This is a genomic window from Caulobacter sp. DWR3-1-2 (genome assembly GCF_049896225.1).
Lineage (GTDB): Bacteria > Pseudomonadota > Alphaproteobacteria > Caulobacterales > Caulobacteraceae > Caulobacter.
Genome location: NZ_JAFCTW010000003.1, coordinates 1 through 222,388, shown reverse-complemented (window position 1 = coordinate 222,388; position 222,388 = coordinate 1). Strand labels below are relative to the sequence as shown.

The 222,388-nt window shown below is 66.6% G+C and carries 215 protein-coding genes, 4 tRNA genes and 6 pseudogenes (1 of these 225 cut by a window edge); 141 read left to right on the top strand and 84 right to left on the bottom strand.

Features of this window, described 5'->3' with window-relative positions; genetic code table 11:
• Window positions 1-477: the 5' portion of a 2-keto-4-pentenoate hydratase gene (locus tag ACP696_RS05670; RefSeq protein ID WP_426012000.1), read on the bottom strand. Its footprint begins 339 nt before the window's first position; 477 of the gene's 816 nt are visible here — the first part of the coding sequence; its start codon is at window positions 475-477; its stop codon lies off the left edge, out of view.
• Between the two features lie 572 nt (window positions 478-1,049).
• Here ACP696_RS05670 and ligD point away from each other — a divergent pair.
• The 5 genes from ligD to ACP696_RS05645 all read left to right on the top strand — a co-directional run bounded on the left by ligD (window position 1,050) and on the right by ACP696_RS05645 (window position 8,080).
• Window positions 1,050-3,743 carry a DNA ligase D gene (ligD, locus tag ACP696_RS05665; RefSeq protein WP_426012558.1) on the top strand — a complete coding sequence of 898 codons (2,694 nt, stop codon included), beginning with the start codon at window positions 1,050-1,052 and terminating at the stop codon, window positions 3,741-3,743.
• 225 nt (window positions 3,744-3,968) lie between these two features.
• Entirely contained in the window at window positions 3,969-4,766 is a 798-nt protein-coding gene (gene otsB / locus ACP696_RS05660) for a trehalose-phosphatase (protein ID WP_426011998.1), read from the top strand.
• Window positions 4,763-6,220: an alpha,alpha-trehalose-phosphate synthase (UDP-forming) gene (locus ACP696_RS05655; protein ID WP_426011995.1), complete on the top strand. Its 1,458-nt coding sequence runs from the start codon at window positions 4,763-4,765 to the stop codon at window positions 6,218-6,220. The genes otsB and ACP696_RS05655 overlap by 4 nt, the downstream gene beginning before the upstream one ends.
• A 1-nt stretch (window position 6,221) precedes the next feature.
• Window positions 6,222-7,088 (top strand): Ku protein, encoded by an 867-nt coding sequence (locus ACP696_RS05650; protein WP_426011993.1) that lies wholly within the window; start codon window positions 6,222-6,224, stop codon window positions 7,086-7,088.
• A gap of 101 nt (window positions 7,089-7,189) precedes the next feature.
• Window positions 7,190-8,080: an alpha/beta fold hydrolase gene (locus tag ACP696_RS05645; protein ID WP_426011992.1), complete on the top strand. Its 891-nt coding sequence runs from the start codon at window positions 7,190-7,192 to the stop codon at window positions 8,078-8,080.
• A 100-nt stretch (window positions 8,081-8,180) separates the two neighbouring features.
• On the opposite strand, the gene ACP696_RS05640 is transcribed toward ACP696_RS05645, so the two are convergent.
• A complete protein-coding gene (locus ACP696_RS05640; RefSeq protein ID WP_426043529.1) occupies window positions 8,181-9,185 on the bottom strand; it encodes an acyltransferase family protein in 1,005 nt (334 codons plus the stop codon).
• A gap of 747 nt (window positions 9,186-9,932) precedes the next feature.
• Here ACP696_RS05640 and ACP696_RS05635 point away from each other — a divergent pair.
• The 7 genes and pseudogenes from ACP696_RS05635 to ACP696_RS05605 form a co-directional block, all read left to right on the top strand.
• Window positions 9,933-10,028, top strand: a pseudogene (locus ACP696_RS05635) (ArsR family transcriptional regulator); the annotation flags it as partial.
• A gap of 182 nt (window positions 10,029-10,210) precedes the next feature.
• Window positions 10,211-11,479, top strand: coding sequence for a TCR/Tet family MFS transporter (locus ACP696_RS05630; RefSeq protein WP_426011989.1), 1,269 nt, complete (start codon window positions 10,211-10,213; stop codon window positions 11,477-11,479).
• A 24-nt stretch (window positions 11,480-11,503) separates the two neighbouring features.
• Window positions 11,504-12,925, top strand: coding sequence for a Do family serine endopeptidase (locus ACP696_RS05625; protein ID WP_426011987.1), 1,422 nt, complete (start codon window positions 11,504-11,506; stop codon window positions 12,923-12,925).
• A gap of 105 nt (window positions 12,926-13,030) precedes the next feature.
• Window positions 13,031-14,332, top strand: a complete 1,302-nt coding sequence (locus ACP696_RS05620; protein ID WP_426011986.1) for a replication-associated recombination protein A — start codon at window positions 13,031-13,033, stop codon at window positions 14,330-14,332.
• Complete coding sequence (locus ACP696_RS05615) at window positions 14,329-15,102, top strand: hypothetical protein (RefSeq protein WP_426030557.1); 774 nt, start codon at window positions 14,329-14,331, stop codon at window positions 15,100-15,102. Before ACP696_RS05620 ends, ACP696_RS05615 begins: the two co-directional genes overlap by 4 nt.
• Entirely contained in the window at window positions 15,099-15,917 is an 819-nt protein-coding gene (locus ACP696_RS05610) for an RluA family pseudouridine synthase (protein ID WP_426011982.1), read from the top strand. The genes ACP696_RS05615 and ACP696_RS05610 overlap by 4 nt, the downstream gene beginning before the upstream one ends.
• Window positions 15,918-15,938: 21 nt before the next feature.
• Window positions 15,939-16,436: a CC0125/CC1285 family lipoprotein gene (locus tag ACP696_RS05605; RefSeq protein ID WP_426011980.1), complete on the top strand. Its 498-nt coding sequence runs from the start codon at window positions 15,939-15,941 to the stop codon at window positions 16,434-16,436.
• 3 nt (window positions 16,437-16,439) lie between these two features.
• Here the strand turns inward: ACP696_RS05605 and ACP696_RS05600 are convergent, their stop codons facing one another.
• Window positions 16,440-17,687: a hypothetical protein gene (locus ACP696_RS05600; RefSeq protein ID WP_426011979.1), complete on the bottom strand. Its 1,248-nt coding sequence runs from the start codon at window positions 17,685-17,687 to the stop codon at window positions 16,440-16,442.
• Window positions 17,688-17,887: 200 nt separating this feature from the next.
• On the opposite strand from ACP696_RS05600, the gene crcB reads away from it, so the two are divergent.
• Window positions 17,888-18,274, top strand: coding sequence for a fluoride efflux transporter CrcB (gene crcB, locus ACP696_RS05595; protein WP_426030556.1), 387 nt, complete (start codon window positions 17,888-17,890; stop codon window positions 18,272-18,274).
• Window positions 18,271-19,260 carry an RluA family pseudouridine synthase gene (locus ACP696_RS05590; protein ID WP_426011975.1) on the top strand — a complete coding sequence of 330 codons (990 nt, stop codon included), beginning with the start codon at window positions 18,271-18,273 and terminating at the stop codon, window positions 19,258-19,260. The genes crcB and ACP696_RS05590 overlap by 4 nt, the downstream gene beginning before the upstream one ends.
• 1 nt (window position 19,261) lies before the next feature.
• On the opposite strand, the gene ACP696_RS05585 is transcribed toward ACP696_RS05590, so the two are convergent.
• From ACP696_RS05585 to ACP696_RS05575, 3 genes are read right to left on the bottom strand one after another with little or no spacing between them, the layout of a single operon-like run.
• Window positions 19,262-19,558: a DUF1501 domain-containing protein gene (locus ACP696_RS05585; protein WP_426043528.1), complete on the bottom strand. Its 297-nt coding sequence runs from the start codon at window positions 19,556-19,558 to the stop codon at window positions 19,262-19,264.
• A 41-nt stretch (window positions 19,559-19,599) separates the two neighbouring features.
• Window positions 19,600-19,938, bottom strand: a complete 339-nt coding sequence (locus tag ACP696_RS05580) for a hypothetical protein (protein WP_426043527.1) — start codon at window positions 19,936-19,938, stop codon at window positions 19,600-19,602.
• Between the two features lie 19 nt (window positions 19,939-19,957).
• Window positions 19,958-20,569 (bottom strand): DUF1800 family protein, encoded by a 612-nt coding sequence (locus ACP696_RS05575; protein ID WP_426043526.1) that lies wholly within the window; start codon window positions 20,567-20,569, stop codon window positions 19,958-19,960.
• Between the two features lie 126 nt (window positions 20,570-20,695).
• Here ACP696_RS05575 and ACP696_RS05570 point away from each other — a divergent pair, with 126 nt between their 5' ends.
• The 7 genes and pseudogenes from ACP696_RS05570 (at window position 20,696) to ACP696_RS05540 (ending at window position 27,194) form a co-directional block, all read left to right on the top strand.
• Entirely contained in the window at window positions 20,696-21,421 is a 726-nt protein-coding gene (locus ACP696_RS05570; RefSeq protein WP_426011971.1) for an ATP12 family chaperone protein, read from the top strand.
• Window positions 21,418-21,743, top strand: a pseudogene (locus tag ACP696_RS05565) (YnfA family protein). Before ACP696_RS05570 ends, ACP696_RS05565 begins: the two are co-directional and overlap by 4 nt.
• 120 nt (window positions 21,744-21,863) lie before the next feature.
• The gene (locus tag ACP696_RS05560; RefSeq protein ID WP_426030555.1) at window positions 21,864-23,396 is read left to right on the top strand and encodes an acyl-CoA carboxylase subunit beta; all 1,533 of its coding nucleotides are present in this window, start codon (window positions 21,864-21,866) and stop codon (window positions 23,394-23,396) included.
• Window positions 23,397-23,594: 198 nt separating this feature from the next.
• Complete coding sequence (locus ACP696_RS05555) at window positions 23,595-24,536, top strand: polyprenyl synthetase family protein (RefSeq protein WP_426011968.1); 942 nt, start codon at window positions 23,595-23,597, stop codon at window positions 24,534-24,536.
• Entirely contained in the window at window positions 24,533-25,489 is a 957-nt protein-coding gene (locus ACP696_RS05550; RefSeq protein ID WP_426011967.1) for an ABC transporter ATP-binding protein, read from the top strand. The genes ACP696_RS05555 and ACP696_RS05550 overlap by 4 nt, the downstream gene beginning before the upstream one ends.
• Window positions 25,489-26,709 carry an ABC transporter permease gene (locus ACP696_RS05545; protein WP_426011966.1) on the top strand — a complete coding sequence of 407 codons (1,221 nt, stop codon included), beginning with the start codon at window positions 25,489-25,491 and terminating at the stop codon, window positions 26,707-26,709. Before ACP696_RS05550 ends, ACP696_RS05545 begins: the two co-directional genes overlap by 1 nt.
• 11 nt (window positions 26,710-26,720) lie before the next feature.
• Entirely contained in the window at window positions 26,721-27,194 is a 474-nt protein-coding gene (locus tag ACP696_RS05540) for a sterol desaturase family protein (RefSeq protein ID WP_426011964.1), read from the top strand.
• 137 nt (window positions 27,195-27,331) lie between these two features.
• Here ACP696_RS05540 and ACP696_RS05535 read toward each other — a convergent pair whose 3' ends face one another.
• From ACP696_RS05535 to crtY, 3 genes are read right to left on the bottom strand one after another with little or no spacing between them, the layout of a single operon-like run.
• Window positions 27,332-28,261 (bottom strand): phytoene/squalene synthase family protein, encoded by a 930-nt coding sequence (locus ACP696_RS05535; protein ID WP_426011962.1) that lies wholly within the window; start codon window positions 28,259-28,261, stop codon window positions 27,332-27,334.
• Window positions 28,258-29,790, bottom strand: coding sequence for a phytoene desaturase (locus ACP696_RS05530; protein ID WP_426011961.1), 1,533 nt, complete (start codon window positions 29,788-29,790; stop codon window positions 28,258-28,260). Before ACP696_RS05530 ends, ACP696_RS05535 begins: the two co-directional genes overlap by 4 nt.
• Window positions 29,787-30,974, bottom strand: a complete 1,188-nt coding sequence (gene crtY / locus ACP696_RS05525) for a lycopene beta-cyclase CrtY (RefSeq protein ID WP_426011960.1) — start codon at window positions 30,972-30,974, stop codon at window positions 29,787-29,789. The genes ACP696_RS05530 and crtY overlap by 4 nt, the downstream gene beginning before the upstream one ends.
• Before the next feature lie 109 nt (window positions 30,975-31,083).
• Between crtY and folD the strand changes: the two genes are divergently transcribed.
• The 3 genes from folD to ACP696_RS05510 all read left to right on the top strand — a co-directional run bounded on the left by folD (window position 31,084) and on the right by ACP696_RS05510 (window position 33,854).
• Window positions 31,084-31,980 (top strand): bifunctional methylenetetrahydrofolate dehydrogenase/methenyltetrahydrofolate cyclohydrolase FolD, encoded by an 897-nt coding sequence (folD, locus tag ACP696_RS05520; protein WP_426011958.1) that lies wholly within the window; start codon window positions 31,084-31,086, stop codon window positions 31,978-31,980.
• Window positions 31,977-32,336 carry a c-type cytochrome gene (locus ACP696_RS05515; protein WP_426012555.1) on the top strand — a complete coding sequence of 120 codons (360 nt, stop codon included), beginning with the start codon at window positions 31,977-31,979 and terminating at the stop codon, window positions 32,334-32,336. Before folD ends, ACP696_RS05515 begins: the two co-directional genes overlap by 4 nt.
• 117 nt (window positions 32,337-32,453) lie before the next feature.
• Window positions 32,454-33,854 (top strand): D-arabinono-1,4-lactone oxidase, encoded by a 1,401-nt coding sequence (locus ACP696_RS05510; RefSeq protein WP_426011957.1) that lies wholly within the window; start codon window positions 32,454-32,456, stop codon window positions 33,852-33,854.
• Between the two features lie 174 nt (window positions 33,855-34,028).
• Here ACP696_RS05510 and ACP696_RS05505 read toward each other — a convergent pair whose 3' ends face one another.
• The 3 genes from ACP696_RS05505 to ACP696_RS05495 form a co-directional block, all read right to left on the bottom strand.
• Complete coding sequence (locus ACP696_RS05505; protein ID WP_426011955.1) at window positions 34,029-34,511, bottom strand: Hpt domain-containing protein; 483 nt, start codon at window positions 34,509-34,511, stop codon at window positions 34,029-34,031.
• 129 nt (window positions 34,512-34,640) lie between these two features.
• A complete protein-coding gene (locus ACP696_RS05500) occupies window positions 34,641-35,423 on the bottom strand; it encodes an NAD kinase (protein ID WP_426011954.1) in 783 nt (260 codons plus the stop codon).
• 55 nt (window positions 35,424-35,478) lie between these two features.
• Window positions 35,479-36,564: a DUF2336 domain-containing protein gene (locus ACP696_RS05495; protein WP_426012553.1), complete on the bottom strand. Its 1,086-nt coding sequence runs from the start codon at window positions 36,562-36,564 to the stop codon at window positions 35,479-35,481.
• A gap of 171 nt (window positions 36,565-36,735) precedes the next feature.
• On the opposite strand from ACP696_RS05495, the gene glpK reads away from it, so the two are divergent.
• Window positions 36,736-38,226 (top strand): glycerol kinase GlpK, encoded by a 1,491-nt coding sequence (gene glpK / locus ACP696_RS05490; protein ID WP_426043525.1) that lies wholly within the window; start codon window positions 36,736-36,738, stop codon window positions 38,224-38,226.
• A 51-nt stretch (window positions 38,227-38,277) separates the two neighbouring features.
• Here glpK and ACP696_RS05485 read toward each other — a convergent pair whose 3' ends face one another.
• Together ACP696_RS05485 and ACP696_RS05480 are read right to left on the bottom strand one after the other, a co-directional pair.
• On the bottom strand, window positions 38,278-38,955 hold the full coding sequence (locus tag ACP696_RS05485) for a uracil-DNA glycosylase (protein ID WP_426011951.1): 678 nt from the start codon (window positions 38,953-38,955) through the stop codon (window positions 38,278-38,280).
• 7 nt (window positions 38,956-38,962) lie between these two features.
• Window positions 38,963-39,580: an NYN domain-containing protein gene (locus ACP696_RS05480; protein ID WP_426011949.1), complete on the bottom strand. Its 618-nt coding sequence runs from the start codon at window positions 39,578-39,580 to the stop codon at window positions 38,963-38,965.
• Between the two features lie 14 nt (window positions 39,581-39,594).
• On the opposite strand from ACP696_RS05480, the gene folK reads away from it, so the two are divergent.
• The 3 genes from folK to ACP696_RS05465 all read left to right on the top strand — a co-directional run bounded on the left by folK (window position 39,595) and on the right by ACP696_RS05465 (window position 43,135).
• On the top strand, window positions 39,595-40,125 hold the full coding sequence (gene folK, locus ACP696_RS05475; RefSeq protein WP_426011948.1) for a 2-amino-4-hydroxy-6-hydroxymethyldihydropteridine diphosphokinase: 531 nt from the start codon (window positions 39,595-39,597) through the stop codon (window positions 40,123-40,125).
• 311 nt (window positions 40,126-40,436) lie between these two features.
• A complete protein-coding gene (gene rpoZ, locus ACP696_RS05470; RefSeq protein ID WP_426011947.1) occupies window positions 40,437-40,796 on the top strand; it encodes a DNA-directed RNA polymerase subunit omega in 360 nt (119 codons plus the stop codon).
• Between the two features lie 113 nt (window positions 40,797-40,909).
• Window positions 40,910-43,135: a RelA/SpoT family protein gene (locus tag ACP696_RS05465; RefSeq protein WP_426011945.1), complete on the top strand. Its 2,226-nt coding sequence runs from the start codon at window positions 40,910-40,912 to the stop codon at window positions 43,133-43,135.
• 75 nt (window positions 43,136-43,210) lie between these two features.
• Here the strand turns inward: ACP696_RS05465 and era are convergent, their stop codons facing one another.
• From era to pyrE, 7 genes are all read right to left on the bottom strand, one after another.
• Window positions 43,211-44,164 carry a GTPase Era gene (gene era / locus ACP696_RS05460; RefSeq protein ID WP_426011944.1) on the bottom strand — a complete coding sequence of 318 codons (954 nt, stop codon included), beginning with the start codon at window positions 44,162-44,164 and terminating at the stop codon, window positions 43,211-43,213.
• Between the two features lie 168 nt (window positions 44,165-44,332).
• Window positions 44,333-45,046, bottom strand: coding sequence for a ribonuclease III (rnc, locus tag ACP696_RS05455; protein ID WP_426011942.1), 714 nt, complete (start codon window positions 45,044-45,046; stop codon window positions 44,333-44,335).
• Window positions 45,043-45,891, bottom strand: coding sequence for a signal peptidase I (gene lepB / locus ACP696_RS05450; RefSeq protein ID WP_426011940.1), 849 nt, complete (start codon window positions 45,889-45,891; stop codon window positions 45,043-45,045). Before lepB ends, rnc begins: the two co-directional genes overlap by 4 nt.
• A 121-nt stretch (window positions 45,892-46,012) precedes the next feature.
• A complete protein-coding gene (locus ACP696_RS05445; protein WP_426011939.1) occupies window positions 46,013-46,189 on the bottom strand; it encodes a hypothetical protein in 177 nt (58 codons plus the stop codon).
• Between the two features lie 165 nt (window positions 46,190-46,354).
• Window positions 46,355-46,777 carry a holo-ACP synthase gene (gene acpS / locus ACP696_RS05440; protein WP_426011937.1) on the bottom strand — a complete coding sequence of 141 codons (423 nt, stop codon included), beginning with the start codon at window positions 46,775-46,777 and terminating at the stop codon, window positions 46,355-46,357.
• Window positions 46,774-47,529 carry a pyridoxine 5'-phosphate synthase gene (locus tag ACP696_RS05435; protein ID WP_426011936.1) on the bottom strand — a complete coding sequence of 252 codons (756 nt, stop codon included), beginning with the start codon at window positions 47,527-47,529 and terminating at the stop codon, window positions 46,774-46,776. The genes acpS and ACP696_RS05435 overlap by 4 nt, the downstream gene beginning before the upstream one ends.
• A gap of 5 nt (window positions 47,530-47,534) precedes the next feature.
• Window positions 47,535-48,119, bottom strand: coding sequence for an orotate phosphoribosyltransferase (gene pyrE, locus ACP696_RS05430; RefSeq protein WP_426011934.1), 585 nt, complete (start codon window positions 48,117-48,119; stop codon window positions 47,535-47,537).
• 55 nt (window positions 48,120-48,174) lie between these two features.
• On the opposite strand from pyrE, the gene ACP696_RS05425 reads away from it, so the two are divergent.
• From ACP696_RS05425 to ACP696_RS05410, 4 genes are all read left to right on the top strand, one after another.
• The gene (locus tag ACP696_RS05425; RefSeq protein ID WP_426011932.1) at window positions 48,175-48,594 is read left to right on the top strand and encodes an NUDIX domain-containing protein; all 420 of its coding nucleotides are present in this window, start codon (window positions 48,175-48,177) and stop codon (window positions 48,592-48,594) included.
• 13 nt (window positions 48,595-48,607) lie between these two features.
• Complete coding sequence (gene recO / locus ACP696_RS05420; RefSeq protein WP_426011931.1) at window positions 48,608-49,339, top strand: DNA repair protein RecO; 732 nt, start codon at window positions 48,608-48,610, stop codon at window positions 49,337-49,339.
• Window positions 49,340-49,551: 212 nt separating this feature from the next.
• Window positions 49,552-51,831, top strand: coding sequence for a DNA topoisomerase IV subunit A (gene parC / locus ACP696_RS05415; RefSeq protein WP_426011930.1), 2,280 nt, complete (start codon window positions 49,552-49,554; stop codon window positions 51,829-51,831).
• Window positions 51,832-51,955: 124 nt separating this feature from the next.
• On the top strand, window positions 51,956-53,320 hold the full coding sequence (locus ACP696_RS05410; protein ID WP_426043583.1) for a serine hydrolase domain-containing protein: 1,365 nt from the start codon (window positions 51,956-51,958) through the stop codon (window positions 53,318-53,320).
• A 229-nt stretch (window positions 53,321-53,549) separates the two neighbouring features.
• Here the strand turns inward: ACP696_RS05410 and ACP696_RS05405 are convergent, their stop codons facing one another.
• Both ACP696_RS05405 and parE read right to left on the bottom strand, forming a co-directional pair.
• Window positions 53,550-53,849 (bottom strand): UrcA family protein, encoded by a 300-nt coding sequence (locus tag ACP696_RS05405; RefSeq protein WP_426011929.1) that lies wholly within the window; start codon window positions 53,847-53,849, stop codon window positions 53,550-53,552.
• A 330-nt stretch (window positions 53,850-54,179) separates the two neighbouring features.
• Window positions 54,180-56,294 carry a DNA topoisomerase IV subunit B gene (gene parE, locus ACP696_RS05400; protein ID WP_426011928.1) on the bottom strand — a complete coding sequence of 705 codons (2,115 nt, stop codon included), beginning with the start codon at window positions 56,292-56,294 and terminating at the stop codon, window positions 54,180-54,182.
• Window positions 56,295-56,451: 157 nt separating this feature from the next.
• Here parE and ACP696_RS05395 point away from each other — a divergent pair, with 157 nt between their 5' ends.
• A complete protein-coding gene (locus tag ACP696_RS05395) occupies window positions 56,452-56,805 on the top strand; it encodes a Kazal-type serine protease inhibitor domain-containing protein (protein ID WP_426011927.1) in 354 nt (117 codons plus the stop codon).
• A gap of 69 nt (window positions 56,806-56,874) precedes the next feature.
• Window positions 56,875-57,282: a putative quinol monooxygenase gene (locus tag ACP696_RS05390; protein ID WP_426011926.1), complete on the top strand. Its 408-nt coding sequence runs from the start codon at window positions 56,875-56,877 to the stop codon at window positions 57,280-57,282.
• A 45-nt stretch (window positions 57,283-57,327) separates the two neighbouring features.
• Here the strand turns inward: ACP696_RS05390 and ACP696_RS05385 are convergent, their stop codons facing one another.
• The 3 genes from ACP696_RS05385 to ACP696_RS05375 form a co-directional block, all read right to left on the bottom strand.
• The gene (locus tag ACP696_RS05385) at window positions 57,328-58,218 is read right to left on the bottom strand and encodes an AraC family transcriptional regulator (protein ID WP_426011925.1); all 891 of its coding nucleotides are present in this window, start codon (window positions 58,216-58,218) and stop codon (window positions 57,328-57,330) included.
• Between the two features lie 168 nt (window positions 58,219-58,386).
• Window positions 58,387-59,796 (bottom strand): type I glutamate--ammonia ligase, encoded by a 1,410-nt coding sequence (glnA, locus tag ACP696_RS05380; protein ID WP_426011924.1) that lies wholly within the window; start codon window positions 59,794-59,796, stop codon window positions 58,387-58,389.
• Window positions 59,797-59,835: 39 nt separating this feature from the next.
• Entirely contained in the window at window positions 59,836-60,174 is a 339-nt protein-coding gene (locus tag ACP696_RS05375) for a P-II family nitrogen regulator (RefSeq protein WP_012286880.1), read from the bottom strand.
• Between the two features lie 505 nt (window positions 60,175-60,679).
• Between ACP696_RS05375 and ACP696_RS05370 the strand changes: the two genes are divergently transcribed.
• Complete coding sequence (locus ACP696_RS05370; RefSeq protein WP_426011923.1) at window positions 60,680-61,249, top strand: histidine phosphatase family protein; 570 nt, start codon at window positions 60,680-60,682, stop codon at window positions 61,247-61,249.
• A 12-nt stretch (window positions 61,250-61,261) separates the two neighbouring features.
• Window positions 61,262-62,740 carry an NAD(P)H-hydrate dehydratase gene (locus tag ACP696_RS05365; protein ID WP_426011922.1) on the top strand — a complete coding sequence of 493 codons (1,479 nt, stop codon included), beginning with the start codon at window positions 61,262-61,264 and terminating at the stop codon, window positions 62,738-62,740.
• Here ACP696_RS05365 and ACP696_RS05360 read toward each other — a convergent pair.
• Window positions 62,737-62,916: a hypothetical protein gene (locus tag ACP696_RS05360; protein WP_426011921.1), complete on the bottom strand. Its 180-nt coding sequence runs from the start codon at window positions 62,914-62,916 to the stop codon at window positions 62,737-62,739. The two genes, ACP696_RS05365 and ACP696_RS05360, sit on opposite strands and share 4 nt — an antisense overlap.
• Before the next feature lie 321 nt (window positions 62,917-63,237).
• Between ACP696_RS05360 and ACP696_RS05355 the strand changes: the two genes are divergently transcribed.
• From ACP696_RS05355 to ACP696_RS05345, 3 genes are all read left to right on the top strand, one after another.
• Window positions 63,238-63,322: transfer RNA gene (locus ACP696_RS05355), tRNA-Leu, on the top strand.
• 205 nt (window positions 63,323-63,527) lie between these two features.
• Window positions 63,528-64,886: a trigger factor gene (gene tig, locus ACP696_RS05350; protein ID WP_426011920.1), complete on the top strand. Its 1,359-nt coding sequence runs from the start codon at window positions 63,528-63,530 to the stop codon at window positions 64,884-64,886.
• 177 nt (window positions 64,887-65,063) lie between these two features.
• Entirely contained in the window at window positions 65,064-65,690 is a 627-nt protein-coding gene (locus ACP696_RS05345) for an ATP-dependent Clp protease proteolytic subunit (protein ID WP_426011919.1), read from the top strand.
• An 861-nt stretch (window positions 65,691-66,551) separates the two neighbouring features.
• Here ACP696_RS05345 and ACP696_RS05340 read toward each other — a convergent pair.
• A complete protein-coding gene (locus ACP696_RS05340; protein WP_426011918.1) occupies window positions 66,552-67,223 on the bottom strand; it encodes an HAD-IB family hydrolase in 672 nt (223 codons plus the stop codon).
• A gap of 353 nt (window positions 67,224-67,576) precedes the next feature.
• On the opposite strand from ACP696_RS05340, the gene clpX reads away from it, so the two are divergent.
• The 5 genes from clpX to ACP696_RS05315 all read left to right on the top strand — a co-directional run bounded on the left by clpX (window position 67,577) and on the right by ACP696_RS05315 (window position 73,468).
• A complete protein-coding gene (gene clpX, locus ACP696_RS05335; protein ID WP_426011917.1) occupies window positions 67,577-68,839 on the top strand; it encodes an ATP-dependent protease ATP-binding subunit ClpX in 1,263 nt (420 codons plus the stop codon).
• Between the two features lie 398 nt (window positions 68,840-69,237).
• A complete protein-coding gene (gene lon, locus ACP696_RS05330) occupies window positions 69,238-71,637 on the top strand; it encodes an endopeptidase La (protein WP_426011916.1) in 2,400 nt (799 codons plus the stop codon).
• A 148-nt stretch (window positions 71,638-71,785) separates the two neighbouring features.
• Window positions 71,786-72,064 (top strand): HU family DNA-binding protein, encoded by a 279-nt coding sequence (locus ACP696_RS05325; protein WP_007676465.1) that lies wholly within the window; start codon window positions 71,786-71,788, stop codon window positions 72,062-72,064.
• A gap of 90 nt (window positions 72,065-72,154) precedes the next feature.
• Window positions 72,155-72,229, top strand: a tRNA-Val gene (locus ACP696_RS05320).
• 72 nt (window positions 72,230-72,301) lie between these two features.
• Window positions 72,302-73,468 carry an esterase-like activity of phytase family protein gene (locus ACP696_RS05315; RefSeq protein ID WP_426011915.1) on the top strand — a complete coding sequence of 389 codons (1,167 nt, stop codon included), beginning with the start codon at window positions 72,302-72,304 and terminating at the stop codon, window positions 73,466-73,468.
• On the opposite strand, the gene ACP696_RS05310 is transcribed toward ACP696_RS05315, so the two are convergent.
• Window positions 73,458-74,717, bottom strand: a complete 1,260-nt coding sequence (locus tag ACP696_RS05310; protein WP_426043582.1) for a glycosyltransferase — start codon at window positions 74,715-74,717, stop codon at window positions 73,458-73,460. The genes ACP696_RS05315 and ACP696_RS05310 overlap by 11 nt on opposite strands.
• Window positions 74,718-74,944: 227 nt before the next feature.
• Between ACP696_RS05310 and ACP696_RS05305 the strand changes: the two genes are divergently transcribed.
• The gene (locus tag ACP696_RS05305) at window positions 74,945-76,168 is read left to right on the top strand and encodes a glycosyltransferase family 4 protein (RefSeq protein WP_426011913.1); all 1,224 of its coding nucleotides are present in this window, start codon (window positions 74,945-74,947) and stop codon (window positions 76,166-76,168) included.
• A gap of 5 nt (window positions 76,169-76,173) precedes the next feature.
• Here the strand turns inward: ACP696_RS05305 and ACP696_RS05300 are convergent, their stop codons facing one another.
• A complete protein-coding gene (locus tag ACP696_RS05300; protein WP_426043524.1) occupies window positions 76,174-77,190 on the bottom strand; it encodes an LLM class flavin-dependent oxidoreductase in 1,017 nt (338 codons plus the stop codon).
• A 116-nt stretch (window positions 77,191-77,306) separates the two neighbouring features.
• Between ACP696_RS05300 and ACP696_RS05295 the strand changes: the two genes are divergently transcribed.
• Complete coding sequence (locus tag ACP696_RS05295; RefSeq protein ID WP_426011911.1) at window positions 77,307-77,612, top strand: UBP-type zinc finger domain-containing protein; 306 nt, start codon at window positions 77,307-77,309, stop codon at window positions 77,610-77,612.
• Between the two features lie 63 nt (window positions 77,613-77,675).
• On the opposite strand, the gene ACP696_RS05290 is transcribed toward ACP696_RS05295, so the two are convergent.
• A tRNA-Asp gene (locus ACP696_RS05290) sits at window positions 77,676-77,752 on the bottom strand.
• An 80-nt stretch (window positions 77,753-77,832) separates the two neighbouring features.
• Window positions 77,833-77,909 (bottom strand) — tRNA-Asp (locus tag ACP696_RS05285).
• 198 nt (window positions 77,910-78,107) lie between these two features.
• On the opposite strand from ACP696_RS05285, the gene ACP696_RS05280 reads away from it, so the two are divergent.
• From ACP696_RS05280 to ACP696_RS05145, 28 genes and pseudogenes are all read left to right on the top strand, one after another.
• Window positions 78,108-78,485: an NADH-quinone oxidoreductase subunit A gene (locus ACP696_RS05280; RefSeq protein WP_426011910.1), complete on the top strand. Its 378-nt coding sequence runs from the start codon at window positions 78,108-78,110 to the stop codon at window positions 78,483-78,485.
• Window positions 78,455-79,060 carry a NuoB/complex I 20 kDa subunit family protein gene (locus tag ACP696_RS05275; RefSeq protein ID WP_426011909.1) on the top strand — a complete coding sequence of 202 codons (606 nt, stop codon included), beginning with the start codon at window positions 78,455-78,457 and terminating at the stop codon, window positions 79,058-79,060. Before ACP696_RS05280 ends, ACP696_RS05275 begins: the two co-directional genes overlap by 31 nt.
• Entirely contained in the window at window positions 79,057-79,713 is a 657-nt protein-coding gene (locus tag ACP696_RS05270; RefSeq protein ID WP_426043523.1) for an NADH-quinone oxidoreductase subunit C, read from the top strand. Before ACP696_RS05275 ends, ACP696_RS05270 begins: the two co-directional genes overlap by 4 nt.
• Window positions 79,714-79,715: 2 nt before the next feature.
• Complete coding sequence (locus tag ACP696_RS05265) at window positions 79,716-80,117, top strand: hypothetical protein (RefSeq protein ID WP_426012549.1); 402 nt, start codon at window positions 79,716-79,718, stop codon at window positions 80,115-80,117.
• On the top strand, window positions 80,114-81,367 hold the full coding sequence (locus tag ACP696_RS05260; protein WP_426043522.1) for an NADH-quinone oxidoreductase subunit D: 1,254 nt from the start codon (window positions 80,114-80,116) through the stop codon (window positions 81,365-81,367). The genes ACP696_RS05265 and ACP696_RS05260 overlap by 4 nt, the downstream gene beginning before the upstream one ends.
• Window positions 81,364-81,696 (top strand): nuclear transport factor 2 family protein, encoded by a 333-nt coding sequence (locus ACP696_RS05255; RefSeq protein ID WP_426011906.1) that lies wholly within the window; start codon window positions 81,364-81,366, stop codon window positions 81,694-81,696. Before ACP696_RS05260 ends, ACP696_RS05255 begins: the two co-directional genes overlap by 4 nt.
• A gap of 10 nt (window positions 81,697-81,706) precedes the next feature.
• Entirely contained in the window at window positions 81,707-82,390 is a 684-nt protein-coding gene (nuoE, locus tag ACP696_RS05250) for an NADH-quinone oxidoreductase subunit NuoE (RefSeq protein ID WP_426011905.1), read from the top strand.
• Window positions 82,390-82,659, top strand: a complete 270-nt coding sequence (locus ACP696_RS05245; RefSeq protein WP_426011904.1) for a hypothetical protein — start codon at window positions 82,390-82,392, stop codon at window positions 82,657-82,659. The genes nuoE and ACP696_RS05245 overlap by 1 nt, the downstream gene beginning before the upstream one ends.
• Window positions 82,660-82,662: 3 nt before the next feature.
• The gene (gene nuoF, locus ACP696_RS05240; protein ID WP_426011903.1) at window positions 82,663-83,982 is read left to right on the top strand and encodes an NADH-quinone oxidoreductase subunit NuoF; all 1,320 of its coding nucleotides are present in this window, start codon (window positions 82,663-82,665) and stop codon (window positions 83,980-83,982) included.
• 6 nt (window positions 83,983-83,988) lie between these two features.
• On the top strand, window positions 83,989-86,049 hold the full coding sequence (gene nuoG, locus ACP696_RS05235; protein ID WP_426043521.1) for an NADH-quinone oxidoreductase subunit NuoG: 2,061 nt from the start codon (window positions 83,989-83,991) through the stop codon (window positions 86,047-86,049).
• Between the two features lie 4 nt (window positions 86,050-86,053).
• Entirely contained in the window at window positions 86,054-87,127 is a 1,074-nt protein-coding gene (gene nuoH, locus ACP696_RS05230) for an NADH-quinone oxidoreductase subunit NuoH (RefSeq protein WP_426043520.1), read from the top strand.
• On the top strand, window positions 87,124-87,378 hold the full coding sequence (locus ACP696_RS05225) for a hypothetical protein (RefSeq protein ID WP_426011900.1): 255 nt from the start codon (window positions 87,124-87,126) through the stop codon (window positions 87,376-87,378). Before nuoH ends, ACP696_RS05225 begins: the two co-directional genes overlap by 4 nt.
• Window positions 87,378-87,869: an NADH-quinone oxidoreductase subunit NuoI gene (gene nuoI, locus ACP696_RS05220; protein ID WP_426012547.1), complete on the top strand. Its 492-nt coding sequence runs from the start codon at window positions 87,378-87,380 to the stop codon at window positions 87,867-87,869. Before ACP696_RS05225 ends, nuoI begins: the two co-directional genes overlap by 1 nt.
• Window positions 87,870-87,924: 55 nt before the next feature.
• Entirely contained in the window at window positions 87,925-88,560 is a 636-nt protein-coding gene (locus ACP696_RS05215) for an NADH-quinone oxidoreductase subunit J (protein ID WP_426043519.1), read from the top strand.
• A complete protein-coding gene (gene nuoK / locus ACP696_RS05210; protein ID WP_028037628.1) occupies window positions 88,557-88,862 on the top strand; it encodes an NADH-quinone oxidoreductase subunit NuoK in 306 nt (101 codons plus the stop codon). Before ACP696_RS05215 ends, nuoK begins: the two co-directional genes overlap by 4 nt.
• Window positions 88,863-88,867: 5 nt before the next feature.
• Window positions 88,868-90,964 (top strand): NADH-quinone oxidoreductase subunit L, encoded by a 2,097-nt coding sequence (gene nuoL, locus ACP696_RS05205; RefSeq protein ID WP_426043518.1) that lies wholly within the window; start codon window positions 88,868-88,870, stop codon window positions 90,962-90,964.
• Between the two features lie 13 nt (window positions 90,965-90,977).
• The gene (locus ACP696_RS05200; RefSeq protein WP_426011897.1) at window positions 90,978-92,462 is read left to right on the top strand and encodes an NADH-quinone oxidoreductase subunit M; all 1,485 of its coding nucleotides are present in this window, start codon (window positions 90,978-90,980) and stop codon (window positions 92,460-92,462) included.
• An 8-nt stretch (window positions 92,463-92,470) separates the two neighbouring features.
• Complete coding sequence (nuoN, locus tag ACP696_RS05195) at window positions 92,471-93,910, top strand: NADH-quinone oxidoreductase subunit NuoN (protein ID WP_426011896.1); 1,440 nt, start codon at window positions 92,471-92,473, stop codon at window positions 93,908-93,910.
• Between the two features lies 1 nt (window position 93,911).
• Window positions 93,912-94,664, top strand: coding sequence for a biotin--[acetyl-CoA-carboxylase] ligase (locus ACP696_RS05190; RefSeq protein ID WP_426011895.1), 753 nt, complete (start codon window positions 93,912-93,914; stop codon window positions 94,662-94,664).
• Window positions 94,661-95,449 (top strand): type III pantothenate kinase, encoded by a 789-nt coding sequence (locus ACP696_RS05185; protein ID WP_426012545.1) that lies wholly within the window; start codon window positions 94,661-94,663, stop codon window positions 95,447-95,449. Before ACP696_RS05190 ends, ACP696_RS05185 begins: the two co-directional genes overlap by 4 nt.
• Window positions 95,446-97,140 carry a ribonuclease J gene (locus ACP696_RS05180; protein ID WP_426011894.1) on the top strand — a complete coding sequence of 565 codons (1,695 nt, stop codon included), beginning with the start codon at window positions 95,446-95,448 and terminating at the stop codon, window positions 97,138-97,140. The genes ACP696_RS05185 and ACP696_RS05180 overlap by 4 nt, the downstream gene beginning before the upstream one ends.
• Window positions 97,141-97,150: 10 nt before the next feature.
• Complete coding sequence (locus ACP696_RS05175) at window positions 97,151-97,879, top strand: rhomboid family intramembrane serine protease (RefSeq protein WP_426011893.1); 729 nt, start codon at window positions 97,151-97,153, stop codon at window positions 97,877-97,879.
• A 72-nt stretch (window positions 97,880-97,951) separates the two neighbouring features.
• The gene (gene mce, locus ACP696_RS05170) at window positions 97,952-98,368 is read left to right on the top strand and encodes a methylmalonyl-CoA epimerase (protein WP_426011892.1); all 417 of its coding nucleotides are present in this window, start codon (window positions 97,952-97,954) and stop codon (window positions 98,366-98,368) included.
• On the top strand, window positions 98,368-98,628 hold the full coding sequence (locus ACP696_RS05165; RefSeq protein WP_426011891.1) for a DUF1467 family protein: 261 nt from the start codon (window positions 98,368-98,370) through the stop codon (window positions 98,626-98,628). Before mce ends, ACP696_RS05165 begins: the two co-directional genes overlap by 1 nt.
• Window positions 98,629-98,792: 164 nt before the next feature.
• A pseudogene (locus ACP696_RS05160) lies at window positions 98,793-98,927 on the top strand (hypothetical protein); the annotation flags it as partial.
• Between the two features lie 42 nt (window positions 98,928-98,969).
• Window positions 98,970-100,295: a proline--tRNA ligase gene (proS, locus tag ACP696_RS05155; protein WP_426011890.1), complete on the top strand. Its 1,326-nt coding sequence runs from the start codon at window positions 98,970-98,972 to the stop codon at window positions 100,293-100,295.
• Window positions 100,295-101,569, top strand: a complete 1,275-nt coding sequence (locus tag ACP696_RS05150; RefSeq protein ID WP_426011889.1) for a lipoprotein-releasing ABC transporter permease subunit — start codon at window positions 100,295-100,297, stop codon at window positions 101,567-101,569. Before proS ends, ACP696_RS05150 begins: the two co-directional genes overlap by 1 nt.
• Window positions 101,562-102,260, top strand: coding sequence for an ABC transporter ATP-binding protein (locus tag ACP696_RS05145; RefSeq protein ID WP_426011888.1), 699 nt, complete (start codon window positions 101,562-101,564; stop codon window positions 102,258-102,260). Before ACP696_RS05150 ends, ACP696_RS05145 begins: the two co-directional genes overlap by 8 nt.
• A 10-nt stretch (window positions 102,261-102,270) precedes the next feature.
• Here ACP696_RS05145 and ACP696_RS05140 read toward each other — a convergent pair whose 3' ends face one another.
• The gene (locus ACP696_RS05140) at window positions 102,271-103,230 is read right to left on the bottom strand and encodes a nucleoside hydrolase (protein ID WP_426011887.1); all 960 of its coding nucleotides are present in this window, start codon (window positions 103,228-103,230) and stop codon (window positions 102,271-102,273) included.
• A 164-nt stretch (window positions 103,231-103,394) separates the two neighbouring features.
• Here ACP696_RS05140 and sidA point away from each other — a divergent pair, with 164 nt between their 5' ends.
• The 4 genes from sidA (at window position 103,395) to ACP696_RS05120 (ending at window position 108,060) form a co-directional block, all read left to right on the top strand.
• Window positions 103,395-103,484 carry a cell division inhibitor SidA gene (gene sidA, locus ACP696_RS05135; protein WP_426011886.1) on the top strand — a complete coding sequence of 30 codons (90 nt, stop codon included), beginning with the start codon at window positions 103,395-103,397 and terminating at the stop codon, window positions 103,482-103,484.
• A gap of 26 nt (window positions 103,485-103,510) precedes the next feature.
• Entirely contained in the window at window positions 103,511-106,945 is a 3,435-nt protein-coding gene (gene dnaE / locus ACP696_RS05130; RefSeq protein ID WP_426011885.1) for a DNA polymerase III subunit alpha, read from the top strand.
• Window positions 106,946-107,129: 184 nt separating this feature from the next.
• Window positions 107,130-107,360: a DUF5076 domain-containing protein gene (locus tag ACP696_RS05125; protein ID WP_426043517.1), complete on the top strand. Its 231-nt coding sequence runs from the start codon at window positions 107,130-107,132 to the stop codon at window positions 107,358-107,360.
• Between the two features lie 349 nt (window positions 107,361-107,709).
• On the top strand, window positions 107,710-108,060 hold the full coding sequence (locus ACP696_RS05120) for a GFA family protein (RefSeq protein WP_426011884.1): 351 nt from the start codon (window positions 107,710-107,712) through the stop codon (window positions 108,058-108,060).
• A gap of 18 nt (window positions 108,061-108,078) precedes the next feature.
• Here the strand turns inward: ACP696_RS05120 and ACP696_RS05115 are convergent, their stop codons facing one another.
• On the bottom strand, window positions 108,079-108,729 hold the full coding sequence (locus ACP696_RS05115) for a haloacid dehalogenase-like hydrolase (protein ID WP_426011883.1): 651 nt from the start codon (window positions 108,727-108,729) through the stop codon (window positions 108,079-108,081).
• Window positions 108,730-108,911: 182 nt separating this feature from the next.
• On the opposite strand from ACP696_RS05115, the gene ACP696_RS05110 reads away from it, so the two are divergent.
• From ACP696_RS05110 to lpxB, 16 genes are all read left to right on the top strand, one after another.
• Window positions 108,912-109,433 (top strand): GNAT family N-acetyltransferase, encoded by a 522-nt coding sequence (locus ACP696_RS05110; RefSeq protein WP_426011882.1) that lies wholly within the window; start codon window positions 108,912-108,914, stop codon window positions 109,431-109,433.
• A gap of 204 nt (window positions 109,434-109,637) precedes the next feature.
• A complete protein-coding gene (gene rpsB, locus ACP696_RS05105) occupies window positions 109,638-110,582 on the top strand; it encodes a 30S ribosomal protein S2 (protein ID WP_426011881.1) in 945 nt (314 codons plus the stop codon).
• Between the two features lie 156 nt (window positions 110,583-110,738).
• Window positions 110,739-111,680 carry a translation elongation factor Ts gene (gene tsf / locus ACP696_RS05100; protein ID WP_426011880.1) on the top strand — a complete coding sequence of 314 codons (942 nt, stop codon included), beginning with the start codon at window positions 110,739-110,741 and terminating at the stop codon, window positions 111,678-111,680.
• A 203-nt stretch (window positions 111,681-111,883) separates the two neighbouring features.
• Entirely contained in the window at window positions 111,884-112,621 is a 738-nt protein-coding gene (pyrH, locus tag ACP696_RS05095; protein ID WP_426011879.1) for a UMP kinase, read from the top strand.
• 25 nt (window positions 112,622-112,646) lie between these two features.
• Window positions 112,647-113,213, top strand: coding sequence for a ribosome recycling factor (gene frr / locus ACP696_RS05090; protein WP_426011878.1), 567 nt, complete (start codon window positions 112,647-112,649; stop codon window positions 113,211-113,213).
• A 45-nt stretch (window positions 113,214-113,258) separates the two neighbouring features.
• Window positions 113,259-114,038 carry a polyprenyl diphosphate synthase gene (gene uppS, locus ACP696_RS05085; RefSeq protein WP_426011877.1) on the top strand — a complete coding sequence of 260 codons (780 nt, stop codon included), beginning with the start codon at window positions 113,259-113,261 and terminating at the stop codon, window positions 114,036-114,038.
• Window positions 114,016-114,876, top strand: coding sequence for a phosphatidate cytidylyltransferase (locus ACP696_RS05080; RefSeq protein WP_426043516.1), 861 nt, complete (start codon window positions 114,016-114,018; stop codon window positions 114,874-114,876). Before uppS ends, ACP696_RS05080 begins: the two co-directional genes overlap by 23 nt.
• Window positions 114,864-116,078, top strand: a complete 1,215-nt coding sequence (locus ACP696_RS05075; RefSeq protein WP_426011875.1) for a 1-deoxy-D-xylulose-5-phosphate reductoisomerase — start codon at window positions 114,864-114,866, stop codon at window positions 116,076-116,078. The genes ACP696_RS05080 and ACP696_RS05075 overlap by 13 nt, the downstream gene beginning before the upstream one ends.
• A 22-nt stretch (window positions 116,079-116,100) precedes the next feature.
• Entirely contained in the window at window positions 116,101-117,585 is a 1,485-nt protein-coding gene (gene rseP, locus ACP696_RS05070; RefSeq protein ID WP_426043515.1) for an RIP metalloprotease RseP, read from the top strand.
• 17 nt (window positions 117,586-117,602) lie between these two features.
• Entirely contained in the window at window positions 117,603-119,972 is a 2,370-nt protein-coding gene (bamA, locus tag ACP696_RS05065; RefSeq protein ID WP_426011873.1) for an outer membrane protein assembly factor BamA, read from the top strand.
• A gap of 5 nt (window positions 119,973-119,977) precedes the next feature.
• Window positions 119,978-120,613: an OmpH family outer membrane protein gene (locus tag ACP696_RS05060; protein ID WP_426011872.1), complete on the top strand. Its 636-nt coding sequence runs from the start codon at window positions 119,978-119,980 to the stop codon at window positions 120,611-120,613.
• A gap of 45 nt (window positions 120,614-120,658) precedes the next feature.
• Window positions 120,659-121,678, top strand: a complete 1,020-nt coding sequence (lpxD, locus tag ACP696_RS05055) for a UDP-3-O-(3-hydroxymyristoyl)glucosamine N-acyltransferase (protein WP_426011871.1) — start codon at window positions 120,659-120,661, stop codon at window positions 121,676-121,678.
• Between the two features lies 1 nt (window position 121,679).
• On the top strand, window positions 121,680-122,171 hold the full coding sequence (fabZ, locus tag ACP696_RS05050; protein WP_426011870.1) for a 3-hydroxyacyl-ACP dehydratase FabZ: 492 nt from the start codon (window positions 121,680-121,682) through the stop codon (window positions 122,169-122,171).
• Window positions 122,168-122,962, top strand: a complete 795-nt coding sequence (gene lpxA / locus ACP696_RS05045) for an acyl-ACP--UDP-N-acetylglucosamine O-acyltransferase (protein WP_426011869.1) — start codon at window positions 122,168-122,170, stop codon at window positions 122,960-122,962. The genes fabZ and lpxA overlap by 4 nt, the downstream gene beginning before the upstream one ends.
• Window positions 122,963-122,969: 7 nt before the next feature.
• On the top strand, window positions 122,970-123,812 hold the full coding sequence (gene lpxI, locus ACP696_RS05040) for a UDP-2,3-diacylglucosamine diphosphatase (RefSeq protein ID WP_426011868.1): 843 nt from the start codon (window positions 122,970-122,972) through the stop codon (window positions 123,810-123,812).
• Window positions 123,809-124,996 carry a lipid-A-disaccharide synthase gene (gene lpxB / locus ACP696_RS05035; protein WP_426011867.1) on the top strand — a complete coding sequence of 396 codons (1,188 nt, stop codon included), beginning with the start codon at window positions 123,809-123,811 and terminating at the stop codon, window positions 124,994-124,996. The genes lpxI and lpxB overlap by 4 nt, the downstream gene beginning before the upstream one ends.
• On the opposite strand, the gene ACP696_RS05030 is transcribed toward lpxB, so the two are convergent.
• Entirely contained in the window at window positions 124,993-126,741 is a 1,749-nt protein-coding gene (locus tag ACP696_RS05030; RefSeq protein WP_426043514.1) for an ATP-binding protein, read from the bottom strand. The two genes, lpxB and ACP696_RS05030, sit on opposite strands and share 4 nt — an antisense overlap.
• A 126-nt stretch (window positions 126,742-126,867) precedes the next feature.
• On the opposite strand from ACP696_RS05030, the gene ACP696_RS05025 reads away from it, so the two are divergent.
• Both ACP696_RS05025 and ACP696_RS05020 read left to right on the top strand, forming a co-directional pair.
• A complete protein-coding gene (locus tag ACP696_RS05025; protein ID WP_426011865.1) occupies window positions 126,868-128,463 on the top strand; it encodes a flagellar hook-length control protein FliK in 1,596 nt (531 codons plus the stop codon).
• Window positions 128,460-128,732 carry an EscU/YscU/HrcU family type III secretion system export apparatus switch protein gene (locus ACP696_RS05020; protein ID WP_426011864.1) on the top strand — a complete coding sequence of 91 codons (273 nt, stop codon included), beginning with the start codon at window positions 128,460-128,462 and terminating at the stop codon, window positions 128,730-128,732. Before ACP696_RS05025 ends, ACP696_RS05020 begins: the two co-directional genes overlap by 4 nt.
• A gap of 162 nt (window positions 128,733-128,894) precedes the next feature.
• On the opposite strand, the gene gltA is transcribed toward ACP696_RS05020, so the two are convergent.
• Both gltA and gltX read right to left on the bottom strand, forming a co-directional pair.
• A complete protein-coding gene (gene gltA / locus ACP696_RS05015) occupies window positions 128,895-130,175 on the bottom strand; it encodes a citrate synthase (protein ID WP_426011863.1) in 1,281 nt (426 codons plus the stop codon).
• Window positions 130,176-130,242: 67 nt separating this feature from the next.
• On the bottom strand, window positions 130,243-131,682 hold the full coding sequence (gene gltX / locus ACP696_RS05010) for a glutamate--tRNA ligase (RefSeq protein ID WP_426011862.1): 1,440 nt from the start codon (window positions 131,680-131,682) through the stop codon (window positions 130,243-130,245).
• A gap of 34 nt (window positions 131,683-131,716) precedes the next feature.
• Here gltX and ACP696_RS05005 point away from each other — a divergent pair, with 34 nt between their 5' ends.
• From ACP696_RS05005 to ACP696_RS04995, 3 genes are read left to right on the top strand one after another with little or no spacing between them, the layout of a single operon-like run.
• Complete coding sequence (locus tag ACP696_RS05005; protein ID WP_426011861.1) at window positions 131,717-133,894, top strand: ComEC/Rec2 family competence protein; 2,178 nt, start codon at window positions 131,717-131,719, stop codon at window positions 133,892-133,894.
• Between the two features lie 9 nt (window positions 133,895-133,903).
• Complete coding sequence (locus tag ACP696_RS05000; RefSeq protein ID WP_426011860.1) at window positions 133,904-134,551, top strand: glutathione S-transferase family protein; 648 nt, start codon at window positions 133,904-133,906, stop codon at window positions 134,549-134,551.
• Between the two features lie 49 nt (window positions 134,552-134,600).
• Window positions 134,601-134,999, top strand: a complete 399-nt coding sequence (locus tag ACP696_RS04995) for a GFA family protein (protein ID WP_426011859.1) — start codon at window positions 134,601-134,603, stop codon at window positions 134,997-134,999.
• Between the two features lie 126 nt (window positions 135,000-135,125).
• On the opposite strand, the gene lexA is transcribed toward ACP696_RS04995, so the two are convergent.
• The gene (gene lexA, locus ACP696_RS04990) at window positions 135,126-135,833 is read right to left on the bottom strand and encodes a transcriptional repressor LexA (protein ID WP_426011858.1); all 708 of its coding nucleotides are present in this window, start codon (window positions 135,831-135,833) and stop codon (window positions 135,126-135,128) included.
• 143 nt (window positions 135,834-135,976) lie between these two features.
• On the opposite strand from lexA, the gene ACP696_RS04985 reads away from it, so the two are divergent.
• On the top strand, window positions 135,977-136,570 hold the full coding sequence (locus tag ACP696_RS04985; RefSeq protein ID WP_426011857.1) for a methyltransferase family protein: 594 nt from the start codon (window positions 135,977-135,979) through the stop codon (window positions 136,568-136,570).
• 6 nt (window positions 136,571-136,576) lie between these two features.
• Here ACP696_RS04985 and ACP696_RS04980 read toward each other — a convergent pair whose 3' ends face one another.
• The 4 genes from ACP696_RS04980 to ACP696_RS04965 are packed head-to-tail and all read right to left on the bottom strand — an operon-like array spanning window position 136,577 to window position 140,293.
• A complete protein-coding gene (locus tag ACP696_RS04980) occupies window positions 136,577-137,911 on the bottom strand; it encodes a serine hydrolase domain-containing protein (protein ID WP_426011856.1) in 1,335 nt (444 codons plus the stop codon).
• Window positions 137,880-138,668, bottom strand: coding sequence for an indole-3-glycerol phosphate synthase TrpC (gene trpC / locus ACP696_RS04975; protein WP_426011855.1), 789 nt, complete (start codon window positions 138,666-138,668; stop codon window positions 137,880-137,882). Before trpC ends, ACP696_RS04980 begins: the two co-directional genes overlap by 32 nt.
• Window positions 138,665-139,693, bottom strand: coding sequence for an anthranilate phosphoribosyltransferase (gene trpD / locus ACP696_RS04970; protein ID WP_426011854.1), 1,029 nt, complete (start codon window positions 139,691-139,693; stop codon window positions 138,665-138,667). Before trpD ends, trpC begins: the two co-directional genes overlap by 4 nt.
• A gap of 3 nt (window positions 139,694-139,696) precedes the next feature.
• Complete coding sequence (locus ACP696_RS04965) at window positions 139,697-140,293, bottom strand: anthranilate synthase component II (RefSeq protein WP_426011853.1); 597 nt, start codon at window positions 140,291-140,293, stop codon at window positions 139,697-139,699.
• A gap of 137 nt (window positions 140,294-140,430) precedes the next feature.
• Here ACP696_RS04965 and ACP696_RS04960 point away from each other — a divergent pair, with 137 nt between their 5' ends.
• A complete protein-coding gene (locus ACP696_RS04960) occupies window positions 140,431-140,637 on the top strand; it encodes a hypothetical protein (RefSeq protein ID WP_426011852.1) in 207 nt (68 codons plus the stop codon).
• A 3-nt stretch (window positions 140,638-140,640) separates the two neighbouring features.
• Here ACP696_RS04960 and trpE read toward each other — a convergent pair whose 3' ends face one another.
• The gene (gene trpE, locus ACP696_RS04955; protein WP_426011851.1) at window positions 140,641-142,176 is read right to left on the bottom strand and encodes an anthranilate synthase component I; all 1,536 of its coding nucleotides are present in this window, start codon (window positions 142,174-142,176) and stop codon (window positions 140,641-140,643) included.
• The gene (locus ACP696_RS04950) at window positions 142,173-144,125 is read right to left on the bottom strand and encodes a peptidyl-prolyl cis-trans isomerase (RefSeq protein WP_426011850.1); all 1,953 of its coding nucleotides are present in this window, start codon (window positions 144,123-144,125) and stop codon (window positions 142,173-142,175) included. The genes trpE and ACP696_RS04950 overlap by 4 nt, the downstream gene beginning before the upstream one ends.
• Before the next feature lie 160 nt (window positions 144,126-144,285).
• Between ACP696_RS04950 and tpiA the strand changes: the two genes are divergently transcribed.
• The 4 genes from tpiA (at window position 144,286) to ACP696_RS04930 (ending at window position 148,828) form a co-directional block, all read left to right on the top strand.
• On the top strand, window positions 144,286-145,047 hold the full coding sequence (gene tpiA / locus ACP696_RS04945; protein ID WP_426030231.1) for a triose-phosphate isomerase: 762 nt from the start codon (window positions 144,286-144,288) through the stop codon (window positions 145,045-145,047).
• A gap of 925 nt (window positions 145,048-145,972) precedes the next feature.
• The gene (cysT, locus tag ACP696_RS04940) at window positions 145,973-146,842 is read left to right on the top strand and encodes a sulfate ABC transporter permease subunit CysT (RefSeq protein WP_426043581.1); all 870 of its coding nucleotides are present in this window, start codon (window positions 145,973-145,975) and stop codon (window positions 146,840-146,842) included.
• The gene (cysW, locus tag ACP696_RS04935) at window positions 146,842-147,693 is read left to right on the top strand and encodes a sulfate ABC transporter permease subunit CysW (protein ID WP_426043513.1); all 852 of its coding nucleotides are present in this window, start codon (window positions 146,842-146,844) and stop codon (window positions 147,691-147,693) included. The genes cysT and cysW overlap by 1 nt, the downstream gene beginning before the upstream one ends.
• Window positions 147,694-147,808: 115 nt before the next feature.
• Window positions 147,809-148,828, top strand: coding sequence for a sulfate/molybdate ABC transporter ATP-binding protein (locus ACP696_RS04930; RefSeq protein ID WP_426043512.1), 1,020 nt, complete (start codon window positions 147,809-147,811; stop codon window positions 148,826-148,828).
• Between the two features lie 136 nt (window positions 148,829-148,964).
• Here ACP696_RS04930 and ACP696_RS04925 read toward each other — a convergent pair whose 3' ends face one another.
• Genes ACP696_RS04925 through ACP696_RS04915 form a run of 3 tightly spaced genes read right to left on the bottom strand, consistent with a single transcriptional unit; the run spans window position 148,965 to window position 152,416 of the window.
• Window positions 148,965-149,948 carry a transglutaminase family protein gene (locus ACP696_RS04925; protein ID WP_426030229.1) on the bottom strand — a complete coding sequence of 328 codons (984 nt, stop codon included), beginning with the start codon at window positions 149,946-149,948 and terminating at the stop codon, window positions 148,965-148,967.
• A 28-nt stretch (window positions 149,949-149,976) separates the two neighbouring features.
• Window positions 149,977-150,918, bottom strand: coding sequence for an alpha-E domain-containing protein (locus tag ACP696_RS04920; protein WP_426015097.1), 942 nt, complete (start codon window positions 150,916-150,918; stop codon window positions 149,977-149,979).
• A 31-nt stretch (window positions 150,919-150,949) separates the two neighbouring features.
• Window positions 150,950-152,416 (bottom strand): circularly permuted type 2 ATP-grasp protein, encoded by a 1,467-nt coding sequence (locus tag ACP696_RS04915; protein WP_426015107.1) that lies wholly within the window; start codon window positions 152,414-152,416, stop codon window positions 150,950-150,952.
• Between the two features lie 299 nt (window positions 152,417-152,715).
• On the opposite strand from ACP696_RS04915, the gene ACP696_RS04910 reads away from it, so the two are divergent.
• The 7 genes from ACP696_RS04910 (at window position 152,716) to ACP696_RS04880 (ending at window position 164,398) form a co-directional block, all read left to right on the top strand.
• The gene (locus tag ACP696_RS04910) at window positions 152,716-154,503 is read left to right on the top strand and encodes an autotransporter assembly complex protein TamA (protein WP_426015095.1); all 1,788 of its coding nucleotides are present in this window, start codon (window positions 152,716-152,718) and stop codon (window positions 154,501-154,503) included.
• Between the two features lie 104 nt (window positions 154,504-154,607).
• Window positions 154,608-158,687, top strand: a complete 4,080-nt coding sequence (locus tag ACP696_RS04905; RefSeq protein ID WP_426043580.1) for a translocation/assembly module TamB domain-containing protein — start codon at window positions 154,608-154,610, stop codon at window positions 158,685-158,687.
• Between the two features lie 140 nt (window positions 158,688-158,827).
• Window positions 158,828-160,087 (top strand): hydrolase, encoded by a 1,260-nt coding sequence (locus ACP696_RS04900; protein ID WP_426015090.1) that lies wholly within the window; start codon window positions 158,828-158,830, stop codon window positions 160,085-160,087.
• Complete coding sequence (locus tag ACP696_RS04895) at window positions 160,088-161,092, top strand: arginine N-succinyltransferase (protein ID WP_426015088.1); 1,005 nt, start codon at window positions 160,088-160,090, stop codon at window positions 161,090-161,092.
• The gene (gene astD, locus ACP696_RS04890) at window positions 161,089-162,543 is read left to right on the top strand and encodes a succinylglutamate-semialdehyde dehydrogenase (protein WP_426015086.1); all 1,455 of its coding nucleotides are present in this window, start codon (window positions 161,089-161,091) and stop codon (window positions 162,541-162,543) included. Before ACP696_RS04895 ends, astD begins: the two co-directional genes overlap by 4 nt.
• A complete protein-coding gene (locus ACP696_RS04885) occupies window positions 162,540-163,883 on the top strand; it encodes an N-succinylarginine dihydrolase (RefSeq protein WP_426015084.1) in 1,344 nt (447 codons plus the stop codon). Before astD ends, ACP696_RS04885 begins: the two co-directional genes overlap by 4 nt.
• A 2-nt stretch (window positions 163,884-163,885) precedes the next feature.
• Window positions 163,886-164,398 carry a GNAT family N-acetyltransferase gene (locus tag ACP696_RS04880; RefSeq protein ID WP_426015082.1) on the top strand — a complete coding sequence of 171 codons (513 nt, stop codon included), beginning with the start codon at window positions 163,886-163,888 and terminating at the stop codon, window positions 164,396-164,398.
• On the opposite strand, the gene ACP696_RS04875 is transcribed toward ACP696_RS04880, so the two are convergent.
• Window positions 164,395-165,225 carry a LytTR family DNA-binding domain-containing protein gene (locus tag ACP696_RS04875; RefSeq protein WP_426015080.1) on the bottom strand — a complete coding sequence of 277 codons (831 nt, stop codon included), beginning with the start codon at window positions 165,223-165,225 and terminating at the stop codon, window positions 164,395-164,397. The two genes, ACP696_RS04880 and ACP696_RS04875, sit on opposite strands and share 4 nt — an antisense overlap.
• 105 nt (window positions 165,226-165,330) lie before the next feature.
• On the opposite strand from ACP696_RS04875, the gene ACP696_RS04870 reads away from it, so the two are divergent.
• Entirely contained in the window at window positions 165,331-166,551 is a 1,221-nt protein-coding gene (locus ACP696_RS04870) for an acyltransferase family protein (RefSeq protein WP_426015078.1), read from the top strand.
• On the opposite strand, the gene phhA is transcribed toward ACP696_RS04870, so the two are convergent.
• Window positions 166,509-167,390 carry a phenylalanine 4-monooxygenase gene (gene phhA, locus ACP696_RS04865; RefSeq protein WP_426015076.1) on the bottom strand — a complete coding sequence of 294 codons (882 nt, stop codon included), beginning with the start codon at window positions 167,388-167,390 and terminating at the stop codon, window positions 166,509-166,511. The two genes, ACP696_RS04870 and phhA, sit on opposite strands and share 43 nt — an antisense overlap.
• An 81-nt stretch (window positions 167,391-167,471) precedes the next feature.
• Complete coding sequence (hspQ, locus tag ACP696_RS04860; RefSeq protein WP_426015073.1) at window positions 167,472-167,801, bottom strand: heat shock protein HspQ; 330 nt, start codon at window positions 167,799-167,801, stop codon at window positions 167,472-167,474.
• 160 nt (window positions 167,802-167,961) lie between these two features.
• Between hspQ and ACP696_RS04855 the strand changes: the two genes are divergently transcribed.
• The 8 genes from ACP696_RS04855 (at window position 167,962) to guaA (ending at window position 175,263) form a co-directional block, all read left to right on the top strand.
• On the top strand, window positions 167,962-169,086 hold the full coding sequence (locus tag ACP696_RS04855) for a Ppx/GppA phosphatase family protein (protein ID WP_426015071.1): 1,125 nt from the start codon (window positions 167,962-167,964) through the stop codon (window positions 169,084-169,086).
• Window positions 169,083-169,790 carry an RlmE family RNA methyltransferase gene (locus ACP696_RS04850; protein WP_426015069.1) on the top strand — a complete coding sequence of 236 codons (708 nt, stop codon included), beginning with the start codon at window positions 169,083-169,085 and terminating at the stop codon, window positions 169,788-169,790. The genes ACP696_RS04855 and ACP696_RS04850 overlap by 4 nt, the downstream gene beginning before the upstream one ends.
• 61 nt (window positions 169,791-169,851) lie before the next feature.
• Window positions 169,852-170,049, top strand: a complete 198-nt coding sequence (locus ACP696_RS04845) for a type II toxin-antitoxin system VapB family antitoxin (RefSeq protein WP_426015105.1) — start codon at window positions 169,852-169,854, stop codon at window positions 170,047-170,049.
• Window positions 170,046-170,417 (top strand): type II toxin-antitoxin system VapC family toxin, encoded by a 372-nt coding sequence (locus ACP696_RS04840; protein WP_426015067.1) that lies wholly within the window; start codon window positions 170,046-170,048, stop codon window positions 170,415-170,417. The genes ACP696_RS04845 and ACP696_RS04840 overlap by 4 nt, the downstream gene beginning before the upstream one ends.
• 83 nt (window positions 170,418-170,500) lie before the next feature.
• Complete coding sequence (guaB, locus tag ACP696_RS04835) at window positions 170,501-171,964, top strand: IMP dehydrogenase (RefSeq protein ID WP_426015065.1); 1,464 nt, start codon at window positions 170,501-170,503, stop codon at window positions 171,962-171,964.
• Window positions 171,965-171,968: 4 nt separating this feature from the next.
• On the top strand, window positions 171,969-172,364 hold the full coding sequence (locus ACP696_RS04830; protein ID WP_426015063.1) for an MAPEG family protein: 396 nt from the start codon (window positions 171,969-171,971) through the stop codon (window positions 172,362-172,364).
• A 7-nt stretch (window positions 172,365-172,371) separates the two neighbouring features.
• Window positions 172,372-173,643, top strand: a complete 1,272-nt coding sequence (locus ACP696_RS04825; RefSeq protein ID WP_426015062.1) for an RsmB/NOP family class I SAM-dependent RNA methyltransferase — start codon at window positions 172,372-172,374, stop codon at window positions 173,641-173,643.
• A gap of 60 nt (window positions 173,644-173,703) precedes the next feature.
• Window positions 173,704-175,263, top strand: coding sequence for a glutamine-hydrolyzing GMP synthase (gene guaA / locus ACP696_RS04820; RefSeq protein WP_426015060.1), 1,560 nt, complete (start codon window positions 173,704-173,706; stop codon window positions 175,261-175,263).
• A gap of 174 nt (window positions 175,264-175,437) precedes the next feature.
• Here guaA and ACP696_RS04815 read toward each other — a convergent pair whose 3' ends face one another.
• The 3 genes from ACP696_RS04815 to ACP696_RS04805 form a co-directional block, all read right to left on the bottom strand.
• Window positions 175,438-175,704 carry a hypothetical protein gene (locus tag ACP696_RS04815; RefSeq protein WP_426015058.1) on the bottom strand — a complete coding sequence of 89 codons (267 nt, stop codon included), beginning with the start codon at window positions 175,702-175,704 and terminating at the stop codon, window positions 175,438-175,440.
• On the bottom strand, window positions 175,701-176,204 hold the full coding sequence (locus tag ACP696_RS04810) for a hypothetical protein (RefSeq protein ID WP_426015056.1): 504 nt from the start codon (window positions 176,202-176,204) through the stop codon (window positions 175,701-175,703). The genes ACP696_RS04815 and ACP696_RS04810 overlap by 4 nt, the downstream gene beginning before the upstream one ends.
• A gap of 82 nt (window positions 176,205-176,286) precedes the next feature.
• Window positions 176,287-177,231, bottom strand: a complete 945-nt coding sequence (locus tag ACP696_RS04805; protein WP_426043511.1) for an MBL fold metallo-hydrolase — start codon at window positions 177,229-177,231, stop codon at window positions 176,287-176,289.
• Window positions 177,232-177,309: 78 nt separating this feature from the next.
• On the opposite strand from ACP696_RS04805, the gene ACP696_RS04800 reads away from it, so the two are divergent.
• On the top strand, window positions 177,310-178,083 hold the full coding sequence (locus tag ACP696_RS04800; RefSeq protein ID WP_426015052.1) for a sulfite exporter TauE/SafE family protein: 774 nt from the start codon (window positions 177,310-177,312) through the stop codon (window positions 178,081-178,083).
• A gap of 15 nt (window positions 178,084-178,098) precedes the next feature.
• Here the strand turns inward: ACP696_RS04800 and ACP696_RS04795 are convergent, their stop codons facing one another.
• The 6 genes from ACP696_RS04795 to ACP696_RS04770 form a co-directional block, all read right to left on the bottom strand.
• A complete protein-coding gene (locus ACP696_RS04795; protein ID WP_426015050.1) occupies window positions 178,099-178,434 on the bottom strand; it encodes an ArsR/SmtB family transcription factor in 336 nt (111 codons plus the stop codon).
• Window positions 178,431-178,994, bottom strand: coding sequence for a Dps family protein (locus tag ACP696_RS04790; protein ID WP_426015048.1), 564 nt, complete (start codon window positions 178,992-178,994; stop codon window positions 178,431-178,433). Before ACP696_RS04790 ends, ACP696_RS04795 begins: the two co-directional genes overlap by 4 nt.
• A complete protein-coding gene (locus ACP696_RS04785; RefSeq protein WP_426015046.1) occupies window positions 178,991-182,212 on the bottom strand; it encodes an efflux RND transporter permease subunit in 3,222 nt (1,073 codons plus the stop codon). Before ACP696_RS04785 ends, ACP696_RS04790 begins: the two co-directional genes overlap by 4 nt.
• Window positions 182,209-183,243 (bottom strand): efflux RND transporter periplasmic adaptor subunit, encoded by a 1,035-nt coding sequence (locus ACP696_RS04780; RefSeq protein ID WP_426015043.1) that lies wholly within the window; start codon window positions 183,241-183,243, stop codon window positions 182,209-182,211. Before ACP696_RS04780 ends, ACP696_RS04785 begins: the two co-directional genes overlap by 4 nt.
• A 140-nt stretch (window positions 183,244-183,383) precedes the next feature.
• Window positions 183,384-183,710 (bottom strand): rhodanese-like domain-containing protein, encoded by a 327-nt coding sequence (locus ACP696_RS04775; RefSeq protein WP_426015040.1) that lies wholly within the window; start codon window positions 183,708-183,710, stop codon window positions 183,384-183,386.
• Window positions 183,710-184,054: an ArsR/SmtB family transcription factor gene (locus ACP696_RS04770; protein ID WP_426015038.1), complete on the bottom strand. Its 345-nt coding sequence runs from the start codon at window positions 184,052-184,054 to the stop codon at window positions 183,710-183,712. Before ACP696_RS04770 ends, ACP696_RS04775 begins: the two co-directional genes overlap by 1 nt.
• Window positions 184,055-184,211: 157 nt before the next feature.
• On the opposite strand from ACP696_RS04770, the gene ACP696_RS04765 reads away from it, so the two are divergent.
• From ACP696_RS04765 to ACP696_RS04740, 6 genes are read left to right on the top strand one after another with little or no spacing between them, the layout of a single operon-like run.
• On the top strand, window positions 184,212-185,510 hold the full coding sequence (locus ACP696_RS04765) for an NAD(P)/FAD-dependent oxidoreductase (RefSeq protein ID WP_426015036.1): 1,299 nt from the start codon (window positions 184,212-184,214) through the stop codon (window positions 185,508-185,510).
• Complete coding sequence (locus tag ACP696_RS04760) at window positions 185,510-185,971, top strand: thioredoxin domain-containing protein (protein WP_426015034.1); 462 nt, start codon at window positions 185,510-185,512, stop codon at window positions 185,969-185,971. Before ACP696_RS04765 ends, ACP696_RS04760 begins: the two co-directional genes overlap by 1 nt.
• 2 nt (window positions 185,972-185,973) lie before the next feature.
• Entirely contained in the window at window positions 185,974-186,177 is a 204-nt protein-coding gene (locus ACP696_RS04755; protein WP_426015031.1) for a YgaP family membrane protein, read from the top strand.
• A 5-nt stretch (window positions 186,178-186,182) separates the two neighbouring features.
• Window positions 186,183-187,439: a TolC family outer membrane protein gene (locus tag ACP696_RS04750; RefSeq protein WP_426015030.1), complete on the top strand. Its 1,257-nt coding sequence runs from the start codon at window positions 186,183-186,185 to the stop codon at window positions 187,437-187,439.
• The gene (locus tag ACP696_RS04745; RefSeq protein WP_426015028.1) at window positions 187,429-187,695 is read left to right on the top strand and encodes an ArsR/SmtB family transcription factor; all 267 of its coding nucleotides are present in this window, start codon (window positions 187,429-187,431) and stop codon (window positions 187,693-187,695) included. The genes ACP696_RS04750 and ACP696_RS04745 overlap by 11 nt, the downstream gene beginning before the upstream one ends.
• Window positions 187,692-188,315: a class I SAM-dependent methyltransferase gene (locus tag ACP696_RS04740; protein WP_426015026.1), complete on the top strand. Its 624-nt coding sequence runs from the start codon at window positions 187,692-187,694 to the stop codon at window positions 188,313-188,315. Before ACP696_RS04745 ends, ACP696_RS04740 begins: the two co-directional genes overlap by 4 nt.
• Before the next feature lie 623 nt (window positions 188,316-188,938).
• Here the strand turns inward: ACP696_RS04740 and ACP696_RS04735 are convergent.
• From ACP696_RS04735 to ACP696_RS04720, 4 genes are all read right to left on the bottom strand, one after another.
• Window positions 188,939-189,640 (bottom strand): VIT1/CCC1 transporter family protein, encoded by a 702-nt coding sequence (locus tag ACP696_RS04735; RefSeq protein ID WP_426015024.1) that lies wholly within the window; start codon window positions 189,638-189,640, stop codon window positions 188,939-188,941.
• Window positions 189,641-189,677: 37 nt separating this feature from the next.
• Window positions 189,678-192,092, bottom strand: coding sequence for a TonB-dependent receptor (locus ACP696_RS04730; RefSeq protein WP_426015022.1), 2,415 nt, complete (start codon window positions 192,090-192,092; stop codon window positions 189,678-189,680).
• A gap of 29 nt (window positions 192,093-192,121) precedes the next feature.
• Window positions 192,122-193,096, bottom strand: a complete 975-nt coding sequence (locus tag ACP696_RS04725; RefSeq protein WP_426015020.1) for a FecR family protein — start codon at window positions 193,094-193,096, stop codon at window positions 192,122-192,124.
• Between the two features lie 100 nt (window positions 193,097-193,196).
• Window positions 193,197-193,718: an RNA polymerase sigma factor gene (locus ACP696_RS04720; protein ID WP_426015018.1), complete on the bottom strand. Its 522-nt coding sequence runs from the start codon at window positions 193,716-193,718 to the stop codon at window positions 193,197-193,199.
• Between the two features lie 187 nt (window positions 193,719-193,905).
• Here ACP696_RS04720 and ACP696_RS04715 point away from each other — a divergent pair, with 187 nt between their 5' ends.
• The 6 genes from ACP696_RS04715 to ACP696_RS04690 all read left to right on the top strand — a co-directional run bounded on the left by ACP696_RS04715 (window position 193,906) and on the right by ACP696_RS04690 (window position 199,759).
• On the top strand, window positions 193,906-194,619 hold the full coding sequence (locus tag ACP696_RS04715; RefSeq protein ID WP_426015103.1) for a thermostable hemolysin: 714 nt from the start codon (window positions 193,906-193,908) through the stop codon (window positions 194,617-194,619).
• Window positions 194,616-196,064 (top strand): AMP-binding protein, encoded by a 1,449-nt coding sequence (locus ACP696_RS04710; protein WP_426015016.1) that lies wholly within the window; start codon window positions 194,616-194,618, stop codon window positions 196,062-196,064. The genes ACP696_RS04715 and ACP696_RS04710 overlap by 4 nt, the downstream gene beginning before the upstream one ends.
• A gap of 15 nt (window positions 196,065-196,079) precedes the next feature.
• Entirely contained in the window at window positions 196,080-196,742 is a 663-nt protein-coding gene (locus tag ACP696_RS04705; protein WP_426015015.1) for a TenA family transcriptional regulator, read from the top strand.
• Complete coding sequence (locus ACP696_RS04700) at window positions 196,735-197,487, top strand: SDR family NAD(P)-dependent oxidoreductase (protein ID WP_426015014.1); 753 nt, start codon at window positions 196,735-196,737, stop codon at window positions 197,485-197,487. Before ACP696_RS04705 ends, ACP696_RS04700 begins: the two co-directional genes overlap by 8 nt.
• Before the next feature lie 18 nt (window positions 197,488-197,505).
• Window positions 197,506-198,165 (top strand): tetratricopeptide repeat protein, encoded by a 660-nt coding sequence (locus ACP696_RS04695; RefSeq protein ID WP_426015011.1) that lies wholly within the window; start codon window positions 197,506-197,508, stop codon window positions 198,163-198,165.
• A 481-nt stretch (window positions 198,166-198,646) separates the two neighbouring features.
• The gene (locus ACP696_RS04690; RefSeq protein WP_426015009.1) at window positions 198,647-199,759 is read left to right on the top strand and encodes a sensor histidine kinase; all 1,113 of its coding nucleotides are present in this window, start codon (window positions 198,647-198,649) and stop codon (window positions 199,757-199,759) included.
• Window positions 199,760-199,811: 52 nt separating this feature from the next.
• Here ACP696_RS04690 and ACP696_RS04685 read toward each other — a convergent pair.
• From ACP696_RS04685 to ACP696_RS04675, 3 genes and pseudogenes are all read right to left on the bottom strand, one after another.
• Window positions 199,812-201,179, bottom strand: a pseudogene (locus ACP696_RS04685) (efflux RND transporter permease subunit); the annotation flags it as partial.
• Window positions 201,180-201,478: 299 nt separating this feature from the next.
• Entirely contained in the window at window positions 201,479-201,838 is a 360-nt protein-coding gene (locus tag ACP696_RS04680; RefSeq protein WP_426015007.1) for an efflux RND transporter permease subunit, read from the bottom strand.
• A complete protein-coding gene (locus ACP696_RS04675; RefSeq protein WP_426015005.1) occupies window positions 201,835-202,269 on the bottom strand; it encodes a hypothetical protein in 435 nt (144 codons plus the stop codon). Before ACP696_RS04675 ends, ACP696_RS04680 begins: the two co-directional genes overlap by 4 nt.
• 185 nt (window positions 202,270-202,454) lie before the next feature.
• Between ACP696_RS04675 and ACP696_RS04670 the strand changes: the two genes are divergently transcribed.
• Window positions 202,455-202,595: a hypothetical protein gene (locus ACP696_RS04670; protein WP_426015003.1), complete on the top strand. Its 141-nt coding sequence runs from the start codon at window positions 202,455-202,457 to the stop codon at window positions 202,593-202,595.
• 892 nt (window positions 202,596-203,487) lie between these two features.
• Here the strand turns inward: ACP696_RS04670 and ACP696_RS04665 are convergent.
• From ACP696_RS04665 to ACP696_RS04650, 4 genes and pseudogenes are all read right to left on the bottom strand, one after another.
• Window positions 203,488-203,958, bottom strand: a pseudogene (locus ACP696_RS04665) (histidinol dehydrogenase); the annotation flags it as partial.
• Between the two features lie 363 nt (window positions 203,959-204,321).
• Complete coding sequence (locus ACP696_RS04660; RefSeq protein WP_426015002.1) at window positions 204,322-205,473, bottom strand: nickel/cobalt efflux transporter; 1,152 nt, start codon at window positions 205,471-205,473, stop codon at window positions 204,322-204,324.
• Window positions 205,474-205,480: 7 nt separating this feature from the next.
• Complete coding sequence (locus ACP696_RS04655; RefSeq protein WP_426015000.1) at window positions 205,481-205,756, bottom strand: metal-sensing transcriptional repressor; 276 nt, start codon at window positions 205,754-205,756, stop codon at window positions 205,481-205,483.
• A 75-nt stretch (window positions 205,757-205,831) separates the two neighbouring features.
• Window positions 205,832-206,395: a TetR/AcrR family transcriptional regulator gene (locus tag ACP696_RS04650; RefSeq protein ID WP_426014998.1), complete on the bottom strand. Its 564-nt coding sequence runs from the start codon at window positions 206,393-206,395 to the stop codon at window positions 205,832-205,834.
• A 191-nt stretch (window positions 206,396-206,586) separates the two neighbouring features.
• Between ACP696_RS04650 and ACP696_RS04645 the strand changes: the two genes are divergently transcribed.
• Entirely contained in the window at window positions 206,587-207,528 is a 942-nt protein-coding gene (locus ACP696_RS04645) for a class I SAM-dependent methyltransferase (protein WP_426014997.1), read from the top strand.
• A gap of 404 nt (window positions 207,529-207,932) precedes the next feature.
• Here ACP696_RS04645 and ACP696_RS04640 read toward each other — a convergent pair whose 3' ends face one another.
• The 4 genes from ACP696_RS04640 to ACP696_RS04625 form a co-directional block, all read right to left on the bottom strand.
• Window positions 207,933-208,508, bottom strand: coding sequence for an RNA polymerase sigma factor (locus ACP696_RS04640; protein WP_426014995.1), 576 nt, complete (start codon window positions 208,506-208,508; stop codon window positions 207,933-207,935).
• Entirely contained in the window at window positions 208,505-208,945 is a 441-nt protein-coding gene (locus ACP696_RS04635; protein ID WP_426014993.1) for a Spy/CpxP family protein refolding chaperone, read from the bottom strand. Before ACP696_RS04635 ends, ACP696_RS04640 begins: the two co-directional genes overlap by 4 nt.
• Complete coding sequence (locus tag ACP696_RS04630; protein WP_426014991.1) at window positions 208,942-209,235, bottom strand: hypothetical protein; 294 nt, start codon at window positions 209,233-209,235, stop codon at window positions 208,942-208,944. The genes ACP696_RS04635 and ACP696_RS04630 overlap by 4 nt, the downstream gene beginning before the upstream one ends.
• A 238-nt stretch (window positions 209,236-209,473) precedes the next feature.
• Entirely contained in the window at window positions 209,474-209,866 is a 393-nt protein-coding gene (locus ACP696_RS04625) for a DUF305 domain-containing protein (protein ID WP_426014990.1), read from the bottom strand.
• Between the two features lie 323 nt (window positions 209,867-210,189).
• On the opposite strand from ACP696_RS04625, the gene ACP696_RS04620 reads away from it, so the two are divergent.
• The 3 genes from ACP696_RS04620 to ACP696_RS04610 are packed head-to-tail and all read left to right on the top strand — an operon-like array spanning window position 210,190 to window position 213,469.
• Window positions 210,190-212,679, top strand: coding sequence for a heavy metal translocating P-type ATPase (locus ACP696_RS04620; protein WP_426014989.1), 2,490 nt, complete (start codon window positions 210,190-210,192; stop codon window positions 212,677-212,679).
• A complete protein-coding gene (gene cueR, locus ACP696_RS04615) occupies window positions 212,676-213,107 on the top strand; it encodes a Cu(I)-responsive transcriptional regulator (protein WP_426014987.1) in 432 nt (143 codons plus the stop codon). Before ACP696_RS04620 ends, cueR begins: the two co-directional genes overlap by 4 nt.
• Window positions 213,104-213,469 (top strand): hypothetical protein, encoded by a 366-nt coding sequence (locus ACP696_RS04610; RefSeq protein ID WP_426014986.1) that lies wholly within the window; start codon window positions 213,104-213,106, stop codon window positions 213,467-213,469. The genes cueR and ACP696_RS04610 overlap by 4 nt, the downstream gene beginning before the upstream one ends.
• 90 nt (window positions 213,470-213,559) lie before the next feature.
• Here the strand turns inward: ACP696_RS04610 and ACP696_RS04605 are convergent, their stop codons facing one another.
• Window positions 213,560-213,901, bottom strand: coding sequence for a copper-binding protein (locus tag ACP696_RS04605; protein WP_426014984.1), 342 nt, complete (start codon window positions 213,899-213,901; stop codon window positions 213,560-213,562).
• Between the two features lie 172 nt (window positions 213,902-214,073).
• Here ACP696_RS04605 and ACP696_RS04600 point away from each other — a divergent pair, with 172 nt between their 5' ends.
• A complete protein-coding gene (locus ACP696_RS04600; RefSeq protein ID WP_426014982.1) occupies window positions 214,074-214,271 on the top strand; it encodes a heavy-metal-associated domain-containing protein in 198 nt (65 codons plus the stop codon).
• Between the two features lie 39 nt (window positions 214,272-214,310).
• Here the strand turns inward: ACP696_RS04600 and ACP696_RS04595 are convergent, their stop codons facing one another.
• From ACP696_RS04595 to ACP696_RS04560, 8 genes are all read right to left on the bottom strand, one after another.
• Complete coding sequence (locus ACP696_RS04595) at window positions 214,311-214,781, bottom strand: hypothetical protein (protein WP_426014980.1); 471 nt, start codon at window positions 214,779-214,781, stop codon at window positions 214,311-214,313.
• Window positions 214,782-214,968: 187 nt separating this feature from the next.
• Window positions 214,969-216,069, bottom strand: coding sequence for an acyltransferase family protein (locus tag ACP696_RS04590; RefSeq protein ID WP_426014979.1), 1,101 nt, complete (start codon window positions 216,067-216,069; stop codon window positions 214,969-214,971).
• A 119-nt stretch (window positions 216,070-216,188) separates the two neighbouring features.
• Window positions 216,189-217,106 (bottom strand): copper homeostasis membrane protein CopD, encoded by a 918-nt coding sequence (copD, locus tag ACP696_RS04585; RefSeq protein ID WP_426014978.1) that lies wholly within the window; start codon window positions 217,104-217,106, stop codon window positions 216,189-216,191.
• Window positions 217,107-217,110: 4 nt separating this feature from the next.
• Complete coding sequence (gene copC / locus ACP696_RS04580; RefSeq protein ID WP_426014976.1) at window positions 217,111-217,479, bottom strand: copper homeostasis periplasmic binding protein CopC; 369 nt, start codon at window positions 217,477-217,479, stop codon at window positions 217,111-217,113.
• A gap of 140 nt (window positions 217,480-217,619) precedes the next feature.
• On the bottom strand, window positions 217,620-218,231 hold the full coding sequence (locus ACP696_RS04575) for a c-type cytochrome (protein WP_426014974.1): 612 nt from the start codon (window positions 218,229-218,231) through the stop codon (window positions 217,620-217,622).
• 341 nt (window positions 218,232-218,572) lie between these two features.
• Entirely contained in the window at window positions 218,573-219,769 is a 1,197-nt protein-coding gene (locus tag ACP696_RS04570) for a copper resistance protein B (protein WP_426014972.1), read from the bottom strand.
• Window positions 219,766-221,598: a copper resistance system multicopper oxidase gene (locus ACP696_RS04565; protein ID WP_426014970.1), complete on the bottom strand. Its 1,833-nt coding sequence runs from the start codon at window positions 221,596-221,598 to the stop codon at window positions 219,766-219,768. Before ACP696_RS04565 ends, ACP696_RS04570 begins: the two co-directional genes overlap by 4 nt.
• A gap of 195 nt (window positions 221,599-221,793) precedes the next feature.
• Complete coding sequence (locus ACP696_RS04560; protein ID WP_426014968.1) at window positions 221,794-221,979, bottom strand: helix-turn-helix transcriptional regulator; 186 nt, start codon at window positions 221,977-221,979, stop codon at window positions 221,794-221,796.
• A gap of 53 nt (window positions 221,980-222,032) precedes the next feature.
• On the opposite strand from ACP696_RS04560, the gene ACP696_RS04555 reads away from it, so the two are divergent.
• Complete coding sequence (locus ACP696_RS04555; protein WP_426043510.1) at window positions 222,033-222,206, top strand: hypothetical protein; 174 nt, start codon at window positions 222,033-222,035, stop codon at window positions 222,204-222,206.
• 85 nt (window positions 222,207-222,291) lie between these two features.
• Here the strand turns inward: ACP696_RS04555 and ACP696_RS04550 are convergent.
• A pseudogene (locus ACP696_RS04550) lies at window positions 222,292-222,388 on the bottom strand (IS5/IS1182 family transposase); the annotation flags it as partial.

The window sequence follows — 222,388 nt, the reverse complement described above, 5'->3', positions numbered from 1 at the left end:
GCCGAGTTGATTGATGGTAGCCAGCGGGCTGCCGGCGATCTCGACGCCGACCAGCAGGTCACCGACGTATTCCGCGGCTTCATCGGCGGTCCACTCGGTCTTGTCGACTGGGGCGTCCTTGCCTAGCCGGACGATGAATTCGGCCTCTACGGCGGTGAAGCCACCGGCGATAGCGCGGAACGGGGTGGGAGCCGACGTGGCGTCCCAGACGTTCTTCTTGAAGATGCAGCCGGCCAGGCGTTCGGCGCCCAGGCGTTCGCGGTGCTGCGGCGGCACCAGGCCTACCTTCCAGCCGACTAGTTCATCGGGCCAGGAATCGATCGCGATGTCCTGCACGGCATAGCCGTCGGCCATGGTCCGGGGAAGCACGCCGCCCGGATAGCCGGGGACCGACACGCCCTTCAGGCGCGCCTCCACGAATTGTTGAGCGATGGACGCCGGCGCGAACACTTCGCTCTCGGCCTCGGAAACGGTCACGCCGCGAATCCTCCCTCGCACTACTCTACTGTCCCGTTTAACAGGCTTAGAAACTGCATAATGGAAACCGGTGTCATTGACAATCGGGCAAGCGACACCGGTGGCAGTGGATTGTCAGGCTCCTTTTGCCGGGGTTGCCTGCCTCCATGGTTGATCTCGTCACCCTCCGCCGCCTGGCGCTCGCGCTGCCCGAAGTCGTGGCGAGCCGCGAGCGCCAGCGCCGGGCGTTCGAGGTCCACGGCAAGGGCATCGCTTGGTCCTATTTCGCTCGCGCCGCTCCCAAGGCCCGGCGCGAGCTGGTCGTCGGCGTGATCGCGGTGCGCTGTCCGCTCCCCGAGAAGGAGATGCTGATCGAGGTCGCGCCCGAACGGTTCTTCGACGATGACCACTATCGCGGCTTTCCCGCCGTGCTGGTGCAGCTCGACAGGGTGGACGAGGATGAATTGGCGGATTTGCTGGCCCGCGCCTGGCGCATTCAGGCGCCCAAGGCGCTAGTCAAGCGGATCGACGCCGCGCGCTCCGGAACCGGCGGACCGGGCGGCGATTTCTCCTCGCAGACAAGGAGCGTCGCCATGGCCGAGGGCCAACTCGCAGAGTATCGCCGCAAACGTGACTTCCAGAAGACTGCCGAGCCCAGCGGCGAGCAGGCGGTGGCCGCCGCGCCCCATGCCCGGTTCGTGATCCAGAAGCACGAGGCCACGCGTCTACACTATGATTTCCGGCTGGAGATCGACGGGGTGCTGAAATCCTGGGCCGTGACTCGTGGCCCGTCTCTGGACCCCGCCGACAGGCGGCTGGCGGTCGAGGTTGAGGACCATCCGCTCGGCTATGGGGACTTCGAAGGCACCATTCCGCAGGGCCAGTATGGCGGAGGAACGGTGCAGCTGTGGGACCGAGGCTACTGGACGCCCGAGGCGGGTTTCGAAGACATCGGCAAGGCGCTGAAGAAGGGCGAACTGAAGTTCGTGCTCGAGGGCGAGCGGCTGCACGGCTCCTGGGTGCTCGTGCGGATGAACCGGGACCGCAACGCCAAGGACGGCAAGAGCAAGCGGCCCAACTGGCTGCTGATCAAGCATAAGGACGACGCCGCCCAGCCGGGGAAGGGCGGGGCCCTACTGGAGGACGACGCCTCGATCGCCTCGGGCCGGACCATGGCCGACATCGCCGCCGGTAAGGGCAAGGGGCCCAAGCCGTTCATCCTGAAGTCCAAGGGCACGAAGGACGCGGTGTGGACCTCGCGGACCAAGGCCGGGCGGGAGACCCTGCAGGCCGATGCGGAAGAGACGCCGACGTTCGCCAAACCCGTTGAACCCAAATCCGAGCCCAAGGCCAAATCCAAGGTCAGCAAACCAAAGGCCAAGCTCCAGATCCTGCCCGACTTCATCGAGCCGCAGCTCTGCAAGGCCCTGGACCGCCCGCCGGCCGGCCCCGGCTGGGCGCATGAGATCAAGTTCGACGGCTACCGCGTCCAACTGCGCGTCGAGGGCGGCCGGGCCACCCTGCGCACGCGCAAGGGCCTGGACTGGACCGCCAAGTTTACCTCCATCGCCAAGGCCGCCGCGGATCTGCCCGATAGCATCCTCGATGGCGAGGTGGTGGCCTTGGACGCCGCTGGCCAGCCTGACTTCGCTGGCCTGCAGGCGGCGCTGTCGGACGGGAATACCATTGACCTGATCTTCTTCGCCTTCGACCTGCTGACCGACAAAGGCGGGGACCTTCGCGACCTGCCGCTACGCGAGCGCAAGGCGCGACTGAAAGCGATGATGGAGCCGGACGAGCCACGCCTGCGCTTCGTCGATCACTTTGAGACGGCCGGCGACGCGGTGCTGCTGTCGGCCTGCAAGCTCGACTTGGAGGGCATCATTTCCAAGCGGCTGGACGCACCCTATCGCTCCGGCCGCAGCGACAGCTGGATGAAGGCCAAGTGCCGCGCGGGCCATGAGGTGGTGATCGGCGGCTACACCACCACCGGCAGCGCCTTCCGGTCGCTGATCGCCGGCGTCTATCGCGAGGGCAAGCTGGCCCATGTGGGCCGGATCGGCACTGGCTTTCGCCGCGACAAGGTCGGCAAGCTGCTGCCGCGCCTGAAGGCGCTGGAGACTGACAAGTCGCCGTTCGAAGGCAAGGGCGCGCCGCGCAAGGCCGACAACGTCCATTGGGTGAAGCCCGAACTGGTGGCCGAGATCGAATATGCCGGCTTCACTGGCGATGGTTCGATCCGCCAGGCCTCGTTCAAGGGTCTGCGCGAGGACAAGCCGGCCGCCGAAGTCGAGGCCGAGGTCCCGGCCTCCGCCGAGACCGCCGAGCTGGCGACGCCGGTCCCCAAGGCCGTGCCCCAGGCCACAAGCAAGACCGCTCCGACCACGATCTCGACCGCCAAGACCGACAGCATCGTGATGGGCGTGACCATCTCCAAGCCCGACAAGGCCCTCTGGCCCGATGTCGATGGAACGCCGGGGACCAAGATCGACCTTGCCCGCTATATGGAAGCGGTCGGGCCCTGGATGTTGCCGCACCTCAAGGGCCGGCCGGCCTCGATCATCCGCGTGCCCGACGGCATCGGCGGCGAGGCCTTCTTCCAGCGCCATGCCATGCGCGGGATGTCCTCGCTGATCGAGCTGACCACCGTGAAGGGCGACAAGCAGCCCTACATCCAGTTCGACCGGCTCGAGGCCCTGATCGCCGCCGCCCAGATCGCCGCCGTCGAGATCCATCCCTGGAATTGCCAGCCGGGCGACCCCGAAGTGGCCGGCCGGCTGGTCTTCGACCTCGACCCCGCGCCGGGCGTCACCTTCCAGGATGTCATCGACGGAGCCCGCGAGGTCCGCGACCGGCTGGAGGAGGTGGGGCTGGTCAGCTTCTGCAAGACCACCGGCGGCAAGGGCCTGCATATCGTCACGCCCCTATCCGACAAGGTGCCGTGGGACTTGGCCAAGACTTTCGCCCGCGAGGTCTGCGCTCGCATGGCCGCCGATGCGCCGGACAAGTACCTGATCACCATGAGCAAGAAGGCGCGGGAGGGGCGGATCTTCCTCGACTACCTGCGTAACGACCGCACCAGCACCGCCGTCGCACCGCTTTCGGCGAGAGCCAGGCCGGGCGGGACAGTGTCGATGCCTCTCAACTGGACTCAGGTGAAGGCGGGCCTCGATCCCACGAAGTACACGATCCGCAGCGTTCCCGGCTTGCTCGCCAAGAGCACGGCTTGGGAGGACTATTTTGACGCCGCCAAACCGCTGAAGGCGGCGATCAAGCGGCTGGAGTAGGGGGTGGGGCGCGGGCGCTCTGGGTCATGGAAGTGACAGCTGCGCAAAACGGCGGCGATGACGACCATGAGGCCGTAGTCTTTGCGATTTCGAGAGCTGTCGCACCTTCGGTCTCGCACAGCGACGTGAGCGCATCGTGACCGAGCTTCGCCGCAGCGCAACGGATCGAAACGGCTGTCCAGTGCGTTTCTCAAGCCTGTAGTCTTCGGAGAGGGCCTTATCGCCATGACCGCGTTTGGGTCAGCCGTTCGGCATGCGTCGGATGATTTGCCACCACCCCCTGTCGCCTTGCCGCCCCACGCGGCCCTTTTTCTCGACCTTGATGGCACGCTAGCCCCGATCATGCCCCGGCCTGAACAGGTTGGCCCTGACGCGCGCCGCGCGGCGCTGCTCGACGACCTGACCCGCGCCTTGGACGGCCGCGTGGCGGTGGTCAGCGGCCGCGCGCTGAAGGACCTTGATCGCATTCTGGAAGGCCGCGTTCCGGCCATCGCCGCCGTCCACGGCCTTGTCCGCCGGGGCGCCCACGGCGTGGAGTGCGCTAAACCGCACGCCCACCTCGACTATGCGCGCGGCGTGCTGCGCGATCTGGCCCGCAGCGACAAGGGCCTGTTGTTCGAAGACAAGGGTCTCAGCGTAGGCCTGCACTATCGCAATGCGCCCTCCGCCGCCGAGGCCGTGATCGAGGCCGCCGAACGCTTGGCCCAGTCCTCCGAACTGGTCCTGCAACTGGGTGACATGGTCGCCGAGCTGCGAACCCCCGGCCAGGACAAGGGCAAGTCGGTGTCGGCTTTCCTGCGCGAGGCGCCGTTCGACGGGGCCTGCCCGGTCTTCGTGGGCGACGATCTGACCGACGAGGACGGCTTCGCCGCCGCCGCCCGCCTAGGCGGCTATGGCGTGCTAGTCGGGCCGGAGCGTCCGACCCAGGCAGTCTATCGTCTGGAAGACTGCGGAGCCGTGCTCGACTGGCTGAGCGTCGCCCTTGGAGCCGGGGGCGCCGGGGGCGGGAGGAGCGTCGCATGAGCCGCCTGATCGTCGTCTCCAACCGCGTCAATCCGCCCACCGGCAAGGGCGACGAAAGCGTCGGCGGCCTAGCCATGGCCCTAGGCGCGGCCTTGCGCGAATATTCCGGCATCTGGTTTGGCTGGAGCGGCAAGACCACCGAGACGTTCACCGGCCAGCTGAACATGCAGAAGGCTGACGGGGTGACGGTGGCCACCGTGGATCTCGAGGAGAACGACTACCAGGAATATTACAACGGCTATGCCAACAAGACCCTGTGGCCGCTGTTCCACTATCGCGTCGATCTGACCGCTTATGACCGCTCGTTCGGCGAGGGCTATGACCGGGTCAACAAGCGCTTCGCCGAGACCTTGCTGCCGCTGATCGAGCCCGACGACATCATCTGGGTGCACGACTACCACCTGATCCCGATGGCGCGGGAGCTGCGCCGGCTTGGCGTGACCAACCGGATCGGCTTTTTCCTGCACATCCCGTGGCCCGCTCACCAGCTGGTGGTGACCCTTCCGCGCCATAGGCCGCTGGTCGAGGCGATGTTCCATTACGACCTGATCGGCTTCCAGACCGAGGAGAGCGTCCAGGCCTTCGAGGGCTATGTGTTCAACGAGGTGGGCGGCGAGCGCACCGATGATGGGCGGCTGACGGCCTTCGGCCAGACCACCCAGGCTGGCGCCTTCCCGATTGGCATCGACGCGGCCGACTTCGACCGCATCAAGGACAGCTTCCGCGCCAACCGGGTCTATGACCGGCTCATGGCCCACAGCGTGTTTCGCAAGATGATCGTTGGCGTTGATCGCCTAGATTATTCCAAGGGACTGGAAGAACGGTTGATCGGCTTCGAGCGGTTCCTGCACGACAATGACGAGGCCCGTCGCGAGGTCATGCTGCTGCAGATCGCCCCGATCTCGCGCGACGAGGTCGGGGCCTACCAGGACCTGCGCGGGCGGCTAGACGGGCTGATCGGGCGGATCAACGGCGCCTATGCCGACATGGACTTCAATCCGATCCGCTACCTCAATCGCAGCTATCGCCGCGACGAGCTGGCCGGGGTCTATCGCGCTGCCAAGGCTGCCCTGGTTACCCCCCTGCGTGACGGCATGAATCTGGTGGCCAAGGAATATGTCGCCTCGCAAAACGCTGACGATCCGGGCGTGCTGATCCTCTCGCGCTTCGCCGGCGCGGCACGGCAGCTGAAGGAGGCGTTGATCATAAACCCCAACAGCCCCGAAGAGATATCCGACGCCTTGAGCCGAGCTCTGAGCATGGATCTGGCCGATCGCAAGCGCCGCTGGGAAGCATTGATCGACAATGTCACCCGCCACGACGTCACCGCCTGGCGAGACGACTTCGTCTCGGCGCTGCGCGAGCCGCCCCACATGACGACAAGGGAGGCCGCCTTGCCCAAGGCCGCCAACGAAACACCAGCCCTGGCTGTCCGGGCCGGAGGGAGAGCATGACATGGCCGCGAGACCCACTTGGCAAGGCCATCTGCGCCTCTCATTGGTCACCTGCCCGGTAGCGATGTACACGGCGACCAGCCCCGGCGGCGAGGTGCGCTTCAATCTGCTGCATCCCAAGACCCACAACCGGATCAAGATGATCGCCACCGACCCCGAGTTGGGCCCGGTTGATCGCGCCGACCTTGTCAAGGGCTACGAATACGAGAAGGACCACTATGTGATCCTGACGCCCGAGGAGATCGAGAGCGTCCGCCTGGAAAGCACGCGCGTCATCGACATCGAGCGCTTCGTCGACGCCGGCGACATCGACCGGCTCTATTGGGACAATCCCTATTTCCTGGTGCCAGACGGCAAGCTGGCGCTGGACGCCTACACGGTGATCCGTGACGCCATGGCCGGCGCGGGCAAGATCGCCCTGGGCCGGGTGGTGATGCACACTCGCGAGCGCCTGATGGCCATCGAGCCGCGCGATAACGGTCTCATCGCCTACACCCTGCGCAGCCATGACGAGGTGCGCGACTCCCGCGAACTGTTCGACGACATCCCTGACCGCAAGGCCGATCCCCAGATGGTGGCCATCGCCGAGAAGATCATCGAACAGCAGGAAGGTCCCTTCGACCCCAGCCAATTCAAGGACCGCTACGAGGACGCCCTGCGCGCCCTGATCGCGCAGAAGGAAAAGGGCGGCAAGTCCAAGGTCACGGTCGAGGAGCCAGACAACACCAATGTCGTCGATCTGATGGAGGCCCTGCGCAAGAGCCTGGGCCAGAAGCCCGGCATGGCGGCGGTCAAGCTGGCGGCCAAGAAGGAGCCCGCCGCCAAGGCGCCCACCAAAAAGGCTCCGGCGCGCAAGAACGCCTCTTGAGGCGCGCGGCATTTGCCCTGCATCGCGATGGGGCGTTTGATCCTCGTCCGGGAGGACGTGTGATTCACAGGCTTCGCATTTTTCTGCCCGTGGCATTGGCCGTGGCGCTTTCCGGGTGCGCCACGGCGGCCCGACAGGAGCTGGCGCGTGAGAGGGCCGCCGTGCTGGAGTGCCAAGGCCAGCGCACCGCGCGGCCGACGGTGATCCTTGAAGCCGGAGCGTTCGGCGGCGTGGCCGACTGGACCTTGGTCGAGCGCGACCTCGCAAAGCGCGGCCGGGTTTGCGCCTATGACCGCGTTGGCCTTGGCCTCGCGCCGCTGGAGGTCGAAGCCATCGACCGCTCGCCGGTGGCGATCGCCCGGCGTCTGGAGGCCTTGGTCTCCCAGGAGGAAGGCGACAGGCCGGTAATCCTGGCGGGCCACTCCAACGGCGGACTCTATGTCGAGGCCTTCGCCCGGCTGTGGCCCCAACGAACGGCTGGCCTGCTGCTGGTCGATGCGGTCGGAACCGACGTACAGAACCATCCACTGGCCTTGGCTGACCTTGAAAAGGAGCGACAGCTCACCGGCCTGGCGCCGTTCGCCCGCGCGACGGGCCTGTCGCGCCTGGGCCCTTGGCTGAGCGAGATCCATCCGCCGGCCGAGGCCGCAGCGCGCCGTGAGCTGACCTGGACCCGCCGCTCCAGCACTCACGCGGCTTCCGAAGAGGTGCAGGCTATCGTCGCGGGTCTCAAGGCAGTGGACATCTTGCCGCCGCTGCGTCTGACCATCCCGGTGGCGGTGATCGTCGCGAGCCGTCGTCCGACCGCGCCGCTGGATCGCGACTGGAGAGCCGCCCAGGTGGCGATCGCCGATCGCGCCTGCCGTTCGGTGGTGGTCGACGCTTGGTCGAGCCATACCTCGATCCTCGACGCTCAGCGCGATTATGTCGTTGCCCTGGTCGATTGGCTTAACGGCGGCCAACCCCGGGCGGGCAAGCACGGCTGCGGCTAGAGAATTTTTCGAGCGAAGTGGTTCCGGTTCGCGTGAAGAAAAATGCGTCAAAACAAAAGATTAGAGCTCACGGCCTGGCGCAGTCAGGTCGGGAAATGCTCTAGCGCCCCAATCCGCTCAGCCACCTCCGCAGGGGCGCGTCGTAGAACTGCGAGGCGATCCAGGCGATCAGCGGGGTGAAGACCAGCGCCGCGCCGCAGAACCACAGGGGGAACCACGCCGGTTCGCCTTGCGCATAGATCCGCATCATCATCGCCCAAGCCGCCCAGTGCAGGGCGTAGAGCGGATAGGAGAGATCACCCGCGCCACGACACAAAGCGCCGAGCCGGCCGTTAGGGTCGTGGGCGCCCATGCACACCAGCACCGGGAACAGCAGCGCCACGCAGGCTAGGTCGTAGAACTCGTTGCGCGGCGTGAGCGGCGCGAACAGGGCGGCGGCGAGCAGAACCACCGGGATCACAAGACCCGACCCTGGGGCCCTATGGCGATAGCGCCAGGCCAGCCAGCCCAGGGTGAAGCTGAAGGTCGACCGCGCCAGTCCGATCCAGAAGGTCGCGCGATCCCAGCCGGTCTCGATCCCATGCATGCCCAGGGCGCCCCACAGCATGACCGCGAAACAGACGATCAGGATGGTCGCCAGCCCGGCGCTCGGCATGCGCCGGACCGGGAACCACAGGGCGCTGATCAGCACCTCGAAAAATAGCGACCAGGCCGGCGGATTGAACGGGAACAGGCTGGGAAAGGTCCCGTAGGGCGTGGGGTCCAGCCGCGGGATCAGCAACAGGCCGCGTGTCAGGTTCAGCCAGACCGGCGGGCTGTGCCGGGCAGTAAGGATCGCGCCCATGAAGGTCGCCAGCACCAGCATTGGCCAGATCCGCACGACGCGGATCCAGAGATAAGAAAGCCAGCCGATGTCGCGCCGTTGGAACGCGTGGGCCAGCACGAAGCCGCTGAGGCAGAAGAAAAAATCCACCGCCAGATAGCCGTGGGCCACCACGCCCTTGCGTCCCGACCAGTCGGTGACGTGGTAGAGGAGCACCCCCGCCGCCGCCACGGCGCGCAGGCCGTCAAGGGCGGCGAATCTCTGCGTCTTTTGCTCAATCACCCGCTGCGTCCATAGCATGGAGGTTTGAGTGATGAGCGGGCCTAGAGCAAGCCGCGACCGTCCGCTCCTGCGGCTTGCCCTAATCGAGAAGCTGGACCCGAACGCCCAATTCCGCCGCCGCCAGCGCCAGGCGATTGTCCAGGGTTACGCAAAAAGTCTTCCCGGCGGCACGTGGCGGCGTGAAGCGCGCTGCTGACCTCTTCGATCGTGGGTGGGTACGATGACGCCGGCGTCCAAATAGACGCTCAAGCCTCGGGGTTCTCGTAAAGCTCGTTGAGCAGATCAGCGGAGCTGATCCCGGCTGGCTTTCGCGCCTGACGGCGGGCACGCAGCCAGGCATAGGTCGCCTGCGGGGTCCCAGGAGCACGCGCCGCGATCGCCCGCAGCACGGCGACAGGCTTACCGCGCCGTGGGATGATGACCTCTTCGCCTTCAGCGCGCGGTCGATCAGTCGAGGCAGGCAGTATCGACGCCCATTGCGAACGGGCGCGGGCTGCGGGGGCCGAGATCCTGATGGAGCCGGCCGATCAGTTCTATGGCGACCGCACCTATCGTTGCCCCGACCCGGAGGCCCATTATCTGGGCCGTGGGCGCGCCGGTCAGGACCGTCACCCAGCAGGAGGCCGAGGCGGACTCGGGACTGAAAGTCATCCAAGGCTGGGTGTGACCGCGACCATGACGCCCGGCGATTTCCGCCGTTTGGCCCTCACCTTACCCGGGGCGATCGAGAGCGCGCACATCCAGGGCCCGCGTCGAGCAGGCGAACTGGCCCAGGCCACCAGCCTGACCGCGCCGGCCATCAGCCGCCATCTGCGCGCCCTTCGCCAGGCGGGGCTGGTGGAGTAAACCCGCGTGACCGTCGAGCATCGCGGCTGGGACACTGTGCCGATCGAGCACGTGGCGCGCGCCGCTTCCCCGACGGCGTGTTCCTGCGCCGGCACGGCGAGTGGTGGCAGGCGCTGCTGACAGGTCTGGCCATTCGCGCTGCTATGGGTTCAAAGGAAGACGCCGGGGGAGGGCGACGCATGACCAAGACCATCAGCAAGACCCACCGTCAGGCGGCGCTGGGCTTCATTTTCGTCACCGCCAGCCTCGACGTGCTGTCGCTGGGGGTGATGATCCCGGTGCTGCCCGAGCTGATGAAGCGCTTCAACGGCGGCGACACCGCCTCGACCGCGCTATGGATCGTGCTGTTCGCCACGACCTGGGGCGTGATGCAGTTCTTCTGCGCGCCGATCCTGGGCTTGATGTCCGACCGTTTCGGCCGCCGGCCGGTGATCCTGACCTCGATCTTCGGCCTGGGGATCGACTTCCTGTTCATGGCCTTTGCCCCGACCATCTGGTGGCTGTTCGTCGGCCGGGTGTTCAACGGCATGACCGCCGCCAGCTTCTCGACCGCGGGCGCCTATGTCGCCGACGTCACCAAGCCCGAGGATCGGGCCAAGGGCTTTGGCCTGATGGGGGCGGCGTTCGGGGTGGGCTTCACCTTCGGCCCGGCCCTGGGCGGCTGGCTATGGCATTTCGACCATCGCCTTCCGTTCCTGGTCTGCGCGGCCCTGGCCCTGTGCAACTGGCTGTACGGCTTCTTCGTGCTGCCCGAATCCCTGCCGGTAGAGAAGCGGGTCAAGCGCTTCGACTGGAAGAAGGCCAACCCAATCGGCTCGCTGAACCTCTTGAGGAGCAAGCCCAACCTGCTGGGCCTGGCCGGTGTCGGCTTCCTGTTCCAGCTGTCGCACAACGTGCTGCCCAGCGTCTTTGTGCTCTATATGGGCTATCGCTATCATTGGCCGGTCAATGTCATCGGCCTGACCCTGATGGGCAGCGGCATCGCCGGCATCTTGATGCAGACCGTCGTGGTTGGCCCCGTCGTCAAGGCGGTCGGAGAGCGCGGGGCGCTGCTGATGGGCCTGTTCTTGGGCGCGGTGGGCTTCATGATCTACGGCCTGGCGCCGACGGGTTGGCTCTATCTCTGCGGCCTGCCGATCTTCGCCTTCAGCGGCTTGATCCAACCGGGGCTTCAGGGCCTGATGACCCGCCGTGTCGAGCCGTGGGAGCAGGGCCAACTGCAGGGGGCGAACTCCGCCATGATGGGCATCACGGCCATCGTCGGGCCGTCGCTCTATCTGTTCCCCTTCGCCTGGGCGGTTCGCCATGACGCCACCTTGCACATGCCCGGCCTGCCGGTGCTGATCGCCGCGACCCTGATGCTGGGGGCGGTTGTTCTGGCCTATCGCTATGCGCGACCGTTGGCGGCCATCAATGCGCCCGAAAGCTCAGCTGATTTGGCAGGCTGAGTTTCACGGAGTCGCCAAACCCCCATGCGATCCTATCGCGTCCTGCTTCCCGCCCTGGCCGTGCTGGCCGCCTGCTCGCCGCAGGGGGCGTCGAAGGCCCAGTCGATCCCCGACTTGGCCCAGCCCACCCGTCGGGTTCCCACCGACCCGATGTCGATGAAGGCTTCGTTCTCGCCTGTGGTGAAGAAGACCGCCCCGGCCATCGTCAATGTCGCCAGCCGGCGCGTCGTGCGTCAACAGGCCGATCCGTTCTGGGACTTCTTCATGGGCGGCGGCGGCGGTGCGCCGCGCGAACAGGTGCAGGGCTCGCTCGGCTCGGGCGCCATCGTCCGCGCCGACGGGGTGATCATCACCAATCACCACAATATCGAGGGTATGAGCGACGTCACCGTCCAACTCGCCGACCGCCGAGAGTTTTCAGCCACGGTGCTGCTGGACGACCCGCGCGCCGACCTCGCCGTTCTGAAGATCGACACCAAGGGCGAGCGCCTGCCGGTGATCGCTATCGACGACCAGGAACAGCTGGAGGTCGGCGACCTGGTCCTGGCCCTGGGCAATCCGTTCGGCGTCGGCCAGACCGTGACCAACGGCATCGTCTCGGCCCTGGCTCGCACCGATGTGGGCGCGGCCGAGTTCGGGAGCTACATCCAGACCGACGCCGCGATCAATCCCGGCAATTCCGGGGGGCCGTTGGTCGATATGGACGGCGACCTGATCGGCGTGAACACCTTCATCATCTCGCGCTCGGGCTCGTCCAGCGGCGTCGGCTTCGCCATTCCGGCCGCCGTGGTGCGCCAGGTGGTGAGCACAGCCCTGGGCGGCGGCCACAGCGTGGTCCGGCCCTGGCTAGGCGTGAAGGGCCAGCCCGTGACCGGCGAGATCGCCAAGAGCCTGGGCCTGGCCACGCCGCGCGGCGTTGTGCTGTCCGACGTCTATCCCGGCGGCTCGGCCCAGCGGGCGGGTCTGCGCGAGGGTGACGTGATCCTCTCCATCGACGGCCAAGCCGTGAACGACGAGGGCGGCGGCGCCTTCGCCATCGGCACCCACAAGGTCGGCGACCGGGTCTCGGTGATAATCAACCGCGGCGGCAAGGAACAGACCCTGACCCTTCGCGCCGAGGCCGCGCCGGAAACTCCGGCCCGCGACGAGCGCGTGCTGAAGGGCCGCAGCCCGTTCGACGGCGCCACCGTCGTCAACCTGTCGCCCGCCGTGGCCCAGGAACTGAGCGTCGATCCCTTCGCTGGACGCGGGGTTCTGGTCACCAAGATCGGCCAGGGCTTTGCCCTGAACGCCGGCCTGCGTCCCGGCGACTTCATCCGTGAGGTCAACGGCAAGGCCATCAACACCACCGCCGAGCTTGACGCCGTCAACAAGGCAGGGGCCTCGGTGTGGGCGGTGACGATCGAACGCGGTGGCCAGCGGATCACGGCGCGGCTGAGGGCGTAGAGCGCGATCTGGGGACACCCACTTAGGGCAAGATCTTTCGCCAAGATCGTACAGGCCGTGTTGTGAGTGTGTGTCCCCGTTCCGTTCACCCTGCTAGAAGAGAGAATGTCCGATCTTTTCCAAGCCGCCGGCCTGACGCCTCACGCGCCTAGCCCGCTGGCAGACCGCTTGCGTCCCCAGACTCTCGACGAGGTGGTGGGGCAGGAACACCTGCTGGGTCCCGATGGCCCGATCGGCCGGATGGCCGCGGCCCACCGCCTGGCCTCGATGATCCTGTGGGGCCCGCCCGGCACGGGCAAGACCACAATCGCCCGCCTGCTGGCCAAGGCTGGCGGCTACGAGTTCCAGCAGATCTCGGCGGTATTTTCCGGCGTCGCCGACCTGAAGAAGGCTTTCGAGCAGGCTCGCGTGCGTCGCCATGCCGGCCAGAGCACCCTGCTGTTCGTCGATGAAATCCACCGCTTCAACCGCGCCCAGCAGGACGGTTTCCTGCCGTTCGTGGAAGAAGGGATCGTTACCTTGGTGGGCGCCACCACCGAGAACCCGTCGTTCGAGCTGAACGGCGCTCTGCTGTCGCGCTGCCAGGTCTTTGTGCTCAAGCGGCTGGACGAGGAGGCGCTGGAGGCGCTGCTGGTCAAAGCCGAGCATGCTGAGGGCCGCAAGCTGCCCCTGAACGACGACGCCCGCGCCACGCTTGTGGCCATGGCCGACGGCGACGGGCGTTACCTGCTGACCCTGACCGAGACCCTGCTAGCGGTCGGCGCGGACACGCCGCTGAACCCCACTCAACTGGGCCAGTTCCTGCAGAAGCGCCGGCCGGCCTATGACAAGAACCGCGAGGACCACTACAATCTGGTCTCCGCGCTCCATAAGTCGGTGCGCGGCAGCGATCCGGACGCGGCGCTCTACTGGCTGGCGCGGATGCTGGAGGGCGGCGAGGACCCGCTGTTCATCGCCCGCCGCCTGGTGCGCATGGCGTCGGAGGACATCGGCGCGGCCGATCCTCTGAGCCTGCTGCTGACCACGGCGGCCAAGGACGCCTATGACTTCCTCGGCAGTCCCGAGGGCGAATTGGCCCTGGCCCAGGCCGTGGTCCACATGGCCAGCGCGCCCAAGTCCAACGCCGTCTACATGGCCTACAAGGCCGCCCGCCGCGCGGCCAAGGAGACCGGCAGCCTGCCGCCGCCCGCCCACATCCTCAACGCCCCGACCAAGCTGATGAAGACCCTGGGCTATGGCGACGGCTACGCCTATGACCACGACGTCGAGGGCGGGGTGTCGGGTCAGAACTACTTTCCGGACGGCATGGCGCGGCCGACCCTCTACGAGCCCAAGCCTGTCGGCGCCGAGGCCAAGGTCAAGGAGCGGCTGGACGCCTGGAACCGCCTGCGGAGAGACGGCAAGTGAAGCTCACGCCTGCGGTCCAGGTGATCGCTCTGCTGTCTGTGGTTCTGCTGCTGGCGGGCGGCGTCTTGCTGTGGCTGGCGCTCGTCACGCCGTGGCACAGCAATTCCAACGCCTATTTCGCCGAGCTTCAAGCCCTGCGCGGCACGTTCTATTTCGGCGACCCCGCGCCCGAGGCCTTCAAGCGGGCGACGATCCAGTTCGACAGGCTGCAGGCCAAGTACGCGACGCACAAATGGCTCTATGCCGACTTGGCCTATGCCTGCGTCACGGTCGGGGCCTTGACCGCCATCGTCGCGGCCCTGGCGGCGCGGTTCGGCGGCCGGCTGCTAGTCACCCAGCGCAACGTCTTCATCGTCATCGGCGTGACCTTGCTGGCCCTGGTCGCGACCCTGGCGGGCCTGGCGGCCGATCCGCTGCACCGGATGTATCGCGAGCAACTGCCGGAATGGTCCGACGCCATCGCCATTCCGCTGGCGGGCGCGGTGGTGGCGATGATCCCGATCGCCTTGATGACGCTGGTCCTGATCATGACGCCGATTTTCGTGCGGCGCAGGGCACGGGGGCCCTTGCTGGTGCTCAGCCGGCCGCCGCACTGGCAGGCCACGGTGGCTAACCTCGTCTACGCCCTGCCGCTCGCCTTCGCGATATTCCTGTTGAGCAGCTTCGGCTCGCGCGGCGGCTGGGCGCTGGTCCCGGCGGGTCTGATACTGCTGTGGCTGTTCCTGAACGCGCGCGCGCTGTGGATCGCCCCGAAGGAGGAGGCGGCATGAACCGTCCGTCGCGTCGCCCGCCCTTGGCCCCCAAGCCCAAGGCCTCCGACACCCCCGTCGTTCTGACGCCCGCCGAGATCGAGTACACAAAGTCCTTGGTCATCCACGAGGACGACAGCGTCTTCGTGCTCAACAAGCCGGCCGGTCTCTCCAGCCAAGGCGGACGCATCCAGGCCCATACGCTGGACGACCTGCTGTGGGCCCTGGCGCGGCGCGACCGGGCTCGGCCTCGGCTGGTCCACCGGCTGGACCGCGACACCTCGGGCGTGATCCTCACCGCCCGCACCAAGCCGGCCGCGAGCTTTCTGGGCAAGGCCCTGATGGGTAAGCGGTTCCGCAAGACCTACCTGGCCATCGTCACGCCCGCCGCGCCCGAGCCGCGCGGCGGGCAGATCGACGCGCCCCTGCGCCGCGAGTCGATCGGTCGCGAGGCCTATATGCGCGTCTGCGATGAAGGCCATCCCGACGCCGAGACCGCCCGCAGTCGCTACAAGACCCTGGCGGCCACAACAGGCGCGGCCTTGGTCGAGCTGTCTCCCGACACCGGCCGAATGCACCAACTGCGGGTCCATATGGCCTCGATCGGTCGGCCGATCGCGGGCGACAGCCGCTATGGCGGGGCGCTGATGCTGGGCGGTGCGCCCGTGCCGCGGCTGATGCTGCACGCGGTCAGCCTGGTCTTCCCACATCCCGAGGGGGGTGAGCGGCGGATTTCAGCGCCGATCCCTGACGACATGCGCGCGGTTCTGGATAGGCTGGGCCTCGCGGTTCCGGAACGCGCCGGCCTGGAACAGGGACGGCCGGACGCTCGTTAAGCCTGCCAGGAGACATTCGCCATGAAACGCCTGATCGCGCTCGCCTTTTCCGCCGCAGTCCTTACAGGGTGCGCCTCGTCGCCCACGCTGTACGGGCCGCAGACCGCGCCGCAGGCGGCGGGCTATTCCGAATACCGGCTCGAGGCCGGCCGCTACCGCGTTACCTTCAAGGGCAATCCCGGCGCGCCGGTCAACCAGGTCTCGGATTACGCCCTGCTGCGCGCTGCCGAACTGGCCCTGCGCGACGGCTATGACTGGTTCCGGGTCGCCGACCGCATGACGCAGCAAACCGGCTCGGGCGGCAATTCGGCGATCTCGATCGGCGGCGGCTCGGGTAGCTACGGGCGCAGGAGCGGCGTTGGCGTCGGCCTGGGTACGAGCTTCAACCTCGGCCCTGGGCCGGCGGTCAGCAGCTCGATGGAAGTGGTGTTTGGCAAGGGCCAGCGCCCGCGCGACGCCGACACCTATGACGCCCGCGACATCGTGCGGACCGTCGGGCAGGGGCGGGCGGCTGCTTAACGCCTATCCCGTGATCTTCCTGGCGGCGCTGCTCGCGGAAATCGGATGGGAAGCCCGCAGCGAGGCGTGGGTCAGGCCAGCCGTCTCGGCGGCGGCGAAATAGCCCTCGGCCGGTAGGCCCTGCAGGGCGAGCATCGGCGCCAGGCCCTTGGCGTCGCGACCGAAGGCCATGATCTCGGCGGCGATCTTTTCGGCGGGGCCGACCAGGTCGCTGGCGTCCAAGGTTAAGCCATACAGGCGCGCGTCACGCAGCGACCTCAGCGCTTCCTTCTCGGGCGGCACACGAGCGACGACGCCGCGCGTCAGGGCCTTGAGCAGGCCCACAACCTCCAGCAGACGCCCGGCGGGCGTGCCGCGGGTGACGTCCACCAACTCCATCATCACGCCGCCACGCAGCAGGGCGAGCGAGAGCCCACTGGTGCCGGTCAGCATGTCGCGGCCGCGCTGGGTTCCCAGGGTGCGGAACGAGGCCGGTATGATCAGGTCGGGACGGTCATGACCCTGGGTGGCGCGGGCGAAGACGGCGGCGTATTTCAGGGCCGCCTCGTCGATGAAGGCGGCGTCGCGGTCGGGCAGGCGCGAGACTGCGCGAGCGCTGATCTGCTTGCCCGAGCCCAGGTGCGTGACCACCGGCTCTATGCGAACGGCGGTCGCCACGTTGCGGCGCACGCTGATCATGTGCTCGAGGGTGAAATCGACACGCAAGGCCGCTCCGCTGCCGGTGGTGAAGGCCACCGGCGTGCGACGGGTCTCCTCCAGCGGGTCGACTTCGAAACGCACCGGAGAGAGGGCGCTGTCACGACGGGCCCGTGCGGCCAGCACGACGGCCGCGTCGACTGGACGGCAAACAACGCCACCGGCTTCTACCCCGATCACCGCGCGCACGCCCAGGTCCGACACCTCGGCCGCGCCCAGCAGGTGGGTCAACACGTCCTCAAGGATTCGCACGCTGGTTGCCTGAGCGGCCAAGCCTTGGTCGTTCTGCATGGCGATCAGGAAATCGTCCTCGCCGATCCGCGCGCGCAGGTCGGCGCGGTCAAGATGTTCGGCCAGCTTGCGCTCGACATAGGTCCAGACGTCGACGCGCTTCTTGTCCCACCAGTCGCCGGCCCAGCGGCGGATCGCCTTGACGCTGATGATGTTGACCGAACCGCGTGCGATCAGGTCCGAACCCGCCAGTCTTTGGAGCACGGGGGCGCTTAGCGCGAGATGCTCGTTTCGGTCGTCCATTGGGCTCGAATCGAAGGGCATGTTCGCCTTGGGGCGGGAGGAGCCCCCAAGATACCTTCCACACGCTTAACGGGCAGTGCAAGAACACAGTTTCCAAAACAGCTTAACGGCGGACGGCGGGGGATGAAAGGACGTTGGCCGATCACCTGTGCGGCGTACTCGCGCAGAGCGGGGCGCCACCCGACTTGGCGTTCGGGCGCGCTCGGCGCATAAGGAGCCCGATGACCAAACTTTTCCTCGTAGCCGTCGGAGGCGCCTTGGGCTCCGTCGCCCGCTATCTGGTCGGTGTTCAGGCCCTGCGCCTGTTCGGGTCGAACTGGCCCTACGGCACCTTCATCGTCAATCTGACGGGCGGACTGCTGATGGGCCTTCTGGCCGCCTTTCTCGCCCTTCGGGGCGGCGCGCAACAAGAACACTGGCGAGTCTTGCTCGGTGTCGGGGTGATGGGCGGCTTCACCACCTTTTCGGCCTTTTCGCTGGAGACCGCGCTGATGATCGAGAAGCGCGCCTACGCCCAGGCCTTTACCTATACGACCGCCAGCGTGCTTCTGTCCGTGGCGGCCATTTTCGCGGGGCTCTTGATCTCCCGCAGGATCTTTTCGGTATGAAAGAAGTTCGCACGCTTTATGTGGACGCTGGCGAAGACGGCGTCCGCGTGGACCGCTGGTTCAAGCGCCGCTGGCCGCACCTGAACCACATCGCGCTCAACAAGCTGTTCCGCTCGGGCCAGGTTCGGGTCGATGGCTCGCGGGTCAAGGGCGACACCAAGCTGACGGCCGGCGCTCAGGTGCGCGTGCCGCCACTGCCCGACGCGCCCGATCCGGACGAGAAGCAGGCCCTGTCCAAGCGCGACATCGCCTTTGCCAAGTCGCTGGTGCTGTATGAGGACGAGGAAGTCCTGGCGCTGAACAAGCCCGCCGGCTTGGCCGTGCAGGGCGGGACCAAGACCACCCACCACATCGACAAGCTGCTCAGCGCCTGGGGCGAGGGCGTCAACCGTCCGCGCCTGGTGCACCGACTGGACCGTGACACCTCCGGCGTGCTGCTGCTGGGCAAGACCCCGGCCGCCGCCGCCAAGCTGTCGGGATCGTTCGCGCGCCGCCGCGCCCAGAAGACCTATTGGGCCATCGTCGCCGGCAATCCGCACCCGGTCGAGGGCGTCATCGAGCTGCATCTGGCCAAGCGTGGGGTTGGCGACCGCGAACTGGTGGTGCCCGCCGAGCCGAAGGATCCAGACGCCCAGCCGGCCGAGACTGAATTCGTCTCGATCAGCCGCGCCGGTCCGCGCGTCACGTGGATGGCCCTGCGCCCGCACACCGGCCGAACGCACCAACTGCGCGCCCACATGAAGGCCATCGGCCACCCCATCCTGGGCGACCCCAAGTACAGCGACGACAAGGCCCTGCAGCTTTCGGAAGGCCTGAAGCTGCAACTTCACGCGCGTTCGATCCTGCTGCCGCACCCCACGGTCGGCACCCTGGCCATCCAGGCGCCGCTGAGTCCCGAGATGAAGGCCGGGTTCGCCAAGTTCGGGTTCTCGGAGGACGAGGCCGAATACGACCCGTTCGCGCGGCGTCAGGTAAAGCGGCGGTAACTCAGACCAGCCCCGTCACCATCTTCGCTGTGGCGCTGTCGGGAAACACCGTCGTCTCCAGCGCCCCCCGATCGACGCCCATGTGTTCGCCCAGCACGCCCTTGAACAGGCCGCGCAGGTCGAGGCTGGGCGCCACGTCGCGGTTTTCGAACAGCGCCGTCTGTTTCAAGGTGGGCCAGTTGCCGATGATGCCGCCGGGCTTCAGCCCGCCGCCCAGCACCAGGGCGGTGGAGCCGGTGCCGTGGTCGGTGCCGCCGGTGCCGTTGATCCGAGCGGTGCGGCCAAACTCGGTGGCCACGACGACAACGGTGTTGCTCCATTCCGCGCCGAGGCCAATGTTCAGGCCATCCAGTAGAGTTGTCCGATCTGGCCGGCGTGGGTGTCCCAGCCGTCCGGCGAGAGAGCGGCGATGCGCGGCCCCCCTCCTGCTTCATGGAGCCGGCCAAGGTGGAGCCGAGCTTGCGGGCGGCGTCGCGGCCCTGCTGCTGGTTGGCAATGGCCGGCGGTGGCGGGGTCATGACGGCCGGCGACATCATGTTCGGGGCGCGGGCGTCGGTCGAGATCGGGGTCGGCGCGGGATTGAGCCGGGTCCGCCGCCTGGGCCATGGCCTCGGTCTCCAGGCCACGCGCGAAGGATGGCCCCACCAAGGGGTCGGCCTTGTACAGGTCCTGCAGCAAGCTCGGCAGGCGGGCGGTCTCATCGACGCCCGCGCCCGGCGACCAGCTGGCGGCCTGGACCTTTCCGTGCAGGATAGCGGGGCGGTGGCGCCAACAAGAGCGCAGCCCGGCTGCCAGGACCCATCGACTGGGCCTGATCCAGATAGAGCAGCATGGCTGGATGGGTGGAGGAGGCCACCAGCACGTCCTCGAAACGCCCAAACACGTGCGGGCGGATGGCCTCCTGCTCGAACGGCCCTACCACGGCGGCGGTGATCTGCTTGGTGGCCGAGACCGTGAAGTGGTTGGCCCAGAACAGCGTCCAGCGCTCGCGGAACGCCGCGTCGGTGGCCGCGCCCAGTTGGGCGCGGGCGAGGAAGTCGCCCTCGGTCTGGTCGCGCAGCATTTTTCGGGCGTCCTTGACCGGATCGGACTTGGGTTCACCGTCCGCCTTGGCCTCGCGCTTGTTCATCTGGTAGTCGCGATACTCATCCAGGCGCTGGGCGGAGCTTTCGGGATTGGCCTGCGGCTGGTGCGCGCCCTCCGCGCGGATCTGGTCGATCAGGAAACCGCGCGGGTCCGATTGCGCCGCCGCGATCTCGCCGGGGCGAGCGCCCAGGCCAAAGCGGGTGGCGGCGATCGCGGCCATCATCTCTTTTGGGGCAGGCTCAAGCCGTGTCTCTCCCTCGCGTCGCCCGCTCTTGCCTTGGGCGCGTTGTTTGCCCATTCAACGCGCTGGACCCGACGTTTTGATGTCCGAACTGAAAAGAAGACCGCCTTGGCCGACAAGCCCGACCTGCTGCAACGCCCCCGCCGGTTCTACAAGGCGGCGACCGCCGCGCCGCACGAAGGCGGATATGCCGTGCTGCTGGATGGTCGCACGCCCAAGTCGCCGGCCAAGTCGCCCCTAGTCTTGCCGACCCTGGCCCTGGCGCAGTTGGTGGCCGACGAGTGGGAAGCCCAGGTCGAGATCATCGACACCACCGTCATGCCCGCCACCCGCCTGGCCTTTACCGCCATCGACCGCATCCGCGAGACCCGCGCCGAGGTGGCCGCCGAGGTGGCGGCCTATGCCGGCTCGGACCTGCTCTGCTATTGGGCGGAGCACCCCACGCCGCTGGTCGAGCGTCAGAAGCGCGACTGGGGCGGCATGCTGGACTGGGCGCGGGCCGAGCTGGGCTTGAACCTGCAGCCCGTCAGCGGCGTCATCCATACCGCGCAATCCCCGGCTGCCTTGGCTTCGGTGGAAGCGCTGGCCCTGACCATGGACGACTTCACCCTGGCTGGCGTCGCCTATGGCGCTGGCCTGCTGGGTTCGACCGTGCTGTCCCTGGCGCTGCGCGCCGGGGCGGTGACCGGCCAGCGGGCGCTGGACCTGTCGCACCTGGAAGAGGCCTTCCAGGCCGAGATTTGGGGCCGCGACGCCGAGGCCATCGCGCGCGCCCAAGCCCTTGCGGTCGAGGCCAAGGTTCTGGAGCGCTGGTTCGCCGCGCTGCGTCGGTGAGAACCATCCTGCTTTACGGCCTGGCGGCCGTTTGCGAGATCGGCGGCTGCTATGCCTTTTGGCGGTGGCTGAAGCAGGGTCAGTCGATGCTGTGGGCGGTGCTGGGAGTCGTGGCCCTAGTCGTGTTCGCCGGGCTGCTGACCCGGGTGGACGCCTGGCGGCGGGGCGTACCTTCGCGGCCTATGGGGGGCTCTACATCGCCGCGTCACTGATCTGGATGCGGGTGGTCGAAGGTCTGCGGCCGGATCGTTGGGACCTGACGGGAGCCACGGTCTGCCTGGTCGGCGCCGGGATCATTCTGTGGGCGCCGCGCGCCGCCTAGACCGGCGGCCGCCTTTGCTGCACTGCCGCAACGGATGCCTTGCCACGGAAGGCTCGCGCCATTAGGCGTCGGTCCATAAGGTGGGAAATCTACCAGTCTGAAGAGCAGGGGAGCGTGCGCGTGCAGTCCATTCTCGAGGAACTCGATCGTCGTCGCGACCAGGCCCGGGCCGGCGGCGGCGAGAAGCGCGTTGCGGCCCAGCACGCCAAGGGCAAGCTGACCGCGCGCGAGCGGATCGACCTGCTGCTGGACGAAGGCTCCTTCGAGGAGTTCGACATGTTCGTCGAGCACCGCGGCACCGAGTTCGGCATGGCGGACCAGAAGGTGCCCGGCGATGGGGTGGTCACCGGCTGGGGCACGATCAACGGCAAGGTCGTCTACGTTTTTTCCAAGGATTTCACGGTGTTCGGCGGCTCGCTGTCGGGCGCCCACGCGGCCAAGATCGTCAAGGTCCAGCGCCAGGCCATGAAGGTCGGCGCGCCGATCATCGGCCTGTTCGACGCCGGCGGGGCCCGCATTCAGGAAGGCGTCGACAGCCTGGCCGGCTATGCCGACATCTTCCTCGAGAACGTCATGGCCAGCGGTGTCATCCCGCAGATCAGCGTGATCATGGGCCCCTGCGCCGGCGGCGACGTCTATTCGCCGGCCATGACCGACTTCATCTTCATGGTGAAGGATACCAGCTACATGTTCGTCACCGGCCCCGATGTGGTCAAGACCGTCACCAACGAGATTGTCACAGCCGAGGAGCTGGGGGGAGCTCGCGTGCACGCCTCCAAGTCGGGCGTGGCCGAGGGGGCGTTCGAGAACGACCTGGAAGCCCTGACCCAGGTGCGCCGCCTGATCGACTTCCTGCCCTCGTCCAACCGCGAAGCCGCGCCGGAGCGCGACAGCTTCGACGAGGCCTATCGCGAGGAGGCCAGTCTCGACAGCCTGATCCCAAGCGACGCGGGCAAGCCCTACGACATGAAGGAGTTGATCCTGAAGATCGTCGATGAGGCCGACTTCTTCGAGATCAGCTCCGAATGGGCCAAGAACATCGTCTGCGGCTTTGCTCGCATGGACGGGACCAGCGTCGGCATCGTCGCCAACCAACCCCAGGTTCTGGCCGGGGTGCTAGACATCGACAGCAGCCGCAAGGCCGCCCGCTTCGTGCGCTTCTGCGACGCCTTCAACATCCCGATCATCACCCTGGTCGACGTGCCGGGCTTCATGCCGGGCACCAAGCAGGAGTACGGCGGCCTGATTAAGCACGGCGCCAAGCTGCTGTTCGCCTATGCCGAGGCGACGGTTCCCAAGATCACCCTGATTACCCGCAAGGCCTATGGCGGGGCCTATGACGTCATGAGCTCCAAGCACCTGCGCGGCGACTTCAACTATGCCTGGCCCACCGCCGAGATCGCGGTGATGGGCGCCAAGGGGGCCGTAGAGATCATCTTCCGCGCCGAGGCGGGCGACCCGGTCGCGCTGGCAGCCCGCGAGGCCGAATACAAGGCCGCCTTCGCCAACCCGTTCGTCGCCGCCAGCCGCGGCTATATCGACGACGTGATCATGCCGCACGGCACCCGCAAGCGCATCGTTCGGGCGCTCAAGAGCCTTAAGGGGAAACAACTCACCAACCCCTGGAAGAAGCACGACAACATCCCGCTATGACCTTTCAAACGCCGCTTCCGCATCCATGGTCGCCGCGCTGCTGCTGAGCGCCTGCGCTGGCAGGCCGGAAGGTCGCGGCAGGATGGTCCGGTCGCCACAGGAACGAAGGCCTGCTTGCCGAGCCGGGCTGGGAGTTGGGGCGTGACCTCGTCCGGGGGAGAGCTTCTTTGAGTTGACGCCCGCCGAGGGCGCCGTCAAATGAACGGGCCCGCGTCGGGGCAGGTCAATACGGTCGCGACTCGCGAGATGGACGACCAAGCCGCCTTCTTGCAAAGATTCGAGGCCCTTCGCACTGGGGTCGATCGACGCTTGGCCGAACTGGCGCCGGCCGTGGGCGTCGCGCCCAACCGGCTGGTCGAGGCCGTGCGCTATGCCCTGCTGGCGCCCGGCAAGCGCTTTCGCCCCATGGTGACCCTGCTCGCCGCAGCCGAATTCGGGGCGCCTGACGGCGCGGCCCTGGACGCGGCCTGCGCCTTCGAGATGATCCATACGGCGTCCCTGATCCTCGACGACCTGCCGGCCATGGACGACGCTGGCCTGCGGCGCGGCCTGCCGACCATCCATCGCACCTATGACGAGGCCACGGCGATCCTGGCGGGTGTGGGTCTGCTGAATCAGGCCTATGCCGTGATCGCCGCCGACCACGCCTTGCCCGGCCCGCTCCGCGCCGACCTGACGGCGCGCGCCGCCGAGGCCGTCGGTTTTTCGGGCCTGATCGCCGGCCAGGCCCGCGACCTCTTCGATCGTGAGAAGCTACGCGATCCGGCGGTTCTGGAGCGGCTCAATCACGAGAAGACCGGCGTGCTGATCATCGCTGCGGCCCAGGGGGGGGCGGCCATCGCTGGCGCCTCGTCGGCGGCGGTCGAGGGAGTGGGCCAGTGGGCGCGCCATGTCGGTCTGGCCTTCCAGATCCGCGACGACATCATAGACGCCCAGGCGTCCCCCGAGGCGGCCGGCAAGGATGTCGGCAAGGACGCGGCCATGACCACCGTGGTCTCGGCCCTAGGCGTCATTGGCGCGCGACTGGCCATGGAGGACCATCTGGCCAAAGCCTCCGCCGCCCTGGCCTCGGCCGGCTGCGGTCATCTGCTGAACGCCTATGTCGGTGGGCTGTTCGCTGGGCGCAAGGTCGCGGCGTGACCCCCGAGCCTCCTTCTAAGGCGCCGATCCTGACGGTCGGCGCCGCTGTGCACGCCTATGGCGGCAAGCCGGTGCTGCGCGGCGTCGACCTGACGCTGCGTCCGGGCGAGATCTACGCCCTGCTGGGCCCCAATGGTGCGGGCAAGACCACGTTGATCCGCGCCATCTGCGGCCGGATCCGCCCCGACGGTGGCGAGGTGTTGCTGAATGGCCACGATCCGGCGCGGGTCCCCTCAGCGCGCGCGGGCCTGGGACTGGTCCCACAGGAAATCGCCCTCTATCAGAATTTGACGGTGGCCGAGAACATCGAAACCTTCGCTGCCTTGGCCGGTACGCCGCGCGCCGCCATGGCCGCCGCCGTGCGCCGGGCTCTGGAGCTGACCCGCACCGTCGACCGAGCCCATGTGCCGGTCAAGCATCTGTCAGGCGGCTATCAGCGCCGGGCCAACATCGCCGCCGCCATCGTCCATGAGCCGTCCTTGCTGATCCTCGACGAGCCCACGGTGGGGGTGGACATCGACGCCCGAGAGGCCGTGGACGCGGTGATCCGGGGCCTGCGCGACCTGGGTGTGGCGGTCTTGATGACCACCCACGACCTAGACCAGGCCGGAACCCTGGCCGACCGCGTCGGCTTCCTGCGTGAAGGCCAGATGGTGCTCGAGGGCGAGCCCAGGACCCTTGTCGCCCAGGCGTTCGGCAATCAGATGGAGATCATGGTCCACCTGGCCGAGGAGGTCGACACCGCCGGCGAAATCCGCCTGGCCGGCGAGGGGCTGGAGCGCACCCGGCGGGCTCATATCTGGACGCGTCTCGACGCCGACGGCTACGCAGCCGCCGGCCGGCTGGACAAGCGCTTGCGCAAGGTGGGTCTGACGCCCCGCGAGATCCGGGTGCGCGAGCCCTCCTTGGCCAACCTCTTCACCCTGGTGGCTGAGCGGAAGCTGGCGGCGTGATGGCCGGTTCTGGGATCGGGCGCGTCTGGATGATCGCCGCCATGGTGCGGGTGATGGCGTTGGAGCTATGGCGTGATCGCGGCGCTTTGATCATGACCTTCCTGCTGCCGCCGTTGGTGTTCCTGATCTTTTCGTCGGTGTTCGCCGGCACCACGGGCGACAATATCCAGTTGAAGCTGGCGGTAGCCGATCTGGTCAAGACAACAGACTCGACGCGCCTGACGGCGGCGCTGGTCAAGTCGGCTGACATTCGCGCCGAGTTGGTGTCGCCGGCGACCGACAACGAAGTCCGCCGACGGGTCAAATCGGGCCAGGCCGACGCCGGCCTCGTGATACGCGCCGACCCGGCATCCATCGGCAAGCCCTTCGTGATCATCGCCGATCCGAGCCGCGCCGTCGCCGCCCCGCTGACCCAGGCCCGCGTGCAGCAGACCCTGTCCGACGCCCTGCCGGATGTCGCCTTGCGCCGCACCGTGGTGCAGCTGACTCCGGCCCTCGGCGGGCTCAGCGATGATCAGGCCGAGAACGCCGACACCGCCGCGATCCTGCTGCGCGACACGCCCAAGCCCGAAGACGTCGGCTATTTCGACCGCGAGGACGTCAAGGACGTCAAGACCGGCGGCGGGGTGATCGCCTACTACGCCGGGGCGGTGATGATCCTGTTCGCCCTGTTTTCGGCCATGCAGGGCGCGCTGGGCTTGATGGAAGAGCGGCGCACCGGTGTCGCCGACCGGCTGCTGGCCGGGGTGGCGGGCATGGGGCCGGTGGTGACCGGCAAGTTCCTGTTCCTCGTCGCTCAAGGCCTAGTGCAAGCGCTGACGATCTTCGCCACAGCTCAGCTCGTCTATGGCGTGGCGGTGGTCCAGCACGCCATGCTCTGGTTGCCCACGACCCTGGCGGCCTCGGCCTGCGCGGCAGGGGTGGCCCTGGGTCTCGTCTCGCTGTGCCGCACGCGCGACCAGGCGCAGATGCTTTCGACCTTCGTGATACTGGTGCTCGCGGCGATCGGCGGCAGCATGGTGCCACGCTTCCTGATGCCGGCCTGGTTGCAGCAGGTGGGGTGGTTCACGCCGCACGCCTGGGTCATCGAGGCCTATCAGGCCATCCTCTGGCGGGACGCCGGGATCGAGGCGGTGTATAAGGCCTGGGGCGTGCTCGTCGCGGCCGGTTTGGCCGGCCTGGGCCTGTCCCAGGTGATGGCAAGCCGGTTGCGGCGGTAATCTGGACGACGATGGAAATTCTAGGTCTCTATCTGGCGCTTTTCCTTGGCGCGCTGGCTTTCATGGAAGGCTTCGCCTGGGTCACCCATCGCTACGTGATGCACGGCGTCGGCTGGGCCTGGCACAGATCCCACCACGAGCCACGCACCGGCGCCTTCGAGCTCAACGACCTATTCGCGGTGGTCTTCGCGGCCCCGGCCATCGTGGGGATCTATTTCGGCGTGCACGGCGTACCGTGGCTGCTGCCGATCGGCCTGGGGATCACCGCCTATGGGGTGATCTATTTCGTGTTTCACGACGGCATGGTCCACCAGCGGTTCAAGGTGCCGCTCGGCAAGTCGCGATATTGGAAGCAGTTGATCCAGGCGCACCGGATCCACCACGCTGTTCACACCAAGGACGGGGCGGTCTCGTTTGGCTTCCTGCTGGCGCGACCGGTCAGGGAGCTGAAGGCGCGGCTGCGGGATAGGGGTGTAGGGGTTTAAATTCCTCCCCCTTTGGGGGAGGTGTCGGCGAAGCCGACGGAGGGGGGAGTGATTGGGCGTGTCCACAGACCGGACCGGCGACCCTAAAACTCCCCCCACCGATCGCTCCGCGATCGCCTCCCCCACAGGGGAGGACTTTAGATCTTCGACCACATCTCCGGCCGTGCCGGCGCCTTGCCCCAGCGATCCAGCGTCGCCGACCTTAGCGCCATCGCGCCCCCTTCCAGCGCCCGCCAAGCCTTCATCCGCCCACTGACCACCACGCGCTCGTCCCAGGCCTTGTCGCCGGCCTTGACGACGTCCAGCCCGATCTGCCGATAGACCCCGCGCGCTGCGGCGATCGCCCAGGCCGAGCGGACGGGCAGGTCGCGCAGGCCCCAGCGAGCGGAAGCGTAGTAGGGCTCCGCAGCCTCGACCAGGCGTTGCGCCAGCACCGCCACGGCCGCGCGATGAGCCCGGTCGGCGACTGCGGTTTCCGGCACGCCCAGCGCGGCCAGCCAGTCGCCAGGAACATAGACCCGGTCGTTGCGCGCATCCTCGACGATGTCGCGGGCGATGTTGGTCAGCTGAAAACCCAGGCCCAGATCCTGAGCGCGGCGGAGGGTGGGCAGGTCGTCGGGTTTGACGCCCATCACCAGGGCCATCATCGTGCCCACGACGCCGGCCACGCCCCAGCAATAGTCCAGCAGTTCGTCGAGCGTCGCGTAGCGCCGCCCGGCTACGTCCATGGCGAAGCCGTCGACCATGTCCAGGGCGTAGCGCTCGGGGATGCCGCGCCGTAGGGCCACGGTCTGGAAGGCGGCGAACACCGGGTCGGTGGGCGTTTCACCGGCCATGGCCGCGCGAGTCTGGGCGTAGAGGGCTTCCAGCCGCGCCGGGCCGTCGGCCACCGGGCTCATGCCGTGGCCCAGGGTCTGGCCGTCGATCACGTCGTCGCAGTGGCGGCACCAGGCGTAGAGCATCTCGGCGTCGGCCCGGGTTTCCGCATCGAACAGCGCGGCGGCCGCGGCGAAGCTCTTGCTGCCCTTCTGGATCGCCTCGCGGCTCTGGGCTTCCAGTGCGCTCATGCGTCGGCGGTCTCGCCCGCGACGAGGTAGTCGTCGATCATCAGGCCCGCCGTCGCCTTGGCCGAGCCGACCACACCTGGGATGCCCGCGCCTGGATGAGTGCCGGCCCCGACGAAATAGAGGTTGGGGATCACGTCGTCGCGGTTGTGGGTGCGGAAGAAGGCGCTCTGAGTCAGCAGCGGCTCAAGCGAGAAGGCCGCGCCCTTCCAGGCGTTGAGGTCGGTGACGAAGTCGTCAGGGGTGATGAAGCGACAGGTGACCATGTCGGCGGTCAGGCCAGGAATGTAGTGCTTCTCCAGATAGGCCAGGATCTTGTCGCGGTATTTCGGCCCCTCGACCGACCAGTCGATGTTGGCGGTCTTCAGGTTAGGCACCGGCGACAGGGCGTAGAAGCTGGAGCAGCCCTCCGGGGCCATGCCGGGGTCGCTGGCAGTGGGGTGGTGCAGGTACAGCGAGAAGTCGTCGGCCAGGCCGTCCTTGCCGTAGATCTCGCCGATCAGCTCGCGATAGCGATTGCCGAAGCAGATGGTGTGATGACGAATCTCGGGATGTGCGGTCTTCAGCCCGAAATAGACCACGAACAGCGACGGGCTCCAGCGCTTGGCTTCCAGCGCCTTGCCAACTTTCTTGCCGCGCGGATCGTCGGCCAGCAGGTGGCGATAGGTGTGCATGACGTCGGCGTTGGAGGCTACGGTGTCGAAGGCCTCGAACTGGCCATCGGCGCGGATCACGCCGGTGACGCGGCCGGCCTTGGTGGTGATCTTCTGGATCGGCGCGGCTAGGTGAAGCGTGCCGCCTAGGTCCTGCAGCAGCTTGACCAGCGCCCGGATCAGGGCGTGGGTGCCGCCGCGCGGGAACCACACGCCGCCGCGCCGCTCCAGGGCGTGGATCAGGGCATAGATCGACGACGTGGCGAACGGGCTGCCGCCGACCAGAAGGCTGTGGAACGACAGCGCCTGGCGGATGTGCTCGTCCTTCACGAAGGACGCGACCTTGTCATAGACACTGCGCCAGGCTTGCAGCTTCATCAGGGCGGGGGCGTTGGCGATCATGCTGGAGAAGTCGAGGAACGGCACGGCGCCGAGATCAAGATAGCCCTTCTGGTAGAGCGCCTCGGAATAGGCGTGGAACCGGCGGTAGCCCTCGACGTCGGCCGGATTGCGGGCGGCGATCTGAGCGTCGAGTTGCGCCTGGTCGTTGACATAGTCAAAGACGTCGCCGTCCTCCCAGACCAGCCGATAGAACGGATCGACCGGCAGCAGCTCGACATAGTCCTCGATCCGGCGCCCACTGAGTTCGAACAGCGCTTTCAGACAGTCGGGATCGGTGATCACCGTCGGGCCGGCGTCGAAGGTGAAGCCCTCATCGTGCCAGACATAGGCGCGGCCGCCCGGCTTTTCGCGGCCCTCGAAGACGGTGACGTCGAAGCCCGACGACTGCAGGCGGATGGCCAGGGCCAGGCCGCCGAACCCGGCGCCGATCACGGCGGCTTTAGGCTTGCTGGGGGGTCTGGTCACGGTGGTGGTCATGCGTCTTGTCCTCCGAATACGGAATTCTCGCCGATGCACTTAATAGCCGCCGAGATCGGCACGGGCGGCTTGCCGATCAGGATCCGCGCCTTGTCCCAGCGGGTCAGGCGGGCGGCATAGAAGCGTTGGATTAGGCCCGGCGCCAGGCGATAGAACCGCTCCAGCACCTTGTAGCGTTCCTCGGGCGCGCAGGCCCTGAACAACATGCGGTTCAGAAGCCGCAGGAAGCGTCGCCGCCGCCAGGTCGTTTTGGACTGGGTCTCGACGCAATCGCGCACCGTCGCGCTGGTGATGCGCGGCAAGCCGGCGATGGCGTCGGCCATGCGCGCGGCGTCGGGCAGGGAGTAGCCGGTGGTCGGCTGGAAGAGGGCTGCGCGCAGGCCCACCTCCGCCACCTGCGAGCGGGCTTCCTTCCAATAGGCGTCGATATTTCCCCCCAGGGCGATCGGGAGGACGCCGTCCTCCTCGCGCTCGACCTTGGCGATTGTCCAGCCCTGGCTCTTGGCGTAGGTCCCGATGGCGCGGCGCAGGGAGGCGCGATCCAGAGCCGGGCCGTCGCTGTAGCGGGTGTCCTCGATCAGCAGGCGCGTTTCGTCCAGCGGCAGGACATAGACGAAGCGGTAGCCGTCCTCCTGCGAAACGGTGGCGTCCATGATGATGGGCCGGGTCAGTCCGTGGGGCTTGGTGAGCAGCACCCCTTGTCCGACGAACTTCTGGAAGCCCAGGGCTAAACTGCGGCTCTTGCGCGGGCCTCTGCCGTCGATCACCGCAGTGGCGGCGATCCTCCGGCCGTCGGCCAGGGTCACCTGATGGGCGTTGACGTCGGTCACCGTCGCGCCCAGCCAGGCGTCGCCGTCCATCGCGGCGGTGACCACCTTGTGCAGACGCTGCGAGGTGATGGCCAGGTAGGGGGTCGTCAGGTCACGCCGATGGCCAGGAAACCGCACCTCATAGCCCGACCAGCGATGGACGATCAGCGGCCGCAGCCAACCGGCGATCGCGGCGTCGACGTCTGTGGCGAAGTGGCACCAGGTGTGCTCGCCGCCGATCGTCTGGCCTTGCTCCAGCATCACTACGCGTAGCCTGGGCCGCAGGCTTTTCAGCCGCAGGGCGATCAGGCTGTTGGCCAAGCCGCCGCCCACCAGGACGACGTCGGCGCGCTGCGAAGCGGACGCGGACTCCATGGCTGGGCTCTAGCATGATTGGCGGACGGGCAAGCGACTTCCTGCGACGGTTCGCGCATATTGCGCCAGGTCGGACGAGAGGCTAGGGACGGCCAAACGGGAGACAGCGATGTCGCAAGCCAAAATCATCGACGGCAAGGCCTTCGCGGCGAAGCTGCGCGAGACGATCGCGGCCGAGGTCGCCGTGCTGAAGGCCGAGCACGGATTGACCCCTGGCTTGGCCGTGGTGCTGGTCGGCGAGGATCCCGCCAGCCAGGTCTATGTGCGCAGCAAGGGCGAACAGACCCTGGCCGCTGGCATGCATTCCGAAACCCACCGCCTGCCGGCCGACACCAGTCAGAGCGAGCTACTGTCGCTGGTCGAGCGCCTGAATGACGACCCGGCGATCCACGGCGTTCTGGTGCAGTTCCCGGTGCCGGACCATCTGAGCCAGGCCACGATCGTCGCGGCGATCTCTCCCGACAAGGACGTCGACGGCCTAACCGTCACCAATGCTGGGCGCCTGGCGAGTGGCCTGCCAGCCTTGACCTCCTGCACCCCGGCCGGCTGCATGGCGCTGCTCAAGGACGTGCTAGGCGACTTGACTGGCAAGCGGGCGGTGGTGATCGGCCGCTCCAACCTGATGGGCAAGCCGATGGCTCAACTGCTGCTAGCGGCCGACTGCACGGTGACCATCGCCCACTCGCGCTCTCTGGATCTGCCGACCATCTGCCGCGAGGCCGACATTCTGGTCGCAGCCGTGGGCCGGGCCGAGATGGTCCGAGGTGACTGGATCAAGCCCGGGGCCACGGTGATCGATGTCGGGATCAGCCGCTTCCCGTCGCGCGACCCTGTCGCCGCAGCCGCCGGCAAAACCCGGCTGGTGGGCGACGTGGCCTTCGAGGAAGCCAAGGACGTGGCCGGCGCCATCACCCCGGTGCCGGGCGGGGTGGGACCGATGACCATCGCCATGCTGCTGGCCAACACCGTCAGCGCGGCCAAGCGGATCAATGGGATCGCGGAATAGTGCGGCTCGCGGTCGTTCTGGTCCTGGCTGCGAACCTAGCCGCCTGTTCCGGGCCGACCCCGCAAGCGCCCACCGCCGAACAGACGTTACGCCTGAGGCCGACTGATCCGCGCTTGGCGGGTCTCTACGAGCAGTCCTGCAAGACCTGCCACGCCGTGCCGGGTACGGGCGCGCCGCTGGTTCATGATCGCAAGGCCTGGGATCCGCGGTGGAAGCAGGGACAGGCCGTGCTGCTGGATCATGCCGTCCAGGGTTTCCAGGCGATGCCGGCCGGAGGACAATGCGCGGCTTGCAACGCGAATGATTTCAACGCTCTCATACGCTTCATGGCGGGGCGCGAAGACTCCGCGCGCTAGAGCATTTTTTCGAGCGAAGTGGTTCCGCTTCGCGTGAAGAAAAATGCGTCAAAACAGAAGATTAGAGCTCACGGCCTGACGCAGTCAGGTCGGGAAATGCTTTAGGGGGCGGGCGACATGAAGGTATCAAGACGGGGGGCGCTGCTGGCCGGGGGTTTTGGCCTGGGCGCGGCGGTGGTCGGCGGCGGCCACGCGGTCGCCACCCACGAAAAACCTGAGCCGGCCGCTCCGGCCACCACTGACGCCCAAGGCCGCCTGCTCTGGCGCAATTGGTCAGGCGTGCAGCACGCCTATCCGTCGGACCGCGTCGCGCCCCAGAGCGAGGCCGAGGTCGCTGCGGCCCTGAAGACCGCCACGGCGCCAATCCGGCCGGTGGGGGCGGGTCACTCCTTTAGCGCCCTGGCCCCGACGGACGGGACACTGCTGTCGCTGGACGCCCTGTCGGGGATCCTGGCCTGGGAGGGCGACGAGGCGATCGTCGCGGCCGGCACGCGCCTGGGCGCCCTGGGCTCGGCTTTGGCCAAGAACGGTCGGGCGATGGCCAACCTGCCCGACATCAACAAGCAGTCCCTGGCCGGCGCCCTGGCCACCGGCACCCATGGCACGGGGATGCGCCTGAAGGCCCTGCACGGCGACGTCACGGCACTGCGGCTCATCACGCCGAACGGCAAGGTGATCGATTGCGACGCGACCCATCGCCCCGAGGTCTTCCAAGCCGCCAAGGTCTCGCTCGGCTGCCTGGGCGTGATCACCCAGGCGCGCATCCGGACTATCGCCAACCGCCGCATCGAGCGCCATGTCTGGCTGGAGCCGTTGGAGGAGGCCCTGGCCAAGGCCGAGGAACGCTGGGCCACGCACCGCAACTTCGAGTTCTACGCCGTACCCTTCACGGGGTTGGCCGCCAATATCAGCCATGACGAGACGGACAAGCCCGCCCTGGCGCGCGGACCCGACCAGGATACCGCCTTTCTTGACGCCCTGAAGGGCCTGCGTAATCTGCTTGGCTTCTCCACCCCGTTGCGCAAAGCCGCCGCCCGCGCGCTGCTGGCGGGCGTCAAGCCGGAGGCGGCGATCGACGAGGGTTGGAAGCTGCTGTCGACCGATCGCCCCGTGCGCTTCAACGAGATGGAGTTCCACCTGCCGGCCGAGGTTCAACTCAAGGCTCTGGCCGAGGTGGTGGCGACGATCGAGAAACATCGGCCCGACGTCTTCTTCCCGATCGAGGCGCGGCGGATCGCCCCCGATGACGCCTGGCTGTCGCCCTTTCAGGGCGAGGCCCGAGGCTCAATCGCAGTCCACGCCTACTACAAGGACGAATTCGCCTTCCTCTACACCCTGATCGAGCCGATCTTCCGTCGCTACGGTGGACGGCCGCATTGGGGAAAGTTGCACAGCGTGTCGGGCGATCAATTGGCCGGACTGTATCCCCGCTGGAAGGATTTCCTGAAGCTGCGCGCCGCGCTGGACCCCGAGATGCGGATGCTCAATCCGTACCTGAGGGGCCTGTTTGACCTCTAGAGAACCTTGACCATGGCATCGCATTCGAGCCTTTGAAAACTCTTCGCGGCCCTGCGATCACCTTCGACATGACGCCCTTTGGCGCGAGGGCGCGCAGAACATCGAGAGCCGAGCCCGAAAAGAAAAAAGCCCCGGCTATGGGCCGAGGCTTTCAGGTCGTGCGCCTGGATGGCTTTAGATCGCCAGGTATTCGGCCACGCGGCCTTCCAGTTCCGTAGCCAAGACCTTGCCCACCGGGTGGGTGTCGACCTTGATGTCGCCGCGGACGCAGGCCTTGATTGCGTCGATGTGGCCGTCCACCAAAAATAACGGCGCCGTAAGGCGGGTGGCGGGTTCGTCGATCAATTTGCACAGCGAAGCGGCCAATCGCGTGATCAGCGGGAAGTCGTAGGTGGCTCCCAGGCCCTTTAGGTCATGGGCGCGAAGATAGAGGGTCTCGACGGTCTCGGCGGTCAGGCCCTTGGCGCGCACATCCTGGCGCGCGGCCTCCAGCTTGACGATCTCGTCGTTCAGCCATTGGGCAAAGTTGCCTGACAGGCTCTTCAGCGCCGCCTCGGCCTTGGCGATCGCCGCCAGGTCGATACCACCGCGTCCACCCACCTTCAGCTTAAGCATGTTTGGCACTTGAATTACTTCTGCGGCGGGCTTGTTCGTCACGGGCGCCTCCCCAATCGCGTAGATGGCAAAGCTACCATCGCAGGCGTTAACATTAGATGAGACGCCCATTTCGCCCTGGCCAATTCGAGCCAGTCTCGCAAATCGCCCTGACCAACGGTTCTCTCCGGACTAGGCCGAGAACTGCTCCGTCAGGACCCTTTCCTCGAGGCTTCGACCGGCGTCGAAGAGCATGGAAAGGCTGGCGCTGCTGTCCTCGGTGATATGGACCTCGACCACGTCGCGAACCTCAAAATTGTCGGCCACGGCGCTTACCGGCCGCTTATCGCATTCCAGCACTTCGAACGTCACCCGCGCCGTCTGCGGCAAAAGCGCGCCACGCCAGCGGCGGGGGCGGAAGGCGCTGATCGGGGTCAGGGCCAGCACCTGGGCGCCGATCGGGATGATCGGACCGTGGGCGGAAAGGTTGTAGGCCGTCGAGCCCGCGGGTGTGGCCAGCAGCACGCCGTCGCAGACCAACTCGCCCATCCGCACCTTGCCGTCGATGCTGATGCGCAGCTTGGCGGTCTGGCGGGTCTGGCGCAGCAGCGACACCTCGTTGATGGCCAAGGCCCGGTGCTGTTTGCGATTGGAGTCGATGGCGACCATGGCCAGCGGATGGATCACGGCCCGCTCGGCCGCGTTGATCCGTTCCAGCAAGGCGTCCTCGCTGTATTCGTTCATCAGGAAGCCGACCGAGCCGCGGTTCATGCCGTAGATCGGGGTCTGGCCCTTCATGGTGTCGTGCAGGGTCTCCAGCATGAAGCCGTCGCCGCCCAAGGCGACGATCACCTGGGCGCTGTCGTCCCCGACGTCGCCATACCGGGCGCGCAGCCGCTCGATGGCTTCCTGGGCCTCGGGGCGATCACTGCCCTTGAAGGTCAGGCGAGTCACGAAGGGCAGGGGCTGGAACATCGCGCCAAGTGGCTAGATCGCCGAGGCGTTGTCAAACCTGGGTTTGATGCCGAACTCAGGCCGCGCTGACGGCCTGCCGGAACGCCATGGCCGCGATGTCGGGCGCGAAGGGGCCAAAGGCGCCGCTGGCCTTGCGGGCGGCTTCCGCCCCGCCGCCGGGCCGACCGCCATTCAGTTGGCGCACGTGATCGAGGATGGTCGGGAAGACGCTGCGATCGATGCCGACGGCTGAGCAGGCCAGGGCCAGCAGTTCGGGACGGTCGCTGTCAACAGCGCGCCGCACTTGGCGAATGTCGAACTGACCCAGACGAGCCAGGGCGAATAGGAATAGCGGCAGGCGCCGCTCGCGCAGTACCCGCAGCAGATAGCCCGGGCGCAGCTGACCAGCGGCGTCGAGCTTTTCGATGAGGGCGGCCTCCATCGCCTCGCGATCCTCGGCCTGTTCCAGGCTGGGCGCGTCTTCGATCTGGTCCCCGGCGTGGGCGGCGCGCAACGCGGTTTCGACGGCCTGGGCCATCTTGTCGGGATCAAGCTGGAATCGGGTGGTCAAGGCCTCGCGCAGGGCGCGGCCGACCCAAAGATACAACTGTTCGGCCAGATCGCTGGACAGGCCGGGGTGGCGCGCCAGGGGCGAGCGCAGGGCGACAACCTCGCGCGCCCGTTCGACGAGGCGGCGGACGCCGTCGGGCGAGATCTGGGCGTTAGTGTTGTTGGCGAGCGCCGTCAGCACGGCCGATTCGTCGCGGGCCAGGATCGCTTCGACCACGGCGGGCGACAGGGCCGGCCGTCGGGCGATCTCGAGCTGGTGTTCCAGGGTGGCCTGGACCAAAAGGCGGATCAGGTCGCGGTCCTGCAGAATCGGGCTGCGAGCGATGATCGGACGAGCGATCTCGATCTCGTCCAGGGCCAAGATGTTGATCAGGGCGGAGGGCGCCCAGGTGGCGTCTGCCAGGCGTTCGGCCAGGCGCTGGCGGATGTCGCGCTCTGCCTCGACCACCAATGTCATGAAGATGGAGTCAAGCAGGACCTGGACGTCAGGCGCGGCCGGCCTTCCCTGGGCCTGACTGGAGTCGCACAGGTCGATGATGCCGGCGAGCAGGCGTTCGCGATCAGCCGGCTCGCGGCTGCGGGCCAGGGACAGGAGTTGTGCGGTCTGGGCGGACTGGACCAACCAGCATCCTCGATTTCAAAGCTTGACCAAGACGACCTTGGCGGCTGCGAATGAAAACATGCTTAAACAGGCGAAGCCACGGAACGACAAGAATAGCGGCGCGATGCCGCAGGAATGGTAATCCAAGGGAGACCAGTACGCATGGGCCAACCTCTGATCCTCGCGCTCGATCAGGGCACGACCAGCACCCGGGCCATCCTGTTCACCACCGACGGCAAGCCGGTCTGCGACGCCAGCCGGCCGCTGCGGCAGTCCTATCCGCGCGATGGCTGGGTCGAGCACGACGCCGACGAGATCTACGCCGCCTGCGTGGGCGTGCTGCGCGACACCGTCGAAAAATGCGACCGTGACAGCGTCGATATCGCCGCCCTGGGCATCACCAACCAGCGCGAGACGGTGGTGGTCTGGGACAAGGCCACGGGCCGGCCGATCCATCCGGCCATCGTCTGGCAGGACCGGCGTACGTCCGCCGTCTGCGACCGCCTGCTGGAAGCCGGCCACGAACCAGCGGTGACCGCGACAACGGGCCTGCTGCTCGATCCCTATTTCTCGGGAACCAAGATCGCCTGGATCCTCGACAACGTGGCTGGCGCGCGGCGGCGGGCCGAGGCGGGCGAGCTGCTGTGCGGCACGATCGATTGCTGGGTCGTCTGGCGGCTGACGGGCAAGGCGTCCCACGTCACCGACGCCACCAACGCCTCGCGCACCCTGCTGTTCGACATCGAAAAACAGGCGTGGTCGGACGCGATGCTGGCCCTGTTCGAGGTGCCGCGCGCCATGCTGCCGACGGTGCTCGACTGCGCGGCCGACTTTGGCGAAGTAACGCCCGATATCCTGGGCCGAGCCATCCCCATCCGCGGCGTGGCCGGCGACCAGCAGGCGGCGCTGATGGGCCAGGGCTGCATCCGGCCCGGCGAAATGAAGGTCACCTACGGCACTGGCGGCTTCATGCTGGTCAATACGGGCGAGGAGCGCCCGTGCTCCGGCTCGCGTCTGCTGACCACGGTGGCCGCGCGGGTAGGCGGACGCACGACCTACGCCCTGGAGGGCTCGATCTTCGTGGCCGGGGCGGCGATCCAGTGGCTGAACGAAGGGCTAGGGATTCGCAACGGCCCGCGCGGGGCTGAGGCCCTGGCGCGCACCGCCCGTCAGGATCATGCAGTGGTCGTGGTGCCGGCCTTCACGGGCCTGGGCGCGCCCTGGTGGGACGCCGAGGCGCGGGGCGCGATCTTCGGCCTGACCCGCGACGCGGGCCTCGCCGAGATCGCCGCCGCGACCTACGATTCCTGCGTCTTCCAGGGCCGCGACCTGATCGAGGCCATGCGGGCCGACGCCCCCTCGGCCTTCGACGGCGCCGAGCTGCGCATCGACGGCGGCATGGCGCGCAGCGCCTGGTTCAGCCAGCGCCTGGCTGACCTGACCGGCATTCCCGTGCACCGGGCCAATTACCAGGAGACCACGGCTCTGGGCGCGGCTTTGTTCGCCGGGGTCGGCTCGGGGGTCTACAGCTCTGTAGAGGAGGCGGTGAAGGCGCGGCCGGAGGCGGAGCTGCTGCAGCCGGCGCTGAGCGTCAATGCGCGGGAAGAAGCCTATGCGCGGTGGCTTGATGCGCTGCCCAGGGTGCGATCCTAGGCTGTGATTGAGGACAGGCGCATGCGCCTGTCCTCATCCGCTGGCGCGACGCTACGGATTGGCGTCCAGATACGCCTTCACCCGCCTGAACAACTCTTCGAACATCGGCGTCGTCAGCCGCCCGGTGTTCGTGTTCAGCCGCGAGCAGTGGTAGCTGTTGAACACCCGGTAGGGTCCGGCCTGGAACTCCGAGCCGTGGCCCGGGATGCCCGCCGACGCCTTCAGCCCAAGCGCCTTCAGCAGATTGCGCCGCGAGACGTCGCCCAGGGTGACGATGGCCTTCAGTTGGGGAAACTTCTCCAGCCGCGCCGCCAGGAACGGCCGGCAGTTGTTCTCCTCCGACGTCTCGGGCTTGTTGCCCGGCGGGGCGCAGCGGACGGCGTTGGTCACCGCGCTGCCGATCAGCCGCAGCGAGTCGTCAGGCCGCGCCTCGAACTTGCCGGTGGCGAAGCCGTACTTGATCATGGTCTCGTAGAGCAGGGCCCCGGCGAAATCGCCGGTGAACGGGCGACCCGTGCGGTTGGCCCCCTTGCGACCGGGGGCCAGGCCCACGACGAGCAGCTGAGCCTCATGGTCGCCGAACGACGGGGCTGGCCCGTTGAACCAGTCGGGATAGAGCGCCTGGTTCTCGCGGCGATAGGCCACAAGGCGCGGACACAGCGGGCAGTCGCGTGGCGGCTCTGCAGGCGAGGGCACGACCTCGCCGACGATGTTGGAGCGCTGCCCCATTGGCGGGTCAGTCCTCATCGTCGAGGGCTCGGTCGTCTTGGCTTGGGGCCCCGCCGCGAGCCGGCTCTGTGACGAAGCGGGGCAGGGGATTGCCGCGTTGTGGCCGGCCGATGATGTTCCCCAGGTCGGCCAGGTCCACGAAGTTGTCGGCCTGGCGGCGCAGGTCGTCGCTGGTCATCGGCGGCTGGCTCTTCATCGTCGAGACCACGGTGACGCGGCGGCCCCTGCGCTGCACGGCCTCGACCACGGCGCGGAAGTCACCGTCGCCCGAAAACAGCACCAGGTGATCGACCGTGGCGGCCATTTCCAGCATGTCGACGGCGATCTCGACGTCCATGTCGCCGCGCCAGCGCTTGCGGCCCGTACTGTCGGTATATTCGCGGGCCGGCTTGGTCACCAGGGTAAAGCCGTTGTAGTCGAGCCAGTCGACCAACGGCCGGATCGGGGAATATTCCTCGTTCTCGGCGATGGCGGTGTAATAATAGGCCCGCACCAGGATGCCGCGCTTGCGGAACTCGTCCAACAGCTTGCGGTAGTCGATGTCGAGGCTGAGGGCCTTGGCGGCGGAGAAGAAGTTGGCCCCGTCGATGAACAGCGCCAGGCGCTCGGTCGGGTAAAAGGTCACTGAGTCGGAAATCCTTGAAAAATCAGTTTGATCAAAAATGGCTGGATGAGGTGGCGGTGGTGGCGTTGGGCTGCAGCCTGCCCGGTTCCTATCCGAGTCGGGAAGCCTTGCTGGACGCCGCGATAGGGGCCATCGAGGCCGGGGATCTGAAGGTCGTGGGCCGCTCCTCCTGGTGGGCGTCGGCGGCGTGGCCTGACCCTACGGCGCCAGCCTATCGCAACGGCGTCGTCTTGGTCGAGACGCCGCTACCTGCGAGCGAAATCCTGGCGCGGCTACACCGGATCGAGACTCATTTCGGCCGCGTCCGGATAGACGCCAACGCGCCGCGCACCCTGGACCTCGACCTGATCGCCCAGGGTCGAACGGTGACCGAGGTCGGCCTCGTCCTGCCCCATCCGCGCGCCCACGAGCGCCTGTTCGTGATGGGGCCGCTGGCGGAAATCTCGCCGGAGTGGCGTCATCCGGTCAGCGGTCGGACGGCGGCGGACCTGGCGGCGGCGGCGACCGTCGGAAGCGACGCCGCGCCTGACATTGCCAAAACTTAGTTTCCGGCGCGCTGCCGCCGGCTCAAGAGTCCGCCCAACCCGTTTCGCCCGAGCTTCCGCACCCACTCCATGAAGATGGAGCCCGTCGCAAGAAGATCGAAACCTTCATGGCATGCTCAAGCGCGGCGAGACCGTTTATCCGCAGACCAAGTGCTAGAGACCGGTTTCTCGATCGCCGCGCGCTGGACTTCTCCCCGCGAACGCGGCATAAGCGCCCCCTCGCGAAAGCTGGGACTCTACCCAGGCGGCGTTGTACAACGCTGCTGGACACCCTATTTCGTGATCACTACGGCTCTCAGCCCGAGGAATTCATGGCCCGCGTCACCGTCGAAGATTGCGTCGAGAAGGTTCCCAACCGCTTTGCCCTGGTCCTGCTGTCCGCCCATCGGGCGCGCGGCATATCGGCCGGCGCCTCGCTGCTGGTCGAACGCGACAACGACAAGAACCCTGTCGTCGCCCTGCGCGAGATCGCCGATGACGTGGTCGATCACGAAGGCCTCAAAGAACAGCTGATCAGCACACTGCAACGCGTCGATGAGCACACCGAAGCCGAGGAAGAGGCCGAAACCCTCGCCCTCCTGGCTGATCCCACCCACATGCAGATGAGCGAGCTCGAGCTCGTTCGCGCCCTGCAGAGCGACCGCGATGGCGGTCAGGAGGAGCGGTACTGAGCCCCGACGGCGCAGACCCTCTTATCCTCGAAGCGGCGCCCGCCGCCGCTCCTTCCGAACGCGCGCCCGAAGCCGCTCCCTCTCCTGGGACGGAGGCGGGCGCGTCTTCGTTTGTGGACGCCGCCGAGCCCGTCCCGGCGCCGACGCCCGCTCCCAAGCCTCGCCAGAAAATCCTCCGCCAGTATGAACTGATCGAGCGCGTCCACGCCTACGACCCGACCGCCGACGAGGCCTTGCTGAACCGCGCCTATGTCTACGCCATGCGCATGCACGGTTCGCAGACGAGGGCTAGCGGCGACCCCTACTACGCCCACCCGATCGAGGTGGCTGGCATTCTCACTGAATACCGGCTCGATACCGCGACCATCGTCACAGCCCTGCTGCACGACGTGATCGAGGACACCCCGGTCACCAAGGAAGAGATCTCCAGGCTGTTTGGCGAGGAGATCGCCGAGCTGGTCGACGGCGTCACCAAGCTGTCCAAGCTGGAGCTGCAGGCCGAGCATTCGCGCCAGGCCGAGAACCTGCGCAAGTTCATCCTGGCCATCTCCAAGGACGTTCGCGTCCTGCTGGTCAAGCTGGCCGACCGTCTGCACAACATGCGGACGCTGCACTTCATCAAGAATCAGGCCAAGCGCGAGCGCATAGCCCGTGAGACGCGCGATATCTATGCGCCCCTGGCCCGCAACATCGGTTGTCACCGGATCTGCACCGAGCTGGAGGAACTCAGCTTCGAGCACACCAATCCCGTGGCGCGCACGGCGATCATCCGCCGGCTCGATACCCTGCGGGCCCAGCAGGGCGGGGCTGTGGAGCTGGTCAGCCAGGAGATTGCCGCGCGGCTGGACGGCGACGGCATTCCCGCTCGGGTGTTCGGTCGAGAGAAGTCGCCCTATTCGATCTGGCGCAAGCTGCAGCGGAAATCGATCGGCTTCTCGCAGATGTCCGACATCTATGCCTTCCGGGTCATCGTCGACTCCGAGGAAGACTGCTACCGCGCTCTGGGCGTGGTGCACCGCGCCTGGTCCAGCGTGCCTGATCGCTTCAAGGACTTCATCTCGACGCCCAAGCGCAACAACTACCGCTCGCTGCACACCACCGTGGTGGGGCCGCGCGGCATGCGCATCGAGATGCAGATCCGCACCGAGGCCATGGACCGGGTCAACGAAGAGGGCGTGGCGGCCCACTTCCGCTACAAGGACGCGTCCTACGGCCTGGACTTGGAAGGCATGGAGGCAGCCGGTAGCCGCGATCCCCTGGCCAACCTGCGCCAGCTTGTCCAGGTGCTGGAACATGGCGGCGACGCCGAGGAGCTGGTCGAGCACGCCAAGCTGGAGATGTTCCTCGACCAAGTGTTCGTCTTCACGCCCAAGGGCAAGCTGGTCAGCCTGCCCAGGGGCGCCATGCCGCTGGACTTCGCCTATGCCGTCCACACCAGCGTCGGCGACACCTGTATCGGCGTGAAGATCAACGGCGAGCTCAAGCCTCTGCGCACCGGCCTGAACAACGGCGATGTGGTTGAGGTCATTCGCGGCTCTAAGCCCGTGGTCCCGCCGGACTGGCGGTCGCTCACCGTCACCGGCCGCGCGCGCTCGGCTATCCGCCGCCATATCCGCCAAACCGAGAAGGAAGAGTTCTTGCGCCTGGGCCGGGCCTCGGTGGACCAGGTGTTTGAACGGACCGGCAAGAAGCTGAAGGACGTGTCGCTGCGGCCGATCCTCGAGCGTTACGCGCTGGACACCGAGGAGGCCCTGTTCGACGCGGTCGGCCGTGGCCGGGTGTCGCCCAGCCAGGTGCTGGAGACCGCCTTCCCTGGCATGAAAGGCTCCGACGTCGCCGAGGCCACTGCGCGCCGTAAGATCGAGGGTGGCGTGGAAGCCCGACTCTATGTGCGCGGCGGCGGCCTGACGCTGGGCGTCGCGCTGCACTTCGCCCACTGCTGCAGCCCGGTGCCAGGCGACCGCATCGTCGGCATCCTGCGCGAGGACGGGGCGGCGCTCGACGTCCACACCATCGACTGCCCAAAACTGGCCGAGTACGAGGACCGCGAGGATCTCTGGCGCGACCTTAACTGGACCCCCGAGGCCGAGCGCGAGACGGTGTCCCTGACCCGCCTGCACGCCACGATCGGCAACGCTCCAGGTGTGCTGGGCCAGGTCTGCACGATCATTGGCGAGGCGGGCGGCAATATCGTCAACCTGCGCATGCACCACCGGCAAAGCGACTTCTTCGACGTGGATATCGACGTCGAGGTGCGCGACGCCAAGCACCTGACCAACATCTCGGCCGCCTTGCGAACGTGTCCGACGGTGGAGACGGTGGACCGGACGCGGGGGTAGGGGGTGCGGGTAGGCGGTCAGAGCCCCCCAAACTCCACTCATCATGAGTGGAAGCGAGAGGGAGCTCAGCACCCTTTAAACGTCGAAATCCAACCCCATGTCGTTGAACAGCCCGCGTTCCTCGGCCCAGTTTTCCTTGACCTTGACGTGCAGGAACAGGTGGATCTTGCGGTCCAGGATGTCTTCCAGCTCCTCGCGCGAGCTCTTGCCGATCCACTTGATCACCTCGCCGCCCTTGCCCAGCACGATGGCGCGCTGGCCGTCGCGTTCGACGTAGATGGTCTGCTCGATGCGGGCGCTGCCGTCCGGGCGTTCCTCGAAGGCGGTGGTTTCCACCGAGGCGGCGTAGGGCAGCTCCTCGTGAACGCGCAGATAGATCTTCTCGCGGGTGATCTCGGCGGCCAGCAGGCGGGCGGGCAGGTCGGCGGTCTGGTCTTCCGGATACAGCCACGGGCCCTCCGGCATCATCGAGGCCAGCTTGGCCATCAGGTCATCGACGCCCGCGCCCGTGCCGGCGCTGATCATGAAGACCTCGGAATAGACGCCGGTCTCGAACAGATCGTGGGCGACGGCCAGCAGGGTCTCGCGCTTGACGCCGTCGATCTTGTTCAGCGCCAGGATCACCTGGCGGTTGCTGGCCTTCAAGCCCTCGATAATGGTCTGGACGTCCTGCACCGAGCGGTGCTCGCCGGCCGAGGCGCGGCGCTCGCGCGAGGCCAGCTCGGCCTGGACGTCGACCAGGTGGACGACGACTTCGCTGTCCTCGGCGCCGCTCCAGGCGGAACGGACCATGGCGCGGTCCAGCCGGCGGCGCGGGGTGAAGATGCCGGGGGTGTCGACCAGCACGATCTGGGTCTGGCCAGTCATGGCCACGCCGCGCACGGGAAAGCGCGTCGTCTGGACCTTCTGGGTGACGATCGAGACCTTGGCGCCGACCATGCGGTTGACCAGGGTGGACTTGCCGGCGTTCGGGGCGCCGATGATGGCGGCAAAACCGGCGCGGGTGTTTTGGGGGGTGTTTTCAGTCATTGCGGGTGCGTGTAGCACAGCGGAGACCAAAAGCCTCCCCCTGTGGGGGAGGTGTCGACGAAGCCGACGGAGGGGGGAGTGATCGGCAGGTGGTCATGGGCAGGATCGAGCGTCTTAAAACGCCCCCCACCGGTCGCTGCGCGACCATCTCCCCCACAGGGGGAGGACCTAAATCCCCGCGCCCTCGCGCTCCAGCAGCGCCTTGGCCGCAGCCTTCTCGGCCTCCTGCCGCGAGCGTCCCTCGGCCAGCACCGGGTCTAGCCCCACCACCGTCACCGCCACCGTAAACACTGGCGCATGATCAGGCCCCTTGCGGTCCTTGACGGCGTAGGTCGGCAGGGGCTTGCCTTGGGCCTGGGCCCATTCCTGGAGGGCGGTCTTGGGGTCGCGGGGCTTGCCTTGGTTGGCCAAGTCGAACTCGCCGGACCACAGGTCGAGGAACACCCGGCGCGCGAGCTCAAGTCCGCCGTCGCGATAGAGGGCCGCCATCAGCGCTTCGGCGGCGCCGGCCAGGATCGAGTCGGTCTCGCGGCCGCCGATCTTGCTGGACGAGGCCGACAGGCGCAGGGCAGGGCCCATCTCGGCGGCGCGAGCCACCCGCGCGCAGGTCTCGCGACTGACCAGGGCGTTCAGGCGCGGAGCCAATTCGCCCTCTTTGGCCTTGGGGAAGCGCTCGGCCAGGGCCTCGGCGGCGAGCAGGCCCAGCACGCGGTCGCCGATGAACTCCAGCACCTCGTTGTCGCCAACCTTGTCGCCGGCCTTCTTGGCCCCGTCCCCGACGCTGGCGTGGGTCAGGGCCAGTTCCAGCAGCTTGCGATCCTGGAACGTGTGACCGATCCGGCGCTCCAGGTCGCCGACGGCGACGGCGCGCCGATCTGTCATTTGAGGACGCGGAAGAAGCGGCTAGGCCGCGCCTCGGTGAACCAGGTCCAAGGCTTGAACAGATGGGCGTCGGCGTTCCACGACAGCAGAATCAGCTGGGCGCGGCCTTCCAGGTTCTCGGCCGGGACGAAGCCCACACCTTGCTGCAGCCCGATATACTGGTCGTTGGCGTAGTCCCACTTGCAGACGCCAGAGCCGGTCTTGAACGGCGAGATCCCGGGGTTGAAGCGGCTGTCCAGGCTGTTGTCGCGGTTGTCGCCCATGAAGAAGTAGCAGCCTTCCGGTACGATATAGACGCCGGTATTGTCGCTCTCGCCGTCGGGGCCGTAGTCCTGGGTGGTGTATTTGCGGCCCTCGGGATTGGTCTCCTCGAAGCGGCTGGCGCTGATGATGTTGTAGCCCGTATTGACCATGGCCGGCGGCAGCGCCGTGCGCTCCAGGGCCGTGCCGTTGATATAGACCACGCCGCCGCGCACCTGCACCTTGTCGCCAGGCAGGCCGATCAGGCGCTTGATATAGTCCATCTTGATATCGCGCGGCAGTTTGAACACCACGATGTCGCCGCGCCGCGGGGTGTGGCCCAGGATCCGACCGTTGAACAGCGGCGGGCTGAACGGGATCGAGTGCTTAGACCAGCCATAGCTGTACTTCGACACGATAATGTAGTCGCCCTGGTAGAGATTGGGCTCCATCGAGGCCGACGGGATCGTGAACGGCTGGAACAGCAGCACCCGCAGCACCAGGGCGATGCCCAAGGCATAGGCGACCGTCTTGACGATCTCCAGGAACTCCTTGACCGCGCCGTTCGGCTCGTCGGCGGTCGGGGTGTCGGCGGTGTCGGTCATGCGCGAAGGGGCTCTCGACGGAATGGGCCTCGGGCGAACCCGACGCGCCTAGCTAGACGGGCTTTACGACGGGAGCAAGTATGGCGCGCCCGCCCGCCAAGCTTGACCTGAAAAAATGGACTCAAATTGTGGCGAAGATCGCCAGCAGGATCAGGGCGAACGCGCTCCACCCGACCAGCAGCCAGGCGAAAGGCCGCTTTTGCCAGGGCATCAACGGCTTGCGCGCCTGGATCGCGTCACGAGACGCCGCGCGCGGTTTGCGGCGTGTCCTGGTTTCGACATCCACCCAGAAAGTCATGAGCCCCGTCCCACAACGGCGCCGTTCCAGACGCCTTCACGGTCAAGCTGCAAGAGCAGGGCCGAAGTCCTCCCCCCGTGGGGGAGGTGGTCGCACAGCGACCGGTGGGGGGCGTTTTAGGACGCTCGATCTTGTCCGTGACTACCTGCCTCCTCCCGCCGTCGGCTACGCCGACACTTCGCCCACAGGGGGAGGCGTTATCGCCTCGATGATCACGAAGGCCTGGGCGTACGGATGATCGTCGGTCAGGGACAGGTGGACCACGGCGGTCATGCCCGGCGGCGTCAGTTCGGCCAGGCAGTCCGCCGCGCCGCCGGTCAGGGCCAGGGTCGGCTTGCCGGACTGCAGGTTGATCACCCCCATGCCGGCCAAATGTACGCCGCCCTTCAGGCCTGTGCCCAGGGCCTTGGCGCAGGCTTCCTTGGCGGCGAAGCGCTTGGCGTAGCTGCTGGCGCGGTCGGGCTTGCGCTCGGACCGCTTGCGTTCGGTCTCGGTGAAGACCTTGTGGGTAAAGCGGTCGCCGAACCGTTCGAGGGACTTCTCGATCCGCCTGATGTCGCACAGGTCCGAGCCGATGCCGATGATCATGCCGCGGCGTCCAGGCGGGCGGCGTCCATCAGGGTCCGCATGCGCAGGATGGCCTGGGGCAGGCCAACGAAGATCGCCTCGCCAATCAGGAAATGGCCGATGTTGAGTTCGGCGATCTGCGGGATGGCGGCAATCGGTTTGACGGTGGCGTAGTCGATGCCGTGGCCGGCATGGACCTCAAGGCCGAGACTTTGCGCCAGGACCGCGCCGGCCTTCAGACGTTCGAGGATGGCGGCGGCGCGGTCGGCGTGACCATCGCGGGCGGCGTCGCAATAGGCCCCGGTGTGCAGTTCGACCACCTGGGCGCCGACGTCGGCCGAGGCCTGGATCTGGGCGGGATCGGCCTCGATGAACAGTGACACCCGCGCCCCGACAGTGCGCAGGCGGGCGGTCGCGTCGGCGATGCGGTTCTGACCCCGCACCACGTCCAGCCCGCCCTCGGTGGTGACCTCCTCGCGGCGCTCGGGCACCAGGCAGGCGGCGTGGGGGCGAGCGGCCAGGGCGATGCCGACCATCTCGTCAGTGACCGCCATCTCGAAGTTCAGCGGCTTGCCACGCTTGAGGCAGAGGTTGTTGAGCAGGGCGATGTCGGCGTCGCTGATGTGGCGGCGGTCCTCGCGCAGGTGGGCGGTGATGCCGTCGGCGCCGGCCGCCAGGGCCAGTTCGGCAGCCCGCACCGGCTCTGGATAGCTGGACCCGCGCGCGTTGCGGATCGTGGCCACGTGATCGATATTGACGCCGAGTCGCAGCATGGTCGTCAGCCCCTCAGCCGCCGGCTGCCCGGGTCCTCGATCGGGATGGCGGCCAGTTCGGGGGGCAGGGCGTCGGCCGGATAGGCCGGCACCTCCAGGCTGCACAGCGACACCAGGGGCACGCCGACATCGACCTTGCCGCCCGAGCGATCGACGATGCAGGCTGCGGCGATCACGTCGCCCCCGGCGTCCTGGATCGCGGCGATGCATTCGCGCGACGACAGGCCGGTGGTGACGATGTCCTCGACCATCACGACCTTCTGCCCGGGCTCCAGGTGAAAGCCGCGGCGGAACTTGAAGCTGCCGCCCTCGCGCTCGACATAGATCGAGGCGACGTCCAGCCAGCGGGCCGTCTCGTAGCCGGGGATGATCCCGCCCACAGCCGGTGAAACGGCCACGTCGGGCTGGCCCACCGTGGCGATGATCTTCTGCGCCAGCGCCTTGCACAGGCGCTCGCAGCGCTCCGGTCGCATGAACACCAGGTTCTTCTGCAGGAAGACCGGGCTGTGCAGGCCGCTGGACAGCACGAAATGGCCTTCGCGCAGGGCGCCGGCGGCGCGGAATTCGTCGAGGACGTCGTCGTTGGTCATGAGGGCTGGATATAGGCGGATGGGGTCGAGTCTACAAACGCTGTAGAAGGCGCTGATGAGCAGCTCGGAATCACCCGGCGAACCCCTTCGTCCCCGCATAGGCTGCGGCGCGGCTATCCTCGACACCCAAAGCCGCCTCCTGCTCGTCAAGCGCCGCCGTCAGCCGGAAGCCGGCCACTGGGGCCAGCCTGGCGGCAAACTGGACTGGGGCGAAAGCGCGCGGGCCTGCGCCGAGCGGGAGATTCTTGAAGAGCTCGGGATCACCGTCGTCGCCGGTCCAGTGCTGTGCGTCACTGACATGATCGCCGAAGACTCCCACTGGGTTGCGGTGACCTACCGCGCCGACGGCTGCGTGGGCGAGCCGGTGATCCAGGAACCCGCAGCGCTTGAGGCCTGGGGGTGGTTCGCGCTCGACGATCTGCCCAGCCCGTTGACCCTCGCGACCCAGGATGCGGTAAGACAGCTTCTCACCTAACGAGGCGCGCCGGATGGAATGGGAAGACGAGGCCTTTGTGCTGTCGGCGCGCGTGCACGGCGAGACCGGGGCGATCGTCGAGCTTCTGACCCAGGACCGTGGCAAGTTCGCCGCCCATGTGGCCGGCGCGGCCTCGCGGCGGATGAAGCCGTTCCTGCAGGCCGGCGCGCGAGTCATCGCCCGCTATCGCGCCCGGATGTCCGACCAACTGGGGGCCGCGACCCTGGAGCCGATCGGCGAGGGGCCCTCGTCGCTGTTCGACGAACCCCTGGCCTTGGCGGGTCTTTCCGCCGCCGCCTCGGTCGCGGCCGGCGCCTTGCCCGAGCGCGAGCCGCATCCGGGAGCGTTCCACGCGATGGAGGCGATGCTCGCAGCCCTGGCCATCCCCGAGATCTGGCCGGCGGTCTATGTGCGGTTCGAGGCGGGGCTGCTGCAGGACCTGGGCTTTGGCCTGGACCTGTCCAAATGCGCCTCGACGGGGTCGTTGGACGACCTGGTCTATGTCAGCCCGCGCACGGGTCGGGCGGTCAGCCGGGCGGCGGGCGCGCCCTATCACGACAAGCTTCTGCCCCTGCCGCCGTTCATGCTGTCGGCCCAGGGCGGGCTGGCCTCGGGCGACGTCAAGGCGGGGCTCGACATCACCGGCCACTTCCTCGAGCAGTTCGTCTTTCACCCGTTGAACAAACCGCTGCCGCCGGCGAGGGTGTGGCTGCTGGATCGGCTGGGGGAGGCGGGGCGACTTTAGTGGCTCACTCACGTGCCCCCACCTGACCGCTTCGCGGTCTGTCCGCCCCCATAGGGGGCGGAGCTCAAATCGCGCGAACTCCGCCCCCTATGGGAGCGGACAGGCGACGCAGTCGCCAGGTGGGGGCAAGTGAGTGAGCCACCATCGCCAAACTCTCGAAGCCCATCCTACACTTCTGCTACTGTGCCCTTCACGCGTAACGAATCCTCAAGATGAACAAACCAGTCCTTCCCCCTGGCGGTCCCGGCGACGGCGATCGCATTCTCGATGAGCCGCTGACCGAGGCGCTGTCAAAGCGCTACCTGGCCTATGCGCTGTCGACGATCGGCTCGCGGGCCCTGCCCGACGTGCGCGACGGCCTCAAGCCCGTGCACCGCCGCGTGCTGCACGCGATGAACAACATGCGCCTCAACCCCGAGGGCGGCGCGCGCAAGTGCGCTAAGGTGGTCGGCGAGGTGATGGGTAATTTCCACCCGCACGGCGACCAGTCGATCTACGACGCCCTGGTGCGCCTGGCCCAGGACTTTTCCCAGCGGGTGCCGCTGATCGACGGACAGGGCAATTTCGGCAATATCGACGGCGATAACCCCGCCGCCATGCGCTACACCGAGTGTAAGATGACCGCTGCGGCCATGCTGCTGCTGGACGGCATCGACGAGGACGCGGTCGATTTCAAGCCTTCCTATGACGGCCAGGATGAGGAGCCGGTGGTCCTGCCGTCGGGCTTCCCCAACCTGCTGGCCAACGGCTCGTCGGGCATCGCCGTGGGCATGGCCACTTCGATCCCGCCGCACAATCCGGCCGAGTTGATCGACGCCTGCCTGCTGCTGCTCTCCAAGCCCGAGGCGACCACGGCCGAGATCCTGGAACGCGTGCCGGGCCCCGACTTTCCGACCGGCGGCGTCATCGTCGAGTCGGCCGCTTCCTTGCTCGAGACCTACGAGACCGGTCGCGGCGGCGTGCGCACCCGCGCCAAGTGGGAGCGCGAGGAAACCGGTCGCGGGACCTACCAGATCGTCGTCACCGAGATTCCGTATCAGGTCAAGAAGTCCGACCTGGTCGAGCAACTGGCCGACTTGATCGAGAGCAAGAAGGCGGCCCTGCTGGGCGACGTGCGCGACGAGAGCGCCGAGGACATCCGGCTGGTGCTGGAACCGAAGTCCAAGAACGTCGAGCCCGAAGTGCTGATGGAGAGCCTGTTCAAGCTCTCGGCCCTGGAAAACCGCTTCCCGGTCAATATCAATGTGCTGGACGCGCGCGGCACGCCGGGGGTGATGGGCATCAAGTCGTGCCTGATCGCCTTCCTGGCCCACCGCCGCGACGTGCTGACCCGCCGGGCGCGCAACCGGCTGGCCAAGATCGAAGCCCGCCTGCATATCCTGGACGGCCTGCTGATCGCCTACCTCAATCTCGACGAGGTGATTCGTATCGTCCGGTACGAGGACGAACCCAAGCAAAAGCTGATGGCCGCCTTCGCGCTAAGCGACCTCCAGGCCGACGCCATCCTCAACACCCGCCTGCGCCAGCTGGCCAAGCTGGAGGAGATGGAGATCCGCCGCGAGCACGCCCAGCTCGTGGAAGAACGCGACGGCATCCTGGCCATGCTGGCCAGCGACAAACAGCAGTGGACCCTGGTCGGCACGGGCCTGCGCCAGGTGCGCGCCGTGCTTCTGAAGATCAAGCACCCGCTGGACAAGGCGGGCCGTGCGACGGGTGTCATTGGTCGCTCGATCTTCGCCGACGCTCCTGTCGTCGACGCCGAGGCGGCGCTTGAAGCGATGATCGTTCGCGAGCCGATCACCGTCATCCTGTCGGAGCGCGGCTGGATCCGCGCCGCCAAGGGCAAGGTCGAGGACCCGTCGGAGCTTAAGTTCAAGGAGGGCGACAAGCTCGGCTTCCTGGTCCCGGCCGAGACCACCGACAAGCTTTTGCTGTTCACCTCTGACGGCCGGTTCTTCACTCTGGGCTGCGCGGCCCTGCCATCGGCACGGGGCCATGGTGAGCCGGTGCGGATGATGATCGAGCTGGACGACAAGGTGAAGATCATCGACGTCTTCCCGTTCAAGGCCGGGCGCAAGCGCTTCATGGCCTCGAAACAGGGCTACGGCTTCCTGCTGCCGGAAGAAGAGGCCCTAGCCAACCGCAAGGCCGGCAAGCAGGTGCTGACGGTCGACGCCTCCGGCGCGGCCTTCTGCCTGGAAGCCGTGGGCGACCAGATCGCGGTGGTCGGCGACAACGGCAAGATCCTGATCTTCCCGCTTGAAGAGCTGCCGGAAATGCCGCGCGGCAAAGGGGTCAAGCTGCAGGCCTATCGCGAGGGCGGGCTGCGCGACGCCATCTCGTTCAACGCCGAGGCCGGCGCCTTCTGGATCGACACCGCCGGTCGCCGCCGCGACTGGACCGAATGGAAAGAGTGGGTCGGTCGACGGGCGGGCGGGGGCAAGCTGTCACCCAAGGGGTTCCCGACCTCCAAGCGATTTAGGCCGAAATGATGCACCCTCTCATTGTCATCCCGGACAAGCGCGTAGCGCGCAGATTCGGGACCGTGGCCAAAGCGCCGCGCTTCCGGCGGTCCCGGATCTGCGCTTTGCTTGTCCGGGATGACAGGGTTTCATGATGCGGTTTCTGCGCAAGGTCGCCGGCGCGTTCGCCGCGCTGCTGGGCCTGACCGCCGCGACCTCCGGCGTCGCCGCGCCCCTGCCGCACGCCAAGGCCCCCGAGGCGGTGGGCTTTTCCGCCCAGAAGCTCAAGAAGCTGGACGAGACGATGCAAGCCTTGGTTGATCAGGGCCAGATCGCCGGCGGCGTCACCTTGCTGGGCCGCCACGGCCATGTCGTGTCGCTGAAGACCTTCGGCAAGCGCAGCCTGGAGACCGGCGAGGCCATGCCCGCCGACGCGATCTTCCGCATCCGCTCGGAGACCAAGCCGGTCACCGGCGTGGCGATGCTGATCCTATACCAGGAAGGCAAGTGGAAGCTGGACGATCCGGTCAGCCTCCATGTGCCCGAGCTGGCCAATCTGCGCGTCGCCTCTGGCGTCGACGCCGAGGGTCGGCCGATCCTGACCCCCGTCTCGCGCTCGCCGACCATGCGGGAGCTGATGACCCACACGGCGGGCTTCGCCTATGGCATCGCTGATGATCGAGGCAGCGTCGCCGACCAGTCCTATTTCCGAGCCGGGGTGCTGCAGTCCGACAGCTTGCACGCCATGGTCCAGAAGGTGGCCATGCTGCCCATGTACGCCCAGCCGGGCACGGTCTGGCGCTACAGCGTGGCCGCCGACATCCAGGGCTATATCGTCGAGAAGCTGTCGGGCCAGAGCCTGCCGGTCTTCATGGAGGAGCGGATTTTCGCGCCCCTGGGCATGAAGGACACCGCCTTCTGGGCGCCGCCTGAGAAGCTGCCTCGGCTGGCGGCCGTCTACGACGCCGATCCGGCCACCGGCCGCCTGATCCCGGCCAGCGAAGGTCCTTGGCGCGACATTAGCAAGCCCCCAGCCGCGCCGTCGGGCGGAGGCGGGTTGCTGTCCACAGCCGGCGATTTCGCGCGTTTCGCCCAGATGATCCTGAATGGCGGCGACCTGGACGGGGTGCGGATCCTGGAGCCCGAGACCGTGGCCCTGATGCGACTCAACCACCTGCCGGCCAGCTTCCAGATCACCACCAACGGCACCGCCAATGTGCTGCATCCGGGCGCCAAGCCCTTCCCGTTCGGCGCGGGCATGGGTTATGGACTGGACGTAGCGGTGGCGGTTGACCCTGCCGCCTCCGGCGCGCCGGTCGGCCCGGGCACCATCAGCTGGGGCGGCAGCGCCGGCACCTGGTTCTGGATCGATCCGGCCAACGACCTGTTTTTCATCGGCATGATCCAGCGGCTGGGCGGCGTCGGCTCGGGCCTCGACGCCACAACCCGGACGGTCGTCTACCAGGCCCTAGAGCGGCCGCCCGTCAAGGAAGCGCGCCTTAACGCCGCGACACAGTAGAGGACTGCGGCCCCGTCTTCCCGCTGCCCGCCGGCCGCCGCCAGCAACAGAAGAACGCAAAACGCCCCAGGTTGAACCCCAGGGCGTTTCGCCGACCTTCCCTTCGAGCGGGGAAATTTACAACGCCAGAGCATTTTTCGAGCGAAGTGGTTCCGGTTCGCGTGAAGAAAAATGCGTCAAAACAAAAGATTAGAGCTCCCGGCCTGACGCAGTCAGGTCGGGAAATGCTCTAGCGGGCGCCAGCGGTGTCCAGCGAGGCTTGCGAGGTCTTCAGTTGGGCCACGGCGCCGGCGACGGCGTCGCGGTGGCAGGCCGAGGCGGCCACGGCCCGTTTCACTTCAGCGAAGCTGCCGCGCTGAGCGCCGCAGGCTTCGAGGGCGGCGGCGTCGATGCGGTGCATCATCACCTTTTGATCCTGCGGGTTGCTCGGATCGAGCTTGGCGCGAACGGCGATGCTGGTGGTTTCGGCGGCGCTGGCGGCGCTGGCCAGGAGGAGGAGGGCGGCGGTCGAGGCGGCGAGGAGCTTCATGGGTGACTTCCCTGACTGTGGCGACGTCTTGGAGGGCGCCGCTCGGTGTTGTCCGGGGCAAACCACGCGGTTCTGGCCTCGGATTTAATCCACAGGCTCGTCATCTGCTTAAAAATGGTCCGGTAAAAGCAAATTCGGTCGACAAATCGGTCAAAAATCAAGCGAACGTGGAATTCGAGGCTGGGAAAGTCGAATTCATTTGAGGGCTTAGCTCACATGAACGGCGCTAATCTGAAATGTCAGATTTCTTCATAGGTCGTCTCCGCCGTCACCGAAAATGGCAGACAGACCATTCACGCCCGCGTGCGTGAGTCGGCCCGGCCCACGCGTCTAGAGGTCCAGGTCGTCGGCCGCGAACTCGGCGTTTTCCTGGATGAATCGGAAGCGCAGTTCGGGCTTGCGGCCCATCAGGGTCTCGACCAGGGCCTCGACCGCTTCCTCGGAGCGAGGGAGAGTGATCTTGGCCAGCGTGCGCACCGCCGGATCCATGGTGGTCTCCTTGAGCTGGGAGGCCATCATCTCGCCCAGGCCCTTGAAGCGGCCGATCTCGGGCTTCTTGCCCTTGAACATCGTGGCCAGGAGCTCGTCCTTGTGGGCGTCGTCGCGGGCGTAGGCGCTCTTGCCGCCGTGGCTGAGACGATAGAGCGGCGGCAGGGCCAGGAACAGGTGACCCTGGCGGATCAGGTCGGGCATGGTCCGATAGAAGAAGGTGATCAGCAGGCTGGCGATGTGGGCGCCGTCGACGTCGGCGTCGGTCATGATGATGATCCGCTCGTAGCGCAGATCTTCCTCTTTGTAGCGATTGCCGCCTTGGGCGCCGAGCGCCAGCATCAGGTCCGACAGCTCCTTGTTGGCGCTAAACTTCTCGCCCGTGGCCGAGGCGACGTTGAGGATCTTGCCGCGCAGGGGCAGGATCGCCTGGTTCTTGCGGTTGCGGGCCTGCTTGGCCGAGCCGCCGGCGCTGTCGCCCTCAACGATGAACAGTTCGGCGCCATCAACGGCCCCAGCCGCGCAGTCGGCCAGCTTGCCGGGCAAGCGCAGCTTGCGGGTCGCCGAGGCGCGGCTGACTTCCTTGTCCTTGCGGCGCTTGAGGCGCTCCTCGGCACGGTCGATGACGAACTCCAGCAGGGCCTGGGCGGCCTTGGGCGATCCGGTCAGCCAGTGGTCGAACGGATCGCGCAGGGCTGTCTCGACGAAGCGCTGAGCCTCTGACGATGAGAGTTTTTCCTTGGTCTGGCCCTGGAATTCGGGGTTCTTGATGAACACCGAGATCAGGGCCCCGGCCTGGGCTATGACGTCGTCGGCGGTGATGATCGCCGCGCGCTTCTCGTTCTTGAGCTCGGCATAAGCCTTGAGGCCCCGCGTCAGGGCCGCGCGCAGGCCGCTTTCGTGGGTGCCGCCCTCGGGGGTCGGCACGGTGTTGCAGTAGGACTGCATGAAGCCGTCGTGCTCGCCAAAGCCGCGCGGCGTCCAGGCGATCGCCCACTCGACGGCGCCGGCTTCGCCCTGACGCTCGATGCGGCCCGAGAAGCTCTCTGGCGTCACCAGTTCCAGGCCCTTGGTGCGCTCGGCCAGGAAGTCGGCCAGGCCGTTGGGGAAGTGGAAGACAGCCTCGGGCGGCGTCTGGTCCTGGATGCGCTCCGGGGCGCAGGACCATTTGATCTGCACGCCGCGGAACAGGTAGGCCTTGGAGCGGGCCATGCGGTACAGGCGGGCCGGCTTGAAAGCCACGCCCTCGCCGAAGATCTGCTCGTCGGGGATGAAGCGGACCATGGTGCCGCGCTTCTTGCTGGGGCCAATCTTCTCCACCGGACCCAGCGGCTTACCGCGCGAGAACACCTGCAGATGCTCGAACCCGTCGCGCCAGACGGTGACCTCGACCCGCTCGGACAGGGCGTTGACCACCGAAGCGCCGACGCCGTGCAGGCCGCCGGAGGTCTCATAGGCCTTGCCGCTGAACTTTCCGCCCGCGTGCAGGATCGTCATGATCACTTCCAGCGCCGACTTGCCCGGGTGCTTGGGGTGATCATCGACCGGCATGCCGCGGCCGTCGTCCTTGACCGACAGATAGCCGTCGGCGTCGAGCTTGACCTCGATGGTCTTGGCGAAGCCGGCCACGGCCTCGTCCATCGAATTGTCCAGCACCTCGGCGAACAGGTGGTGCAGGGCCCGCTCATCGGTGCCGCCGATATACATGCCGGGCCGCTTGCGCACGGGCTCCAGGCCTTCCAACACCTCGATGTCGCTGGCGGTGTAGCTGCCGGAGGCGGGCGGGGTGCTGGGCGCCGATGCAGCCTTGGTCGCGCTGGGCGGCGGCGGGGCGGCGGGACGCGGCGCGGGCTCGGGATGCGGCTCGCGGGCCGGCACTGGCGAGGCCGGCACGGGAGCCAGGGCGTCGTCGCCAAACAGCGAGAAGGAGGGGTTCGGATCGTCTTTGGAGGACATTACGGGAACATGCGTCGATTCGTCGGGAGCGCTCCGTATGGGCCGCGCTTGGTGGGAAGAAAAGGGGTGGATGGCGCGACCGGCGCGCCATTTGCCGCGGCTTGGCCGGGCGTGCCAGGATGCGCCTTCCCTTTGCCTCGAAACCCGGAGACCGTCGATGACCTGGCGACCCCTGACCATTGTCCTCGCCGCCCTGACCCTGTTGGGCTGCAGCGCCGCTGGACCCACGGGTCCTTCGACCCCGCCGCCCACCTCGCACCGGACGCCGGTCGCCGAAGGCGGGATGTGCGCCGGCTTCGCCGGCTTCCAGTGCGGTGAGGGGCTGAGCTGCCAGATGCCGGCCGGCCAATGCCATGTCGCCGACGGGGCGGGGACCTGCCGCAAGCCGTCCCAGATGTGCACGAAGATCTATGCCCCGGTGTGCGGCTGCGATGGCAAGACCTATTCCAGCGCCTGCACCGCAGCCGCCCAGGGAGCCAACGTCGCGACCGACGGCGCCTGCAAGGCCTAGACAGGCTGATTGCATTCACTGCTGACATCATGCGGCCAGCCTTCGGTGAGGATGGCCGCTGGAGGACTCATGACCTACCCTCATTCCACAGACGGCTTGCCGCGACGCACCGTGTTAGCGGGCGGCGTTGCGCTCGCCGCCACGACGGTCGCCACAACCGCCCACGCCCAGGAAACCAAGAGCATGTACGGACTGATCGGCCAGATGATCGCCGCCCCAGGCAAACGCGACGACGTGATCGCCATCCTGGCGCAGAGCACGGGCGGTATGCCCGGCAATCTCAGCTACATCCTCGCCAAAGACGCCACCAACCACGACGCCCTGTGGATCACCGAGGTGTGGGCCGACAAGGAAAGCCATGCCGCCTCGCTGAAACTGCCGGCTGTCCAGGCCGCCATCGCCAAGGCCCGCCCGATCATCGCGGGGTTTGGTCACCGGTTCGAGACCATGCCGGTAGGCGGCGTGGGGCTGGGCTGAGGGATCGGCTCCTGCCCGATATCCATCTGAGATAGAGACGCCCGCTCACTTCAACGGCAAATGTAGCTCTGCTGCCGTGCCCTGCTCCGGTTCGTCCAGGAAGAAGCGTTGGCAGTAGATGGGAAAGTCGCGCATCTCCTCGCCGCTGGCCGGCAACCAGTCGCGGTACAGGTAAAGGGCGGCGGGCTCCAGATTGTGGGTGTCGCCGGTCACGCGCAGCACGGCGCAGCGTCCGCCGGGGATTTCGCCGGCCTTGACCGTCTCGTCACCGGTGTCGATCGGTTGATCGGCGCCGACGCCGACGCAGAGATCCATGCTGTAGTCGGCGGGATCGGCAGGGCGCCGCTCGGAGCGCCAGATGTTGAAGGTCGGATGGGTCTTGGGCGACATACCGGCGGCTTTGCGCCAGGCGATGAAGCGCTGGATGGTGATGTCGAGGGTCTCGGGATCGCCCCGATGCTCGAACATGGCCACGCGGGTCGGCGCGACGTCGAGGATGGTCACCTGGTCGGGGGTGAAGGTCGTCGGCATGATCTTGCTCCTGGCTGAGTTAAGCGGCGTGAACGCCTGAAGCCACGGCTCCCAGTCGGGAGATTTCCGGAAACTCGACGGCGACTGCGCAAACCTTTGCCGAAAGGCGCGGGCGAAGGCGTCGGGCGTCTCGTAGCCGGCGTCCAAGGCGATATCGGTGACGCTCTGACCCCGCTCGTGCGCCAGTTGTTTCGAGGCCTGCCGCATGCGGGCCAACTGGACATAGCGATGCAGGGACAGCCCGAAGGTCGCCTTGAACTGCCGGTGGAAATGGAACTTGGAAAACGCCGCGACGCTGCTCATCGCATCCAGGTCCAGATCGCCGTCCAGGTGCCGGTCGATGTGATCGAGCACCTTCTGCATCCGGGCATGGTAATGGTTCAGCGCCGCCGTCATCGTCCTCATCCGTTGTGACGATCCTAGCTTGGCGGACCAGGCTGTTGCGCGCTCGACCGATCTTGCGGTTTGGAGCGGCCGCGGTCGCGGTGACGCCCCCCAACACCAGACGATCGCCAAAGAAAAAGGCCCGCGGATCGCTCAGCGGGCCTCTTCCGTCTCACCAAGCCGCGAAGCTTAGCACTTGTAGTACATGTCGAATTCAACCGGGTGCGGGTGCAGTTGCAGGCGCATCACTTCTTCCATTTTCAGCTCGATGTAGCTGTCGATGAAGTCGTCATCCATAACCCCGCCGGCCTTCAGGAAGGCGCGGTCCTTGTCGAGGTTCTCCAGGGCTTCGCGGAGCGAACCGCAGACTTCCGGGATCTTCTTCTGCTCGCGCGGCGGCAGGTCGTACAGGTTCTTGTCGGCGGGCGCGCCCGGATCGATCTTGTTGTTGATGCCGTCCAAGCCCGCCATCAGCAGCGCCGTGAAGGTCAGGTACGGGTTGCCCATCGGGTCGGGGAAGCGGGCTTCCAGGCGCTTGCCCTTGGGCGAGTCGACGTGCGGGATGCGGATCGAGGCCGAGCGGTTGCGGGCCGAATAGGCCAGCTTCACCGGGGCTTCATAGCCGGGCACCAGGCGCTTGTACGAGTTGGTGGTGGAGTTCGAGAACGCGTTGATCGCCTTGGCGTGCTTGATGATGCCGCCGATGTACCACAGGCACATGTCCGACAGGCCCGCGTACTTGTCGCCGGCGAACAGCGGCTTGCCGTCGCCCCAGATCGACTGGTGCACGTGCATGCCCGAGCCGTTGTCGCCGAACATCGGCTTGGCCATGAAGGTGGCCGTCTTGCCATAGGCGTGGGCCACGTTGTGGATCACGTACTTGTAGAGCTGCAGGCGGTCGGCCATCACTACCATGGTGTCGAACTTCAAGCCGAGTTCGTGCTGGGCGGGCGCCACTTCGTGGTGATGCTTTTCCGGCTTCATGCCGAGTTCGCCCATCACGGCCAGCATTTCGCCGCGCAGGTCCTGGGCGCTATCGACCGGATTGACCGGGAAATAGCCGCCCTTGGGGCCCGGGCGGTGGCCCATGTTGCCTTCGGGATAGGTCCTGCCGGTGTTCGTCGGCAGTTCGCTGGCGTCGTAGCTGTAGCCGGTGTTGTGCGGGTCAGTGGACCACTTGACGTCGTCGAAGATGAAAAACTCGGCTTCCGGGCCAAAGAACACCGTGTCGCCGATGCCCGAGGCCTTGACGTAGTTCAGGGCGGCCTTGGAGATCGAGCGAGGGTCGCGGTTGTAGGGGGTGCCATCGTCGGGGTTCACCACGTCGCAGAACAGGCACAGCGTGGTCTGCTGGTAGAAGGGGTCGATGATCGCGGTCGACAGGTCGGGACGCAGCTTCATGTCCGACTCGTTGATGGCCTTCCAGCCGGCGATCGACGAGCCGTCGAACATGGTGCCGTCGTTCAGGAAGTCATCGTCGACCAGATCAATGTCGAAGGTGACGTGCTGCATCTTGCCGCGAACGTCGGTGAAGCGAACGTCAACATACTTGACGTCCTTTTCCTTGATCATATCCAGGATTTGCTTGGCGGTGCTCATAGTTATCCCCTTTGAGCGTTAAGCGGTGACAGCCCGGGCCTAGACGGCGGCGGGGCCGGTTTCTCCGGTGCGGATGCGGACGACTTCCGTGATCTCCGAAACGAAAATCTTGCCGTCGCCGATGCGGCCTGTGCGGGCGGCGTTGGTGATGGCCTCGAGGGCGGGTTCGAGTTGGCTATCCTCGACTACGACCTCGACCTTGATCTTGGGGAGGAAGTCGACAACGTACTCTGCGCCGCGATAGAGCTCGGTGTGGCCCTTCTGGCGGCCATAGCCCTTGGCTTCCAGCACGGTCATGCCCTGCACGCCCATGTCCTGAAGCGCTTCTTTGACCTCATCCAGCTTGAACGGCTTGATGATGGCTTCGATCTTTTTCATCAGACTTCTTTCACGCCGAAACGGCGCGGGCGCCGCTGACAGAGCGGCACGGAGCACGCCCGCCCCAGGCGCCACAAGCGGCCCGACGCGGTTTCGTGCGCTGCCTCCGCCGCCATTCTCGCATTGACTGAAATATAGGCGCCAAGAGCCCGAAATCGCGCCAGTGTGGGTTTGGCTCGGGAAACCGACTTGCAGGTCGGGTTTAGCGACCTAGGATGGCGGAAACGATCGTTTCGATAGGGCCGAACTTGCCAGATACCGCATCACCATGCGCTGGATCGCTGAAAGGCGTTCATCGTCTAATGGCGAAAAATGCATCGTCGACTGCAAAACTGCTGAAGATTGCGGCGGAAGGCTCGGTCGTGGCGCGGCGCGGCCCTGGGTCGGTTTTTGCGCGTCTGGTCGTCTCGATGGTGAGTGGCGCCCATGCGCTCGCTTCAAGCGTGACCGCCGGGCCATCGCCAATCGTCTTGCGAGGATTATTCTCCAGACAGGGGGCAGACTGATGAGCCGCGTTCACATGATCCGCCATGGTCGGCCGGCGTCGACCTGGGGTGGGGCGGATCAGGATCCGGGCCTCGACGCCGTGGGGCAGGCGCAGGCCAGGGCAGTCGCCGACATCCTGCTGGCGCTGCCAGACGGCGAGCGCCCCGATCGGGTGGTTAGCTCGCCGCTGCGTCGCTGCCGCGAGACCGCCCAGCCCCTGGCCGACGCCCTGGGCATGATGGTGGAAATCGACCCCCGCGTCGGCGAAATACCGACCCCCGAAGTCCTATCGGCGGAAGAGCGGCCGGCCTGGCTGCGCACGGCCTTCGAAGGCGCGTGGAGCGATATTCGGGGTGAGCTCGACTATGTGGCCTGGACACGAGAGGTGGCGCGAGCCGTCGCGTCGTATCCGGGGGCGGCGGTGTTTAGCCATTTCGTGGCGCTGAACGCGGTGGTGTCGGTGGCGACTGGGCAGACGCAGGTTGCGGCGTTTCGGCCCGACCACGTGTCGGTCACGGTGTTCGATCTGATCAATGACGACTTGATCCTGATCGAGAACGGACGCGAAGCTTCGACCCAGGTGCTGTAGGCGGGAGTCGTGATGCCGCGCGAGATCATGACCGTCGCCGAACTGTCTGCGGCCGATCGCGCCGCCGTCGAAGCCGGGACGCCGATCACCACCCTGATGGAGCGGGCGGGGCGCGCCGTCGCGGAGGTCATCCGCGACCGATATTCGCGTCGCCCGGTCGTGGTCTGGTGCGGACCTGGCGACAACGGCGGCGACGGCTATGTCGTCGCCCGGCGCCTGCGGCGTCGCGGCTGGCCCGTCCGCGTCGAGGCGCTCGCCCCGCCCGCGAGTCCGGCGGCGCGCTGGGCGGCTTCAGGCTGGAAAGGCGAGACGGGTCCCCTGACTGGATTTGGCTCGAGTCCGGCCGATCGCGACGTCCTCCATGTCGATTGTCTTTTCGGCGCGGGGCTTTCGCGCCCACTTGAGGGCGAGGCTGAAAGACTGGCGAGGGAAGGACCCGAGGGACGACGGATCGTCGCCGTCGATGTGCCCAGCGGCGTTCTGGGCGATACTGGCCAGCGTTTGGGCGAATGGGCGCTGACGGCTGAACTCACGGTGACCTTCCATCGCCGCAAACCAGCCCACGCCCTGGCGGTTGGCCGAGCGGCGTGCGGCGAGGTCGTGGTGGCCGACATCGGCTTGGGCTCAAGCGGGCAGGGCGATCTGTTTGAAAACACCCCTTCGCTGTGGGCTGCGGGCTTTCCCTGGCCCGCGGTCGACGCACACAAGCACGCCCGAGGCCGGCTCATGGTGGTGAGCGGCGAGGCCTGGAGCACGGGCGCGGCGCGACTGGCGGCGCGAGCGGGGCTGCGCATCGGGGCCGGCGTGGTGACTGTGCTGTCGCCTCCCGGAGCCTTGGCCGCCAACGCCGCCCATCTGGAAGCGGTGATGTTGGCGCCCTTCGAGACCGAGATCGACCTGCACGCTCGCGCGGAACACGCCGACGCCGTGGTGATTGGACCAGCGGCTGGGGTGGGTGAGGGGACCATGCGGCGCCTGTTCGCCCTGGCGCGCACCGGCGCGGCGCTGGTGGTGGACGCCGACGCCCTGACCAGCTTCGCGCACGACCCGGCCGCCCTGTTCTCGGCCCTGGACCGCGACGATGTGCTGACCCCGCATCCGGGCGAGTTCGAACGGGTTTTTCCAGGTCTGCTGGCCGCTTCGCCCGAACGGATCACGGCGGCGCGGGAAGCCGCACGGCGGGCAGGCGCCGTCGTGCTGTTGAAGGGCCCCGACACGGTTGTCGCCGCGCCTGACGGGCGGGCCGCCGTCAGCCTGAACGGCACACCTTGGTTGGCCACGGCGGGGTCTGGCGACGTTCTGGCGGGATTTATCGCCGGGCTCATCGCCCAGGGTATGGAGAGTTTCGAGGCGGCCTGCGCGGGTGCCTGGATTCACGCCGAGGCTGGGTCGGCGCACGGACCGGGCCTGATCGCCGAGGATCTCCCGGGCCTCGCCCCGGCCGTCTTGGCCAGACTGCTCGCGACGAGCTTCGGAAGCCGTCCCGCTTAGCTTTGCAGGCGGACCAGGATCACTTGACTGGAGAGCCCCTCGTCGAACATCGGGTCGCTGATGGCCCGCGCGGCGCGGAACGGCCTGTCTTCGACGGTGTCGGTGAACAGGACTCGTGGACCAGGCTTTACCGTCCAGTCATTTTGGCTTTCGACAATTTCGATTGTTTCGATCACTTGCTTTCAGATCAGACGCCAAACCATCCGTGGCGGGACAGGTCCCGTGCGAGCGCGCCTTGTCTGGGAAGCAGAAACACCGGCCCGGGCGTCAGTCGGGGGGGCATGGCCCGGGCCGGTGTGAATCCGAAGCGTTTTTCAACAGCGTCGGACATCATCATAACCAGCGGCCGTGCATGTGGTTCCAGATTATCAACGATATTTCCTGATTGCGCGAAAACGCCGGCCGCGACGAGGTTTCTGATACGTCGCGGCAAGCTTCGATCGCCTCGCGACTTGCCAAGCCCGCCCGGCATGTCTAACCCGCCTTCGGCGCACGGCGCGGATGTGGCGAAACTGGTAGACGCACTAGATTTAGGTTCTAGCGCCGAGAGGCGTGGAGGTTCGAGTCCTCTCATCCGCACCAAGCCCGCTGGGCCCCCAGCCTGGCGGACGCGCCAAATCCGCCGGGTCTTTCGCCTGGCGGGCGCCAACGCCCTTGGATGGTCGCCAAACGCGTGACATAAGGGCGCTCTTTCGCCGCCCCGGTGACGTGGGCGGCTTTGATGTTTTGTCCCCTGGGGCGGACGACGGGCGCGAACGCCCGAAGAGCCGAGAAGCTAAGAATGTCGATGCAGATCGTAGAAAAGTCGGGCGAAGGCCTCAGCCGTGTTTATGGCGTGACGGTGCCCGCGAGTGAACTCGCCACGCGTCTTACGGCCCGGATCGCCGAGGTCGCGCCTCAGATGAACGTCAAGGGCTTCCGCCCTGGCAAGGTGCCGACCGCCCACGTTCGCCGCCTCTACGGCAAGGCCCTGATGGGTGAAGTCATCGAGGCGACGCTGAACGAAGGCGCCCAGAAGGTTCTGGACGACAACAAGCTGCGCCCGGCAGGCCAGCCCGACCTAAAGCCCTCGTCCGACATGGACAAGGTTCTGGCCGGCGGCGAAGACCTGGCCTTCGACCTGGCCGTCGAGGTCATGCCCGAGTTCGAGCCGATCGATCCGGCCTCGATCGAGCTGGTCAAGCCGGTCTACAAAGTCTCCGACGCCGAGACCGATGAGGCCTTGGCCGACCTGGCCAAGCAGGCCCGAACCTATGAGCCGCGTAAGGGCAAGTCGCTGAAGGCCAAGGACGGCGACCAGCTGGTGATCGACTTCGTCGGCACCATCGACGGCGTGGCCTTCGATGGCGGCACGGCGACCGACGCCGAGCTGACGCTCGGTTCGAATCAATTCATCCCGGGCTTCGAGGCCCAGCTGGTCGGCGCCAAGCCGGAAGACGTCGTCACCGTCAAGGTCGACTTCCCGGCCGATTACCAAGCCGCCAACCTGGCCGGCAAGGCCGCTGAGTTTGTCACCACCGTCAAGGAAGTGCGCGCCCCGGTCGACGCCGAGCCCGACGACGAGCTGGCCAAGCGCCTGGGTCTGTCGGACCTGGCCGCGCTGAAGGACCTGCTCAAGTCGAACCTGGAAGGTCGCTACAGCAACAGCTCGCGCTTCAAGCTGAAGCGCGCCCTGCTGGACGTTCTCGACACCAAGCATGATTTCCCGCTGCCGCCGCGCATGGTCGACGCCGAGTTCGACGGCATCTGGCAACAGGTGCAGGCCGACAAGACCCAAGGCGGCCTGTCGCCCGAGGACGAAGGCAAGAGCGAAGACCAGCTGAAGGACGAGTACCGCAAGATCGCCGAGCGCCGCGTGCGCCTGGGTCTGGTGCTCGCCGAGATCGGCCGCAAGAACGACGTGGCCGTCACCGAGCAGGAACTGGCCGACGCCATGATGCGCGAAGCCCGCCAATATGGCGCGCAAGCCCAGCAGGTGTTCGACATGTACCGCCAGCGCGCCGACCTTCAGGCCGCCCTGCGCGCCCCGATCTACGAGGACAAGGTTGTCGACCTGATCTTCGGCCAGGCCAAGATCGAGGAAAAGGAAGTCTCCAAGGAAGAGCTGATGGAAGAAGACGATCTTCCGGAAGGCTATGGCGGCTAAGGCCTCCATCATTTGACGTGAACAGGGCGCGGCCCGCGAGGGGCGCGCCCTTTTTCATGGCGCAAGCGTCGCGCCGGCTCCTTGCAACCTGTTAAGCGCCACGCGATATGCGAGAGCGACGGCGCGCAGGGGCTGATTCGCTCGCGCCGCCCAGACACAATGAAAAGGGCGATCCCTATGTATGATCCGATGGCGACGGCCATGAACCTCGTCCCGATGGTGGTCGAACAGACCAGCCGCGGCGAGCGGGCGTTCGATATTTTCTCCCGTCTGCTGAAAGAGCGGATCATCTTCCTGACCGGTCCCGTCGAAGACGGCATGGCCAGCCTGATCTGCGCCCAGCTGCTCTTCTTGGAGTCCGAGAACCCCAAGAAGGAGATCGCCATGTACATCAACTCGCCGGGTGGCGTGGTCACGTCGGGCTTGGCGATCTACGACACGATGCAATACATCAAGAGCCCCGTTTCGACGGTGTGCATGGGCATGGCGGCCTCGATGGGCAGCCTGCTGCTCTGCGCTGGCGCGCCCGGCCAGCGTATCGCCCTGCCGAACGCCCGCATCATGGTTCACCAGCCCTCGGGCGGTTTCCGTGGCCAGGCCTCGGACATCGTGCGCCACGCCGAGGACATCTCGAAGACCAAGCGTCGCCTGAACGAAATCTACGTCAAGCACTGCGGGCGGACCTATGAAGAGGTCGAGCGCGACCTGGACCGCGACAACTTCATGAGCGCCGAGGAAGCCAAGGCCTGGGGCTTGATCGACCACATCAACGAAAGCCGCGACGAGGCGGACGAGAAGGCCTAAGGGCCTTTCTCTTTCGCGAGATGAAGCCGCCGCCCGCGAGGTCGGCGGCTTTTTTCTTGTCCGGAACCCGCTGATGCGGGCAGGGGTGTGCCCCCCGGGGGGGGGCGCCGCTAAGCAGACCTTTCGATTGTCTGGCAAAGGGTCGAAAGCGGCTGTTAGCGCCCGAGCGGCAAGCAGACCTCCAGATCACCAACGGCGACGGCAAAAATAGGTTCTCGCTCATCGCTCCCGGCGTGTTTCCCCAACAAATTCAACGCCGAAAATAGACTTATCCTCCGCGTTTGACGGCGCTGCATAATCAACGGGCTTCAAGGCGATGGGGAGGGGGCTAAGGCTTGCGACCTTCGCGGCCTTGGGGTGCGGTCGAGCGGCTGTGCTCGTCGGCTGCGGCTCCGCGAGGGGGCGTGACTCCATCCTTTTGGTGCCGGCCGGGCGTGGAACACAAGTACGGCGTGGGGTGAGGGCGGACGAGACGACAGGCTCGCGGTGACGCAGGCGTTCCGGGACTGGGCGACGCGAGCCCGGCCCGCCCGTCGGGGGCTTCGATCGGCGAGGCGCCAATAGCGCCGAACGCCGGTCGCTCCCGGATAAGGATCGCGCGGAGCGTCGGTCTGAGTCGAAACGGTATTTCCTACAAAGATTCCGGGCTCAGCCCGGCGCTCCGCGGCCCTTCCCACACCTTCAGCGGCCCGCCGCGTGAAGCGGCGAAGTCGTGTCCATCAAGTCCTCCCACTTTTGGGGGAGGTATCGGCGGAGCCGACTGAGGGGGGAGTGATCGGATAACGGACGACCCGATGATCGACGACCCTACAACGCGCCCCACCGGTCACTTCGCGACAGCCTTCCCCATGGGGAGGGCCTTTACCCCGGCTTGCCGCGGAAAATCCGGTAGCCCTTCTCGTGGGCGATCGCCAGCATCTCGCGGTCGCCGGAGGTGTCGCCATAGGCGGCGGCCAGCGACATATCGTCGCCGAATTGCTCGCGCAGCCGCACGACCTTTTCCGGGCCCCGGCAGTTGGGACCCAGCAGCGCGCCCGTGATCTTGTCGTTGAGGTCGAGGGCCAGGCGCGAGCCAATCAGCAGGTCGGCGCCCAGGCCTCGAGCGAAGGGGGCGACGATCATGTCGGGCGAGGCGGTGACGATCACCAGCTTGGCGCCCTTGGCCCGCCAGCGCCGCCAGACGGCCAAGGCGTCGGGGCGAAACAGCTTGGGCGCCTCGGACTGGGCGAAGGCGCGGGCGTCCCGCTCAAGTCGCTCCAGGCTGACACCGCGGAGGAACTCGCGCACGGCGGCGGCCTTGATCTTGCCCCGGTTGCGGTCGAACAGGTAGGCCACGGCGGCAGGCGCCAGGCGGATCATGCCCAAGGCGTGACGCGCCGGGCTGACCCGCCATTTCAGAAAGGCTGTGAAGCTGTCTCGGACCGTCAGTGTGCCATCGAAATCGAAGGCCACCAGGGGTGGACCCTCGTGCATGTCGCCCATCATCGGGGTCGACGCCGTCAGCCCCTTGGCCATCAGTGAACGTTTCGCCATGCGTCTCCGCGCTTGCGCGCCCTGCAAACTCGACGGCCTTGCATCACGATTCCGCAGTCGTCACCTAAGGCCATCGCCGTTTGTGGCAAACGAGACGTTGGAGCGAACCACCTCCGGCTTGCGTTGACGTGTCGGAACGCCATCTTAGAGAAGAATTCCATGAAACCGCACACACCATCCACGAACTTGGGGGCTGTAAAACGGCTCCAAGGCTTGTGCGGTGCGTCCGGATCGGGGAATGTCAAGGATTAGACAACTCCCGGCGTATAACCTGCCGCTTCGGTGGCGAGTTGGGCGCATAGGAGTCGGCGGTTCCGGTTCTGGCCTGGACCGCCCTAGCGTGAGAAGCGACCATGACGAAAGCCGCGAGCGGCGACACCAAGAGCACCCTGTACTGTTCTTTCTGCGGGAAGAGCCAGCACGAGGTGCGTAAGCTCATCGCGGGTCCGACGGTGTTCATCTGTGATGAATGCGTCGAACTCTGCATGGATATCATCCGTGAAGAGCACAAGATCGCCTTCGTGAAGTCCAAGGATGGCGTGCCCACGCCGCGCGAGATCTGTGAAGTCCTGGACGATTACGTGATCGGGCAAAGTCACGCCAAGAAGGTTCTCGCGGTTGCTGTGCACAACCATTACAAGCGCCTGAACCACGCTTCGAAGAACAACGATGTCGAGTTGGCCAAATCCAACATCCTGCTGGTCGGTCCGACCGGTACGGGCAAGACGCTGCTGGCCCAGACCCTGGCTCGAATCATCGACGTGCCATTCACGATGGCCGACGCCACCACCCTGACCGAAGCCGGCTATGTGGGTGAAGACGTCGAGAATATCGTGCTGAAGCTTCTGCAGGCCGCCGATTACAACGTCGAGCGGGCTCAGCGCGGCATCGTCTATATCGATGAAATCGACAAGATCAGCCGCAAGTCTGACAATCCGTCAATCACCCGCGACGTGTCCGGCGAGGGCGTGCAGCAGGCCCTGCTGAAGATCATGGAAGGCACGGTGGCCTCCGTGCCGCCGCAGGGCGGGCGCAAGCATCCGCAGCAGGAATTCCTGCAGGTTGACACAACCAACATCCTGTTCATCTGCGGCGGGGCCTTCGCGGGCCTGGAGCGCATCATCTCGGCGCGCGGCCAAGGCAAGTCGATCGGCTTCGGCGCCAAGGTGGCGGATCCGGAAGAGCGTCGCACGGGCGAGATCCTGCGCAATGTCGAGCCGGACGATCTGCAGCGCTTCGGTCTGATCCCGGAATTTATCGGCCGTCTGCCGGTGATAGCCACCCTGGAAGACCTCGATGAGGTCGCCCTGGTGAAGATTTTGACCGAGCCGAAAAACGCCTTCGTCAAGCAGTACCAGCGCCTGTTCGAGATGGAGAACATCGGCCTGACCTTCACCGACGACGCCCTGCATGGCGTCGCCAAGAAGGCCATCCTGCGCAAGACTGGCGCGCGCGGCCTGCGTTCGATCATGGAAGGCATCTTGCTGGAGACCATGTTCGAACTGCCCAACTACGAGGGTGTCGAGGAAGTGGTGGTCAATGCCGAGGTCGTCGAAGGCCGGGCCCAGCCGCTGCTGATCTACGCCGAGAAGAAGGGTGGGGCGGCTTCGGCCTAACCTCACTGACGTTCGCTGCGAAATCGGGCGCGCTCGGCTTGCCGGGCGCGCTCTTTTCGTCACACCAGGCTCTTTCCGACACGCCGCCATCGACACCGCGACAGGCGCCGCGAACTATCGACGAAACGACTTAGGCGTCTCGGCAATAAAATTGGCAAGGTTCGTGCACAGCCAAGGTCGCCAGGGGGCATGGGCGTTGCACCTTGGCCGCCAAACCGCGACCCGTCGCCGCTACGAGGCGAGTGCGCTTGAACCGTGTTGCAAAAGGTCCACATAAATAACGAACATCCGCTCAGTCCCGGGCGGACGGGTCGTACGACTCAGGCGCATCGTCTGGGTGACGGCGGCCCGCGTGGCTGAACGCGAGAAAACGCGACGGCCAGGAGTATAAAGGCATCATGTCCGAGATTCGTACCCTTCCTGTGTTGCCCCTGCGGGACATCGTCGTGTTCCCGCACATGGTGGTTCCGCTGTTCGTCGGCCGCGACAAGTCGGTGCGCGCCCTTGAAGAGGTGATGCGCGGCGGCAAGGAAATCCTTCTGGTCACCCAGAAGAACTCGGCCGACGACGACCCCTCGCCGTCCGACATCTATGACGTCGGCGTTCTGGCCACCGTTCTGCAACTGCTGAAACTGCCCGACGGCACCGTCAAGGTGCTGGTCGAAGGCAAGGGCCGCGCCGCCGTGGTGCGCTTCACCGACCAGGAGGCCTATTACGAGGCCCAGGTCGGCGAGGTGAACGAGGACCAAGGCGTTGGCCCCGAAGCCGAGGCCCTGTCGCGCGCGGTCGTCGAGCAGTTCGAGAACTACGTCAAACTGAACAAGAAGGTGCCGCCCGAGGCCCTGGCCTCGATCCCGCAGATCGCCGAGCCGGGCAAGCTGGCCGACAGCATCGCCGCGCATTTGTCGGTGAAGATCGGCGACAAGCAGAACCTGCTGGAAATCTTCGACATCGTGAAACGCCTGGAGAAGGTCTTCGCCCTGATGGAGGGCGAGATCTCCGTGCTGCAGGTCGAGAAGAAGATCCGCTCGCGCGTCAAGCGCCAGATGGAGAAGACCCAGCGCGAATATTACCTGAACGAGCAGATGAAGGCGATCCAGCGCGAGCTGGGCGATCCTGACGATCAGCGCGACGAACTGATCGAGCTCGAAAAGCGCATCAAGAAGACCAAGCTGTCCAAGGAAGCCCGGACCAAGGCCGAGGGCGAACTGAAGAAGCTGCGCAACATGAGCCCGATGTCGGCCGAAAGCACCGTGGTCCGCAACTATCTGGACTGGATGCTGTCGATCCCGTGGGGCAAGGCCAAGACCAAGAAAATCGATCTGAACGAGGCCGAGGCGGTGCTCGAGGAGGACCACTACGGCCTGGAGAAGGTCAAGGAACGTATCCTTGAATATCTGGCTGTCCAGGCTCGCACCGGCTCGCTGAAAGGGCCCATCCTGTGCCTCGTCGGTCCTCCGGGCGTCGGCAAGACCTCGCTGGGCCGTTCGCTGGCCAAGGCGACCGGGCGCGAGTTCGCCCGCATCTCGCTGGGCGGCGTGCGAGACGAGGCGGAGATCCGTGGTCACCGGCGCACCTATATCGGTTCGATGCCCGGCAAGATCATCCAGACCATGAAGAAGGCCAAAACCACCAACGCCTTCTTCCTGCTGGACGAGATCGACAAGATGGGCAGCGACTATCGCGGCGACCCGTCCTCGGCCCTGCTCGAAGTGCTCGACCCGGCTCAGAATTCGACCTTCGGCGACCACTATCTGGAAGTCGACTACGACCTCAGCCAGGTGATGTTCGTCACCACGGCCAACAGCCTCAACATGCCCCAGCCGCTGCTGGACCGCATGGAAATCATCCGCATCCCCGGCTACACCGAGGACGAGAAACTGGAGATCGCCAAGCGCCACGTGCTGCCCAAGTTGATGAAGGACCACGGCCTGAAGACGACCGAATTCGTGGTGCCGGAAAAGGCCATTCGGGACCTGATCCGCTACTACACGCGAGAAGCTGGCGTGCGGTCGCTCGAGCGCGAACTGAGCGGCCTGGCGCGCAAGACGGTCCGTGACCTGGGTCGCGAAAAGGTCACCTCGATCACCATCGACGATGAGCGTCTGGCGAAATATGCTGGCGTCCAGAAGTTCCGCTATGGCGAGACAGACGAGGTCGATCAGGTCGGCATCGTCACCGGCCTGGCTTGGACGGAATATGGCGGCGAGATCCTGACCATCGAAGCCGTGAAGATGCCGGGCAAGGGTCGCATGACAGTGACCGGCAACCTCAAGGACGTGATGAAGGAGTCGATCTCGGCGGCTCAGTCCTACGTGCGCTCGCGGGCCACCCATTTCGGCGTCAAGCCGCCGATCTTTGAAAAGACCGACGTCCACATCCACGTTCCTGACGGCGCGACCCCCAAGGATGGTCCGTCGGCCGGCGCCGCCATGGCCGTGGCCATGGTCTCGGTGCTGACCGGCATTCCGATCCGCAAGGACATCGCCATGACTGGCGAGATCACCTTGCGTGGCCGGGTGACGGCCATCGGCGGCCTGAAGGAAAAGCTGCTGGCGGCGTTGCGCTCGGGCGTGAAGACGGTCCTGATCCCTCAGGAGAACGAGAAGGATCTGGCCGAAGTCCCGCAAAGCGTGAAGGATGGTTTGGAAATCATCCCAGTCTCCGCGATCGACGAAGTGCTGAAACACGCGCTTACCGGTCCGCTCACCCCAATCGAGTGGCGGGAAGAGGATGAGCCAATTGCTGCAACTGCGAAGGTTGAAGAGGGCGATAGCGACGCTGTTCTGACCCACTGACAGTAACTTATTGTTGATAACTTAGGCGGCGCGGAGTATTTCCGCGCCGCCTTCGTTTGACGAGCCGTCTGAACCCCGCATACTCCCGCCCGAGCGAAGCGGCGTAAGCTGTAGCCAGCGCCGCCGCTTTCATGGCTGGGAGAACAACATGACCACAAAAGCCGAACTCGTCACGGCGATCGCCGAAAAGGCGGGCATCAACAAGAATCAGGCGAAGGACGCTCTGGAAGCCTTTATCGACGCGGTCACCACGTCGCTGAAATCCGGCGAGGATGTTCGCCTCGTGGGCTTCGGCACCTTCAAGGCTGTTGCGCGCGCCGCTGGCACCGCGCGCAACCCGCGCACCGGCGAGACCGTCAATCGCCCGGCGTCCAAGACCGCCCGGTTTCAGGTCGGCGAGGGTCTGAAGACCACGCTGAACGGCTAGGCCAGTACACAGATTTCGAGGGCGGGACGCCGCGAGGCGTCCCGCCTTTTTCCATGCAGGACGGTGTATCTCCCACATCATCGTTCTGAGGGGCGGTTAGCTCAGCGGTAGAGCGTCTCGTTTACACCGAGAGGGTCGGGGGTTCGATCCCCTCACCGCCCACCATTACCAAGTCGCGCGCTGGATCTTCCCGCCACCGCTGTGGACATCCCTATGATCGCCCCGCACTGATCGATCATGTCGCGTCCTGACCCGCCCATCGCCGTCACGCGTCTCGACTGGGTCGATCTGCGCCTCGATGACGTCGAGACGCCGCGCGGGCGTCTGCGGATCACTCTGGGCCTGGGCTCGGGTTTGGCGCGCCGAGCGAGCGACCCGCCGGGCGTGTTGTGGGCGATCGGGGATCGTGGACCCAATATCAAGATCAACGCCGCGATCGACGATCATGGATTGAAGCGTCTGAAGCCGCTGCGCGGCGTCGACGGCGCCAAGCTGATGCCGCGGACGGACATCGGTCCGACGCTGGTCCAGATCCGCCTCGAGGGCGACGGTGTCACCTTGTTGCGGACACTGCCGTTACGCGACAGCCATGGCGCGGCGTTCAGCGGGCTGCCTCTTCCTGTCGGGGACACGGCGGCGATGGAACCCGCCTTCGACTTGGCCGGAGCGCCGCTGGGCGCGAATTTGGCTGGGGCCGACACCGAAGGGGTCGTCGCCTTGGAAGATGGGACCTTCCGGGTCGCCGATGAATATGGACCCTCGATCCTGGTAGTGGCGGCCGACGGCGAGGTTTTGGCGCGCTGGGTCCCGACCGGCGTGGAGGCGGGGTTGATGGGCGCGGCCTATCCCGTGATCGGGGTTCTGCCGGCCTTGGCGGCCCGGCGACGATTGAACCGAGGGTTCGAGGCCATCGCTCTGTCGCCGGATGAGCGCCGCCTTTATGTCCTCTTGCAGAGCCCGTTGGCGGCCGAGGACGATCCCGAAGCCGACGCCGTGGGATATGTCCGGCTTTGGACGCTCGACGCCACGACGGGAATGGCGCTGGCCGAGCACCTTTACCCCCTCGATCCCGCGGACAGTTTCCGACGTGACCGCGATGCGGGGCGCATCGGGAGCAAGGACTTGAAGGTTTCCGAGGCGGTGGCGGTCGGCGACGGTCAGCTTCTGATCCTTGAGCGGATCTCGCGCACGTCGAAGATCTATCGCGTGAAACTGTCCGAGAGGCTTCTGCGAAAGACACTGGTGCTGTCAACCGACGACTGGCCCGATATCGACGCCGATCTGGAGGGCATGGCGGTGCTCTCCGACCGCGAACTGGTTTTGTGCACGGACAACGACTTCGGCGTCGATGGGCGGCAAACCGCTTTCTACCGCGTCACCTTCGCCGAATCGTTCACGGCTTGAGCGCCAGAATCTCCAGGCTCGTCGCCGCCGAGCGCGCCGCTTCGTCAGCCTGAATGCGCTCGCCCAAGGCCTGAGCCCGGACCTTGAAGCGCGGCTCGTTGAGCAGACGGTTCACGGCCGCCGCGATGACCGGCGCCTTGGCGTCGGCGGCTAGGGTCAGGCCCGCGCCGCGATGAGTGACACGGGCGGCGTTGTCGTGCTGGTCGCGACCCATGGGCAGGCACAGCAGCGGCACGCCGGCCATCAGCGGTCGCAGAGTGGAGCCATGGCCGGCGTGGGTTATAAACAGGGCAGTCTGGGCCAGCAATCGCCCGTGCGGCGCGCTGCGGACGACCGCCACATTGTCGGCAGCCTCGAACTCGGCAGGATCGATCGCCGGTCCCGTGGTCACCACCGCGCGTACCGCCAGCGTCCCCAGGGCGGCGATGATCTCGCGCAAGACTGCCTCCTGGGCCTGGTAGAGGCTTGAAAACGAGACCACCACCAGCGGCCCGCCGGCGGCCGGCGGCGCGCATGGCTCGACCCAGGTTGGGTCGGCCAGATAGGGACCGACATGGACGAACGGCGCGGGCAGGGGGCTGGGCGCGAAGTCGAAGGCCTGGCTGGTGGCCAGGAGGATGGACCTTGCGACATTCAATTGGTCGAACACATCGTTCAGCGGCGGCAGGTCGAGCGCGGCGCGGGCGGCGTTGAGGTCGGGCAGTCCCGCCTGGAAGAAGGTGCGGCTCATCTGGCCGACCATCGCGTGCATGGCGCGTTCCTCGTCGCTGGTCGCGGGTAGCATGCCAGCCCCGAACGGCGGGGCGCCGGCCATTGTCGGCAGCGACCAGATGTTGGCGGCCAGCAGAGCCAGCGGCAGTCCGCGCGCCTCTGCCGCCGCCATGGGCCCCGTTAGCAGTTCCTGCGACACGATCACGTCCGGCGCGAAGGCGTCGGTCGCCGCCAAGGTGTCAGTGGCGTAGGCAAGGGCCGGGCCCGTCATGACCCGGTCCAGAAGTCGCTGGATCACCGCCAGCGGATTGTCGGCCTCGTAATCCCTCAGACGGTCATCATCGCGGCTCTTGCCGGTCTGGAACGGCGCGGTCGTCCAGGCGCCGAATGGTACGTCCAAGGCCGCGGCGTCCAGACAGTTGCACGGGTCGCTGAGCACCAGAACGTCATGACCGAGCGTCATGAGATCGCGGGCGACCAGCAGCATCGGCTGAACGTGGCCGCCGCCTTCCCAGGTGGTGAACAGAAACCGCGCCATCACGCCCTGGACCCTAAACGAACATAACTGCCTACCCGGTACTGTCGAGCCCTGCCATAAGCGTCAACGGCCCGTCCGAAAAGCACCCCGGCGGCGGCTGTCTCGCCGCGTCGCGCTGCGACCGCTAGACAGCGGTCCAGCTTCGGAGGAACCTCCGTCCCCGTGAGTGCCTTAAAGGCTCTACGGCCGTCGCTGCGATCGAGGGCGACAAGCGAGGTTCCGGCGTTATGGATTTGAGGTTTGATCCGCTCTCGGCGTTCAACGAGGCTGAACAATCCCTGTTTCGGGCCGCCCGGCCCGGTGGAAAGCCAGTTCGACTGGTCGATACGACCATGCTGTATGCCCCCCGCAGCGGCGGGGTGCGGCGCTATCTGAACTGCAAGCGCGCCTGGATCGCGGCGAATCGCCCCCAGGTTCGTCACACCCTGGTGGTGCCTGGGCCGCGCGACGCGCACGACGGCCATGGCCGGGTGTCGATCTACGCCGCGCCCCTGCCGTTTGGCGATGGCTACCGCTGGCCGGTGGTCAAGGGCGCCTGGATGGAGCGGCTGATTCGTCAGCGGCCAGACATCATCGAGGCCGGCGATCCGTATACGCCGGGTCTGGCGGCCCTGAAGGCGGGGGACGCCCTGGGTGTTCCGGTCGTGGGCTTCTGCCACACCGACCTTGGAGCGCTCGCCGCGCTCCACATCGGCGAATGGGCCGAAAAGCCGGTGCAGAAGCGCTGGGCGGCCATCTACAGCCAGTTCGACCAGGCCGTGGCGCCCAGCCAGTTCATCGCCGGACGGCTGATCGAGGCTGGCGTCAAGAACGCCATTGGCCTGCCGCTCGGCGTCGATACAGAGATCTTCAATCCCGCACGGGGCGACCGCGAGGCTCTGCGGCGCAGGCTGGGCCTGACCAGCCGTCACCGCATCCTGGTGTTCGCCGGGCGGCCGGCCAAGGAAAAGAAGCTGGACGTGCTGGTCGAGGCCGTGGAGCGCCTGGGCGACCCCTATGTGCTGCTGTTCGTCGGCGCGGGGGCGGGGGCGCCGTCCAGCGACCGGGTGATCTGTTTGGACTATGAGCGCGACCCGCAGGGCCTGGCGGCGGTGTTGGCCAGCTGCGATGCCTTCGTGCACGCCAATGACAATGAGCCCTTCGGGCTCATCGTGCTGGAGGCCATGGCCTGCGGCCTGCCAGTGATCGGCGTGGACGCCGGCGGCGTGGCCGAGTCGGTGGACGAGACCGTCGGCGCCCTGGCCACCGCGTCGGAAGCCCGCGTCTTCGCCGAAGCCATCGAGTCGGTGTTCGCGCGCGACCTGCCGGCCCTGGGCCAGGCCGCGCGCTTGCGGGCCGAGGAGCGACACGGTTGGGACCCGGTGTTCCGCAAGCTGTCGGCGATCTATGGCGGCCTCACCGGCTGCTCGGCCTTTGCCGATCCCGTCGAGCACACCTTTCCCCCGCAATAGAAACGTTAGGCGGCGGCCTGGACCAGGTCGCCGCGGACCCGCGCCAGGATCTCATAGGAGTGTCGGCGCGCCTCGTGATCGTGGATCTGTGAGGCGGCCATCAGTTCGTCGGCGCCCGTGGCGTCCAGAACCTGTTGCACCTTGGCGCGGACGGTTTCCGGCGAGCCGATCGCCGAATAGCGGAAGGTATGATCCAGGCCCGCCAGTTCGGCTTCCGACGCGATGGCCCGGATGTCGTCGACCGGGGCCGGCAACAGCCCGGGTTGGCCGCGCCGCAGCGCCAGGAACTGCTGCTGGGACGAGGTGGACAGCCGGCGCGCCTGGGCGTCGGTGTCGGCCGCGCAGACCCCGATACAAATCATGACATAGGGTTGGGCCAGGGCCTCGGACGGCTTGAAGGTGCGCCGATAGATGGCGATGGCCTCCATCAGCTGATCCGGCGCGAAATGGGCCGCGAAGGCAAAGGGCAGGCCGAGCGCCGCCGCCAGTTGGGCGCTGTAGGTACTGGAGCCCAGCAGCCAAAGCGGCACGTCCTGGCCTTCGCCAGGCACGGCGCGAACCAATTGACCCGGAACAGCGGGTTTGAACCAGGCCTGCAACTCGACCACATCCTGGGCGAACGAATCGACGGCGCCCATGTAACGGCGCAGGGCGCGCATGGTCGGCTGGTCGGTGCCCGGCGCGCGACCGAGGCCCAGATCGATTCGGCCGGGATAGAGCGCGGCCAGGGTGCCGAAGGCCTCGGCCACCATAAGGGGGGCGTGGTTGGGCAGCATGACGCCGCCCGATCCGACCCGAATCGTCTTGGTGCCGCCAGCCACGTGACCGATCACCACGGCCGTGGCGGCGCTGGCGATGCCCGGCATGTTGTGATGCTCGGCCAGCCAGTAGCGGTGATAGCCAAGGCCTTCGGCGTGGCGGGCCAGGTCCAGGCTGTTGTGAAGGGCCTGGCCGACACTGATTCCTTGCGGGACCGGGGCCAGATCGAGGACGGAAAAGGGCAAGGAATGAGCGTGCGACATGCAGGCTAGATCGTGATGCGAAGGCCCAACCTCAAGGCGCGCGGATCGCGCTAGGCGAACGCGCCCGACCCGCGCACTACTCTCCAGGGCTGCGCACGCGGCGAGCGGGGTCGATCTTGGCGCTGAACTGCAAGCATCTGGACGGTAACGCCGTCGTCACGCCCCAGACCCACGGCTGCGAAGAATGCCTGAAGTCCGGCGACGCATGGCTGCACCTGCGCCTTTGCCGGACCTGCGGTCACGTCGGCTGCTGCGGCCAGTCGAAGAACAAGCACGCCACCCAGTATTTCAAGGCCACGCGCCATCCGATGACCGAGGGTTACGATCCGCCGGAAGGCTGGGGTTGGTGCTTTGTGGATGAGGTGTTCTTCGAATTCCAGGCGCCGACCCCGCATCCGGGCCCGATCCCGCGCTACTACTGAGGGGCTGGTAAGCGACGAACCGCCTAGATCGGCTTTGGACTTCAGGGCGCGGGAGGGAGAAGGTGGCGCGAATGACGGGACTTGAACCCGCGACCTCCGGCGTGACAGGCCGGCGCTCTAACCAACTGAGCTACATCCGCGTCGGGCGCGAACAGAACTGTCCGGCGCGGTCGTCCATGGACAAGCCTTCAGGGTGGGCAGCGTCCAACTTCAGGGAAGGTGGCGCGAATGACGGGACTTGAACCCGCGACCTCCGGCGTGACAGGCCGGCGCTCTAACCAACTGAGCTACATCCGCATTGGACCTCGCCGAAGCGAAGTGCGACCCGCCGTGCGGCGAGGGGCGTCTGATATGTCGCGCTGATGGGTGTGTCAACGGCCATGTCGTGGAAGCTGTGAGTGAATAATTGTTGCGATCGTTTCTCAATGTGTCGCAGGCGTTTGAAGCGTCGGCGGCAGTGGGCTACAACCCGCTCGATTCAAGCCAAGGGCTGTCATGAACGCCTTCCTTCTCCAATATCTGCCGATCGTGATCTTCCTCGGGATTGCGGCGGTTATCGGCATCGCCTTTATCCTCGCCGCCGCGGTGCTTGCGCCTCGGGCGCCGGACCCTGAAAAGCTGTCCGCCTACGAATGCGGCTTCAACGCCTTCGACGATGCGCGCATGAAATTCGATGTGCGTTTCTACCTGGTCTCGATCCTGTTCATCATCTTCGACCTGGAAGTGGCCTTCCTGTTCCCGTGGGCGGTTTCGCTGATGAAGCTGCCGCACGACGTGGCGGCCTTCGCGTTCTGGTCGATGATGAGCTTCCTGGGCGTGCTGACCGTCGGCTTCATCTACGAATGGAAGAAGGGCGCCCTCGAATGGGAGTGATCGTTCCCGCCAACAGCTCGCCTCTCGTTCCTGCTGGCTCCGCCGGCCGGTCGACGGTCGAGGGCTATGACCCCAAGCTGCACGACCCCTATTTCGACGGTCTGTCGGGCCAGCTGGCCGACAAGGGCTTCGTCACGGCCGCTGCTGACGACCTGATCACCTGGGCCCGTACCGGCAGCCTGATGTGGATGACCTTCGGTCTGGCCTGCTGCGCCGTCGAGATGATGCATTCGGCCATGCCGCGCTATGACTTGGAGCGCTTCGGTTTCGCGCCCCGGGCCAGCCCGCGCCAGTCGGACGTGATGATCGTCGCCGGCACCCTGACCAACAAGATGGCTCCGGCGCTGCGCAAGGTCTATGACCAGATGCCCGAGCCGCGCTACGTCATCTCGATGGGCAGCTGCGCCAATGGCGGCGGCTACTACTATTACAGCTACAGCGTCGTGCGCGGCTGCGACCGGATCGTGCCGATCGACATCTATGTGCCGGGCTGCCCGCCCACCGCCGAGGCCCTGGTCTATGGCGTGCTGCAGCTGCAGAAGAAGATCCGTCGTACGGGGACGATCGAGCGATGACCGACGTTGTTCCTGCCGAGACCGTCGCTGCCGAAGTCGCTTTGTCGCCGCTCGAAGCCCTAGGCCAAATGATCGTCACCAATTCGGGCGGCGCGATCACCACCTTCCACGTGGCGTTCGGCGAGCTGAACCTTTTGGGCCCATCCAACCGGGTGGTGCAGGCGCTGACCTATCTGCGCGATCACGCGGACCTGCGCTTTCACCAGCTGGCGGACCTGTGCGGCGTCGACTATCCGGAGCGCGAGCGTCGGTTCGACGTCGTCTATCACCTGCTGTCGCTGATCAAGAACCACCGCGTCCGCTTCAAGGTCCAGACCGACGAGGACACCCCCGTTCCGTCCGCCACGCCAGTGTTCCCGGTGGCTGACTGGTTCGAGCGCGAGGCGTTCGACATGTACGGGATCTTCTTCGAGGGTCACCCCGACCTTCGCCGGATCCTGACCGACTACGGTTTCCACGGCCACCCGCTGCGGAAAGACTTCCCCATGACCGGTTATGTGGAAGTTCGTTACGACGACGAGCTCAAGCGCGTCGTCTATGAACCTGTGAAGATTACCGAGTTCCGTGCGTTCGATTTCCTCTCGCCTTGGGAGGGCGCCAAGTATGCCCTGCCCGGCGATGAGAAAGCTGAAAAGAGAGCAGGGGATGCTTGATCATGGGTTTACGTCGACCGACGTTTCGTTCCGCCACCGCGTTCTTTCTGGTCGCGTTCTCGACCGCCTTCCTGATGACGATCGGCATGAGGCTGACCGGCTGGTTCACCAAGGCGCCGGTGATCTCAGCCGAGCAGAACAAGATGCTGGGAGTGGCGATCATGATCTCGGTCATCACCCTGGCGATCGGCGCCAGCATCCGGCGCATGGAAGTGGCCGAGCTGCGCAGCGCGCTGCTCGGGGCGTCCTCCGTGCTGCTGGCCTTGCCCCTTTCGCAGGCCGCTATCAGCCAGTCGTGGAGCGTGGCCACCACGATCATCACGCTGCTTGGCGTGGTCCTGCTGATGGCCGGGCTGCTCGTCTCGCTCAGTATCGAACCGCGTAAGGAAGGCGAGACGCCATGACCGGCCAAACATCGCCCGCTGCGGCGACCGACTTCTTCCGTGATGAAGCGACGCTTCCGGCGACCATCCCGGAAACGCCCGTTCGGAAGTTCAACATCAATTTTGGCCCGCAACACCCGGCCGCGCACGGCGTGCTGCGCCTGGTGCTGGAGCTGGACGGCGAGATCGTCGAGCGCGTCGATCCGCATATTGGCCTGCTTCATCGGGGCACCGAGAAGCTGATGGAGGCCCGCACCTACCTCCAGAACATCCCCTATTTCGACCGCCTCGACTATGTTTCGCCGATGAACCAGGAGCATGCCTTCTGCCTGGCCATCGAGAAGATGCTGGGCGTGGACGTACCCAAGCGCGGCAGCCTGATCCGCGTGCTGTACTGCGAAATCGGCCGGGTGCTGAACCATCTGCTGAACGTGACGACCCAGGCCATGGACGTCGGCGCCCTGACGCCGCCGCTCTGGGGCTTCGAAGAACGCGAAAAGCTGATGGTGTTCTATGAGCGCGCCTCGGGCTCGCGCCTGCACGCCAACTATTTCCGCCCCGGCGGCGTCCACCAGGACCTGACCCCCTCGCTGATCGACGACATCGAGACCTGGGCCAAGGCCTTCCCCAAGATTTGCGACGACATCGAAGGCCTGATCACCGACAACCGCATCTTCAAGCAGCGCAATGTTGACATCGGCGTGGTCACCAAGGAAGACGCGCTGGCCTGGGGCTTCTCGGGCGTGATGGTGCGCGGCTCGGGCATCGCCTGGGACCTGCGCCGCAACCAGCCCTATGAGGGCTATAGCGACTTCGAGTTCGACATCCCGCTGGGCAAGAACGGCGACTGCTACGATCGCTATCTGTGCCGGATGCAGGAGATGCGAGAGTCCACCAAGATCATCCTGCAGGCCATCGAAAAGCTGCGCGCAACGCCCGGCCCGGTGATGACCGAGGACAACAAGGTGGCGCCGCCACGTCGCGCCGAGATGAAGCGGTCGATGGAAGCCCTGATCCATCACTTCAAGCTCTACACCGAAGGCTTCCGCACACCGGAAGGCGAGGTCTATGCCTGCGTCGAAGCGCCCAAGGGCGAGTTCGGCGTGTTCCTAGTCAGCAACGGCACCAACAAGCCCTATCGCTGCAAGATCAAGGCGCCCGGTTTCTCGCACCTGGCGGCCATGGACTGGATGAACCGCGGCCACCAGCTGGCCGACGTCTCGGCGATCCTGGGGTCGCTCGACATCGTGTTCGGCGAGGTCGACCGTTGAGCCTGGAAGCAATCGTCCAGGCGCAGCTCGACGCCTATAACGCCCAGGATCTGGACGCGCACTGCGCCCACTTCGCCGATGACGTGGTGGTCGCCACGCTGAACGGAGAGGTGGCGCGCTCGGGCATCGAGGCCTATCGCGCTTTCTACGCCAAGACCTTCGCCGACTTCCCCGGCAACCAGGCCAAGCTTCTCAACCGCATCGTGGTGGGCGCGAACGTGATCGATCACGAACACGTCGACCGCGGCAACGGCGAGCCGCCCTTCCAGGTCGCCGCCATCTACACCTTCAAGGGCGGCAAGATCGCCCGCGTGGATTTCGCCCGATGATCGCCCCCCAATGAGTGTCCGTCGCCTCGCCAAGGAACAACCCGCCAGCTTCGCGTTCTCGATCGAGAGCCAGGTCAAGGCCGACTGGTGGATCGCCAAATATCCCGCCGAGCGCAAGCAGTCGGCGGTGATCCCGATGCTGTGGCTGGCGCAGAAGCAGGAGGGCTGGGTTTCCGAGCCCGCCATCCAGGAGATTTCCCGCCAGCTGACCATGCCGGTCATCCGCGTGCTGGAGGTCGCGACCTTCTACGTGATGTTCCAACTGCAGCCGGTCGGCAAGCTCGCTTTCGTTCAGCTGTGCGGCACCACGCCGTGCCAGCTGCGCGGCGCGCTGGATCTCAAGGCGGTGTTGAAGGCCAAGATCGGGCAAGCCAATGACGTCTCGGCCGATGGCAAGTTCAGCTGGGAAGAGGTCGAGTGCTTGGGCGCCTGCTGCAACGCGCCGATGGCCGCCATCAACGACTATTATTACGAAGACCTGACGCCGGAGAGCTTGGCCCAGATCCTCGACGACTTCGCCGCCGGCAAGTCGCCGCAGCCGGGCAGCTATGACGGCCGCAAGGCCTCGGAGCCCAAGGGCGCGATCCAGACCCTGATCGATCCTTCGCTGTACGACGGCTCGCTGGCCCAGAGGATCACGATCCCGAACCTGCCCTCGGCGGCCCCGGCCCCGGCGCCGGAGCCCGCCGCCTGATGATCGCCGCCGACCCCGTCCTCGTCCAGAAGCGCGTGGCCTATGTGAAGACCCTCCGGGGTCTTTATCGGGGCGAACGGGCCGTCGGGATGATGGCCAGCCTGATCGGCGTGCTGCTGCTGATCTGGGGTCGGCAGGTCGCCGGGGCGCCAGCCTGGGCCGTACCCACGGGTCTTGTGACGATTGGCGCCGCCTGGTTGCTTTTCGCCTATGTCATCTATCGTCGGACGCGCTATGTGCGCGCCCATCCATTCGATCCGCAAAGCTGAGTCATGGTCGGTATCCTCGAAGACAAGGATCGCATCTTCACCAACCTCTACGGGCTCCAGGATTGGGGTCTCGAGGGTGCGAAGGCGCGTGGCTGCTGGAATGGCACCAAGGATATCCTGGACGCGGGTCGCGACTGGATCATCGACAACATGAAGAACTCCGGCCTGCGCGGCCGGGGCGGGGCGGGCTTCGGCACCGGCCTGAAGTGGTCGTTCATGCCCAAGGAAGTGAAGGACGGTCGTCCGCACTATCTGGTCGTCAACGCCGACGAATCCGAGCCGGGCACCTGCAAGGACCGGGAGATCATGCGCCATGATCCCCACCTGCTGATCGAAGGCTGCCTGATCGCCTCGCGGGCCATGCTGGCCCACGCCTGCTACATCTATATTCGCGGCGAATATGTCCGCGAACGCGAAGTGCTCGAGGCCGCCATCAAGCAGGCCTATGACGCGCGGCTGGTGGGCAAGAACAATGTCCACGGCTGGGACTTCGACCTCTATGTCCATCACGGGGCCGGCGCCTATATCTGCGGCGAAGAGACGGCCTTGCTGGAAAGCCTGGAAGGCAAGAAGGGCCAGCCGCGCCTGAAGCCGCCGTTCCCGGCCGGCGCGGGCCTCTACGGCATGCCGACCACGGTCAACAATGTTGAGAGCATCGCCGTCGCGGGCACGATCCTGCGCCGCGGCGCCGGCTGGTTCGCCGGCTTTGGCCGTCCCAACAATGCGGGCACCAAGCTGTTCTGCGTCAGCGGCCACGTGAACAAGCCCTGCAACGTGGAAGAGGCGATGAGCATCCCCTTCCGCCAGCTGATGGAAGACCATTGCGGCGGCGTTCGCGGGGGCTGGGGCAACCTGAAGGCCGTGATCCCGGGCGGCTCGTCCGTGCCGATGATCCCGGCCGAGCAGTGCGAAGATCTGCCGATGGACTTCGACGCCCTGCGCAATCTGAAGTCAGGCCTGGGCACCGCCGCCGTGATCGTCATGGACAAGGACACCGACCTGGTCCGCGCCATCGCCCGCCTCAGCTACTTCTACAAGCACGAGAGCTGCGGCCAGTGCACGCCGTGCCGCGAAGGCACGGGCTGGATGTGGCGGGTCATGGAGCGCATGGCCACCGGCGAGGCTGATCCCAAAGAGATCGACACCCTGCTGGACGTCACGACCCAGGTCGAGGGTCACACGATCTGCGCTCTCGGGGACGCGGCCGCCTGGCCGATCCAGGGCCTGTTCCGTCACTTCCGCCACGAGGTCGAAGACCGGATCGCAACCTATCGCACCGGTCGCCTGCACGTGCAGGGCGCCAGCCTGATCGCGGCGGAGTAAACGATTATGGCTATCGCCAAGGTCAACGGCGTCGAGGTCGAGTTCGAGCCCGGCATGACGGTTCTGCAGGTGGCGGAACTGGCCGGGGAAGAGATCCCGCGCTTCTGCTATCACGAGCGCCTGAGCATCGCCGGCAACTGCCGGATGTGCTTGGTCGAGGTGAAGCCCGGCCCGCCCAAGCCGCAGGCGTCGTGCGCCCTGCCGGCCGCCGAGGGCCAGGAAATCTTCACCAAGACCCCGATGGTCAAGAAGGCCCGCGAAGGGGTGATGGAGTTTCTGCTCATCAACCACCCGCTGGATTGCCCGATATGCGACCAGGGCGGCGAGTGCGACCTGCAGGACCAGGCCATGGGCTATGGCCGCGACGACACCCGCTATCACGAGAACAAGCGGGCGGTCGAAGAGAAGGCCATGGGCCCGCTGATCAAGACCGCGATGACCCGCTGCATCCAGTGCACGCGCTGCGTCCGCTTCATCACCGAGGTGGCCGGCTCGCCGGAGATCGGCCTGATCTCGCGCGGCGAAGACGTTGAGATCACCACCTATCTGGGCGCGGCGGTGACGTCCGAGCTTAGCGCCAATGTCATCGACCTGTGCCCGGTCGGCGCCCTGACCTCCAAGCCCTACGCCTTCGAGGCGCGGCCCTGGGAGCTGAAGAAGACCGAGAGCGTCGACGTCATGGACGCCCTGGGCTCGGCTATCCGCGTCGACGCCCGTGGCAATGCCGTGCTCCGCGTGCTGCCGCGCGTCAACGAGGACGTCAACGAGGAGTGGATCTCCGACAAGACCCGCTACGCCGTCGACGGCCTGCAGCGCCAGCGTCTGGACCGTCCCTATGTCCGCGTCGCCGGCAAGCTGCAGCCCGCCAGCTGGGGCGAGGCGTTCGCCGCTGTGGCCGCGAAGATCAAGGCGACGTCGCCCGAACGCATCGGCGTCATCGCCGGCGACCTGCAGGACGCCGAGAGCCTGAAGGCGACCAAGGACCTGTTCACCGCCCTGGGCGTCAAGAACCTCGACGCCCGCCAGGACGGCCTGACCCTTGGCAATGGCCCGCGAGAGAGCTGGCTGTTCAATTCGACCATCGCCGGTATCGAGAACGCCGACGTCATCCTGCTGGTCGGCGCCAATCCCAAGGTCGAGGCGCCGGTGCTCAACACCCGCCTGCGCAAGCAGTGGATCGCCGGCAAGCTGCGCGTCGGCGTGATCGGCGAGCGCGGCGACCAGACCTATGACTACGACTATCTCGGCGCCGGCTCTCAGACCCTGTCGGGCCTGGCCGACAGCCAGTCCGACTTCGTCGCTGCCCTGAAGAACGCCCAACGCCCGGCGATCATCATCGGCCAAGGCGCCCTGACCCGCACCGACGGCGCCGCCGTGCTGAAGGCCGCCGCCGCTGTCGCCACGAGCTTCAACGTGGTGCGTGAAGGCTGGAACGGCTGGAACGTGCTGCACACCGCCGCCGCGCGCGTGGCCGGCCTGGACCTGGGTTTCGTGCCGGGCGAGGGTGGTCTGACCGCTAGCCAGATGCTCAAGCCGGGCGCGCTGGACGTTCTGTTCCTGCTGGGCGCCGACGAGTGCGAGACCGCCGCCTCGGACGCCTTCAAGATCTATCTGGGCACCCATGGCGACGCCGGCGCCCACAAGGCCGACGTCATCCTGCCAGGGGCCGCCTATACCGAGAAGAACGGCCTCTATGTGAACACCGAAGGCCGCGTCCAGATGGGCGAGCGGGCGGTGTTCCCCAAGGGCGAGGCCAAGGAAGACTGGTCGATCCTGCGGGCCCTGTCGGAGCATGTCGGGACAAAGTTGCCCTATGACAGCCTGGACCAACTGCGGACCAAGCTGTTCGCCGACCACCCGACCTTCGGCCAGATCGACTTCGCCCCGGGCTCGATCCCGACGGTGTTTGACCTGTCCGGCCTGGGCGGCGACGGCGAGCTTGCGGACGCGCCGTATGAAGGCTCGATCAAGGCCTTCCACCTGACCAATCCCATCGCGCGCGCCAGCGTGACCATGGCCGAATGTGCGGCCGTGGCCTCCGGCGCCGCCAAGATCGCGGCGGAGTAGGCCGGTGAGTGCTTTCTTCTCCAATCCGGCCGTGACCTGGACCCTGCTGACCACCGGCGGGATCCTGCTGGTGGTGGTCTGGGTCCTGCTGAGCCTGGCCTTCCTGCTGCTCGCCGACCGCAAGATCTGGGCCGGCGTGCAGATGCGCAAGGGTCCCAACGTGGTCGGCCCCTTCGGCCTGCTGCAGTCCTTCGCCGACTTCGGCAAGTTCGTGCTGAAGGAAATCATCATCCCGGCCGGCGCCGACAAGGTCATCTTCCTGCTGGCCCCGCTGCTGAGCCTGGTCCTGGCCTTTGTGGGCTGGGCCGTCATCCCGTTCGCGCCGGGTTGGGTGGTTTCCAACCTCAATGTCGGCATCCTGTACCTGCTGGCGATGAGCTCGCTGGGCGTCTACGGCATCATCATGGGCGGCTGGGCTTCGAACTCGAAGTACCCGTTCCTGGGCGCCCTGCGCTCGGCGGCGCAGATGGTGTCGTACGAAGTGTCGATCGGCCTGATCATCATCACGGTGATCCTGCTGGCCGGCACCATGAACCTCAGCTCCATCGTCGACCAACAGGCTGGCTGGATCTGGAACTGGAACGTGTTTGGTGGCCACGGCCTGAAGAACATGATCCTGGCCCCGGTGATGATCATCGCCATGGGCATGTTCTTCATCTCGGCCCTGGCCGAGACCAACCGCCCTCCGTTTGACCTTCCGGAAGCCGAATCCGAGCTCGTGGCCGGCTACCAGGTGGAATACAGCTCGACCCCGTACCTGCTTTTCATGGTCGCCGAATATTCCAACATCGTGCTGATGTGCGCGATGATCAGCGTGCTGTTCTTCGGCGGCTGGAACCCGGGCTTCCCCATTGGCTTTACAGCCGGCTGGCCGCCGTTCCTGGTCAATTTCCTGCTGGCTCTGGTGTTCTATTTCAAGATCGTCGTGGCTTTCTTCTTCATCGCCATGGCCAAGGCTATCGTGCCTCGCTACCGCTATGACCAACTGATGCGCCTGGGCTGGAAAGTGTTCCTGCCGATGTCGCTGGTGCTGGTGATGCTGGTCAGCGCCTGGCGCGTGTTCGGGCTGCAGACGTGATCGCCAAATCCGCCCTTCTGGTCCTCATCGGTCTTGGCTTCACCGTGGCGAGCTGCGCGACCGATGACGTGGCCTCGGCCAAGACGTCGTACTCGCTGGGCCGCGGCGTGGTCAGCTATGACCAGCTGCGCCGCGACAGCGCGCAATGCGTCGCCGATGGCGGAAAGATTGAATCCAAGCAGGACGGGGGCGACCCCACCCAGCTTTCGAACTACACCTGTGTGATTTCAAAGGGTAAGCAGCGTCCATGATGATGCAACGCATTTCCCAGGCCGTGAAAGGCGTGGCGCTGCTCGACTTCGCGGGCGCCTTCGGCCTGGCCATGAAGTACATGATCGCCCCGAAGAAAACGGTGATCTATCCGAACGAACGCGGCCCGCAGTCGCCCCGGTTCCGCGGCGAGCACGCCCTGCGTCGCTATCCGTCGGGCGAAGAGCGATGCATCGCCTGCAAGCTTTGCGAAGCCGTCTGTCCGGCCCAGGCCATCACCATCGAGGCCGAACCGCGCGACGACGGCAGCCGCCGCACGACCCGCTACGACATCGACATGGTCAAGTGCATCTATTGCGGCCTGTGCCAGGAGGCCTGCCCGGTGGACGCCATCGTCGAAGGGCCGAACCTGGAGTTCGCCGTCGAGACGCGCGAAGAGCTCTACTACGACAAGGAAAAGCTGCTCGACAACGGCGATCGTTGGGAACGGTTGATCGCAAAGAATCTGGAGTTGGACGCGCCCTACCGTTAAAGGACGGGCGCGATTCCGAAGGTAGGCGGCGGGCCATCCGGCACGGCGTTGGTTTATGGTTTTAACGGGAGCACCTGCCTTGCAGGCGATAGCTTTCTATCTGCTGGCGTTCGCGACGATAGCGGCGGGTCTTCTCGTCGTCTCGGCCAAGAATCCCGTGCACTCGGTGCTCTTCCTGATCACCGCCTTTTTCTCGGCCGCCGGCCTCTTCGTCCTGCTGGGCGCGGAGTTTTTGGCGATGCTGCTGATCGTCGTCTATGTGGGCGCGGTCGCGGTGCTGTTCCTGTTCGTCGTGATGATGCTCGACGTCGACTTCGCGCAGCTGCGACAGGGTTTCGCCCAGTACTTGCCGATCGGCGCCATCGTGGCCGGGGTCCTGACCGTCGAGATGATCGTGATCGCGGTGAAGGTCGCTACGGACGGCGCGGCCGCCAAGCTGGCCGGCCCGATGGCCTCGCCGGTCGGCGTGCCCAACACCGAGGCGATCGGCCGGGTGCTCTACACCGACTACATATTCTTCTTCCAATTGGCGGGCCTGGTGCTGCTGGTCGCCATGATCGGCGCCATTGTCCTGACCCTGCGCCACAAGCCGGGCGTCAAGCGCCAGGACATCGGCAAGCAAATCGCTCGTACGCCCAAGACCGGGATGGAAATCGTGCAGATCAAGCCCGGCGAGGGGATCAGCGAATGATCGGCCTGTCTCATTATCTCGTCGTCGCCGCGATCCTGTTCACGATCGGCGTCTTCGGGATCTTCGTGAACCGCAAGAACATCATCGTCATCCTGATGTCGATCGAGCTGATCCTGCTGGCGGTGAACATCAACCTGGTGGCCTTCTCGGTCTATCTGCACGACGTGACGGGGCAGATCTTCGCCATGTTCGTGCTGACCGTCGCGGCGGCCGAGGCCGCCGTCGGCCTGGCCATCCTGGTCACCTTCTTCCGTAACCGCGGCGACATCGCGGTCGACGACGCCAGCGTGATGAAGGGCTGATCGCAGTGCAGACTCTCGTCACCCTCATCGTCTTCGCGCCGCTGCTCGCCGCGATCATCGCCGGCCTGTTCGGTCGCCGCATCGGCGACATCGTCTCGCAAGCTATCACCACGGGCGGCTTGCTGCTGGCCTGCGCCCTGAGCTGGTACGTGTTCAGCCAGTGGACCTGGGGACACATGGAGGCCTTCACGGTCGACCTGCTTCCCTTCATCCACGTGGGCAATTTCGTCTCCAACTGGTCGATCCGCATCGACGCCCTGTCGTGCGTGATGCTGATCGTGGTCACCACGGTCTCGGCCCTCGTGCACATCTACAGCTGGGGCTACATGGCCGAGGACCCGGACAAGCCGCGGTTCTTCGCCTATCTGTCGCTGTTCACCTTCGCGATGCTGGCGCTCGTCACCGCCGCCGACTTCATGCAGCTGTTCTTCGGCTGGGAAGGGGTGGGCCTGGCCTCGTACCTGCTGATCGGCTTTTGGTACAAGAAGCCGACCGCCAGCGCCGCCGCCATCAAGGCCTTCGTCGTCAACCGGGTGGGGGACTTCGGTTTCGCCCTAGGCATCATGACCACCTTCTGGGCCTATGGCACGATCCAGTTCCACGAACTGTTCCCGATGATCGCCGCCAGCGCCTCGCGTAGCTGGGAGTTCGCGGGCCACAGCTTCCCGCTCGTCGATATCGCCTGCTTCCTGCTGTTCATCGGCGCGATGGGCAAGTCGGCGCAGTTCTTCCTGCACACCTGGCTGCCGGACGCCATGGAAGGCCCGACACCGGTCTCGGCCCTGATCCACGCGGCGACCATGGTCACCGCCGGCGTCTACATGCTGTGCCTGCTGTCGCCGATGTTCGAATATGCCCCGATCACCAAGAACATCATCACGGTGATCGGTGCGATCACCGCCCTGTTCGCGGCCACGGTCGGCCTGACCCAGAACGACATCAAGCGGGTTATCGCCTATTCGACCTGTTCTCAACTGGGCTACATGTTCTTCGCGGCCGGCGTCGGCGCCTATCAGGCGGCGATGTTCCACCTGTTCACCCACGCCTTCTTCAAGGCGCTGCTATTCCTGGGCGCCGGTTCGGTGATCCACGGCATGCACCACGAGCAGGATATGCGAAAGTACGGCGCCCTGGCCAAGCTGCTGCCCGTGACCTTCATCGCCATGACCATCGGCACGATCGCCATCACCGGCCTGGGCTTCCCGCCGCTGGAACTGGGCTTTGCCGGCTTCTACTCCAAGGACACCATCATCGAGGCGGCCTTCGCGGCCGGCCGCGCCAATCCGACGGCGCTGTTTGCCTGGGTGATCGGCGTGCTGGTGGCGGGGTTGACCTCATTCTACTCCTGGCGTCTGGCCTTCTTCACCTTCAACGGCAAAGCCCGTTGGGGTCATGACGACCATCACGTGCGCGACGCCCAGGCGGACCATGCGCACGGCGACGGCGTGCACGACGAGACCCATGACGAGCCCCTGGCCGACGATGCTCATGGCGTCCATGGGCATCACGACCACGGCCACGGCCATGATCACAAGCCGCACGAGAGCCCCTGGGTGATGCTGGTCCCGCTGATCGTCCTGTCGATCGGCGCGGTGTTCGCCGGCTTCGTGTTCGTCGACTACTTCGTCGGTCACGACCAAGTCGAGTTCTGGCGCGGCGCGATTTACAACGCCCCGACCAACCACGTTCTGCACGAAGCCCACGAAGTGCCTGAACTGGTGAAGTACAGCCCGCTGATCGCCTCGATCCTCGGCCTGGCCATCGCCGTCTGGGTCTATCTGATCAAGGGTAATGAGCGGCTGGGCGCTGCGCTCGCGGCCCGCAACGGCCCGCTCTACGTGTTCTTCTACAACAAGTGGTTCTTCGACGAGCTGTATCAGGCCACCTTCGTGCGCCTGACCAAATTCCTCGGCGACTTGTTCTGGAAGGGCGGCGACCAAAAGCTGATCGACGGTTTCGGACCAGACGGCGTCAGCGCCGCCTCTTATGCGATCGGCCGGCGCACCGGCAGGCTGCAGAGCGGCTACCTCTATCACTACGCCTTCGTCATGCTGATTGGTGTCGCCGGATTGCTCCTCTTCGCTCTCGTCAAGTTCCGCTAGGGAGGACTGATCCATGACCGGCCTTCTTAGCCTCACCACCTTCGCCCCGCTCGTCGGCGTCGCCGTCTTGCTGGCGGTCCGAGCCCGGCAGGGCGACAACGCCAAGACCGACAACCTGGCCAAGTGGATCGCCCTGGCGACCACCTTGGTCACCCTGGCCCTGTCCGTTGTGCTGGTCGCCCAGTTCGACGCCAAGAACCCCGGCTTCCAGTTCGTGGAAGACGCGGCCTGGTTCGCCGGCCTGCACTATCGGATGGGCGTGGACGGGATCTCGATCCTTTTCGTGCTGTTGACCGCGTTCCTGCTGCCGATCTGCGTGATCGCCAGCTGGAAGTCGATCGACAAGCGGCTCGTGGAATACATGATCTGCTTCCTGGTTCTGGAAACCTTGGTGATCGGCGTGTTCTGCGCCCTGGACCTGATCCTGTTCTACCTCTTCTTCGAGGGCGGCCTGGTTCCGATGTTCCTGATCATCGGCATCTGGGGCGGCAAGCGCCGGGTCTATGCGGCCTACAAGTTCTTCCTCTACACCCTGCTCGGCTCGGTGCTGATGCTGGCGGCGATCCTGTCGATGATCGCCATCGCCCACACATCGTCGATCCCGGAGCTGATGCACTACAGGTTCGCCCCGTGGCTGCAGACCTGGCTGTGGCTGGCCTTCTTCGCCAGTTTCGCGGTCAAGATGCCGATGTGGCCGGTCCACACCTGGCTGCCCGACGCCCACGTCGAGGCGCCGACGGCGGGTTCGGTGATCCTGGCGGGCATCCTGCTGAAGATGGGCGGCTACGGCTTCCTGCGCTTCAGCCTGCCGATGTTCCCCCACGCCTCGCAGCTGTTCCAGCCGCTGGTGTTCGCCCTGTCGGCGATCGCCATCGTCTACACCTCGCTAGTCGCCTTCCGTCAGACCGACATCAAGAAGCTGATCGCCTATTCGTCGGTCGCCCACATGGGCTTCGTGACCATGGGCATTTTCTCGGGCAATGTGCAGGGCGAGCAGGGCGCGATCTTCCAGATGCTGAGCCACGGCCTGATCTCGGGCGCGCTCTTCCTCTGCGTCGGCGTGGTCTATGACCGTATGCACACCCGCGAGATCGCCTTTTATGGCGGACTGACCAACCGCATGCCTTGGTACGCCGCGACCTTCATGCTGTTCACCATGGGCAATGTCGGCCTGCCGGGCACCTCGGGCTTCGTCGGCGAAATCCTCACGATGACCGGCACGTACCAAGCCTCGACCTGGACGGCTCTGGTGGCCACCATGGGCGTGATCCTGTCGGCGGTCTATGCGCTGAACCTCTATCGGCGCGTGATGTTCGGCGACATCGTCAATCCGGACCTGAAGACCATCACCGACCTCGACAAGCGCGAGATCCTGATCTTCGCCCCGCTGATCATCGGCACCCTGGTGCTCGGCATTTATCCCAATCTCATCTTCAACCTGACCGCGTCGTCCGTCGACGGGCTCGTCGGCGCCTGGCGCGCCGCCGTGGGCGGGTGAGGGACATCATGACGTTCGCCGACAACTTCTCGCTGGTTCTTCCCGAAGTCATCCTCGGGGTCTCGGCCCTGGTGCTGCTGGTCTGGGGCGCGTTCCAGGGCAAGACCACGCCGCTGTTCACCAGCGCGGCCGTCCTGGCCCTGCTGGCCGCCGCCGTGGCCTCCGTTGTCGGGCCGCATGGTCACGCCTTCAACGGCGTCTATGCCGCCGACGCCGGGGCCACTTACGCCAAGGTCGCCATCTATCTGTTCAGCGCCATCTCCATCGTGCTGGGCGACCGCTGGCTGGCCGTGCGCGGCGACCAGAAGTTCGAATATGCCGTGCTGATCATTCTGGCCGCCGTGGGCATGGGAGTCACCGCCTCGGCCGGCGACCTGATCAGCCTCTATATCGGCGTCGAGCTGCAATCCCTGGCGCTCTACGTGCTGGCGGCCTTCCGCCGCGACGACGCCAAGTCGTCGGAAGCGGGCCTGAAATATTTCGTGCTCGGCGCCCTGTCGTCGGGTCTGCTGCTGTACGGCGCTTCGCTCATTTACGGTTTCGCGGGTTCCACCCGCTTCGCCGACATCGCCGCCGTATCGCAGCATGGCGAGGGCGTGGGCCTGCTGTTTGGCCTGGTGTTCCTGATCTGCGGCCTGGCCTTCAAGGTCTCGGCCGCGCCGTTCCACATGTGGACGCCCGACGTCTATGAGGGCGCCCCCACCCCGGTGGTCGGCTTCTTCGCCGCCGCGCCCAAGCTGGCGGCGATGATGATGTTCGCCCGCGTGCTGGGAGACGCCTTCCCGGACTCGGTGGCCCAATGGCGCCAGATCCTGGTGATCGCCGCCCTGGCCTCGGTCTTCGTCGGCGCCTTTGCCGGCCTGGCCCAGAACAACCTCAAGCGCCTGTGGGCCTATAGCTCGATCGCCAATGTCGGCTACGCCCTGCTGGGCGTGGCGACCGGCGGCGAGACCGGCTTGCAGTCGATGCTGATGTTCATGACCCTCTACATGGTCGATGTCACCGGCTTCTTCGCCTGCCTCCAGGCCCTGTCGCGTGACGGCAAGCCGATGGAGACCATCGAGGACATGGCCGGCCTGGTGAAGGAACGTCCGGGCATCGCCCTGGCCATGACCGCCTTCTCGCTGTCCGCCCTGGGTCTGCCGCCGTTCTCGGGCTTCTGGGCCAAGTTCTACGTGTTCAAGGCCGCGATGGGCTCGGGCGACGTGCTGCTGCAATGGGCGGCGGTGTTGGGCCTGGTCGGCAGCGTGGTCGCGGCCTTCTACTATCTGCGCCTGATCAAGACGATGTGGTTTGACGCTCCCGTGGGCGCGGTTGACAAGCCGCAACCGACCGCCCGCGCGATCGGCTTCGCCGCGGCGCTGTTCTCGTTCCCGGTCGTGCTGGTGGCGCTGATCTGGCTGGACCCCGCCGCCAGGGCCGCCGCGGCGGCCTTTGGCCACGCGTGACGTGACGGGCGCTCTTTCGCCCGCGCCCGTCGTTGTTCTGGACGAGATCGACTCGACCAATGCCGAGGCCCGACGCCGCGCGGAAGCGGGGGAGGCGGGTCCTGTATGGCTGCTCGGCCTGCGCCAGAGCGCCGGTCGTGGCCGGCGAGGGCGCGCCTGGGAGACCGGCGAGGGGAACCTCGCCGCTACCTTGCTGTTCTCGACCGACAAGCCGCCGGCTGAAGCCGCCCAGGTCTCGTTCGTCGCCGCCTTGGCCGTGGCCGACCTGCTGGCCGCTTACGTTCCAGCCAGCCTGGTCAGCCTCAAATGGCCCAATGATCCGTTGTTAGCGGGTCTGAAGGTCAGCGGCATCCTGGTAGAGTCCGGGGCGCGCCCTGCGGGCGGGCTGTGGATTGCGGTCGGCGTCGGTGTGAATCTCGCCTGCGGCCCTGTGGAGAGCGAGCGTCCCGCCACCGCCTTGCCGGCCCACATGCTCGCGCCCCCGCCCAAGCCGACCGAGGCGATCGAGGTTCTCGCGGCGGCCTTCGCGCGTTGGAATGACGTCTGGCAGCGCCTGGGCTTCCCAGCCATCGCCGACGCCTGGACCGCCCGGGCCCATGGCCTGGGCGAGCCCTGCGTCGCCCGCCTGGGGGCCGAGACCCTGGAGGGCGTCGCCGAAGGCCTGGACGGCGACGGCGCCCTGCGGCTTCGTCTGGCCGATGGCCATCTGCGGCGGATCACCGCCGGCGACGTCTTTTTCGGAGGGGCTGCCTGATGCTGCTGGCCATCGAACAGGGCAACACCAACACCATGTTCGCCATCCATGATGGGGCCGAATGGATCGCCCAGTGGCGCGCCGCCACCGAGAGCACGCGCACGGCGGACGAATATGTTGTATGGCTGTCTCAGTTGCTGTCGATGCAGGGCCTGGGCTTCCGAGCCATCGACGCCTGCATCATCTCCAGCGTGGTGCCGCAGTCGATCTTCAATCTGCGCAACCTCTGCCGCCGCTATTTCAACGTCGAGCCCCTGGTGATCGGCGAGAACGCCGTGCTGGGCGTCGATGTGCGGATCGACAAACCGTCCGAGGCCGGCGCCGACCGCTTGGTCAACGCAGTAGGGGCGCACATGGTCTATCCGGGCCCGCTGATCGTCATCGACAGCGGCACCGCCACCACCTTTGACATCGTCGCCGCCGACGGCGCGTTCGAGGGCGGCATCATCGCCCCCGGCATCAATCTTTCCATGCAAGCCCTTCACGAGGCCGCCGCCAAGCTGCCGCGCATCGCCATCCAGCGTCCCGCCAAGAACCGCATTGTCGGCACGGACACGGTCAGCGCCATGCAATCGGGCGTATTCTGGGGCTATATCTCGTTGATCGAGGGCCTGGTCGCCCGGATCAAGGCCGAACGGGCCGAACTCATGACCGTGGTCGCCACCGGCGGCGTCGCCTCGCTGTTCGAGGGCGCCACCGACACCATCGACCACTTCGATTCAGATCTGACCATCCGTGGTCTCCTCGAAATTCATCGTCGCAACACCCATCTAGAGACTCCATGACCAAATATACCGACCAGCCTTCCCCCCAAGACGAACTCGTCTTCCTGCCGCTCGGCGGCTCGAACGAGATCGGCATGAACTTTAACCTGTACGGATACGGCCCCGCCGATAACCGCAAATGGATCGTCCTCGACCTGGGCGTGACCTTCGGCGATCAGACGACGCCCGGCGTCGAAATCATCCTGCCCGATCCCGAATTCATCGAGGCCTACAAGGACGACATCATCGCGATCGTCCTGACCCACGCCCATGAAGACCACCTGGGCGCGGTGCACTGGCTGTGGCCGCGCCTCAAGGCGCCGGTCTACGCCACGCCCTTCACCGCCTTCCTGCTGCGCGAGAAGCTGCGCGACGCCGGCCTGCTCGGCCAGGTGCCGATCACCGAAATCCCGTTGGGCGGCAGCTTCGACCTGGGTCCATTCCATCTGGAAATGATCACCCTGACCCACTCGATCCCCGAGCCAAACGGCGTGGCGATCAAGACCCCGCTGGGCACGATCCTGCACACCGGCGACTGGAAGATCGACGCCAACCCGCAGCTGGGCGAAGCCACCGACGTCGAGTCCCTGCGCCGCCTCGGCGACGAGGGCGTGCTGGCCATGGTCTGCGATAGCACCAATGTGTTCGTCGACGGCGTGGCCGGTTCCGAAGCCGACGTCCGCGTGGCGATGAACAAGCTGATCAAGGGCCTGACCGGCAAGGTCGCCGTCGCCTGTTTCGCCTCGAACGTGGCGCGTATGGACACCGTGATCCGCGCCGCCCAGGCCGCCGGCCGTAAGGTCTGCCTGGCTGGCCGCTCGATGCACCGCATGGCTGCGGCGGCCCGTCACGTCGGCCTGCTGGAGGGCCTGGAGCCGTTCATCACCGACGACCAGGCCAAGTACCTGCCCGACAACGAAGTGCTGTTCCTGTGCACCGGCAGCCAGGGCGAGGCGCGCGCCGCGCTCGCGCGGATCGCCGAGGGCACCCATCCGCACGTCAAGCTTTCGCAGGGCGACCACGTGGTGTTCAGCTCGCGGGTCATCCCCGGCAACGAGATTCCGATCCGCAACCTGCAGAACAAGCTGGCCGATCGCGGCGTGCGCCTGCACACCGAACGCGACACGCCCGGCATCCATGTCAGCGGCCACCCGTGTCGCGACGAGCTAAAGCAGATGTACGAATGGGTCCGGCCGACCATCGCCGTGCCGACCCACGGCGAGCGCCGCCACCTGATCGAGCACGCCGCCTTCGCCAAGGACCTGCAAGTGCCGCACGCCGTCAGCCCGCGCAACGGCGACATGGTGCTGCTGGCCCCCGGTCATCCCAAGATCATCGACGAGGTGCCGTCGGGTCGACTTTACGTCGATGGCGGCGTGGTGACGCCGGAGAACGGCGACGCCCTGCGCGAGCGCCGTCACGCGGCGTTCAACGGCATGCTGGCCGTCTCGGTCGTGCTGGACGGCAAGAGCCGCATCGTCTCGGGTCCGCAGGTTCGCGGCCTGGGCCTGGCCGGTGACGCCGAATATCCGCTGGACGACGCGCTCGATGATCTGGCGGAAGAGGCCGAAACCGCCTTCAAGCGCCTGAAGGACGACCTGCGCGAAATTGACGAGGCCATCGAGAGCGCCATCTCGCGGGCCGTCAAGAAGGCCGCTTTCCGCATCTGGGAACGCAAACCCGTGGTCGAGACCACGGTCCTCCGCATCTAGTGACCACGCGATGAGCGACGAGCAGACGCCGCCCGCCACCGAAACCCCACGGCGCGAGACGCTGTGGGGCAGGGGGCCCTCGATGCTGTGGTTCGAGGCTTGGCCGGTACTGGTGATCACCGCGCTGATCTGGCTGGTCTTCGCGGGCCAGCAGATCGGCGAGGCCCTCGGCTACGGCGACGCGATCTTCGTGCTCGGCGCCTTGTCGAAACAAGGGCTCGCCTACGGCCTCTGGTGGACGCCCCTAACTCACATGTTTCTGCATATGGGCTGGCTGCATATCGTCATGAACAGCGCGGCGCTCGTCGCCCTGGGTCCCGCGATCGCCCAGAGGCTGGGGCGCGATTGGCGCGGCGGCCTGCTCTTTCTGGTCTTCTATTTGATCTGCGGCCTCGTCGGCGGCGCCGTCTTCGTGTTGATCGCGCCGCCCAATGGCGCGGCGATCGGGGCGTCAGGCGCGATCTTTGGCCTCTGGGGCGCCGTCGCTCGGTTGGCCGGTCCGGGAGAGGTGCGACTGGCGCCGATATTTTCCAGTTCGGTTCTGCGCCAGATCGGATCGGCGATTATTTCGAACCTGCTCGTCGTCGGCCTGGGCGCGGCCTACGGCCTGGCTTCGGGCGTGGGTATCATCGGCGTCGCCTGGCAAGCCCATCTCGGCGGTTTTTTGGCCGGGATGTTGCTAATCCAGGTATTGCCGGTCCGCTTTCATTGGCTCATGCAGCCTGCGCCAGCGCGCTGAACTGCCGCCCTTTTCGCGCCGCGGCATCGGTGTTAGGCCTGCCGCCAATCGGAAGAACACGCGGGAACGGACATGATCGGCAAGCTCAACCACGTCGGCGTCGCCACGCCGTCTATTGACGACTCGGTAAAGATGTATCGCGACCTGCTGGGCGCGACCTCGCACACCGAGAAGTGGGCCATGCCCGAACAGGGCGTGTGGGTGTGTTTCGTCAACCTGCCCAACAGCCAGATCGAGCTGATCGAGCCCTATGGCGAAGCCTCGCCGATCCATGGCTTCCTGGCCAAGAACCCCAAGGGCGGCCAGCATCACATCTGCTTCGAGGTCGAGGACATCTACGAGGCCCGCGACAGCCTGGTCGCCAAGGGCGCCACCGTGCTGGGCGAGCCTCGCATCGGGGCGCACGGTACGCTGATCATCTTCGTTCACCCCAAGGACATGGGCGGCCTGCTGGTCGAGCTCATGGAAACCCCCAAGGAAGCCCACTGATGGGTCCCGTCACCTGCATCGCCGTCTATCTGACCATCTGGTGGACCACCCTGTTCGCCGTGCTGCCGCTGGGCAATCGCACCTTCAAGGAGATGGGCATCGAGCCGCCGCCGGGGGCCGATCCCGGCGCCCCGGTCAATCCGAACCTGAAGCGCAAGTTCATCACCACCACCTGGGTTTCGGCTATCGTGATGGCGGGCTTGCTGCTGGTGATCCATTTCCACCTGATCACCCTGCCAGCGTTGCCTGCTACCTATTGATCGCCGCTCGCGACCGAAGCGGCGCCCAAGCCTTGAGCGGCGTGCGATAATTTTACCGGCGTTCGCCCAATCCGTGGGCGAAGTTCGCCAAGTAGCCAAGTCAACAGGCAATCTGGCGCCCCGAACATCCGTTCGCACCTAAGCTCAGCGTCACGAGGTCGGCTTGTCGACCTTGCTCTGTGGCGTCTTCCCCGACGATGACTTGATAGGCCGCGCGGCGACCGCGCGGCCTTCTTTTCATTTCGCTGGCGTGGGAAGGTCATCTTTTCGCCGCGCGCGTTGCCAAGCTGACGCCCAAGCGGCTATCTCAACGCCTCGAATTCCCCGGAGACGTCTCGTCCATGCGCCTTTCGCGCTATTTCCTGCCCATTCTGAAAGAGTCCCCTGCCGACGCCAAGATCGTCTCGCACCAGTTGATGCTGCGTGCGGGGATGATCCGACAGGAGGCGGCCGGCATCTATGCCTGGCTGCCGTTGGGTCTGCGGGTGCTCCGGAACATCGAGCAGATCGTTCGCGAGGAAATGGACCGGGCCGGAGCCATCGAACTGCTGATGCCCACCCTGCAATTGGCCGACCTGTGGCGCGAGAGCGGCCGCTACGACGCCTACGGCCCCGAAATGCTGCGGATCGTCGATCGCCATGATCGAGAACTGCTCTACGGCCCGACGAACGAGGAGATGATCACCGAAATCTTCCGCGGTTCGGTGCGCAGTTACAAGGACCTGCCCAAAAACCTCTACCATGTGCAATGGAAGTTCCGCGACGAGACCCGCCCGCGCTTTGGCGTGATGCGCGGCCGCGAGTTTCTGATGAAGGACGCCTACAGCTTCGACCTCGACGCCGAGGGCGCGCGCAAGTCCTACAACCGGATGTTCGTGGCCTATCTGAACCTGTTCGACCGCATGGGCCTGAAGGCCGTGCCGATGCGCGCCGACACCGGTCCGATCGGCGGCGACCTGAGCCACGAGTTTATCGTCCTGGCCGACACCGGCGAGAGCGAGGTCTTCTGCCACAAGGACCTGGTCGAGATGGGCGCGCCGGGCATCGACGTCGATTGGTATGGCGACCTACAGCCGCTGGTCGACCAGCGCACCGCGCTCTACGCGGCCACCGAGGAAATGCACGACGCCGAGGCCTTCGCCCAGATTCCCGAGGGCGATCGCCTGTCGGCGCGTGGCATCGAGGTGGGCCACATCTTCTCGTTCGGGACCAAGTACTCCGAGCCGATGAAGGCCTTCGTGGCGGGTCCAGACGGCAAGGACACGCCCGTGCAGATGGGCAGCTATGGCGTCGGCGTCTCGCGTCTGCTGGGCGCGATTATAGAGGCCAGCCACGACGATGCCGGGATCATCTGGCCGGAATCCGTGGCCCCGTTCGACGTCGGGATCATCAGCCTGCGGGTCGGCGACGCCGCCTGCGACGAGGCCTGCGAGAGCGCCTACAAGGCTTTGACCCTGGCGGGCAAGGCCGTGCTCTACGACGACACCGACGCCCGCGGCGGCGGCAAGTTCGCGTCCATGGACCTGATCGGCGTGCCCTGGCAGATGATCGTCGGCCCCAAGGGGATCGCCGACGGCGTGGTCGAGATCAAGAACCGCAAGACCGGCGAGCGCCAGACCGCGCCGCTGGCCGAGGTCATCGCCCGACTTTCGGGCAAGGCCGCCTGATGGCTATCGGCGCCGGTCCGTTCGGAACCTGGGAGCGCACGGTCGCCTGGCGCTACCTGCGCAACAAGCGCAAGAACGGCGGCGTGGCGCTGATCGCCATCATCTCGTTCGCGGCGGTGATGCTGGCGGTCTTCGCCCTGATTACCGTGATGAGCGTAATGAACGGCTTCCGAGCCGAGCTGCTGGGCCGGCTATTGGGCTTCAATGGCCACGTCTACGCCCAAGGGCCGCTGCTGAACGGTCCCGACCGCGCCGGCGTTATCAACCGAATCAAGGCCGTGCCCGGTGTGACCCAGGCCGCGCCGATGGTCGAGGCCCAGGCCATGGTCATCGGCCCCAGCCAAGTGTCGGGCGCGATCGTCCGGGGTGTCACGCCCGAAGACCTTCGCGGCATGAAGATGATCGCCACCAACATCAAGCGCGGCTCGCTGGCCGGGTTCGGCGACGGCGACTATGGCGGCGACATCGTGCTGATCGGCGACCGCATGGCCCGCAACCTTGGCCTCTCGGTCGGCGACGCCATCACCCTGATTTCGCCGTCCGGCCCCGCCACCGCTTTTGGGACCTCGACCCGCGAGAAGGACTATACTGTTGGCGGGATCTTCAGCGTCGGCATGAGCCAGTTCGACGAGAGCTTCGTCTATATGGCGCTGCCCCAGGCTCAGCTGTTCTTTGGCCGCGACACCTCCATCGACTACGTGGAGATCAAGGTCAGCGACCCGGACAAGGCCAAGCAGATCAAGCCGATCATCGAGCAGGCCAGCGGTCCCGGCGCCTTCGTCCAGGATTGGATGGACAAGAACTCCAGCTATTTCAACGCTTTGCAGATTGAACGCAAGGTGATGCGGCTGATCCTGTTCATCGTCGTCGCCATCGCCACGCTCAACATCATCTCGGCCCTGGTCATGCTGGTGAAGAACAAGGGCCGCGACATCGCCATCCTGCGGACCATCGGGGCCAGCCAAGGCGCGATCCTGCGGATCTTCATGATGGCCGGCGCCTCGATTGGCCTGGCCGGCACCCTGGCGGGTCTGCTGCTGGGCGTGCTTTTCTGCGCCAACATCACCGCCATTCAGAACTTTGTCGAATGGGTCACGGGCGCGGCGGTGTTCAGCGCCGACATCTATTTCCTGGCCCATATCCCGGCCAAGATCGACTGGAGCGAAGTCGGCGTCATCGTCGGCATATCCACCGCCTTGAGCATCCTCGCCACCCTGCTGCCGGCCATCAGCGCCTCGCGTATCGATCCCGTTGAGGCCCTGCGTTATGAATAGCCCGGCGACCAGCCCTATCCTGGCCCTGCGCGGCGTCGAGCGCACCTATGTCACCGAGGCGGGGTCGCTCAGCGTGCTGCGCGGCGTTGATCTGGATGTCTATCCCGGCGAAGTGGTCGGACTGATCGGACCGTCGGGCTCGGGCAAATCGTCATTGCTGCACGCCGCCGGTCTGCTGGAGCGGCCCGACGCCGGTCTGATCGCCTTGGACGGTCGCGATTGCTCCAAACTGTCGGAACGCCAGCGCACTCAGGTTCGGTTGACGACCGTCGGGTTCATTTATCAGTTCCACCACCTGCTGCCCGAGTTCAGCGCGATGGACAACGTCGCCATGCCGGCGATGATCGCCGGCCGAAGCAAGGCCGAGGCCCGGTCGAGCGCCACGGAGATGCTCACTCAGTTGGGCTTGGCCCAGCGGCTCGACCACCAGCCGGGCCAACTGTCCGGCGGCGAGCAGCAGCGGGTGGCGATCGCCCGCGCGCTGGCCAACAGCCCCAAGCTCCTGCTGGCCGACGAGCCGACCGGCAATCTCGACCCGGCCAATTCGGCGGCGGTGTTCCAGGCGCTCTACGAGCAGGCCCGTCAGCGAGGCGTCGCGGCCCTGATCGCCACTCACAACATGGAGCTGGCCCGCTACATGGACCGGGTCTTCGCCCTGAAGGACGGCCACCTGGTTCCGCAGACCTTCTAGGCGTTGCGGGTCAAAGCAAGGCGCTCCGCATCGCCGCGTAGAAGCCCGCTTGATCGATCCGCTTGATCACCCGGGCGTTGGGCGCACGGCGGCGTAAGGCCGGATCGGCGAGCTCGATGTCGGGCAGGATGGCGTTCGAGACGCTGAGATAGCCACGCGTCAATTCGCCGATTGTCTCGACATCGACCACGGCCATTTCCGAGTCCAGGATCAAGGTCTCATCCAAGGCCAGGGCGCAGGTCAGGGCGTCGGGGTGCAGGCTGCCGTCCAGGTGCTGGGTCTCCCGCGCGAAGGCCAGGGAGGTTTCGTTGACCTTGGTGAAGAACGCCGCGCGCGGCGTACCCAGCGCGTCCAGCGCCGCCAATTGATCCAGGGTCAGCAGGCCGTCGCGCAGGGTTTCCGTCCAGGTGACAATGCTCATCGGAAAGCCGGCATTGATCACGATCTTGGCCGCTTCGGGATCGACATAGAGGTTGTACTCGGCCGCCGGCGTGACATTGCCCACGCCGTTGTCGGTTCCGCCCATGATCCACAGGTGCTTGACGGCCTGGGCGATGCGCGGCTCGCGGAGATAGGCCAGGGCGATGTTGGTCAAGGCGGCCTGGGCGATCAGGGTGATTTGACCCGGCGCTTCCATGACCCGCCGCACGATCTCGTCGGTGGCGTGGCCAGGGGAGGGACGTTGCACGGCTTTCGGAAAGTCGCTGTCGCTCATGCCGTCAGCGCCGAACACATAGGCCGCGTCCAGGGGCTCGCGCGTGAATGGCCGCTGGGCGCCCAGATAGACGGGAACCTCGCCGCCGCGCTCGCACACTTCCAGCGTCGCCAAGGCGTTCTCGGCGTGCTGCGCGAAGCCCGCATTGCCGTGGGCGATGGTGATGGCCTCGACGCTGACACCTGGCCGGCGCAGGGCGAGCATCAGGGAGAAGACGTCGTCTCCGGCGGTGTCGGTGTCGATGATCAGGCGCATGCGGCGATCTGAGCCGATCTCGGCGTCAAATCCAGCCGAAACGAAGCCCGCGACCGACCATCGCAGAGGCCGCGACAAAAAAGCTCACAATCGAACGCGGCCTCTTGCGGACAAGAACAAAAGTAGAATATAGAACAAACAAGCAACGATCTCAGGAGGGTTCCATGGTCCGCATCGCACGTGAGTCTTTGGCGCTTGTATCTGTCGCCAGCTTCGTCTGGATGATGTGCGCGGTCGCCCAGTTGGTGTCCTGAGTCGTGTAACGTTGTGAGGTGGCGAAATGTCGGGCAACGAGGGTCAGGGGTTCGTCCACCTTCGCGTGCGCTCGGCCTATTCGCTGCTCGAGGGCGCCATCAAGGCCGACAAAATCCCCGGCCTGGCCGCGGCGGCTGGAATGCCGGCGGCGGGGCTGGTTGACCGCAACAACCTGTTCGGGGCGCTGGAATATTCGGTCTACTCCAAGGACCACGGGGTCCAACCGATCATCGGCTGCGCCCTGGCGGTGTCTGGCGTCGGGCCGGGTCCGACCGAGCGCTGGGCGCGCACACCAACCATAACCTTGCTGGTCCAGAACGAGCGGGGCTATCTCAATCTCTCCGAATTGTCGTCGATCGCCTATTTGGAAAGCGGCGAGATGTCGGAACCCGTCGTGCCCTGGACCAAGGTGGTTGAGCACGCTGAGGGGTTGATCCTGCTGTCGGGCGGCACGGACGGTCCTGTTGACGCCCTGTTCGCCTCGGGCAAGACCGGCGAGGGCGAGGCCGCGCTGGCGCAGATGCAGCGGGTGTTCGGCGACAGGTTCTATGTCGAGCTGCAACGCCATGGCCTGCCGCGCCAGGCCGCCGCCGAGCCGGGCCTGGTTCATTGGGCCTATGAACACGATGCGCCGCTGGTCGCCACCAATGATGTCTATTACGCCAAGCCGGCGATGTATGACGCGCACGACGCATTGCTCTGCATTTCCGACGGCGCCTTCGTTGGTCAGGACGAGCGTCGGCGGGTAACCCCTGAGCACTGGTTCAAGCCGGCCCAGGATATGCGCAAGTTGTTCGCCGACCTGCCGGAAGCCTGCGACAACACCCTGGATATCGCCCGCCGCTGCGCCTTCATGGTGCAGAAGCGTGATCCGATCCTGCCCAGCTTTCCCACCGGCGACGGCCGCAGCGAGCCGGAAGAACTGAAACACCAGGCGCGCGAGGGCCTCAAGAAGCGCCTTGAGGGTCTGACCCTGGCGTTCGAGGAACAGGTCTATTGGGACCGGCTGGATTTCGAACTCGACGTCATCATCAAGATGGGCTTTCCCGGCTACTTCCTGATCGTGTCGGACTTCATCAAGTGGGCCAAGGACCAGGGTATTCCCGTGGGGCCTGGGCGGGGTTCGGGCGCCGGCTCGCTGGTCGCCTGGGTGCTGACCATCACTGACCTGGATCCGCTGCGGTTTGGTCTGCTGTTCGAGAGGTTCCTCAATCCTGAACGGGTCTCCATGCCCGACTTCGACATCGACTTCTGCCAGGAGCGGCGGGAAGAGGTGATCGTCTATGTCCAGGAAAAATACGGCCGCGACCGCGTGGCCCAGATCATCACCTTTGGCTCCCTGCAGGCCCGCGCCGTACTGCGCGACGTCGGCCGGGTGATGCAGCTGCCGCTGGGCCTGGTCGACCGGCTTTGCAAGATGGTGCCCAACAACCCGGCGGCTCCAGTGACCTTGGCCCAGGCCATCGAGATCGAGCCGCGCCTCAAGCAGGCCCGCGACGAGGACGGCGCCGTCAAGGCCTGCCTGGACGTCGCCCTGCAGCTGGAAGGCCTATTCCGCAACGCCTCGACCCACGCCGCCGGCGTGGTGATCGGCGACCGCCCCCTGACCCAGCTGACCCCGCTCTACAAGGATCCCCGCTCGGACCTGCCGGCTACCCAGTTCAACATGAAGTGGGTCGAGAGCGCGGGTCTGGTGAAGTTCGACTTCCTGGGCCTCAAGACCCTTACCGTGCTGGATCGCGCGGTAAAGCATCTGAAGAAGCGCGGCGAGATCGTCGATCTCACCAGCCTGCCGTTCGACGACGCCAAGACCTACGAGCTGCTTGCCTCCGGCCAGACGGTCGGCGTGTTCCAGCTGGAAAGCCAGGGCATGCGCGACACCCTGCGCAAGATGCGCTGCGGTTCGATCGAGGAGATCACGGCGCTGATCTCGCTGTACCGCCCCGGTCCGATGGACAACATCGACACCTTCGTGGACTGCAAGTTTGGCCGCAAGCCGGTCGACAACCTGCATCCCTCGCTGGAGGTGGTGCTGAAGGAGACCTACGGCGTCATCGTCTACCAGGAACAGGTGATGCAGATCGCCCAGATCCTGGCGGGCTACAGCCTGGGCGAAGCCGACCTTCTGCGCCGGGCCATGGGCAAGAAGAAGAAGGAGGAGATGGATCTCCAGAAAATCCGTTTCGTCGCCGGGGCCAAGGACAAGAACGTCCCGGAAGAACAGTCGGGCTCGATCTTCGAACTGGTGGCCAAGTTCGCCGGCTACGGCTTCAACAAGTCGCACGCCGCCGCCTACGCCCTGATTGCCTACCAGACCGCCTGGCTGAAGGCCAACACGCCCGTCGAGTTCCTGGCCGCCTCGATGAGCCTCGACTTATCAAACACCGACAAGCTGGCGGTCTTCCACCAGGACGCCCGGCGGTTTGGCATCACGGTGCGGGCGCCGGACGTCAATCGCTCGGGGGCCGACTTCGAAGTCGAGACCGGCGAGGTGCTCTACGCTCTGGGCGCCGTGCGCAATGTCGGTCTCGAAGCGATGAAGCATCTGGTGGCCATCCGCGAGGAGGGCGGGGCGTTCCGCGACATTTTCGACTTCGTCGAGCGGGTCGATCCCAAGCTCGTCAACAAGCGGGCCATCGAGAACCTGGCGCGGGCGGGGGCCTTCGACTCGTTCCACAAGAATCGCGCCCAGATCCTGGCCTCGTCCGACGTGTTGATCGCCCACGGCCAGAGCATCGCCGCCGACCGCCAGGGCGGACAGCACGCCCTGTTCGGCGGTGATCCCGCTGCTGGCCGGCCGCGCCTGAAGAAAGTCGAGCCCTGGAGCCAGGTCGACCTGCTCGACGAAGAATTGGCCGCCGTCGGCTTTTATCTGACGGGACACCCGCTGGAAGACTTGGTGGGCATGCTGCGTCGCAAGCGCACCGCCATGCTGACCGAGGTGATCCCCCAGGCCGAGGCCGGCATGGAGGCCTTCCGGATGTGCGGCGTGGTGCGTCGTCGCCAGGAACGCGCCTCGCAAAACGGCGAGCGCTTCGCCTTCGTCTCGCTGTCGGACCCGACCGGCGAGTATGAGGTGCTGTTCCCGCCCGAGGCGCTGCGCAAATGTCGCGAGGTGCTTGAACCCGGCAGGTCGGTGTCGATCAAGGTCCGCGCCAAGGCGCGCGACGGCGAGGTGCGGTTCTTTGGCGACGACGCCGAACCGATCGAAAAGGCCATCGAGAACGTGGTGGCGGGGTTGCGCATGCACCTGTCGCCCTCGGCCACCGAGATCGACGCCCTGCGCCGCCGACTGGAGCCGGCCCTCACTCAGCGCGGCGGCGGCGAGGTCAGCCTGGTCGCCGCCCTGGGCGGCGGTCGCGAGATCGAGATGAGGCTGCCGGGCCGCTACACCCTCGACGCCGCCCTGCGCGGCGCGCTGAAGACCGCGCCTGGCGTGGCGCTGCTCGAGGACGTTTGATGCGACCCTGCGCTGACCAAGACGGTCGTGGCGTCGTCTCGGACGGGCGGTCGAGCGCGTCCGGCATCGTCGAGCGAGAAGGGTCGGGCGTGTTGTCGGTTTTGGACCGTTCTGGGATCGCGGTGTGGTCCGTATTCGGGAAACGCCCTCGACTCGATCTTGGCTTTTAGGGCTTGAGGGCGTGATGGAAGGCCTTGGAATTCCGCCAGCGGCGCTTCGCGACATCGAGGCGCTGGAGCTTGTCCGCGTCTGGGTCGCCGAGCAGGGTCTGCATTGCTCCCTGCGGGTGGGGCTCTATGCGGGCGACGGCGTGCCAAGGGAGACGGCGGCTTGGGGCATTATCCTGGCCGACCTTGCGGGACACGTCGCGGACGCGCGAGCGCCGAGGGCATCGGATCGCGGGCGGACTTGCTGAACGCGCTGGTCGAAAGCTTCAACGACGAGACGGCCGTGCCCTCGTCCGCACGAACCGGTGGGAGGGGCGCAGAGGCGAACTGACGGCTGCGTCGGGATCGCGTGTGTAGGGCGCAGGATGCAGGCCTCGATCTTGCCCGAGGACTCCGGCCGATTGAAGCCTAGAGCATTTCCCGACCTGACTGCGTCAGGCCGTGAGCTCTAGTCTTCTGTTTTGACACATTTTTCTTCATTCGAACCGGAACTACTTCGCTCGAAAACTGCTCTAGCCCGCGCGATCCAGGGCGGTCCAGGCCTGGGTGTTGGTTGGGCGCTGCCGCGCTTTGGGTAGCCGGGAGGGAGAAGGGTTCATGTCCCAACACCAGGGTGGATGCCAGTGCGGGCGGGTGCGCTACGCAGTGGACCTCGAACTGGACAACCTGATCACCTGCAACTGCTCGCGGCGCGACAAGCTGGGTTCGATCCTGGCCTTCGCGTCGGCCAGCGCGTACGAGCTCCCGGAGGGCGAAGACGCCATGAGCGAGTTCCGGTTCAACACCCACAAGGTCTCGCATCTGTTTTGCGAGACCTGCGGCATCGAGTCCTTTGGCCGGGGCGTCGGGCCGGACGGCGCGAAGATCGCCGCGATCAACGTCCGCTGCCTGGACGACTTGGACGTTTTCGCGTTGAAGCTGCACCAATTCGACGGCAAGGCGCGCTGAGAGTCCGGGAAACCGCGCCTACCAAGCCGAGGCGCGGCCGTTGGGCAGGCGCGCGCGGCTGAGGCGGTGCTGGGCGGCCTTGCCGTGGCCGACGATCATCGGAGTATCGCCGCCGCGCAGTAGGGGCAGGTCGTCGAGGCTGTCGGTATAGGCATAGGCCCAGCGCTTGCCATGGCCGGCGTCGGCCAGCGCTTGGCACTTGCGCTGATTGCGGCAAGGGACGTCGGCGACCCAGCCGCCGGCCAGGGGCTTGAGCGAGGTGCCCAGCACGATGATCTGCCTGCCCTGCGGATTGACGAGGGCGCGCGCCAGGACGATGGGGGCGGCGGTGACGATCACCACGTCCTCGCCGCGCGCCAGGTGGGCGTCGAGCGTTTCTAGGCCTGGGCCGCGCCAATGGAATGGCAGGGTCCCGGCGTGGAAGCAGGCTGCGAAATCGGCGCAGGATTGGCGCAGATCGCGCTCGCTCAGGCCGACCGTGGCGGTCCACAGCAGGATCGCGGCCCCGGCGCGACGGGTGCGGGGCGCGACCACCATTGGAATGGCGACCGGAGCGAACAGCATCGCGGCCAGCCAGCGCAGAGGGGAATGGCGGACCCGCCGCCACAGCCACACGGCGGTAGAACCCCCGTCCAGCACGGCGCCGTCGAGATCAAAAACCGCGAGCACGAGTCACCTCTGCCCATTACGGCCGTCCGGAAAGGTTCGAAAAATCTTCGGCCACGAGATCCAGGCTATCGGACACCCGCTCTGTGTCAGAAACGCATGACGACCAGGTTTGCTTGTGGACAGATCAGGTTCTCTTGTGGGTCAGTGACGCCCAGGCCTCTTCGATGCGAGGGACGCGCCCGATGGATGGTTTCACGACGCCTCGACTGGTCGCCGAGCGGCTGCATCCACGCCATCTTGTCGACCTCGTCGCGCTGCATCTCGATCCGGAGGTCTCCCGCTATCTGGGCGGGACGCGTTCGGCCGAGGCGACCACGGCCTATCTCGCGGCCAATCTCGCCCATTGGGACCGCCACGGCTTTGGGCTATGGGCCTGGTGCACGCCCGACGGCGCCTTCGTGGGCCGGGCCGGCATCCGTCCTCTGGCGGTCGAGGGCGTTCCGGAGATCGAAGTCGCCTATGCCATGACGCGCGAGGCCTGGGGACAAGGCTATGCAAGCGAAATGACGCGCGCCCTGGTCCAACACGGTTTGGAGCGGCTAGGCCTGCCGTCGTTGATTGGCTTCGTCATGATCAAGCACCTCGCCTCGCGCCGGGTCCTGGAGAAGGCGGGGTTCGCGTTCGAGCGCGATGTCGTCGACGCGGGCGAGCCCTGCGTCCTCTACCGGCGCAGGGCGTCGCAGTCGGGCGCGGCGACGGCATAAGCGTGCCGCTCAGCGGCTCCAAGCGGCACGTCCCGCCGCCTAAGGGCTTGCTTTTTGGTCCGTTCACGCCTATCTGCCGCGCCATTCCACACGTGGACGTGCGGCGACGAAGGGGAGACATCCCGACGTTACCGTTCCGGTCCCGGTCCGAATTGTCGGAGCGGGGGTGTCCACGGAGGTTCAACCGGAAGAAGGAGACCTATCATGGCGCTTCCCGAATTCTCCATGCGTCAGCTCTTGGAAGCTGGCGCCCACTTCGGCCACCAGACGCATCGCTGGAACCCGAAGATGGACCGTTTCATCTTTGGTTCGCGGTCGAACATCCACATCATCGACCTGTCGCAGTCGATCCCGCTCCTGCACCAAGCCCTGGTGAAGGTGCGTGAAGTGGCCGCCGCCGGTGGCCGCGTGCTGTTCGTCGGCACCAAGCGTCAAGCCAGCGACCCGGTCGCCACGGCCGCCAAGCGTTGCGCCCAGTACTATGTCAATCACCGCTGGCTCGGCGGCACCCTGACCAACTGGCGCACCGTCTCGGGCTCGATCGCGCGTCTGCGCGAACTCGAAGGCATCATGGTCGGCGAAGGCTCGGGCCGCACCAAGAAAGAACTGCTGCAGCTGACCCGCGAACGCGACAAGCTGGAGCTGTCGCTGGGCGGCATCAAGGACATGGGCGGCATCCCCGACATCATGTTCGTGATCGACACCAACAAGGAAGCGATCGCGATCCTTGAAGCGCGCAAGCTGAACATCCCGGTCGTCGCCATTCTCGACACCAACTGCGATCCTGACGGCATCACCTATCCGATCCCGGGTAATGACGACGCCGCCCGCGCTCTGCAGCTTTATTGCGACCTGATCGCCGACGCCGTCCTCGACGGCCTGGCCGCCGGCCAAGCCTCGTCGGGCGTCGATCTGGGCGCCTCGGAAGCCCCGATGGAGCCGACCCTGGCCCGTCAGCTGACTCCGGAACCGGTGGCTGAAGCCGCCGCCGCTCCGGAAGTCCCGGCCGCCGAAGTCGCCGAGCAGGAAGCGGCGTTTGAAGCCGCCGCCGCGCCTGAAGTCGCTGCCGTCGAACCCGCCCCGGAAGCCGCTCAACAAGCGACCGCCGAGGCCATCGAAGCCGTTGCCGAAGAGCCGGCCGCGAGCTGATTTCCAGCCGCCACGCTCGGGTTTCGACCGGAGCGTGGCTGTTGCGCCCCTGACATGCGACCGGGCTATCAAGCCCGGTCGTAGTTTGTTTCACGCGTCCCCGCGCGCCGGTTTCGGTGCTGGTTGGAAGCGCCCCGATATTCAATGGAGGAATTCATGGCTGAAGTGACCGCTGCGCTGGTGAAAGAACTGCGCGAAAAGTCCGGCGTCGGCATGATGGACTGCAAGAAGGCCCTCGTCGAAAACGCCGGTGACGTCGATGCGTCCATCGACTGGCTGCGCGCCAAGGGCCTGTCCAAGGCCGCCAAGAAGGCCGACCGCGTCGCGGCCGAAGGTCTGGTGGGCATCGCCGTGCGCAATGACGGCGTTGGCATGACCGCCGCCGCAGTCGAGGTGAACGCCGAGACCGACTTTCTGGGCCGCAACGACCTGTTCCAGAACGCCGTACGCAAGATCGCGGCCGTCGGCCTGGATGTCGAAGGCGTGGACGCCATCACTGCGGCCAAGACCGCCGAAGGCGACGTCGTGTCGGACCTGCTGACCAACCTGATCGCCACGATCGGCGAGAACATGCTGCTGCGTCGCTCGGCGCGCTTCACCGTCGCCAAGGGCGCGGTGTCGTCCTACATCCATAACGCCACCGCGCCGGACCTGGGCCGGATCGGCGTGCTGGTGGCCATCGAAGGCGAAGGCGACCAGGCCAAGATCCTTGAGCTGGGCCGCAAGATCGCCATGCACGTGGCCGCGACCGCCCCGCTGTCGCTGTCGCCGGATGATCTGGACCAGGCCGCGATCGAGAAGGAACGCCAGATCTTTACCGAGCAGGCCCTGGAGTCGGGCAAGCCCCCGGCCGTGGTCGAGAAGATGGTCGAAGGCCGAATCCGCAAGTTCCTGGAGGAAGTCGTGCTGCTGAAGCAGGCCTTCGTCATGAACCCGGACCAGACCGTCGAGCAACTCGTCGCCGAGACCGGCAAGGAACTGGGCTCGCCGCTCACCGTGAAGGGCTTCGTTCGCCTGGCCCTGGGTGAAGGCGTCGAGAAGGCACCTGAGGGCGATTTCGCCGCCGAAGTCGCAGCCATGGCTGGCGGTCAAGCCTAAGCCTTCTCCGCCGGCTTGGCCTCAGGGCTGGACGGCGGAGCAGATCGCCGAAGGGCGCGGCGCGTTTCAACGCGCGCCGCGCCCTTTTTGCGCGCGGCTTGCGTCCTGCACGCTATCTCGGCGGTTTTCAGCCGGAAAACCGATCCCACTTTTTCGGAACGCGCACTATGTTGCGTCTCGACGACTCAAGAAGAGCCAGCCGCATGTCCGAAGCCCCGCACAAACCGTACCGCCGCGTGCTCCTGAAGGTTTCGGGCGAAGTGCTGATGGGCGATACGCCCTACGGCATCGACACCAAGACCGTCGAGGCGGTGGCCGAGGACATCCGCCAGATCGTCCAGTCCGGCGTCGAGCTGTGCCTGGTGATCGGCGGCGGCAACATCTTCCGCGGCATGGCGGGGGCGGCCAAGGGCATGGAACGGTCCAGCGCCGACTATATGGGGATGTTGGCCACGGTGATGAACGCCTTAGCGATGCAGGACGCGCTTGAGCGGATCGGCGTCTCCACGCGCGTGCAGTCGGCCATCCCGATGGCCACGGTCTGCGAGCCCTACATCCGTCGCCGCGCTCAGCGGCACCTGGAGAAGGGCAGGGTGGTGATCTTCGCCGCCGGCACCGGCAACCCGTTCTTCACCACCGACACCGCCGCCGCCCTGCGTGCCGCCGAGATGCAGTGCGACGCCCTGTTCAAGGGCACCAGCGTCGATGGCATCTACAGCGCCGATCCCAAGAAGGACCCGGCCGCCAAGCGTTACGACACGCTCAGCTACATGGACGTGCTGGCCCAGGACCTGCGGGTGATGGACGCCTCGGCCGTGGCGCTGATGCGCGACAACAATATTCCGATCATCGTCTTCTCGATCAAGGGACGCGGCAACCTGCTGGATGTCCTCAAGGGCCAGGGGACGCGCACCGTCGTTTCTGCCGGCCAAGCCGCCTAATTTCCCAGCGAAAAGAGCCCAAGCCATGGCCACCGCCGAAAAACCCGATCTGCCCCGCTACAAGGACCGCATGGACAAGTCGGTCGTGTCGTTGAAGGAAGACTTCGCCGGTCTGCGCACCGGCCGCGCCTCGTCAAGCCTGCTCGACCAGATCATGGTCAGCGCCTACGGCTCGATGGTTCAGCTCAACACCGTGGCTTCGATCAGCGTGCCCGAGCCGCGCCAGATCAATGTCAACGTCTGGGACAAGGGTGTCGTCGGCGCCGTCGAAAAGGCCATCCGCAACTCCGATCTGGGCCTGAACCCGGTCATGGAGGGCAACAACCTCCGCATCCCGATCCCGCCGCTGACCGAAGAGCGCCGCAAGGATCTGTCTAAGATCGCCGGCAAATACGCCGAGGCCCAGAAGGTGGCCGTGCGCAACATTCGCCGCGACGCCAACGACGACCTGAAGAAGGCCGAGAAGGCCAGCGTCATCAGCGAGGACGAGCTGAAAAAGATGGAAACCGAGGTCCAAAAGATGACCGACGAGGCCATCAAGCGGATCGACGAGGCCTTGAAAAACAAAGAACAAGAGATCATGCAGGTTTAGGCATCGACCTAAGTTGTGAGAGGCGATGAGGGAAGGCTGAAGCGCATGGCGCCGACGACCGGCCTGCAGAACGTGTCGATACGCGCCGGGGGCGCCAAGTCGACGCCGTCGCTGCATGTGGCCATTATCATGGACGGCAATGGCCGGTGGGCGAAGCGGCGTAATCTGCCACGCGTCCTGGGCCACAGGGCTGGCGTCAACGCTCTAAAGCGCACCGTCGAGGGCGCCGGCGCCTTGGGCGTGGGCGTGCTGACGGTGTTCGGCTTCTCCACCGAAAATTGGAGCCGGCCGCCGCAGGAGGTGTCCGAGCTGATGGGCCTGTTGAAGGCCTATCTGGAATCCGACCTTGACCGGCTGGCGCGCGAAGGCGTGCGGGTGCGCATCATTGGCCGTCGCACGGGACTGGCGGCCGACGTGCTGGACGTGATCGACCGCGCCGAACGCCGCACGGCCCAGAACAACAGTTTTCTGCTGCAGGTCGCCTTCAACTACGGCGGCCGCGCCGACATCACCGACGCCGCGCGCGCCTTCGCCCTGGCCGTCGAGCGCGGCGAGGCCCGGGCCGCCGACTTGGACGAGGCCATGTTCGAGCAACGGCTTTCCACCGCTAACGCCCCCGCGCCGGACCTGATCGTGCGGACCAGCGGCGAACAACGAATCTCGAATTTCCTGCTGTGGGAATGCGCTTACGCCGAACTGGTGTATCAGGATGTTCTTTGGCCGGACTATGGGCCCGAACACCTCGCCGCCGCGTTGACGGAATATCGCGGTCGCGATCGGCGCTATGGAGGTATTGCCGTCGATGACGTCGCCGTCGCCGGCTAAGCGTTTCAACTGGGGTAACCTGCGAATCCGTGTCGCTTCGGCCACGGTGCTGGTGCCGACGGTCGTGGCCGCCGTCTGGTTTGGGGACGTCTGGTTCCTGGCCCTGGTCCTGGTCGGCGTCGCCCTGCTGGCGCGTGAGTGGGCCGAGATGAGCGCCAAGCGCGCCGCGCTCGGTGTCGCGGTGGCGATTGGCGCGGCGTCGGCGATCTCGGTAATCGTCGCCTTCCAAGGCCACTACTACATCACCTGGCCCGTCGTGATCATTGGGGCCATCGCCGCGGCCCTGATGGCCCGGGGCGCGCTCGAGCGTCGGGCCGATGCGGCCTATGGCGTTATCTATATCGCCCCTTCGGTCATCGCCCTGATCTGGTTGCGACAAAACCCTGTCGACCAAGCCGTCGGGCTTAGCTGGACCCTGCTGCTGTTCACGGCGACCTGGTTCGCCGACATCTTCGCCTTCGTGACCGGCAGCATCTTCAAGGGCCCCAAGCTGTGGCCGCGCTATTCGCCGAACAAGACCTGGTCGGGGTTCTTCGGTGGACTTGTCGCGGCGGCGCTCGGCGCGATCGGCATCGTCGCCCTGACGCGCGCGCTGCCGGCCCTGCCGGACCTCGACCTGTCGTGGCCCGTTGCGGCGGCGGTGGGGTTCTTGGGCGGCTTGGCCACCATGGCCGGCGACCTATGGGAATCGATGCTCAAGCGCCGGTTCGGCGTGAAGGACTCCGGCGACCTGATCCCCGGCCATGGCGGCATGCTCGACCGGGTGGATGGCTTGATGTTCGCGGCGATCGTGGTCGCCGGCGCGCGACTGCTCGACCAGTGGGGATGGTTGCCTTGACCCTTGTGAACGCGATCGCGGCCCGCAAGGTCGTGGTGCTGGGTTCGACGGGCTCCATCGGCGTTTCGACCCTGGACCTGTTCGATCAGGCGGGTGTCGAGGTCGAGATCCTGGCCCTGACGGCAGGACGCAATGTCGCCAAGCTGGCCGAGCAGGCGCTGCGCTGGAAGCCCAGGATTGCGGTCATCGACGACGAGCGCCTGCTGCTGGAACTGCGTGAGCGCCTGGCCGGCTCGGGCGTCGAGGCCGCAGCCGGCGCCGCCGCCGTTTCGGAAGCCGCCGCCATGGGCGCGGATTGGGTGATGTCGGCCATTGTCGGCGCGGCGGGCCTGGCGCCGACCCTGGCCGCAGCCCGCACTGGGGCGGTCATCGCTTTGGCCAACAAGGAAAGCCTGGTCTGCGCCGGTCCGTCCCTGTTGCGCATTGCCCACGCGGCCGGCGGATCGGTGATCCCGGTCGATTCGGAGCATTCGGCGATCTTCCAGGTGCTGCAGCGCGATTGCCTGGACCGGGTGGCGCGTCTGATCCTGACCGCCTCCGGCGGCCCGTTCCGCACCTGGGATAAGGCGGCCATGGCCAAGGCCACGCCCGAACAGGCGATCGCCCACCCCAACTGGTCGATGGGCGCGAAGATTTCGGTCGATTCCGCGACGATGATGAACAAGGGCCTGGAGATGATCGAGGCGTCCTACCTGTTCGACACGCCGCAGGAGCGCATCGACGTGGTGATCCACCCGCAGTCGGTGATCCACAGTCTGGTCGAATATACCGACGGATCGACCCTGGCCCAGATGGGGCCGCCGGACATGCGCAGCCCGATCTCCTGCGCCTTTTCCTGGCCCCAGCGCCTGTCCTGGCCCGCAAAGCCTCTGGACCTGGCCGCCTACGGCCAACTGACCTTCGAAGAACCTGACCTGGAGCGCTTCCCGTCGATCGCCATCGCCCGCGAGGCCCTGCGCCTGGGCGGCGGCGCGCCGGCGGCGATGAACGCGGCCAATGAGGTCGCTGTCGCGGCCTTCCTTGACCGCCAGATCGGCTTTCTGGATATTGCCAGCGCGGTGGCGGGGACACTGGAACGCATGAACGGCCGGGGCGACCTGGCCGTGAGCGACGACGACGCCCTCGACAGCGCAATGATGACTGACGCGTCGGCCCGCCGCATTGCGGCCGAGGTTGTCGGCCAAGTTCGCCGTTCAAACTGAAGACGAGAAGAAAATCCCGATCATGCTCGGCTTCATCCAGTCCGCTGCGTCCTACTTGATCGCCTTTCCACTGGTGATCCTGTTGGTCGTGACCGTGCACGAGCTTGGCCACTTCTGGGCAGCCAAGGCCTGCGGCGTGGCGATCGACCGATTCGCGATCGGCTTCGGTAAGCCCGTCGCCGCCTGGCGCGACAAGGCTGGCGTGCAATGGCAACTGGGCTGGTTGCCGCTTGGTGGCTATGTCCGCTTTTCTGGCGACGAGAACGTAGCCAGTGTGCCCGACCAGAACGACTTGAAGGCCATGCGCGCCGAGATCGAGCAGCGCGAGGGCAAGGAAGCCGTCGCGCGCTATTTCCATTTCAAGCCGCTCTGGCAGCGCGCGATCGTGGTCGCGGCAGGACCGGTCGCCAATTTCATCCTCGCCATCGTGCTGTTCGCCTTTCTGGCGGGCGTGTTTGGCGAAGTGGTGCGTAGACCGATCGTCACGGGTGTGAACGCCGGTAGCCCGGCGGCCCAGGCGGGTTTTGTCCAGGGCGACGTCATCCTCTCGGCCAACGGCCGCAAGATGAAGAGTTTCGAGGACCTGGACCGCTACGCCATGCTGCGTAGCGATGTGCCGATTCAGTTCGAAGTGCGACGTGGAACGCAAGAAATTGATCTGACGGCCACGCCGGCTCTGCTGGACATTTCCGACGGCCTCGGCGGTAGCCAAAAGGGCGGCGTTCTCGGCTTTGGCGTTCCTTATGTCGTCGATGAAGTGAAACCTCATGGCGCGGGCCACCTCGCCGGTTTCAAGCGCGGTGACGTGGTGCAGCGCGCCGACGGCGTGCCGATCAACAGCTTCGAGGACCTGACGGCCTATGTGAAGAAGCGTGGCGCTCAGCCAATCAGGTTCGACGTCTATCGAGGGGGTCAAACGATCCAGTTGATCGCCACGCCGGCGATGGATGAAGCGCCCACAGCCAGCGGCAAGCCGGAACGCCGCCTCATGCTGGGACTGAGCCGGCTGCTGCCGAGGCAATATATCGAACGGATCCGCTACACGCCGGTCCAGGCTCTCGGCGTAGGCGTGACCCGCACCTGGGATGTGCTCGACACCACGGTCTTTTATCTGGGGCGGATGATCAGCGGTCAGGTGTCCGCCGATCAGATCGGCGGCCCGCTGGGAATCGCCAAGACCTCCGGCCAGGTCGCCCAGGCGGGCGCGGCCAACGGCACCGACCTGCCGACGATGCTGCTGGGCGCCTCGGTCGCCCTGCTCAGCCTCTCGGCCCTGATCTCAGTCAGCGTCGGCTTCATGAATCTTCTGCCGATCCCCGTTCTGGACGGCGGCCATCTGCTGTTCTACGCCTACGAAGCGGTCGCCAGCCGGCCGCTAGGGGCGAGGCTGCAAGCGGCCGGATATCGGGTTGGTCTTGCACTGTTGCTGGGTTTCATGTTGTTCGCGACCTGGAATGATCTGCAGCGTTTGAGCGTGTTTAAATTCTTCGGCGGTTTGTTCTCTTGAGCAGCCGCCTTCCGTCCATGATTGGTCCCATGAGCAAAATTCGTGCCCATAGCGCCGCGTTCGCCACCGGCGTTGCGCTTCTTCTCGGTTCAACGGCGCTGACCGCGCCGCAGGCCGCCTTCGCCCAAGCCCAGACGACGGGCGTGGTGCAGCGCATCGTGGTGCAGGGCAACGAGCGAATCGAGCAGGGGACTGTGCTGTCCTACCTGCCGATCCAGCCGGGCGAGACCGTGGATCCGCAACGCCTCGACCTGGCGCTGAAGACCCTGGCCCGGACCGACCTGTTCGCCGACGTGAAGATCGAGCTGCAGGGCGGCGACCTGATCGTCAAGGTCGTCGAGAATCCGATCATCAACCAAGTGGTCTTTGAGGGCAATTCGGCGCTCAAGGAAGACAAGCTCAAGGACGAGGTGCAGATCCGTCCGCGCGGCATCTTCACTCGCTCCAAGGTTCAGGCCGACGTCCAGCGGATCATCGAGCTCTATCGTCGTTCGGGCCGCATCTCGGCGACCGTGACGCCCAAGGTGGTGGAACTGCCGCAAAAGCGCGTCGACCTGGTGTTCGAGATCAACGAAGGCCCCAAGAGCGGCGTCCTGGGCGTCAACTTCCTGGGCAATAGCGAATTCTCGGACAACGATCTGCGCGACGTGATCGTGACAAAGGAGTCGCACTGGTACAAGTTCCTGACCAGCAACGACAACTATGACCCCGACCGCATCGAGTACGATCGCGAGCAGCTGCGCAAGCACTACCGCAACCGCGGCTTTTTCGACTTCCGCGTCGTGGCTTCGGTCGCCGAGTTGGCCACCGACAAGAACGGTTTCGCGGTCACCTACACGATCGACGAAGGGCCCAAGTACAAGTTCGGCAAGGTCACCGTCGAAACCGAGCTGAAGAAGCTTGACGGCAACCTGTTGGCCCAGATCCTGCCAATCCGCACCGGCCAGCTGTATGAAGACGAGCGCATCGAGCAGGCCACCGACGCCCTGACCTTCGCCGCCGGCGCGGCCGGGTTCGCCTTCGTGGACGTGCGTCCCCGCTATGTGCCAAACCGCGAGACCAACACCGTCGACGTGGTGTTCTCGGTCCGCGAAGGCCCGCGCGTCTATGTCGATCGCATCGACATCGTCGGCAACACCCAGACGCTGGACTATGTGGTCCGCCGCGAGATGGAAGTGGCCGAAGGCGACGCCTACAACCGCGTGTTGGTCGACCGCTCCAAGAACAACATGCGCGGCCTGGGCTTCTTCAAGGACGTCAATATCGAGGAGCTGCCCGGCTCGGCGCCTGACCGCACCGCCCTGCGGGTCAAGGTCGAGGAGCAGCCGACGGGCGAACTGTCGTTCAGCGCCGGCTACAGCTCGGTCGACAAGCTGGTGCTCGACGTCGGCGTGACCCAGCGCAACTTCCGCGGCCGGGGCCAGAACCTGCGGGCCCGGATCTCGGTGGGCTCACTGCGCCAGCAAATCGATTTTGGCTTCACCGAGCCGCGCTTCCTGGGCCGCGACCTGCGCGCCGGCCTGGACCTCTATTCGTACCGCTACGACCTCAGCAACTATGCGTCGTACGACACCCAATCGACGGGCGGCACGCTGCGGTTCGGCTTTCCACTGACCCAGAACGCCTCGATGAGCCTGCGTTACCAACTTCGTCAGGACAAGGTCAGCGTCGCCGACGGCTTGTGCTCCGGCGGTTCCGTTTCGCAGATCCTTTGTCTGCAGCGCGGCGCTTACGTCACCTCGTTGATCGGCTACGGTCTGCGGATCGACAAGCGCAACGACCCGATCCAGCCCACTCGCGGATGGTTCGCCGACCTGAACCAGGATCTGGCTGGGTTTGGCGGTGACGTGAAGTATCTTAAGACCGACGCCGACGCCGGCTGGTATTGGGGCTTCAACAAGGACTTCATCTTCAGCGCAACCGGTTCGGCTGGCTATATCGAAGGCTTGGGCGGCGACAACGTCCGCATCAACGACCGCTACTACAAGGGCGGTTCCACCTTCCGCGGCTTCGAGATCGCCGGTATCGGCCCGCGCGACACCACGAACGGGTCTCAGAACAGCAACTCGTTGGGCGCCAAGCTCTACGCGATCGGCACGTTTGAGTTGACCGTCCCAACCCTGTTGCCCGAGCAATACGGCATCAAGGCCGCGGTGTTCACCGACTTCGGTACGGCGGGCCAGCTTGACGACGTGGATCGCCAGATCTCGCCCGGTAAGTTCAACCCGCTCATCAAGGACGGCCTGGGCCTTCGGGCCTCGGCGGGTCTGAGCATCGACTGGAAATCGCCCATGGGACCCATCCGGTTCGATTTCAGCCATATTCTCGCTAAAGAAGACTACGACAGAATCGAAACCTTCCGGTTCTCCACCTCCACAAGGTTCTAAAGACCATGACCTCCAAGTTCTTCGCCGCGACCGCTTCGGGCCTCGCCGCGCTCACCATGGCGTCGGGCGCTTTCGCCCAAACCGCCCCTCCGACGGCGGCTCCCACCGTCACCCACGGTGCGCCGATCGCCGGCGTCTGCGTGTTCTCCAGCCAGGGCGCCGTCGGCGCTTCGCTGGTCGGCAAGTCGGTCGACGCCCGCCTGAAGGTCATTATCTCGCAGGTCAACGCCGAGCTGACCGCCGAGCGCACCAGCCTGGACACCGACGCCAAGGCCCTGGACGGCAAGAAGGGCACGCTTGAGCAAAGCGCGCTTGAGCAACAGGCCGCCGCCCTGCAGGTGCGCGCCAACGCCTGGCAACGCAAGGGCCAGCAGCGCCAACGCGAGGTCGAAGCGACCGAGCAGAAGCAGATCGCCCGCGTCTATCAGGAACTGGAGCCGGCCATTCGCCAAGCCTATCAGGCCAAGACCTGCTCGATCTTGATCGAGCGGGAGTCGGTGCTTGTGGTCAATCCGGCCATGGACATCACGGGCGCAGTGGTCACCGCAACCGACGCCCGCATCAAGACCCTGACCTTCGATCGCGAACGTCTGGACCAAGCGGCTCCTGGGGCTCAAGCTCTGCAGCCCACCAAGAAGTAAGCGAATCGGTCCGGGCCCAGGCCCGGACCGCTCCCGAGAGGACCCATGCCGGACCCGCGCTTTTTCGAAGACCTGGGCCCGGCGACCCTCACGGAACTGGCCAGGCTGAGCGGTGCTCAGCTGGCCGACCCCGCCCTCGGCGATCAACGGATCAGCCACGTCGCGCCTCTCGAGAGCGCCGACGCGGGGGCCGTGACCTTCCTTTCCGATCCCAAACGACTGCCCGACCTAGGCGGGCTTTCGTCGTGCGCCTGTTTTCTCAAGCTGGAACACGCCGCGCTGGCGCCCGCTGGTTGGGCCTTGCTGATTACCTCGCATCCGCAGGCAGCTTGGGCCGTTGCGGCTGGCCGTCTGCACGCGCCGCGGCGCCATCTCGAAAACGCCACGGCCATCCATCCCGACAGCGCGCTGGAGGACGGCGTCGTGTTGGCTCCGGGCGTGTTGATCGGGCAGGGAGCCCGGATCGGTCGAGGGACCTACCTAGGTCCCGGGGTGGTGATCGGCCCTGGCGTCAGCATTGGCCGGAACTGCCGGATCGGCGCCAATGCGGTCATCGGCTTCGCCATGATCGGCGACCGGGTGGCCGTCCACGCCGGCGCCGTGATCGGCGAGGCGGGGTTCGGCGCGGCGAGTGGCCCGATCGGCGTCGTCGATCTGCCGCAGCTTGGGAGGGTGATCCTGCAGGACGGCGTGACCATCGGCGCTAACAGCTGCGTGGATCGAGGCGCCTTTGGCGATACGACGATCGGCGAGAACAGCAAGATCGACAATCTCGTCCATGTCGCCCACAACGTCCGGCTCGGTCGTAACTGCGTCGCCGCCGCCTATACGGGTATTTCCGGCAGCACGGTGGTGGGCGACGGCGTCGCCTTCGGCGGCAAGGCCGGCGTGGCCGACCATCTGACGATCGGTTCGGGCGCCCAGATCGGCGCCTCGGCGTCGGTGTTCAAGGACGTCCCGGCCGGGGAAACATGGACTGGGTTCCCGGCGCGGCCGCTCAAGCGGTGGCTCCGAGAAACCGCATGGCTGTCGCGCAAGGCGGGCAGCCGGGAACCAAGGGGCTAGAATGAGCCAATCCAACGTCGAAGCGCCGCCTGCCGAAGAGGTTCTGGCCAATATCGACATCGCCGAGATCCTGAACAGGATTCCGCACCGCTATCCGTTTTTGCTGGTCGACCGGGCCGAGACCTACCGCGCGCACAAGTCGATCGTCGGCATCAAGTGCGTGACGATCAACGAGCCGTTCTTCCAAGGGCACTTCCCCGGTAATCCGGTGATGCCGGGCGTGTTGATCATCGAAGCCCTAGCCCAGACCGGGGCGGTGCTGATGAGCAAGTCGCTCGAGGTCGACACCGACGGCAAGACCATCTTCTTTATGTCGGTCGACAATGCGCGCTTCCGCCATCCCGTCCGCCCTGGCGACGTGATCCGCATGGAGGTCGAGGTCGTGCGCTCCCGCTCGACGATCTTCAAGTTCAAGGGCGTCGCCAAGGTCGGCGACAAGGTGGCCGCCGAGGCCGAGTTCGCGGCCATGGTGGTGGAGACGCCCAAGGCATGACCCAGATCCATCCGACCGCAATCGTCGATCCCGGCGCCCAGTTGGGGCAGGGCGTCGAGATCGGCCCCTTCTGCACCGTCGGGCCCAAGGTCCAACTGGGCGACGGCGTGCGCCTGGTTTCGCATGTGGTGATCGATGGCGCGACAAAGGTCGGCGCCGGCACAGAGATCTACCCCTTCGCCGTTCTGGGCGGCGCACCTCAGCATCTGGCGCACAAGGGCGAGGACACCCGCCTGGTGATCGGCGAGCGCAACATCATCCGCGAGCACGCCACCATGCACGCCGGCACGGTCGGCGGGGGCGGGGTGACGACGGTCGGCTCCGACAGCCTTTACATGGTCGGCGCCCACGTCGCCCATGACTGCATGGTCGGCGACCGAGTGACCTTGGCCAACGGCGCCACCTTGGGCGGTCACGTAGTGATCGGCGATTTCGTGTTCATGGGCGGCCTGTGCGCCGTGCATCAATTCACCCGCATCGGCCGATATTCGTTCGTCGGCGGCGGCGGGGTGGTGACCAAGGACGTCATTCCCTACGGCTCGGTGTGGGGCAACCACGCCCATCTCGAGGGCCTGAACCTGGTGGGCCTGAAGCGGCGCGGCTTCACGCGCGAGGCGATCAACGCCTTGCGCGCGGCCTATCGCCTGCTGTTCGCCGACGAAGGCACCTTCCAGGAGCGCCTGGACGACGTGGCCGAGACCCATGCCGGCACGCCCGAGGTGATGGAGATCGTCTCGTTCATCCGGGCCGACGCCAACCGTCCGCTGTGCCTTCCAGAGCGCGAGGTCTAGGTCCGCCATGCGCAAACTGGGTTTAATTGCCGGCGGAGGGTCGCTACCGCTGGAACTGGCCGCCCATTGCCAGGCCGCCAACCGTCCGTTCGCGGTGATGCGCCTGCGGTCGTTCGCCGACGCTCGCCTGGCCCGCTATCCGGGCATCGAGGTCGGGCTGGGCGAGTTTGGCAAGGTGTTCAAGGCGCTGCGGGCCGAGGGCTGCGAGGCCGTCTGTTTCGCCGGCGTCGTCGATCGCCCTGACTTCGCGGCCATCAAGCCTGACCTGCGAGGCCTGGCCGTGATTCCGGGTTTGATCAACGCCGCGCGCAAGGGCGACGACGCCCTGCTGCGCCGGCTGCTGGCCGAGTTCGAGAAGGAAGGCTTTGCCGTCGAGGGCGCCCATGAGGTGCGCGGCGAGATGACCCTGCCGCTCGGGGCGCTGGGCCGCCATGCGCCCACCGACCTGCATCGGGCCGACATGGATCGCGCCCTGACCGTCGCCCGCGCGATAGGCGCGCTCGATGTCGGGCAGGGGGCCGTGGTCTGCGATGGTCTGGTCTTGGCCGTCGAGGCCCAGGAGGGCACGGACGCCATGCTGCGACGGGTGGCGGATCTACCGGAGGCCATCCGAGGCAGGGCCGAGCGTCCGCGCGGCGTGCTGGCCAAGACGCCCAAGCCGATCCAGGAAACCAAGGTCGATTTGCCCGCCATCGGCGTCGCCACCCTGCAGCGGGCCGCGCGCGCGGGCTTGGCCGGGGTGGTGGGTGAGGCAGGGCGGCTGCTGATCATCGACCGCGAGCAGGTCATCGCCTGCGCCAACGACCTGGGCCTCTTCGTGTACGGAGTCGAGCCCAAGGTCGACGCATGAACGCCGAAAGCCGACCCTTCACGGTGATGCTGGTGGCGGCCGAGGCCTCCGGCGACGCCCTGGGCGCCGGTCTGGCGAGAGCAGTGCGGTCGCGGCTAGGCGCTGACAAGGTCCGCTTCGTCGGGGTCGGCGGGGCCAAGATGGCGCAGGAGGGGGTCGAGAGCCCTTTCGACATCGCCCAGCTGTCGATCCTGGGAATCGTGGAGAGCCTGAAGGCCTATCCCCGCGCCATGGCCCGCCTGAAGGACACCTTGGCCCTGGCGGCCCGGGAAACACCCGATGTGGCGGTGCTGATCGACAGCTGGGGCTTCAACATTCGGCTCGCCCAGGCGCTGCGCAAGCGGGACCCCGCGCTGCCGCTGGTCAAGTATGTCGCCCCCCAGGTCTGGGCCTATCGCGCCGGTCGCGCCAAGGGCCTGGCCAAGGCCGTGGACCTGCTGCTGTCCATCCAGCCGATGGACAAGCCGTTCTTCGACGCCGTCGGCCTGGAGAACATCTTCGTCGGCAATTCGGCCCTGGTCCACGATTTCAGCCACGCCGACCCCGCCCGGCTGCGCGCAGCCATCGGCGCGGCTGAGGGTGACCAGGTCCTGCTGGTGCTGCCCGGCAGCCGGCCGTCCGAGATCGAACGGGTCATGCCGCCCTTCGAAGACGCCGTGCGACGCCTTAAGGTCCAGCGCCCCGACCTGCACGTCGTGGTCCCCGCCGCCTCCACCGTGGCCCATACCGTCAAGGCTCGCGTGGCCGCCTGGCCCTTTCGCGCCCATGTGATCGAGGACGACCGTCTGAAGGACGACGCCATGGTCGCCGCCACGGTCGCCCTGGCCTGCAGCGGTACGGTGACCACCGAATTGGCCCTGGCCGGAACGCCGATGGTGGTGGGCTATGTCACCAGCGATCTGACCTTTGCCTTGTTGAAGATGCTGTTCAAGCCGCGCTGGGTAACGCTGTTCAACATCGCCGCTGACGACACCGTCGCGCCCGAACTGCTGCAGACCGCCTGCACCGGCGAGGCCCTGGCGGCCGAGGTCGGCAAGCGTCTGGACGACCCGGCCTTGCGCGCCCGCCAGATCGCCGCCCAGCACGCCGCGCTGGACCGTATGGGGCGCGGCATGCCGGATCCTTCCGAAGCGGCCGCCACGGCCTTGCTGGCGTTCTTGAAAGGGCGCGCTTCGGCCGCCTAGGCCGGTTCGGCTTCGGTCCTGCCGGTCACGGCCCGGTCGAGGGCGTCGAACAGGGTGGCGATGTCGATCGGCTTGCCGACATGGTCGTCGAAGCCGGCGGCCAGCAAGGGCGCGATCTGGTGGCTCATGGCGTTGGCCGTCAGGGCGATGATCGGCGTGCGCGGGCGGCCTTCAGCGGCTTCGCGGCGTCGGATCTCCTGGACGGCGGCGACGCCGTCCATCACCGGCATGCGCACGTCCATCAGGATGATGTCCCAGTCGCCGTCGCGCCAGGCGCCGACGGCCTGGGCGCCGTTGACGACCAGGTCTGGCTCAATCCCGGCTTGGCGCAGGATGGCCTGCAGCACCAGTTGGTTGACGTGGTTGTCTTCGGCCGCCAGCACCCGCAGCGGCGAACGCTGGATGGCTTCCGGCGCCGGTGTGTCGGCCACGACCTGGACCGTTGAGCCGGGGGCCAGATTCTCCGCCGGCAGGGCGATGGTGAAAGTTGAGCCGTGGTCAAGGGAGCTGGCGACACCGATCGACCCGCCCAGCAGGCCGCATAGCTCGCGGCAGATCGCCAGGCCCAGGCCGGTGCCGCCTTGGCGACGGGTGCTGGACGCGTCGAGCTGGCTGAACTTGCCAAACAGCCGGTCGAGATCGTCGGGGGCCACGCCGACGCCGGTGTCGCTGACCGCGATCTCCAAGGTTTCGCCGCTCAGTCGGGCCGAAAGATCGATCGTGCCCGCGGCGGTGAACTTCACGGCGTTGGACATCAGGTTGCCGATCACCTGGCGAAGGCGCAGGGCGTCGCCGTGATAGAGGCCCCGCGCTTCTGGCGCGATGGTCAGGGTACAGCGCAGGCCCTTGTCGATGGCCAGCACCGAGAAGGCGTGGTGACAGCCGATCATCAGCTCAGGCAGGTCGAAGGCCGCCGTCTCGATCTCCAGCCGGCCCGCCTCGATTTTCGCCAGGTCCAGCACGTCGTTGAGGATCGCGGTCAGGCCCTCGCCGGACTTGCGGACGATCGCCAGTCTCTCGCGCTGAGCCGGCGTTAGGACGTCGGCCTGCATGACCTGCAGCATGCCCAGGACGCCGTTAAGGGGCGTGCGGATCTCGTGGCTCATGGTGGCCAGGAACGTCGTCTTGGCGGCGTTGGCGGCGGCGGCTTCGGCCGCTTTCTCGCGCGCGCTGGCCAAGGCGGCGACCAGGCGCTGCTCGGCGCCGGCGCGGTGCAGGGCCGCCACAAGCACATAGGCCAAGAAGGCGGCGGCGGCGACGAAGGCGATCATGGCCTGCAGCGGCGACTCCCCGGCGGCGGGTCGCAGGACGGCGGCGAAGGCCGTCAGCAGCACGGCCAGCAGCGAAGCGGCGCCGATCCGGCGCGAGATGGCGAACTCGGCGGTGCTGCTCAGCGCCACGGCGCCCAACATCGCCGCGCCGGCCACTGCCGCTGCGCGGCTGCCGTCGACGACCATCGCCAGGGGAAGCAGGCCATACACACCGGAATAGACGAAGGTGGCGACCGACAGCAGCCACTCCTGGCTGTGGCGCGGCGCGGGCGTGTGATCGATCCAGTGTCCTAGAACGTGGTTGAGACCGATCAGGGCACTGACCGCCACCAGCCAGGCCAGGATGAAGGGCGGCTCCAGCCACACCGTCGATCCCACCGCCGCCAGCAGCGACATCGGCACGATCGACAGCAGATCACGCCGCCGATGCGCCGTGACGTCGGTCCAGGCCGTGGAGGGGATGGAGAGCGTCAAACCTGGAACTCCGAGCAGGAGCGCAATCTCGGCTGCCTGCGTTAAGCAAGCCTTTAAGACCCGCTTCATGGCTCTCTATTAGGTTGGAATGACCGGTGTTTGCCGCTGCCGGGTCTGGAGTGTTGCGTGCCGATCTCCGCGATCGCCCCCCTGACGCCGCTCACGCCGCCCACCTTGGTCAACCGGGGTGAGCCGAGCGGCGACGCGCTGGCGCGCGCGGCGATCCTCCAGACCACCGAAACCCTCGGCGCGATGATCGGCCAGGGCCACTCGGAAGTGGCCGACCCCGGCGCTACGGACACCGTGGGTGACGGCGAACTCGAGCGCGCCAAGGCCGCCGAGGCGCGCGCCGCCGCCAGTCTGGTCACCGCGCCCGATACGCCGGCCCGCGCCGTCAGCTTGGCCGCCGGTCGCGCCGCCGCGCGCCAGGGCGGCCTGGCGCCGCTGATGGCCGACATGACCCAGGCCGCCGCCGATCCGAACGTGCCCGCGCCGGTCAAGGCGGCGATCGCCCAGGTAATGGCCTTGGGCGCCCAGATGGACGGCCAGATCAGCGGGCCGGAAATTCGCCAGGCCCTGCAGCGCTCGGGCCTGTTTCTCGAAGCCCGCCTGGCCGCCGCCGCGCCGCAAGACGCCCTCCAGCGCCCGCCCACGGGCACCCTGACCGCGCCGCCCCGTCCCATCCCCACCCCGACGCCCAACAGCGACATGAAGGCGGCCCTGCTGGTGTTTCGCGAGGTGGTGAAGACCTGGGTGGACACACTGCCGCCGGCCTCGGCCCAGGCCGCGACGTCCGCCTCAAACCCTGCGGCGACCGCCGCGACCGCCGCCGCGCAAATGGCCGACAGGGGAACGCCTCAAGCGCTCGCCGCGAAGATCTCGATGCAGGGCGCCGCGCCGGATAAGGTCGCGCTTGATCCGGAAGTGTTTGCCAGCCCGTCGGCGGCGCCCGACCTCCGCCCGGCCTGGCAGCGCGCGATGACGCCGCCGCCCATGGCTCGTCTCGAACCGCCGCTGCCGGCTTTCGGCGCCATCGTCGAAGGCGACTTCGCTCTACCCCTGGGGCCGCCGCTGGCGACGCCGCGTCCGATGCAGGCCGCGCTGGCCGGCGCCTACGGCGCCGCCGTCCAGCACACGCCATCTGGCGTTCCACCGCCCTATCCGGGGGCGCCGACTCATGCCCAGGCCGCCGCCCAGTCGAACCTGCCGCTGGGGGCCGATCCCCGCCTCATCGGCCAGCGCCTGCTTTCCGAGAGCGGCGCGGCCTTGGCACGGACGGAACTGTTGCAGATCGCCTCGCTACCCGACCCGGCTCCCGCCATCAGCCGACCCGTCGAGGATCCGGGCGCGCGATGGGTGTTCGACATGCCGTTTCAGACGCCTCAAGGCCCGGCCGTCGCCCAGTTCGAGATCAGCCGCGACGGCGGCGGCTTGGGCGGGGAGGGCGGCGGACGAGGCTCAGGCCGCACCTGGCGCGCCCGCTTTTCACTGGATGTCGAGCCCATGGGCCCGGTTCACGCCCAGGTCGCTCTGACCGGTGACACGGCGCGCGTCTCGCTCTGGGCTGAACGCCCCGCCAGCATGGCCCGTCTGCGCGGCGGCGAAGCCCGCCTGGACGCCGCCCTGCGCGAAGCCGCGCTGGAGCCCGAGGTCGCCTTCCACGTTGGCCAGCCGCTCACCGTCGCCGCCGCGCCCGGCCAGTTCCTGGACCAGGCCACATGAGCGGCGCTATCGGACGTACGGGGACGCGCATCGCCGTCGCCCTGCAATATGACGAGCCGCACGCCCCGCGCGTCGTCGCCACCGGCCGCGGCTGGGTGGGCGACAAGATCATCGAGACGGCCCGCGAGCACGGCGTGCCGATCGAGGAGAATCCGGCCCTGGCCCAGGCCCTGTCGACCATCGAGCTCGACGAGGAAATTCCCGAGGCGCTCTATCGGGCGGTGGCCGAAATCCTCGGCTTCATCCTGCGCGCCGCCGAGACGCGCTAGTTCCGGCGCGATCCGGCCAGACGGGTTCCGCCCGCGAACATCAGGTCCGACCAACGCCATTGTCTGTGCCCAAGGCGATCCTCGCCGCTCGACAGCACCGTGGGGTCCAAGAAAAAGGCCCCGCTTTCGCGAGGCCTTTCCAGTTTGGGATGCGCGACGCGCTTAGCCGCGCTTTTCGACGGCCAGGTAGTCGCGCTGCGTCGCGCCGGTATAAAGCTGGCGCGGGCGGCCGATCTTGCGCGAGGGATCCTCGAACATTTCCTTCCACTGGCTGATCCAGCCGACGGTGCGGGCGAGGGCGAAAAGCACCGTAAACATCTCCTTGGGGAAGCCCATGGCGCGCAGGGTGATGCCCGAATAGAAGTCGATGTTCGGATAGAGCTTGCGGTCGATGAAGTATTGGTCGCTCAGTGCAACCTTTTCCAGCTCCATTGCCACTTGGAGCAACGGGTCGTTGATGCCAAGTTGCTCGAGCACCTCGTAGCAGGTCTTCTGCATGACCTTGGCGCGCGGATCGAAGTTCTTGTACACGCGGTGGCCAAAGCCCATCAGCTTATACTTACGGTCTTTCACGCCCTGCACATAGGCGGGGATGTTCTCGACCGTGCCGATCTCTTCCAGCATCTCCAGGGCTTCCTGGTTGGCGCCGCCGTGCGAGGGGCCCCAGAGGCAGGCGATGCCGGCGGCGATACAGGCGAACGGGTGAGCCCCCGACGAGCCGGCCAGGCGGACGGTCGAGGTCGAGGCGTTCTGCTCGTGGTCGGCGTGCAGGATGAAGATGCGGTCCATGGCGCGGGTCAGGACGGGGTTGGGAACCCAATCCTCGGCTGGCACCGAGAAGCACATGCGCAGGAAGTTTTCCGAATAGCTCAGCTCGTTGCGCGGCGTCACGAATGGACGGCCTTGCGAGTACTGGAAGGCGCGGGCGGCGATGGTCGGCATCTTGGCGATCAGGCGATGGGCGCTGATCTCGCGTTGCTTGGGATCATCGACGTTCAGGCTGTCGGAATAGAAGGCCGACAAGGCCCCGACCGCGCCGGTCATCACGGCCATCGGGTGGGCGTCGCGGCGGAAGCCCTGAAAGAAGGTGTCGAACTGGGCGTGCAGCATCGTGTGATAGGTGATGTTGCGTTCGAACAGGGTGAATTCGTCGGCCGTCGGCAGCTCACCATTCAGCAGCAGGTGGCAGACCTCCAGGAACGAGGACTCCTCGGCCAGCTGGCCGATCGGATAGCCGCGGTGCAGCAAAATGCCGGCGTCGCCGTCGATATAGGTGATCTTGCTTTCGCAAGAGGCGGTCGAGGTGAAGCCCGGATCGAAGGTGAAATGGTCGCTGTCGCCATAGAACTTCCGCACGTCAACGACGTCGGGGCCCGTGCTGCCCTTGAGAATTGGCAGGTCGTAGCTCTTGTCGCCAATCGTCAGCGTGGCTTTGTCGGTCATGCGGGAGACCCCTTGAAGAGTGGAACGGGCAGTCCAATTTTCGATTTCGCGAGTGCGATATAGCGCCTCATGCGCGCGACGCCAGGGCGTCGTCAAGTCGCCCCAGAGACTCGTCGCGACCGAGCGCGGCCATGATCTTGTGCAGGTCGGGCGCTTGCGACCCGCCGGTGAGGATTCCGCGCAGTGACGGACCAAACTTGCCAAAGCCGACGGCCTCGGATTCCGCGAAGGATTTCAACAGCGTTTCCAGCTCCGCTACCCCCCAGACCGGGGCTGCGTCCAGCTGAGCGCGCAGCCGGGTCAGCCGTTCCACGGTCTCGTCGGTCAGCTGCTTAAGGGTCTTTTCCTCGAGCGCCAGCGGACGCACCTTCAGGGCGAAGGCGCAGTGCTCGGCCAACTCCAGGATGGTCTTGGCGCCGGACTTGACGTGCGGGACCACGGCGTGGAGCCGCGCGGCGGCGTCGGCCGGCAGGGCCGCGCCCTGGGTCTGCAGCGCCTTCAGGGTCAGATCGGCCAGGCGGCCGTCCTCGGCCACATGCAGGTGCTGGCTGTTGATGAAGTTCAGCTTGGCCCAGTCCAGGCGGGCGGGGGCCTTGACCACGTCCTTGACGTCGAACCAGCTGATCGCCTCCTCGTCGCTGAACACCTCGTCGTCGCCATGGCCCCAGCCCAGGCGGGCCAGGTAGTTGCGCAGGCCCTCGGGCAGGTAGCCCATGTCCTGGAACTCGCCCACGGCCTGGGCGCCGTGACGCTTGGACAGCTTTGCGCCGTCGGGGCCGTGGATCAGCGGGATGTGGCCGAAGGCCGGCAGGGTCCAGCCCAGCGCCTGATAGATCAGGGTCTGGCGGGCGGCGTTGTTCAGGTGGTCGTCGCCGCGGATCACGTGGGTGACCCCCATGTCGTGGTCGTCGACCACCACGGCCAGGTTGTAGGTCGGGGCGCCGTCCGCGCGCAGCAACACAAGGTCGTCGAGTTCGGCGTTGTTGAAGGTCACCGGCCCCTTGACCAGGTCATCGACCATGGTCGTGCCGTCCAGCGGGCCCTTGAAGCGAATGACGTGGGGCGCGGTCGGATCATTGGGCTCCGGGGCGTCGCGCCAGGGCGAGCGCAGGGCGGGGCCGCCGGCCCGAGCCAGTTCGCGCGCAAGGGCCAGGTCTTCCACGCTCATCCAGCAGCGATAGGCGCGGCCGGCGTCCAGAAGTTGCTGTACGGCCTCGCGGTGGCGGTCGGCCTGCTTGTGCTGGAAGACGACCTCCTCGTCAGAGGTCAGGCCCAGCCAGTCGAGGCCTTCGAAGATCGCGGCGACGGCGGCTTCGGTCGAACGCTCCCGATCGGTGTCCTCAACGCGAATAAGGAACTTCCCACCCGTATGGCGTGCATATAACCAGTTGAACAGCGCCGTGCGCGCGCCGCCGATGTGCAGGAAGCCGGTCGGCGACGGGGCGAAGCGGGTGACGACGGCGCCATCCTTCTTGGGGGCGGTCGTCGGAACGGGGGAATTGGTCATCGGAACCGGGGCTGACTTAGTGGAGGCCACGGACGTGGCGAGGACCGCGACGCCGGGCAAGACCGGCGGCGGCTGGGCGGCGCGTCTTAGCACGCGGATTCGCGCCCGTCCTAGTGCGGCGGCGTTCGGCGCGTCGCTGTGGCGCGAGATCGACGCCAATCGCGAGCGCTGGATGCTGTGGTCGCCGGTGGCCTTCGGCCTGGGAGCGGCGGGCTATCTTGAGCTGAAGGTCGAGCCATCCTGGACGCTGCTGGGCGGGCTGGCCTTGGGACTAGCGGCCGTGGTCTGGCTTGCCGCGCGACGCTGGCCGGGCCGGGCCGTTTCGGTGCTGCTGGTGCTCGCGACCTTCCTGACGGCCGGCGCCTTGGCCGGCAAGGTGCGTTCCGTGCTGGTCGCCGCGCCGATCATGAGCGGCGATCGGACGGTAGTTACCATCGACGGCTTCGTGGTGGACGTCGTCAGCCCCGGCGCCGGCGGGCCACGCCTGTTGATCGCGCCGGCCTCGATCAGCCGGCTTGCGCCGGAAGACACGCCCAAGCGGATCCGCGTCACCGTGGACGCGGAGCACATTCCCGCGCCGGGTCAAGCCATCCGGCTCCGGGCCATGTTGGGACCGCCGCCGCCGCCAGCCTCGCCCGGCGCCTATGACTTCGCCCGAGACGCCTGGTTCCGCGGCGTGGGCGGGGTCGGCTTCCTGATAGGCGAGACCCGCCCCGCCGAGATGGACCCGCCGCCGGCTCGCCTGCGCCTTGCCATGGCGGTCAACGCCTATCGCTGGCGGCTGGCCAGCCGCATCGTCGCGCGGATGGGGCCGGAGACGGGCGGGATCGCCGCGGCCATGGTCACCGGCCACGAGGCCTGGATCACCCAGGACCAGACCGACGCCATGCGGGCCTCGGGCCTTGCCCACATCCTGTCGATCTCGGGCCTGCACATGGCAATAGTCGGCGGGTTCCTGTTTGGGCTGGTGCGGCTGGTCATCGCCGCCTGGCCGTGGATGGCCCTGCGGGTCCCCGGCAAGAAGGTGGCGGCCGTGGCCGGGCTGACGGCGATCTTCATTTATCTGGTGATTTCCGGCGCGCCGCCGCCGGCGCTGCGCGCGGCGATCACCGCCACCGTGGCCTTCGCCGCCATCCTGTTCGATCGCCAGGCCATCACCCTGCACGGCCTGGCCATTGCGGCCTTGGCCATCCTGCTGGTCCAACCCGAGTCGGCCGGCGCGCCGGGCTTTCAGATGTCGTTCGCCGCCACCGCCGCCCTGGTCGCCCTGGCCGAGGCTTGGCCCAGGCCTGTGCGCGAGATCTCGGTCCCCTGGCCGATCCGGCTCTTCCAGGGCGCGATGAACTGGCTGGCGGTGAGCATCGGGGCCAGTCTTGTGGCTGGCCTGGCGACAGGGCCGTTCGCCATGCAGCATTTCAACCGGGTGGCGGTCTGGGGCCTGCCGGCCAACCTGGCGGTCGCGCCGCTGTCGTCCTTCGTGATCATGCCGTTCCTGGCGATCGGGGCGGTGCTCGAAGTGTTTGGCCTGGGAGGACCGTTCCTGGCCGTGGCCGGCTGGGGCATCGACGCGATGCTGTGGATCGCCCATGGCTTCGCCAGCGCCGGCGGGGCTCAACGGGTGGTGGCCAGCGGCCCGCCCTTCACCCTGGCCCTGGCCTTTGTCGGCCTGATGTTACTGTGCCTGTGGCGCGGACGCCTGCGCTGGTTGGGCGGGCCCCTGGCCCTGGCGGTGGCGCTATGGCCCCGGCCGCCGGCGCCCGACGTCTGGATCGCGCCAGACGGAACCACGGCGGCGGTGCGCGACGGCGGCCGGGCCGTCCTGCTGCGCCCCGACGCCCGGCGGTTCGGGGCGGAGCTCTGGAGCCGCCGGCGGGGGTTGGCCGTGCCCACCGACACCGCGCGGAGTCCGTCCTATGCCTGCGATCGGCGGTCCTGCGCGCCCACCAAGACTTCGCCGGTGCCGCTGGCCCTGTCCTGGAGCAAGGCCGCTCCGGACGCCGACGTTCTCGCGGCGATGTGCGCGGACGCCGAGATCGTCGTGCTGCGCGGCTACGCTCCGATTACGCCGCCGGCCTGCCGGGACCGCATCGTGCTCGACGCGACCGATTTCGCCGTCGGCGGCGCGGCCGAGCTCTATCGCCGCGACGGTGGGTGGTGGATCGTCTGGGCCCAGCCGCTGCGGGGCGTGCGGCCGTGGACGAACACGCCATAGGGGGACGCCATGCTCAAGGTCTGGGGAAGACGCAATTCGTTGAACGTCCAGAAGGTGCTCTGGCTTATCGCCGAGCTTGACCTGCCGCATCAGCACCTTCCGGCGGGTGGTGACTTCGGCGGCCTGGACAGCCCGGACTTTCGGGAGATGAACCCGCATGGTCACGTGCCTGTCCTCGAGGACGGCGGTGTCGCGGTGTGGGAGTCGCACGCCATCCTTCGATACCTGGCTGCCACCTACGGCGAAGGGCGGTTTTGGCCAACCGACGCGGCGACGCGGGCGCCGGTCGATGGTTGGATGGACTGGTCGCAGACCGCGCTGCAGCCGGCTTTCCTGAGCGGAGTGTTCTGGGGCTTTTACAGAACGCCCGAGGTTTTGCGAGATGGGCCAGCCATCGCCCAGGCGGTGGAACGCACCCATCGCTGCCTGGGTCAGGTCGAGGCGCGACTCGAAGGTCGGGCCTTCATGATGGGCGAGGCGCTGTCCTTGGCCGACATCCCCATTGGCGCCTGTCTCTATCGCTATTTCGAGTTGGAGATCGACCGGCCGCCGCAGCCCCGTTTGCAGGCCTGGTACGACCGGCTACGGGCGCGGCCGGCCTATCGGGAGCATGTCATTATCCCGTTCGCGGAACTCAAAGGGCGTTTGGCGTTCTGAATCGCGAGGCGAGGCGAGGCGAGGCACGGGCCTGGAGACGGAGACGACTATGGAACGACAGGGCGGCTGCGCCTGCGGGGCGGTCCGATACGGCGCGGAGGGCGGGCCGCTGCGGGTCGGCATGTGCCACTGCCTGACCTGTCGCAAGCGCCACGGCGCGCCTTGCAACGCCTTCGCGGTCTTTCGGTCGGACAAGGTGCGGGTCGAGGGCGAAACCTTCGCCTGGGCGACTTCCGAGCGCGGCCGCTCGCACGGCTGCGCGGTTTGCGGCTCGCCGGTCTTCTGGCGTGAGGGCGAGGACGAGATCGAGCTTCACCTGGGCGGCTTCGACGACACCGGTCAGTTCATCCCGCAATACGAGGTCTGGGTGAAGCGCCGCGAGCCGTGGATGATGCCGCTAAACGTGCCGCAATATGCGGAAAACCGGCCGGCCGGGCTGGCGACCTAGGGACCTCGGACCGCAGCAGAGTCTGCGTGGTCTTTCGCGGATGCAAATGAGGACAGGCCAATGCGCCTGCCCCCAGCCGTGATGCAAACCCTGCTCATCCTGGCGTTCACCGGGATGGGCGAAAATCTAATGATACCGCCGGATCAGTCCCACCAGCTTGCCTTGGACCTCGACCTGGTCAGGACCGAAGATGCGGGTCTCGTACTTGGGATTGGCGGCTTCCAAGGCGATCGAGCCGCCCTTCTTGCGCAGGCGCTTGAGGGTTGCTTCCTCGCCGACCAGGGCGACGACAATCTCGCCGCTGTTGGCGGTGTCGCCCTTGCGGATGATGACATAGTCGCCGTCGAGGATGCCGGCATCAATCATCGAATCGCCCTGGACCTCGAGCACATAGTGCTCGCCGCCGCCGAGCATGGATTCGGGCACAGGCAGGCGCTCGCGTTCATGCTGGATGGCGTCGATGGGCGTGCCGGCGGCGATGCGGCCGAGGATCGGCAGTTCGCGGGTGTTGTCGGCGGCGATCTGGACGGGCGCGGCCACGGCCGGCGCCTGCCCGCCGCCTTCCAGCACTTGCGGCTTGAAGGCGCCGCGACCCTTGGGCGGGGCGGCCGTCGTGGCCTGTTGCGGCAGCTTGATCACCTCCAGCGCGCGGGCGCGGTGCGCCAGGCGGCGGATGAAGCCGCGCTCTTCCAGCGCCGTGATCAACCGGTGGATGCCTGACTTGGACGCCAGGTCGAGCGCCTCCTTCATTTCGTCGAAGGAGGGAGAGACACCGCTCTCTTTGATCCGCTCGTGGATGAACATCAGCAGCTCGTGCTGCTTGCGCGTGAGCATGTCGGCCTCGCAAGTCGTCGCGGAACAAACCGCAAACCTCTCAAATGTTCTCTAGGTGTTCTTCGTTAATGTCAAGTTGACGCGGCGATCGATGTTCGGTGTAGCTGAACGCCGTAATCTTTGCCGAGGGGAGCCTTCGCGACATGGACCACGCCTGGCTTCTGACCACGGGTTGGCCGCGCGCCTTCTGGACCAGCTACGGCGCCTTCTGCCTGTTTGAGCTGTGGGTCTGGTGGCGCGACCGGCGCACGGCCAGCGGCCAGGACGCCGACCGGGGCAGCCTGCAGGCCGTGGTCCTGATTATCGCGGCGGGGATCTTCGTCGCCTTTTATGCCGCCAACGCCTCTGAATTTGCTCGCATAATCCAGTGGAGGAGCGAGGCGCGGCTCCTGGCGCTGGTCCTGATCTGGACGGGCCTGGCCCTGCGCCTGTGGGCCATACTGACCCTCGGGGCCTTCTTCCGCCGCACCGTGCATCTGCACGACGGTCACCGGATGATCACGGGCGGCCCCTACCGGATCGTCCGCAACCCGGCCTATCTGGGCAGCCTGCTGAGCCTGGTCGGCGTTGGCCTTGGCCTGGGCAGTGGACTGTCGGTCCTGGCGCTGTTGCTGGCCGGCCTGATCGCCTTCGGGTGGCGCATACGGGTGGAGGACGCGGCGATGACGGCCCGATTCGGCGATGAGCATGTGGCCTATCGCCGGCGCAAGGCGGCGCTGATTCCCTATCTCTGGTAGCAACGCTCAGGGTGCGACAATCGCGCCATCGCCTTTTAGCTGAAGCCAATCCTCAAACGGCAGGCGATAGGCCTTGTCGAAGACCTCGGCCTGGAGCTTGAAGGGTAGGCTGCCCTCGCTGTTCCAGAGCATCACCACGCCGGTCTTCGTGGCGGGATCGAACATCATGGTCGAGCGATAGCCGGTCACCGCCCCGCTGTGGCCGATCAGGCGGCGGCCCTTGTAGGTGAAGCTGCGCATGCCCAGGCCGTAACCGGGGCGTTCCAGCGCCCGGCCCATGGCCGATCGTCCATAGGGCCGGCCGGTATTGACGCGCGGTCGCTGGATGTCCGCCAACACCGGGGCCGGCAGGACGGCGGGCGCCTGACCCATCTGCGCCTGCATCCAGCGCGCCAGATCCACGATGTTGGAATTGACGCCCGCTGCGGCGGGGATGCGGTAATAGGCCTCGACCAACGGCACGCTGCGGCCGCCACGCGAAGGCCGCGCCCAATGCTTGGCGGTCCGCAAACCGTCGATGCCGATGGTCGCGCCGGTCATGCCCAGAGGCAGGAACAGCTTCTGGCGAGCCTCCTCGGCATAGGGGCGATGGGTGGCGGTCTCGACGACCTCGCGGATCGTGTCATAGGCGATGTTCTGGTAGCTGTGGCACGTGCCGGGCGGGCAGAGCAGGGGCACGGCCTCCAGGCTTGCCCGGATCTGGCGCGGGTCTCGCCCGCCTTCGAGCCAGCCGTCATAGGCGTTGCGGGGTAGGCCAGTGCGCTGGGACAGCAATTGCTCGACCGTCAGCGCGTTCTGGGCGTCGCCCGGCAGGCGCAGGCTCGTATCGAACTTTCCCAGGGGATCGGTGAGCGCGATCACCCCGTCCGCCGCCAGGCGGGCGCTCAGCGTTCCCGCCACCGTCTTCGACAGCGACGCCCAGCGGAAGACCGTGTCGGCGTCGATCTTCTCGCCGCTCTCCGGCGCGGTGAGCCCGTAGCCCTGGACGAACGACAGTTGGCCGTTCTCGACCACGGCGATCGCCAGGCCTTCCATGGACTTGTCAGCCATCATCGCGTGGATGCGAGCGTCCAGGGCTCGATAGTCGATGGCGCCGCGCCAATCCTTTGGCCGCAGGGGCAGGGTGACGGGCGCCGCCGTCGCGGTGGGGGCGACCGGCTTGACGGTATTCTGCTCGGGGACGCAGCGCGAGGCGATCAGGCCCAGCGCCCCGAGGCCCAGCACCAGGGCGGCGGCCGCCGGCCGCCAGCCTAGCCAGCGCCGTCGCCAGGACGCGTCTTGCGGAGGCTTGTCGAACGAGGTCAGCAGCCTAACCCAGCAAGGCCCGCGTCGCCGCCGCAACGTCGGCCTGGCGCATCAGACTCTCGCCCACCAGCATGGCCTTGGCGCCGGCCGCTTCCATCCGCACCGCATCGGCGGCGACGAACAGGCCGCTTTCCGTGACCAGCAGGACGTTCTCCGGAGCCTGAGCGGCCAGGCGTTCGGTGACGGCCAGATCGACCACGAAGCTCTTGAGATCGCGGTTGTTGATCCCCACCAGGGTCGCGCCCAACTGGCCCGCCCGCTCCATCTCGGCCTCGTCATGCACCTCGACCAGGGCGTCCATGCCCAGGCGCGCGGCTTCGGACAGCAGGTCGGCGGCGAGGGCGTCGTCGATCATCGCCAGGATCACCAGGATGGCGTCGGCGCCCAGGGCCCGGCTCTCGGCCACCTGCCAGGGGTCGACCAGGAACTCCTTGCGAATGCAGGGCAGGCTGACGGCGGCGCGGACATCGATCAGATAGCCGTCGGCGCCCTGGAAGCTGGGACCGTCGGTCAGGACCGACAGGCACGAGGCGCCGCCGGCCGCATAGGCCCGGGCCAGGGCCGGCGGGTCGAAATCGGCGCGGATCAGGCCCTTGGACGGCGAGGCCTTCTTGATCTCGGCGATCAGGGCCAGCCTGCCGGGCGCGTGATCGGCCTCGAGGGCCGCCTTGAAGCCGCGCGGGCTGTTGGCGATCCTGGCGGCGGCGTCGACCTGGGCGAACGAGCGGCGGCGCTTCCGATCGGCCACGTCCTCGCGCTTGTATGCGGCGATCTTGGCGAGGATATCGGTCATGCGCTTACAGTTTCACTGTTGGTGGCCGCGACGAGACCGGCCAGGGCCGCCTTGGCGCGGCCGTCGTCGAGCACGGCGGCGGCCAGTTCGACGCCCTCGCGCAGGGTTTCGACCTTGTCGGCCACCAGGAAGGCAGCGGCGGCGTTCAGCATGACGATGTCGCGATAGGCGCCCTTTTGGCCGTCCAGCAGGGCGGTAAGGGCGGCGGCGTTATAGGCCGGCTCGCCGCCGATGATGTCGGCCAGGGCGGCGCGCGGCAGGCCCACGGCTTCAGGTGTGATCGTGAACAGGCGCAGGGCCCCGTCGCGCCATTCGGCGACCTCGGTTTCGCCGGTGGTGGTCAGTTCGTCCATGCCGGCCCCGTGCACCGACCAGGCGCGCTCGGCCCCGAGAGCGCCCAAAGCCTTGGCCACGGGTTCGACAAAGCGGTGGGCCGAGACACCCACGACCTGGCGCTTGGCCCCAGCCGGATTTGTCAGCGGGCCCAACAGGTTGAAGATGGTGCGGAAACCTAGCTGCTGGCGGATCGGCGAGACGTGCTTCATCGCCCCGTGGTGGGCCTGGGCGAACAGGAAGCAGATGCCGGCGTCGTCCAGCGCCTGGCGCTGCTGGGCGGGAGTCGCGTCGATGTTCACGCCCAAGGCCGCCAGCACATCGGCGGCGCCCGACTTGCTGGTGATCGCCCGGTTGCCGTGCTTGGCCACCTTCAGCCCTCCGCCGGCCGCCACGAAGCCCACGGCGGTGGAGATGTTGAGCGTATGCAAGCCATCGCCGCCCGTCCCGCAGACGTCGATGACCTCATAGGGGTGGTCCAAGTGGATGGCCGCCCGGCGCATGGCCCGGGCGCAGGCGGTGATCTCGCCCACGGTCTCGCCGCGCAGGCGCATGGCGGTGACCGCCGCAGCCACCTGGGCGGGCGTCGGCTCGCCGCGCAGGCAGGCGGTGAAGAACAGCTCGGCGTCGTCCTCGTCGAGGGTCTGGCCATCGGCGAGCTTGGCCAGCAGGGGCTTGAAGGCGTCCGACATCGCCTAGACCCAGATCGCCCTGTCGCGCTTGACCTTGGCCAGGTCCAGGAAGTTGGCCAGCAGCTGGTGGCCGCCCTCGGTGGCGATCGATTCGGGGTGGAACTGCACGCCATAGACCGGGCGGGTCTTGTGTTGCACGCCCATGATCTCGCCGTCCTCGGTCCAGGCGGTGATTTCCAGCTCGGTGGGCAAGGTGGCCTTGTCGACCGCCAGGCTGTGGTAGCGCGTGGCGGTGAAGGGGTTGGGCAGACCCTTGAAGATCCCCAGATCGTTGTGATGGATCGCGCTGGTCTTGCCGTGCATCAGCGCCTTGGCGCGGATCACGTCGCCGCCATAGGCCTGGCCGATGGCCTGGTGGCCCAAGCAGACGCCGAGGATGGCCAGGTCGTCGGCCGCGCCGCGCAGCAGCGGCAGGCAGATGCCGGCCTGGTCGGGCGCCTTGGGGCCGGGCGACAGCAGGATCGCCTGCGGGCGAAGGGCCAGGGCCTCCTGCACGGTCAGGTCGTCGTTGCGATGCACGACGGTGTCTGCCCCAAGCTCGTTCAGATAGTGGACGAGATTGTAGGTGAAGCTGTCGTAGTTATCGATGACCAAGATCATGACGCCGCCTTTCGGAAACAGCTTCTAGCGGGTTTGGCGCAAAAGGTGAGGGGATTCGCGCGGGAGATTTTCTCGCAACGCCCCCAGTGCGAAAGCGCCGCATTGCGTGGATGTGGGGCTAGGGCATCTTCACCGCCATGAACCCCGCTGATTCCGCCCTCGACACCGCCGCCATCGCCTATGCCAGGGCGCTGCTGCGCAAGCCGATGCGTCGACAGAAGATGGGGCCGGTGCTGGCGGCGGCGGCTTTCGCGGCGCTCAGCGCCATCACCTTCGCCACGGTGATGGTCATGGCCCCGCCAGCGGTCGTCCAGCACCTGCCGTCCGACCGCCTGGGCGGCTAAGCCCTAGGCGAAGCGCCAGGCTTCCTCGGCCGCGCGCTTGAGGGCGCGGGACTTGTGCAGGGTCTCCTCATATTCGGCGTCCGGATCGCTGTCGGCCACCACGCCGCCGCCGGCCTGGACATACATCATGCCGTCCTTCACCAGGGCCGTGCGCAGCACGATGCAGGTGTCGACCGAGCCGTCGGCGCCGATATAGCCCACCGCCCCGGCATAGCCGACGCCGCGCTTCTCGATCTCCAGCTCGTCGATGATCTCCATGGCCCGCACCTTGGGGGCGCCCGACAGCGTGCCGGCGGGCAGGGCGGCCATCAGCACGTCGACCGGGTCCACGCCCTCGGGCGCGTCGCCCTCGACATTGGAGACGATGTGCATCACGTGGCTGTAGCGTTCGATCTTGAAACTGTCGGTGACTCGGACATTGGCGCCCTTGCTCCTGGTCGCCGGGTCATTGCTGCCGGCGTGCTTGAGCATCGCCACCCGGCCGACGTCGTTGCGGCCCAGGTCCAGCAGCATCAAGTGCTCGGACCGTTCCTTGGGATCGGCCAGCAGCTCCTTCTCCAGCGCCAGGTCTTCTTCGGGCGTCGCGCCGCGCGGCCGGGTGCCGGCGATGGGGCGGATGGTGATCTTGCCGTCGCGCAGGCGCACCAGGATCTCCGGCGACGAGCCGACCAGCTCGAAGCCGTCGAGGTCGAGGAAAAACAGAAAGGGCGAGGGGTTCGTACGGCGCAGCGAGCGGTAGAGCGCGAACGGCTCCAGCGGGAAGGGCGCGCGGAACCGGTGGCTGGGCACCACCTGGAAGATGTCGCCGGCCCGGATGTACTCTTTCGCCTTCTCGACCACCACCGCGTAGTCCTCGCGGCTGACAGGGGTGGTGAACTCCATCTGCCCGTGGCTGGGGCGCGGGGCCGAGTGGGCCAGCGCACCGCGCAGATCGGCCATCACGGTCTCGATCCGGGCGCGAGCGGCGGCATAGGCGTCATGGGCCGAGAGGCCGGGCTTGTGCCGCGCCGTGGTGACCAGGATGATCTCCTGGGCGATGGCGTCGAACACCGCGACGATCGACGGCCGGGTCATGATCCCGTCCGGCAGGCCCAGGCTGTCGGTATTGACGTTGGGTAGGCGCTCGGCCAGGCGGACCATGTCGTAGCCCAGGGCCCCGAACACCCCGGCCGAGGGCGGCGGCAGGCCGGCCGGCATCTCGATCCGCGAGCGGGCGATCAGATCGCGCAGGCTATCCAGCGCGCCGCCCGCCTGTGGCGTGAACCGGCCGGCGGCGATGTCGTCGCCCTCGGCGACCTCGGCCTGGTCGCCGCGACAGCGCCAGACGAGATCCGGCTTCATGGCCACGATCGAGTAGCGCCCGCGCCAGGCGCCGCCCTCGACGCTTTCGAACAGGAAGGCGTAAGGCCGCCCGTGACCGATCTTCAGATAGGCCGAGACCGGCGTCTCCAGGTCGTCGATCAGCCGGGTCCAAACCACCTGGGGCCGGCCGGCGTCATAGGCGGCGGTGAAGGCGTCAAGCGCGGGCTCCAGGCTCATTGCGCGTCTGGCTTCTTCTTGCCGTCCTTGGCGCCGGGCAGGGTGGCCGGATCGACGCCGATCGCCTCTTGGGCCAGAGGCAGATTGACCCGGGTCTTGACCTGCAGGCGGGCCGCTTCGGCGGCGGCGTCGCCGACGTCCTGATACAGGCCCTGGCTGGCCTGCCGGCGCATCGCCTCGGTGACCCGGGCCAACTGCGCCACCGTGCCGGAGCGAACGGCCTCGACCTTGGCGACCAGATAGTCGCCTTGCGGGGCCCGGCTGGTGAAGGGCTCGCCCGGCTTGGCGTTGAAGGTGGCGATCAGCAGATCGCGGCCCAGGCCCTGAAACTGGCGGGCGTTTTCGCGCGTGATATTGGGCACGCGCTGGACGTTGGACTGGGCCGAGGCGGCGACCGCCTCCATCGACTCGCCCTTCTTGACCCGCAGGCCCAACTGGTCGGCCTTGGCCTTCATGCGTTCCAGCAGCGTCTTGAGCATCCATTGCTGGGTCAGGGGCGCGCGGATTTCGTTCAGGCTGGGCATGGCGGGCGGGATCACCCGCTCGACACGCACGGCGTAATATTCACCCTTGCTGACTTCGATCAGCTCGCTCTCGCCGCCGGCCGACAGTTCGAAGGCGGTTTTCAGAACATCGGGGGTGAGGCCGGGCACAGGCTGGCCGGTCTCGTCGACGCCTTGGGCGGCGATCGGCGCGGTAGTCAGGACCAGGGCGCCGGCCTTGGCTGCGGCGTCCAGCAGGTTGGCGCCCGCGTCGTGGGCGTCCTGATAGGCCTGGGTCTGTTCATAGGCCTTGCCCTGGGCGGCCTGGAGCTTCAGGTCGGCCTCGATGCCCGGACGCAGGGCCGCCAGGGTGGGGGCGGCGGCCGGGGTGATCTTGGTGAGCTTGACGACCGACAGACCCAGATCGCCGGCGATCGGCGCGCTGACCTGACCTGGCGCCAGGGCGAACACCGCCTCGGCCACCTTTCGGTCGGGCAGGGCGGCCTTCGGCTTGCCGTCGATGGCGACGGGGGACTTGCCATAGGCGCCGGCGACAGCGGGGAGTGAGTCGCCCTTGGCCAGGCGCTGGGCGATCACGGCGGCCGCCTTGGCGTCGGGGGCGACGATCTGCACGAACGAGCGGGTCTCGGCCACGCTCAGCGACGCCTTGCGGGCGTCGAAGGCCTTGACCACGTCGGCCTCGGGCACGGTCACCGAGGGTTCCAGCGCCTTGGCGCTGAAGCGGGCCACCGACAGGACCCGCGTCTCGGGACGGGTCAGGCGTGCGGCGTTTTCCTTCATGAAGGCCTGAAGCTGGGCGTCACTGGGCGGCGCCACCTTGTCGACGATGGCCGGATTGATCGCGAAGGCGGCCAGGTCGCGGCCTTCGAGGCCGTAGGCGGCCTGCAGGGCCGAATAGATCAGCGGCGCGCGCACGCCGTGGGTCACGGCCGAAAACAGCTGGGCCTGGGCCAGGCCGTCGCGCAGCTGGGCTTCGTATTGAACGGGCGTCGCCTTGTTCTGGGCCAGCAGCGCTTCGTACATCTTGGCGTCGAACTTGCCGGTCACAGGGTCGAACGGGCGCACGCCGGGGGGCAGGGCGGCCAGCTGCTTGTGGAGAATGTCGGCGATCAGCTTGTCGGACGGCCGGACGCCCATCTTGCGGATCACCTCGGCCAGAGACTCCTGCAGCGAGATTTCCTTCAGCATGCGGGTGTCGATGCCCTGGGCCACGGCCTGTTCGGGCGTGATCACCTGGCCCTGCTGCTGCTGGCGGTCGCGATAGCTGTCGAACTGCGCCTTGAACTGCTCGGGCGTCACGGTGCGCTTGCCCGCCTCGATCACCCACTTACCGGGGGGATGGCGGAAGACGTCGCTGATCCCGAACACCGCGAAACTGACGATCAGCAGCGCGAACAGGACGATCGCGAAGGGCGATTTGGCGAAGGAGCGGAAGCCGGCGAGCATGACTGAGAGAAACCTTCCTCGATAAACCGCGCGGATTCCACGCATAGCGACGGAACGGACGCGAGCAGCGGGTATAGTAGAGCCCCAGGGGGGGCGGCAAGCGGCGGACACGCCAAACCGGTCTTGACTTCCCACGGGGCGACGGGGCCAAACCGGGCGCATGACCCTTTCCTTGACCACACCCCGGCCGCTAATCGCCGGAAACTGGAAGATGTTCGGCCTCGAGGCGTCGCTCGACGAGGCCCGCACCGTGGCCGCGGCGCTCGCCGAGCACCCGGCCGCCGCCCGCGTGGCGATCTGCCCGCCGGCTACCCTGCTGCACCGGCTTTCCGAGGTGCTGGCGGGCGAGAGCGTGCTGGTGGGCGGCCAGGACTGCCATCCCGCGCCGTCGGGGGCCCACACCGGCGACCTCTCGGCGGCCATGCTAGTCGACGCCGGCGCCCGGCTGGTGATTCTCGGCCATTCCGAGCGCCGCGCGGCCTATGGCGAGAGCGACGCTCTGGTCGCGGCCAAGGTCGAGACGGCCCTGGCGGCCGGGCTGGAGCCCATCGTCTGCGTCGGCGAAACCCTGGCCCAGCGTGACGCCGGCCAGGCCGAGGCGGTGGTCACCGCCATGGCGCGCGGTTCGCTGCCGCCTTCGCTCGCCGGCCAGGACTTCGCTTTGGCCTATGAACCGGTCTGGGCAATCGGCACGGGCCGCACGCCGACGCTGGCCGACATCGCCGCCATCCACGCGGCCCTGCGCGGCGTTCTGGTGGAGCGGTTCGGCGCGCACGGCCAGACGGTGCCTATCCTGTACGGCGGCTCGGTGAAGCCGGAAAACGCGCGGGAGATCCTCGCGACACCCGACGTCGGCGGCGCGCTGGTGGGCGGAGCGTCTCTGAAGGCGGCGGACTTCCTAGAGATCATCGGCGCGGCTTAGAGGCGCGGGGGACATGCACTCACGCCCCGACCTTGGCCAGGTTGCAGAGGGTTGGCCGTGAGTGCGTGTCCCCACCTTGGCCCGCTGCGTCACAGGATTGGCACGGGGTAGCCCTGAAGCGTGGGGGATGAAGATGGGGACACGCACTCACCCCAACGTCTCGGCAGGTCTTCCGAGGCCTTGCCGTGAGAGCATGTCCCCGGCGGGGATCGACGCGCCTTCATCCCCACAAACGCCCACCACAAACCCAAACAAACTCAACGCCTTATAAAATAATCAGCTTCACCACCGCTGGCGCATCCAGAACCGCCGCATAATCATCCTACCTCGCCGCATGGAAAGGGCGCATGGCCAGCGACCGATGCGGCGGCGGGGGGCGATCGAGCGGGCAGCTCTGTCGGCGGCGGGTTTCGCGAGAGGCTCGTGACTTCACATCTCTGGCGCCGGTCGGGCGTGGAACACAGATACGACGTGATGTGAGGGCCGAAAGGCAGCAGGTGGGCGGTGACGCGCTCGCGGTCCGGGACCGGGTTTCGTTGACCTGGCCCGCCCGTCGGAGGCTTCAAGGCGGCGAGGCTCTAACAGGGCTCAGCGTCGCGGGCTTCCGGATAAGGATGGCGCGGAGCGAACGGGCTTCGTCGAAACGGTAACAACTGCTCAAACGCCGGACGTCGTCCGGCGCTCCGCGACCCTTTCCAACACCTTCAGCGGCGATCTGCGTGGAGTCCTCCCCCCGTGCGGGAGGACTCGGAGACAGTTTTTCTGCAAACCGCGTTTGGCTAACTCTGTTGACCCTATCGGGCCACTGGGGATTTAAGCCGAGCCTCAGCTTCACAACGTTCCGGCGCCGTTCGCGGTCTGGCGCGTTCTGTCTCTCATGGCTCCGTTTGGAGCCCGCCGCCGGATACTGGACGACGATCACCCGATGACCGCCGAGACGATTTCCACGTCCCGCCCGCCGGCCGCGCGTCGTCCGCTGTTTCGCCGTCGCTCGGCCCTGCCAGGTTTTGGCCTGACGCTGGGCGTCACCCTGACCATCCTGTCGCTGATCGTGCTGATCCCGCTGTCGGCGATCGCCATCAAGGCCTCCAGCCTGTCGCCAGCGCAGTTTGTCGCCGCCGCCTTCTCCGAACGGGCCATCGCCGCCTATCGCCTGAGCTTCGGCGCTGCCTTCGTGGCCGCCGTGATAAATGGCGTGTTCGGCGTGCTGACCACCTGGGCCCTGGTGCGCTACGATTTTCCGGGCAAGTCGGTGGTCAACGCCTTGGTTGACCTGCCGTTCGCCTTGCCCACCGCCGTGGCGGGCATTGCCCTCGCGACGCTCTATTCGCCCAATGGCTGGGTCGGGCAGTATCTGACGCCGCTGGGGATCAAGGCCGCCTACAACCCGGTCGGCGTGACCATCGCCCTGACCTTCATCGGCTTGCCCTTCGTGGTCCGCACCCTGGAGCCGGTGATGCGCGACCTGTCGGCGGATGTCGAAGAAGCCGCGGCCAGCCTGGGAGCGGGGCGCATCGACACCATCCTGCGGGTAATCCTCCCGGCCCTGGGTCCCGCCTGGTTGACCGGCTTCGCCCTGGCCTTCGCGCGGGGCGTCGGCGAATACGGCTCGGTGATCTTCATCGCCGGCAACATGCCCTACAAGTCCGAGATCGCGCCGCTGCTGATCATCATCCAGCTGGAGCAGTTCGAATATGCCAACGCCGCCGCCATCGCCTTGGTGATGCTGGGCGTGTCGTTCCTGATGCTGCTGATCATCAACGCCGTCCAAGCCTGGTCGCGGAGGTTCAGCTGATGGCTGCGACAAGAGCGCGCCACCCGACCGAAGATCCCGTCTGGGCCAAGGTCCTGATCATCGCCCTGATGCTGGTCTTCCTGGGTCTCGTCCTGATCCTGCCGCTGGTGGCGGTGTTCGCCGAGGCGCTGCGCAAGGGGCTGCAACCAGCCTTGGACGCCATCGCCACGCCCGACGCTCTGGCGGCCATCAAGCTGAGCCTGATCACCGCGGCCATCGCCGTGCCGTTCAACGCGGTGTTCGGCCTCTGCGCGTCCTGGGCGATCGCCAAGCACCATTTCCCCGGCAAGGCGCTGCTGATCACCCTGATCGACCTGCCGTTCTCGGTGTCGCCAGTGGTCGCGGGCCTGATGTACGTAATGGTCTTCGGCCTGCAGGGCTGGTTCGGCGAGCGGCTGATCGACCACGACATCAAGATCATCTTCGCCACGCCCGGCATCATCCTGGCCACGATCTTCGTGACCTTCCCGTTCATCGCCCGCGAGCTGATTCCGCTGATGCAGGAGCAGGGGGTTTCGGAGGAGGAGGCGGCCGTCTCGATGGGCGCGTCGGGCCTCTACACGTTCTGGCGGGTAACCGCGCCCAATGTGCGCTGGGGCTTGCTGTACGGCGTGCTGCTGTGCAACGCCCGGGCTATGGGCGAGTTTGGCGCCGTATCGGTGGTCAGCGGCCACATCCGCGGCTTGACCAACACCATGCCGCTGCACGTGGAAATTTTGTACAACGAGTACGACTTCGTCGCCGCCTTCGCGGTCGCCGCCCTGCTTTGCCTGCTGGCGATCCTGACCCTGGTGCTGAAGGGCGTGCTTGAGATCGCCCAACCCGACGTCAAGCGCGGCGGCGGACACTAGAGGGCGATCGCATGCGACCACCCTCTAGCTTCTTTTGTTTTGTCGCGTTTTCTTCACGCGAACCGCGCCCCACTTCGCTTGAAAACGCTTTGAATGACCGGAACGCACTGATCCCATGACCATCTCCATCCGTTCCGTCGAGAAGAAGTTCGGGCGCTATCCGGCCCTGAACCAGGTCGACCTCGAGATCGCTGACGGCGAGCTCGTGGCGCTGCTGGGCCCTTCGGGCTCGGGCAAGACGACGCTGCTGCGCACCATCGCCGGCCTGGAATTTCCCGACGAAGGCCAGGTGCTGTTCGAGAACGAGGACGTGACCTTCGCCTCGGCCGCCGCGCGGCGGGTGGGCTTTGTTTTCCAGCAATATGCGCTGTTCAAGCACATGACCGTGGCCAAGAACATCGCCTTCGGCCTCGACGTCCGCAAGGGCAAGGACAAGCCGAACAAGGCAGAGATCGCGCGCCGAGTCGACGAGCTGCTGAAGCTGGTCGAACTGGACGGCCTGGGCAAGCGCTATCCCTCGCAGCTGTCGGGCGGCCAGCGCCAGCGGGTGGCCCTGTCGCGCGCCCTGGCCGTGCAGCCCAGCGTGCTGCTGCTGGACGAGCCGTTCGGCGCCCTGGACGCCACGGTGCGCAAGTCGCTGCGCAAGGAGCTGCGCCGGGTGCACGACGCCACGGGCGTCACCACCATCTTCGTCACCCACGACCAGGAAGAGGCCCTGGAGCTGGCCGACCGGGTGGCGATCCTCAATGCCGGCCGCATCGAGCAGATCGGCACGCCGGACGAGGTTCACGACCATCCGGCCACGCCCTTCGTCTGCGGCTTCGTCGGCGAGGCCAACCGTTTCGAGGGCGTGGTGAGCGGCCAGCGCTTCACCGCCGGTCCGGTCGTGCTGGCGGCCCCGAACGCCCCAGACGGCGAGGCCGTGGCCTTCGTGCGACCTCACGACCTGGTGCTGGACGCGGCCGGTTTCCCCGCCAGTGTCGAGCGGGTTGTCATCCAGGGGCCACTCGCCAATATCGACGCCTCGCTGCTTGACGGCCGCCGCATCGACATCTCTGTGGCCCGCGACGAGGCCGTCCAGTTCACCGGCGAGATAAGGCTGTCAGCCCGCCGGACGCACGTGTTCGGGGTTTAGTATTCCGCTCATCCCGGCGAACGCCGCGACCCAGATGGCATGGCTTAGAGGCTGACGCCACAAGCTCTGAGACCGTCCAATCAACCACACCGCGACAGGATCTGGGTCCCGGCATTCGCCGGGATGAGCGGATTTATTATTGCTGCTGCTGCTGACGCTGTTGGTGCTCGCGGATGGCGTCGGCGCTGGCGCGGCGGCGACTGGCGCCGAAGGGCGTGGAGGGCCGAGGCAAGCGCAGGAATTCCGGTTCCGCCACGGCGGCGCGGGCGCGGCGCACCGAGACCCCGACGGCCAGATGGCTCTCGCTGTCGCCCTTGTAGACCCCCCGTGACGGGGTGACGTCGCCATAGTCGCGGCCGACCGCTACGGCCACGTGACGCTCGCCGGTCATGACATTATTAGTCGGATCAAAACCGATCCAGCGGTAGCTGGGCAGGAACACCTCGACCCAGGCGTGGGTGGCGTCCGGATCGGAGCGGTCGCCGGCCTCGCGGTCGGTGAACAGATAGCCCGAGACGTAGCGAGCCGGCATGCCCCACGAGCGACAGATGGCCAGCATGATGTGGGCGAAATCCTGGCAGACCCCGCGCTTGGCCTCCAACGCCAGATCGATCGGGCTGTCGGCGTCAGTGACCCCGGGATCATACTCGAACGCCTTGTAGATCGTGTCGCACAGCGCCTGGACGGCCGAGAACGGATCGCGGCGGCGCAGTTCTTCGATATCGTGCGCATCCATGAAGGCCTGTAGCGCCGGGGTGACCTGCACGAAGCCGTGGGGCTGGAGGTAGTCAAAACATTCGCCCCGCACGAAGGTGCTCTTCAGCCGCTCCCACTCACCCATGTCGAGCGGCATGGGCCATTCCAGCACGGGCTCGGTCTCAACGGCAGAGCGGGCGATGATGGTCAGTCCGTCATGCGGCTGGGGCACGTCGAAGTGATAAACGGCGTTGCCGAAGCTGTCGGCGTAGGAGAACACCTGGGCGGCCGGCTCGATCTCCAGCTCGAAGCTGACCAGCCGCTGGCGCGCGCTCTTCTGGGGCTGCATCCACAGCTCCATCAGGCTTTCGCGGACCGACCGCTCATAGTGATATTGCGTGATGTGACGGATCTCGAGCAGCACGGCGGAGTCTTTCTAAGCGGGCCCAGACTTAAGCAGGCAGGCGCATTTCGAGGGGATAGGCCACGAAGGTCTCATAAATCGCTTCGTGGATGCGCGAACATTCGTTGACCACGGTGGTCAGCAGGGCGCTGGCGCCCTGGGCCTGAAGCTCGTCCAGGTCCGCAAATTGGAGGCGGGCCTTGAGGCGGCCAGCCAGGCGCTCGGGACCGGTGCGGCCATTGGCCTCGGTATGACGTGCCAGGATCGCCAGGTGCTCCTCGATGCGTGAGGTGACGAAACGGATCGAGCGCGGGAAGTCCTCGTCGAAGACCAGGAATTCGAGGATGTGGCGCGGCTCGATCTCGGCGGTATAGACCCGCAGATAGGGCTCCAGGGCACAGGCCATCCGTAGCAGGCTGACCAAGGCGATGTGGTCGTTGATCACCCGGCCCGGTCCCTCGGCGAAGCAGACTTCCAGCAGGCTCGAGACCAACTGGGCGCGCTCCAGATACATCCCGACCATCATGAACCGCCAGCTCTCGCCATGGCTCATCGTGGTGTCGGCCGCGCCCTTGAATAGGTGAACGTCGGAAATCACGTCGTGCAGGAAGTTGGCCGAGCCGTCGGCGAATTCGCGACCGGCGTTCTCGTCGGTGACCCGCAGATAGAGCAGGTTCAGCCGCTCCCAGGTCTCGGTGGTGATCTGGTCGCGGACCTGCCGGGCATTTTCGCGAGCCCTCGCCAGCGACGAGACCACCGAATTGGTGTCGGCCCGGTCAAGCACCAGCGACCGAGCCGCCTCGAATGGGGCCAAGGCGCCGCTCTCGGCCTTGCCCACGGCCGACAGGGCGATCCACACGGCCTGGGCGCCGGCGTCGGTTTGGTCGAGCGTGGCGTTGAGCATCACGCTCGACAGCCGCGACAGGTGCTCGGCCCGTTCCATGTAACGGCCCAGCCAGTAGAGGCTGTCGGCCACCCGAGCGAGCATCATACGAGCGACCCTTCACTCAAAAAAACCAACATCATGCCAGGCCTCCCGCGCCGTTCGACGGCGTCTCTTCCGACAGCACCCAGGTGTCCTTGGAGCCGCCGCCCTGGCTGGAATTGACCACTAGCGAGCCGCGCTTCAGGGCCACCCGTGTCAGGGCGCCGGGCGTCACCACGGTCTTCTCGCCCGACAGGATGAAGGGCCGCAGGTCGACGTGGCGCGGCTCAATGCGGCCGTCGACCAGGCAGGGGGCGGTCGACAGCTGGATGGTCGGCTGGGCAATGTAGTTGGCCGGGTCTGCGGCCAGGGCGTCGGCGAAGTCCGAGCGCTCCTGGGCCGAGGCGTGGGGCCCGATCAGCATGCCATAGCCGCCGGACGCCCCCACAGCCTTGACCACCAGCTTGTCCAGATTGGCCAGCACGTGGCTCAGCTGGGCCGGCTCGCGGCAGAGGAAGGTCTCGATATTGGGCAGGATGGCGTCCTCGCCGAGGTAGTATTTGATGATCTCCGGCACATAGGCGTAGACGGCCTTGTCGTCGGCCACCCCGGTGCCGGGCGCGTTGCATATCACCACATTGCCGGCCCGATAGGCGTTGAACAGGCCTGCGGCCCCCAGCGACGAATCGCGGCGGAAGGCGAGGGGATCGATGAAGTCGTCGTCGACCCGGCGATAGATCACGTCCACCCGGCGCAGGCCCGTGGTTGTGCGCATGTAGACCATGTTGTCATGGACCACGAGGTCGCGTCCCTCGACCAGCGGCACGCCCATCAAGCGCGCCAGATAGGCGTGCTCGTAATAGGCTGAGTTGTAGACGCCGGGGGTTAGCACCACGACCTGCGGATTGGACCGCCAATCGGCGCTCATGCTTTTCAGCGTGGCCAGCAGCAGGTCGGGATAGCGCTCGACTGGCCGCACGCCGGCCTCACGATAGGCGCCGGGAAAGGTTCGCTTGGAGGCGTCGCGGTTGGCCAGCATGTAGGACACGCCAGACGGCACCCGCAGATTGTCCTCCAGCACGGCGAATTCGCCGTCCTGGCCCCGGATCAGGTCGCTGCCACAGACATTGGCGTACGACTTGTGCGGCACATAGACGTTCTGCATCTCGCGGCGGTACGAAGGGGCGCCCAGCACCAGTTCGCGCGGCACGACGCCATCCATCAGGATCTGCTGGTCGCCGTAGATGTCGGCCAGGAACATGTTCAGCGCTTGCAGGCGCTGGATCAGGCCGGCCTCGATCTTGGCCCACTCCTGGGCAGGCAGGATGCGAGGGAAAAGGTCGGTAGGGATGATCCGCTCGGTCGCGCTGTCGGCGCCATAGACCGTGAACGTGATCCCTTGAAGCAGGAAGGACCGCTCCAGCATGCGTTGGCGATCGGCCAGCTCGCCGGCGCCGAGGGTTGAGATGCGGGTTTGCAAGGCCGCGTAATGGCCCCGGACTTCGCCGCCCTGGGCGATCATCTCGTCATAGGGGACACCCGGCAGATAGGCCGCCCCCGTCATGGGCAGGCTGGGGGAGTTGTCGATGTCCTGAATTTTCGCCGCCACGCCTGTGTCCACTCTATCCGCCCTGCACGCCGAATTGGGCCAGCATGTTCGCCTCAACCTAGAACGTCGCCCAGCCGCGAGCGGCGCTTTTCTCGCCGAGTCATCTCGATGTGCATGACTGCCCAGTATTTGGGCGCCTTTGGCCAGGCGAGAGAAGCGCTTGGCTAAGCTGTTCCGTTGCATTCGTGGCGTGACACGCGGCAGGGGGACGACTAACAGGGGTTCGGGGGCGTTCCGCGCGGGGACCTGAAGGCTTGGTGCGTAAGAGATTTGCCCTTGGCGTAACCGTCGCGACCCTGTTGGTCGCGGGCCACGCCAGTGCGAACGAACCCACGGCGACCATTACAGGCGTCGAGGATCGTGCGCTCCGCGAGGCGATTCAGCGCGCCATGTCGGAAGCGAAGAATCCGCCGCGAAGCCGCTCTGAAGCCCGGCGCCGGGCGCGAGACGCTGGCGACGTCGTCGTCGCCGTGCTCAGGGCTGAAGGGTATTACGGCTATGTCGTCGAGCCCGATGTCAGCGAAGCCGACCCGCCTCGCGCCGTTCTGAAGATTATACCAGGCCCGGTGTTCGTGATCGCTGATCCGAAGCTGGCCTGGATCGGCGCGCCGCCGGACGAGGGCGTCGTCAAGCGCGCCGAGAGCGTCATCCGCTTGACGCCGGGGGAACCCGGGCGGGCCGCTGATGTGCTGGCGGCCGAGGGGCGCGTCGTCGCGCAGGTGCAGCAGTTGGGCTATGCCGACGCCGCCGCCGAGCCGCGCGAAGTGATCGTCGACCACGCCGACCACACCGTCCGCCCGACCTTTCAAGTCGCCGCCGGCGACCTGGTCAAGGTTGACGGCGTGGAGGTAGTCACCCACGGGCGATCCAACCCCGCCTGGGTCCAGCACTTGGCGCCCTGGACGATGGGCGATGTTTACCAGCCCGACGACATCGCCGAATTGGAGCGCCGGCTGCGGGACACAGGCGTCTACGACACCGTTTCCGTCTCGTTGGCCCCCAAGGAAAAGCTGCGCCCTGATGGCCTGCGCCCGGTGATGGTGACGCTGTCGGATCGGAAGTCCAAGATGATCGAACTGGGCGCGGGATACTCGTCTACCGACGGCCCCGGCGTCGACGCCAAGTGGATCCGCTACAACCGGTTCCGCCGCGCCGACACCACCACCCTGACGGCCCGCCTGGCCAAGCTCGACAGCCGACTTGAAGCCGAACTGGCCTTGCCGCATTGGCGGCGCAGCCAGCAAACCCTCAAGCTCGACACCTCGATTTTTCGTGACGACACCGACGCCTATCTGGAAACTGGAGCCCATATCGGCGCCGACCTGACCCGTCGCCTGCGCCCCACCGTCTATCGCACCTATGGCGTGGCCTTGGACTTGTCGCAGATCGACTCGCTGACGACCGAAAACGGCTTGACCACCAGCACGCGCCAGAACTTCGCGACCCTGACCACGACGGCCGCCTACGCCTGGGATAAGTCCGACAGCGTGCTGGACCCGACCAAGGGCTGGCGACTGGAGGTCCAGGGCGAGCCCACCGCCATTACCGGCGACACGACGATGGCCTTCCTGAAGGTGCAGGCCCAGACCTCGGCCTATCTGCCCTTTGGCAAGGGCGCCAAGACGGTGATCGCCGGCCGGTTCAAGGCCGGCCAGATCTTGGGCGGCGCCATGCCGGAAACGCCGGCGTCCCGGCGCTTCTATGCGGGCGGCGGCGGCTCGGTGCGGGGCTATTCCTACCAGGCCATCGGCCCGCGCATCGACAACACCACCACGCCGCAAGGCGGGCTTTCGCTGCTGGAGACCTCGCTCGAGGTCCGCCACCGTTTCACCGAGCACTGGGGCGGGGTGGCCTTCATCGACGCCGGCGGCGTCGGCGTAGACAAGTGGCCGAGCGGCGACGACTTCGGGGTCGGTGTCGGCCTTGGCGTCCGTTATGATCTCGGTTTCGGCCCGATCCGCGCCGACATCGCCATGCCGCTCAGCAAGCGTGAGGGCGACCCGGCGTTCCAACTCTACATCAGCATCGGGCAAAGCTTTTGACCGACGCATCGCCGCCGCCCCAAACAGAGCCAGAGACCGTGCCCGAAGCCGCCGTAGAGGCGGTGGTCAAGGTCGCGCGCAAGATTGGCTGGCCGGGCCTGCTGATGATCGTCTCCGTCAGCCTGGTGCTGATCGTCGCGCTGCTGCTAGGCGGCGTCCGCTTCGGCGCGATCACGCCGCAGGGGCGCGCCTTCCTGGAAGCGCGGACCAGCGGCCTGAAGCTGGGCCGCATCGGCCGCCTCAAGATCGAGGGCCTGAGCGGCGATATCTGGCGCGAGTTCGGCGTGCGCCGCCTGACGATCAGCGACGAAAAGGGCGTCTGGCTCGAAGCCGCCGACCTACGCGTCGACTGGAAGGCCACTGAACTGTTTGGGCGACGGTTCCACGCCAACGACATCCGGGCGCGCCAGGTCACCGTGCTGCGCCGTCCGACTCTCACGCCCAAGGGAAAGTCGAGCGCCGCGCCCGTGTCGATCGCTATCGACCATCTGGCCCTGCGCCTGGTTACGCGACCGGAATTCAGCCGTCAGGCCGGCGATTTCGACATGAGCGGCGACTATGAATCGGAGCGCTTCGGCGGGCAGAAGGGCAATCTGGCTGTGCTTAGCCGCATGCACGCCGGTGACCATCTGAAACTGGTCTTCGACCTGGGCCGAGACAAGACCTTGCTGCTTGACGCCCAGGCTCAGGAGGCCAACGGCGGCGCCCTGGCCGGGGCGCTGGGTCTGTCGCCCGACCGGCCTTTCGACCTCGACGCCAAGGCCACCGGCACCACCAGCCAAGGCGCCTTCACCGTTCTGGCGCGCTCGGGCGCGGCCACGCCGCTGAAGGCGGGCGGCGCCTGGAACGCCCAGGGCGGTTCGGCCGCCGGGCATATCGATCTGGCCGCCTCCACCTTGACCGATCGCGAGGAAAAGATGTTCGGCGCGGACGCCGCCTTCTCGATCGTTGGGCGCAAGGCTGGCGCGTTGAACGATCTCGACGTCAAGATCGACAGCCCGAACCTGAACCTTACCGCACATGGCCTGGCCGACTTGGCCAAGCGCGTCACTGGATCCGCTGGCCTGGCGTTCAACGCCAGGGTGAAGGACCTGTCGAAGATCACGCCGATGCCCGAGCTGGGCGCCGGCGTGGCCGACGGCGTGTTTCGCCTCGACGCGCAGGGTTTCTCGATCGACGGCCGTGTCGATGTTCGCGACCTCTCCTGGCTGGGCTATCGGCTGGCTCGCGCCAGGGGGCCGGCCAGCGTCGCCTGGAGGCGCGGCGAATTGGTGATCAAGGCCGACGCCACCACCGAGGGCGGGGCGGGCGAGGGCCTGCTGGCCGTGCTGGGGCGCACGCCGTCGGTTCAGTTCGAGGGGGCGCAGCTCAAGGACGGCCGCTTCCTGATCCGTTCGGCCAAGGTGAATGCGCCCAACCTCGTGGTCCTGGCCCAGGGCGAGCGAGGCATTTTGGGCGGCCTTTCGTTCAAGGGTGAGGCCAAGATTGGCTCCCTGGCGCCGGTTCGGCCTGGCATGGCCGGCCAGGTCACCGCCAAGTGGTCGGCCAGCCAGTCGGCCGGCAAGCCGTGGATGCTGACGGCCGACGCCCGAGGCGCCAATTTCGCCTCGGGTCTTTCGGAGCTGGATCGCCTGCTGGGCAAGACTCCGCGTCTGGAAGCCCGCGCGGCTTGGGCGGACAATCGCCTGTCGGTGGCCGACGCCAAGCTCGACGGCGCCGCCGCCTCGGTGCGGACCTCGGGTGTGCTTGGTCCGGGACCCGCCCTGGGGTTCAAGCTGGATTGGACGGCGACAGGACCCTTCCGCGCTGGTCCGGTGGAGATCGCCGGCAAGGCCAAGGGCACGGGCGCGGTAACCGGAACGCTCACGGCGCCCAAGGCCGACCTGATCGCTGATTTCGACTCGATCGACGTGCCGCGCCTGCCGTTGAAGGACGCCCACATCGTGCTGTCTTTCGCCAAGCGGGCCGATGGCGCCGACGGCGTGGTGACGATTAACGCTGGCAGTACCTATGGTCCGGCGCGTGGCCACGCGGCGTTCAACTTCGCGCAGGGCGGACTTGAGCTCTCCGACCTCGATGTCGACGCCGGCGGGGCCGCGGCCAAGGGCGCGGTCTCGCTACGCAGCGGCCACCCCGCGACCGCGGACCTTACCGTCAACGTCGGCCCTGGGGCCTTTCTGGCGCAGGGCGCGGTGAAGGGCACGGCCAAGATCGTCGATAGCGCGGCCGGTCCTGCCGCGCAGATCGACCTCGTCGCCGATGATGTGGTCGGCGGCGCCTGGAAGGTCCGTCACGCGGCGATCAAGGCGTTCGGGCCCATGAACCGCCTACCGCTGACGCTGGACGCGCGCGGCGAAGCGCCATCCGGGCGTTGGACGCTCGCCGGGTCGGGCGTGCTGAGCGAGGCGGGCGATCAATATCTGCTCGCCCTCGACGCCAACGGCGCCATGGGCCGAACGACGGTCAAGACGCGCGAAGCGGCGCAAATCCGCTTCGGTGGCCCCCGCACCAGCGCGCGCCTACGGCTGGCCGTCGGTGACGGCCAGGCCGCCCTGGACGCCGATGTCGGCGGCGACCTCGCCACGCTGCGCGCGGAACTGGTCGGAGTAAGTTTGACCGCCCTGAACTCAGACCTGGTCGGCAGGATCGATGCCCGCGCCACGCTCAATGGTTCTGGTCCCGTACTGACGGGTGATTTCAACGCCACGCTGACGGGAGCCCGGGAGCGCGGCTCAAAGCCTGAACAATCGCTGAACGCTCAGATTCGTGGGGCGCTGCGCGACAGCCAGATGACCATCAACGCCACCAGTTCCAATAGCCAGGGCCTGAGCGCCCAGGCAGATGTGACCCTGGCCACCGTGGCCTCGGCCAAGCCGTTCCACTTGGCGATCGATCGGACCCGACAGGTGCTTGGTCGTTTCCAGGCTCGTGGCGAAATCAAACCCCTGTGGGATCTTCTTGGCAGTTCCGAGCGCAGCGTGTCGGGCAAGATTGACGCCGATGGCTCGCTGGCCGGCACCCTCGCCGATCCCCGCCTGACCGGTCGCGCCAGCCTTGAGGGTGGCCGGGTGGATGACGGCCAGACGGGCTTCAGCCTTCGTGACGTCAATGTCAGCGTGGCGCTGGCCGACAACGCCATCGACGTCAGCAAGGCGACGGCTGGCGACGGGCAGGGCGGCACGTTGTCGGGCGCCGGGCGCATCAGCCTGGCCCGCGGTGGCGTGGGCAGCTTCCGCCTGGACCTCAAGGGTTTCAAGGTCATCGACAACGACCTGGCCTCCGCCACGGCCACCGGCCAGACGACGATCAACCGTGGCGCGGACGGCAAGGTCAAGCTGACCGGCGCCCTGGTGCTCGACCGCGCCGACGTCTCGGCCCAGACCAAGACGCCAGTCGGCGTGGCGTCCATGGATGTGGTTGAACGCAATCGCCCAGCCGACCTGCAGCAAGGCGTCGAGCCACGCAAGGTCACGCCGGGTTCGGGAATGACGCTGGACGTTACCCTGAAGGCTCCGCGCCGGATCTTCGTGCGTGGCCGGGGGCTCGACGCCGAACTGTCGCTGGACGCCCATGTCGGCGGTTCGACCAACAGCCCGACGCTGGACGGCGAGGCGCGGATCGTGCGCGGCGAGTACGATTTCGCCGGCAAGCGGTTCGAATTCGCGGACGAGGGCGTGGTGCGCCTGGCCACCCAGCTCGACCGTATCCGGCTGGACCTGACGGCGGTCCGCGAAGACCCGACCCTGACGGCCGTTGTGCGCATTCAGGGCACGGCCGCCAAGCCCGAGATCACGCTGACCTCCAAGCCGGCACTGCCGAGCGACGAGGTGCTGTCGCAGGTGCTGTTTGGATCGTCGGCCGCCAACCTGTCCCCGATCGAGGCCGCGCAACTGGCCTCGGCCCTCGCGGCCCTGGCCGGCGGCGGGGGTTTCGACGTGATCGGCAACCTGCGCAGCCTGGCCGGTCTGGACCGGCTGTCCTTCGCCGAAAGCGCCACGGGTATGACGGTTTCCGGCGGCAAGTATGTCACCGACGACGTCTATGTGGAGATCATCGGCGGCGCGCGCGATGGTCCCGCCGCTCAGGTCGAGTGGCGTATTCGCCGGACCCTGTCGCTGGTCTCCAAAATCGGCGGCCAAGGCGACGCCCAGCTTTCGGTGCGGTGGAGAAAAGACTATCAATGATCTGGCTTCCGGCTGATCCCCGCGCGACCGATCAGGGTCCGGAGCAAGGCTGTTGCGCGGACACCCGGTTTTCCCAGGCAAGGAAGCACGAAACGTCCGCGGCCCTTGGTTTAGGTTGAACTGAGGGAGACACAGATTTCATGCGACTCAATGACGAAGATCGCGCGGTGCTGGATCATCTGGCCGGCCAAGGCGCGCTGATCATTGAGCGAGCGATTGCTTGGTGCGCGATAAATTCCGGAAGCCATCATCTGGCAGGTCTTGAGCGCCAGCGGCAAAGTCTGCTCGAAGCCTTCGCGGGCCTGCCGGCGGCTCCGACCGAGATACCGCTGGCCGCTTCGCCGGAGATCGGCGCCAATGGCAAAATCGGCGAGCGCGCCCATCCGTCGGCGATCGCGGTCGTGGTGCGGCCCGAGGCGCCGGTCCAAGTCGTGCTGACCGGCCACTATGACACCGTCTATCCCGAAACCAGCAGCTTCCAGACCGTGACGACGCGCGCCGACGGGGCCCTGCACGGACCGGGCATCGCCGACATGAAGGGCGGAATCTCGGTGATGCTGGCGGCGCTGGAGGCTTTCGAGCGTCATCCGCTGGCTGGCCGCGTCGGCTACCGCGTGCTGCTGTCGCCGGATGAGGAGATCGGCTCGGTCGCCTCGGCCCCGATCCTGGCGGAATTCGCTCGCCTGGGGCATGTCGGCCTGACCTACGAGCCGGCGCTGGCCGACGGCTCGCTGGCCAGCGCTCGCAAGGGCTCGGGCAACTTTCACGTCGTGGTCCACGGTCGAGCCGCCCACGCCGGCCGCGACTTCGCCGCCGGCCGCAACGCGGTGATGGAGGCGGTGCGCATCGCCCAGGCCCTGCACGCCCTGAACGGCCAGCGCGAGGGCGTCACCTGCAACATCGCCAAGATCGACGGCGGCTCGCCGCTGAACATGGTGCCAGACGTCGCGGTGGTGCGCTTCAATGTCCGCTTCCCGGCCGCCGAGGACGCGGCCTGGTTCCAGGACGAGGTCGATCGGATCGTCGCCTCGACCACGGGGGAGGGCCTGCACGCTCACCTGCATGGCCGCGTCACCCGTGGCGCCAAGCCCTTCAACGCCGCGCAGCAGCGCCTGTTCGGCGCGGTGAAGGCGGTCGGCGCCTTGCTGGGGCAAGAGATCGGCTGGAAGCCGTCGGGCGGCGTCTGCGAAGGCAACAATCTGTTCGCTTCGGGCCTGCCCAATGTCGATACGCTGGGCGTGCGCGGCGGCGACATCCACAGCGAGGCCGAACATGCTTGGCCAGACAGCTTTGTGGAGCGCGCCCAGCTATCGGCCCTGATCCTGATGAAGCTGGCGAGCGGCGAGATCGACGGTCCCGCCTTGCGCGCGGCCATGACCGACCTCGCGGAGACTGTTTGAATGCTTGTCGTCCGTCCCGCCGTGCCTGCTGATTTCGACAGCCTGATGGAGTTGGCCGTCCTGTCGGGCCGCGGCTTCACCAGCCTGCCGGAGGATGAGCAAACGCTGCGCTCCCGGCTTGCCTTGTCCCAGGCCAGCTTCCACTCCGAGGTCGCCGCGCCCGAGGCTTGGTACACCCTGATGCTCGATGACCTAGAGGCCGGCGACGTGATCGGCGTGGCCGGGGTCAAGGCGGGCGTGGGTTTGAAGCGGCCGCATTTCTCGTTCCGCGTCGTGACCTTGGCGCAGTCTTCTCCCACGCTCGACAAGCGTTTCGACCACCGCGCCCTGGTGCTGGTCAACGAGTGCGCCGGCTGGTCGGAGGTCGGCTCGCTGTTCCTCAAGCCCGAGCGTCGCAAGGGCGGGGCCGGGCGCTTGCTGGCCCAGTCGCGCTACATGCTCATTGGCCTGGAGCCGCAGCGCTTCGCCGAGATGGTGCTGGCCGAACTGCGCGGCTGGTTCGACGAGGACGGCAGCTGTCCGTTCTGGGACCACGTGGCCAGCAAATTCTTCCGGCTCGAGTTCGACGAGGCCGACATGATGAGCGCGTCGACCGATGGCCAGTTCATCCTCGATCTGGCGCCGCGACACCCGATCTACGCCGAGCTGCTGCCACAACCCGCTTCGGAGACCATCGGCCGGGTGCATCGCGAGGGCGAGGCGGCCCGCGCCATGCTGGAGACCGAGGGCTTCCGATTTTCCGGTCTCGTGGACATCTTCGACGCTGGCCCAACCGTGGCGGCCCGGCGCGACGACATCAAGACGGTGCGAGAAGGGCGGCGGCTACGCGTCAGGCTGGGTGAAGACGCCTATGGCGAGGAAGCGCTGATCTGCTCTGGGGCGGTATCGAGTTTTCGGGCGGTGCGCACACCCGTGCTGATCGATGGCGAGAGCGCGATCATCGGCCGCGACGCGGCTTCGGCCCTGGGAGTCCAGGACGGCGAAATGGTGCGGGTGAAGGCATGAGCGGCGGCGTGTTCATCGATGGCGTGTGGCGCGCGGGCGCCGGCGCCGAGGCGGTCTCGATCGACCCGACGACAGGCGCGGTGATCTGGCGCCAGGCGACGGCTTCGACGGCCGACGTGGTCGCGGCGCTCGCGGCGGCGCGCAAGGCGTTCCTGGCCTGGGGCGACCGTCCGCGTGACGAGCGGATCGCCGTCATGCGCCGCTACAAGGACGTGCTGGTGGCGCGCACCAGCGACTTCGCCGAGGCCCTGAGCCGCGAGACCGGCAAGGCGCTCTGGGAGACCAAGGCCGAGCTGGGCTCGATGGCCGGCAAGGTCGAGGCGTCGATCAAGGCCTATGAGGAACGCACGGGCGAGCACGAGAGCGCGATGGCCTTTGGCCGCGCCGTGCTGCGTCACCGACCGCATGGTGTGATGGCCGTGCTGGGACCATTCAATTTCCCCGGCCACCTGCCTAACGGTCATATCGTCCCAGCGCTGCTGGCCGGCGACACTGTGGTTTTCAAGCCGTCGGAAGAAACGCCGCTGGCCGGCCAACTGCTGGTCGAGGCTCTAGAGGCGGCGGGCGTGCCGGACGGTGTCGTCAACCTAGTCCAGGGCGGCCGGGAGGTGGGCCAGGCGCTGATCGACCAGGAGATCGACGGCCTGCTGTTCACCGGCTCGGCGCAGGCCGGGGCGTTCTTCCGCCGCCACTTCGCCGATCGGCCCGATGTGATCCTGGCGCTGGAACTGGGCGGCAACAATCCGCTGGTGGTCTGGGACGCCGGCGACGTCCAGGCGGTGGCGGCCTTGGTCGTGCAGTCGGCCTTCATCACCACTGGCCAGCGATGCTCCTGCGCGCGCAGACTGATCGTTCGCGACGACGCGAGCGGGAAGGCGGTGATTGACGCGGTGGCTGCCTTGGCCGAGCGCCTGGTCATCGGCGCCTGGAACGGCGGGGAGGAACCTTTCATGGGACCGCTGATCTCCGATCGGGCCGCCGCCATGGCTTTAGCCGGATCCAAGGCGATGCCCGGCAAGGCGTTGCGCGCCATGACGTCGGTCGATGGGCTGAGCGGCGCCTTTGTCTCGCCTGGCTTGGTCGACGTGACCGGTGAGATAATCCCCGACGAAGAGCTTTTCGCGCCGCTGCTGCAGGTGCGCCGGGTCGGTTCGCTCGACGAAGCAATCGCCGCCGCCAATGCCACCCGATACGGTCTGTCGGCGGGTCTTATCTCCAGTGAAACAGCGCATTGGGAGCATTTCCTGAAGCGTATCCGAGCCGGCGTCGTCAACTGGAACCGGCCGACCACGGGCGCGGCCGGGACCATGCCGTTCGGAGGCCTTGGCAGCTCGGGCAACCACCGCCCCAGCGCCTATTACGCGGCAGACTATTGCGCTTATCCCGTGGCCAGTTTCGAAGCGCCAAGCGTCACCAATACCCTTCGCGATATCAAGGGCCTGCGGGAATGACCTCCCGCGCCGTCGAGGCCAATTGCGACGGGCTCGTCGGGCCGACACACTCCTATGTCGGGTTGTCGCCCGGCAATATCGCCAGCCAGGCCAATGCCGGCGAGGCCTCCAACCCACGCGCCGCAGTGCTGGAGGGGCTGACCAAGATGCGCCAGCTGGCCGACTGGGGGCTGCCGCAGTTCGTGCTGCCGCCGCATGAGCGGCCAGATTTGGCGCTGCTGCGGTCGATCGGCTTCTCAGGTTCCGACGCCAAGGTGTTGGAAACAGCGTGGAAACAGGCTCCGGCCTTGGCCGCTACGTCCTGCTCGGCATCGCCGATGTGGGCGGCCAATGCCGCGACCGTCACGCCCAGTGCCGATACCGCTGATGGCCGCGTGCATTTCACGCCGGCCAACCTGCTGACCAACCTGCATCGCAGTCTCGAGGGCGAGCAGACCACGCGGTCTCTTCGCCGCCTGTTCTCCGACGAGGCCCGGTTCGCCGTGCACGACCCGCTGCTGGCCCAACCGCACTTCGCCGACGAAGGCGCAGCCAACCATGTGCGGCTTTGCGCCGATCACGGTGAGGCCGGCGTCAACCTGTTCGTGTGGGGTCGCGAAGCCTGGGAGCGCTGGGAAGGTCGCTATCCGGCCCGCCAGACCCGCGAGGCCTTCGAGGCGGTCGAGCGGCGGCATGGCGCGGCCCGGGGTGTCTTTGCGCGTCAGGGCATGGCGGCGATCAATGGCGGGGCGTTTCACAACGACGTGGTCTGCGTGGGCACTCGGGAGTGCCTGCTGTTTCACGAACGGGCCTTCGAGGATCGCGCGGCGATGGAGGCCGGTGTGCGCCGCGCCGCCCAGGGGCTGTTTGAACCGACCTTCGTGGAGATCAGCGAAGCCGACCTGCCGATGGACGACCTGGTGAAAAGCTATCTCTTCAACTCCCAGCTCCTGGTCCTGCCCGGCGAGGACCGCTTGGTGCTGCTCGCCCCCGGCGAAACCCGCGACAACCCACGCGCCCACGCGGCGGCTCAGGCGCTGGCCAGCTCCAACGGTCCCATAGGTCGAGTGGAATATGTCGATGTGCGGCAAAGCATGCGCAACGGCGGTGGTCCTGCGTGCCTGCGGTTGCGCGTCGTGTTGACCGAGGTCGAGCTGGCGGCGACGAACGCCGGTCAACGGTTCGACGCCGCGCTGCACGAGCGCCTGAACCTGTGGGCCGCCCGCCGCTATCGCGATCGCCTGGCGCCGGCAGACCTGATCGACCCTTCCTTAATCGTCGAGGGCCGCGAGGCGTTGGACGAGCTGACGACGATCCTCAAGCTCGGTGGCGACTTCTATCCATTTCAGCGAGTTGCCTGAGCATGAGCGACTTCATCGTCCGACCCGCCATGCCGGAAGACGCGGCGGCCATCCTGGCGCTCCATCGCCGGGTCGCGGCGGAGCCTGGCGGCCTAGCGCGGCAGCCGGAGGAGGTCACTGAGGACTATGTCGCCCACGCCATGTCCGCGGCGGATGACGGGGGCTTCAACCTCTTGGCGGTTGGCGCGGACGGCGGCCTGTGCGGCGAACTTCACGTCGAGCGAATGAAGGTCCGGATCTTCGCCCATGTTCTGACCGATCTCACAGTGGCGGTCGATCCAGTCTGGCAGGGAAGGGGCGTCGGCTCAGCCTTGTTTCGCGCCCTGATCGAAGCTGCGCGCCAGGCCAGCCCACCCGTGCGCCGGATCGAGCTGTGGACCGGCGCGGCCAATCTCGGGGCTCAACGGCTCTACCAGCGCCTGGGGTTTCAGATCGAGGGGCGAATGATCGCCCGCGGTCGACTGCCGGATGGCGGCGTGGACGACGACATCGTCATGGGTCTGCTGCTCGACTAGCCGCGCAGCGCCGCCAGCGCCGTCGGGAATCGCCTCGAAAGCGGGGCCTCGATATCGCCCAGCTCGACGGCATAGTCACCGGATCCCGCCGGCCGGAGTCCGCTCACCCGCGCCGGATTGACAAGCCACGAGCGATGAATACGAACGAAGCCGTGTTCGCTGAGCCGGGTTTCGAGGCCGTTGAGGGACGAGCGCATCAACGGCCGCCGACCGTCGCGGAGCAGGAACTCGGTGTAGTTGCCCGCCGAACGCACGGCCAGGATTTCATCGACGGTGACGCGCAAGAGTCGAGCGCCGTCTCGGATGTCAAACGTGGCCGGGGCAGAGGGCGCTTGGGCCGATATGCCCGCCTGACGTCCGCTTCGCCGCAACGAGAGGTAACAGATGATCGAGGCCAGGCCATAGGCCATCATGTCCTTGCGGAATTCGTAGGGGAATTCGGTGGACAGCGACCCGAACTGATAAGGCTGATGCAGCAGCACGAAATAGGCTGCCTTGCGGAGCAGGACGAAGCCGCTGACGTGCAGCATCGAATAGATCACGACTGCCAAAACGTGAACGGGCGCGGCCTGCCACCAGCGTGGCGACGCCCGCGTGGTCCATAGCGCCACCAACGCCGGAATAGCGAAGATCACCAGCGTCACCAAGGCGCTGCTGCCCTCCCATATCGCGGGCGCCAGCGTGCCAAGGCGCGAGGCGTCATGCCTGATGGTCAGGACGTTGACGACGGCGATACAGGAGATCAGACCCACGCCGAGAAGCCAGGCGCGCCAAATGCCTTGCCGCTCCTCGCCGCTCATCCCGAAAACCGCGCCGCTGGCCGCCAATCGGTTTCCGCTCGTCCCTGCCAAGCCCCGCTGATCCCGTGGGTCTTGGCCTGTGGCGCGGGGCTGGGCCACGACCTTGTCATCCTTATTCAAACGGGTGCCCTCATGACCACGACCGTCTCAACCCCGACCCGCCGATACGATCTTGACTGGATTAGGGTCAGTGCGTTCTTCCTGCTGATTCTGTATCACGTCGGCATGTTCTACGTGCCCTGGGAGTGGCACGTGAAGTCGCCTCATCCCGTTGAGACCCTGGAATTGGCGATGTTCGTGACCAATCCTTGGCGGTTGACTCTGCTGTTTCTGGTCTCCGGAGCGGCGACCCGGTTCATGGCAGACAAGACGACGGTAGGTAAATTGACCGGGGCGCGGATGGCGCGCCTCCTGCCGCCGCTGCTGTTTGCCATGTTCGTGATCGTGCCGCCGCAGTCCTACTACCAGGTCGTCGAGTACGCGGCGGCCCACTCGGCGGGGCCTGGCTCGGCCTTCTCCTACGGAGATTTCTGGATCAAGTATGTCACGGGGTCTGGTCACTGGTGTTCGGCGGACGGCTGCCTGACCACCCCGACCTGGAACCATATGTGGTTCGTGGCCTATCTGCTGTTCTACACCCTCGTGCTGGCCGGCCTGCTGCTGATCTGGCGCCGGTTGGGCGAGCACCTGCAAGCCGCCGCCGAACGCGTGTTGAACGGCCCTGGCCTGATCCTGTGGCCCATCGTGTTTCTTGGCCTCGTTCGCGCCTTGCTCTATCCGCGCTACGGCGAAACCCATGCCCTGGTCGGTGACCACTATGTGCACGCCGTGTCGTTCTCGGCTTTCTTGCTCGGCTTTGGCTTGGCCAAGTCGGAGGTTCTTCGCGAACGCCTGATCGCCGCGCGTTGGCTTGCCTTGGGCCTGGCGGTCGCGGCCTATGCCGGATGGGCGACCTATGCCTGGGTCTATCGCGCCGGCACGCCGATCCCGCCGGAAGGTCTGCGTTGGGCGATGCGCTTCGTCTACACGACCGACACGTGGTGCGCGATCGCCGCGATCCTGGGGTTCGGCGCCAAGTATCTCAACCGGGGCGGGCCCATCCTTCGCTACCTTACGGTGGGCGTCTTCCCGTTCTACCTCGTGCACCAGACCTTGATTGTGGTGATGGCTCACCATCTGGCCAAGCTGGGTTTGCCCCAGCCTTTTGAGGCCTTGATTCTGATCGTCTTCACTTTCGCGGGCTGTTTCGCGACCTACGAGATCGTGAGGCGGATTCCAGGCGTGCGCCTGCTGTTTGGCCTCAGGGGCGATCAGTCGCCCGCTGAGGCCAAGAGCCCTCCGGCCTTCGCATAGGCCTGGCTGCCGGTAGTGATCACCCGGTCGGCGCTGATGATCTCGGCGATGCCGAGGTCGGCGGCGCCGGCCAGCCGATCATAGAGCGGGGCGAAATCGCGCAGGGTGACCGCCTGCAAGGACTGGATCGATGGAATGACGAAATAGACCTGCTGGAAATCGTCGATCCGATAAGGCGTGCGCATCACCCGCTCGAGATCGAACCCCAGCCGATTGGGCGAGGCGCTTTCCAGGGCGAACAGCGATTCGGTACGCGACGAGACGATTCCTGCCCCGTAGATGCGCAGGCCAGCCTCGGTTTCGATCAGCCCGAACTCGACCGTGTACCAGTAGAGCCGAGCGAGATTGGCCAAACGTCCCAGACTGAGCGCCCGCTGGCCGCCTTGGCCATAGGCCTGCATGTAGTCGGCGAACACTGGGTCCGTCAGCATCGGCACGTGGCCGAAGACATCGTGGAAAATGTCCGGCTCCTTCAGATAGTCCAGTTGGTCCGCCTTGCGGATGAACTGGCCGGCGGGGAAGCGGCGGTTGGCCAGGTGGTCGAAGAACACGTCATCGGGCACCAGGCCCGGCACGGCCACCACGCTCCAGCCGGTCAGGCGTTGCAGTTCCTCGTTGATCCTATGGAAGTCAGGGATGCCGGATCGGTGCAGGTCAAGGGCGTCGAGGCCGCGCAGGAATTCGTCGCAGGCCCGCCCTGGCAGCAATGCGGTCTGGCGTTCGTAAAGTGTGATCCAGACGTCGTGCTCGGCCTGGGTGTAACTTTCCCAGCCTTGGTCGATTGTCCAATCAAGCCTCGCCCCTGGGGGCGGGCCGCCGCTAAAACCATCCGCGCTCATCCGCGGAGATTACGCCCGCCCAACGGCAAATTCCCTTCGGAATTGCGCGATAGCCGGCGGTCGTCGGCAGAGACGTTGCGTCTAGTGAGAAATTCGGGGGCGAAGCTTGTAGGCGCCCCGATCGAAACTCTCGAAGATCACCGCAGCCTGGGGGTGGCCCACGGGGTCCCCCGTCTGGTCGGCCAGCAGGTTCTGCTCGGAGACATAGGCGACATAGGTGTTGTCGTCATTTTCAGCCAACAGATGGTAGAACGGCTGGTCCTTGGTCGGCCGGATGTCCTCGGGAATGGAATTCCACCACTCCTCGGTGTTGGCGAACACGGGATCGACGTCGAACACCACGCCCCGAAACGGGAAGATCCGGTGTTTGACCACTTGGCCGATCGCGAACTTGGCAAATCTCGAATTCATGCGTGCAGCCTAATCCGAGTCTTCTGACCAGAAGCTGAACGTAGAGTTCCGTTGGCGGATAACAAGGCGACGCCTTTCGGCTGGGGAATCCCGTTGCTATGCTGGCTCTTGAAGTGAGGCGGTTCGGTTCGAATCGTCTGCGAGACAAGGTGGAACAACCATGTCGGAGGCGCAGGTAGCGCCCGGCGCGCCTCAGCCTCAAGGCTCGGGCAGGCGCCGGCCGCCAGGCGAGCAGTCGTGCTATGCGGCGCTCGACCTCGGAACGAACAATTGCCGCCTGCTGGTGGCGACCCCGTCCCCACGAGGATTTCGCGTCGTCGAGGCCTATTCCCGGATCGTCCGGCTAGGTGAGGGGCTTTCACGGAGCGGCCGCCTGTCCGAGGAGGCGATGGACCGCTCGATGGCGGCCTTGAAGGTCTGCGCCGAGAAGATTCGCCGTCGCAAGGTTCTTCGGATCAAGGCCGTCGCGACACAGGCCTGTCGGGGCGCGACCAATGGTCCCGATTTCGTGCGCCGCGTGGCCGAGGAGACCGGCTTGCGCCTGGAGATCATCACGCCGAAGGAAGAAGCCCAACTGTCGGTGGCCGGCTGCATGAGCCTGTTCGACCGCGAGGCCGAGGCGGCGTTGGTCGTCGATGTCGGCGGCGGATCGACCGAGCTGTCCTGGGTTGATCTCAAAGGAGGCGGGCTCGACGCCAAGCCTCGGCAATTCGCCGCCTGGAGGCTGCCGATCAAGGCCTGGCTGTCGATTCCGATCGGCGTGGTCACCCTGGCCGAGCGCTTTCCCGAGGGCGAGCGAGTGGAGGAGGGCTGGTTCCGGGCCATGGTCGATGAGGTCAAGGGCAGGATCGAAGCCTTCCCGCACGCCGAACCGATGCGCGCCCTGTTCGAAAGTGGCCGGGCCCACATGGTCGGCACGTCCGGCGCCATCACCAGCCTGGCGGGCCTGCATTTGGGTCTGCCGCGTTATGATCGCAACGTGGTCGACGGCCTGTGGATGCACCGTCACGAATGCGAGGCGGCGGCCGATCGGCTGCTGACTCTGACAGCCAAGGAACGCGCCTTGGAGCCCTGTATCGGCGCCGACCGCGCCGACCTCGTCCTGGCTGGCGCGGCGATTTTGCAGGCTGTTCAAGAGCTTTGGCCGTGTTCTCGCGTGCGTGTCGCCGATCGGGGGCTTAGAGAGGGGCTTCTGATGTCCCTGATGTCCGACCAGCAGAAGAAGCCGCGCCGGCGTCGGCGCGGCGGCGCGGGTCGCTCCAGGCCCGAGACGGTGAACCCATGAACGACGAGCCCCCCCGCAAGCGCATGGTCAAGCCGCCCGCCGGCGGCAATGACGGCGGCCGGGCCAAGCCGGCGCGCCTGAAGACCGCCTTTGGTCGTACGCCTTCGCAGCAGGCCTGGCTGGAGCGGCAGATCAACGACCCGTTCTCGGCCAAGGCCCGGGCCCTAGGGTATCGCAGCCGCGCGGCCTTCAAGATCAGCGAGATCGACGACAAGCACCACTTCTTCAAGAAGGGCGCCCGCGTCATCGACCTGGGCTGCGCGCCGGGTGGGTGGCTGCAGATGGCCACGGAGCGCGGGGTTACCGACATCGTCGGCGTCGATCTGCTGCCGGTCGATCCCGTCGCGCCCGCGCATATCCTGGAAATGGACTTCACCGACCCGGCCTGTCCGCCCAAGATGCTGGAGTTGTTGGGTGGCGCGCCGGACTTGGTTATGTCCGACATGGCGCCCAATACCGTCGGCCATCGCGAGACCGATCACTTGCGCATTGTCGGCCTGATCGAGATCGGCGCCGATTTCGCGATCGAGGTGCTCAAACCAGGCGGCGCCTTCGTCGCCAAGGCCTTTCAAGGCGGCGAGACGGCGGCGGTGATCGCCCAGTTGAAGAAGAACTTCACCAAGGTCGTGCACTTCAAGCCCAAGGCCAGCCGCAGCGACAGCTCCGAGGTCTTTCTGGTCGCGACGGGGTTCAAGGGGCGCTGATCGTTAAGCATGGATTTTCGCATCGTTTGATGTCATATTTCATGCGAACGTGGAACTGACGATGCGAACCACCCTAGCGCTCGATGACGATCTCTTGGCGCGAGCGACCGCGCTCACAGGCATCGAAGAAAAGACCGCGCTGGTCCGCGAGGCCCTGAAAGCCTTGGTGGAACGTGAAAGCGCGCGTCGCCTCGCTCGCCTTGGCGGAAGCGAGCCCGATGTCGCAAGCGTTCCTCGTCGGCGGCCCGAACCGGCGTGATCCTCGTCGACACGTCGGTCTGGATCGATCATCTCCGAACATCGAACCTCATGCTGACGCGGTTGCTTGAAGACGGACGGGTGATCTCGCATCCCTTCGTGGTCGGTGAGCTGGCGCTCGGCAACCTGCGGAATCGGCGCGAGGTTCTGGAAGCCCTCACGCAGTTGCCGCAGGCCGCCCAAGCGCGAGACGAAGAGGTGTTGGGTTTCATCGAAGCCCATAGCCTCCACGGCGAGGGCGTAGGCTATGTGGACGCTCACCTCCTGGCGGCCGTAAGGCTGACGACTGACGCGAGGCTATGGACAGGTGATCGGCGGCTGCGGGAGCTCGCGGAGCGACTTTCCGTCGCCTTTCACCCCGAAGGGTGAGCGGAATTCGCGTCCTTCACGGCCAAGCGGGTCGACACGGCCGCCTCCCGTAGCTATACGCGGCTCGCAAAATGGAGACTCCAATGGAGATTCGCGAAGGGCTCACCTTCGACGACGTTTTGCTCGAACCCGGTCCGTCCGACGTCATGCCCACCCAGGTGACGACCGAGACCAAATTCACGCGTGAAATCAGTCTGAACATCCCGCTCGTGTCCGCCGCGATGGACACCGTGACCGAAAGCCGCCTCGCCATCGCCATGGCTCAGGCCGGCGGCATGGGCATCCTGCACCGCAACATGACGGTCGATGAACAGGCCGACCACGTGCGCGAAGTGAAACGCTATGAAAGCGGCATGGTCATCAATCCGCTGACCATCCACCCAGACACCACCCTGGCCGAGGTCCGCGAGATCACGGCCCGCCGCAAGATCTCGGGTTTCCCGGTGGTCGAGCGTGGCTCGGGCAAGCTGGTCGGCATCCTGACCAACCGCGACATGCGTTTCGAAGGCGACGACAAGGTCCCGGCCTCGGCGATCATGACCCGCGAGAACCTGATCACGGTGCGTGAAGGCGTCGATCCGCGCGAGGCGCGCGAGCTGCTGCGCAAGCACAAGATCGAGCGCCTGATCGTCGTCGACGACGGCTTCCATGCCGTCGGCCTGATCACCGTCAAGGATATCGAGAAGGCCCAGGCCCACCCGCTGGCCGCCAAGGACGACAAGGGCCGCCTGCTGGTTGGCGCGGCTTCCACGGTCGGCGACGTCGGCTTTGAGCGTTCGATGGGTCTCGTCGACGCTGGCGTCGATGTGGTCGTCATCGACACGGCCCACGGCCACTCAAGCCAGGTGACGGCGGCGGTCTCCCGACTTAAGCGCGAAGCCAACCGCGTGCAGATCGTGGCCGGCAATATCGCCACCTACGACGCTGCGCGCGCCCTGATCGACGCCGGCGCCGACGCGGTCAAGGTCGGCATTGGTCCAGGCAGCATCTGCACCACTCGCATCGTCGCTGGCGTGGGCGTACCGCAATTGACCGCGATCATGGAGGCCGTCCGCGCCGCCAGAGAGAGCGGAACGCCCGTCATCGCCGACGGCGGCATCAAATATTCGGGCGACCTGGCCAAGGCCATCGCGGCCGGGGCCTCGACCGCCATGCTGGGGTCAATGTTCGCCGGCACCGAGGAGGCTCCCGGCGAGGTGTTCCTCTACCAGGGCCGCTCGTACAAGAGCTATCGCGGCATGGGCTCGGTGGGGGCCATGGCGCGCGGCTCGGCCGACCGCTACTTCCAGAAGGAAGTCACCGACAGCTTCAAGCTGGTTCCCGAAGGTATTGAAGGCCAGACGCCGTTCAAGGGCGCCATCGCTCCGGTGCTTCACCAGCTGGTGGGCGGTCTGCGGGCGGCCATGGGCTATGTCGGCGCGCCTGACATCGCCGAGTTCCAGAAGCGGGCTCGCTTCGTGCGGATCACCGGCGCCGGCCTGCGTGAAAGCCACGTCCACGACGTGATGATCACGCGGGAAGCGCCCAACTATCCGAGCGCGGTTTAGAGCCGTGCGGATGGCCTTCGAACTCCAGATGCTGGCGGCAGCCGTGGTGATCGGCCTCGTCCACCTGTTGTGGGCGAGCGCCGCGGCCCAGCCGCAGCGCGGTCTCAAGTGGAATGTCGGTCCCCGCGATACGCCGGTGGAGCTCACGGGAATGGCTGGGCGCCTGCAACGCGCCTTCGCCAATTTCCGCGAAACCTTTCCGTTTTTCGCTGTGGCCGTGCTCGTCGCCTATCTGGGCGGCCGGCTCGGAACGCTGACCTGCGGCGGCGCCGCGCTCTATGTCGGCGCGCGGGTAGTCTATGTCTTTCTCTATGCCTTCGGCGTGCCGGTCATCCGCTCGCTGGTCTGGCTTGCTTCCCTGGTCGGCATTGGCCTGATCCTGGCGGCCTTGGTGATCTGAAAACAACATGCGTGACGGCGGTAGACTGACAGCGGCGATCGAGGTTCTCACCGAGATCGAGACGCGCCATTTCCCTGTACGGATGGCGCTGAAGCGCTGGGGCGAGAGCGCCCGCTATGCCGGTTCGAAGGATCGGGCCTTCGTCTCCGGCCTGGCGCTGGACGCCCTGCGCCGCAAGCGCTCGCTGGGCTGGATGATGGGCGACGACAGTGTTCGCGGCGTGGTGCTGGGCGTGCTGGCCCACGACTGGGCCTGGTCCGTCGAGCGCATCGCCGAGGCGGTCGGCGAAGAGCATGGACCCGGCGTCCTGACCGAGGTCGAACTGGCCGCCATCGCGTCGCCGCGGTCGATCGCCGAGGCGCCCGCCGCCATCGCCGGCGACTATGCTGACTGGCTGGAGCCCTTCCTGAACCGCGCCCTGGGCGAAGACCGGGCGGCCGAGATGGCGGCGCTGTCGCAACGCGCGCCGGTCGACCTCCGCATCAACTTTCTTAAGACCGACGTGCCGCGCGGCGCCAAGGCCGTAGCCGCCATCGGCGCCGAGCCCGCTGGCGTGCTTGAGGCGGCCTTCCGCATTCCTGCGCCGCAAGCCGCTGACCGTACTCCGTCTGTCGAGGCCGTGCCGGCCTTCTCCAGGGGCTGGTTCGAGGTCCAGGACCTGGGCTCGCAGATCGCCGCCGCCACGGCAGGTCCGATCAAGGGCAAGCAGGTGCTTGATTTCTGCGCCGGGGGCGGGGGAAAGACCCTGGCCCTGGCAGCCGCCATGGGCAACAGCGGCCAGATCTACGCTCACGACAGCGACCCCCGCCGGCTGGCCGACACCATCCGCCGCTCGCAACGGGCCGGGGTGCGCAATCTGCAAATCCGCTCGCCGATCGAGGGCGAGCCGCTGAAAGGTCTGGAGAGCAAGCTGGACCTGGTATTTGTCGACGCGCCCTGCACGGGCTCGGGCACGTGGCGCCGTCACCCGGACGCCAAGTGGCGGCTGTCGCCCGATCAGCTGGCCAAGCGCCAGATCGAGCAGGACGCGGTGCTGACCGATGCGGCCGACTTCGTGAAGGTGGGCGGTCGACTGATCTATGTGACGTGTTCGCTGCTGGTCGAGGAGAACGAGGACCGCGTCGCGGCTTTCCTCGAACGCCATCCGGGCTTCTCCACCGTGCCGATTACGCTGGACGGCGTGCAGCAATACCTCACTCCGCAGGGCCATCTGCGCCTGACGCCCAAGGGCGCCGGCACCGACGGCTTCTTCACTGCGGTAATGGAACGCACGGCCTAGTCTTCTCCCGCCGGGGCAGGGGATCCGACACCGAATGACGACACTGAAAAGGACCCGCGCATGACCACTGAAACCCACCACCAGCGCGTCCTGATCGTCGATTTCGGCAGCCAGGTGACCCAGCTGATCGCCCGTCGGGTGCGCGAGGCGGGCGTCTATTGCGAAATCCACCCGTTCGACAAGGCCGAGGCCCTGGTCGACGACTACGCCCCCTCGGCCATCATTCTGTCGGGTGGTCCCGCCAGCGTGCTGGAGGCCGACAGCCCCCGCATCGGCAAGAAGCTGTTCGAGATTGGCGTGCCGCTGTTGGCGGTCTGCTATGGCGAACAATTGCTGTGCGACGTGCTGGGCGGCCAAGTCGAGGGCGGCCATGCCGGCGAATTCGGGCGCGCGGAACTGACCGTGGGCAAGGACAGCCCGCTGTTCGAGGGTCTGGCCGGTGTGGGTCAACTGGAAACCGTCTGGATGAGCCACGGCGACCGCGTCACCGCCATTCCCGAAGGCTTCGAGGTGATAGCCACCTCGACCGGCGCGCCGTTCGCCGCCATCGCCAATGACGCCCGCAAGATCTACGGCGTCCAGTTCCACCCCGAGGTGGTGCACACCGTCAACGGGGCCCAGATCTATCGCAACTTCCTCAAGCTGGCCGGCCTGAAGGGCGACTGGACCATGGCCGCCTTCCGCCAGGAGATGGTCGGCAAGATCCGCGAACAGGTCGGGACCGGCAAGGTGATATGCGGCCTGTCGGGCGGCGTCGACAGCTCGGTGGCCGCCGTGCTGATCCACGAGGCGATCGGCGACCAGCTGACCTGCGTGTTCGTCGACACGGGCCTGCTGCGTCACAACGAGGCCGAGCAGGTGGTGACCCTGTTCCGCGACCACTACAATATCCCGCTGGTCCATGTGGACGCCGGCGACGAGTTCCTGGGCGCCTTGGCCGGGGTCAGCGATCCGGAGACCAAGCGCAAGATCATCGGCGGCAAGTTCATCGACATCTTCGATCGCGAGGCCGCCAAGATCGACGGCGCCGACTTCTTGGCCCAGGGCACCCTCTATCCCGACGTGGTCGAGAGCGTCTCGGCGCGCGGCGGCCCCTCGGCGGTGATCAAGAGCCACCACAATGTCGGCGGCCTGCCGGATTTCATGAAGCTGAAGCTGGTCGAGCCGCTGCGCGAGCTGTTCAAGGACGAGGTGCGCGCCCTGGGCGTCGAGCTGGGTCTGGCGCCGGCCTTCGTCGGCCGTCATCCGTTCCCCGGTCCAGGTCTGGCGATCCGCATCCCGGGCGACATTACCCCCGAGAAGGTCGATGTGCTCCAGCAGGCCGACGCCATCTATCTCGACGAGATCCGCAAGGCAGGCCTCTATGACCAGATCTGGCAGGCCTTCGCCGTTCTCCTCCCCGTGAAAACGGTAGGGGTCATGGGCGACGCCCGCACCTACGAGAACGTGCTGGCCCTGCGCGCCGTGACCTCGACCGACGGCATGACCGCCGACTTTTTCGAGTTCCCGTGGGATGTGTTGGGCAAGACCGCCACTCGGATCATCAACGAAGTCCGGGGGGTCAATCGGGTCGTCTATGACGTTACGTCAAAGCCGCCCGGGACGATTGAATGGGAATGACGGGGCATCGTTTTAGGGCTATCGCAGACTATCAGAAAGTCAGCATAGGTCTCTGAAATAAAAGGTTTTTCGTTCCATAAAGAGCGCTGTTTATCGCCGGCGCTCTTTTCATTTGTCGGCATGGCTGACGGCATCGGGCCGAGGGTTACCCAATTGATCTTATACCAATCGCCCCTAGCGTGAACCTTTGGCCCATTGGCGATGTCCGATGGATTTGATGCGGTCTGGCTCGTCGATGAGGCTGTTGAAGGCTTCGCAGGGGCGCTGGCGCGTATTCAATCTGGCCTGACGTCCGGCACGCCTGTCGAGGTCTGGTTCCAAGACGAGATGCATCGTCATCGTCACCCACAACCTGGGCCAGGCCGCGCGCATCTCCGACAATACCGGCCTCATGTATCTGGGCCGGATGGTGGAGTTCACCCCCACCTCGGAGATGTTCATGAAGCCTCAGGCTCAGCAGACCCAGGACTAATTGGCCGCGTCCCACGGCCGCCCTTCTCGATGGGACAGCCGTACATCAAGGCGACTTTCGCCGTGATGGTCACGGCGCCCTCCGGTGTCGATGACGCCGCCGGTTCGACAACCAGGCCCGGCAGGGTGAGGATCCAGCCGTCGCCCAGGATGTCACGCCCAGGTATGACCCAGAGTTCGGACGTCACACGGATGGAGGCGCGCGGTTTGCCCATCGGACCCGCCGCCTCGGCCCGCACAAGGGTCGGCTCTTTCAGATCCAAGACGGCTTCGAAGCCGGCGGTCGCGCTGTCGGTCACGCCGCCGCCGCGCGTTCTGGGCGCCCGGATGATCCGTTGGTTGTCGCCCGTTCCGCCCTTGGTCAAGCCATTGGCCAGACCCGCCCCGGTGCGCGCGTCCTTCAGCGTGACCGCAACCCCGCCCATGTGATCGCCGATGAATTTGGCGTCGAGCGCCTGGACCCGGACCATGACGCGGGTCGGATCGGCATGGGCGGCGATGGGCCCGGCGGTCAGGGGGCCACGATGGCGAGAAGTTTGGTCATGGCGCTCATCAAACGGCGTTGAGGGGGATCTTTAGGTAACGCACGCCGTTGTCTTCCGGCTCTGGAAGATGGCCGCCGCGCATGTTCACCTGGACGGAAGGCAGGATCAGCCTGGGCATGTCCATGGTTCGGTCGCGCGCCTCGCGCAGCGCCACGAACTCAGCCTGGCTAACGCCCGCGTGAACATGGATGTTGTCTCGGCGTTGAGCGCCGATCGTGGTCTCCCAGGCAAAGACGTCACGGCCCGGCGCCTTGTAGTCGTGACACAAGAAGACGCGGGCTTTGTCGGGAAGCGCCAGCAGACGCAAGATCGAGGCGAACAGCGTCGCCGCATCGCCGCCCGGGAAGTCGCAGCGGGCGGTGCCGTAGTCGGGCATGAACAGGGTGTCGCCGACGAAGATCGCATCGCCGATCACATAGGCCATGCAGGCCGGGGTGTGGCCGGGCACATGCAGGGCGATGGCCCGTAACTCGCCAATCGAAAACGTCTCACCGTCCTTGAGCAGATGATCGAACTGCCGGCCATCGCGAGCAAAGTCGGGTCCCGCATTGAACAGTTTTCCGAACGTGCTTTGAACGTCGACGATATGCTCGCCGATCGCCAGGCGACCGCCCAGAGCGCCTTGCAGATAGGGCGCGGCCGACAGGTGGTCGGCGTGGGCGTGGGTCTCCAACTGCCAGACGACCGTGAGCCCCTGATTCTTGACATGGGCGATGAGTGCGTCGGCCGACCGCTCGGCGGTCCTACCTGAAGCCGCGTCATAGTCCAGGACGCTGTCGATGATGGCGCAAGCCGATGAGGTGGGGTCACGCACGACATAGCTGACCGTGGAGGTCGCCTCGTCGAAGAAGGCTTGCACCAGCGGTCGCGAGACGGGTGCGGCCAGCGCCTGTTCGATAATCGATCTCGCCTTGTTCACGGCAGCGTCGGGCGAAGGGGGCGGCTCGCGCATCACATACTCTCGGGTTTCCTATCGACAGAGTACTTATATGCGAATATATGAATATACAAGTCCCGTCGAGTTGGCCGTATGTCCTTGTTCATGATCGTTTCGGCCCTGATGAGCGGCGTCGTCGTCGGCGCGCTGCTGGGTCTGTTCGGCGGCGGCGGGTCGGTGCTCGCCACCCCATTGCTGCTCTATGTCGTTGGTGTCCACGATCCCCACGTGGCGATTGGAACATCGGCCGCGGCGGTTGCGGTCAATGCCGGGCTTAATCTGGTGGGCCATGGCCGGGGAGGGCGCGTCAAATGGCCGTGTGCGAGCGTCTTCGCCGGAGCCGGACTGATCGGCTCCTTCCTGGGCTCGACCCTGGCCAAGGCTGTCGATGGACAGCGCCTGTTACTGTGGTTCGCCGTCGCGATGGCGGCGATTGCCCTATCGATGATGCGTCGCCCCAAGTCCGAGGGCGATCCGCTGGTCCATATCAGCGTGAGCCTGATGCTAAAGCTGGCGCCGCTGGGCGTGCTGACGGGCCTTGCCGCCGGATTTTTCGGGATCGGCGGCGGGTTTCTGATTGTACCCGGATTGATAGCGGCTACAGGCATGACCCTGGCCAGCGCCACGGCCTCATCGCTGCTGTCGGTCTCGCTGTTTGGCGCGGCCACCTCGCTGAACTATGCCGCCTCCGGACTGATCGACTGGCCCGTCGCGGGTCTCTTTGTCCTGGGCGGACTGGGCGGAGGCGCCCTAGGCGTGCGCGGCGCGGGACTTCTGGCTGGGCGCGCGTTGCTGGCGCGCAGGTTGTTCGCCGCCCTTGTGCTGATGGTCGCGGCCTATGTGGCCTGGAAGACCACGACGGCATGAGGTCGTGATCGAGGCTCAGCGCGTCCCAACCCCGCGATAGACCTCGCACAGCGTCTCAAGCACGCGCATCGCGGCGGGATCGGCCAGTCGATAGAAGATGTTCTGGGCTTCCCGCCGGGTGGCAACCAAGCCCTCGGCGCGCATCTTGGCAAGGTGCTGGGAGGTCGCCGACTGGGCCATTCCAACATGGACCGCCAGATCGCCGACCGAGGCCTCCCCATCGATCAGACGACAGAGGATGAGCAGGCGCTGCTCGCTGGCCAGGAGCTTGAGCAAACGCGCGGCGGCATGGGCGCTGGCGGCGAGATCCTGGACATCATCGACCGGCGAAGAGAGGGCGAGCTTGCTCATGTGCTTAATTTAGAAGATACGCAGAGAGGTTCAAGAGGGCGTTGGGCGGACGCCGACGGTGACCGCCCTGCCTGTCGTCTAGGCCGGGTCGAGAAGGCTGCGCAGCATCCAGGCGGTCTTTCCGAGACCTGCATGCGCTGTGTCAGCAGGTCACAGGTCGGCTCGTCGCTAGCCGCCTTGGCGATCGGGAAGATCCCTCGGGCCGTGCGCGTCACGGTTTCGTGTCCCTTGGCCAGATTGATGATCATCTCGCGCGACGGCGGGACGGCGTCCTCCTCGGCGATGCTGGAGAGCCTGGCGAAGGCCGCGTAGCTGCCCGGGGCGGGATGGCCGAGGGTGCGGATCCGTTCGGCGATGTCATCGACCGCCAAGCCCAGCTCGGTGTACTGGGTCATGAACATGGTGTGCAGGGTCTGGAACATCGGACCCGTGACGTTCCAATGATAGTTGTGGGTCTTCAGGTACAGTGTGTAGCTGTCGGCCAGCAGGTGCGAGAGCCCCTCGGTGATGGCCTGGCGTTCCGGCGAGGCGATGCCGATATCGATGTCCAAGCTCGTCATGTCGACTCCTTGGGAACCTGCGGGCGGTCGTCATCGCGCAGGACGATGTAGAGGGCGGGAATCACCAGCACGGTCAGCACCGTCGATGAGGCCAAGCCAAACAGCAGCGAGATCGCCAAGCCCTGGAAGATCGGGTCGAACAGGATCACCGCCGCGCCGATCATGGCCGCCAGGGCGGTCAGAACGATCGGCTTGAAGCGGATCGCTCCAGCTTCTAGCAACACCTCGCGCAGCGGCCGATCGCCGGTCTGGCTGTGGCGGATGAAGTCCACCAGCAGGATCGAATTGCGCACGATGATCCCCGCCAGGGCGATGAAGCCGATCATCGAGGTGGCGGTGAAGGGCGCCTTGAACAGGATGTGGCCGATGACGATGCCGACCAGGGTCAGGGGGATCGGCGTCAGGATCACCAGCGGCAGGCGGAAGCTCTTGAACTGGGCGACGACCAGCACATAGATGCCAAGGATCGCCACCCCGAAGGCCGCGCCCATGTCGCGGAAAGTCACCCAGGTGATTTCCCACTCACCGTCCCAGAGCACGGTCGGCTTGCTCTCGTCGGTCGGCTGGCCGTTCATGCGAATGTCGGGCCTTTGCAGATTGCCCCAGTCGGCGGTCTTGATCGCCTTATCGACCGCCATCATCCCGTAGATCGGCGCCTCGTAGGCGCCGGCCAGTTCGGCCATGATCATATCGACGTCGCGGCCGTCGCGGCGGAAGATGTGGGTCGATCCGGCCTCCTGGGTGGCGGTGACCACCTCGCCCAGCGCCACGAGCCGGCCACCCTGGCTCTGGGCCACGGGCAGGGATGCCAGACCTTCGCCCCAGCTGCGCGCCGACTGCGGCAGGCGCACCGAAATCTCCAGGGGATCGCGCCCCTCGCCGCGATGGGCGTAGCCGACCACCTGACCGCCAAAAGCCGCGCTGATCGAGTCCAGGACCTCGCGGTCATTGACCTTCAGGGCCTCCAGGCGATCGCGGTCGGGAATCAGGCGCAGGCCGGGCCGAGGCTGGCCGTAGCTGTCGTCGATATCGACGATGTAGGGCACGGACTTGAAGGCGGCCTTGACGCGTTCGGCCACGGCGCGCCGCGTCTTGGCGTCGGGACCATAGATCTCGGCCAGCAGGGTGGCCATCACCGGCGGTCCGGGCGGGGCCTCGACCACCTTGATCGAGGCCCCGCCCGGCAGCACAACCTTGGCCAGCCGCTCGCGCAGGTCCAGCGCCACGGCGTGGCTGGAGCGCTTGCGCCCGCCCTTTTCGGCCAAGGCGACCGATAGATCGCCCTGGTCGGGGCGATTGCGCAGATAGTAGTGGCGCACCAGGCCGTTGAAATTGAAAGGCGAGGCCGTGCCCGCATAGGCGTCGATCGCCGTGACCTCGGGCAGGGCGCGGGTGATCACCGCCGCGTCGGACAAGGCTCGGGCCGTGGCCTCCAGCGAGGTTCCCTCCGGCATGTCCAACACCACCTGCAGCTCCGACTTGTTGTCGAACGGCAGCAGTTTCACCGTCACGGTCTTGGTGGCGAACATGGCGCAGGCCAGCAGGGTGGCTAGGCCCACGCCGATCAGGAAGGTCCAGGCGCTCTTGCGCGTGGCGATGACCCGGCCCGCGACCTGGCGATAGAGTCCGCCAAGCTTGCCGCCACCGTCGTGGCCGCCCTTGGCGCCATGGCCGTCGGCGTTTAGCGTCTTGCGGGCGAAACGCACCATCAGCCAGGGCGCGATGACCACGGCGACGAAGAATGAGAACACCATGGCCGCCGAGGCGTTGACCGGGATCGGAGCCATGTAGGGGCCCATGAGGCCCGAGACGAAAAGCATCGGCAGCAGGGCCGAGACCACCGTCAGGGTGGCGACCACGGTCGGATTGCCGACCTCCGCCACCGCGTCGACCGCCGCATCGATCCGGCTTCGGCCGTCGGCCATCGCCCAATGTCGCGCAATGTTCTCGATCATGACGATGGCGTCGTCGACCAGGATGCCGATCGAGAAGATCAAGGCAAACAGGCTGACCCGATTGATGGTGTAGCCCATCAGGTTGGAGGCGAAGAGGGTCAGCAGGATGGTGGTCGGGATGACCACGGCGGTCACCGCCGCCTCGCGCCAGCCGATGGCCAGGCCGATCAAGACCACGATCGACAGGGTGGCCAAGCCCAGGTGAAACAGCAGCTCGTTGGCCTTCTCGTTTGCCGTGGCGCCATAGTCGCGGGTCACGGCGACATCCAGGCTATCGGGGAGCAAAGACCCCTTCAGGGCTTCGACCCGCGCCAGCACCGCCTGCGAAACGACGACCGCGTTGGCGCCCTTGCGCTTGGCGATGGCCAGGCTGACCGCCGGCGCCTGGCTCCAGCCGCCATCGACGCGGGCATAGCGCCAGGCGCGGGCCTGATCCTCGCGAGGACCCTGGATGACATCGGCGACGTCTCGGACAAAGACCGCCTGGCCGCTCGCGGACGGCAGGGCCAGAAGGCCAATATCAACCGTGCTAGTCATGCTGCGGCCGGCCGTGACGTCGATCGTCTGGCCGCCGCCCCGGATCTGGCCGGCTGGGAAGGCGCGGGTGGCCTGACGCACGGTGTCCATCAAAGCGCCAAGCGACACGCCGTGCTGGGCCAGGCGCGCCGGATCGGGCGCGATGCGGATCTCCTCGGGCCGTCCGCCGACGATGAAGGTCAGGCCGACGTCGTCGACCTTGGCCACCTCGGTCCTCAGCTTGCCGGCCAGCTCATGCAGGGCCTGATCGGTCCATTGGCCGGCGGCGCCGGGCTTGGGCGACAGGGTCAGCACCAGGCTGGGCACGTCGTTGATGCCGCGCGTCTGGATCAGGGGTTCTGCTATGCCAGCGGGAATGCGGTCATAGTTGGCGCGGATCTTCTCGTGGATGCGCACGGCTGCGGCGTCAGGATCGACCCCGACCTTGAAGCGGGCTGTGACCATCACCTGATTGTCGTCGGCAAAAGTATAGACGTGTTCGACCTCGGCGACGCTCTTGACGATCGTCTCCAGCGGCTTGCCAACCAGTTCGATGGCGTCGGGGGCGCGCAGGCCGGGCGCGGCGACCATGATGTCGACCATGGGCACGCTGATCTGCGGCTCCTCCTCGCGGGGGATCGAAATCAGGGCCAGCAGGCCCACGGCGATCGCCGCCAGCAGGATCAGCGGCGTCAGCGGCGACTTGATCGACGCCTTGGTCAGGCGACCCGAGAGGCCCAGGTTCATCGGGCGGCCTCTGCCGGGGTCAGGATGTCGCCGAGGCGCAGGCCCGACAGGATCTCGACGGCGTCGGGTGAGGCGGCACCGCGGGTCTGGATGGGTGATTCCGAGATCACGCCATCAGCCCCGACCAGCCGCGCATAGTCGACGCCGAAACGGGTGGCGACATAACGCCGGGGAATGATGATCGCCTTACGCTCGCCGATCTTGACGGCAGCGCGCACGCGCTGGCCGATCAGGTCGCTGGGCAGGTTGGGCGCGGTGACGTCGGCGGTAACCTGGCCGCTGGTGATCGAAGGATAGATCTGGGTGATGGATCCGCGCGCGGCGACGCCGCGGAGGTCGTCGGCGGCCAGGTCCACGGGGTCGCCGACCTTCAGGGCCCGCGCCTGGCCCTCCGGCAGTTCGATGCGCACGACCAGAGGACCCGCGGTGATCCTGGCGACCGATTGGCCGGGCATCACCACCGAGCCTACCGGGACATTGGCCACCAGGACCCGACCCGAGGCCGGCGCCAGGATCGCGCCCTGGGCGCCAAGTTCGGCGCTGGCCCCGCGCTGGGCGCGGGCGGCTGTCAGGTTGGCGCTGGCGGCCTTGGCTTGGGCCTCCACCTGATCCAGGCGGGCCTGGGCATAGACCCGATGTGAAAAGAGATCACGGGTGCGGGCCAGGTCGGCCCGGGCGCGGGCGGCTTCGGCGGCGGCGGCGGCGACCTGGGCGTCGAACGCCCCGGTCTGCAGCGCCAGCCGGTCATCCTTGATCCGGCCAATCAATTGACCCTGACGGACGACATCGCCTTCCTTGACGCTCAGCGCCACCAAGGTTCCGGCGATCCGCGCCCGGGCGTCGGCCATGTCGCGTGTGGTCAGGGTGGCGGGAACCGGCTTGAGGTCGGCTACGGTCTGGGCGCGGATGGTCAGACGGTCGGCCGCTGGAGCTGTCTTGGCGGCCGGCGCCGGAGCTTCCTTGGATACGCCGCAGGCGCTGAGCAGCAAGGCGACTCCCAAGGCGCTGATCAGATAGGGCCGTGCCATCATGGCGTCCGCTCCAGGGGTTGGTCTTGTGATTGTCGGCTAGAGCATTTCCCGACCTGACTGCGTCAGGCCGTGAGCTCCAATCTTTTGTTTTGACGCATTGTTCTTCACGCGAACCGGAACCACTTCGCTCGAAAAATGCTCTAGCGGACGGTGGGGAGGCCGGCGGCCTTCCAGGCTGTGATCCCGCCGGTCAGGTGGGTGTCCAGCGCATGGCCGGCCTTCTGGCAGTACTCCACGGCAGTGGCCGAGCGCTTGCCCGAACCGCAACTGAACACCACGGACTTGCCGCCGGCGTCCGGCAGGGCCTTGGGATCAAAGCTCGAGAGCGGAATATTGACCGCGCCAGGAATGCGCTCGGCGGCGAACTCGGCCGGCTCGCGCACATCGACCAACAGGATCTCCTGGGCGTCGAGGGCGGTCTTCACCTGATGGGCGGTGAGGTCCTTGGTCTTGGGCGATCCAAACATCAATGCATCTCCTTGAGAGGGGCGGGGTAGGCGGCGGCTTCGGGTACCGCGCAGAACAGGCGCGACAGGGTCTCGACCAGGGCGCGGGCCTGACCGCCGCGAAGATCGTAATAGATGGTCTGGCCATCGCGCCGGGCGCCGACAACGCCATCGCGACGCAGCAGACCCAGATGTTGCGAGGCCAGGGTCTCGCGGACCCCCAAGAGATGGGCCAGCGCGCCAACCGACTGCTCGCCGGCAATCAACGCGCAGACGATCATCAGCCGATGCGGATTGGCCAGCGCCTTGAGCAGGGCGCAGGCGTCGTCCGCAGAGGCCTTGAGGGCGTGAGGCTCTAATTTCATAGTTGCGCATATGCGTCTATTCAAATATTCAGTCAAGGATTGTCGCGATTATCGTAGGGCCGGTCATCACCGTCCGAAGTGATCTGAATCAACGCCGGGCTATCGGATCGAGCGGACCTTGCCGCTCCAAGCCAACGGCTCAGGGAGGAATGAACTCATGGCCAAGCCGCGCATCGTCATTCTGGGAGCCGGACTAGGCGGCGCCATCGCCGCCTTCGAGATCAAGCAGGCCGTCGGCGAAAAGGCGGAAGTCGAGGTGGTCTCGCAGGGCGACACCTTCCACTTCGTGCCGTCCAACCCGTGGGTCGCCGTCCATTGGCGCAAGCGCGAAGCCATCGAGGTCGTATTGCCGCCGGTGTTCAAGAAAAAGGGCATCGCCTTCCGGGGCGTCGGCGCCGCCAAGGTCATGCCCGAGCGTAACCAACTCGAACTGACCGACGGCGTGCTGCTCGACTACGACTATCTGGTGATCGCCACCGGGCCGGAGCTGGCCTTCGACGAGATTGCGGGCCTTGGGCCGCATGGCGGCTTCACCCAGTCGGTCTGTCACGTCGATCATGCCGAGACCGCCGCCGCCGCCTTTGACCGCTTCGTGGAAAATCCCGGTCCGATCATCGTCGGCGCGGTGCAGGGCGCTTCGTGCTTTGGCCCGGCCTACGAGTTCGCGATGATCCTCGACACCGAGCTCAAGCGCCGCAAAATCCGCGACAGGGTGCCGATGACCTTCGTCACCTCCGAGCCCTATGTCGGTCACCTGGGCTTGGACGGGGTGGGCGACACGAAGGGCCTGCTGGAGAGCGAGATGCGCCAGCGGCACATCAAATGGGTCACCAACGCCCGCGTGACCTCGGTCGAAGCGGGCCTGATGCACGTGGAAGAGGTGGCCGATGACGGCGCCGTCAAGGCGACCCACGACCTGCCGTTTGCCTATTCGATGATGCTGCCGGCCTTCAGGGGTGTTGCCGCCGTGCATGGCGTCATGGGCCTGACCAATCCGCGTGGCTTTATTCTGGTCGACAAGCACCAGCGCAATCCGACGTTCCAAAACGTTATGGCCCTGGGTGTCTGCGTGGCCATCGCCCCGACCGGCAAGACCCCTGTGCCGGTCGGCGTGCCCAAGACCGGCTTCATGATCGAGAGCATGGTCACGGCCATCGCTCACAACTTCAAAGAGATCCTGGATGGCAAGCCCGCAACGCACGAGGCGACCTGGAACGCCATCTGCCTGGCGGACTTCGGCGACGGCGGCGTGGTTTTCGTCGCCCAGCCCCAAATCCCGCCGCGCAACGTCAACTGGTCGGCCAGCGGCAAGTGGGTCCATTTGGCCAAGGTCGGGTTCGAGAAATACTTCCTGGCCAAGGTCAAGCGCGGCGAGAGCGAACCGTTCTATGAGAAGCTCGCCCTGGACGTGATGGGCATCCGGAAGATCAAGCCCGGGACGCAAAGGGCGTCGTGATGCGCCAGCTTGTGTGTCCCGCCTGTGGCGCGACCAATCGCGCCCCGGAAGACAAAAACGCCTTGGCGGCCAAGTGCGGCCGCTGCGGCGAGCGTCTGTTCTCCGGCGTTCCGGTCGAGGTGAGCGGCGCGCAACTGGCCGCGCACACCGGCAAGACCCGCGGCGGCGCAGTGCTCGTCGATGTCTGGGCGCCTTGGTGCGGACCTTGCCGGTCGATGGCGCCCCAGTACGCCGCTGCGGCCGTTCGGCTCGAGCCGGAGGTCCGATTGCTGAAGCTCAATTCCGAAGCCGAACCGCAGGCCGCCGGTGCGCTGGGCGTCTCGGGCATTCCGGCCCTGCTGCTTTATCGAGACGGGGTCGTCATCGCGCGGTCCGCCGGCCTGATGAGCGCTGCCCAGATCGTCGCCTGGACGCACCAGGCTCTGGCCCAGGCGAACGCCTCGGCCGAAAAGGGAGGTTGATCATGACGATCGACCGTATGGTTCTGGCCTTCGCCGGCTTGGTCGTTCTGGTGGGCGTCGCCTTGGCCCACTTCGTTCATCCCTGGTGGATCGCCCTTCCGATCTTTGCTGGCCTCAACATGATGCAGGCCGCCTTCACTGGCTTTTGCCCCGCCGCGATGGTGTTCAAGAAGCTCGGCGTCAAGCCGGGCGTCGCGTTCCGGTGAGCCCGATGCGCGCCGTGCTCGCCCTAACCTTGCTGGCCTGCGTCGCCGCGTCTCAGGGCGCTGCGGCCATGACCCTGTCCGAGGCTATCGCCCTGGCGCGACGCTCCAATCCTGGCTTGGCCCAGGTCCAGGCCCAGTCGGAGGCGGCCTCGGCGCGCTTGGCCCAGGCCCGCGCCGGTCGCCTCCCCAGTCTGACCCTGTCGGCCGAAAGCGCCAGCGGGACGACGGACCTTGGCGGCTTCTTCGGCTTTGGTCAGAGCGATGTGTCGCCCCGCGCGGCCTCGCTGCAACTGCGCCAGCCGCTGTTCTCAGGCGGCGGCGTCAGCGCCGCCATCGCCCGAGCCGGGGAGGGCAGGGCCGTGGCTCAGGCCCAGGTCGGCGGCGCGACGGCCCTGCTGAGCGCCGACGTGGCCGCGGCCTATCTCGGGGTTCTCGGCGCTCAAGACATGCTGGTCCTGAGCCATAGCCAGGTCCTGCAGATGGAGACGATCACAAGCCAAGCCAAGTTACGCTTCAACGGCGGCGAAATTCCTCGCACCGACCTTGACCAAGCCACCGCCCGGCAGGCGGAGAGCCGCTCGGGTCTGGCTCGGGCCGAGGGTCAACTGGCCCGCAGTCGGGCCCACTTCGTCTCCGTCGTCGGGGCGGAGCCGGACGACTTGGAGACGGTGGTCACGCCTCCCGCGGCGCCCGCATCGCTCGATGAGGCGATCGCAACGGCCTCCCAATCCAGCCCGATGCTGCTGGCCGCCCAGGCGACCGAGCGCGCGGCTGGGGCCGGCGTTCGCTATGCCAAGGCCGAGCGTCTGCCGAGCTTGGCCCTCACCGCCACCGCCAGCACGGCGCGCGACCAGTTCTTTCCCGGATACAGCGCGGATGGCGTGACGGTCGGCGTCCAGGGGCGCTGGACCCTGTTTTCGGGGGGCGCGGCGAGCGGGCGTATCGAGGAGGCCGGCGCGGAGCTTCGCGGCGCCCGGGCGCGTCTCGATGCGGCGCGGGCCCAGGTTCGCGAAACGGTGATCGGCGCCTGGGGCGATGTCGCCACCGCGCGCGCGGTGATGCTCGCCGCCACCGACCAGGCCGTAGCCGCGACCAGCGCGCTGGACAGCGTGCGCAACGAGGTGCGGGTCGGCCAAAAGCCTATCTTGGATCTTCTCGACGCCCAACGCGAGGCCCTGGCGGCCGCAAGCGCACTGGTCGCCGCACGCGGTGACGTTACGGTCTCGACCTACCGCCTCAACGCGATGCTGCATGGTCAATGAACCGGCGCCGCCGGACGACATCCTGCGGGCGTTGGCCAATATCCATCGCTTGCGAATTCTCCGGGCTCTAGGCGACGGAGCCTTGCGGGTCAGCGATCCGCAGGCCCACCTGCCGCTCCCTCGATCGGCGCTGTCGCAACATCTGACGCGCCTTCGCGATGCGGAGATCGCCTACAGGATCGTCGACGACGGGGCCTTGACCCTGGCCAGGGCGCTCCTAAAAGTAGTGGAACGGCAGGGTGAGCAGCGGCCATGATGTCCTTCTATGATCGCCATATCCTACCGCGCCTTATTGGCTGCGCTTGCGGGGCGAGGGCGATAGCCAAGCTGCGCGCCAAGGTCGTTCCCCAGGCGCAAGGGCGGGTTCTGGAACTGGGGATCGGGGGCGGACTGAACCTGGCCTTTTATGATCCGATGCTGGTTAGCAGCGTCACCGGGGTTGATCCGTCGGAGGGCCTGAGGGATCGGGCCCTGGCGGCGCCGCGTCCCAAAGGCCTCAAGGTCGAGGTCCTGGCGGGGGCGGCCGAGCAACTGCTGTTTGATGACCAAATCTTCGACACTGTCGTCTGCACCTTCACCCTGTGTTCGGTTCATACGCCAGGGGCCGTGCTGGCCGAGGCGCGGCGGGTTCTGAAGCCCGGCGGCCGATTTATCTTCTGTGAGCATGGCCTGGCGCCCGACCCGGAGGTCGTGGCCTGGCAGAGGCGCATCGAACCGTTCTGGACGCCGCTGGCCGGCGGCTGCCGCCTGACCCGTCCGGTCGGCGGGGCGATCATCGCGGCGGGGTTCGTGATCGAGACCCATCAGGCGTTCTATATCCCGAAGGCCCCCAAGCCGTTGGGCTGGTGTGAGCTCGGCGTTGCGCAGCGAGGCTGAGGCGACCCCTTCCACCCAAGCGGTAGCCGTCAGACAATTGGGCGCATCGTAAGGCAGGGTGTGCCGCGGGTGCGCGCCAGCGCTACAAGCGACCCTTTCAATTGGCGAATTTGACTCCTGGCGCCACGAGCCTTGACGCGCCTTTGCGAACGCTATGCTGCCGGCGTGTTCGGTCCTCAACCAATCGTCCGAACCTGGGCCATTCTTGACATCGGACCGTTTGCTTGCGGCAGCACGCGCGACCTTGGCGGGACGAGTTCTGAGGTGAGTTCAGCGCGCGGGACTTGGAAAATGTCGCGATCATACGAACCCTTCGAGGGAGGCGCGAAAGCCCGTCGTCCTTGCGGGAGGAGGACGTCACCATGGCTCTTTTCTTCGATCCTGCTTCTGAAACGGCTCTGCTGGCCTTGCCGAACCGATCGCTCGGTCAAATGCCGAGGCGCTTAGGTCGATCGCACTTGCTCGACCAACTCGATGTCTCAGCCTACGAATTCCTGGGCCTCGTGGCCGCCTTGGAGGACCAATGCGGCGCTGTCTTGCCCGACAGCGACCTGGCCCGCTGCGAAACGCTGGGCGACTTGATGGACCGGCTGCGGCGGGCGGCGCCAAGCGCCGCCCTCACATTAGATGACCGTGCCGACCAGCCGGCCGATACCCGCCGTCACGATCATGGCGAGGGCTCCCCAGAAGGTGACCCGCGCCGCCGCGCGCCAAGGCGGCGCGCCGCCAGCTTTGGCGCCGGCCACGCCGAGCAGCACCAGGCAAGCTAGGGTCACCATCACAACGCCAGGCGCCATCATCGGCACCGGCGCCACCGCAACGACGATCAGAGGCGCGGCCGCGCCGACCGTGAAGCTCGCCGCCGAGGCGAGGGCGGCCTGCACCGGGCGGGCCGCCGTCGCCAACGAGATGCCCAGTTCATCGCGGGCGTGAGCGTCCAGTGCGTCCTTGGCCATCAATTGCTGGGCGACGATCCTGGCCGTCCCGGGTTCAAGACCGCGTTCAACGTAGATTTGAGCCAGCTCGGCGTGCTCGGCTTCGCCGTCGTTTTTCAGCTCCTGGGTCTCGCGCGCGATGTCGGCTTTTTCGGTGTCGGCTTGCGAGCTGACCGAGACATATTCCCCTGCCGCCATCGACATGGCGCCCGCCGCCAGCGCGGCGGCGCCGGCGACCAGCACCTCGCTCGGCTTGGCCGAGGCGGCCGCGACGCCGACGATCAGGCTGGCGGTGGAGACCAAGCCGTCGTTGGCGCCCAACACGGCGGCGCGCAGCCATCCAATCCGAGAGACCAGATGGGCTTCAGCGTGGCGATAGGATCTGGGCATGGCGGCGTTCCTTGATGAATGCCGCGACCTTGGCGCCTTAATAGGCGACGCGGACGCTGAGAGAGACGGTGCGAGGGCGGAGCGGGGTGATCTGATCGGTCGATCGCAGAGAAAACGGATTGCCATAGGCGAAGGTGTCGCCGCGCGTGTCGGTCGGGTTGTCCAAGGCCAGGGTCGTTCGCCAGCGCCGGGTGGCGAGACCGACGGCCAGGCGGCCGGTCGCGTAACCGCCCATCAAGGGCGCGGTCGTCGCGTCGAACGTCAGGTGGGAATGGCCGACATAGGCGTAACGACCGTCCAGCTCCAAGGTCAGGTCCGAACCCAGCGACCAGTCATAGTGGCCCGTCACCCCCCCGGCGGAATGGGGCACGCCGGCCAAGCTGACGTCTTTACGCGCGGGGAAGGCGGGGTTGGCCTTCTCCAGTTCGGGGGCGTTGAAGAGCAGGTTGGCGTTCAACCGCAGTCCGGCCACGCGGTAGGCGCCTTCGAACTCCAGACCCAGGTTGCGCCCGTCGCCGATGTTGGCGGTGTAGGGCAGGCCCGAGGGCAGCAACTCGTCGCTCTGGATGTCCTTCCAACTGGCCTGAAAGACCGTTGCCCGCAGGCGCAGGCGGCCGTTGAGCAGGGAAACCTTGCCGCCGGCCTCCAGGTTCCAGAGTTCGTCGCTGTCATAAAGGCGGCGTGGCTCGGCCTGGCCGCTGGCGGAGAAGACCTGGCCGGACGGCCCGGTCGTGTTGAACCCGGCTGCTCGGTAGCCCTCGGTCGCTTGCACATAGATCAAGGCGCTTGGTGAAAGGGCATAGGATAGCACTACCTTGGGCGCGAATCCGGACTGGTCCAAGCTGCCCGAGAACGGCGCGATCGTTCCGGTCAGGGCCGTGCTTTGGCTGTTCACGCGGGTCTTGGAGGTGAAAACCCGACCGCCGAGCGTCACGCTCAGGGATCGGCCGATGGGCAAGGTCGCCTCGCCGTAGAGCGCCGCCTCGTCAAGCGTGTCACGTCGCTTTTCCGCGAAGGCCTCGGCCGGTAGGTCGGCAAGACGCGTCAGCGCTAGATCGATGTCCTGCTGAGTGCGGGCCAGGAAGGCGCCGACCAGCCATTGCAAGCGGGCGTCATCGGCCGCCGCGAGCGAGCCCTCAGTGACCAGGCTGTGGGTGCGATCGTCGTCGTCATAGGCCGCGGGGCCGGGAGCCGGGGAGATGGGCGGCGCGGCGGTGGCGTCATAGCGACTGGTGATGTCGTGATCGACCGCCGAGATCGTCCAACGCGCCTGGACGGCGCCGATCTGGCCCTTCAGATTCAGGTGCGCCTCGGCGAAGTCGTTGTCGTGCGGCTCGCGCACGTGGTTGCGACGCGTATAGGGCGCTTCGGTCGCCAGCCCGTACTGAGTGTCGTCCGAGTTGATGAATTGGGCGCCGCCGCCGCCCGTGAGGGTCCAGCCGTCGCCCAGGTCGACTTTCACATTCACCCGCCCCCCAGAGCGAAGCGTGCGGTTGACGTTCTTCAGGCCGAGCCCGGCGTCGTCGATATAGCCGCCCTGCTGATCGCGATAGAGCACAACGCGGACCGCGCCGCGACCGTTGAGGATTGGCAGGTTGACCATGCCGGACAGGCCGTCGGAGGCGTCGCCGCCGTGCGTGGCGCCGAGGTTGGTCGCGACCCAGGCCTCGAAGCGATCCGCGTGGGGTTGCTCGCTGACCAGGTGCAGGACGCCGCCCAGGGACCCCGATCCATAGAGCGCGCCCTGCGGCCCGCGCAGGACCTCGACCTGGGCCATGTCGATCAGCAGCAGGTCGGGGTCGGGGGCGTTGTAGGTCAGCCGGGTGTCGTCGAGATAGAGCCCGACCATCGACTGGGTGCGGCCGGTCAGCGGTCCGTCCGACAAACCCCGCAGCATGATCTTGTCGCGCCCTGGACCCAGATTGGTGACCGTCATGGCCGGAACGGCCAGCGCCAGGTCGTTGGCGTCGCGTAGGGCTTGCCCCATGATCGCCGAGCTCTCGACCGCGCTGACGGCGTAGGCGAGGCGATCGGCGGGGGTTAGGCGGCGTGTCGCCACCACGACCAGCTCGCCGAGTGAGGTGGCAGGATCGGACGCGCTTTGGAGGGCCTTTCGAGCGACGGGCTTGGCGGGTGGCAGGCGGACGATCTCGACGGCGCCAGCGTCGATCAGCCGAAAGCCGCAGTTGGTTCCCGCCAGCAGCTTGGTCAATCCGGCGTGGAGGGTGAAGCGACCCCGAAGCGGCTGGCTGGTCGGGGCGCAACCGGCGGCGGCCTGCGTGCTGATCGAGATCTTCGCCTGGATGGCGAAATCGACCAGGGCGGCGTTCAAGGGCTTGCCGGGGATGTCGAACGCCAAGCGGGGCTGGGCCGCCGAAGCATAGCTGCTCCATCCGGCCACGCACGCGAAGCTGGAAGCCAGCGCCCAGCGCCGCCATGCGTCAGCTCGCAACGAAACACCCTCCGATGTTCAGGACGGCGCTACCGTAGTTCGATTGTGCTGTCGGTGCGATGCACGGACAGCGAAAAGTAGCTGGCGAGGCGTTTGATCACGAGATTCTCGTCGCCCAGCTCCAGGACGCCCGAGAAGCGTTTGCCGGCGAGGGCGGGCGAAATCTTGATCGGCACGGGATAGCGGCGGTTCAGATAGGCGATCATGTCGCCCAGGGTCTCGTCGTCGCAGACCATCCGGCCTTCCGTCCAGGCGAAGGCGGGGTTGGGGTCGGTCGCGGTTTGGACCGATCTCGGCGCGCCTTCGACATGGCTCAAACTCTGGCCGGCCACCAGGCGCGCGACGGGCGTTTGGCCCAGGGCGGCCTGGCGCACCTCGACGATCCCACGACGCACGGTCACCCGAACGGACTTGTCGTAGTGGCGGATGTTGAATTCGGTGCCGACGACCCGTACCTGCTGGTCGCCCACCGAGATCAGGAAGGCGCGGCCGGGGTCCTTGGCGACGTCGAAGGTCGCTTGGGCCTCGGCCATCTCGACGCGCCGCGCGCGCCAGCCGAGGCGGACGGTCAGGGTCGAGGCGGCGTCCATGCGGATGTGGGTGCCGTCGGCCAAGGCCACTTCGCGGGTCTCGCCCGGGCGGGTCTGGTAGACCGTCGGCGTCCCCTGATAACCGCGCCAGGCCATCGGGCCGACGACGAGGGCGATCACGGCGGCGGCCGCCGCAGCGGACCAGACGGGCAGGGCGGCGCGGCGCCGCAGAGGAACGATCCGCGACGTCGCCGGCTTCAGGGCCGGAGAAATCTCGTATGCGCGCTCGGACAATTCCGCCGCGACCGCTTCGACCTGTTCGAAGGCCACGAGATGGTCGTCCGAGGCTTCCAACCAGGCGGTCAACGCGGCCCAGTCGTCGGCGCCGGCCTGATCCGACTGGACGCGAACCAGCCACGCTACGGCGTCGTCGCGCAGGGCGTTGGTCGCCGTCATGTCGTCCGCGCCGCTCATCGGTGCTCACCATTCCCTGAGGCCCAAGCCTCGTTGCTCGCCCCAATGACGCCACAAACGCCCAGGCGCCTCCAAACTTTCTTCAGAAGGTTTCCGGACATCATCGGCCGACCTTGGCGAGGATGCGCTTGAGGCTGGTCATGATGTACTTCTCGACGCTGGAGCGCGATACGCCCATGGCCGCCGCCGTCTCGGCGTGGTTGAGGCCTTCCAGCTTGTGCAGGCGGAACGCCTCCTGCACGGCGGGCGGCAGGCCGTTCACGACCGCGACAATCTGGGCCAGGCGCTGGCGGGCGGCCAGGGCGTCGTCGGCGCGGGGCTCGTCGGCAGTCTCCCAGTCCGTGGCGCTGGGACCGCCCGCGCCGCGCCACTGGGCGTCGCGCTGGCCCGCTCGTCGTTGGACCTTGATCCGGTCCAGCATCAGGTTCGTGCCCAGCCGGTAGAGATAGGCGGCGGGATTGTCGACCGGCGCGGCCGGCGGCGGTGTGATCTTCAGATAGATGTCCTGCACCAGGTCCTGGGCGGCTTCCTCGGACCGCAGCCGTACACCAAAGTAGCGCACCAGCTCTTCCCGCCGTTCGAGGTAGCAGGCGAGCAGGGGATGGACGTCGCTGTCGTCCAAGGACTCGATCCAAGCTCCGGCCGGGGTCGCGGCGCGTCGGCGGGAGTCCGACGACCGCTCCAGTCTTTCCGATGCCGCCTCCTGGCGCAATCGCAATCCCTTTGAGGCGGTTTGGACAGCACGTCGTCATGGCTCATCGAAGGGCGTCGCGACGCCCGCCAGGACGTGGAGACCGGCCTTGTTGGAAGTGATGATGATCGACGACGGCGCCCTGCGCGGCAGCTTGCGGTTCGACGAATCGCGCATGCGGCGCTTCACCGGCCTGACGCCGAAGGTGATCTCGATCCATCACCTGATGCGGCCCGAGCGGCTGCGCGTGGAGGCCTATCTCGAGGCCGCCTACGCCACGGCGTTCAATGGCGTGATCAGCCGACACTATCCCACGCTGATGAGCGTCCAGGATGGCGAGGGGCGTATCCACGCCGCGGTCGGCTTCCGGTTTGCGGCTGCCGAACCGCTGTTCCTGGAGCAATATCTGGACGAACCCGTCGAGGCCGCGATCACCCGCAAGCTGGCCCAGCCGGTGACGCGTTGCGGGGTCGCCGAGATCGGCAATCTGGGCTCGGGCAGCGTCGGCGCCTCGATGTTCCTGTTCCTGGCCCTGGCCCGCCACCTCGATCAGCACGGCTGCACCCACGCCGTGGCCACGGCCACGCGCCAACTGCGCCGCAGTTTTGGCCGTGTCGGCTTCGAGACCCAGGTCCTGACCCGCGCCGAGCCCTCCCGCCTGGGCGAGGCCGCCACCGAGTGGGGCGCCTATTACGAGCGCGATCCGGAGCTGCTGGCCGGCGCGATCGGTCCGGCCTTGCGGCCCCTGAGCCAGATGCTGGTCGCCGAGCCCGTCGAGATCCAAGACATCCGGCCTCGCCTCCATCCGGCCTGCGCGGAGATCGGCCGATGAGCAGCGTCCTGCGGGCGATCGACGCCCACGCTTGCGCCTCGCCCGATGCGATCGCGCTGAGCACGCCATCGGCGACCTGGACCTACGCCCAGCTGGGCGAGGCGGTGCGCCACGCGGCCACGGCCTTGTTCGCCTTCGCGCCGCTGGTACGCCCCGGCGCGCCGGTCGCCATCCAGCTAGCCAACGGGCCGGCCTGGGTGATTCTGGACCTGGCCTTGATCCGCCTGGGTTGGCCCAGCCTGCCGCTGCCGGGGTTCTTCACCCTGGCCCAGCGCGATCACGCCTTGGCCGACGCCGGCGCGACCCTGCTGATCGAGGCGGCCGAGGCGGGCGGCCAGATGGTCGTGGCGGGCGCGCCGATCGACGTGAAGCCGCGTCGCACGGCCCAGGTTCCCTTGCCGACGGGCACGGCCAAGATCACCTACACCTCCGGCTCGACGGGCCAACCGAAGGGCGTCTGTTTGTCGCAAGCCCAGATGGAGATGGTGGCCGGCTCGCTGGTCGAGGCGATTGGCGCTGACTATGCCGGACGTCACCTGCCGCTGCTGCCGCTGTCGATCCTGCTGGAGAACGTGGCGGGCCTCTACACGACCCTGCTGGCCGGCGGGCGCTACCATGTGCTGCCGGCGGCGATGTTGGGCCTGGACAATCCATTCCGGCCCGATCTGCCGGCCCTGGCCGGCGCCATCGCCGCCGAGGAAGCGACCAGCCTGATCGTCGTGCCTGAACTGCTGCGGGCCCTGCTGATGGTGATGACCTTCTCCGGCGCGCGCTTTCCACAGCTGAACCTGGTGGCGGTCGGCGGGGCCAAGGTGTCGTCGCAACTGCTGAGCCAGGCCGACGCCCTGGGTCTGCCGGTTTACGAAGGCTACGGCCTCAGCGAATGCGCTTCGGTCGTGGCGCTGAACACGCCCGCCGCCCGCAAGGCCGGCGCCGTGGGGCGGCCCCTGTCGCACCTCACAGTCGAGATCGCCCCGGATGGCGAGATCGTTGTCGGGCCGCATCCCTTCCTCGGCTACGCCGGCGGCGCGCTAAACACCGGCGAAGTCCGCACCGGGGACCTGGGCGGCATGGACGCCGACGGCTTCCTGCGCATCGAGGGGCGTCGCAGTAACACCATCATCACCGCCTTCGGTCGCAACGTCGCGCCCGAATGGGTCGAGAGCGAACTGCTGGCCCAACCCGAGATTCGCCAGGCGGTGGTGTTCGGCGAGGCCCAGGCCGCGCTCGGCGCGCTGATCGTGCCGCTGCTGCCGGACATGGACGAGGCGGCCATCGCCAGGGCGGTGGCCCGCGTTAACCAGGCCTTGCCCGACTACGCCCAGATCAAGCGCTGGCAGATCCGTGCACCGTTCAATCTGGCCGCCGGCGAACTCACCAACAATGGCCGCCCGCGTCGGGCGGTCCTGCTGTCGCGTCACAGCGACTTCATCCAAGCCTCGTAATAGGAGCCCGACTTGATGTTCTTCCAGAGACTGGTCGCCGAAACCGCCGAGGGTCAGCAGACCCTGGCCAGCGTGCCGCAGATCCAGGACGGTCTGACCGGCCGCATCTCGCGCGAGACCTATGTCGCCTATCTGACCGAGGCCTATCACCACGTGAAGCACACCGTGCCGCTGATGCAGGCGGCGCGGGCCGGGTTGGATGACGCCCGCGACCGTTTCCGCCATGCGCTCGACGAATACATCGCCGAGGAGACGGGGCACGAAGCCTGGATCCTCAACGACATTCGCCATTGCGGCGGCGATCCCGAGGCGGTGCGGCTGGGCGAGCCCCGCGAGGCGACCCGTCGCATGGTCGCCTTCGCCTACGACTACATCGCCAAGGTCAACCCGATGGGCTTCTTCGGCATGGTCTTCGTGCTGGAGGGGACCAGCGTGCGCCTGGCGACCCAGGGCGCTGAGGCGGTGGCCAAGAACCTGAACCTGGGGCCGGAGTGCTTCAGCTACCTGACCTCGCATGGCTCGCTGGACATGGAGCACCTCGTTTTCTTCCAGAAGTTGATGGACGAGGTAACCGACCCCGACGACCAGGCCGCGATCATCGAGGTCGCCAAGGCGATCTTCGACCGCTTCGCCGACGTCTTCCGCTCAATCCCTCATGATCGGGTGGTCTATGTTTAGAGACAAAACCATTCTGCTGACCGGCGGCGCCGGCGGTTTGGGATCGCTGATCTCATCACAGCTCAGGGCGGAGGGGGCGAAGGTCGTGGTGCTGGATCGCGCCGAACCCGTCAATGGCGTGGCCTTCCTCAAGCACGACATCTCGACCCCCGAGGGGATCGAGGCCGCCGCCGCGGCGGTGGCGCGCAGCGACTGGGACATCGTCATCAACCTGGCGGGAATTCAGCATTTTGGGCCGTTCGAACGCCAGACGCCCGAGCACCTGATGGCCAGTTACCTGGTCAATCTGATCGCGCCGGTGCGGCTGGCCCAGGCCGCGTTGCCGAGGATGAAGGCGGCGGGGGGCGGACAGATCGTCAATGTCGGCTCGATCTTCGGCTCGATCAACTTCGCCCACTTCGTCACCTATTCCAGCGCCAAGGCCGGCTTGCGCGGCTTCAGTCAGGCGCTGCGCCGCGAGCTCTCGGGTACGGGGATCGACGTGACCTACGTGGCGCCCCGCGCCGTCAAGACCGCGCTCAACTCGCCCGCGGTCATGGAGTTCGCCAAGCTCACCCAGATGAACATGGACCCGCCCGAGCAGATCGCCGCGCGTATCGTCGAGGCCATCCGGGGCCGCAAGCGTGACGTCTATTTCGGCTTTCCCGAAAGCCTGTTCGTCCGGATCAACGCCCTCTTCCCACGCCTCGTCGACAACGCCCTTTCGGCCAACGACCGCAAGGCCGCGCGGCTGTTTTCCCACTGATCTTTCGGAGCCTCGACCATGAAACTTTCCATGTTGGCCGTGATCGCGGCCGTTTCGCTCGTCGGCGCGCCTGTTCTGGCCGCCGACCCGGCTTTCGACGGCCGCATCAACGGCCTGGCCCGAACCTGGGCCCATGTGAACTACGAGGTGCGCGACAAGTCGGCCCAAGCGACTGAAGCAGCCAAGCTGGCGGCCGACGCCGACGCTCTGGCCAAGCAGTATCCCAATCGCGCCGAGCCGTTGGTCTGGGAGGCGATCTCCACGGCCACCGAGGCTGGAGCCAAGGGCGGCATGGGCGGCCTGGCTCTGGCCAAGAGCGCGCGGGGCATGCTGGAGCGGGCTGAAAGGATCAATCCCGCCGCCCTGGGCGACGGCTCGGTCTACACCAGCTTGGGATCGCTCTATGCCCAAGTGCCAGGCTTCCCGATCGGGTTCGGCGACGCGGGCAAGGCGCGCGCCTATCTGACCAAGGCCCTGGCCGCCAATCCGAGCGGCGTGGATTCCAACTTCTTCTATGGCGACTTCCTGATTCGTCAGGGCGACTACGTCGGCGCCGAGGTCGCCTTGCAGCGGGCGCTCAACGCGCCGGCCCGTCCGGGGCGCGAGGTGGCCGATCGTGGGCGCAAGGCGCAGGCGGCGGAGCTTTTGGCGACCGCGCGAAAAAAGGCTCACGGTTAGACCTGATGGCCTTCGTAAGCGATTGGCGGCTTCGAGGGGCGCCGCGATAGGTCTGTCCTGGGTCTATCTCGGCGCCCACTTGCTTGAGTGGTCGGAACCGATGATCGGGCTGGCGATCGGCGTGGCGCCGCTACCCTTGTTGGACGTCGACAAGCCCATGCGTCGCAAACGTCTTCCAGACAGGCCAAGATTTAGCGATTGCCGGCGCCTGAGGCTTGACGCGAGGCGCCGTCGGTCGTCTTGGCGCAACGCACGGGCTGAACTCAGGATGGCGAGACTTATCGAATAACGCGCCAGGGTGGAACGAGGACGCGTGTAGTCCAGGTAAGGATGTGCCCGGGTTGACCTGTTCGGCTTCACTGAGTGACGGCAGGCGATGCCAAGATAGCGTCCCGTGGCGCTTGGACTGCTGTTTGTCGGACGCCGCGCGCGTGCGCCACAAGTTAGCTGCCAATCCCATTAAAGCCCTGTTGTGCCGCGCATGACGCAGCGTGTCTATCGCGAGTTCTCAGAGTCCAACCCGGATGCGGTGGTCGTCGTAGACCAGGCTGGCCGTATCAACTTCGCCAATGGTCGGGTCGAAGCCCTGTTGGGCTACGGCTCCAGTGAGCTCCTTGGCAAATCGGCGAACGTGTTTGTACCGGATCGCTACAGAAGCCTGCATTCGGGCCATATGGATCGGTTCGTGCGGGATCCGAGTCCGCGGATGATGGGCGCGGGATTGGACCTCGCCGCGCGACGCAAGGACGGTACTGAAATTCGGGTGGAGATCAGCTTAAGTCCGTATCAATCCACCGACGGGCTCGTTGTGATCGTCGCGATGCGGGAGATCACAAACACCTCCAACAGAGATCTGCTCGAGTTGGAGAATTCCGACCTGCGGGGATTGCTGCGGGTCGCGAAACGCGATTCAGCGCGCCTCGTGGCGGCGGCCGGAATCGACGCCACCGAACAGGAGGGCGCAAGGCGCCTGCAGCGCCTCCTGTTTGAGGAATTGCACCACCGCATGAAGAACATGCTGGCGACGGTCATGGCGATCACCTCGCAAAGCTTGCGGTCGGCGGGAAATCTGGACGAGGCTGGCGAAGCCATCGCCAGCCGCCTGACCGCGATGGGCCGAGCCCAGGATCTGATGCTCCAGGCTAACGAAGCCGGAGCGAAATTGATCGACCTCGTCGCTTCGGCCGTCGAACCCTTCGAGAATAGGGAACATCCGCGCTTTGTGGTCCGATCCACGCTTGTCGAAATCGGCCCCACGTCGGTCCTGCCTCTCACCTTGATCCTCAACGAACTCTGCACGAACGCGGTCAAATATGGCGCCTTGTCCAACGCAACGGGGCGCATTGAGATCACGTCCGTGGTCGATGAGCACGCCCAGCTCTTCAGCCTGAGATGGACGGAAAGCGGCGGACCGGTGGTCATCGAGCCCACCCGACGAGGCTTTGGCACGCGTCTGCTCGGCGCCCTGGCCGGGCAACTTCATGGTGAGGTTCAAGTGCGATATGAGCCCGCCGGGATCGTGTACCAACTCGACAGCCCCCTGGCTGTGCTACGGGCGCTCGCCGCGGCCGATGGCGTCCCGATCGAAACTTGATGTCGAAGGTTGGGAAGCCCTCGGTTTGGGCCACGCGGGCGTCCGAAGCGCCCGGCACGCAGCGCAGCACCTTGACGATCTGGTCGGCCGTCGCGGTCATCTGCCCCAGGTCCTCGCCATAGAGCTTGACCGCCACATCGGAACGGACCCCGCCGATCAGCTCATTGAAGCGCATCTCGATAGGCTGGGTGGCGTCATGGAAGTTGCCGACGACCGGGTCGGTGGCCTTGCGAATCCGCTGGATCACCTGCTCCTTGGTCTTCACGCCATCGGGCCAGTCCTTTTTCGGCTTGAGAATGACGTAGTTGTCCGAGGCGTTCGGGGGCATGGGGTCGGCCGCGAGACTGGCGGTGCCGGCCTTCGAGTAGACGGTCTTCACCTCTGGCAGGGTCAGCATCGCCCGTTCGATCAGCAGGTCCAGCTCTCCGGACTTATCGATCGAGGTTGAAAGAATGCGCACCGAGGACAGGTTCAAGTTCTGCTCGTCGAGCATGGGCATGAACTCGCGTCCGACGAAGTTGAACGCCACCATGCACAGAACGAAGACGCCGACCGCCGCACCGATGAACGGCCACGGACGAGCGACCGCGCGATAAAGCCACGGGTTGTAGGCCTCCTTGGTCTTGGCGACGGCGGGAACTTCCTTTTCCGAGATATGACCGTGGATCATCAGCGCCGTCATCGCCGGCACAAAGATCAGCGACAGCACGAAGGCCTAGGCCAGGGCCAGCATCAGGGTAATGACCATCGGCGAGAACATCTTGCCCTCGACGCCCTGGAAAGTCAGGCAGGGCAGGAAGACCAAGAGGATGACGATCTGGCCGTAGACGGTCGGACAAACCATTTCCTGGGTCGAGCGCAGCGCAACTTCCAACCGCTCCTGCAGGTTCAGGATCCTGCCCTCATGCTGCTGACGCTCGGCCATGCGACGCAGCGTGTTGTCGACGATGGTGACCGCGCCGTCGATGATCAGGCCAAAGTCCAGCGCCCCCAGGCTCATCAGGTTGCCGGAGATCTTGAAGACGTTCATGCCGCTGGCGCTGAAGAGGAGCGACAGCGGGATCACCTGGGTAGCGATCAGGGCCGCGCGCCAGTTGCCTAGCATTAAGAACAGAATGGCGATCACCAACAGCGCGCCCCCGGTCAGGTTGCGCGCCACCGTGGCGATGACGGCGCGCAAGATCTCGTCGGCCGAACGGATGCGGGCGTCGCCGCGCACCATGTAGGACTCGCCCGAACGTTGGATGAAATCGGCGCCGACCGAGAGGTTGGCCTTTTCAAGCGCCTCGCCTAGCTCGCCGTAGGAAATGCCATAGGCGGTCAACTTGGCCGGGTCGGGCTCGACCACGTACTGCTTCACGTAGCCGCCCGGGGAGTCGACGTCGGCGACGCCGGGCACGGTGCGCAACTGCGGACGCACGATCCAGTCCTGCACGGTCCGCAGGTAAGCCAGGCGTGCGGTCTCGTCGGTCAGACGCTCGCCGTCCTCGGTTAGAAACGCGCCGTCGCTTTGCCAGCCTTGCCGTCAGGGTCCTTGAAGTCGACGGCGTAGTGGACAATCTCGCCAAGGCCGGTGGAGACCGGGCCCATCCGCGGCTCGGCGCCATCCGGAAGGCTGGGCCGCGCCTGCGCTAGAGCATTTTTCGAGCGAAGTGGTTCCGGTTCGCGTGAAGAAAAAATTCGTCAAAACAGAAGATTAGAGCTCACGGCCTGACGCAGTCAGGTCGGGAAATGCTCTAGGCGTTCGGAGGCCTGCTGGTGCATGAAATAGAGGTCGGTGCTTTCCTTGAAGACCGCTGTCACCTGACTAAAGCCGTTGCGCGAGAACGAACGGGTGCTCTCCACGCCGGCCAAGCCTGACAAGGCGGTCTTGATCTGGAAGGTAACGCGCTTTTCAACCTCGACCGGTCCCAGCCTTGGAATGACGGTATTGATCTGCACCTGCTTGTTGGTGATGTCGGAGATGACGTCGATTGGCAGCTTGAAGAGCTGCCAGGCCCCGAACGCCGAGATGATGGCGACGAGCACGAGGACCAGCCATCGTGCGCGGACCGAAAAGGCGAGAATGCGGTCGATCATTCTTCCTCATCGCCCTTGGCGATCTCGGCCTTCAGCAGGAAGGCGTAGCGCGCGGCGACGCGCTCGCCGACCTTCAGGCCCGAGACGACCAGCGCCTGGCCACCGCTGCGGGTGGACGCCACGACCGGACGAACCGCAAAGCCGGTGGAGGTGCGAACGAACACCACATCCCTGCCTTTGAGTGATTGCACGGCTTCTTCCGGCAGGATGAAGCCGGGCTGGCCAGACCCTCTCGCGGTGATCCGGGCCTGTACTGCTTCGCCAGGAACCAAGCCCGCACCGGCGCCTGACAACACGACCGTTGCCGAGCGCGTTTCGGGGTTCAGGGTCGGCGTTACGGAGCGGACCGTTGCGGCGACCTCCACACCGGCGGCGTTGCGCACGCTGGCGACTGCCCCTGGGAAGATGCGGGCGGCGTCCTGCGGGCTCACCGCCACCTCGATCTGAACCTCACGCGCATCGGCGACGCGGAAGAGCTCGCTTTCAAGCTAGACGAAGGCGCCCAGGGTGGCCGTGGCTGCGGTGATCTTGCCGCCGATCGGGCTGACGACCGCCACGCTGCGGCCGCCTCGGCTTCGGCCTTGGCGGTCTCGTAATCCTGGCGGGCGGTGACGCCTTGTTCGAACAGGCGCTTCTGCGGGCGAGGATGGACGTGGCCAGCGCCGTCTCGCGGCCCTCGACCAGGGCCAGGGTCTCGCCGGCCCGCGCCGGTTCGCCCAAGCGCCTGAAGACGCGCACCACCGTGCCGGCGGCGTGAGCGGTCAACACCGCCTCGCCGCCGAGAGAGGCGACCACGCTGCCCGAGCCCTGGACCTGGCCGCCGAAATCGCCGGCGGTAACGGTCTGCAGGCTGATGTTGGAGACCTTGAGGTAGGACGCCTCGACCTTGACCTCGGACGGTGCGCCTTCGGGCGCGGCGGCGGCGGCGGCTTACGGCGCTGGCGCCGGCTTGGTGGTCAGCTTGGCCAGACCATAGCCGGCCCCGAGGAGGGCGACGGCGGCGACACCAAGCATGAGGGCGCGCGGGCTGGCTGCGGAAGGGGTTGCCATGGACCTATTCTCCGAAGGAGGCGCGGCCGGTCAGACGGGCCAGGGTGGCCTGGGCGCGAACCCGCGCCACACGCGCATCAAGGGTGGTGCGGCGAGCGTCGGTCAGCGCGCGCTAGGCGCTCAGGACCTCGACGAGGGGGGTCTTGCCGGACTCGTAGCCGAGGCGGCCGAGACGATAGGCCTCCTGGGCGGCGGCCTCGGACTGTTTCTATGCGACGACGCGGCCGACGGCGGCGTCGGCCTGGGCGCGGGCCGAGCGCCAGTCGGCTTCGGCCCGCAGGCGCGTGTCCTCGAACCGGGCGGAGGCGGCGTTGGCGCGGGCGGAAGCGGCGGCGACATTGTCGCGGTTCTGGTCGAACAGGGGAACGGCGCCGACATGCTGGCCATCACGGTGGTGGCGTCGTCGCCATTCAGACGGCGGACGCCGAACGAGGCGGTGACGTCGGGACCGGCGCGGCGACGCCCGACGCTGGCCTGGCGGCTGGCGGCCTCGCGTTCGGCGCGGGCGACCTGCAGGGCGGGCATGTCGGACGGCGGCACGCCTTCGGCCGTGGCGGGGGAGGCGGCGCGGTCAGGAGACTGGCACCCAGGCTCGTACAGGCGGCCACGGCCTGGGCGCCGCCGACGCGCCAGATCTCTGAAACGCCGACGATCTGCGCGGCCGCCAGCACGGCCGTCGACAGGTGGCCCGGCGGCGTGGTCATGGCGATGCGCGAAACGCCGGCGATCTTGGCGGGGACGGCGTTCATCAGCAGGCTGGACGGATAGGCCGCACGCCCGCCGGGTACGTAGATCCCGACCGCGTCAAGCGGTGTCCATCGCCAGCCCAGTTCCAATCCGGCCTCGTCCTTGAATCAGGCGTCGGCCGGCCTCTGGCGTGCGTGATAGTCGCCGATCCGGCGGGCGGTCGGGTCCAGGGCGTCGCGGACTTCCTGGGAGCACTGGGTCGCGCCGGCGGCGATTTCCTCGGCGCTGACCCGAAGATCGGCGCCGTCGATCCGCGCGCCGTCGAGTTGTTGGGAGATGCGAAGCAGCGCCGGCAAGCCTTCGGTCCGAACCTGGCCGAGAATCTCTTAAACCCTGGCTTCGACGGTCGGTGAGGTCTGTCTACGCTCCTCGACCAGCGCGGCGAAAGCGGCCTGGAAACCGGGGTCATCGAGGGCCAAGTGTCGAACCACGGCAAATCTCCACTCTGTCGATGCTTGCTCAACGCGCCAGGCGGCGATCCCCGCTGGATTGTTCGGGCGACCTCACGCCGCAACCAAGGCGACGATCGGGCCCGGTGCGTTTCACACGAGGCGGCAAGCGTTAAACCTCACGCTGGATTCTACGCAGCCGAGGGCGCCCACCCGCGCGCTCACGCGACTTTCGTGCGCGGCCCCGGCGTCGGCTTGTGCAGCACAGGCCGACGTATCGTTCCGCAGGGCACCGGGTCAGGCGAAAATGGCGCGAACCGCCTGAGTGGCGAGGATCAGGCCGACGATGGTGATCAGCCCGCCTGACGCGTAGGGCGCCCGGCGGGCGAAGGTCGCGAACGATCCGGCGAAACGCTTCTCGGCGTGACGCACCCCGATGGCGGCCACGACCCCAACGGTGACCATGGTGACGGCCAAGCCAATCGAGAAACACAGCACCAGCGTGGCCCCCAGAGCGACCTGCTTGAGCTGCAGGCACAGCAGCAGCACCGTGATCGCGGCCGGACAGGGGATCAGGCCGCCGGTGAGGCCGAACAGGATGATCTGGCCCGTGGTCACGTCGCGGCCGGCGAAGCGCTTCTTGATGTCGTTGGCGTGAGCACGCTCGTGGGCGTCCTGGTAACCGGGGTCCGAAACGTCCAGGCCGCCGTGATCATGGCCATGGTCGTGCCCGTGCCCGTGCCCGTGCCCGTGGTCATGCTCGGCGAAGACGACATCGAAGTCGTGGCCATGCGAGCCGTGGGCGATCGACAGTCGCGCCTCGAAGGCATGCGGCTCGGGGATCGCATCGGACGATTCCAGGAAGGCGCCCTTGTCGACGAAGGCGAAGGTTTGCACCGCGCCGTCCGGGCGCGTGGTGGTGACGGTCAGTTCGCTGGCGCGCGGTGCGTGGCCGCGCTCGGTGGTGACCCTGAAGCGGGGTGGCGCGCCATCCTCGAAGATTGCCAAGGCGACCAGACCATGGCCGGTGTCGATCCGCCGGACCTCGTCCTCATCGCCGTGATCGTCGTGGTCGTCATGGTCATGTTCGTTGGCCTGCGTCTGGCCTTCGCGCCAGGTGCGCCAGACCATCCATAGGGCCACGGCGATAATGATCGCCGCCGAGGCCAGCTGGAACCAGGGCTCGGCGGTGTCGAGATCCAGATTGCGCCCGAAATAGAGGCCCGCCAGACCGATCACCCAGACGATCAGGGTATGGGAGGCGGTCGCCGACAGGCCCAGCAGGATCGCCTGCCACACCGTGCCCCGTACAGCGACGATGAAGGCGGCCATCATCGTCTTGGAGTGGCCCGGCTCGAGGCCGTGAAGCGCCCCCAACAGCAGAGCCGAGGGAATGAACAGCCAGGCGTGCCCCGCGCCTTGAGCGAGAAGATCGGCGAGGGAAGTCATCGGCGCCTCAGAGGTATTTGGTGATGGTTTTGAGCTCGTTCATCGCCGCGGCCGCGTCGCGCGGCTCGTCCACGGCGGCGTGAGCCAGACAATGGTCGATGTGATCGTGGATCAGGGTCTTCTTGGCGGCGGCGACGGCCTTTTCGATGGCGTGCAGCTGCTGGGCCAGGTCCAGGCAGGTGCGGCCCGCCTCGATCATAGCGATCGTCTTGCGCAGGTGCCCTTCGGCGCGCTTGAGACGATTGATGATCTCGGGATGGGTTTCGTGAACGACATGGGCCATGGCGGGTGAGTCCTATCCCCTAGGAGGGGATATGGCAATCGACAGCTTTGCGGACCGAGTGGCCTCCAGGGGAGATCAAGGGAGGTCTAGGACAGCGGCTCTGGCGGAGGCGCGCAGCGCGTCGGCGATCGACTTCGGGTTGGCAGGGGCCAAGCCCGACAGCCAGGCGGTGAGGAGCGCTATCTGGCCGCCCGCCATCTGGGCGGCCAGCAAGGCGGGCGGAAGCGATGACAAAATGCGCCGCGTCGCTAGTCTCCGTTCGAGCAGGTCGGCCAAGGCGCGAGTCAATAGGGTCCTCGTTGCGCCAGCGAACAGGACATTGCCAGTCCGGCGGTTCTCCCAGAAATGGGCCAGGGTCTCCTCCAGGCGCGGATCGTCGGCGTGACCGGCCAGAACCGTGTCGGCTAGGACGCCGAACGGACCCGCCAGGCCCTCCTTCAGCAGGTCATCCTTGCATCGGTAGTGTTCATAGAAGGTCGAGCGGCCGATCCCGGCTGGGCCGATGATATCGGCCACGGTGATGCGGTCGTAGCGGCGGGTCAGCACCAGGCCAAGGAAGGTGTCGAACAACGCGGCTTTGGTGCGCTGCACGGGACGGCTGTCGGCCAGGTCGATTGAAGTTTTGGCGTTGGCGGACATCTGCGGCCCTTCGTCCGGAAACCGGACGCCTCCCTGGTCTTGTCCGGGCGGAGGCTCGCCGCGGGCCGCTAGAGGTTAGCGACGGCGGCGGGCGCGGCAAGGCCCAGCCAACCGCCCCTTCGATCGCAGCTCAGGAAAGCCAGGCCATGCCTCACCATACATCTCGTTCCCGCCGCTCGGCCCATAGCCATATGTGGATCATGGGCGTGGTAGGCGTTGCCGCCGGCGCGGGCCTCTTTCTCTACGCGCCCTCGCTTGCCGTGATTTCCCGCTCCCTGCTTCTGCTGGCGGGCTTCCACGTGATCGGGGGTCTGGTGCTGGCCTCCTCGCTCTACGTGTCCGGCGGGCGAGACCTTCTGCGTCGCTGGACGCGCCGCAAGGCCAGCGCCCCGCGCGATGAGACCTTTGATTTCGGTTGGGGGCCGGGCTGGATGAACGGCTTAGCCATCGCGGCCCTGGTCTGCTTGGCTGGCGCGATCCTGGCGATCCTGACCCTACCGGGATTGTGGCCGGTCGCGTTCTTGCTGGTCGGGATGGCCGTGCTGCTAGTGGCGGGCAACACCATCATGAGAGGGTTCCGGCGCCTCGATCAGGTCGTGCTGCCGATGGTCGATCTTCTTTCGGGAGACCACGACCTTGTCCTGGACGCCGGCTGCGGCAGCGGCCGCACCAGCATCGCCCTGGCTCGCGTATTGAAGGCTGGGCGGGTGATCGGCCTGGATCGTTTCGATGCGGCCTATATCGACGACGGGGGTCGTGCCTTGCTGGATAGGAACCTGGGCTTGGCTGGCCTGTTGGACAAGGTCGCGGTTGAGATCGGCGACCTGACGGCGATGCCGTTTGGCGACGCTACGTTCGATGCCGCGGTCAGCACCCACGTCTACGATCATTTGGGGCGCGAGAAGGCGCGCGCGCTCTCTGAAACGCTCCGGGTGCTCAAGCCGGGCGGCCGTTTCTTGATGGCGGTCTGGACACCAGGCTGGTCAATGTTCGCGGTGGCCAACGTGCTGTCGCTGCTTCTGACCTCCAAGGCCGGCTGGCGGCGATTGGCGACCGCCGCAGGCTTTGAGATTCTCGACGAAGGTGTCCTCAACCACGCTTGGTTCGTCGTGTTGGCTAAGCCGCGGGTGTAGTCGGGGATCGAAAGCGCGAGGAGCGGCGCTGCGTGACGACGTCGCGCCGGATTAAATAGCGATCTATTGCCTGCACGCCCTGACCGCCGCCAGTCGTCTTGCGTCCAAAGTCGCAGTTCAACGGCTCGTCGCCGTCACCCTGGCGGGTTTGCGCCCGGAGCCCTGACCCTGTCCACGACGGCTCAGAGTTTCACGACTCGAAGCCGCAGGGCGTTGCTGATCACGCTGACGGACGACAGGGCCGTGGCCGCTGCGGCGATCTGCGGCGAAAGCAGCCAGCCGAACATGGGATAGAGCGCGCCCGCCGCGATAGGGACACCCGCTTGATTGTAGATGAAGGCGAAGACCAGGTTTCGATGAGCTTGGGCCCCTCGGCGCGGGTCATCTCAGTGCTCATTCAAAAACTAGGCGTCGATGCGGAGGACAGCGGGGTCGAGGCTCATGGCCAGCGCCTTGCGGGCGCGATAGACCCGCGTCTCGATCGACTTGGCTGAGACGCCGAGGATCGCGGCGGCCTCGTGTTGGGACAGACCCTCGAAGGCAGTCAGCAGCAGCGGCGCCTTCAGGGCCTCGGGAAGCCGGGCCACCGCCTGGTCAAGCAGCTCCATCACTTGGCGTTGCTGCAGTGTATCGTCGGCCGCCAAGCCCGGGTCCACCGCCGAGGCCAGATCGTCCTCGCCGCCGCCGAAGAAGAAGCGGCGAACGGCCATCCGCCGACCGCGATCGCGGGCCTTGTTGATGGCGATGGTTCGAAGCCAGGGACCGAACGCCCTCGCCGCGTCATATCGGCCTAGCGCGGCCCAGGCGGCGATGAAGGTTTCATGGACGGCCTCATAGGCCTCGTCGCGGTCACCGGTATAGCGGCGAAGCAGTCGATAGAGGCTCTCCTTGTGGCGAACCACCAGTTGCGAGAACGCGCGCTCGTCCCCCCTCCCGGCAAGGGCCGCGAGCGCCTCATCGGTTGGATCGCCTCCGGTCACTGCGCCTGTTCGGTGAGGTTCTTGACGACCGTATCGTCGAAACGCGCGGCTTGCTGCGGCGTCAGCAACGCGCGCATGGCGATCACATGCTGGATGCTTTCCTTCTGCAACGCGCCCATCGCCATGTGGAAGCGATCGATCGCCGCCTGGACCTTGGGCGTATAGCTGTGCTGTTCCTGGATGGCTTGGGCCAACTCGACGTTGGCGGCCCGCATCTCGGCTTCCAGCGCCTTGCGCCTTGCCGCGTACTGCCGCTCCAACCGGTCGATGCGCTGCTCCTGGTCAGGGGTCAGATCGAGCTTCTCGTGCACCATCTGGTGCAGTGGCGTGGCGTGTTGCATACGGCGAACGACATATTGTCCACCGCCCCAAGCGCCGATCGCGGCGGCCAGGGTCGATAGCACCAGCGTCAGGACGATGCCGCGAGTGATGCTCACCGGGAGCCCTCGATCAGCGTCGATGGCGCGAGGTGGGCCGAGACCGAGAAGGTGCTGAGCTGCTGTGGAGCCGACACCGTGCTGGCTGCCGCCAGGCCGCCGGCGGTGACGCCGATCGCCAGGGCCAGACCGATCGAGGCGACGCGGACGGGCGCCAAGGCGGCTCCGGTCTTCAGGTCTGCGCTCCGGCGCGCGATGCCGCGCGCCACGTCCCATTCCAGACCCTCCAACGAACGGTCGAGCGGCTGGGCCGCCAGCCGCTCGATGAGATCCTCGATGTTCAAAGTCATGTTCGGTCCTTTGCCCCCGGAGGTGTCCCGCTGACTATACGCGGCAGAACCCCTTTATCCCGCAAGTATGGACCGCGCGCGAAAACGACGCGCGACGCCAAGCGCGTCGACGCCGGTTTTCGCCAGCTGCGGCGCTAGAGCATTTTTCGAGCGAAGTGGTTCCGGTTCGCGTGAAGAAAAATGCGTCAAAACAGAAGATTAGAGCTCACGGCCTGACGCAGTCAGGTCGGGAAATGCTCTAGCCGCCGTGCTTGCGAATAAAGGCCTCCAGATCGGCTTTGGCTTTGGTGTTCTCGTCGATCGTCATCTGCGCCAGGCGTTTGGCGTCTGCGTCGCCGCCGTGCTTGAGCAGCGATTGGCTCATATCGATGGCCCCTTGGTGGTGTGCGATCATCTTCCTTGCCCACAGCACGTCGAAGTCGGAGGCCTTGGCCGCCATCATCGCCTTGCTCATTCGCATCTCGTCCATCTTCAGGGCGTCACGGCCCATCTGGGCGTGGCCCTTCATGTCGCTCTTGGACATGTCCATGCCCTTCATGTCGTGCCCGGCCATGGACTGAGCCGAAGCGCCCGTGACGCCGGCGGCGCTCATCAGGCTCACTGCGCACACCGCGATCAAAATCTTGCGCATCTCTATTGTCCTTCAGATTGTTGACGACCTTGCGCGCCAGAAGTGACGCTCGTCGCCCGACTAGAACAGCAGTCACGCGTATTCGTTGCGTCTTTCAGATTGGTGTGTGGTCAAGCAACGTTCCAATCATTGTAACGATGACGGCTTGAAATTGACGTGACTCATCATTTGTTTCGCGAAATGTCTCTGTGTCAGGCGAAAACCTTCCGATGAGGGGAAGGCTTGGGTCCGCGCGTATTTTCCGACGAGACCGCCGACAAAGCCTTGACCTTCCCATGATGGGAAGCCGCAAAAGGCCGGGCATCGACAGGAGGAGAACGCCGATGCCCGACCAAATTCTCAAGACACTCGACCTGCCCGTGCTCGGAATGACCTGCGCGTCGTGCGTGCGTCGGGTCGAACAGGCGGTCTTGGCGACGCCGGGCGTGCGCGCCGCCACCGTCAATCTCGCGACGCAACGCGTCCATGTCGAAGGCGGCGATCCCCTCGCAATCGGCGCGGCGATCCGCCAGGCCGGTTATGATCTCGCCCCGCAGACGATCGAACTTCGCATCGACGGCATGACCTGCGCGTCCTGCGTCTCGCGTGTCGAAAAAGCCATGCTCAAGGTCGCTGGCGTCGAGCGCGCCGTGGTCAATCTGGCCACCGAGCGAGCCAGCGTCAGCGGCGCGCGCGGAACGCTTGATCCCGACGCGCTGATCAGAGCGGTCGCCGAGGCGGGGTACGCGGCAAGCCTGGCGCAAGAAGCCGGCGCCGACGCCGTCGACGAGGAGGCCCAGGCGCGCGGGGCGGAGGTCGCCTACCTCAAGCGTGCGGTCGTGATCGCCGCCGTGACCACCTCGCCGCTCTTCCTGGTCGAGATGGCCCGTCACTTCATTCCCGGGGCCCACCATCTGTTGGCCGCGACGCTCGGTGAACAGGCCTGGAGGCTCATCAGCCTGATGCTGGCCGGCGTCGTCCTGTTCGGGCCTGGCCTGCGCTTCTATCGCAAGGGCGTTCCAAATCTGCTGCGCCTGACACCCGACATGAACAGCCTGGTCGTGCTCGGCGCGAGCGCCGCCTTCGCCTATTCGCTGGTCGCCACCTTCGCGCCCGGCGCGCTGCCGGCCGGCACGGACGGCGTCTATTACGAGGCCGCGGCCGTCATCGTCACCTTGATCCTGGTGGGGCGCTGGTTCGAAGCCCGGGCCAAGGGCGCGACGAGCCAGGCCATCAAGCGATTGATGACCCTGCAAGCCAAGACCGCGCGGGTCGAACGCGACGGGCAGGCGGTCGAGATCGCGATCGGCGAGGTCGTCCCCGGCGACCTGGTGCTGATCCGTCCCGGCGAGCGGATCCCCGTCGATGGGATCGTCGAGGAAGGCATCTCGTTCGTCGATGAGGCGATGATTACCGGCGAGCCGATCCCAGTGGAAAAGACGGTCGGCGCGAGCGTGGCCGGCGGCACGGTGAACACCACCGGCGCCTTGCAGTTCAAGGCCACCAAGGTCGGCGGCGACACCCTGCTGGCCCAGATCGTGCGCATGGTGCAGGCCGCGCAGGGCTCCAAACTCCCGATCCAGGCCCTCGTCGATAAGATCACGGCCTGGTTCGTGCCCGCAGTCATCGCCGTGGCCGTCGCGACCTTCCTGGCCTGGCTGGCGTTCGGCTCACCGCCCGCCCTGGGCCTGGCGCTGGTCCATGCGGTGGCGGTGCTGATCATCGCCTGTCCGTGCGCCATGGGCCTGGCCACGCCGACCTCGATCATGGTCGGGACCGGCAGGGCCGCCGAACTGGGCGTCCTGTTCCGCCGTGGCGAAGCCCTGCAGGCCCTGCAGGATGCGAAGGTCGTGGCGCTCGACAAGACCGGGACCTTGACCAAGGGGCGTCCGGAACTGACCGACCTGATCGTCGCGGACGGATTTGACCGCGGCGAGGTTTTGAGCCTGGCCGCGGCGGTTGAGGCGCGCTCGGAGCATCCGATCGCTCAGGCCATCGTCAGCGCGGCCAAGGCAGAAGGGGTGTCGCCTGGCGCGTTGCGTGACTTTGCCTCGACGCCGGGGTTCGGCGCGCAAGGGATCGTGGCGGGGCGCCGCGTCGAGGTCGGCGCGGATCGCTACATGCTGCGCCTGGCGCTGGACGTCGAGCCCTTCGCCGAGGAAGCCGCCCGTTTGGGCGACGCCGGCGAGAGCCCGCTCTATGTAGCGATCGACGGGCGCCTGGCGGCGGTCCTGGCGGTGGCCGATCCCATTCGCGACACCGCGCCCGCCGCCATCGCCGCCCTGCACGCCCAAGGCCTGAAGGTGGCGATGATCACCGGCGACAACCGGCGGACCGCCGACGCGGTCGCCAGGATCCTGGGAATCGACGAGGTGGTGGCCGAGGTGCTGCCTCAGGGCAAGATCGAAGCGATCGCCGCCTTGCGCGCTCGGTATGGCCCGACGGCGTTCGTCGGCGATGGCGTCAACGACGCGCCGGCCCTGGCCAGCGCCGACGTCGGCCTGGCCATGGGGCAAGGGACCGACATCGCCATCGAGAGCGCCGACGTCGTGCTGATGGGCGGGGACCTGCGCGGCGTCGTCAACGCCCTGGCGCTCAGCCGCGCGACCATGCGCAACATCCGCCAGAATCTGGTCTGGGCCTTTGGCTACAATGTGATCCTGATCCCGGTGGCGGCGGGGGCGCTGGCGCCCGACCTTGGCCTGTCGCTCTCGCCGATGGTGGCGGCCGGCGCGATGGCCTTGTCCAGCGTCAGCGTGCTGTTCAACGCCCTGCGCCTGCGCGCCTTCACCTCGCCTCTGCCCGCAGCCAAGCCAAGGATGTCCCACCCATGAACATCGGGCAGGCGGCCAAGGCGTCTGGGGTCTCGGCCAAGATGATCCGCTACTATGAGCAGATCAAACTGATCACGCCGGCTGGCCGCACAGACAGCAACTATCGCAGCTTCAGCGAGCGCGAGGTCAATGAGCTGCGGTTTATCCGTCGGGCGCGTTCGCTCGGGTTTTCGGTCGAGGAGATCGCCCATCTGCTGTCGCTGTGGCGCGACCGCGTCCGTCCCAGCCGCGAGGTCAAAGCGATCGCGGACGGGCATGTCCAGACCCTGGAGGCCAAGATCGTGGAGATGCAGGCCATGGCCGACACATTGCGCGCGTTGTCGCGCGACTGCGCGGGCGACGAGCGGCCCGACTGCCCGATCCTGGCCGACCTTGGCTCCGGCCAACCGCCCCGACGCGAGCCGGCCCCGGCGCGGGGCTTTCGATGAGGTGGCGGCCGGTGTTGCAGTTGGGCGTTTGTCTGATCGCGGCGCCGCTCGCCGTCCAGGCCGCCGACTACAGGTTCGAGGCCGCTTCGCCGAGCCCGGTTCGCTGGGTGGCGACAACTATTCTGGTGAAGGTCAGCCCCGTAGAGCCGGGACGCATCATGCCCGCGCTCTCGGCGCGCAACGCCACCTTAAGCCCCGCCTCGGGGCGCGCCGCGGCGCGGCTTCCGGCCTTTTTCAAGCCGTCGCTCGATTATGGCTTGCTGCGATTTAGAGCCGATTTGCCCACCACCGGCGACTGGGTCCTGGCCTTCACCCTTCTGCCCGCCGGTGAACCGACCAAGGCCGCAATCGTCAACCTCTAGGTCGTCGATCCCGCGCGGACCTCGTCGCCGGCGAAGGTCAACGGACCCGTTCGCCCGCCGCGATGATGAGCGGCCGAACGGGTTTGAAGCTTACTTTGCAGACATCGCCACGACTTCGGCCGAAGCGCCCATCGGCTTGAGCTTGAAGGTGACCGCCTGACCGACCTTGAAGGGCTTCAGAAGGGCGGGAGCGGCCTTGAACTTCATGGTCATGGCTGGCCACTTCAGCGCCGGGATCGGCTGGTGCTGCAGGGTGACCGTGCCGCCAGCCGCGTCGATGCCCTTGATTACCCCTTGGCCATCGGCCGTCTTGGCCGCGACGGGAGCGTCATGCTTCATGCCCGCCATCTCGCCCATTTTCATATCGGCTTGAGCCAGGGCAGGCCCGGTGAGCGCCAGGGCCAAGGCGCCGGCGGCGAGGAAGATCTTCATTGATTTTTTCTCCTGGCGGAGCGGATCGGCCGGGGGAGGGCCGTCCTGCACCACGAAGATACGCGCCAGCCCAGGCCAATCCCTCAGCCGTGATTTCCCGCTTGCGGCCCCTTGACCTTGCCATGATGGGAAGCCCCATCTGTTGCAGCGAAGTCGAACAAGGAAGAGTCAAATGCTTCGCTACACCATCGAAAACATGACCTGCGGCCATTGCGTCACGACCGTCACCAAAGCCGTCCAGGGGGTTGACGCCGGCGCGGTCGTTCGCGCCGACGTGCCAGGCCAAGGCTTGGAGATCGACACCAACGCGAGCTCCGAGGCCATCCGCGCCGCCGTCGCGGCGGCGGGTTACCGGTTGACGCCGGCCTAGGGCCGGTGGGCGGACCCGTCGGTCCGCCCACCGCCGGGCTTAGTGCCGACGATAGTAGCCACCATAGCCACTGCCTTGATCGTAGCCATTGTAGCCATTGTAGCGGCGATACCCCGAACCGTTCTCGTTCCAATCGTCTTGCGCGATATGGCCGTCCTCGTGAGCCTCGTGCATCACCTCGTGCAAGCGTTTTAAGCGTAACTGGATGTCGCGACCCTCCTGAGGGCTCAGCCAGCCGTCTCGGGAGCGGAAATAGGCTTCGCGTTGGCGGATGCCGCGCAGTTGCACGACGAAATCGCGGGCCTCGCTTCGGCTATAGGAGCCGTCGCTCAAGCTGTGTTGTATGCCTTCGATGTCATGCCGATAGAGGGCGTCGAAGTTCTGGTAGCCGCCAAGATACTGGCTGTAAGCGTCGTTGTCGTTGTCATCGTCGTCGGGGTGGGCCAGGGCGGGACTGGAGACAGCGCCGATTGCGGCTGCCATCAGCAGAACACCAAAGAGCTTTTTCATCTACCTATCCATTGCTGAAACGCCTTAAAGCGCGTCACCAGTAGATCACCTGCCCCTGAGCGTGGGATGAGAGCGGCCGTCAGCCGCTGTTCATGTCGAGCCTACAACGCAAGGGGTTTCGCTTTGCGCAGGCTACAGATCACTGCGGCTCACCCTAACGAACCAGGCTGATCGCGGATCGGCGTCATCAGGCATTGGCCGGTGCGGGGGCCGGCGCGGCCTCGACGCGGCCAAACGGCGGACCATGGCGGCGCATCAACGTGCGCATCGGCCGCTCGACAGCATGGTGCAGCACCATGGCCACGGGAATGACCCCGATATAGAGAGCCAGCCACAGGGTGATGGGCATGTGTTCCGCCTCTAGGGCCAAGACCTTGCCCAGTCCCTGGGTGAACACCGACTCCCACGGGATGCAGACCATGTAGACCGCGAAGCTGACCTCGCCGAGATAGACCAGCAGGGGCTGGGCCAGGAAGGACGACCCTGAGGTGGAGATCGCCGCGAGGCCCAAGATCAGGGCGCCAAACAGCGCCACCGCGACATAGTCGGGGGCGTGCAGAAGCGCTGCGGCCACAACGCCGACCAGTGCCACGAGGGCAAGGCCCAGACCCGCGACCTTGCCGCCGATCAGATCGGCGCGCCAGGACAGCCAGACGGCGCAGCCGAGCGCGAAGCAAGGCACGATCCGCAAGGCGCCCCACAGGATGGTCGCCTGCGTCAGGGAGAAGCCAGCGGCGTGCTGGAAACCGATATTGAGCGCGACGACCAGGCCCAGCGCCAAGACCAGGGCCATCCTTGGGCGATTGACCAAACGCCAGGCTACGAAAGCGAAGATCGGGAAGGTCAGATAGGCGAACCATTCAGCCGAGATTGACCAGGAGGGATGGTTCCAACCGCCCAGGGGCGACAAGCCCCAAGCCTGGGTGAGGGTCAGTTGGGCCGGCAGGGAGGACCAGACAAGCATTTTATCGCCGGCCGAAATCCCGACCAGAGCGGCCGCCGCGATCAGCAGCATCAAGCCCAGCAGCACCGCCAGGTGAACCGGATAGATCCGCGCCAAGCGCGCCCAGAGGAACGCGCGATAGTTAAACCGGCCTTGGCCAAAGCCCTCCAGATAGACGTGGCAAAGGATGAACCCGGACAGCACGAAGAACAGCTCCACGCCCAGATAGCCCTTGGCGACCACGGCGGGCATGGGCAAGCCAAGATTGGGCCAGAAATGATAGGCCACAACCCACATGGCGGCGAAGAACCTAAGACTGGTGAGGGATTTGAGGTTCAGCGGCATGGTCTTATCGCCCGGTGTCGCGGCCCAAGGCCGATGATCGTCGAAAGACTAGCGCGCGATATCCTAACGGCTCGCAAATCGCCTTCGGTTTCAAGACCTTATCCATCATGGGAAGGTTTCTACAGCGCGGCGGGCGGGACCAGCGTACCCAGCCAGCTCACCAGCGCCAGCACGGTGAATCCTGCGGCGGACTCCAGCGCCAGGCTGCGCTGCAGGGCGGCGAGCGCGGAACTCGTCCTGCCGCTCGCCATGTCCCGCCGCAGTCGCGGCGTCAGCATGAAACGGTTGAGCGCGGCCAAGCTGAGCATCAAGCCGAACACGACGATCTTGGCTACGAGCGCCTCGCCCCAAACCGTCGAGGCCGCTGAGCCAAATCGGCTCGGTCCGACGAGAAACCAGACATTGACCAAGCCGGTCAGCACCAGCAGGGCGACCACCAGGGAGCCAACGCCGGAAAACCCCTCAAGCGCTTGGTGCAATTGACGCAGCTGCGCCTCGGTCGTCGCCCGCGCGCCAAAGACCAGGGCGGCCAGCGCCGCCAGGGCGCCAAGCCAGAGGCCGGCCGCCAACAGGTGAACAATGTCGGCGAGAAGCTTGAAGGCGCCAATGACCCCGGCGCCGTCGGCGCCATGTCCGCTCCAGGCGAAACTGCCAAGGGCGACGGCGCCCAGGCCCGAAGCCGCCCACCAGAGCGGCGGTGAAGGCCGAGTGGTCACGACGACGATGACCGCGACAAGACCTGCGGCCAGGCGGACTACCAGCGACAGGCCAAATTGCGTGCCGGTGGCGACCATGGTCAGGGTGGCTGGGACGAAGGCGTCGGCCGCGCTTCCGGCCATCATCGCGGTCTGGGCCAGCAGCGCCAGAGCCGATCCGACCACCACGATCACGCCGCCGAACAGGGCGAGGCGCCGCTGCCAGGTCCCCGCGAGCCCTCCGCTGGCCAGGCCATAGAGACAAAAGAGCGGCGATCCGAACAGAACCGCCGCTCCGATGTACTGGACCAGACGCGACAGAACGACGGCCAGTTCGATCATGGTTCTAGCGCACCGTGAAGGTGTAGGCGCCGTTCATGCGGTGCGCATCGGCCGTGACCGCGTGCCAGGTGACCTTATAGGCGCCAGGCGCCAAAGGGCCGGCCAAGGCGCCGTCCAGGCCCCTGCCGTCCGCTGCGACCTTGGTTTTGACGGAGACAGCGGCGCCGGCGGCGTTGGCGACCTCGAAGCCGGAGAATTTCGGCTCCAGCTTCTCGTTGAACTTCAGGTTCAGCGCCTTTGGGGCGGCGACCGTGGCGTTCGGCGCGGGATTGGCGGTCACCAGCTTGGCGTGGGCGAGCGCCTGGGATGCGCCCAGGAGCATGGCGCTGGCGGCGATGGTCGCTAGCAGGTCCGAGGTGGTCTTGGTGGTCATGACGAGTTCTCCGGGAAGCGACGCCCCGGTCGCTGCTGATGATACGCGCCGCTGTCGTCGAAGCCCTCGCCGCGGCGCGAGAATTCTCGAACGCAAAATCGGCTAGCCACGGCGGGCGAAGCCGCGCGTCGCCCCTTTACCTATGGCTTTTCGGCCGGCATCGGCATGTTCGCCATCCCAGGCATGTCACGCATCATCGCGTCGTGATCTTCCGGAGCGCTCTTGATGGCCGCCTGGTACTGCTCGGGAGACATCGAGGGCAGTTGCCGCACGAAGGCCACCATGTCCCACATCAGATCGTCGCTGTGCGTGCGGCCCCATGCCGGCATGGCGGTCATCTTCACCCCATGCTTGATCATCCAGAACTCCTGAGCCGGGGTGTGACCCAAGGTGCGGAAGAGTTCGGGCGCTTGCGGGTAGAGACCCTGGCTGATCTCGGTCTTTTCCAGCCCTGGTCCCAGATGGCAGCCGCTGCACATCCCGGTGTAGAGGCCCGCGCCGATGGCGATGCGTTTGGGATCGTTGAGATCGACCGGGACCTGGATGTTTCCGGCGCGCACGGCGATGGAGCGATCGCGAAGGTTCTGGATCATCCAATAGGTCGGCTTGGCGTGCGGAATGTCAGCGCCGATGTTGTAGAGTCCGGCATAGAGACCCGCCCCAACGATTCCGCCGACCAGCAGCGCCACCACCGCGACAAAGGGCAGGCTCGGAAAGTGCCGCTTGAAATCGAGAGGCTTTTTCTCGGTCATTGTTTGGTGCCCCAAACCGATCGACGCCCAAGACGTCAATCTTGAATTTGATCCTCGGTACGTCTACGCGCCCGCTGCCGGCCATCCCTCGGCGTCACTGAGGCGGCTTCCAACTATTTCGGCTTGGCGGCGTGCGAGGACCAATGGATGTGAACGATCTTCCATCCCCCGGGGCCATGCCGAAGCACCATGGTTTCAGCCGGCAGCCTGTCCACCGGCTTGCCGTTACAGGTCCCGGTCATGCTGCTCTCGGTGCGCTGGCCGCGAGAAGCAAAGCCGCAGCCAAGAGCGACCTGGAATGTTTCATTGGAATCTCCAATCCACGAGGCCTTGAGGTAATCCTAGAACCAGGCGCGGAGGCCGAGCACCAGACGGACGTCTTCGACATCCTCGCCGCCGGCGCGCGCGTAGTCGGCGGTCTTGCCGAACTTGCGGTCATAGGTGACGCCGATGTAGGGCGCGAACTCGCGACGGATCTCGTATCGCAGGCGCAGGCCAAGCTCGACGTCCGACAAGCCAGAGCCGACGCCCGTCGCTCGATCGTTCGAAGCGGCGAGATTGAGTTCGGCGCGCGGCTGGAGGATCAGGCGCTGGGTTAGGCGCTGATCGTAATAGCCTTCGAAACGCGCCGAGATGTCGCCTTTGTTGGACAGGAACGCCGCGCCGCTGACCTCGAACCAATAGGGCGCAAGGCCTTCGAAACCGATCGTCGCATAGGTCCGCGAAGGCCTGGGCTCGAAATCATGGCGTACGCCGGCCTGGAGATTGAAGTACGGCCCGACGCTGCGCGAATAGAGGGCTTGAAGCTCGGCGCGGTCCAACCCATCGCCACTGACGCCTTCACCTTCCGATTTGAACGTCAGGCGGTTGATGTCGCCGCCGAACCAGGCTTCGCCCTCCCAGCGGTAGCTGTCCCCGCCCGATCGCGGCGCCCATTCAGCGATGTTGGCCATCACCATGGAGGTGACGCCGCCGCCGTGTTCCTTGCGCAACTGCGCGCGCGCCCTGGCCATGCCGGCGGGATCGAAAACCTTGTCGGCTGCATGGTCGGTGGGCGCGGGCGGCGCCGGTGTGTCGGGAATTTCGCCCATGTCAGTCATCGAGCCCGTGGCCTGGTCCTTGCTCATCCCCGGCATGGCCATTGAGCCCATGTCGTGACCCGCATGCGGGTCGACGGAGGTTGCGGGCATCGGCATCGCGCCCATGTCCTGGCCGGCCGAGGTGGCGGGCATGGTCATCGCGCCCATATCGTGGCCTGCGTGCGGGTCCACGGCTGCGCTGCTAGCCGTCGACGGCGTTGCCATCACGTCCGTGGCGGGCTTGGCGGCGGGGTTGGCCGTCATCGGTTTCGCCGCCGCCTTCTTGCGGGCGGCTTTCTTTTTGACGGCTGGCTTCGTGGCTGGCGGGTTCTTGGCTGCAGGCTTAGCCGAGGGCGCGGGCATCTGCATGCCCGGCATCATCGAATGGTCCATGGTTTGGGCCAGGACGGGCGCGCCCAGCATCAACGGCAAAAGACTGATCAAAGCGGCGGGCTTCATGCTGCGGCTCCTTCGAGAGGCCGCACGCTGAACACCTGAAACATGCCCGCGTGCATGTGGTAGAGCATGTGGCAGTGGAATGCCCAGTCGCCCGGATCGGCGGTGAAGTCCCAGGACACCTTGCCTCCAGGCAGCACGATGACCGTGTGCTTTCGAGGGCCAAAGCCGACCGGCGCGTGGGTCAGTTCGAAGAAGTGGCCGTGCAGGTGAATGGGGTGGGCCATCATGGTGTCATTGACCAGCGTCACCCTGACCCGTTCGCCCTTTTCGAAGGCGTAGGGCTTGGTGGTTTCGCTGAACTTCTGGCCATCGAACCCCCACATGAAGCGTTCCATATTGCCGGTCAGCCGGATTTCCAGGGCGCGGGTTGGCGCGCGCACGTCCGGGTTTGGCGTCAGGGCGATGAGATCCTTATAAACCAACACCCGATGGCCGACGCTTTCCAGGCCCTGGCCCGGCTCCCCGGTGCGATCCATCGGCATTGGCGCGATCGTCTGAACCCCTGGGCCCAGCTTGATCTGCGGCGCATTGGCGCCGTCGCGCATCGACATCTTCATGCCGCCCATGTCGCCCATGGCGTCCGAGCCGCGCGGTTTGGGCGCGGCCATGCCAGGCGGCGGGCTCATGGCCGCCATGTCGTGACCCATGGCGGCGTGATCCATGCCCTGCATCGCGCCTGGGCTGCTCATGTCCATGCCGCCCATGTCCATGTTTCCCATGTCCATGCCCATGTCCTTCATCGTGGCCAGCGGCCGCTCGCGCAGCAGAGGAACGGGCGCGACCATGCCCGCCCGTGGGGCCAGGGTGGCGCGCGCCATGCCGGAGCGGTCGACCGCCTCGGCCACCAAGGTGAAGGCCTTGTTTTCGGTGGGTTGGACGATGACGTCGTAGGTCTCGGCGTTGCCGATCTGGAACTCGTCGACTTCGACCGGTTTCACGGTCTGGCCGTCGGCCGCCACCACGGTTAGCTTCAACCCCGGAATCCGCACGTTGAACATCATCTGGGCGGCGGTGTTGATGAACCGCAGGCGCACGCGCTCGCCCGGCGTGAACAGGCCGGTCCAGTTGTCGGCCGGGCCATGGCCGTTGACCAGGAAGGTCATGACCGCGCCGGTGACGTCGGAAATGTCCGTGGGGTCCATCCGCATCTTGGCCCAGTCCATCCGTTCCCGGAGCGTCTGGTCCTTGCCGGCCATCAGGCTGGCGAGGGTCTGTTTCTGGTAGTTGAACACCCCGGCCTGCTGCTTCATGCGCTTAAAGATCAGATGGGGGTGCATGAAGCTGAAATCGGAGAGCACGATCACATGCTCCCGATCATAGGCAATCGGATCGGGCTCGGCCGGCTCGATGACGAGCGGTCCGTAGTGGCCCTCGGCCTCCTGCAAGCCCGAATGGCTATGATACCAGTAAGTGCCCGACTGCTTGACCGGGAATTGGTAGACGAAGGTTTCGCCGGGCGGAATGCCGGGGAAGCTGACCCCCGGCACGCCGTCCATCTGGAACGGCACGAGCAGCCCGTGCCAGTGGATCGAGGTCTCCTCGTCCAGGGTGTTGGTCACCGAGAGCCGGACGGTCTGGCCTTCCTTCAGGCGGATCAGGGGCCCGGGCACCGTGCCGTTGATGGTCACCGCGTGGCTCATCTTGCCATCGATCGTTACCTCGGAATGGCCGATGGTCAGTTTGATGTCCTGCCCGGACACCGTGGGCAGGGTCGAGACCAGGCCCGGCGTCGCGCTCTGCGCCCAGGTCGGGAGGAGGCTGGCCGTCGCCAAGCCTCCTCCGATGACGGCTACGCCCCGCAGGAGCTGCCGGCGGTCAAACTGCTTCATCGTTCACGATCCTGCACGATTGGTGATCAAGACGCTGCAAGAGCAATCTCGTCCTGAGCAATACGTGCCGAGGTTGTCTTAGCCCTCGGCGCCCCGACCAATTTTTGTCTCATTGCACAACGCGTGAGACAGCGCGGCGCTGGGCCGACGCCGAATATCGTTCGACTTGGGCGCTCGGGACGAGGGCAGGATCGCCTATCGAGGCCGCCGCACCGGCCGCGTCCGCCGGATCCGGACATCGGGACCTTCGGCGGGGTTGGCCGACGGGTCTTGGGCGGCGTGCTTGCGCTGCGCCAGCCAGGCTTCGATCTCGCCAAGACCCCAAACGACGCAGCGGCGGGTCAGCGAAAACCGGCGGGGAAATTTGAAGTGGCGCGACATACCGGTCTGAGGAGACGCTTCGACAAGCCCAGAAGATCGAGGCGATCGACCAGTTGACGGGCGGCGTCGCGCATGACTTCAACAACCTGCTGATGGTGATCTCGGGCGGCTTGGACATGCTCGAGCGCCAGACCAACGCGACCCGGCGCAGGCGCATCATGGAAGGCACCCTCATACCGACCGCCAATTGCAGCATTTTTCGAGCGAAGTGGTTTCGGTTCGCGTGAAGAAAAATGCGTCAAAACAGAAGATTAAGCTCACGGCCTGACGCAGTCAGGTCGGGAAATGCTCTAGGCCGTAGTGACGATTTAGCTATTTGAGCCATAGCATGATGGCGGCGAGGGTTACGAAGCCCATGAAGGTGGTTGCAAGCTTGTCGTACCGGGTTGCGATGCGGCGGAACTGCTTG

What these genes read in the sequence shown, in the direction of transcription:
- guaA (WP_426015060.1), top strand. Translation starts at nt 173,704, where the DNA reads ATGACCACTGAAACCCACCACCAGCGCGTCCTGATCGTCGATTTCGGC.
- ACP696_RS04590 (WP_426014979.1), bottom strand. Translation starts at nt 216,069, where the DNA reads ATGCCGCTGAACCTCAAATCCCTCACCAGTCTTAGGTTCTTCGCCGCC.
- ACP696_RS05265 (WP_426012549.1), top strand. Translation starts at nt 79,716, where the DNA reads ATGGGTTTACGTCGACCGACGTTTCGTTCCGCCACCGCGTTCTTTCTG.
- nuoF (WP_426011903.1), top strand. Translation starts at nt 82,663, where the DNA reads ATGGTCGGTATCCTCGAAGACAAGGATCGCATCTTCACCAACCTCTAC.
- ACP696_RS05500 (WP_426011954.1), bottom strand. Translation starts at nt 35,423, where the DNA reads ATGTTCCAGCCCCTGCCCTTCGTGACTCGCCTGACCTTCAAGGGCAGT.
- ACP696_RS04915 (WP_426015107.1), bottom strand. Translation starts at nt 152,416, where the DNA reads ATGACGGGGGCGGCCTATCTGCCGGGTGTCCCCTATGACGAGATGATC.
- ACP696_RS04825 (WP_426015062.1), top strand. Translation starts at nt 172,372, where the DNA reads ATGCGTGACGGCGGTAGACTGACAGCGGCGATCGAGGTTCTCACCGAG.
- ACP696_RS05140 (WP_426011887.1), bottom strand. Translation starts at nt 103,230, where the DNA reads ATGCGCCTGATCATCGACACCGACACCGCCGGAGACGACGTCTTCTCC.
- ACP696_RS05625 (WP_426011987.1), top strand. Translation starts at nt 11,504, where the DNA reads ATGCGATCCTATCGCGTCCTGCTTCCCGCCCTGGCCGTGCTGGCCGCC.
- ACP696_RS04985 (WP_426011857.1), top strand. Translation starts at nt 135,977, where the DNA reads ATGGACCACGCCTGGCTTCTGACCACGGGTTGGCCGCGCGCCTTCTGG.
- mce (WP_426011892.1), top strand. Translation starts at nt 97,952, where the DNA reads ATGATCGGCAAGCTCAACCACGTCGGCGTCGCCACGCCGTCTATTGAC.
- ACP696_RS05080 (WP_426043516.1), top strand. Translation starts at nt 114,016, where the DNA reads ATGACGTCGCCGTCGCCGGCTAAGCGTTTCAACTGGGGTAACCTGCGA.
- cysT (WP_426043581.1), top strand. Translation starts at nt 145,973, where the DNA reads ATGACCGCCGAGACGATTTCCACGTCCCGCCCGCCGGCCGCGCGTCGT.
- dnaE (WP_426011885.1), top strand. Translation starts at nt 103,511, where the DNA reads ATGTCGGGCAACGAGGGTCAGGGGTTCGTCCACCTTCGCGTGCGCTCG.
- clpX (WP_426011917.1), top strand. Translation starts at nt 67,577, where the DNA reads ATGACGAAAGCCGCGAGCGGCGACACCAAGAGCACCCTGTACTGTTCT.
- ACP696_RS05365 (WP_426011922.1), top strand. Translation starts at nt 61,262, where the DNA reads ATGCCGCGCGAGATCATGACCGTCGCCGAACTGTCTGCGGCCGATCGC.
- ACP696_RS04870 (WP_426015078.1), top strand. Translation starts at nt 165,331, where the DNA reads ATGACCACGACCGTCTCAACCCCGACCCGCCGATACGATCTTGACTGG.
- ACP696_RS05600 (WP_426011979.1), bottom strand. Translation starts at nt 17,687, where the DNA reads ATGCCCTTCGATTCGAGCCCAATGGACGACCGAAACGAGCATCTCGCG.
- ACP696_RS05175 (WP_426011893.1), top strand. Translation starts at nt 97,151, where the DNA reads ATGAGCGACGAGCAGACGCCGCCCGCCACCGAAACCCCACGGCGCGAG.
- ACP696_RS04620 (WP_426014989.1), top strand. Translation starts at nt 210,190, where the DNA reads ATGCCCGACCAAATTCTCAAGACACTCGACCTGCCCGTGCTCGGAATG.
- ACP696_RS04575 (WP_426014974.1), bottom strand. Translation starts at nt 218,231, where the DNA reads ATGACCGAGAAAAAGCCTCTCGATTTCAAGCGGCACTTTCCGAGCCTG.
- ACP696_RS05325 (WP_007676465.1), top strand. Translation starts at nt 71,786, where the DNA reads ATGACCACAAAAGCCGAACTCGTCACGGCGATCGCCGAAAAGGCGGGC.
- ACP696_RS05275 (WP_426011909.1), top strand. Translation starts at nt 78,455, where the DNA reads ATGGAAGAAGGGCGCCCTCGAATGGGAGTGATCGTTCCCGCCAACAGC.
- ACP696_RS04965 (WP_426011853.1), bottom strand. Translation starts at nt 140,293, where the DNA reads ATGATCTTGGTCATCGATAACTACGACAGCTTCACCTACAATCTCGTC.
- ACP696_RS04950 (WP_426011850.1), bottom strand. Translation starts at nt 144,125, where the DNA reads ATGCTCGCCGGCTTCCGCTCCTTCGCCAAATCGCCCTTCGCGATCGTC.
- ACP696_RS04750 (WP_426015030.1), top strand. Translation starts at nt 186,183, where the DNA reads ATGCGCGCCGTGCTCGCCCTAACCTTGCTGGCCTGCGTCGCCGCGTCT.
- acpS (WP_426011937.1), bottom strand. Translation starts at nt 46,777, where the DNA reads ATGATCATCGGCATCGGCTCGGACCTGTGCGACATCAGGCGGATCGAG.
- ACP696_RS04815 (WP_426015058.1), bottom strand. Translation starts at nt 175,704, where the DNA reads ATGAACATCTCCGAGGTGGGGGTGAACTCCACCATCCGGCCCAGATAC.
- tsf (WP_426011880.1), top strand. Translation starts at nt 110,739, where the DNA reads ATGGCTGAAGTGACCGCTGCGCTGGTGAAAGAACTGCGCGAAAAGTCC.
- crcB (WP_426030556.1), top strand. Translation starts at nt 17,888, where the DNA reads ATGACCAAACTTTTCCTCGTAGCCGTCGGAGGCGCCTTGGGCTCCGTC.
- ACP696_RS04885 (WP_426015084.1), top strand. Translation starts at nt 162,540, where the DNA reads ATGACCTCCCGCGCCGTCGAGGCCAATTGCGACGGGCTCGTCGGGCCG.
- ACP696_RS04700 (WP_426015014.1), top strand. Translation starts at nt 196,735, where the DNA reads ATGTTTAGAGACAAAACCATTCTGCTGACCGGCGGCGCCGGCGGTTTG.
- ACP696_RS04570 (WP_426014972.1), bottom strand. Translation starts at nt 219,769, where the DNA reads ATGAAGCCCGCCGCTTTGATCAGTCTTTTGCCGTTGATGCTGGGCGCG.
- guaB (WP_426015065.1), top strand. Translation starts at nt 170,501, where the DNA reads ATGGAGATTCGCGAAGGGCTCACCTTCGACGACGTTTTGCTCGAACCC.
- ACP696_RS05375 (WP_012286880.1), bottom strand. Translation starts at nt 60,174, where the DNA reads ATGAAAAAGATCGAAGCCATCATCAAGCCGTTCAAGCTGGATGAGGTC.
- copD (WP_426014978.1), bottom strand. Translation starts at nt 217,106, where the DNA reads ATGATCGAACTGGCCGTCGTTCTGTCGCGTCTGGTCCAGTACATCGGA.
- ACP696_RS04785 (WP_426015046.1), bottom strand. Translation starts at nt 182,212, where the DNA reads ATGAACCTGGGCCTCTCGGGTCGCCTGACCAAGGCGTCGATCAAGTCG.
- ACP696_RS05270 (WP_426043523.1), top strand. Translation starts at nt 79,057, where the DNA reads ATGACCGACGTTGTTCCTGCCGAGACCGTCGCTGCCGAAGTCGCTTTG.
- ACP696_RS05555 (WP_426011968.1), top strand. Translation starts at nt 23,595, where the DNA reads ATGAACGGGCCCGCGTCGGGGCAGGTCAATACGGTCGCGACTCGCGAG.
- ACP696_RS05150 (WP_426011889.1), top strand. Translation starts at nt 100,295, where the DNA reads ATGGCTATCGGCGCCGGTCCGTTCGGAACCTGGGAGCGCACGGTCGCC.
- ACP696_RS04880 (WP_426015082.1), top strand. Translation starts at nt 163,886, where the DNA reads ATGAGCGACTTCATCGTCCGACCCGCCATGCCGGAAGACGCGGCGGCC.
- gltX (WP_426011862.1), bottom strand. Translation starts at nt 131,682, where the DNA reads ATGACCAATTCCCCCGTTCCGACGACCGCCCCCAAGAAGGATGGCGCC.
- tig (WP_426011920.1), top strand. Translation starts at nt 63,528, where the DNA reads ATGCAGATCGTAGAAAAGTCGGGCGAAGGCCTCAGCCGTGTTTATGGC.
- ACP696_RS05610 (WP_426011982.1), top strand. Translation starts at nt 15,099, where the DNA reads ATGAACCGTCCGTCGCGTCGCCCGCCCTTGGCCCCCAAGCCCAAGGCC.
- proS (WP_426011890.1), top strand. Translation starts at nt 98,970, where the DNA reads ATGCGCCTTTCGCGCTATTTCCTGCCCATTCTGAAAGAGTCCCCTGCC.
- ACP696_RS05340 (WP_426011918.1), bottom strand. Translation starts at nt 67,223, where the DNA reads ATGGCGAAACGTTCACTGATGGCCAAGGGGCTGACGGCGTCGACCCCG.
- ACP696_RS05485 (WP_426011951.1), bottom strand. Translation starts at nt 38,955, where the DNA reads ATGGGGCAGCGCTCCAACATCGTCGGCGAGGTCGTGCCCTCGCCTGCA.
- era (WP_426011944.1), bottom strand. Translation starts at nt 44,164, where the DNA reads ATGACTGAAAACACCCCCCAAAACACCCGCGCCGGTTTTGCCGCCATC.
- copC (WP_426014976.1), bottom strand. Translation starts at nt 217,479, where the DNA reads ATGACCACCAAGACCACCTCGGACCTGCTAGCGACCATCGCCGCCAGC.
- ACP696_RS05215 (WP_426043519.1), top strand. Translation starts at nt 87,925, where the DNA reads ATGGTTTTAACGGGAGCACCTGCCTTGCAGGCGATAGCTTTCTATCTG.
- ACP696_RS05395 (WP_426011927.1), top strand. Translation starts at nt 56,452, where the DNA reads ATGACCTGGCGACCCCTGACCATTGTCCTCGCCGCCCTGACCCTGTTG.
- ACP696_RS04790 (WP_426015048.1), bottom strand. Translation starts at nt 178,994, where the DNA reads ATGACGAGCTTGGACATCGATATCGGCATCGCCTCGCCGGAACGCCAG.
- ACP696_RS05445 (WP_426011939.1), bottom strand. Translation starts at nt 46,189, where the DNA reads ATGACTTTCTGGGTGGATGTCGAAACCAGGACACGCCGCAAACCGCGC.
- astD (WP_426015086.1), top strand. Translation starts at nt 161,089, where the DNA reads ATGAGCGGCGGCGTGTTCATCGATGGCGTGTGGCGCGCGGGCGCCGGC.
- ACP696_RS05575 (WP_426043526.1), bottom strand. Translation starts at nt 20,569, where the DNA reads ATGATGGCCGCGATCGCCGCCACCCGCTTTGGCCTGGGCGCTCGCCCC.
- ACP696_RS05535 (WP_426011962.1), bottom strand. Translation starts at nt 28,261, where the DNA reads ATGAGCGCACTGGAAGCCCAGAGCCGCGAGGCGATCCAGAAGGGCAGC.
- ACP696_RS04760 (WP_426015034.1), top strand. Translation starts at nt 185,510, where the DNA reads ATGCGCCAGCTTGTGTGTCCCGCCTGTGGCGCGACCAATCGCGCCCCG.
- ACP696_RS05590 (WP_426011975.1), top strand. Translation starts at nt 18,271, where the DNA reads ATGAAAGAAGTTCGCACGCTTTATGTGGACGCTGGCGAAGACGGCGTC.
- nuoK (WP_028037628.1), top strand. Translation starts at nt 88,557, where the DNA reads ATGATCGGCCTGTCTCATTATCTCGTCGTCGCCGCGATCCTGTTCACG.
- ACP696_RS04560 (WP_426014968.1), bottom strand. Translation starts at nt 221,979, where the DNA reads ATGTCGCGCCACTTCAAATTTCCCCGCCGGTTTTCGCTGACCCGCCGC.
- tpiA (WP_426030231.1), top strand. Translation starts at nt 144,286, where the DNA reads ATGACCCTTTCCTTGACCACACCCCGGCCGCTAATCGCCGGAAACTGG.
- ACP696_RS04905 (WP_426043580.1), top strand. Translation starts at nt 154,608, where the DNA reads ATGATCGTCTCCGTCAGCCTGGTGCTGATCGTCGCGCTGCTGCTAGGC.
- ACP696_RS05145 (WP_426011888.1), top strand. Translation starts at nt 101,562, where the DNA reads ATGAATAGCCCGGCGACCAGCCCTATCCTGGCCCTGCGCGGCGTCGAG.
- ACP696_RS04995 (WP_426011859.1), top strand. Translation starts at nt 134,601, where the DNA reads ATGGAACGACAGGGCGGCTGCGCCTGCGGGGCGGTCCGATACGGCGCG.
- pyrH (WP_426011879.1), top strand. Translation starts at nt 111,884, where the DNA reads ATGTCCGAAGCCCCGCACAAACCGTACCGCCGCGTGCTCCTGAAGGTT.
- ACP696_RS05310 (WP_426043582.1), bottom strand. Translation starts at nt 74,717, where the DNA reads ATGGCGCGGTTTCTGTTCACCACCTGGGAAGGCGGCGGCCACGTTCAG.
- ACP696_RS05655 (WP_426011995.1), top strand. Translation starts at nt 4,763, where the DNA reads ATGAGCCGCCTGATCGTCGTCTCCAACCGCGTCAATCCGCCCACCGGC.
- ligD (WP_426012558.1), top strand. Translation starts at nt 1,050, where the DNA reads ATGGCCGAGGGCCAACTCGCAGAGTATCGCCGCAAACGTGACTTCCAG.
- ACP696_RS05370 (WP_426011923.1), top strand. Translation starts at nt 60,680, where the DNA reads ATGAGCCGCGTTCACATGATCCGCCATGGTCGGCCGGCGTCGACCTGG.
- ACP696_RS05425 (WP_426011932.1), top strand. Translation starts at nt 48,175, where the DNA reads ATGAGCAGCTCGGAATCACCCGGCGAACCCCTTCGTCCCCGCATAGGC.
- ACP696_RS04600 (WP_426014982.1), top strand. Translation starts at nt 214,074, where the DNA reads ATGCTTCGCTACACCATCGAAAACATGACCTGCGGCCATTGCGTCACG.
- ACP696_RS05630 (WP_426011989.1), top strand. Translation starts at nt 10,211, where the DNA reads ATGACCAAGACCATCAGCAAGACCCACCGTCAGGCGGCGCTGGGCTTC.
- rnc (WP_426011942.1), bottom strand. Translation starts at nt 45,046, where the DNA reads ATGACAGATCGGCGCGCCGTCGCCGTCGGCGACCTGGAGCGCCGGATC.
- lpxD (WP_426011871.1), top strand. Translation starts at nt 120,659, where the DNA reads ATGCCGGACCCGCGCTTTTTCGAAGACCTGGGCCCGGCGACCCTCACG.
- ACP696_RS04660 (WP_426015002.1), bottom strand. Translation starts at nt 205,473, where the DNA reads ATGACTTCCCTCGCCGATCTTCTCGCTCAAGGCGCGGGGCACGCCTGG.
- ACP696_RS04725 (WP_426015020.1), bottom strand. Translation starts at nt 193,096, where the DNA reads ATGAGCGGCGCGGACGACATGACGGCGACCAACGCCCTGCGCGACGAC.
- trpD (WP_426011854.1), bottom strand. Translation starts at nt 139,693, where the DNA reads ATGTCGGACGCCTTCAAGCCCCTGCTGGCCAAGCTCGCCGATGGCCAG.
- lpxB (WP_426011867.1), top strand. Translation starts at nt 123,809, where the DNA reads ATGAACGCCGAAAGCCGACCCTTCACGGTGATGCTGGTGGCGGCCGAG.
- lon (WP_426011916.1), top strand. Translation starts at nt 69,238, where the DNA reads ATGTCCGAGATTCGTACCCTTCCTGTGTTGCCCCTGCGGGACATCGTC.
- rpsB (WP_426011881.1), top strand. Translation starts at nt 109,638, where the DNA reads ATGGCGCTTCCCGAATTCTCCATGCGTCAGCTCTTGGAAGCTGGCGCC.
- lepB (WP_426011940.1), bottom strand. Translation starts at nt 45,891, where the DNA reads ATGACCGACACCGCCGACACCCCGACCGCCGACGAGCCGAACGGCGCG.
- ACP696_RS04735 (WP_426015024.1), bottom strand. Translation starts at nt 189,640, where the DNA reads ATGCCCAGATCCTATCGCCACGCTGAAGCCCATCTGGTCTCTCGGATT.
- glnA (WP_426011924.1), bottom strand. Translation starts at nt 59,796, where the DNA reads ATGAGCACCGCCAAGCAAATCCTGGATATGATCAAGGAAAAGGACGTC.
- ACP696_RS04795 (WP_426015050.1), bottom strand. Translation starts at nt 178,434, where the DNA reads ATGAGCAAGCTCGCCCTCTCTTCGCCGGTCGATGATGTCCAGGATCTC.
- ACP696_RS05300 (WP_426043524.1), bottom strand. Translation starts at nt 77,190, where the DNA reads ATGTCGCACGCTCATTCCTTGCCCTTTTCCGTCCTCGATCTGGCCCCG.
- ACP696_RS04605 (WP_426014984.1), bottom strand. Translation starts at nt 213,901, where the DNA reads ATGAAGATCTTCCTCGCCGCCGGCGCCTTGGCCCTGGCGCTCACCGGG.
- ACP696_RS05315 (WP_426011915.1), top strand. Translation starts at nt 72,302, where the DNA reads ATGTCGCGTCCTGACCCGCCCATCGCCGTCACGCGTCTCGACTGGGTC.
- rseP (WP_426043515.1), top strand. Translation starts at nt 116,101, where the DNA reads ATGCTCGGCTTCATCCAGTCCGCTGCGTCCTACTTGATCGCCTTTCCA.
- ACP696_RS05305 (WP_426011913.1), top strand. Translation starts at nt 74,945, where the DNA reads ATGGATTTGAGGTTTGATCCGCTCTCGGCGTTCAACGAGGCTGAACAA.
- ACP696_RS04765 (WP_426015036.1), top strand. Translation starts at nt 184,212, where the DNA reads ATGGCCAAGCCGCGCATCGTCATTCTGGGAGCCGGACTAGGCGGCGCC.
- parC (WP_426011930.1), top strand. Translation starts at nt 49,552, where the DNA reads ATGAACAAACCAGTCCTTCCCCCTGGCGGTCCCGGCGACGGCGATCGC.
- ACP696_RS05280 (WP_426011910.1), top strand. Translation starts at nt 78,108, where the DNA reads ATGAACGCCTTCCTTCTCCAATATCTGCCGATCGTGATCTTCCTCGGG.
- ACP696_RS05620 (WP_426011986.1), top strand. Translation starts at nt 13,031, where the DNA reads ATGTCCGATCTTTTCCAAGCCGCCGGCCTGACGCCTCACGCGCCTAGC.
- ACP696_RS05000 (WP_426011860.1), top strand. Translation starts at nt 133,904, where the DNA reads ATGCTCAAGGTCTGGGGAAGACGCAATTCGTTGAACGTCCAGAAGGTG.
- ACP696_RS04960 (WP_426011852.1), top strand. Translation starts at nt 140,431, where the DNA reads ATGAACCCCGCTGATTCCGCCCTCGACACCGCCGCCATCGCCTATGCC.
- ACP696_RS04895 (WP_426015088.1), top strand. Translation starts at nt 160,088, where the DNA reads ATGCTTGTCGTCCGTCCCGCCGTGCCTGCTGATTTCGACAGCCTGATG.
- cysW (WP_426043513.1), top strand. Translation starts at nt 146,842, where the DNA reads ATGGCTGCGACAAGAGCGCGCCACCCGACCGAAGATCCCGTCTGGGCC.
- lpxA (WP_426011869.1), top strand. Translation starts at nt 122,168, where the DNA reads ATGACCCAGATCCATCCGACCGCAATCGTCGATCCCGGCGCCCAGTTG.
- phhA (WP_426015076.1), bottom strand. Translation starts at nt 167,390, where the DNA reads ATGAGCGCGGATGGTTTTAGCGGCGGCCCGCCCCCAGGGGCGAGGCTT.
- ACP696_RS04845 (WP_426015105.1), top strand. Translation starts at nt 169,852, where the DNA reads ATGCGAACCACCCTAGCGCTCGATGACGATCTCTTGGCGCGAGCGACC.
- ACP696_RS04655 (WP_426015000.1), bottom strand. Translation starts at nt 205,756, where the DNA reads ATGGCCCATGTCGTTCACGAAACCCATCCCGAGATCATCAATCGTCTC.
- gltA (WP_426011863.1), bottom strand. Translation starts at nt 130,175, where the DNA reads ATGACCGACAAAGCCACGCTGACGATTGGCGACAAGAGCTACGACCTG.
- trpE (WP_426011851.1), bottom strand. Translation starts at nt 142,176, where the DNA reads ATGAGCCTGGAGCCCGCGCTTGACGCCTTCACCGCCGCCTATGACGCC.
- ACP696_RS04810 (WP_426015056.1), bottom strand. Translation starts at nt 176,204, where the DNA reads ATGGTCCGGGTCCAGGCGCTCGACGCCAAATTCATCGGCGATCACATG.
- ACP696_RS04800 (WP_426015052.1), top strand. Translation starts at nt 177,310, where the DNA reads ATGTCCTTGTTCATGATCGTTTCGGCCCTGATGAGCGGCGTCGTCGTC.
- otsB (WP_426011998.1), top strand. Translation starts at nt 3,969, where the DNA reads ATGACCGCGTTTGGGTCAGCCGTTCGGCATGCGTCGGATGATTTGCCA.
- ACP696_RS04680 (WP_426015007.1), bottom strand. Translation starts at nt 201,838, where the DNA reads ATGATCGACCGCATTCTCGCCTTTTCGGTCCGCGCACGATGGCTGGTC.
- ACP696_RS04755 (WP_426015031.1), top strand. Translation starts at nt 185,974, where the DNA reads ATGACGATCGACCGTATGGTTCTGGCCTTCGCCGGCTTGGTCGTTCTG.
- ACP696_RS05530 (WP_426011961.1), bottom strand. Translation starts at nt 29,790, where the DNA reads ATGACCACCACCGTGACCAGACCCCCCAGCAAGCCTAAAGCCGCCGTG.
- lpxI (WP_426011868.1), top strand. Translation starts at nt 122,970, where the DNA reads ATGCGCAAACTGGGTTTAATTGCCGGCGGAGGGTCGCTACCGCTGGAA.
- crtY (WP_426011960.1), bottom strand. Translation starts at nt 30,974, where the DNA reads ATGGAGTCCGCGTCCGCTTCGCAGCGCGCCGACGTCGTCCTGGTGGGC.
- ACP696_RS04780 (WP_426015043.1), bottom strand. Translation starts at nt 183,243, where the DNA reads ATGATGGCACGGCCCTATCTGATCAGCGCCTTGGGAGTCGCCTTGCTG.
- ACP696_RS05260 (WP_426043522.1), top strand. Translation starts at nt 80,114, where the DNA reads ATGACCGGCCAAACATCGCCCGCTGCGGCGACCGACTTCTTCCGTGAT.
- ACP696_RS05075 (WP_426011875.1), top strand. Translation starts at nt 114,864, where the DNA reads ATGGTTGCCTTGACCCTTGTGAACGCGATCGCGGCCCGCAAGGTCGTG.
- ACP696_RS05390 (WP_426011926.1), top strand. Translation starts at nt 56,875, where the DNA reads ATGACCTACCCTCATTCCACAGACGGCTTGCCGCGACGCACCGTGTTA.
- ACP696_RS05385 (WP_426011925.1), bottom strand. Translation starts at nt 58,218, where the DNA reads ATGAGGACGATGACGGCGGCGCTGAACCATTACCATGCCCGGATGCAG.
- trpC (WP_426011855.1), bottom strand. Translation starts at nt 138,668, where the DNA reads ATGACCGATATCCTCGCCAAGATCGCCGCATACAAGCGCGAGGACGTG.
- ACP696_RS05650 (WP_426011993.1), top strand. Translation starts at nt 6,222, where the DNA reads ATGGCCGCGAGACCCACTTGGCAAGGCCATCTGCGCCTCTCATTGGTC.
- lexA (WP_426011858.1), bottom strand. Translation starts at nt 135,833, where the DNA reads ATGCTCACGCGCAAGCAGCACGAGCTGCTGATGTTCATCCACGAGCGG.
- ACP696_RS04805 (WP_426043511.1), bottom strand. Translation starts at nt 177,231, where the DNA reads ATGCGCGAGCCGCCCCCTTCGCCCGACGCTGCCGTGAACAAGGCGAGA.
- ACP696_RS05180 (WP_426011894.1), top strand. Translation starts at nt 95,446, where the DNA reads ATGACCAAATATACCGACCAGCCTTCCCCCCAAGACGAACTCGTCTTC.
- rpoZ (WP_426011947.1), top strand. Translation starts at nt 40,437, where the DNA reads ATGGCCCGCGTCACCGTCGAAGATTGCGTCGAGAAGGTTCCCAACCGC.
- ACP696_RS04625 (WP_426014990.1), bottom strand. Translation starts at nt 209,866, where the DNA reads ATGCGCAAGATTTTGATCGCGGTGTGCGCAGTGAGCCTGATGAGCGCC.
- nuoE (WP_426011905.1), top strand. Translation starts at nt 81,707, where the DNA reads ATGAGTGTCCGTCGCCTCGCCAAGGAACAACCCGCCAGCTTCGCGTTC.
- uppS (WP_426011877.1), top strand. Translation starts at nt 113,259, where the DNA reads ATGGCGCCGACGACCGGCCTGCAGAACGTGTCGATACGCGCCGGGGGC.
- ACP696_RS05020 (WP_426011864.1), top strand. Translation starts at nt 128,460, where the DNA reads ATGAGCGGCGCTATCGGACGTACGGGGACGCGCATCGCCGTCGCCCTG.
- ACP696_RS04930 (WP_426043512.1), top strand. Translation starts at nt 147,809, where the DNA reads ATGACCATCTCCATCCGTTCCGTCGAGAAGAAGTTCGGGCGCTATCCG.
- ACP696_RS04775 (WP_426015040.1), bottom strand. Translation starts at nt 183,710, where the DNA reads ATGTTTGGATCGCCCAAGACCAAGGACCTCACCGCCCATCAGGTGAAG.
- ACP696_RS04920 (WP_426015097.1), bottom strand. Translation starts at nt 150,918, where the DNA reads ATGATGCTCGCTCGGGTGGCCGACAGCCTCTACTGGCTGGGCCGTTAC.
- ACP696_RS05165 (WP_426011891.1), top strand. Translation starts at nt 98,368, where the DNA reads ATGGGTCCCGTCACCTGCATCGCCGTCTATCTGACCATCTGGTGGACC.
- ACP696_RS04610 (WP_426014986.1), top strand. Translation starts at nt 213,104, where the DNA reads ATGAGGTGGCGGCCGGTGTTGCAGTTGGGCGTTTGTCTGATCGCGGCG.
- ACP696_RS04710 (WP_426015016.1), top strand. Translation starts at nt 194,616, where the DNA reads ATGAGCAGCGTCCTGCGGGCGATCGACGCCCACGCTTGCGCCTCGCCC.
- pyrE (WP_426011934.1), bottom strand. Translation starts at nt 48,119, where the DNA reads ATGACCAACGACGACGTCCTCGACGAATTCCGCGCCGCCGGCGCCCTG.
- parE (WP_426011928.1), bottom strand. Translation starts at nt 56,294, where the DNA reads ATGTCCTCCAAAGACGATCCGAACCCCTCCTTCTCGCTGTTTGGCGAC.
- ACP696_RS05110 (WP_426011882.1), top strand. Translation starts at nt 108,912, where the DNA reads ATGGATGGTTTCACGACGCCTCGACTGGTCGCCGAGCGGCTGCATCCA.
- ACP696_RS05435 (WP_426011936.1), bottom strand. Translation starts at nt 47,529, where the DNA reads ATGCTGCGACTCGGCGTCAATATCGATCACGTGGCCACGATCCGCAAC.
- ACP696_RS05405 (WP_426011929.1), bottom strand. Translation starts at nt 53,849, where the DNA reads ATGAAGCTCCTCGCCGCCTCGACCGCCGCCCTCCTCCTCCTGGCCAGC.
- ACP696_RS04595 (WP_426014980.1), bottom strand. Translation starts at nt 214,781, where the DNA reads ATGAAAAAGCTCTTTGGTGTTCTGCTGATGGCAGCCGCAATCGGCGCT.
- ACP696_RS04630 (WP_426014991.1), bottom strand. Translation starts at nt 209,235, where the DNA reads ATGACTTTGAACATCGAGGATCTCATCGAGCGGCTGGCGGCCCAGCCG.
- nuoG (WP_426043521.1), top strand. Translation starts at nt 83,989, where the DNA reads ATGGCTATCGCCAAGGTCAACGGCGTCGAGGTCGAGTTCGAGCCCGGC.
- fabZ (WP_426011870.1), top strand. Translation starts at nt 121,680, where the DNA reads ATGAGCCAATCCAACGTCGAAGCGCCGCCTGCCGAAGAGGTTCTGGCC.
- sidA (WP_426011886.1), top strand. Translation starts at nt 103,395, where the DNA reads ATGGTCCGCATCGCACGTGAGTCTTTGGCGCTTGTATCTGTCGCCAGC.
- ACP696_RS04850 (WP_426015069.1), top strand. Translation starts at nt 169,083, where the DNA reads ATGAACGACGAGCCCCCCCGCAAGCGCATGGTCAAGCCGCCCGCCGGC.
- nuoN (WP_426011896.1), top strand. Translation starts at nt 92,471, where the DNA reads ATGACGTTCGCCGACAACTTCTCGCTGGTTCTTCCCGAAGTCATCCTC.
- ACP696_RS05510 (WP_426011957.1), top strand. Translation starts at nt 32,454, where the DNA reads ATGAAGGTATCAAGACGGGGGGCGCTGCTGGCCGGGGGTTTTGGCCTG.
- ACP696_RS05060 (WP_426011872.1), top strand. Translation starts at nt 119,978, where the DNA reads ATGACCTCCAAGTTCTTCGCCGCGACCGCTTCGGGCCTCGCCGCGCTC.
- ACP696_RS04690 (WP_426015009.1), top strand. Translation starts at nt 198,647, where the DNA reads ATGACGCAGCGTGTCTATCGCGAGTTCTCAGAGTCCAACCCGGATGCG.
- ACP696_RS05125 (WP_426043517.1), top strand. Translation starts at nt 107,130, where the DNA reads ATGGAAGGCCTTGGAATTCCGCCAGCGGCGCTTCGCGACATCGAGGCG.
- ACP696_RS04695 (WP_426015011.1), top strand. Translation starts at nt 197,506, where the DNA reads ATGAAACTTTCCATGTTGGCCGTGATCGCGGCCGTTTCGCTCGTCGGC.
- ACP696_RS04770 (WP_426015038.1), bottom strand. Translation starts at nt 184,054, where the DNA reads ATGAAATTAGAGCCTCACGCCCTCAAGGCCTCTGCGGACGACGCCTGC.
- ACP696_RS04705 (WP_426015015.1), top strand. Translation starts at nt 196,080, where the DNA reads ATGTTCTTCCAGAGACTGGTCGCCGAAACCGCCGAGGGTCAGCAGACC.
- hspQ (WP_426015073.1), bottom strand. Translation starts at nt 167,801, where the DNA reads ATGAATTCGAGATTTGCCAAGTTCGCGATCGGCCAAGTGGTCAAACAC.
- ACP696_RS04740 (WP_426015026.1), top strand. Translation starts at nt 187,692, where the DNA reads ATGATGTCCTTCTATGATCGCCATATCCTACCGCGCCTTATTGGCTGC.
- ACP696_RS04745 (WP_426015028.1), top strand. Translation starts at nt 187,429, where the DNA reads ATGGTCAATGAACCGGCGCCGCCGGACGACATCCTGCGGGCGTTGGCC.
- ACP696_RS04855 (WP_426015071.1), top strand. Translation starts at nt 167,962, where the DNA reads ATGTCGGAGGCGCAGGTAGCGCCCGGCGCGCCTCAGCCTCAAGGCTCG.
- ACP696_RS05120 (WP_426011884.1), top strand. Translation starts at nt 107,710, where the DNA reads ATGTCCCAACACCAGGGTGGATGCCAGTGCGGGCGGGTGCGCTACGCA.
- ACP696_RS05345 (WP_426011919.1), top strand. Translation starts at nt 65,064, where the DNA reads ATGTATGATCCGATGGCGACGGCCATGAACCTCGTCCCGATGGTGGTC.
- ACP696_RS04900 (WP_426015090.1), top strand. Translation starts at nt 158,828, where the DNA reads ATGCGACTCAATGACGAAGATCGCGCGGTGCTGGATCATCTGGCCGGC.
- recO (WP_426011931.1), top strand. Translation starts at nt 48,608, where the DNA reads ATGGAATGGGAAGACGAGGCCTTTGTGCTGTCGGCGCGCGTGCACGGC.
- ACP696_RS04565 (WP_426014970.1), bottom strand. Translation starts at nt 221,598, where the DNA reads ATGAAGCAGTTTGACCGCCGGCAGCTCCTGCGGGGCGTAGCCGTCATC.
- ACP696_RS05545 (WP_426011966.1), top strand. Translation starts at nt 25,489, where the DNA reads ATGGCCGGTTCTGGGATCGGGCGCGTCTGGATGATCGCCGCCATGGTG.
- bamA (WP_426011873.1), top strand. Translation starts at nt 117,603, where the DNA reads ATGATTGGTCCCATGAGCAAAATTCGTGCCCATAGCGCCGCGTTCGCC.
- ACP696_RS05605 (WP_426011980.1), top strand. Translation starts at nt 15,939, where the DNA reads ATGAAACGCCTGATCGCGCTCGCCTTTTCCGCCGCAGTCCTTACAGGG.
- folD (WP_426011958.1), top strand. Translation starts at nt 31,084, where the DNA reads ATGTCGCAAGCCAAAATCATCGACGGCAAGGCCTTCGCGGCGAAGCTG.
- ACP696_RS05245 (WP_426011904.1), top strand. Translation starts at nt 82,390, where the DNA reads ATGATCGCCGCCGACCCCGTCCTCGTCCAGAAGCGCGTGGCCTATGTG.
- frr (WP_426011878.1), top strand. Translation starts at nt 112,647, where the DNA reads ATGGCCACCGCCGAAAAACCCGATCTGCCCCGCTACAAGGACCGCATG.
- ACP696_RS05200 (WP_426011897.1), top strand. Translation starts at nt 90,978, where the DNA reads ATGACCGGCCTTCTTAGCCTCACCACCTTCGCCCCGCTCGTCGGCGTC.
- ACP696_RS05410 (WP_426043583.1), top strand. Translation starts at nt 51,956, where the DNA reads ATGCGGTTTCTGCGCAAGGTCGCCGGCGCGTTCGCCGCGCTGCTGGGC.
- cueR (WP_426014987.1), top strand. Translation starts at nt 212,676, where the DNA reads ATGAACATCGGGCAGGCGGCCAAGGCGTCTGGGGTCTCGGCCAAGATG.
- glpK (WP_426043525.1), top strand. Translation starts at nt 36,736, where the DNA reads ATGGGCCAACCTCTGATCCTCGCGCTCGATCAGGGCACGACCAGCACC.
- ACP696_RS04645 (WP_426014997.1), top strand. Translation starts at nt 206,587, where the DNA reads ATGTGGATCATGGGCGTGGTAGGCGTTGCCGCCGGCGCGGGCCTCTTT.
- ACP696_RS05540 (WP_426011964.1), top strand. Translation starts at nt 26,721, where the DNA reads ATGGAAATTCTAGGTCTCTATCTGGCGCTTTTCCTTGGCGCGCTGGCT.
- ACP696_RS04650 (WP_426014998.1), bottom strand. Translation starts at nt 206,395, where the DNA reads ATGTCCGCCAACGCCAAAACTTCAATCGACCTGGCCGACAGCCGTCCC.
- nuoI (WP_426012547.1), top strand. Translation starts at nt 87,378, where the DNA reads ATGATGCAACGCATTTCCCAGGCCGTGAAAGGCGTGGCGCTGCTCGAC.